Here is a 228234-nt window from a genome sequence, read left to right as displayed (position 1 = left end):
GGTACGTCTGCCAGTGGGACAAGGACTCCATCGACGATGCGCGGTTCGTGAAGATCGACTTCCTCGCGCTGGGGATGCTCTCGGCGGTGAACGCCTGCCTCGACATCATCGAGGAGGAGCGGGGCGTGCGGGTGGACCTCGGGCGGATCCCGCACGACAGCCCGGAGATCTACGCCGCGATCCGGGAAGGGGACACGATGGGGGTGTTCCAGGTCGAAAGCCGGGCGCAGGTGCAGACGCTGCCGCGGACGCAGCCGCGGAACCTGGACGACCTCGCGGTGCAGGTGGCGATCATCCGGCCGGGGCCGATCATGGCGGGGGCGTTCCGGCCGTATATGGAGTACCGGGAGCGGCTGGCGCGGGGCGAAGCGATCGAGGTCGACTACGGCCACCCGGAGCTGGCGCCGCTGCTGGAGCACTGCCTCGGCGAGACGCTGGGCCACGTCCTCTACCAGGACCAGGTGCTGCAGATCGCGTGCGCGGTGGCGGGCTTCACGCCGGGACAGGCCGACCGGCTGCGGCGGGCGATGAGCCGGAAGCGCTCATCGGAGGCGATGCGGGCGCTGGAGGAGGAGTTCCTGGCGGGGGCGGCCCGGATGAGGGTGAGCCGGGAAGCGGCGCGCGTGGCCTTCGAGAAGATGGCGGCGTTCGCGGCCTTCGGCTTCCCGAAGAGCCATGCGGTGGCGTTCGCGCTGCTGGCCTACGAATCGACCTGGCTCCGATTCCACTACCCGGCGGAGTACTACTGCGCGCTCTTCGATGCGCAGCCGATGGGCTTCTACCCGGTCGAGGTGCTGGTGCAGGATGCGGAGCGGCACGGCATCCGGGTGCTGCCGCCCTGCGTGAACCGCTCGCGGGCGGGGGCCTGGCCGGAGGAGGGGAACATCCGGCTGGGGCTGCAGCAGGTAAACGGCATCGGCGGGGGCTGGCAGGACCGGCGGCAGCACCGGCACCTGCCGGGCTACCGGCCGCTGCCGGAGCGGATCGCGGCCGAGCGGGCGGCGAACGGGCCGTACCGGTCGCTGCGGGACCTGCTGGTGCGGACGGCGATGACGCGCGAGCAGGCGGAGATGCTCATCCGGGCGGGGGCGCTGGATTGCTTCGGGCTTGCGCGGCGGGAGCTGCTCTGGCAGCTGGGCCTGCTGACGGAGGCGCGGATGCCGCAGCCGCCGGCCCGCCCGGCCGGCCCGCCGCGCGCGCGGCAGCTGGCGCTGGCGCTGCCGACGGAGCAGGACATGGCAGCGCTGCCGCCGCTCGACCCGTGGGAGGAGCTGGCGTGGGACTTCGAACGGCTGGGGCTGAGCCCGGGCCGCCACCCGATGGCGCTCGTCCGGCCGCTGCTCCATGAGGGGCTGATCACGAGCCGGCACCTCGGCGGGGTGCGGAACCCGAACCGGCTGCCGCAGGGGATGACGGTGGAGCTGGCGGGGATGGTGGTCACCCGGCAGCGGCCGGTGACGGCGAGCGGGGTGATGTTCATGCTGCTCGAGGACGAGTTCGGGCTGGCGAACGTCGTGGTGCACCGGGGACTGCAGGAGCGGCAGGCCGAGCTGGTGCGGATGGAGCCGTTCGTGATCGTCCGGGGGCGGGTCGACAACGAGCAGAGCGGCTTCCCGAACATCGTGGCGGAGTCGTTCCGCCGGTGCCCGCTGCCGGGCTTCCTCGAGCGGCCGGAATCGCACGATTTCGGTTAGGAGCGCCGCCGCGCGGGCCGGGGTCAGGGAGAGAGGACCATCTGCGTCTGGGTGACGATGGCGATGAGCCGGCCCTCCGGGTTGCGGATGGAGGTTTGCCAGGTCTGGGTGCGGCGGCCGCGGTGGAGCGGAATGCACTCGCCGGTGATGGTGGTGCCGGCGACGCCGGGCGCGAAGAAGTTCGTCTTCGATTCGATGGTGGTGGTGCCGGCGCCTTCGGGCAGGTTGAGCACGGTGCCAACGGCGCCGAGGGTATCGGCGAAGGCCATGATGGCGCCGCCGTGGAGGACGCCGGGCACGGTGCAGAGCTCATCGCGGACGGTGAGCTCGGCGGTGACGCGGTCGGGTTCGGCGCCCGTGAGGCGGATGCCGAGGAGACCGGGGAAGAAGGGCTGGATGCGGGCCTGGAGAGCTTCGAGCTGGACGCTGGACACGGGCAAACCTCGCGAGGGGAGTCGAACTGGCAGGGCACAGTGTGCCCCGGGACGGCCCCGCGCGGGAGGGCGGCGGGCGGACTGCCGGGCGGTGCCGCGGGCTGCCCGGGAAGGGCGAGCGGGAGTAGGATGGGCGAAGATGGCGATTCCTTCGTTCACGCGGGCGCAGCTGGCGGCCGGCGCGCCGGGACCGGAGACGGCGCTGACGATCGGGGTGCTCGACGGCGTGCACCGCGGCCACCAGTGGCTGCTGGGCCGGCTGCGGGATGAGGCCCGGCGGCGGGCGCTTTCGCCGGGCGTGGTGACGCTCCACCCGCACCCTGTGACGGTGCTGCGGCCGGAAATCCCGCCGAGCTACCTCACCTCGCTGGAGGACCGGATGGAGCTGATCCGGGCAGCAGGGGCGGACTGGGTGATCCCGCTGACGTTCACGGGCGAGGTTTCGGAGGTGACGGCCGAGGAGCTGGCGGCGGCGTTCGTGGAGCTGCTCCGGATGCGGCTGATGGTGCTCGGGCCGGATGCCGCCTTCGGCCGGGGCGCGCCGAGGGACACGGTCGAGCGGATGCGCCGGCTGGGCGCGGAGCTGGGGTTCGAGGTCGTGCAGGTGGAGCCGCTGATGCACGACCACGAGCGGTACAGCTCGACCGCGGTGCGCGCGGCGCTGGCGGCTGGCGACATGGCGCGGGTGACGGCGCTGCTCGGCCGGCCGTACCGGCTTTCGGGGCCGGTGGTCCGCGGGTTCGAGCGGGGGCGCACCATCGGGTTCCCGACGGCGAATATTTCGGTGGCGGCCGACCGGGCGCTGCCGGCGCTCGGGGTGTATGCGACGCGGGCGAGCGTGGCGGGGCACCGGCTGATGGGTGCGACGAACATCGGGCGGCGGCCGACGTTCGATGCCGGACACGTCTCGATCGAGACGCACCTGCTGGATTTCGAAGGCGACATCTACGGCGAGCGGATGGACCTCGAGGTGGTGGCGCGCATCCGCGGCGAGGTGAAGTTCGATTCGGCCGATGCCCTCAAGGCGCAGATCGCGGAAGATGTTCGGGAGGCGCGGCGGCTGCTCGGCGGCGCCTGAACGATTTTCGCTGTTCCCGGGATGCGAACGGTATGACGAGGACGATGGCGCCAGTCGACGAACAGCTCGAAGTGCTCATGAGCGGCGTCGACTACGGCGACCCGCTCCTGAAGCGGCAGATGGAGCGGGAGCTGCGCGAGCGGCTGGAGGAGGACCGGCCGCTGCGGGTGTACCTCGGGGTGGACCCGACGGCGAGTTCGCTGACGCTCGGCCACTGCGTGCCCCTGCGGAAGCTGCGGCAGTTCCAGCAGTTCGGCCACCACTGCATCTTCCTCATCGGCGACTACACGGCGCTGGTGGGCGACCCGAGCGATAAGAACAAGCTGCGGCCGATGCTGACGCCGGAACAGATCCGGGCGAACGAGGCGACCTATGTGGAGCAGGCATCGCGCATCCTCGACCCGGCGACGATGGAAGTCCGGCACAACTCGGAGTGGCTGGGCAAGCTGACGCTGCCGGACATCATCCAGCTGATGTCGAAATTCACCGCGGCGGAGATGCTGCGGCGGGAGAACTTCCGGCTGCGGTGGGAGGCCGGCGACCCGGTCTACCTGCACGAGTTCCTCTATGCGCTGATGCAGGGGTACGACGCCTACGCGCTGGCGTGCGACGTGCAGGTCGGCGGGACGGAGCAGCTGTTCAATTTGATGGCCGGGCGGAAGATCCAGGAAGACGCCGGGCAGCGGCCGCACGTGCCGGTGACGCTGCCGATTCTCGTCGGGCTCGACGGCAAGGAGCGGATGTCGAAGTCGAAGGGCAACCACGTCGGCGTCGACGACCCGCCGGAGGTGCAGTTCGGGAAGGTGATGTCGATCCCGGACGAGGTGATCGAGCAGTTCTTCACGCTGGGGACGAACCTGCACCCGGCGGAGGTGCAGCGGATCATGGCGGCGATGCGCTCGGGCGAGCGGAGCCCGATGGAGACGAAGAAGCTGCTGGCGCGCACGATCGTAACGGAGTTCTGGGGCGCGGAAGCCGCCGAGCGGGCGCAGGAGCATTTCGAGCGGACGGTGCAGCGGAAGGAGGTGCCGGACGACGCGCCGGAGTACGCCGTCCGGGAGGGCGAGCTGCTGATCGATGTGGTGCTCGCGGCCGGCGCTGCGCCGTCGAAGCGGGAAGCGCGCCGGCTGTTCGAACAGAAGGCGGTGACGGTCGACGGGCTGGTCATGGAGCCGACGACGCCCGCGCGCCCCGGGACGGTCGTGCAGGTCGGCAAGCGGCGCTGGATTCGGCTGGTCTAACCCGCCGGGGGGGCCTCGCGGCGGCGCAGGGCCGCAAAGGCGAGGAGGAGCCCGACCACGATGAAGAAGACGCCGAACGCGATGCCGGCCATGGCGAAGCCGCGCTGGTAGCGGAACTTCGTGCCGAACTCGAGGACGGCATCGACGCCGGGGCTGCCGTCCTCGCGCAGGATGACGAAGATGAAGTCGCCGTTCTCGGCCTGCCAGGTGAGTTCGAGCGGGGCGCCGCCGGCGGCGCTGGCGGCCCAGGGGACGGCGGGGCCGGGCGGGCCGGGGAGGTCGCCGGCGCCGACAGCGGTGCGGCGGACTTCGAGCGGGTCGTAGCGGACGTCATCGAGGAGTTCGCGGCGGGCTGCGCCGAGGTAGGCGTCTGCCGCCTCGCGGGGGGCGATGCCGAGGAAGAGATTCTCGCCTTCGACCGCCCGGATGCGGACGGTCACCGCGCCGTCGCGGAGGCCGGAATCGCGGCCGGCGAGCTCTTTCGTGGCGCCGACGAAGCCGAAGGTCGAGGTGGTGAGCCGGGCGGGGCCGCTCAGCATGTAGTCGTCCGCATCGAGGGTGCGGAGGGAGGCGACGCCCGAGGCGGTGCAGGCCGCCCCGGCGATGAGCGCGGCGAAGCCGAGGATGAGGATGAGGACGCGCACGGGACAGGGTCATGCTAGGACCGTGGGGCCGTGGAGGCGAGGGGCCGGGGGGTCAGCGGTTGCGCCAGGCGGGCGGGCGCTTTTCGAGGAAGGAGCGCATGCCTTCTTGCGCGTCTTCGGACTGGGAGGCGCTAGCCATGAGTTCCACCGCGTAGGCGTAGGCGTCGTGCTGGCTCATCTCGACCTGGGTGTAGAAACCGAGCTTGCCGACGCCCTTGGAGAAGGCGGAGCCGCGGGTGGCGCGCTGGAGGAGGTCGAGCGTGGCGGATTCGAGCAGCTCGGCGGGGACGACGCGGTTGACGAGGCCCCACTGGAGCGCGGTGTGGGCGTCGATGGTGTCGCCCGTGAGCGCGAGTTCGAGCGCGTGTTTGCGGGCGATGCTGCGGCTGACGGCGACGAGCGGGGTATGGCAGAACCAGCCGCCTTTGCCGCCGGGGGTGGCGAAGGCGGCTTCTTCGGAGGCGACGGCGAGGTCGCAGGTGGCGACGAGCTGGCAGCCGGCGGCGGTGGCGAGGCCATGGACGCGGGCGATGACGACCTGCGGGATGCGCTGCATCGTCTCCATGAGGTCGGTGCAGGTCCAGAGGAGTTCGCGCATCTCCTTGAGGCCGGCGCCCGCCATCTCGGAGAAGTCGTGGCCGGCGGAGAAGACGGGGCCGTTGCCGGCGAGGATGACGCCGAGGGCGTCGGAGTCGCCGACGTCCCGGAAGGCGTCGCGGAGTTCGCGCAGGTGGCCGAGGGAGAGCGCGTTGCGTCGCTCCGGCCGGTTCATCGTGATGGTGACGTAGGGGCCGTCGCGGTCGACGAGGATGTACTGGCAGGACACCGCAGCACCTCCATGCGGGTAGTGCGGATGGTAGCGCGGCCGGGAAGAGGAGAGGTAGTGGTACCCCCGGCAGGAATCGAACCTGCGCACATGGTTTAGGAAACCACTGCTCTATCCGCTGAGCTACGGGGGCGTGCGAATGGCTGTGGGACCAGTTTCGCACGGGGGTGTCAATTTCGGGAACGGGCGCAGGCGGCGACATGGGATGTCGCGGTGCTGTCCCAACATCTGGCGGCGCGCTGCCACAGCGCGACGACTGCCCATCGAGGAGGTGTGCTCATGGTCGAACCGGCCGATGCGGCCCCGCAGCCTGGCGAGGCCCCGGGGCGCGTGAAAGTGCATGCCGCCGTCCGCGGCAACAACGTGGTCATCGAGATCCCGAAGGTGCAGGCGCTCGTCGATGCGATGCGGAGCCTGCCGGTGAAGCGGTACGACTGGAAGACGCGGCAGTGGACGGTGCCGCTGGCGCACGCGGCCGAGGCGTTCCGGGCGCTGGACGCGGCAGGGGCCGATGCCGGGGACCTCGCCAGGGCAGCCGGGCTGCACGCGCTGCGGGTGGTGGACGCGGAGGATGTGGCCTCGCGCTACCCGGACCTGTTCCCGCATCAGCGGGAGGGCGTCCGGTTCCTTGCGGCCTCGCGCGGGGCGATCCYGGCCGACGACATGGGACTCGGGAAGACGCGGCAGGCGATCATCGCCCTCGCCGAGCGGCGGCCGGAGGGCGAGCTGCTCGTCGTCTGCCCAGCCTCGCTGAAGCTGAACTGGCGGCGGGAGATCGCGCGGGTGTACCCCGGCGCGGAGGTGCGCATCATCAACGGCCCGGACGACGTGGTGCCGGCGCGGTGGACGATCGTGAACTACGACATCCTCGCGCGTAAGAAGCCGCAGCTGGTGAAGCACCGCTGGGCTGGCGTCATCCTCGATGAGGCGCACTACATCAAGAACCCGGAGGCGGCGCGGTCGAAGGCGGCGCTCGCCATCCTCGACCATGTCGAGGACCGGTATCTGCTGACCGGGACGCCGGTGATGAACCGGCCGATCGAGCTGTTCAACCTGCTGCGGGCGGTGGGCCACCCGCTGGGTGATGATTACGTCGAGTTCGGAAAGCGGTACTGCAACGGGTTCAAGGATGAGTACGGCTGGGACTTCACCGGCGCTTCGAACCTCGACGAGCTGAAGGCGCGGACGGAGGGGACGATCCTCGCGCGGAGGAAAGAGGATGTGCTCGACCTGCCGCCGAAGCTGCGGACCACCGTGCCGGTGGAGCTGGACCCGGCGCGCTACCAGGCGACGGTCGATGAGATCGTCGCGCTGGCCCGGCAGCAGACGGCGGAGAACAGCGGCCGGGTGCGCTGGAACGAGCTGCTGCCGGTGTTCTCGAAGCTGCGGCACGCCATCGCGAAGGACAAGGCGAAGCTGACGGCCACGCTCGTCGAGGATGCGGTGGCGAGCGGCGAGAAGGCGATCGTGTTCACGGGATTCAACGCCGTGGCGGATGCGCTGGAGCGCCACTTCGGCGATGCTGCGGTGCGGCTGACGGGCGACACGGCGCAGGCCGCCCGGCAGGAGGCGGTGGACCGGTTCCAGTCGGACCCGGCGGTGAAGGTGTTCGTCGGGAACATCCTCGCGGCCGGGACGGGCATCACGCTGACGGCGGCGACGCAGGTCTTCTTCAACGACCTCGACTGGGTGCCGGCGAACCACCTGCAGGCGGAAGACCGGGCGTACCGCATCGGGCAGCAGCGGATGGTGAACGTGTACTACGTGACGGCGCCGGGGACGCTGGACGATGTCGTCTGGGGTGTGCTGGAGCAGAAGCTGGCGGTGCTGGAGCAGCTCGATTATTCGAAGCGGGGCGCGGCCGAAACGGGCGGCGTCGATGAGGCGGTGCTGGAGCGGCTGCTCCGGGACTTCGCGGGGCCGCTCGACCCTGCGGCGCCGGCTGGCTGAAGCGCCGGTGGCGCATCGTAGGCCCGGAGAGATTCGAACTCTCGACCAATGGATTAAAAGTCCACTGCTCTACCGCTGAGCTACGGGCCCGGAGTCATTATCGCCGGGGAACGCGGGAGGGGCCACGCAGGCGCGCKGSCCCYYCCCTGGTCGCGGACTCGCCAGGTTCGGCTTATTCGATGACGGCGAGGACGTCGCCCTCCGAGACGCGCTGGCCTTCGCTGACGGGGATGTCTTTGACGGTGCCGTCGGCGGGGGCCTTGATTTCGTTCTCCATTTTCATCGCTTCGAGGATGAGGAGGACGTCGCCCTTTGCGACGGCCTGGCCGGCTGTGACGTTGATGCGGACGACTTTGCCGCTGATCTGGGCGGTGACGGCGCCTTTGACGGCGGCCTTCGCGCCGCCGCCGGCAGCCGGGGCGGCCGCGGCCCGTTCGCGCGGGGCTGGCCCGCCGCCGAGGCGGCCTTCCCATTCGACCTTGAAGGGGCGGTAATCGACCTGGACTTCCATGCCGCTCTGGCGCTGGTCGGGGGGCGGGAGCTGGACGCGGTAGGGGACGCCGCCAGCCGTGACGGTGACGTAGCCGGTCTCTTCGCGGACGGTGACGGGGTATTCGTGGCCGTCGACGATGACGCGATCGCCGCGGACTTCGACCTCGTAGGTGCGGCCTCCGATGGTGACCTTGGCCATGGCGGTTCCTCCTAGCGCATCTGGCGGAGGCGCCCGAAGGAGCGCCAGTTGCTGGTGTCGCCGTTGGGGATGATGGCCGGCGCGGGCGCCGCGGCGGCCTGCTGCTTCTTTTCGGAGATGGTCATGGCGCCGACGACGGCGGCGACGAGTTCGCGTTCGGGGCCGCCCCCTTCGCGCCGCCACTGGAAGAACTCGCGGGCGACCTGGGGGAACATGACGTAGCTGAGAACGTCGTCGATGTTCTCCGCAAGGTCGGCGATTTCGGCCTTCGCCTTCTCCATCTCGGGCTCGAGGTCGTCGGCGGGGCGGTGGTCGATGGGCTGCTCATCGCCGAGGAGCTGCTTCAGGATGTCGGGGGCGATCGGTACGGTGGTGCGGCCGTACATGCCCTTGGCGAGGTTGCGCGTTTCGCGGGTGACGGTGGCGTAGCGCTTGCCGGTGAGGACGTTGAGCACGGCCTGGGTGCCGACGATCTGGGAGCTGGGGGTGACGAGGGGCGGATAGCCGAGGTCGGCGCGGACGCGGGCGTTCTCTTCGAGCACTTCGGGGAGTTTGTGCTCGGCGCCCTGTTCACGGAGCTGGCCGACGAGGTTGGAGATCATGCCGCCCGGCACCTGGTGGGAGATGACGCCGGCATCGACGCCGAGGAGGCCGGATTCGAACTTCCAGTACTTGCGCCGGACGCCGCGGAAGTAGTCGGCGAGCTGGCGGAGCTTCTCCATGTCGAGGCCGGTGGCGTACTCGGGGAACTCGGCGAGGGAGGCGACGAGGGTTTCGGTGGCGGGCTGGCTGGTGCCGCCGGCGAGGGGCGAGATGGCGCAGTCGATCACATTCGCGCCGGCCTGCACCCCCATCAGGTAGGCCATTTCGGAGAAGCCGCTCGTATCGTGGCAGTGCATCTGGATGAGGATGGTGGGGTGCTTCTTCCGGATCGCCTCGACGATCTGCTTCGCCATCATCGGGCTGAGCAGGCCGGCCATGTCCTTGATGGCGATGGAGTCGGCGCCCATCGCGATCATGTCATCGGCGAGCTTCGCGAAGGAGTCGACCGTGTGGACGGGGGAGGTGGTGTAGCAGATGGCGCCCTGCACGTGGCCGCCGGCCTTTTTGACGGCGCGGAAGGCGGTCTCGAGGTTCCGGGTGTCGTTGAGGGCGTCGAAGATGCGGAAGATGTCCATGCCGTTCTGGACGGCGCGGTCGCAGAACTCGTAGATGACGTCGTCGGCGTAGTGACGGTAGCCGACAGCGTTCTGGCCGCGGAGGAGCATCTGGGTGGGCGTGTTCTTGAGGCGCTTCTTGATTTCGCGGAGCCGCTCCCACGGGTCTTCTTTGAGGAAGCGGAGGCAGGTATCGAAGGTGGCGCCGCCCCAGCATTCGATGGAGTGGTAGCCGATGGAATCCATGAGCTCGAGGACGGGGATCATGTCCTCGGTGCGCATGCGGGTCGCGAGGAGCGACTGGTGGCCATCGCGGATGGCCGTTTCCATGATGCCGACTTTGGCCATGTGTGCGTTCCGCGGGAGAGGTTTGGAGGCGTGAGCCCGGTGCGCTTTCAGGGTAGCGGGAGGGCGGGCTAGGCGCGATTGCTGCCCGTCCGGCGCGGGCCGCCGCGTGGGAGATGGGGTAGGCTTGCGCGGCGAATTCTTTCACGCGAACGGAGACGGGGGATGGATATCGGCAAGCTGTTCAGCCTCGAGGGCAAGGTCGCGCTGGTGACGGGCGGCAGCCGCGGCCTCGGCCGGGAGATGGTGCTGGCCTTCGCGCATGCGGGGGCGGACGTGATCATCGCGAGCCGGAAGCTCGAGTCGTGCGAGGCGCTGGCTGCGGAGGTCGTGCGGGAAACCGGCCGGCGGGCGCTGCCGGTGGCCTGCCATGTCGGCGAATGGGGGCAGGTCGAGGCGCTGGCGGAGCGGGCGTATGCGGAATTCGGGCGGGTCGACGTCCTCGTGAACAATGCGGGCATGTCGCCCATCTACGACCGCGTCGCAAACGTGACGGAGGCGCTCTACGACAAGGTGCTGGACGTGAACCTGAAGGGGCCGTTCCGGCTGACGGCGCTGGTCGGGACGCGGATGGCGGAGGGCGAGGGCGGCTCGATCATCATGGTCTCGAGCACGGGGTCGCTCCACCCGACGGCCGACATCATCCCGTACGCGGCGGCGAAGGCGGGGCTGAACGCGATGACCGTGGGGTTCGCGCGGGCGTTCGCCCCGAAGGTGCGGGTGAACTGCATCGTGCCCGGGCCGTTCCTGACGGACATTTCGAAGGCGTGGGACATGGAGGCGTTCAAGGAGCGGGCGCGGACGTCGATCCCGCTGGGCCGGGGCGGCGAGCCGCACGAAATCGTCGGCGCGGCGCTCTACTTCGCTTCGGAAGCATCGAGCTACACGACGGGGTCGCTGCTGGTGGTCTCCGGCGGGAGCGGCATCTAGCCGGCGGGGCGCCGCGCCAGCGCTTATGATGGGCGGGCTTCGCCGGGCTGCGGTGCTGCGCTCCCCGGCAATCCGCAGTTCGATTCGAAGGGAGACAGCAGACCGATGGCCGTAGATTTCGAGATCCCGGCGGAGGCGAAGGCGATCCGCCAGAAGGTGCGGGAATTCGTGCACGCGGAGTGCATCCCGGCGGAGAAGCGGCTGCTCGAGGGCGAGCCGTACCGGGACGTGCTGGCGGAGCTGCGCCAGAAGGCGCGCTCGCAGGGGCTCTGGTGCCCGTTCATCCCGAAGGAGTGGGGCGGGATGGGGCTGGGGCCGCTGGCCAACGCGCTCGTGCAGATGGAGCTGGGCGAAAGCTACCTCGGGGCGCTGGCGCTGAACACGCAGGGCCCGGATGACGCGACGATGCTGACCATCCTGACGCACGGGACGGACTACCAGAAGGAGAAGTTCCTGAAGCCCCTGCTCAACGGCGAGAAGCGGGTGTGCTACTCGATGACCGAGCGGGCGGCCGGCGCGGACGCCACGGGGATGAAGACGACGGCAGTCCGGGACGGCGACAACTGGGTCCTGAACGGCGAGAAGTGGTTTTCGAGCGCGGCGAGCGTGGCGGATATCGCGGTGGTGATGGCGAAGACGGACCCGGACGCGCCGCGCCACCAGCAGTTCAGCACGTTCATCGTCGAGCTGCCGAACCCGGGCTACCGGATCATCCGCGACATCCCGACGATGGCGATCGAAGGGCCGCTGACGCACATCCTCGGCGGCGGCCATGCGGAGGTGAAGATCGAGAACCTCGTGGTGCCGCACGAGAACCTGCTGGGCGGGCAGGGGAACGGCTTCAATATGGGCCAGCACCGGCTGGCCTACGGCCGGCTGCGGCACGGGATGCACAACGTGGCGATGGCGCAGCGGGCGCTCGACATGGCGACGGCGCGGGTGTGCGAGCGGGAGACGTTCGGGCGGCTGCTGGCGGACCGGCAGGGCGTCCAGTGGATGCTGGCTGATTGCGCGACGGAGCTGTACATCGCGCGGCTGATGCTGCTGCACATCGCGTGGAAGGCGGAGAAGGGGCTCGACATCCGGCAGGAGAACGGCATCGCGAAGGTCTTCCTCGCCAACATGGTGCACAAGGTGGTCGACACGGCGATCCAGCTCCACGGGGCGCTGGGCTACAGCCTCGATACGCCGCTGGCGCGCTGGTATACGTCGATCCGCTCGCAGCGGCTGGTGGACGGGCCGGACGAAGTGCACCGCTGGACGACCGGCCGGAACGTGATCAAGGCGTACCGGGAGCACGGGACGACGGCCGCGGCCTGCGGCGGCGACCTGCTCTAGGGGGCGCGCCGGCTCAGGGCGCGGCGAGGCGCTCGAGGAGGCCTTCGACCTGGACACCGGTGATGGGGCGGACGACCCGCCCCATCCCGGTCCAGTGGGGCCATTTCCAGTCGCCGGTCGCGCGCGGCTGCTGGACGGGAAACAGGACGGGCCGGTCCTTGCTGGCGAGCATGAGGTGGTAATGCTCGCCGAGGGGCACGGTTTCGTTGACGAGGCCGACCCAGCAGGTCATTTCGCCGCCCTCGGGCGCGAAGGTCGTGCCGAAGTAGCGGTAGTGGCCGCCGACGGGCCGGGAGGCGCTGGCGACGTAGCGCACGCCGGGGCCGAACCGCATGCGAAGGGCGGCGCCGATGAGGGCGTGGAGGCGGTTCGTGGTGAGGGCCTCATCGAGCGGGACCTCGCCGAGGCCGAGGATGTCTTCGAGGACGAACTGGCGGAACTGGGACGCGACGGGGTCCGGGTCGCCTTCGAGGGCTTCGACGACTTCGTACCAGGTGACGGGGGTCCACGGCGCGGGGACGTCTTCGCGCGGGAGGCCGAGCATCACGAACGCCGGCGGCTCGGCCCATTGGCGCGCGACGGCTTCCATGCCGGGCAGCTGCGACTCATCGGCGCCGGGTTCGACCTGGACTTCGACGAGGACGCGGCGGCCGCCTTCGTAGGTGAGCAGGAGGTCGGCGATGCCGGCATCGGCGAGGCGAGGCTGGACTTCGACGAGCGCGAGCGGTTCGCTGCCGACGCCCGCGGCCCCGGCGAAGAGGGCATTCAGCATGCGGTGGCTGGAGCGGAGGAAGTAGGCGAGGGCGCTCGTGCAGTAGTTTTCGAAGGGGCTGGCCTTGGAGCCCGGCCGGTAGGCCGAGAGCATGGTGAAGAGGTTTTCGGACATTTCTTCCAGTATGCACGGGGGCAGGGGGCGGGGGAACGCGCGGGGCGGGCCTCAGGCGCGGCGGTAGACCCGGACGTCGTCGCCGTCGACCTCGATGCGGTCGACGACGTCGCGCAGGGCGGCCTGCAGCTCGTCGAAGGGGAGCGCTTCCCATTCGCGGAGGAGGCGCTCGCGCTGCTGTTCGAGGTGGCGGCGGCGCTCGGCTTCGGTTTCGTGGGCGCGGATGCGGTCGCGGGCGGCGGCGAGCTCGGCCTGGAGCTGGCGGTGCTCCTCGGCGAGCTCGGCGCCGATGGCCTTGAGGCGCTCGATGGAGATGTGGCCGTGGGCGGCGTCGGCGACGAGCTCTTCGACCTGGCGGCGGTTCCGCTTGATGCGCGATTCGATGCGGTCGACCTGGGAGAGGAGTTCGAGGGCGTAGGAATCGACGTTGCCGGCCATGCGGACGCGCGGGCCGGGGTGCTGGCCGCTGGCGAGCTCTTCGCGGACGCGGGCTTCGAGGTCGGCGGCGCGGCGGGTGYTGTAGCCGCAGGCGGACTGGTTGGTACGGGATTCGCACTGGTAGTAGCGGTAGGTGGCGGAGCGGGATTCGCCGGAGCGGGTGAGCCACGACTGGCGCCGGCTGACGCCGATCATCTTGTTGCCGCAGCGGGCGCAGTAGACGAGCCCGGAGAGGAGGAACGGGGTCACGCTGCGCTGCCGGGCCGGGGCGTGGCGGGACTGGAGGCGGTCCTGCACGCGGCGGAAATCCTCGGGCGAGACGAGGGCGGGGTGGCTGCCGGTGACGGTGGTGCCGAAGCGGGAGTAGTGGCCGAGGTAGGCGCGGTTCCGGAGGATGTCGCGGACGGTGACCATGCTCCAGCGGCCGCCGCGGCGGGTGGGGATGTTCTCTTCGTTGAGGCGGCCGGCGATTTTGCGGATGCCGAGGTTTTCGCTGAGGTAGAGGCGGAAGATGTAGCGGACGACGACGGCCTCCTCGGGCACCAGTTCGAGGCGGCGGCGCGGGCCGACTCGGTAGCCGTAGGGCGGCCGGCCGAGGACTTCGCCGCGGACGGCTTTGCGGCGCATGGCCGAGCGGACGCGTTCGGAGATGGGCGTGCCTTCGCCGCGCTCGGCCCAGGTATCGACGAGCGCTTTGAAGGCTTCGCTGCCGTTGTGGGCGAGGAGGACGGTCGCGCCGCCGTGCTCCAGTTCGAGGAGGCGGAGGGCCGCCGCGCCGAGGTCCGGGCCGAGCGCGGAGAGGGTATCGATGACGACGACGGTGAAGGCCCGGCCGGGGCGCTGGAGGAACTCGAGGAGCTGGTCGAAGCCGGCGGAGGAGGCCTCATCCGGGTCGGCGAAGGTGGCGGCGATCTCGTAGCCGGAGCGCTGGCAGAAGTCGAGGAAGGCGCGGTTTTGCTCGCCGATGCTGCGCTTCTGGCCGTTGCGGCGGGCGGAGGCGGAGAAGTAGCCGATGGCCTGCACGGGCGACTACCCAACGTAGAGGATGCGTTCGCAGTTGGGGCACTGGGCGAGCGCTTCCGGGTCGAAGGTCTTCCGGCGGATGCTTTCGGGGATGGCGACGCGGCAGCCGGTGCAGCTGGAGCCCTGGATGCGGGCGACGGCGTGGCCGCGGCGGCGGCGGATGTCGTCGTAGAGGCGGAGCGAGGCCGGCGGGATGCGGGCCGCCTGGGCGTCGCGGCGGGCGCGGGCCGCAGCCATGCGGGCGGCAAGGTCCGCGCGCTTCGCTTCGAGGGCTTCGATGTCGGCGGCGCGGGCGCGGCGGGCGGCGGCGAGGTCGGCTTCGGCGGCGGCGCGGGCCGCAGACGCGGCTTCGAAGGTCTCCATCACCTCGAGGAGCCGGTCTTCGAGGCCGCTGCGCTGGCTCTTGAGGTGCTCGACCTCGTGCTGGATGGCGGTGAGCTCCTTGGGGTTGCGGACGGAGCCGTCGTAGAGGCGGGTCTCCTCCGGGACGATCTTGGCGGTGAGTGCGGCGATAGCGGCTTCGAGGTCGCGCTGGGCGCGGCGGACCTCCTGGAAGGCGGCATCGGCGGCGGCGAAGGCGGCCTCGGCGGCCTCCAGGGCCTCGGAGCGGGCGAGGCGGGCATCGACCTCGGCGAGGGAGGATTCGAGGGCGGCGACCTCGTCGTCGATTTCCTGGAGCGTGCGGACGTCGGTGATGAGCGACATGGGCCATCCGGGGCAGGCTAACCGTAACGGCAAAGCCCCGGGGCAACAGCCTAGGCTGGCCGCTGGCGCCGCTCAACGGGCGGGGCGGCATTTTGTCCGAATCATCACGAAAGTCGGCGAGTTATGGCGTGCGGGCGCCGCCCGCCGGCGCGAACCTACCGGGGCGCTGCGAAATGGGGTTCAATGGACAGAAGGACCACAGGAGGGGGCGGAGGGATGCGTTTCAACGTCGCGGGGCTGCTGAAGTCGGAAGTCGGCGCGAGCCGGCGGCATGTCATCGAGCCGGAGGACCCGGTCCACCGGGGCAAAGTCGAGCTGGTGCGGGTGCCGCGGGGCGTGCTGGTGCGGTGCCGGGCGGATGTGCTCATCGAGGCGCAGTGCAGCCGCTGCCTGGTCGCGTTCGCGTACCCGGAGACGGTGGCGTTCGAGGAGTTCTACCGGCAGCAGGTGGACCTGGTGGACGGGCACTGGGTGGAGCCGATCGAGGGGGAAGACGAGGAGACGTTCCTCATCGGGCTGGACAACGAGATCGACATTAGTGAGGCGGTCCGGCAATATACGGTGATGGCGGCTGCGATGCAGCCGCTGTGTCGGCCGGACTGCCCGGGGCTCTGCCCTGAATGCGGGACGGACCTCGGCATGGAAACCTGCCAGTGCGAGCGCGCACCGATCGACCCGCGATGGGCGGGGCTGCTCACACTGCAACCTCGGAAGCATGGGTAACGACCTGAAGGAGAGCCGCTATGCCGCCGCTGCCCAAGCGGAAATACGCAGCTTCGCGCCAGGGGAAGCGCCGCTCGCATCTGAAGATCCGGATGCCGCACATCATCGATTGTCCGCGGTGCAAGGCTCCCCGGCTGGCGCACCACGCGTGCCCGATTTGCGGGACCTACCGGGGGCGGGAAGTGATTCAGCTGCCCGAACCGGAGCTCGACTAACTTTCGGAGCGACGGCCCTGGAACCGTTCCTCATCTACAGCGACCCGGTTCGCAAGGACCGGGCGTTCGTGTTCCCGGGCCAGGGCGCCCAGGCCGTCGGCATGGGCAAAGACCTCTACGAGCAGTTCCCCTCGGTGCGCGAGCTGTACGACCGCGCCGACGAGATCCTCGGCTTCCGGCTGAGCCGGCTCTGCTTCGAGGGGCCGGAGGACGAGTTGCAGCAGACGAAGAACGCGCAGCCGGCCATCGCGGTCACGAGCCTGGCGCTGCTGAAAGTCGCCACCGAGGTTTCGCCGAAGCTGCTGGAGCGGCCGGCGTTCGTGGCCGGGCACTCGCTGGGCGAGTACTCGGCGCTCGTCGCCGCCGGGGCCCTGCCGTTCGACGAGGCGATTCGCCTGCTGCGGACGCGCGGCGAGCTGATGCAGGCCGCTGGGGAGAAAAACCCGGGCACCATGGCCGCCGTGCTGGGGCTGGACCTGACCGATTGCGAGGAGATCTGCCGGGAAGCGGGCGCGGAGGTTTGCAACGTCAATGCGCCGGGTCAGGTCGTCATCGGCGGGCGGCGCGAAGCGGTGGTGCGCGCGCTCGACTACGCGAAAGCGCGCGGCGCGGTGAAGGTCATCCCGCTGAGCGTGAGCGGTGCGTTCCACAGCTCGCTGATGCGGCCGGCGGCCGACGGGATGGTGCAGCCGGTCGCGACGGCCTCGCTGGCCGACCCCGCGGTGCCGGTCGTGCTGAACGTGACGGCGACGCCGACGCAGGATGAGCTGGCGATCCGGCACGAGCTGGTCGACCAAGTGTGCCGGCCGGTGCAGTGGAGCCGGACGGTCGAGTTCCTCGGCGAACAGGGCATCGAGACGTTCATCGAATTCGGGCCGGGGCGGGTGCTGACGGCGATCATCAAGCGGATGCTGCGGAAGTCGACCTGCATCAACGTCAACGATGCGGCGTCGGTGCGGGTGCAGCTGCCCGATGGGTGAGCTGGACGGCCGGGCGGCGCTGGTGACCGGCGGGAGCCGGGGCATCGGCCGGGCGATCTGCCTCGAACTGGGGCGGCGCGGCGCCCGGGTGGCGGTCAACTACCGCGCGAACGGCGCGCTCGCCGAAGAGGTGGCCGCGGAGATCCGCGCGATGGGAACCGACGCGTTCGCCGTCGGCGGCGATGTCGCGCACGCCGACGACGCGGCGGCGATGGTGAAGGCAGCGACAGAGCGGTTCGGCGGGCTCGACATCCTCGTGAACAACGCGGGCATCACGCGCGACGGCCTGCTGATGCGGATGAGCGACGACGACTGGGATGCGGTCCACCAGGTGAACCTGCGGGGAGCGTTCCTCGTGACGCGGGCGGCGATGCGGCCGCTCCTGCGTTCGAAGGCCGGGCGGATCATCAACATCACGAGCGTCGTGGGGGTGATGGGGAACGCGGGGCAGGCGAATTACGCGGCGGCGAAGGCGGGGCTCATCGGCTTCACGCGGGCGCTGGCGCGGGAGGTGGCCTCGCGGGGGGTGACGGTCAACGCCGTCGCGCCGGGATTCATCGAGACGGACATCATCCAGGGGATGACGGAGCAGGCGGTGGCGTGGGCGAAATCGCAGATTCCGCTGGGGCGGCTGGCGGGCCCGGAGGAGGTGGCGCCGCTCGTGGCATTCCTCGCGGGGGACGGCGCGGCGTACATCACGGGGCAGTGCATTCACGTGGACGGCGGTATGGTGATGGCGTGACCGCCGTCAGCCCGCACCGCGTCATCCGGCAGCTCACCCTCGAAGCGCTGTACGAAGGCGAAACCTCGGGCCATCCGCCGGAGGCRGCCTTCCGGCGGCGGCTGCGGGAGGAGCGGGAGAAACGGCCGGCGCTCCGCGGCGAGGAATGGGAGCGGCGGGGCCTGGCGGCCATCGCAGGGGTGCAGGCGATGCGGCCGGAGCTCGACCGGCAGATCCAGGCGGCTGCGCCGAAGTACCCGGTGAGCACGCTGGCCATCGTTGACCGCAACATCCTGCGGCTTGCAATATGGGAACTCGTCTCGGACGACGCTGCGCCGGTCGCTGCGGTCATCAACGAGGCGGTCGAACTCGCGCATCGCTACGGAGGCGACACCTCGCCGAGCTTCGTGAACGGCGTCCTGCGGACCATCAGCGAACGGCTCCGGGGACGGGCGGAGAGCCCGGACCGGGGCGGTGAGGAAGCAGCAGGCCGCGAGTCATCAACGACAACGGACCCTACCCAGCAATCGTAAATCCCGAGGAGAAACCAGCACCGTGGCAACCGTATTCGAACGTGTTCGGAAAATCGTGGTCGAGCAGCTCGGCGTCGAAGAGGACGAAGTCGTCCCCAGCGCGTCGTTCGTGGACGACCTGAACGCCGACTCGCTGGACCTGGTCGAGCTGATCATGTCGCTCGAGGAGGAGTTCGCGAACGACGTGAACGGGCTCGAGATCAGCGATGAAGACGCGGAAAAGATCGTGACCGTCCAGGACGCCGTAGACTACTTGAAGGACCACGGAGTCGAAGACAAGTAAGGCGCCCGCGCCGACCGGGGCGCGGGTCCGCCCCCCGGGGAGGGACGCGTGGAGTTCCYGGGCATCGGCTACCAGGAGTTGCTGCTCATCCTCGTCCTGCTGCTCGTGGTGGTGGGGCCGGAGCGGCTGCCGCAGATGGCGTACCAGATCGGGCGGGCGGTGCGGCAGATGCAGCTGTACGCGCGGGCAGTCCGGGATGAGTTCCGCGACGAGATCGATTACCTCGATGAGCAGTACCGGACGATGCGGGGCGAGATCGACCTGGCCCAGAAGACGCTGCGCGAAGAGCAGGCGAAGCTGAACCAGGGGCTCGCGGAGATTGATGCGAACTTCCGGGCTGCCGAGGCGAAAGCGAGCGGAGCGCTCGCCGCGCCGCAGCTGCCGGCGGCCCCGGCGGACGAGGTGCCGGCCGCGCAGCCTGCAAAAGCGGCCGGTGAGGCGCCCGGGCCGCCGCTGGTGTTCTGATCCCGATGGTTGCCGAACCGATTCGCGACCAGGGGGCTGCCGCGCCGCCCGCCGAGGCGGAGGGGTATACCGGCGGCCCGGAGATGACGCTCCTCGAGCACCTGAAGGAGCTCCGCTACCGGGTGATGGTGAGCGGCGTCGCGGTGCTCATCGGGGTCATCGTGTGCTTCTACTTCTGGGAGACGATTCTCGGGTGGATGGTGGCGCCGGCGCGGGACCGGGTGCCGGACTTCCGGGTTTCGAGCTTTTCGCCGACGGACCGCATCGGGATCATCGTGAAGATCGGCCTGTACGGCGGCGTCATCCTCGCGTCGCCCGTCGTCATCTACCAGCTGCTGGCGTTCATCGTGCCGGGGCTGACGCCGCGCGAACGGAAGATCCTGCTGCCGGGGATCATCGGGGCCGCGTTCTTCCTGCTCGCGGGGATGGCGTTCGCCTACTGGATCATCCTGCCGGCCTCGCTCGGCTTCCTGCTCGAACTCGGCAGCGACGAAATCGACAACGTCATCGGCATCCGGCAGTACGTCGACTTCGTGACGCGGATCATCTTCTGGGTCGGGATTTCGTTCGAGCTGCCGATGGTGCTGGCGATTGCCGCGCGGCTGGGGCTGGTGCGGGCGCGGCAGCTGCTGGGATTCTGGCGGTACGCGGTGGTGGTGGTGTTCATCATCGCAGCGGTCGTGACGCCGACGCCGGACCCGATCACGCAGACGTTCGTGGCCGGGCCGCTGCTGGGGCTGTACTTCGTCGGCATCCTGATGGCGTGGGCGGTCCAGCCGAAGCGGCCGAACCCGGGAGGGGCAGGGCCGTGAGCGCCCGCGGCCGGTGGTCGGCGCTGGCGGGGTTTTCTGGCGGGATGCTGAGCGGGCTGCTCGGCGGGGGCGGCGGCGCGGTGATGGTGCCGCTCATGACGGGACCGCTGCGGATGCGGCAGCACGTGGCGCACGGCACCTCGCTGGTGGTGATCACGGCGACGGCAGCGGTGGCGGCAGCGCTCTACGGCGCGGCGGGGCATTTCGACTGGCTGCTCTTCGGCGGGCTGGCGGCGGGCGCGATGGCCGGCGCGGTCGCCGGGGCGCGGATTGCGCTCCGGATCCCGGCGCTGCGGCTGCGGCAGCTGTTCGGGCTTTTCCTGCTCGCAGTCTCGCTGCGGCTGCTGTTCTTCGCGCCCTCCGGCGGGTGGCTGGAGCCGGGGGCCGGGGCCGAGCTGGCGATCGCTGCGGCGATCGGGCTGGCGGGCGGCCTCGCCAGCGGGGCGCTAGGCATCGGAGGCGGGGCAATCTTCGTGCCGGCGATGGTGCTCGTGCTCGGCACCGAGCAGCACGCGGCGCAGGGGATTTCGCTCGTCGTCATCGTGCTCGCCTCGGCGCTGGGCGCACTCACGCACTACCGGCAGGGCACGGTGGACACTGCGGCGGCGAAGTGGATTACGCCGGCGGCGATTCCGGGGGCGGTGGCAGGCGCGGGGCTGGCGACGCAGCTCAGCGGGCGCGGGCTGCAGGTCGTGTTCGCGGTGGTGCTCTCGGCCATCGGTGTCCAGATGCTGGTGACGGCGACGCGGCGGCTGCGGGGCGCGCTGCCGGCGCCGGCGGCTGAGGGAGTACGCCCGTGATTGCGGTTTCGAAAGAGGAGCGCGCGCGGGAGCTGTATGAGGTGATTCGCGCCTGCCGGATGTGTGCGCTGGCGGAGACGCGCACGCACGCGGTGCCCGGGGAGGGCCCGCTCGATGCCGAGGTGATGTTCATCGGCGAGGCGCCGGGGCTGAACGAAGACCGGCAGGGCCGGCCGTTCGTGGGCGCGGCTGGGCAGTTCCTCAGCGAACTCATCGCCGAGGCGGGCCTCCGCCGCGAGGACGTCTACATCTGCAACGTGCTGAAGTGCCGGCCGCCGGGGAACCGCGACCCGCTGCCGGGCGAAATCGAGGCCTGCGCCGAGTACCTCGACCTCCAGATCGACCTCGTGGACCCGCTGGTCATCGTGACGCTGGGCCGGTTTTCGATGGCGCGGTGGTTCCCGCAGCAGACGATTTCGCGCATCCACGGCCGGCCGAAAGAGGTCGACGGCCGGATCATCGTCCCGATGTACCACCCGGCGGCGGCGCTCCACCAGGGMGCGCTGCGGCAGGTGCTCATCGACGATTTCCGCGGGCTGCGCGCCATCCTCGAGCGGGCGCGCGCAGGGCTGACTGCGGCGGCTGCGCCGGCGGCGGACACTGCTGCCGCGGGAACGCCGCCCGAGAGGCCTTCAGCAACCCCGCCGGCTCAGCAGCCGGCAGCCCCGGCGCCGACTTCGCCTGCCGCGGCCGCCGCGCCGGGCGGCGGAAGCGGCGCGGCTCCGGCTGGTCCGCAGCAAATTCCCCTGTTCGAATAGGAACCCATGACTTCGAAAACGACGCTTCGCGTGATTCCCCTCGGCGGCCTGGGCGAAATCGGCCGCAACATGATGGTGCTCGAGTACGCCGACGACATCATCGTGATCGACGTCGGCCTGATGTTCCCCGAGGAAGAGATGCTCGGGGTCGACCTCGTCATCCCGGACTTCACGTACCTCCGCGAGCGGAAGGAGAAGGTGCGGGCGGTGTTCCTGACCCACGGGCACGAGGACCATGTGGGGGCCCTGCCGTACTTCCTGCGGGAGTTCGACGTGCCGGTCTACAGCACGCGGCTGACAGACGGGCTCATCCGGGTGAAGCTGCAGGAGCACCGGCTGGCGCAGAAGGCGAAGACCCATGTCGTCGAGCCGGGCCAGGTCATCGACGCGGGCGTGTTCCAGGTGGAGTTTTTCACGGTCGCCCACTCCATCCCGGACGCCTGCGGGCTCATCATCCGGACGCCGCTCGGGCCGGTGGTGCACACCGGCGACTTCAAGCTCGACCACACGCCGGTGATGGACCAGCACACGGACCTCATCCGTCTGGCGCAGATCGGTGCGGAAGGCTGCCTGCTGCTGATGGCGGATTCGACCTATGCCGAAGTCGACGGGTACACGCCGAGCGAGCAGCTCGTCGGCGAAGCGCTGAAGCAGATCATGGTGAATGCGCCGGGGCGGGTGATCGTGGCGACGTTCGCGTCGCTGATTTCGCGGGTGCAGCAGGTGATCGACGCGGCGGTGTTCACGAACCGGAAGGTGTTCGTGACCGGGCGGTCGATGATCGACAACGTGGCGATGGCGCGGCAGCTCGGCTACCTGCAGGCGCCGGAGGGCACGATCATCGGGGTCGACGAGATGCGGAATACGCCGCCGTCGAAGCTCGTCGTGGTGACGACAGGAAGCCAGGGCGAGCCGACGAGCGCGCTGACGCGGATGGCGAACGGCGACCACCGGCACATCCAGATCACGAAGGGCGATACGGTGGTGCTCTCCGCTTCGCCGATCCCCGGGAACGAGCAGGCGGTGTACCGGAACGTCGACAACCTGTTCCGGCTGGGCGCCGACGTGCTCTACAACCGGGTATCGAACATCCACGTCCGCGGGCACGCCAGCCGTGAGGAGCTGAAGATCATCCAGGGGCTGCTGCAGCCGGAGTACTTCGTGCCGATCCACGGCGAGTACCGGCATCTCGTGGTGCACGCGCGGCTGGCGGAATCGGTCGGGGTGCCGGCCGGGAATGCGTTCGTGCTGACCGACGGCGACGTGCTCGAAATCGATGAGGAGGCGGCATGGCTCGGCGACCGGGTGCCGGCCAGCTACGTCTACGTCGACGGGCTGGGCATCGGCGACGTCGACCAGCACATCCTGCGCGACCGGGCGCACCTCTCGACCGACGGTGTCGTGGTCGTCATCGTGGCAGTCGACAAGCAGACGGGCGCGCTGGAGCGGCCGGCGGAGATCCTCGCGCGGGGGTTCGTGGACCTCGAAGAGCGGGAGGACCTCGCGGAGCGGACGCGCGAGGTGGTCGCGAAGGCGCTGCAGGGGGCCGAGCACTACGCGGAGTTCGGCGACATCAACAACCGGATCAGGGACGGGGTCAGCAAGTTCCTTTATGATGAGACCCGCAGGCGCCCGATGGTGCTGACCGTGACAGTCGAGGTCTAGGTCGGCAAGATTCTGGGGGCGCGTGGCCGGGGCCAGCGGGGGGTTTCGGCCGGCAGCTGAGGAGTGCAGGTCGTATGGCGGCACGCACGACGAAGGGCCGGGCCCGCCCGGCGCGCACGCCGGCGAAGCGGAGCGCCCGCGCGGGCGCGCGGCGCAGCCAGTTCGCTCTCCTTCGGCGATGGTGGAAAGAAGCGGCGGCGGCCGCTGCGGCGGCAGCCTTCGCCGCCTGGATCGCGCTGTTCGACGGCGCAGCAGCGCTCGAGCGGGCGCGCGACGCCGTCCTCCGGGGCATCGGGTTCGGGCTCATCGTGCTGGCGGCGTGGGCGCTCTACGGCGCCGTCGTGACGTGGCGCGGGTGGTATCTCGACCGGCGGCTCCTCCTGCAGCGGACGGCCGGGGTGATCGCGCTGGGGCTGTTCACGTGGGGGCTGCTCGGGCTGAACGAGGCGCAGTGGCGCGTCGGCACGGTGGAGTTTGCGGAGGTGAGCCTCGGGGGCCGGTTCGGGCAGCTGCTGGTGGCGGGGCTGCTGGGGAAAATCGCCTGGCTGAGCCTGTTCGTCATCGCGGCGGCGCTGCTGGCGCCGGGGCCGACGCGGTGGGTGGCGGTGCACGTCCCGCTCTGGCTGCAGGAGGCGTGGGAACGGCGGCTGCCGCACCGGGCCGCGGCGGCGGCGGGGCGGTGGATCGCGTTCATCGTCCGCCGGCCGGAGCGGGAGGAGGAGATCGTCATCGGCGCGGCGGAGTACGGCCGCCTGCAGCCGGCCGGGCCCTCGCTGGAGCCGCCGCCGGTGGTGTTCCGGCCGCGCATCGACCCCGGCGCGCCGGCGTCGCCCGTCGGCGTCGGCGCTGCTGCGGCGTTCACGGAGGTGCCCGCGGAAGAGCCTGCCCCGCCGGCCGCCGAAGACGAGCTGCCTTCGGCGTTCGGACCGGACGGCAGCGCAGACGCGCCGGCGGACGAGGAGCCGGGCGAGCCGGAACAGCTCGGGCTGCCGCTGGAGAACCGGAGCGGCTGGCACCTGCCCGCGATGGAGCTGCTGAACCCGCCGCAGCCGAGCGCGAGCCGCCGGCACGACAACGCTGCCCGCGCACAGCTCATCGTCGATACGCTCGCGAGTTTCGGCGTCGATGCGACGGTGGTGGAGATCAACGAGGGGCCGACGGTGACCCAGTTCGGCGTCGAGCCGGGCTGGGAGGTGCGCTACAAGGACGTGCCGCTGCGGGACGAGAACGGCAAGCCGCTGCTCGGGCCGGACGGCCGCCCGCGGACGGAGCGGGTCGAGGTCTCGCGGACCCGGGTGCGGGTGAACAAGATCACGGCGCTGCAGAACGACCTCGCGCTGGCGCTGGCGGCCCCGAGCCTGCGCATCGAAGCGCCGGTGCCGGGCCGCGCGATCGTCGGCATCGAAGTGCCGAACGACAGCGCGACGGTGGTGACGCTGCGGTCGGTAATGGAAACGAAGGAGTTCGCGGAGGTCGCGCGGAAGTCGAAGCTGGCGATTGCGCTCGGGAAGGGTGTCGCGGGCGCGCCCGTGGTGGCCGACCTCGCGACGATGCCGCACCTGCTCATCGCCGGCGCGACGGGCTCGGGCAAGAGCGTCTGCATGAACGCGATCATCGCCTGCATCATGATGAACGCGACGCCGGACGACGTGCGGTTCGTGATGGTGGACCCGAAACGGGTGGAGCTGGTCGGGTATTCGGGCATCCCGCACATGGCCTTCAGCGAAGTCATCGTGGACATGGACAAGGTGGTCGGGGTGCTGCAGGCGGTCGTCGGGGAGATGGAGGCGCGCTACAAGAAGTTCGCCGAGCTCGGCGTGCGGAACATCGAGGGGTACAACAAGCACCCGCGGACGCTGAAGAAGCTGCCGTACTGGGTGGTGATCATCGACGAGCTGGCCGACCTGATGATGGCGGCGCCCTTCGAGGTGGAGAAGCTGATCTGCCGGCTGGCGCAGCTGGCGCGCGCGACGGGCATCCACCTCATCGTGGCGACGCAGCGGCCGTCGGTCGATGTCGTGACCGGCCTCATCAAGGCGAACTTCCCGACCCGGATCGCGTTCGCCGTGACGTCGCAGACGGACTCGCGGACGATTCTCGACATGGGCGGCGCGGAGAAGCTGCTGGGCCGGGGCGACATGCTCTACCTGCCGCGCGATGCCGGGAAGCCGATTCGCATCCAGGGCGTGTACCTGTCGGACGCGGAGGTGGAGCGGCTGGTGACGTTCTGGAAGGACGACCGGTTCCGGGCGCTGGCGCCGGAGACGGCCGACGCGCTGCTGGAGGAGGCGCTGGCGGCGCAGAACGGCGGCGATGCGGACATCGAAGTGGAGGAGGACGACCCGGCGGTCATCCAGGCGCGGGCGCTGGCAGCGAAGCACCAGCGGATTTCGCCGGCGCTGCTGCAGCGGCGGCTGCGGGTCGGCTACCTGAAGGCGGCGAAGATTCTCGAGCTGCTGGAAGCGGAGGGCATCGTGGGCCCGCGGGAGGAAGGCGATTCGCGGCGGGTGCTGGCGCGCGAAGGCGCGGACGACGAGGCCTGATAGACTGGAGCCAGCGTGAAAGGGATTCGAAGCATCCTGCGGCGGGGCGATGAGGCCCCCCGGAGCGAGCCGGAGCCGCAGCCGGAGCGGTGCCTTTCGTGCGGGGCGAACCTCGAAGGCTCGCGGCTGTACGAACGGTTCCGGGTGTGCCACGCCTGCGGGTTCCACTTCCACCTGACGGCGCAGGAGCGGCTGGCGACGCTGCTCGACCTCGGCACCTTCCACGAGGACGACCGCGCGGTCTCCGCGATCGACCCGCTGTCGTTCCCGGGGAGCAAGCGCTACTCCTACCGGACGCGGGTGATCCAGGAGCAGCGGCGGACGCGGCTGACCGAGGCCGCGGTCACGGGACGCGGCGCCATCGGCGGGCACGACGTCGTCATCGGCGTCGTCGATTTCGCGTTCCTCGGCGGGTCGATCGGCGTGGCGGCGGGCGAGCGGCTGGCGCGGGCGTTCGAGCGCGCGGCGTCGCGGCGGCTGCCCGTGGTGCTCGTCTGCTCGACTTCCGGGACGCGGATGCAGGAGGGGCTGCTCGCGCTGATGCAGGGGCCCCGGATTGCCGTGGCCATCGAACGGCACCGGAAGCAGGGGCTGCCGTACCTCTGCGTGCTGACGGACCCGACGACCGGGTCGGCGTACTCGGGCTTCATCAACCTGGCCGACGTGCTGATTGCCGAGCCGAACGCGCTCGTTGGGTACGCGGCGCTGCGCGCGCTGGAGGAGACGGCGAAGAACGGGCTGCCGGAGGGTGCGCACACGTCGGAGGCGCACCTGCGCCACGGGCTGATCGATGCGGTGGTGGCGCGGCCGCAGCTGCGGGACACGCTGGCCGGCCTGCTGGACCTGCTCGACCGGCAGAACGGCGCGAACGCCGCCGCGGGAGCTCGGCCGGGGCATGTGCACCACACGCCGCGGCCCGCATGGCAGCAGGTGCAGCTTTCGCGGCACGAGAACCGGCCGACCGCGCGGGAGTTCATCGCCCGGATGACCACCGCATTCTTCGAGCTGCACGGCGACCGGAGCGGAGCGGACGACCCGGCGATCGTCGCGGGGATCGGGGCGCTCGACGGCGAGGCAGCGGTGTTCGTCGGGCAGGTGCGGCCCCACGCCGGGCAGCAGAGCGGGCTCATCGGGCCGGCGGGATTCCGCAAGGCGGAGCGGGCGGTCCGCCTCGGCGGGCGGCTCGGCCTGCCGATCGTGACGCTGGTCGACACGGCGGGGGCGGACCCGTCGCTCGCCGCGGAAGAGGCGGGGCAGGGGGCCGCAATCGCCGGCTGCATGGCCGCGATGCTGACTGCGCCTTCGCCGACGATCGCCGTCATCACGGGCGAGGGGAACTCGGAGGCTGCGATGGCGATGGCCGCGGCCGACCGGGTGCTGATGCTCGACAACGCGGTGTACGAAGTCATCCGGCCGGAGGATGCTGCCGCGGTGCTGGAAGGCGGGCCGGCGGAGGTCGCGGAGCGGCTGCGGCTGACGTCGCACGATTGCCTGCGGCTGGGCATCGTCGACCACACCGTGCCGGAGCCGGGGGAAGGCGCGCACACCGACCACGCGGAGGCTGCTGCCCTGCTGCGGCGGGCGGTGGTGCGTGAACTCGCCCGCCTGCGGCGGATGCGGCCGAAGCGGCGGCTGGAGGCCCGGTACGCGCGGTATCGGGAGACGGGCTCGACGCGCGGCTGGCTGCGGGGCCGCATCGAGCGGCGGTGGGCGCACCTGCAGGACCGGCTGGGCGGGATGTTCGACCGCGCCCGGGGCCGGGCGTTCGGGCGGCGCGGCGAGTACGCCGACGAGGGCGGCATCCCGGTTTGAACGCCCGGTAGACCGGGGGGCGCGGAGGGGCGAAACTCGATCCAACGGATTCGCGAGGGACCGCCCTGGAGCCGACCGACCCTCTTCTCGTGCTGCTCGGGTTCGCCGTAGGTGCGTTCGGCACGCTGGTCGGAGCGGGCGGCGGGTTCGTTCTCGTGCCGGTCCTGCTCCTCGTTTACCCGGAAAAGGACCCGGAGCAGATCACGGCGATTTCGCTGCTGGTGGTGTGCGCCAACGCGGCATCGGGCTCGCTGGCCTACGGGCTGCAGAAGCGGATCGACTTCCGCTCGGCGTGGTGGTTCGTCATCGGCACGTTTCCGGGCGCGGTGGCGGGCGCGATTGCGGTGGGGTACGTGCCGCGGCGGCTGTTCGATGCGATTTTCGCCCTGCTGCTCGCGGGGGTGGGGCTCTACCTGCTCATCCGGCGGCACAACCAGGCGATCGTGCCGCCAGTGCAGGGCCGGGGCGTGGTGCGCCGGACCATCCGGGACATCCACGGCAACACGTTCACCTATTCGTACCACCTCTGGAAGGGCGTGCTGATCAGCACGGCGGTCGGGTTCATCAGCAGCCTGCTGGGCATCGGCGGCGGTATCATCCACGTGCCCATCATGGCGACGGTGCTGCACTTCCCGGTGCACATCGCGGCGGCCACCTCGCACTTCGTGCTGATGTTCATGGCGGCCGAGGGGACGGCGGTCCATTTCGCGCAGGGCGTGCTGGGCTGGGACCGGGCGCTGGCAGAGGCGCTGCTGCTGGCGACCGGGGCGATCCCGGGGGCGCAGGTGGGGGCGCGGCTGGCGCACCGGCTCCATGGCGGCATCATCCTCCGGGCGCTCGCGGCCTCCCTCATCCTCGTCGCGGTGCGGCTGGGGCTGAAGGCGGCTGGCGTGTAATGGGCGGGTTCGACATCCGGAATCTCCCCGGTTACCCGTTGCCCGGCCCGCGCCTATACTCGGGACGTGCCCATACGGCGGAGGGAAGTGCGTGACCGCCATCGCGACTGAGTACGAGGTCGTCATCGGCCTCGAAGTGCACTGCCAGCTGAAGACCGCCAGCAAGATGTTCTGCGGGTGCAGCGCGGACTACTCGGGCGCGGAGCCGAACACGCACGTGTGCCCCGTCTGCCTCGGGATGCCGGGGGTCCTGCCGGTCATCAACGAGAAGGCGATCGAAGACATCGTCCTGACGGGGCTGGCGCTGAACTGTTCGATCGCGCCGTTCAGCAAGTTCGACCGGAAGAACTACCACTACCCGGACCTGATGAAGGGCTACCAGATTTCGCAGTACGACCTGCCGATCTGCCGGGACGGCTGGCTCGAGGTGGAGGTCGAGGGCGAGCGGCGGCGAGTCGGCATCACGCGGGTGCACATGGAGGAGGACACGGCCCGGCTGCTCCACCGGGTGGACCCGGTGACGGGCGAGCCGTACAGCCTGATCGACGTCAACCGCTCCGGAACGCCGCTGATGGAGATCGTCAGCGAGCCGGACATCCGGAGCGCGGCCGAGGCGCGCGAGTACCTCGTCCGGCTGCGGCAGGTGCTCCGCTACATCGGGGTGAGCAACGCGAACATGGAGGAGGGCGACTTCCGCTGCGACGCGAACATCTCGGTTCGCCGGCGCGGCGACACCGCCTTCGGCACGAAGGTCGAAATCAAGAACATGAACAGCTTCCGCGCCGTCCACGACGCGCTGGTGTTCGAAGCGAAGCGGCAGATCGGGGTGCTGGAGGCGGGCGGGCGGATCGAGCAGGAAACCCGGGGCTGGTCGGACGAGCGGCAGGCGACGCTCAGCCAGCGGAGCAAGGAGCACGCGCACGACTACCGCTACTTCCCCGAGCCCGATTTGCCGCCGCTGCGGCTGAGCGCGGCGTTCGTGGAGCGGGTGCGGGCGCGGCTGCCGGAGCTGCCGGCGGCGAAGGTCGAGCGCTACCGGGCGCTCGGGCTGAGCGCCTACGAGGCTGCGACGCTGGCCGAAGAGCGGCCGCGGGCAGCGTACTTCGAGCAGCTGGTGGCGGCGTTGAGCGGCGACGAGGCGCGCCGGGCGAAGCTGGCGGCGAACTGGATGCTGGGCGAGGTGGCGCGCTGGCTGAACGCGAACCAGGCGGAGATCGACCGGTTCCCGCTCGAGCCGGCTGCGCTGGCGGGGCTGATCGAGCAGGTGGCCAGCGGCGCCGTGACGGCGCTCGTCGGCAAGGAGGTGTTCGACCAGATGGTCGCCTCCGGGGAAAGCGCGCAGGCGATCATCGAACGGCAGGGACTGGCCCAGATCAGCGGGCAGGATGAGCTGGCGGGGCTGGTCCGGAAGGCGATCGCGGCGAACCCGAAGGCGGTGGCGGACTACCACGCGGGGAAGGAGACAGCCGTCAAGTTCCTCATTGGCCAGGTGATGCGGGAGACGCGGGGGCGGGCGAACGCGCAGGTGGTGCAGGAGCTGCTGGAACGGGAGCTGAAGAAATGATCAACTGCCCGAACGATATCGACCCCCGGTGGTATACTTGCCGGCTATGACGTGGCGCAAGGTCCGGGACCACTCAGCGCTGAAGTGGCTCTACCCGGGCATGCACATCAAGCGGTGGCTGGTGCTGCTGCTCTTCGGCGTCGTGCTGATGGGGCTGGGCCTCGCCTACATGCTGCGGGAGGCGTACCTGCAGGCGCCGCTGCCGGGCATCTTCTACTACCTGACGCTGCAGTTCATCCCCCGGTGGATGCGCGGTTTGCTGTTCATCACGGCCTCGCTGGGGACGGTGAGCCTCGCGGTCTACAAGCTGAACCAGTCGCTGCTGTACGCCTTCGTCCGGCCGGACTGGCGGGACCAGAACCTCGCCGAGGCGATTTATGCCAAGCGCTTCCTGAGCCGGGGGCCGAAGATCGTGGCCATCGGCGGCGGCACCGGCCTCTCGACGCTGCTGCGGGGCCTGAAGAACTACACGAGCAACCTGACGGCCATCGTGACGGTGGCGGACGACGGCGGCAGCACGGGGCGGCTGCGGCAGGAGTTCGGGGTGGTGGCCCCGGGCGACCTCCGGCAGTGCATCGCCGCGCTGGCCGAAGCCGAGCCGCTGATGACGAAGCTGTTCCAGTACCGGTTCACGAACGGCGCAGGGCTGGAGGGCCACTCGTTCGGGAACCTGTTCATCGTCGCGATGTCGGAGGTGACCGGGAACTTCGAGGCGGCCATCCACGAGGCGAGCCGCGTCCTCAACGTGCGCGGGACGATCCTGCCGTCGACGCTGGAGGACGTGACGCTGAGCGCGCGGACGCATGAGAACGAGGTGGTCCACGGCGAGCACAACATCACGGAGCGGGGCGCGGCGATCCGGGAGGTGTACCTGAATCCGCCCGATGCGGAGGCCCACCCGGACGCGGTGCGGGCGATTCTCGACGCGGACATGGTGGTCATCGGGCCGGGCAGCCTGTACACGAGCGTGCTGCCGAACCTGCTGGTGGAGGGCATCCGGAAGGCGCTGCAGCAGACGTCGGCGCTGCGGGTGTTCGTCTGCAATGTGGCGACGCAGCACGGGGAGACGGACGGCTTCGGCGTGGCGGAGCACGTGGAAGCGCTCGAGCGGCACGCAGGGCAGGGGATCGTGCAGGTGGTGGTGGCGAACAACAACATCGCGCCGGCGCTGCCGGAGGCGTGGCACGCGGAGGCGGTGAAGGTCTCGAACGAGGCGCTGCGGGCGCACCCGGGGATACGGCTCGTGGAGGCGGACGTCGTCGCGGAAGAGAACCGTTACCGGCACGACCCGCACAAGCTCGCGGCTACGATCATGCGGCTGTACGATCAGCGCGATGCGTTGAACATCCCATCGCGGCGGGCGCTCCCGAAGGAGGAGCCGGTCGCGCTCACCCGGTAGGCTCCCATGCTGATGAACCTCTTCCAGATTTTCGTTTCGGCGCTGCTCATCCTCGTCGTGCTGCTGCAGGTGAAGGGAAGCGGCTTCGGCGCAGCGCTCGGCGGGATGTCGGGCGGCTCGGTGTACCGGACGAAGCGGGGGCTGGAGCGGACGCTCTTCCAGGCGACGATCCTGCTCGTCATCGTATTCATCTTCGTATCGTTCCTGAGCGTGCAGTGGCAGTAGGGGGCTGATGGAACCGAACGGTCGGGCGCCATCGCGCCTCGCGTTCGTGGCCATCGGGAGCATCGCCGCCGCGATGATCGCTGCGGCCGTCGCGCTCGGCCTTCGCGTCACGGGCAACGAATCGGTCGTCCTCCCGGGCGGCGTGACCTATACGGAGGCTGTCGCCGGCACCTGGCAGCGCGTGAACCCGCTCTTCGTGAACGCAAACGAGGTGGATGCCGACCTCTCGGCGCTGGTGTTCTCCGGGCTGGTGCGGGTTTCGAAGGACGGCAAGGTCATCCCGGACCTCGCGGCCGAGCTGCCGGAGGTTTCCGACGGCGGCGCCACCTACACCTTCCGCATCCGGGCGAATGCGCGCTGGCACGACGGCGAGCCGGTGACGAGCCGGGACGTGGCGTACACGGTGCGGCTGCTGCAGGACCCCGATTTCGACGATGCCGCGATGGCGGAGGGCTGGAACGGCGTGACCGTCGAGACGCCGGACCTGAGCACCGTGGTCATCCGGCTGCGGCAGCCGTCCGCGCCGTTCCTCGCGCGGAGCGCGACGGTCGGCATCCTGCCCGAGCACCTGCTGGGCGGCAAGGGCGCGCAGGCGCTGGAGAGCGACGCGTTCAACGCGCGCCCGGTGGGGAGCGGGCCCTACCGGCTGGAATCGCTGGAGGCGGGCAGCGCGACGCTCGCCGCGAACACGTCGTACTACCTCGGGCGGCCCGGCATCGACCGCATCATCCTGAAGTTCTACCCGGATGAGCCGCAGGCGATCCGCGCGTTCGCGGCGGGCGAAACCGACGGCATCTACCTGCGCGGGCCGCGGACGCCGGCGCAACTCGACGAGGTCCGCGGGGTCGGCGGGAAGACGTTTACGGCGGCAACCCGGCCGATGCTGGCGCTGCTTTACCTGAACAACGCGAACTCGCTCTTCCGGGACGAGCGGGTGCGTCAGGCGCTGTCCCTCGCGCTGGACCGGGACCGGCTCGTGGAGGAGGTCTTCCACGGCGTCGGACGCGCGACGGCCTCGCCGGTCGTGCCCGGGACGTGGGCGTACGCGGAGGAGTTCGACGCAAAGGCGCAGGACCTGAGCCGCGCGCGGCAGCTGCTGCAGGAGGCCGGCTGGCAGCCCCACCCCACGACGGGGATCCTCGTGCGCGAGGGGCAGGAGTTCCGCTTCACCATCCGGACGGACAACGCGCCGGAACGGGTCGCGCTGGCGAACGCCGCCGCAAAGCAGCTCGAGGCGCTCGGCATCCGGGCGACGGTCGCGAGCACGACGTTCTCGGTCCTGCGGCGCGACTTCCTGCAGGAGCGGAAGTACGAGGCGGCGGTCGTGATGTGGGACCAGGGGCCGGACCCGGATCTCTACTTCGGCTGGCACAGCTCGCAGCTCGGCGCGGCCGGCCTGAACCTCGCGAACTTCGAGGATGCGGTGGTCGATGACCTGATCGCGCGGGGGCGGACGTCGCCGGACCCGGAGGTGCGGCTGGACGCCTACCGGCAGCTGCAGGACGTCTGGCAGGGCATCCAGCCGAGCCTCGTGCTGGCGGCGGCCGGCGCGGTCGTGGTCCATCCCTCCTGGCTGCGGGACGCCGAGCCGGGGGTGCTGTTCACGAGCGCCAGCCGCTTCACGGACGTGCACCGGTGGCGGCGGTGAGGGGCCGGGTCGCGTTTTTCGGTTCGCCGGAGTTCGCGGTGCCGTCGCTGCGCGCGCTCGCCGCCGCGGGGTACGACATCGCGCTCGTCGTCACCCAGCCCGACCGGCCGGCTGGGCGCGGCGGCCGGATGACGCCGCCGGCGGTCAAGACGGCAGCCCTGGAGCTGGGACTGCCGCTGGCGCAGCCGGAGTCGGTGAAGACGCCGGAGTTCGCGGCGCAGCTCGCGGGGCTGGCGCTCGATGCGGCGGTCGTGGCGGCGTACGGGAAGATCCTGCCGCAGCGGCTGCTCGACATCCCGCGGCGGGGGTTCGTGAACGTCCATGCGTCGCTGCTGCCGCGGTGGCGGGGGGCATCGCCCATCACGGCGGCCATCCTCGCCGGTGATACGATCACCGGCGTGAGCATCATGCAGCTGGTCCTGAAGATGGACGCCGGCCCGGTGATTTCGCGCGCGGAGGAGCCGATCCGCCCGGATGACACGGCGGGAACGCTCGAGGCGCGGCTGGCGGAACTCGGCGCGCGCGAGCTCGTGCGGGTGCTGCCCGGCTGGCTCGATGGGACGCTGACGGCGGAGCCGCAGGACGAGGCGCAGGCGACGTACTGCGGGCTGGTGCGCAAGGAGGACGGCCGCCTCCGGGCAGCGATGACGGCCGCGGAAGCGGAGCGCGCCGTGCGGGCGTACGACCCGTGGCCCGGCGCGTTCGTCCTGTACCGCGGCGAGCCGCTGCGCATCTGGCGGGCGCGGGTCGCAGAAGGGCCGGCAGCGCCGGCAGGAACGATGCGGCTGCTCGACGGCGAGCCCGCGATCCGGTTCGCCGACGGGTGGGTGGTGCTGACGGAGGTGCAGCGGCCCGGGGGCAAGCGGATGCCGGGCCGCGCGTTCGCCGCCGGGGAGCGCGGCCGGCTCGAACCGACAGCGGGGCTCGCATGACTGCGCCGCAGGAGCGCGAATCGCTGTACGGGCTGCTGCCGGGCGAGCTGGAGACGCTGCTCGCGGAACTCGGCGCGCCCCGCTACCGCGCCGACCAGGTGCTGCACGCGGCCTACCGGGAATTCGCCGAATCGTTCGAGGCGATGCGGCAGCTGCCGGCAGGCCTGCGGACGGCGCTCGCCGGGCGGCTCGACCTCTCGCCGGCGCGCGAGGTGCGGCGGGTCGCGAGCGACGACGGATTGACCACCAAGCTGCTGCTCGCAATGGCGGACGGGACGCTCATCGAGACGGTGCTGATGCAGTACCCGCCGTCGAAGCCGGGCGGCCGGCGGCGTTCGACGGTCTGCGTTTCGACGCAGGCCGGCTGCGCGATGGGCTGCGTCTTCTGCGCGACCGGGCAGATGGGGTTCGAGCGGAACCTCGCGGCGGGCGAAATCGTGGCGCAGGCGGTGCACGTCGGCCGGCTGCTGCGGGAGCGCGGCGAGCACGTGACGAACATCGTCTTCATGGGGATGGGGGAGCCGCTGGCGAACTACGCGGCAACGGTGAAGGCGGTGCGCATCCTGACGGACCCGCGGTGTTTCGGCCTCGGGCAGCGGCACATCACGATTTCGACGGTGGGCGTCATCCGCGGCATCGACCGGCTGGCGGGGGAAGGGCTGCAGGTGGGGCTGGCGGTGTCGCTCCATGCGCCGAACGATGCGCTCCGCCGGCGGCTGGTGCCGACGGCCGGGCCGCACTCGGTGCGGGAGATCATGGCGGCGGCGAAGCGGTACTTCGAGCGGACCGGCCGGCGGGTCACATTCGAGTACGCGCTCATCGCGGGGGAGAACGACAGCGACGAGACGGCCGGCGAGCTGGCCCGGCTGGTCCGCGGCACCGGCGCGCATGTGAACCTGATCCCGGTCAATCCAACCGCGGGGGGCTTTCGCCGGCCGGCGCGGCAGCGGGTGCTCGCCTTCGAGCGGATCCTGCGGGAAGCGGGCGTAAACTGCACGGTGCGCGTCGAGAAGGGGGCGGAGATTTCCGCGGCCTGCGGTCAGCTCAGGACCGACGAGGCGGGGCGGGCGCTGATCGCGCCGGGCGAGATTCCGGTCAGGGAAGGAGCTTCCGCGCCAGCGCGCGGACTGCTTCGACGACGACCTTCCCCAGCACCATCCCGAAGCCGATAGCGACCGCCGAGCGGAGGTCGAGCAGCGTGTGGACGTCGCCGCGGACGACCGGGGAGGCGAGTATGCCGACCCGGACCTGGTCGACGGCGACGGAGCGGCCGACGATGACGCCGGCATCGGACTGGCGGATGGTGCCGCGGTCGAAGGCGGCGACGCCGACGGCGCTGCGCTGGATGTCGACCTGCTCAGCGGTGACGCGGCGGATGGCGCTCCGTTCGATGGCGAGGGTGGTTTCGCCGCCCCCGGCGTCGTCGGCCCCGGGCGGGATGGGGTCGATGGCCATGGGGGCACCGTAGATCGCTGGCGGTGAAGGCGCAATGCTGGAGTCATGCGGACGGACGATTTCGCCTATGAGCTGCCGCCGGAGCTGATTGCGCAGGAGCCGGCCGAGCCGCGGGACGCCGCGCGGCTGATGGTGCTCGACCGCGCCGCGGGACGCATCGAGCACCGGGTCGTGCGCGACCTGCCGGGGCTGCTGCGGCCGGGCGACCTGCTGGTCGTGAACGATACGCGGGTGATGGCGGCGCGGCTCTTCGGGCGGCGCGCGGATACGGGCGGGGCCGTCGAGATCCTGCTGGTGCGGCCGTTCACGGATACGCGCTGGGAGGCGCTGATGAAGCCCGCGCGCCGGGCGGCCGAGGGGCGCCGGTTCGTGTTCGCCACGCAGGAGGGCGAGGTCGACGCCGTGTGCGCGGGCAGGAGCGGCGAAATGGTGGTGCTGGAGTTCGCGCGGCCGTTCGACCCGGCACGGGTGGGCGAGGTGCCGCTGCCGCCCTACATCACGCAGTTCCGGGGCGACCCGGAGCGCTACCAGACGGTCTACAGCCGGGAGGCGCGGAGCGCGGCGGCGCCGACGGCCGGGCTGCATTTCACGCCGGAGCTGCTGGCGCGGCTGGAAGCCGCGGGCATCGAGCGGACGGCCGTCACGCTCGAGGTGGGGCCGGGAACGTTCAAGCCGGTGAACGTCGACGACCCGCGGGAGTTCGCCCTCCATGCCGAGCACATCACCGTCCCGGAGGAGGCGGCGCGGCAGGTCCAGCGGGCACGGGCCGAGGGGCGGCGGGTGGTCGCCGTCGGGACGACGGTGGTGCGGACGCTCGAGCACGTGGCGCGGGAGCGTGGCGGGATCGTGCCGTACGCCGGCTGGACGGCGCTGAAGATCCTGCCGGGGGATGAGTTCCTTGCAGTCGATGTGCTGATGACGAACTTCCACCTGCCGAAATCGACGCTGCTGATGCTGGTGTGCGCATTCGCCGGGTACGAGTTCGTCATGGCGGCGTACCGGGAAGCCGTGCGCGAGCGCTACCGGTTCTACAGCTTCGGCGACGCGATGCTGATCCTGTGAGACCGTGGGCAGCGGTGGAACGAAACGGGGCCCGGCAGAGCCGGGCCCCGCGGCTGCGCGCGATTGTCCGAACGGAAGAGCTACCTGATGGAAGCGAGGAGCGGCGCGAGGGCGGCGTCCGACGGGGCCGGCTCGCTGCCGGTCGACCAGCTGCGAACCTCGGCGAGGCCGCCCGCGAAGGGGACGTAGTAGACGGCCGCCCCTTCGGCCCGCTGGACAGCGATTTCGCGCCCATCGACGGTGAGGACCGCGCCGCCGGCGGGCGGGACGCCGGCGCCCGGCCGGTAGATGACCTGGACGCGCGGGCCGGCGTAGGCGGCGAGGGCCGCAGCGTCCTTCGGCGCCGGGCCGGCGTAGTAGTCGAGGACGAGCGTGCCGGCGGTGCTGCCGGGCGGGCCGGGCTCGAGAGCGACGGCCGCAGGGGCCAGGCCGTCGGGCGACGCCGGCAGCGCGACGTCGAGGCCGGCGCGGCTGGCGAGGTCGGCGAAGGCCTTGCCGATATCGGCGGAGCCGGCGAGCGCATGGTCGGGCACGGGGCGGGCTTCATCCGCGCCGCCGGTGCGAATGATGGCGAACACGACGCCGGCGACGATGGCGACCACCGCGGCGGCGGTCACGGCGAGGCCGCGGGGGCCGGGCAGCGGGAGGCCGCTGCGCTGGTTGAGGGTCGTGAGCTGGGACATCGAATTCCTCCGGGGGAAAACCAAGCCGGGATTTCGGCAGGTCGGCGGCGCCTCTCCCGGCTGAACAATTGAGACCAGTACCGGGCAATACGGCCGGAAGCTGGTCCTGAGCGAACTACGAGATACTGCGCACGCTGCCGGGAGCTTTTCGGTCTCCGAAGATCGCGACATTCATGCGCTTCATGGCCGCACCTCCATGGATGATGGTAGTCGTGCGCATCGAGCGGTTCAATGGTTTCTTAACCTTGCAACTGCTCAAATTTTTTGCGGCGGATGAACCGGGGCCGGCCGTCAGGCGATGAGTCCGTCGGCGCGAAACCGTTCGATGTCCGCGCCAGAGAAGCCGGCTTCGCGCAGGACCTCGGCGGTGTGCTCCCCGAGCGCAGGGGAGGCGCGCTGGATGCGGGTCGGGGTCGCCGACATCTGGACTACCGGCGCGGGGCCGCGCATCGGGCCGAGGAGGGAGTGCTCGTACTCGACGATGTAGCCGTTCGCCTGGACCTGCGGGTCATCGAAGAGTTCTTCGACGAAGCGGACGGGGCCGCAGGCGATATCGAACTGCTCGAGGTAGGCGAGCCACTCGTCGTTGGTCCGTTCGAGGAATTTCGCCTCGCAGCGGCGGACCAGCTCGGCGCCGACTTCGGCGAGTCGGGCAGGGTCGAAGCCGGGCTCGTAGCGGGGGTCGGTGATGCCGAGCGCCTCCCGAAAGCGCGCCCGCGGGCCGGGGCCGAGGCAGCCGACGACGAGGTAGGAGTCTTTCGTCTTGTACGGCCGGTAGTAGATGTTGCCGGCGAGTTCGGGGGCGAAGCGGCGGCGTTCGCGGATGATCTCCTCCATGGTCGCGCCGCGGGCGCGAGCCTCGGCGAGGTGGGCGAGTTTTTCGTAGCGGACGGGTTCGTCGATGGCCAGGACTTCGCGGGAGCCGGCCTGGAGCGCGAGGGCGGAGAGGAGGAGGCTCGAGTTGATGGCCTGGCCTTCGCCGGTGCGCTGGCGGTGGTAGAGGGCGGCGGTGATCGCCCAGGCGAGCGCGAACCCGGTCACGACGTCGGCGGGTGCGAAGGCGACGGGCATGGGGAGGCCGTTCTGGAGGTTGGGATTGGAGGTGCTGAGGCCGCTCATCGCCTGGGCGACGATGTCGTAGCCGCGGCGCATGGCGTCGGGGCCTTCCTTCCCGAAGGCGGTGTTCTCGGCGTAGATGATGGCCGGGTTGATGCGGCGGGCGGATTCGTAGTCGATGCCGAGGGCCTCGGGCACGCCGGGCCGGTAGTTGGTGATCAGCACATCGGCGCGGGCGATGAGGCGGTCGCGGATGGGGGCGACGCGGGGGTCTTTGAAGTTGAGGGCGAGGCCGCGCTTGCCGCGATTCTGGACGAGGAAGTTCTTGCTCTCCTTCGGAATGATCTCGGCCTGCAGGCGCCAGGGTTCGCCTTCGAGGGGTTCGACCTTGATGACGTCGGCGCCCATCTCGGAAAGCAGGGCGGCGGCGAGGGGGCCGGCGATGATCTGGGTGCAATCGAGGACGCGCACACCTTCGAGGGCTCCGGGCATAGAGCTGCTCCATGGGATGGATAAAGTGTGCGGATGATAAAGGAGTTGGGAGCTGGGAGCTGGGAGTTGGGAGCTGGGAGTTGGGAGTTGGGAGTTGGGAGTTGGGAGCGGGGAGTCGGGAGTTGGGAGCGGGGAGTTGGGAGTTGGGAGTTGGGAGTTGGGACAGGGGGATAATGGAGGCGTGGACGGGGACGAGCGAGCGCGGGCGGGCCTGTGCGCGGGGTGCGCGTGGGCGCAGCGCGTGGTGAGCGGGCGGGGTTCGGTGTTCTGGCTTTGCGGGCGGTCGCGGGTCGATGCGCGGTTTCGGAAGTACCCGCCGCTGCCGGTGCTCGCCTGCCCGGGCTTCGAACCGGGCGCGCCGGGCAGTGCCGGGGGCCGCGCGGGCGGAGCCGCGCCTGCCTGACTGACGGCTCGGCATCCCGGTTCGGCGGCGGGGAATCGACGAGCTGCGATAGGGGCGATTGCAGAAAACGTCTGGTCTTTTGCTTGACGGGTGTGTTACGTTACGCCTCCGGCTGAAAGCGGGGGAGCTACCGGCGGGGTAGCCGTCGCGGCAAAAGCCAGGGGCTCGATGCCATCTCCCATTGCACCGAGCCCCCGCTTCCCGAGAGGGGAGTGTCCTTCCGGGCTTTTGCGCGTTCGGTTAGGTAGTTCCCTCCTTTCAGCCCTTCTTTATTTAGAGGCGCGCAACGCGGCCGATGCCGTCGCGTTCCGCGTTGAGCGAGCGGATGTTCCGGCGGAGGAAGGCAGGCAGCTCCGCATCTTCCATGCTGTTGACGCCGGGGAGGTTGAAGTCGCGAAGCCGGCCGCGGCCCTCTTCGAGCGGGTCGCCGATGGTGGAGGCGCGGGGCGTGAAGCCGGTGGCGATGACGGTGATGTGGACTTCGTCGCCGACGCGCGGGTCGACGACGGTGCCGAAGATGATGTTGGCCGCAGGGTCGACCACCTCGGCGATGGTGCGGGCGGCGGCGTCGAGCTCGCGGAGGCCGAGCGCGCCGCTGTGGGTGACGTTGAAGAGGACGTTGTGGGCACCCTCGATGGACTGGTCGAGGATGGGGCTCTGGGTGGCGGAGCGGGCGGCTTCGACGGCGCGGTTTTCGCCGGAGCCCTTGCCGACGGCGAGGAGGGCAGGGCCGGCTTCGCTCATGATGGTGCGGACGTCGTTGAAATCGAGGTTGATGGAGCCGTTCTGGCTGATGATGTTGGAGATCGACTGGATGGCCTGGCGGAGGACGTCGTCGGCGGTCTCGAAGGCTTCCTCGACGGTGGCGTTTGGGGGGCAGATTTCGATGAGGCGGCCGTTGGGGATTGCGATGAGGGTATCGACCTTATCGCGGAGGCGGGCGATGCCTTCTTCGGCCTGCTTCATGCGGCGGGAGCCTTCCCAGGGGAACGGCTTGGTGACGACGCCGATGGTGAGGGCGCCGCACTCCTTGGCGATCTCGGCGACGATGGGTGCGGCGCCGGTGCCGGTGCCGCCGCCCATGCCGGCGGTGACGAAGACCATCTCGGTGCCGCGGAGCAGGTCGTAGATCTCGTCGCGGCTTTCATCGGCGGCGCGTTCGCCGCGGGCCGGGTCGCCGCCGACGCCGAGGCCCTTGGTGAGCTTTTCGCCGATCCGGAGGCGGGTCGGCGCTTCGGACGTGGCGAGCGCCTGGGCATCGGTGTTGCAGGCGATGAACTGGACGCCCGGGATCTTGGCGCGAACCATCCGGTTGACGGCGTTGCAGCCGCCGCCGCCGACGCCGACGACTTTGATATCCGGCAGCAGTTCGATGTCGTAGCGCATGCTCATATCGGTGTCCTTCCCTTCCAATCGAATGAGGCTGTGATGCGGCGAGGTTGGCGGTTCGCTGACCGGGCTGCTTACTGGGGGATGAGCGACCTCCCGATGCTGAGGATGCGGTCGAGCAGCCCGCGGCCTCTCCCATCGGACGCGGGTGCGGCGAATTCGCCGGGCCGTTCGCGGTTGGCGAGGGCGTAGCGAACGAGCCCGATGGAGGTGGCGAAGGCGGGGGTGCCGATGAGGTCGGAGAGGCCGCTGTAGCCGTGGGGGCGGCCGAGGCGGGCGGGGAGGTCGAGGCGGGATTCGGCGACTTCCGGCAGGCCGCGGAGCTGGCTGCTGCCGCCGGTGAGGACGAGCCCGGCGGCGATCCGATCGAGGTAGCCGACGCGCTTCAGTTCGACGCCGACCATCTCGAGGATCTCCTCGGTGCGGGCCTGGAGGATGGCGCAGACGTGCTCGAGCGGGACGTGCTTCGTCGATTGGGTGCCGAAGACCTGGAGTTCGACGGTTTCGCCGGCCATGGCGGGGTCGGCATAGGCGGCGCCGACGGTGCACTTCACGGTCTCGGCGCTCTCCCACGGGCAGCGGAGCACGCGGGCGAGGTCGGCCGTGAGGTGGGAGCCGGCGATCGGCAGGCAGGCGGTGTGGGCGACGGCGCCTTCATCGAAGACGGCGATGGAGGTGGTGCTGCCGCCGATATCGACGAGCGCGACGCCCTGCTGCTTCTCCTGCTCGGTGAGGACGCTCTCGGCGGAGGCGAGGCTTTCGAGGATGATGTCGTCGACCTGGACGCCGGCGCCTTCGACGCACTTGGTGAGGTTCTGGATGGCGGAGACGGCGCCGGAGACGATGTGCACCTCGGCATCGAGGCGTGAGCCGAACATGCCGACCGGGTCGGAGACGGGCTCGGTGCCTTCGACCCAGTAGGTGCGGGGGACGACGTGGATGACCTGCCGGTTGGTGGGGATGGCGACCTGCCCGGCGGCTTCGAGGACGCGGGCGCGGTCGTCGGCCGAGATGGGGCGGGTGCGGTCCGGGATGGCGACGATGCCGCGGTTGTTCTGGCTGGCGATGTGGCCGCCGGAGATGCCGACGACGGCGGAGAGGATGCGCATGCCGCACGCCTGCTCGGCCTTTTCGACGGCGATGGAGATGGCTTCGCGGGCGCTCTGGATGTTGTCGATGACGCCGCGGGAGAGGCCAGCGGCCGGGGCGACGCCAACGCCGAGGATGCGCGTCTCCCCGGTCTCGGAGATGTCGCCGACGACGACGGCGACCTTGGTGGATCCGACATCGATGGCGGCTACGGTGGAGCGTCGACGCATGGTTCCCCCTTTCCTCGCTTCCTCTACTGCAGCACCGGGCGGTTGCCGTAGCGCAGGTCGATGGTGGTGTAGGCGATGTGCCGCTGGCGGGCCTCGGCGGCGAGGGCGGCCCAGACGGCGAGCTTGTAGGCGATGGAGCTGGAATCGCCGAAGAGAGCGACCTGGCCGTCGGCCGTGGTCACCTGGACGCCTTTGCCTTTGATGAAGGCGACCTCTTCGACGGTGGTGCCGAGCTGGCGGGGCAGGAGCTCGTAGATTTCGGCGGCAGCATCGACGGCCTGGTAGTCGACGCGGTCTCCGACGAGGCGGGAGCCGGGCTCGGAGCTGCGGATGGCCGGGGCGCCGGCGGGCAGGCGCTCGCCGACGGCGATGACGACCCCCTCTCGGTCGATGAGGTAGTCGACGCCGGCCTGCTCCCACGTGCCCCACGGGCGGCGTTCTTCGACGATGATGCGGACGGTGGACGGCCAGTCGCGCTCGATGCGGACGGAGCTGACGAGCGGGAGCTGGTAGACGGCGCGCTGGGCGGCGGCGAGGTCGGCGGTGAGCATGCTGCGGCCGAGGAGGTCGGCGGCGGCGACGATGGTGCGGTCGGACATGCGCTGGGCGCCCTGCACTTCGACGGTCTCGACGCGGAAGTAGGGCGAGCGGTAGAGCCAGGCGGCACCGGCGACGAGCGCGGCGGCGAGGGCGAGGCCGCCCACGGCGGCGACGGCGCGCCGGCCCGGGAGCGCGGGCCGGAGCCGGCGGCGCGGCTGCGGCGGGACGACGCCCTCGCCGATGACGAGCGGCCGGCGGCGGACGATGGCCCGGCGCGGGCCGTTCCCGCCGACAGCGGGGCGGGTGCGCCGGACGATCTTCCGGACGACGCCGGGCTGCTGGCCGCGGTTCCTGCGGATGATCACGGCTGCGGCCTCCGGGCGTGGCGTTCGAAGGCGAGTTCGAGGATGCGGGTGAGCAGCTCGCGGTAGGGGAGGCCGGAAGCCTCCCAGAGCTTCGGGTACATGCTGATGCTGGTGAAGCCGGGGATGGTGTTGACTTCGTTGGCGATGACGCGGTCGCCGGCGGTGAGGAAGAAATCGACCCGGGCGTAGCCTTCGCAGCCCATGACGCGGTACATGCGGAGGGCGAGGTCGCGCACCTCGGCGGCGACGGCTTCGGTGACTGGGGCGGGGATGTACAGCTCGGTCTTCGACGCCGGGTCGTACTTCGAGGCGTAGTCGTAGAACTCGCGGTCGGGGACGATTTCGCCGACGGTGCTGGCCTCGGGCTGGTCGTTGCCGAGGACGGAGACTTCCAGCTCGCGGCCGCGGATGGCTTCTTCGACGACGGCCTTGGTGTCGTAGGCGAAGGCTGCCTCGAAGGCGCGCGGCAGGTCTTCGCGGGAGCGGACCTTCGTGATGCCCACGCTGGAGCCCCCGTTCGCCGGTTTGACGAAGCAGGGGTAGCCGATCGCCTCGTCGATGAGGGCCATAGACATATTTTGGTGAAGTGTATACTCCCGTGATCGGATGACGGAATACCGGGCCACGGGGATCCCGGCTTCGCGGAAGATCGCCTTCATGAGCGCCTTATCCATGCCGATGGCGGAGGCGGCGACGCCGGCCCCGGCGTAGGGGAGGCCGGCCATCTCGAGGAAGCCCTGGAGGGTGCCGTCTTCGCCGAAAGTGCCGTGGACGAGCGGGAAGGCGACATCGCAGCCGGCCAGCGCAGCGAGGGCGTCGTGCGCGCGCAGGAGGGGCTGGCCGAGGCCTGTGAAGGCGCGCGCGCCGGCCTCGAGCGCGGCGCGGGTTTCGGCCGGGCTCAGCCACTCGCCGGTGCGGGAGATGCCGATCGGCACGGGCTCCCAGCGCGCCGGGTCGAGCGCGGCCATGACGCTCCGGGCGGAGACGATGGAGACCTCGTGCTCGCCGGAGCGGCCCCCGAAGATGACGGCGACGCGCTGGCGGCTCATGTCCACGCCCCCACGAATTCGACTTCAGTTTCGAGGCGGATGCCGAAGCGGTCGAACACGCGCCGGCGGGCCTCTTCGATGAGCCAGCGGACGTCGGCCGCCGCGGCGTTCCCTTCATTGACGAAAAAGTTCGCGTGCTTCTCGGAGATGGCAGCGTCGCCGCGGCGCATACCGCGCATGCCGACGGCGTCGATGAGCTTCCACGCGGGCGCTTCGGGCGGGTTTTTGAAGGTGGAGCCGGCGCTGCGGCCGCGGGGCTGGGCAGCGAGCCGCTTCGCATCGAACGCTGCGGCGCGGCGGACGAGGTCGGCAGCGTCGCCGGGGAAGAGTTCGAGCTCGCATTCGAGGACAGCGCGGCCGCGGAGCTCGCCGCGCGTGAAGCGGCTGCCGCGGTAGACGAGGCGGAGGTCGGCGGCGTCGACCCACTCCGCGCGGCCGGAGGGCTCCTGGATGCGGACCCGGCGGAGGACATCGGCGAGACAGCCGCCGTAGGCGCCCGCGTTGTAGACGACGGCGCCGCCGAGCGTGCCGGGGATGCCGACCGCCCACGCGAGGCCGTCGAGGCCGCGCCGGCACATCCGGCGGGCGAAGGCGGCGAAGCTGGCGCCGCTTTCGACGCGGACCGTGAGGCCGTCGAGCTGTTCGGCGCGGGCGCGGTTGTCGATGACGAGGCCCCGGATGCCGGCGTCGGCGACGAGGATGTTGCTGCCCGAGCCGAGGATGAAGACCGGGACGCCGGCGTCGGCTGCGGCGGTGAGCGCGCGGCCGAGCGCCTCGCCGGAACGGACGGTCAGGAAGAGGTCGGCCGGCCCGCCGATCCCGAAGGTCGTGTGGCGGGCGAGCGGCTCGGCGCGGCGCAGCTCGCCGAGCGGTTCGAGGGCGGCAGCGAGGCGTTCGAGGGCGCTCACCGGAGGGCCTCCAGCAGCATGGGGCCGACCTCGTTCACGTCGCCGGCGCCGATGGTGATCACGACGTCCCCGGGGCGGACGACCTCCCGGGCGATGCGGACGGCCTCCGCGAAATCGGCCGCGTAGCGCGCAGGGGGGCGGGCGATGGCGGCAGCGAGGTCGCGGGCGGAGCGGCCGGCGGCCGGGTCTTCGCGCGCGGCGTAGGTCTCGACGATGAGCAGCTCGTCGAGGCCGTCGAAGCAGGCGAGCCAGTCGTCCCACAGGTAGGCGATGCGGCTGTAGGTGTGCGGCTGGTGGATGCCGATGAGCCGCCGGCCGGGGAAGGCGGCGCGCGCAGTGGCGACGAGGGCGCGGACCTCGGTCGGGTGGTGGGCGTAATCGTCCATGACGGTGACGCCGCCGGCTTCGCCGGTGAGTTCGAACCTGCGGCGGGCGCCGCGGAAGGCCCCGACGGCCTCCCGGACCGTTTCGAACGGGACGCCGAGGTGAAGCGCGGCAGCCGCGGCGGCGGTGGCGTTGCGGACGAAGTGGAGGCCGGGCACGCGGACGGTGAGCTGGCCGAGCGGTGTGCCGCCGCGCTCGAGGGTGAAGCTGCCGCCTGCCGGGCCGAGCTCGATGCCGGAAGCGCGCCAGTAGCGGACGCCGTCCGCGCCATACGTTTCGTGGCGGAGCGGTTCGTCGCCGAGGAGGTCGCTGACGCGGCGGGCGCCGGGGTCGTCGGCGCAGGCGAGGAGGAGGCCGCCGGGCCGGATGCGCCGGCCGAATGCGGCGAAGGCGGCTTCGTAGGCCTCGGGGGTGCCGAAATCGTCGAGGTGGTCGGGCTCGACGGTCGTGATGACGGCGACCGCGGGGGTGTATTCGAGGAAGGCGCGGCGGTATTCGTCGGCTTCGACGACGGCGATGTCGCCCTCGCCCCATGCGGCGTGGCCGCCGAGGTCGGGCGATTCGCCGCCGAGGAGGTACATCGGCTGAAGGCCGGCGCGCGCGAGGATGAAGGCGATGAGCGCGGAGGTCGTGGTCTTGCCGTGGGAGCCGGCGACGGCGATGAGCCGCTTCCCCTCGAGGAGGCGCGCGACCATCTCGGCGCGGAGGATGACCGGGATGCCGCGGCGGCGGGCTTCCTCGAGCTCGGGATTGTCCGGGCGGGCGGCGGCGGTGGCCACGACGAGCGCGGTGCCGGGGGGCAGATGGGCGGCGTCATGGCCTTCGAAGACCTGCGCGCCGAGCGCCTCGAGCCGGTCGGTGAGGTGCGAGCGGCGGAGGTCGCTGCCCGAGACGGCGATGCCGCGCTGGCGCAGCAGGATGCCGATGGCGGACATGTGGATGCCGCCGATGCCGACGAGATGGACGGGGCCGCGGATGTCGGCAGTCACCGGGCAGCCTCCATGACGAGGCGGGCGATGTCGGCGGCGGCAGATGGGCGGGCGAGGGCGCTGGCGGCGGCGCGCATCTGCTCGCGCCGGGCGTCGTCGGCGAGCAGGGCGAGGACGCGGTCGGCGAGCGCGGGCAGGTCCGCTTCGTCGAGGACTTCGGCGGCGCCCTGGGCGGCGAGCCATGCCGCGTTGCCGCGCTGGTGGCCGCCGGCGAAGGCGCCCGGCACCAGGATGGCGGGGAGGCCGGCGGCGGGCAGTTCGCCGAGGATGCTGGCGCCGGCGCGGAAGACGCCGAGGTCAGCCGCGACCATGACGGCCGGGAGGTCGGCCCGGAAGGGGGCGGGGTGGTAGCGGGCGGCCAGGCCGGCGGGGAGGGCGGCGCGGGTGCGCTCGGCGGCTTCGAGCCCGGCCTGGCCTGTCACGTGGACGACGGCGGCGGCCTCGACGAGCTCCGCCAGCCGGCCGAGGACGGCATCGTTGAGCGCGCGGGAGCCCTGCGAGGCGCCGGCGACGACGACGAGCCGTTCGCCGGGGCCGAGGCCGAGCCCGGCGCGGGCGGCCTCGCGGCTGAGGCTGAAGAACTCCGGCCGCACCGGGTAGCCGGTGACGGACGTCTTCGCCCGCGGCAGGTGGTTGAGCGCGGCCGGCGTCGAGGTCGCGAGGCGGGAGGCGAGCCGCTGCTCGACGCGCACGGCGAGGCCCGGCGCGACATCGGGCAGGAAGACGACGAGCGGCCGGCGGAGGAGCCAGGCCGCAAGGCTGACGGGGAAGCTGCCGTAGCCGCCGGTGCTGAAGACGGCCGCGGGGCGGTGCCGGCGGAGGAGGCGAACGGCGCGGGCGGTGCCCCGGGCGAGGGTCGCGAAGCTTCGCGCCAGGCCGAGCGGCGAGCGGCCGCGGATGGGCGCGGCGGGCACCTCCTCGAAGGGGAGGCCGGCGGCTTCGATGGTGGCGCGTTCGCCGCGGTTCGCCGGGCCGAGGAAGACGAGCGCCGGGGCCGGTTCGAGGGCGCGGAGAGCCGCCGCCACCGCGACGGCGGGGAAGAGATGGCCGCCGGTGCCGCCGCCGGTGAGGACGATGGAGGTCATCCGCCGGCCTCCCTGCGGACGATGGCGCCCTTCGGCCGGCGCTCGACGGGGTGCTGGTCGAGGTAGCCGCCGCGGTCGCTGCCGTAGCGTGAGATGCTGACGAGCACGCCCATCGCCAGCAGGAGCGCGGCGAGGGCGTTGCTCCCGAAGCTGAGGAACGGGAGCGGCACGCCGGTGAGCGGGATGACGCGGAGGATGCCGCCGATGTTGAGGAAGGCCTGCACGGCGACCCAGGTCGTGATGCCGGTCGCGACCAGCTGGCCGAACTCGTCGCGGGCGCGGCGGGCGACCTGGTAGCCGCGGACCATGAGCAGGAGATAGAGGAGGAGGATGGCGAGGCCGGCGAGCAGCCCGAGCTCCTCGCCGATGATGGCGAAGATGCCGTCGGTGTGAGATTCGGGGAGGTAGAAGAACTTCGCGCGGCTGGCGCCGAGGCCGAGGCCGGTGACGCCCCCGTTGCCGACGGCGATGAGCGCCTGGAGCGTCTGGAAGCCGATGCCGTCCGGGTCTTTCTCGGCGTGGAGGAAGGCGGTGACGCGCTCGGCGCGGTAGCCGGCCCCGAGAGCGAGCACGGTGATGGCGACGAGCCCGCTGCCGAGGAGCGCGACCATCTGGATGAGCGAGGCGCCGGCGACCCAGAACATCGTCACCGTGATGGCGAGGATGATGAGCGTCGTGCCGAGGTTCGGCTGGAGGAGGATGAGGGCGCTGACGGTGCCGATGATGAGCACGAACGGCACGAGGCCGTGTTCGAAGCTGCGCAGGCTGCCGCCGCGGGAGGCGAGCCAGGCGGCAAGGTAGATGATGACGGTGAGCTTGGCGAACTCCGCCGGCTGGAGGGTGAGTTCGCCGACGCCGATCCAGCGGCGCGCGCCGCCCCCTTCGACGCCGATCACGATCACGGCGACGAGGAGGACGATCGTGACCCCCATGAGCGGCACGGCGAGCGGCCGGAGCCGGCGGTAATCGAGCCGGGCCATGACGAACATGCCGACGGCCCCGCCGAGCGCCCAGACGGCCTGGCGGATGACGAAGTAGTACGGGTCGCCGAAATCGACCAGGCTGCGGACGAAGGAGGCGCTGTAGACGGCCACGAGCCCGAAGGCCGTGAGGATGCCGACGAGGGCGACGAGCATGTAATCAGGGCGGCCGGGGGTCCAGTCGCCGGTGCGTGCGGCAGCTATGGCGTCACCTCCTCGGTGAAGCCCGGGAGGGCGCGGACGAGCTGGCGGAAGTGCGCGCCGCGGGCTTCGAAGTTGGGATAGGCGTCGAAGCTCGTGCCCCCGGGCGAAAGGAGCACGACGTCGCCGGGGCGGGCGAGGCCGGACGCGGCGTCGACGGCAGCCTCGAGCGAGTCGACGAGGAGGGCGACATCGGCGAGGCCGCGGACGGCCTCGTGGAAGAGCGGCCCGGATTCGCCGAAGCAGACGACGGCGCGGCAGCGTTCGCGGACGGCCTCCTGCAGGAGGTCGAGCGGGAGGTGCTTGTCGCGGCCGCCGAGGAGGAGGACGACGGGCTCGGTGAACGAGCGCAGCCCGGCGACCGTCCGCTCGGGGCTGGTGGCGATCGAGTCGTTGACCCAGAGGGCGCCCCCGGCGCGGCCGACGACCTCGAGGCGGTGCGGCACACCGGCGAAGGTCCGGATGGCGCGGGCCATCGCGGTCACCGGCCAGCCAGCCTCGGCGGCGATGGCGCAGGCCATCACGGCGTTGGCGAGGTTGTGGCGGCCGCGGAGGCGGATTTCACCGACCGGGACGACTGGCGTCGTGCGGCCGGCGCGGCGGATGACGATCTCGCCGCCGTCGACGCAGGCGCCGTCCAGTTCGATGGGCCCTTCGATGGAGGTGACGGCGAGGCGGCCGCGGACAGCGGCCATGAACGCGCGGGTGACGGGGTTGTCGGCGTTGAGGACAGCGGCGTCGCCGCGGGACTGGTGGGCGATGTGGTTGCGCTTGAGGCCGACGTACTCATCCCACGAGAACTGGTCGAGGTGGTTGGGCGTCACGTTCGTGACGGCCGCGATGTTGGGCGAGCGGTCGGTGTACTGGAGCTGCGTATGGCTGATTTCGAGGATGACGGTGGTCCCGGGGCGAATCTCGCCGAGGCGCGCGAGCAGGGGCTCGCCGATGTTGCCGCCGAGGACGAATTCGATGCCCGCGGCGCGGGCCATCTCGCCGACGAGTGCGGTCGTGGTGGACTTGCCGCTCGAGCCGGTGATGCCGATCGTCCGGCCCGGGCAGAGCTGGAGGAAGAGACGCATTTGCGAGGTCACGGGGATGCCGAGCTCGCGGGCGCGGACGAGCGCCGGGTCGTAGCGGAGGATCGACTGGGAGACGGCGACGAGCCCGAACCCGGCGGGGTCGAGCAGGGGCTGACCGGTGACGACCCGTTCGACGCCCTCGGGCGGTTCGGCGCCGGCCGCGGCGAGCGCCGCCCCGGTGCGGGTATCGGAGATGGTGACGCGGGCGCCGCGGGCGATGAGCCAGCGGGCGAGGTCGCGCCCTTCGATGCCGAGAGAGTAGACGAGCACCGGCAGGCCTTCGAGCGGCGGGAGGGCGGCGGGTGCGGCGCTCATCGCTCCGGCACCTCCAGCGCGAGGGCGACGCCGAGCATGGCGGCGGCGATGGCGATGATCCAGAAGCGGGTGACGATCTGCGTCTCCGCCCAGCCGATGAGTTCGAGGTGATGGTGGAAGGGAGCGCGGCGGAAGATGCGGCGGCCGGTGAGCTTGTAGGAGCCGATCTGGAGGATGTTGGAGCCGGCTTCGACGACGAAGATGATGCCGATGAGCGGCAGGAGCAGCCACTGGCCGGTCATGAGCGAGACGACGGCGAGGGAGGAGCCGAGGGCGAGGGCGCCGGTATCGCCCATGATGACGCGCGCCGGGTGGGCGTTGTACCAGAGGTAGCCGAGGTTCGCGCCGGCGATGATGAAGGCGAAGGTGGCGACGAACTCCTGCCCCTGGATGAAGCCGATGATGCCGTAGGCGATGAAGGCGATGAGCGTGGTGCCGCCGACGAGCCCATCGAGGCCGTCGCTGACGGCGACGGCGCTGGTGGTGGCCACGATGATCGCGGCGGCGAGCGGAATGTAGAAGAGGCCGAGAGCGTAGCTGCCGACGTAGGGGATGTTGATGGATTCGACCTCGATGTAGCGGTAGAGGACGAAGGCGGCGCCGAGGGCGAAGACGGCCGTGAAGCCGAGCTTGAAGCGCCACGAGAGGCCGCCCTGCCGCCGATCCTGGAGCGTGCCGAGGTCGTCGACGAAGCCGGCCGCGGCGGTGACGGCGATCATGCCGAGGGGGAGGAGGATCGACTGGTGGTTCCACCAGTCGACGGCGACAGCGGTCACGATGAGCGTCGGCAGCCAGATGATGAAGCCGCCGAAGGTGGGCGTGCCGGCTTTCTTCTGGTGCTCGGGCAGGTATTCGGAGATCTGTTTGCCGATGCGCCGCCGGCGGAGGTAGCGGACGATCGGTTCGCCGAGGGCGAGCGCGAGGAGGAAGGTGGCGAAGCCGGAGAAGAGGGCGTGGATCACGGTTCGCCCTCCAGGAGCGGGATGATGGTCTCGAAGGCCTGCGAGCGGGAGGCCTTCAAGAGGACGGTATCGCCGGGGCCGAGGATGTCGCGGACGAAGCGCGCGGCGTCGTCCTTCTCGGCGAACCAGTGGACCTGGGCCATGCCGGCCTCGCGGGCGGCCTGCGCCATGACGCGGCACGTTTCGCCGACGGCGATGAGGATATCGGCGCACTCGGCGGCGAGCGCGCCTGCGGCCCGGTGCTCCTGCTCTTCGTAGTCGCCGAGCTCGGCCATCTTGCCGAGGAGGGCGATGCGCCGCCCTTCGGCGTCGCGGAGGAGACGGAGCGCGCCGGCGAGGGAGGCCGGGCTGGAGTTGTAGCGGTCGTCGAGGATGGCGGCGCCGGTATCGCTGCGGCGGACGGTGATGCGGCGGTCCGGGAGCTCGGCGGCGGCGACGGCGGCCGCCGCATCCTCGAACGGGAGGCCGAGGGCGATGCCGGCGGCGATGGTGAAGAGGGCGGCCGGGATGGTGTGGAGGCCGGGGACGGGCGATTCGACGCGCGCGGCGCGGCCCTCGTACGCAACGGTGAAGGAGGTGCCTTCGAGGCCGCGCGCGGCGGCATCGCGCACGACGAGCCCGGCGCCGGACCCGGGCGCGCCGAACCCGATGACGCGGCAGGGCAGGCGGGCCGCTTCGGGCGCGATGCGGGGGTCGTCCATGTTGAGGATGGCGGTGCCGGAGGCCGGCAGCGCGCGGACGAGGGAGAGCTTCTCCTCGGCGATGGCTTCGATGGAGCCGAGCTTTTCGATGTGGGTGAGGCCGATGTTGAGGACGCCGGCGATTTCGGGCAGCGCGATGGAGGCGAGGTAGGCGATTTCGCCGCGGCTGTCCATGGCGATTTCGAGGACGGCGACCTCGTCACCGCGGCGGAGGCCGAGGAGGGCGAGGGGAAGGCCTTCGCGGGAGTTGTAGTTGCCGCGGCGGCTGTAGACGCGGAAATGGCGGGAGAGTGCGGCGGCGCTCAGGTCTTTCGCCGTCGTCTTGCCGACAGTGCCGGTCACCCCGACGACGCGCGGGTTGCAGGCAAGGCGCCATGCGCGGGCGAGTTCGCCGACGGCCTTCGTCGTGTCGGGCGCGACGACGAGGGTGCGCCCCGGGGGCAGCTCGGCCGGCGGGCGGGAGCAGATGGCGGCGACGGCGCCGGCCCGGAAGGCGGCGGCAACGTAGGCGTCGCCGTGGGTGCGCTCCCCGGGGAAGGCGCAAAAGAGCTCGCCGGGGCGGACGGTGCGGGAATCGGCGGACCCGCCGGTGACCTCGGCGGAGCCGCCGAATTCGACGCGGTAGCCGCGGCGGGACATCTCTTCGGCGATGAAGTCGGTGGTGAGGTGGCCGGTCACGGGGCGGCCCTCCCGCCGCCTTTCTCGGGCGGCACACCGAGGTAGCGGAGCGCCTCGTCGACGTAGCGGGCGAAGATCGGGCCGGCGGCCTGCGTGCCAGTCAGCAGGTTCCGGTTCTGGTCGAGGCGGACGAGGACGAGGATGCGGGGGTTTTCGAGGGGCGCGAACCCCATGAAGGAGACGATCTGCTGGTCGTCGGTGTAGGTGCCCCAGACGGGGATGTTGGCGGTGCCGGACTTGCCGCCGGCGGTGTAGCGGGCCGGGTTGCGGCCCCAGCCGTCCGGGTCCTGGGTCACGACCTCGCCCATCATCCGGCGGACGGCGTCGCTGGCGGCTTGGGAGATGACGCGACGGACGACGGCGGGCTGGACTTCGATGCGGGAGCCGTCGGGCCGAATCCGGGCTTTGACGACGTGGGGGGTGATCAGGTTTCCGCCGTTGATGCAGGCAGCGATGGCTTGCATCATCTGGACCGGCGTCACGCTGATGGACTGGCCGAAGGACTGGGTGGCGACGTCGACGGGCGAGTAGCCGGGGTCTTCGGGGCGGCGGAAGAAGCCGCTGGCTTCGCCGGGGAGGTCGATGCCGGTCGGCTTCCCAAAACCGAACGCATCGAGGTAGGACTGGAAGAGGCGGGTGCCGAGCTTCTGCTGCATGAAGACGGCGCCGGAGTTGATGGAGTGCTGGAGCACGCCGGTCATCGTTTGCGTGCCGTAGACGCCGTCGTCCCAGTTCTTGAGGAGCACCCCCTCCACATCCACGACCCCATTATCCACGTAGGTGGTGTCCGGGGTGACGACGCCGGCATCGATGGCGGCGGCGGCGGTGACGACCTTCATCACGGAGCCGGGCTCGTAGGTATCGGTGACGGCGATGTTCTTGAAGGGGCTCTTCTCTTCGCTGGCGGATTCGAGGTCCTGCTCGAGGGTGGAAAACCGGACGGAGGGGAGCGTCGCGTTGGCGAGGATTTCGCCGTTCGCGGGGTCCATCACGATGATGCTGCCGCCGGAGGCGCGGTGCTCTTTGACGGCGGCGGCGAGCATCTCCTCGGCGAGGCGCTGGAGGTAGCGGTCGATGGTGAGGACGAGGTCGTCGCCGGGGACGGGTTCGGTGGCGACGTACTGGCCGTAGGGGATGGGGTCGCCGAGGGTGTCGCGCTCGTAGACGGCCTTGCCGGCTTTGCCCTGCAGGATGTCGTTGTAGAAGGCTTCGATGCCGGCGAGGCCGGTGTTGTCGAGGCCGGTGAAGCCGAGCACGGCGGCGGCGAGGTCGCCTTCGGGGTGGACGCGGGCGGTGTTGGGGAGGAGGACGACGCCGGGGAGGTCGGCCTCGATGAGCTGGCGGCCGAGCTCGAAGTCGAGGTCGATGGCGATGCGGGTTTCGACGGCGCCGCTGGCGGCGAGGCGCGCTTCGATGGCTGGCCGGGGAATGCGGGTGATGGCGCTGACTTTTTCGAGGACGGCGGCGCGCGTTTCCGGGGTGCGCCAGGCGCGGGTATTGAGGTAGACGTCCCAGGTATCGACGGAGGTGGCGAGGACGCCGCCGTTCCGGTCGAGGATGGCGCCGCGGCGGGCGTAGATGGTGGAGCTGCCGAGGAGTTCGCTGCGGGCCTGGGCGGCGTAGGCTTCGTGCTGGAGGACCTGGAGCTGGACGAGGCGCGCGGCGAGGACGGCCCCGAAGAGGCCGAGGAACAACGCGGGGAGCCAGACGCGGCGGCTGGGCCGCGCTTTCTGGATGGTCATCCGAACGCGCCTCCGGCCGCCGGGGTCCGACGGCGGGTGTGGTGCTGGCTACCAGGGACGCCAGCGGAGGAGGGACTTCCACCAGGAGTCGGCCGGCGCAGGTTCGGGCGCCGGCGGGGGGAGATACTCCGCGGGAAGTTTCGCCGGCGCGGGGCCGGGTTCCTGGACGGTGACGTAGATCGGGTCGCCGGCCTTGACGAGGCCGATCTCCTGGGCGCGCCGCTCGATGCGGGCCTGGGAGGTGAGGCGGGCGACATCGGCTTCGAGGAGGGAGATTTCGGAGCGGAGCCGCGCCTGCTGGCGCTGGGAAGCCTGGACATCGAAGCCCTGGCTGGTGACGAAGCTATTCTGGAGGACGGGCAGGAGCGCGGCGAAAAGGAGGAAGGCCACAGCGGCGGCGACGCCCCAGTTGATGCGAAACCCGGGGACCGGAAGCCCGAGCGGACGGCGGACGCCGCCGAGCGGGTGGTTGATGGCGGCCATGGCTACGCCCTCCGCTCGGCGGCCCGGAGGACGGCGCTGCGGGCGCGGGGGTTCCGGGCGATCTCCTCGGCCGAGGGCCGGACGGCCCGGCGGGTGAGGATGGTGAGCGTCGGCCGGTGGCCGCAGCGGCACTCGGGGAGGCCGGGAGGACAGATGCAGGCCGCGGCCTCGCGCTGGAAGTACCGCTTGACGATGCGGTCTTCGAGGGAGTGGAAACTGATGACCACGAGGCGCCCGGGCCGGCGGTCAGCGTTTCCAGGGTCGAGCAGGCCGTGGGCGAGCGGAAGCACCTGGTGAAGGCTGTCGAGTTCACCGTTCACCTGGATCCGGAGCGCCTGGAAGACTTTGGTGGCGGGGTGAATTGGGGTGCGTCTCCCGGCACCCCCCACGGCCTGCCCGACGACACTGGCGAGCTGGGTGGTCGTCCGCAGGGGCTGGCGGGCGCGCGCGGCGACGATGGCCCGCGCGATCCGCCGCGCCTGCCGCTCTTCGCCGTAGTCGAAGAAGAGCGCTGCGAGCGACGCTTCATCCCAGGTGTTCACGATGTCGGCGGCGGTGAGGCCGCCGGCCGATGGGTCCATGCGCATATCGAGGGGGCCTTCGAGCGAGAAGGCGAACCCGCGATGGGCGCTCTCGACCTGGAACGAGGAGAAGCCCAGGTCGAGAAGGATGCCATCGGCAGCCGTGACACCTGCTTCCGCTGCAACCCGGTCGAGTTCGCGGAAGTTCGCGTGGACGAAGCTGACCCGCCTCCCAAACGGTGCCAGCCTCGCGCGCGCGAACTCCAGCGCCTCGGCGTCCTGGTCGATGCAGAGGAGCCGGCCGCCGGGACCGAGCCGGCGGGCGATGGCTTCGGAATGGCCGCCGAGCCCGGCGGTGCAGTCGATGTAGGTGCCGTCCCCGCGAACGTCCAGGCAGCGGAGGACTTCTTCGAGGAGGACGGGCTGGTGGATGGGAAGGGAGGACGTCATGACGACCACGTTACGCTCCTCCCTGCGGTGCGGGCTGGGCCGCGGCGAAGCCGGCCGCGGCGATTTCGGCGCGGGCGCGTTTGCGCTCGGCTTCGCGGGCGGCGTAGACGGCGGCGTTCCAGATTTCGATCCGGCGGCCGACGCCGACGACTTTGACGTCGCGGGACTCCTGGCTGATGCCGGCGCGGCTGGCCAGGTCGTCACGGAGGTTGATGCGGCCCTGGCCGTCGAGCTGGGTCGGCCAGAAGTTCGCGTAGAAGTCGCGGCGGGCGTCCTCGGCGAGGGGGTCGCCCTCGGGGAGGTTGTCGAAGATGGCGGCCTGCCGTTCGAACTCTTCGAGGGTGTAGACGTGCAGGCACTGGTCGGCGCCGGCGCCGATGTAGCCGCCGGGCTTGAGGGCATCGCGGAAGGCCGGGGGGATCGGCACCCGGCCCCGGTCGTCCAGCGTGTAGTCGTAGGCGCCTGAGAAGCGCGTCTGCATGCCCTCATCACTTTCCGGGGGCGGGCGATGGAGCGTTCCCCATTTCCGGGGACCGGGGGCCTACAGGCTCCCCATTTCTCCCCACTTCACCCCCACGCGCATGGTAGGCTCCCCCGAAACGGCGTGTCAACCACTTTTTTCGGGCCGCGGCATGGCCGGGACGGTAGGATGGGGGCGTGGCGCGGATTGCCATCCTGACGGTTTCGGACCGGGGGGCCGCCGGCGAGCGGGAGGACCTCGGCGGGCCGCTGATCGCGGAGCTGGCGGCGGGAGCGGGCCACGAGGTCGTCGCCCGGGGCGTGGTGCCGGATGAGCGGTCGCTCATCGCGGAACGGCTGCGGGCGTGGGCCGATGCCGGGACGGCGGACGTCATCGTGACGACGGGCGGGACGGGGCTGACGCCGCGCGACGTGACGCCCGAGGCGACGCGCGAGGTGGCGGAGCGGGAGGCGCTGGGGATTGCGGTGGCGCTGGTGGTGAACGGGCTGCAGCACACGCCGTTCGCGGCGCTGACGCGCGGCCTGGCGGTGACGCGCGGGCGAACGCTGATCGTCAATTTGCCGGGCAACCCGAAGGCGGTCCGGCAGGGGATGGAGGTGCTGCTGCCGCTGCTGGATCACGTGGCGGAGCTGCTGGCCGGGCCGGTGGAGCACGGCAGCTAAGCGGCGGGGCTTGCCGCCGGGGGCAGCATGGCCGAACCTCGGGTGCAATGCGCATCGACGTGCTGACGCTCTTCCCCGAGGCGTTCCGCGGGCCGCTGGATGTATCGATCGTGAAACGCGCGCGCGAGGACGGCCTGCTCGACCTCCACATCTACGACATCCGGGAGCACGCGACCGACCGCCACCGGACGGTGGACGACTACCCGTTCGGCGGGGGGCAGGGGATGGTGATGCGGGTCGACGTGCTCGACCGGGCGCTGGAGTTCGTGCGGGGGCAGGCGCCGGAGCGGGGGCTCGTGGTCTACCTGACGCCGGCCGGCGAACGGCTGAACGACCGCATCGTGCGGGAGCTCGCCGCGGAGCCGCGGCTCATCCTCGTCTGCGGGCGGTACGAAGGCGTGGACGAGCGGTTCGTGGAGCACTTCGTCGACCGGGAGATTTCGATCGGCGACTACGTGCTGACGGGCGGGGAGCTGCCGGCGATGGTGCTGATCGATGCGGTGACGCGGCACATCCCGGGGGCGCTGGGCGATGCGGCCTCGCCGCAAGAGGAGTCATTCGCAGACGGGCTGCTGGAGCATCCGCAGTACACGCGGCCGGCGGAATACAAAGGATGGAGCGTGCCGGAGGTGCTGCTGAGCGGGCACCACGCGAAGATCGCGGCGTGGCGGCGGCAGCAGCGGCTGGAGCGGACTCGCCGGCGGCGGCCCGACCTGCTCGAAGGGAAGGACGACCCTGCCTGACGCCTCAGGCGCGGCGGAGGAGGTCGACGAACGCGCCGTTGGAGAGCGCGCCGGGACGGGCGGCGCGGATGGCCGCCAGCGCGCCGTCGGCGTCGAGGCCGAGACGGCGGAGCAGGAGGCCGGCGACGAGGCCGCTGCGGTTCATCCCGTGGGTGCACATGATGTAGACGCCGAGGGGCGCGCTTGCCGGCGCGGTGACGGCGGCCGCGAGCCGGTCGACGACGGGGAGGATATGGCGGGAGGGGAGGGCGAGCGCCTCGAGGTCGGCGAAGACGCAGGCGATGTGGAGGCCGGCGGCATCGCGGAACTGGCGCGGCATATCGCCGGCGCAGTCGACGAGCCAGGCGGCTTCGAGCGCAGCCGGGTGGAGGGGTTCGCCCCGCAGGCTGTGGGCGCCGCCCATCCAGATGGCGCTGCGGAGGCCGGGGAGCGCGCCGGGTTCGGCGACGAGGCTGGCGCGCGGCGGGAGGGCGTGGGCCGGGAAGTCGAGCGACGGGTCCTGGAGCACGGGTCGATGGTAACTGCCGGGGTGAGCGGGGTCACGCGCAAGCAAGCGCTTGCATGATACGCTGGCAGGAAATGGATGCCACGGTCGAACGGCTGCTGACCGCTGCGCGGGAGGTGTTCGACGAAGAGGGCTTCCGCGGGGCGACGACGCGGAAGATCGCCGCGCGCGCCGGCGTGAACGAAGTGACGCTCTTCCGCCACTTTGCTTCGAAGGAAGAGCTCATCGGGGCGGCGCTCGCGCGGGGGCATGCGGAGGCGGTCGCGCGGCTCGGGGCGGCGCCGCTCCCGGAAGAGCCGGCGGACCTCGACGCGGAGCTGCGGCCGTACCTGCGGATGGTGCTGCAGGCGTTCGCCGGGGCCGGGCGCGGCGTCCGGACGGCGCTCGCCGAGTGGGAGCACCTGCCGGCCTACCACGCCTGGCTGCTGGGGCCGAGCGAGGCCGTGATGGACCGGCTGCGGCGCTACCTCGCCGCGGCGGCGCGGGCCGGGCTCGTCCGCCCCGGCGCGGACCCGGACGCAGTGACGCATCTGCTCGTGGCGGCGCTCTTCTCCCACGGGCTGCTGCCGCCGATGATGCCCGGCCGCTTCCCCGGCGGCCCGGCGGCGTCGTTCGAGCGGTGCGTCGACATCATCCTCGACGGCATCCGACCGGAACCTGAGGAGGTATCGCGGTGATCGGTTTCCTGGAAATCCGGCGGCGGAAGCTGCAGTTCGCGCTGGTCGGGCTCATCGTCACGCTCATCAGCTACCTCGTGCTGATGATCAACGGGCTCGGCGTCGGACTGAACGAGCAGGCAGGGCGGGCGCTGCGCAACTTCGATGCCGACGCCATCGCCTATTCGGACCGTGCCGGCCTGAGCGTGATTCGGTCGGAGCTGAGCGCTGAGACGGTGGAGCGCATCGAAGCGGAGTCGGGCGCGCGGGAATCGGCACCGCTCGGGTACATGGCGGTGAACTACACGCGCAACGACGGGAAGGTGAAGTCAGCGGCGGTTCTGGGGTACGACCCGGGCACCATCGGCGAGCCGCCGGTGACGGAAGGCCGGCCGCTGACGCCGGCCGACGCGGACGGCCTGCTGGCCGACCGGCAGTTCCTCCGCGCTTCGGGGCTGAAGGTGGGCGACACGGTGCGGCTGGCGATCCGGCTCCAGGAGCGGGAGTTCACCATCGTCGGCGAACTGAACGAGGGCGCCTTCTTCTTCCAGCCCTCGGTCTACATGCTGCGGAGCACCTGGCAGGAGATGAAATACGGTACGAATGCGCCGGGGACGCCGGTCGCTTCGGTGGTGCTGCTGAAAGGCGACGGGCTCGCGGGGAAGCGCGGCGCCGGCTGGGAGGCCGTCTCGAAGAGCACCGCGTTTGCGAACATCGAGGGGGTGTCCGGCCAGCAGTCGACGGTGCAGGCGCTGCAGGTGTTCGGCTACCTGATCGGCGGGCTGGTGATCGGCGTGTTCTTCTACGTGCTGACGCTGCAGAAGACGCCGCAGATCGGCGTGCTGAAGGCGGTCGGGGCGACGACGGGCTTCATCTTCCGGCAGCTGCTGGTGCAGGCGCTGCTGGTCGCGCTGGGCGGCGTCGCGATCGCCGTTCCCCTGGCATGGCTGACGAACGAAGGCATCAAGCAGGTGCCGGACCCGGTGCCGATTGCCTTCACGACGGGAACGTTCGTCACGACGAGCGCGCTGCTGCTGCTGATGGCCGTCCTCGGCGTGCTGTTCTCCGGGCGGCAGGTGGCGAAGGTCGACCCGATCATCGCGCTCGGGCAGCAGCAGTAGTCCGCGGCGGGGAGAAAGGAGCAACGGGATGAGCATCCGGCTGAAGGTCGAGAACCTCGAGAAGATCTATGGCGAAGGCGAGCGGGCGGTGCATGCGGTGCGCGGCGTGAGCTTCGCGACGGAGCCCGGCGAGTTCGTGGCCATCGTCGGCCCGAGCGGCTCCGGCAAGACGACGATGCTGGCGATGATCGGCGGCCTGCTGACGCCGACGCGCGGCACGATCGAGGTGAATGGCCGGGACATCGCCCGGCTGCGGGGGAAGGAGCTGGCCGAATACCGGCGCCAGAAGGTCGGCTTCGTTTTCCAGGCGAACAACCTGCTGCCCTACCTGACGGCGCGGGAGAACCTGCTCGTGATGGCGCGCATCAACGGGAGCGATTTGAAGGCGGCGCGGGCGCGGGCCGACCAGCTGCTCGAAGAGCTGGGGCTGGCGGCGCGGCGGGACGCGCTCGCGACCGAGCTGAGCGGCGGCGAGCGGCAGCGCGTGGCCATCGCGCGGGCGCTGATGAACGACCCGGAGCTGGTGCTCGTGGACGAGCCGACAGCGAGCCTCGACTCGGCGCGCGGCAAGCAGGTCGTGGAGTCGCTCATCGCCGAGGTCAAAGGGCGCGACAAGCTCGGACTGATGGTGACGCACGACATGGCGATGGCGGAGATGGCGGACCGCGTGCTGGAGATGCACGACGGGCAGCTGGTGGCGCACACGGTGGCCGCCCGGGGCTGACCTCTGCCGCGCGCCGGCGTACCATGCGCAGCATGCCGCAGGCGATGCCGGTGATGACGCGTGTGGCTTGAGGTCGGGACGGCGCTCGCCGCCTTCGCGGTAGCGCTGCCGCTCACATGGCTGCTCCGCCTGCCGACGAAGCGGGGCCGCAAAGGGGAGCTGATGCCGCGCATCGGCGGGATCAGCATCCTCGCGGGGTTCGTGGCGGCGCCGTTCGTGGTGGCCGCGTTCTCCGATGCGGCGCGCGAGTTCGTGAGCGAAGACCGGCGGCAGTTCCTGATGCTCGGGGTCTGCGGCGGAATCGTCTGCGCGATGGGCGCGCGGGACGACTTCCGCGACCTCGACTGGCGGTTCAAGTTCGGCACGCACGTGCTCGCGGCCGTCGCGCTCTATCTCTCCGGCTTTCATGTGGACCGGATGACGCTCCCCGGCGGCGAGGCGGTCGCGCTTGGGCCGCTCGACCCGGTCGTGACGGTGGCGTGGATCGTGCTGGTCACGAACGCGGTGAACCTCGTCGACGGCAAGGACGGGGTGGCAGCGGGGATGGCGGCGATGGTCTCGGGCACGATGTCGTACATCGCATGGGACCTCGGCCACGACCTGATCGCGATGCTCTTCGCCGCCCTGTGCGGGGCGTCGCTCGGCTTCCTGCCGTTCAACATCGGGCGCGCACGGCGGTTCCTCGGCGATTCGGGGGCGTACTTCCTCGGGTTCACGATGGCCGGGCTGAGCGTCGCGGGGTCGCTCGACGAAACGGGGCGTGTGCCGCTGTACATCCCGCTCGTGGCGCTGGGCCTGCCGGTGCTGGATACGGCGGTCGCGTTCCTCCGGCGGTTCCTCGACGGGCGGCACCCGATGCATGCGGATTTCGACCACTTCCACGACCGGATCGAGCGGATGTTCGGCCTCTCGGGGGTGCGCGTGACGCTGGCGGTTTATGCGCTCACCGCCGTGTTCTGCGGCGGCGCGCTGCTGGCGCACACGTGGTACAAGAGCGTGGGCTCGGCGGTCGTGAGCGCCGGGGTGCTGGCGTTCGGCATCGGGCTGGTGCTGGCGCTCGGCTACGGGCGGACGATGTGGAACTCGGCGCGGGTGCTGGCGTGGCGCGGCCGGGAGCCCGCCGCCGGGAAAGGCGAGGCGCGGTGAACATCTTCTTCGACGTCGACCAGACGCTGGTGTTCATCGACCAGCACACGAACGCGCTCCGCCCGGGCGCGCGGGAGGCGATGCAGCGGCTGAAGGCGGCGGGCCACCGCGTGTACGTCTGGAGCGCGGCCGGGCTCGCCCACGTGGAGCGGGTGGTCCACCTCCACGGGCTCGCGGAGTGGGTGGACGGGATGTTCGACAAGGACCCGCACGTGGAGCCGCGGCCGGACTTCATCATCGACGACGACTGGTTCCTCGTGGAGAAGTACGGGGGCCACTGTGTCGCGCAGTACCGCGGGGTGGACCCGGAGGACCGGGAGATGGAGGCGGCGCTCCAGCGGCTGGCCGAACTGGGGCACCTGTAGGGCGGGATGCTGCGCGGGCTCTTCCTGCAGCCGTTCGACGGCGGCAGCCACCGGGCGTTCCTCGAGGGGCTGCTCCGGCACACCCGGTTCGACTGGACGGTGCTGGCGCTGCCGCCGGGCGAGTGGCGGAAGCGGATGCGGCGCGGCGCGGAGGAGCTGGCGGCGAAGCTGGACGGGGTGCCCGGGAGCTTCGATTTCCTGGTCGCGACGGACATGCTGGACCTCGCGGCGTTTCTCGCGCTGACGCGGCGGCGGCTGGGCGGGGTGCCGGCGATGGTGTACTTCCACGAGAACCAGGTCACCTACCCGCGGCTCCGGGGCACGAAGTTCAACTCCTGGTTCGGGCAAATCAACTACGCGAGCGCGCTGGCGGCCGATGCGGCGGTCTTCAACTCGGCGTTCCACCGGGATGACCTGGTCGGCGCGTTCCGCCAGCTGGAGCGGGAACCGAACAACTGGCTCACCGCGGCGGGCATCGATGCCATCGCGGCGAAGTCGGCGGTGCTGCCGCTGGGGCTCGATTTCGCGCACGTCGACGGGCCGGGGGAGCGGGACGCCGGGCCGCCGGTGCTGCTCTGGAATCACCGCTGGGAGTTCGACAAGGCGCCGGAGCTGTTCGAACGGGCGCTGCAGCGGCTGGCCGATGAGGGGCTCGCCTTCCGCGTCATCATCGCCGGGGAGCCGGGCGACAACCCGAGCCCGGCGATGTGGCGGCTGCGGGAGGCGCTCGGCGAGCGGGTGCTCCACTTCGGCTATGCGGAGGACCGGGCGGCGTACGGGCGGCTGCTCCGCCGGGCCGATATCGCGGTGAGCACGACGCGGCACGAGTTTTTCGGCATCGGGATGGCGGAGGCGATGGCGGCCGGCTGCATCCCCTGCGCGCCGCGGCGGTACGCCTACCCGGAGCTGGTGCCGCCGGAGTGGCACGGGCTGCTTTGGGAGGACGAAGCCGGGCTGATGGCGCGGCTGCGGGCGCTGCTGACCGCGCCGCTGCCGCCGCGCGAGCCGTTCCGGGCGGCGGCGCGGCGGTTCGCGTGGCCGGAGGTCGGGCCCCGGTGGCAGCGGGCGCTGGAGGAGCTGGCGGCCGGGCGGTTCCCCGGCGGGCGGGGCGGCGCCTAAGATGGGCCGGTGAAGGAACGCACACGGCGGGCGTGGCGGCAGATTCCCGGGCCGCTGCGCGCACCGTTCGAAGTGGTCGCGGCGGCCGTCCGCGGCTACGTGGACGACAACTGCCCGACCTACGCGGCGGCGATTGCGTACTACGCCATCTTCTCGGTCATCCCGCTGGCGCTCATCACCCTCTCGGTGTTCGGCCTCTTTGCGGACCGGCAGGCGATCGTCAACTGGGTGTTCGAGCAGGTGCCACTGCAGGAGACGGAGAGCGTGCGCGCGAACGTGGAGGAGATCGTGCGGCGGGCGCAGCAGTTCAGCCCGGCGAGCCTCGGCTTCGGCCTCGTGTTTCTCGTCTGGTCGTCGAGCGGCATCTTTGGGGCGGTGCGGAACGGCATCAACGCGACGGCGCACCTGAAGGGGAGCCGGCCGTTCTGGCGGGGGAAGCTGATCGACATCCTGCTCGTGGCGGTGCTCGGGGCGCTGGTGACGGTCTCGGTGGCGGCGACGGCGACGGCCCGGGTGGTGGTGGCGCGGGTGGACGGGAGCGCGCCGTTCCCGTTCGACCGGCAGGCGGCGACGGAGGTCGTCGGGCTGGTGCTGGCGCCGCTGGTGACCTTCACGATGTTCATCATCCTCTACCGGGTGGCGCCGGCGGCCCGGCCGGCGTGGCGGGATGCGCTGCCGGGGGCCGCGCTGGCGACGGTGCTCTTCGAGGCCGCGAAAAACGTGGTCGCTATCGTCGTCGCGCAGTCGAGCTTTTCCCGCGATACGGCGATTTACGCCGGCTTCGGGTCGGCGCTGGCGTTCCTGCTCTGGATGTACATCAACGGGTCGATCCTGCTGTTCGGGGCGGAGTTCGCGCGGGCGCTGCGGCTGCGGCGGCAGGCCGGGGACCGGGTGCCGGCGCCGGAGCTGGTGGCGGCGTGGAGCGGGCGGGGCGGTTCGGAACTTTCGCAACATTGAAGTTGCGAAAGTCATCCAAGTGGGCTACCGTGGAAGCATGCAGGGAACGCGCGACCGGATCCTCGCGTACATCGTGGAGCACCGCGGCGCCCGGGCCGAAGCGCTCGCCGAGGCGTTCGACATCAGCCCCGCAGCGGTGCGCCGGCACCTCGAAAACCTGCGCGCGGACGGGCTGGTGGAAGCCCGGGCGGTGAAGCAGGCGACGGGGCGGCCGTACTACGCCTATTTCCCGACGGAGAAGGCGTTCGGGACCATCCCGCCGGCGTATGCGGACCTGATGGCGCGGATGCTGCGGGGGCTCGAACAGCGGCCGGACGTGGTGGCGGAGGTGCTGGCGAACGTGGCCGAATCGCTGGCTTCGCGGCACCGGGACGAGATCCCGGACAGCGGCGCGGTGGAGGAGATCGTCGCCCGCGTGACGGAGGTGCTGCGGCGCGAGGGCATCCTCGAGGCGTGGCGGCTGGAGCCGGACGGCATCCACCTCATCAACTCGTCGTGCCCGTACCACGCGGCGGCGCAGATTTCGGACCTGCCCTGCGAGGCGGACCGGAAGGCGATCGAGCTGCTGCTCGGGCGCGATGTCGAACAGCTCAATCGCATCGTCGATGGAGCGCCATGTTGTGAGTACCTGGTCCGGGGGACGCCGGGCCAGCGGCACATCATCGAAACGGTCGAACTGCACTGACGACCAAAGGAGAAGAACACCGATGACCGCACTCCTGGAGATCCGCGACCTCCGGGCTTCGATCGGCGAGAAGGAGATCCTGAAAGGGCTCAACCTCGCCATCAACGCCGGGGAGATCCACGCCATCATGGGCCCGAACGGTTCGGGCAAGAGCACGCTGGCGAACGTGCTGATGGGGAACCCGGCCTACGAGGTGACGGGCGGGGACATCCTGTTCAAGGGCGAATCGATCCTCGAGATGTCGCCGGATGAGCGCGCGCGGAAGGGGCTGTTCCTCGCCTTCCAGTACCCGGTGCCGATCCCGGGGGTGACGCTGGTGAACTTCCTGCGGCAGGCCGTGAACGCCGTGCGCGGCGAGGAGGTGCCGATCCGGGAGTTCCGGGAGAAGCTCTTCAGCAAGATGGAGCTGCTGAAGGTGGACCAGGACTTCGCCCGGCGGTATGTGAACGACGGGTTCAGCGGCGGCGAGAAGAAGCGCGCCGAGATGCTGCAGATGGCCGTGCTGGAGCCGGCCATGGCGATCCTCGACGAGACCGACTCGGGCCTGGACATCGACGCGCTGCGGACGGTGGCGGAGGCGGTCAACAAACTGATGAACCCGAACATGGGGCTGCTGCTGATTACGCACTACCAGCGGCTGCTGAACCACATCCGGCCGCAGTTCGTCCATGTCCTGGTGGACGGGCGCATCGCCCGCTCGGGCGGGCCGGAGCTGGCGGAGTACCTCGAGGCGCGCGGCTACGACGAGTTCCTCGCCGAGCTGGCCCGCGCCTGAGCCCACTGCAGGGCGCCCGCGCGCCCTGCGCCGTAGCGAGAGGAGTCAGAGGGGAATGACGACGGCACCTGAAGCAATCGTTGGCGAGTACAAGTGGGGGTTCTACGACCCGGAGGAGGCGCTGTTCAAGGCGAACAAGGGCCTCAGCCGGGAGATCGTGAACATCATCTCGGACATGAAGGGCGAGCCGCAGTGGATGCGCGAGTTCCGGCTGCGGGCGCTCGAGATCTTCTGGCAGAAGCAGGACCCGCCCTGGGGCAGCCCGCAGCTGAAGGAGATCGACTTCGACGACATCCACTACTACGTGAAGGCGACGGACCGGGACGAGCGCTCCTGGGACGACGTGCCGGAGTACATCCGGCGGACGTTCGACCGGCTGGGCATCCCCGAGGCGGAGCGGAAGTACCTCGCGGGCGTCGGGGCGCAGTACGACTCGGAAGTCGTCTACCACAACATCCGCGAAGACCTCGAGAAGCAGGGCGTCATCTTCCTCGGCACCGACCAGGCGCTGAAGGAGCACGAGGACATCTTCAAAGAGTACTTCGGCACGGTGGTGCCGCCGGCCGACAACCGGTACGCGGCGCTGAACAGCGCGGTGTGGAGCGGCGGCTCGTTCATCTACGTGCCGAAGGGCGTGAAGGTGGAGATTCCGCTGCAGGCGTACTTCCGCATCAACACCCAGAACATGGGGCAGTTCGAGCGGACGCTGATCATCGCCGACGAAGGGAGCCAGGTGCACTACGTCGAAGGGTGCACGGCGCCGATTTACCGGAGCGATTCGCTCCACAGCGCGGTGGTCGAGATCATCGTCAAGCGCGGCGCGCGGGTCCGGTACACGACCATCCAGAACTGGTCGAACAACGTGTACAACCTCGTGACGAAGCGCGCGGTGGCCTACCAGGACGCGGTGATGGAGTGGGTGGACGGCAACCTCGGCTCGAAGCTGACGATGAAATACCCGAGCGTCTACCTGATGGAGCCGGGCGCCCACGGCGAGATCCTTTCGCTCGCGTTCGCGGGCAAGGGCCAGCACCAGGACGCGGGCGGCAAAATCGTCCACGCCGCATCGAACACGACGTCGACGATCATTTCGAAGTCGCTGAGCAAGGACGGCGGCCGCACGAGCTACCGGGGCCTGCTGAAGGTGTACGACGGCTGCGAGAACGTGAAGTCGACGGTGCGGTGCGACGCGCTCCTGCTGGATGAGGAGTCGCGCTCGGACACCTACCCGACGATGGAGATCGACGCGCCGGACGTGCACATCCAGCACGAGGCGTACGTGTCGAAGCTCGGCGAGGACCAGCTGTTCTACCTGATGAGCCGCGGGCTTTCGGAAGAGGCGGCGGCGAAGATGATCGTGAACGGCTTCGTGGAGCCGATCGTGAAGGAGCTCCCGATGGAGTACGCGGTCGAGCTGAACCGGCTGATCGAGCTGCAGATGGAGGGCGCCGTCGGCTGAGGCCGGCTGCCCTGTGAGCCCTGGTGCGAGCCCGGCGGAATCCGCCGGCGGAGGAGAGCTATGACATCGACCACCGAAGAACGGGTGAGGATTTCGGCTGTGAGCCGCGAGCTCGGCGCGCAGCTGGGCGACCCGGAGTGGCTGGCCCGGCTGCGGGGCGAGGCCGCCCGGCTCGCCGACGAGCTGGACTGGCCGAACAGCTACCAGTCGCGGCCGTGGAAGTACTACGACGCGCGGGGCATCGACCTCGCGCGCTACCCGGCGGAGCAGGACGAGGCGATCGCCGTGGAAGCGCCGGACGGCGTGACGGTGACGACGCTCGGCTTCGCCGAGGGGGCGACGGCGGAGCGGCTGGCGGGCGCGCTGGGGACGGCGGTCGCGCCGGGCATCGACCGGTTTACGGCGCTGCACTACGCCCTCCTGCGCGAGGCGGTCATCGTCGACGTGCCGGCCAACGCTGAGCCGGCTTCGCCGGTGCGCATCCGCCGAACAGTCGGCGGGCAGCAGTTCGCCGCGCCGCACACCGTCATCGTGACGGGCCCGAACAGCCGCGTCACGGTGGTCGAGGAGTACAGCTCCGACGGGGCGGACATCCTCGCCGTGCCGGCCGCCGAGGTCATCCCGGGGCCGGGCTCCGAGGTTCGTTATTATGTCGTTCACCGCTGGGGGCCGGCGACGCGCTCGTTCGGCTACCAGCGGATGCTGGGTGCGGAGCGCGACGCCGCCTTCCAGAACCTGCAGCTGGTGCTCAGCGGGCGGGTGGTGAAAGGGCAGATGGAGTCGTCGCTGATTGGCCGGGGGACGGGCTCGGAGCTGCTCGGGCTGGCCTACGGCCGCGGCGAGGAGTACGTCGACTTCTACACGCTGCAGGACCACATCGGGCCTGACACGCGGAGCGACCTGCTCTACAAGGCGGCGCTGCGGGATTCGGCGCGGTCGGTGTACTACGGGCTGACGCGCGTGGGGCTCGGGGCGAAGAACGCCGACGCGAACCAGGAGAACCGGAACCTGCTGCTGAGCAAGACGGCGCGGGCCGACAGCGACCCCGTGCTGGAGATTCTCACGAGCAATGTCATCCGCGCCTCGCACGGCGCCACGGCCGGGCCGGTCGATGAAGAGCAGCTGTTCTACCTGCAGACGCGCGGCATCCCGCGGCCGGCGGCCGAGGCGATGCTCGTCTGGGCCTTCCTCGAGGAAGTCGTGAGCCGGGTGCCGGACGCGGCGCTGCGGGAGGAGCTGCTCGGGCTGCTCGAGGCGAAGGTGAGGGGCGCCTGATGGGCTGGACGGCCACGCTCCGCGCGGAGGAGGTCGCGCCCGGGACGGCGCACGTCGTCGAAGCGGGCGGTCGCCGGATCGCCGTGTGCAATACGGGTGAGGGCTATTACGCCATCGACGACCTGTGCACGCACGACGGCGGGCCGCTCGACCAGGGCAGGCTCGACGGCCGGGAGATCGAATGCCCGCGGCACGGGGCGCGGTTCGACGTGACGACCGGCCGGGCGCTCTGCCTGCCGGCGGTGCGGCCGGTCCGAACCTACCCCGTCCGCATCGCCGACGGCGTGGTCGAAATCGACCTGCCCGCGTGACCGAAAGGGGCCGGCGGATGCTCGATATCGCACGGGTGCGCGAGGATTTCCCCATCCTGGGGCAGCAGGTGAACGGCCGGCGGCTCGTCTACCTCGACAACGCGGCGACGACGCAGAAGCCGCGGCAGGTGATCGAGGCGCTGGTGCGCTACTACGAAACCTCGAATGCCAATATCCATCGCGGCATCCACACGCTGGCGACGCGCGCGACCGAGCAGTACGAAGCGGCGCGCGCCCGCGTAGCCCGGTTCATCGGCGCTGCCGGTCCGCAGGAAGTCATCTTCACCCGGAACGCGACGGAGGCGATCAACCTCGTCGCGCGCGCCTGGGGCGACGCCTGCCTCACCGAGGGCGACGAGATCGTCCTGACGGTGATGGAGCACCATTCGAACATCGTGCCGTGGCAGCTGCTGGCGGCCCGGACGGGGGCGCGCCTCCGGTACGCTGGCATCACCGCGGACGGGAAGCTCGACCTCGACGGCCTGCGCCAGCTCATCGGGCCGCGGACGAAGCTCGTCGCGGTCACCCAGATGTCGAACGTGCTCGGCACGATCAACCCGGTGAGCGACATCGCGGAGATGGCGCGCGCCGCCGGCGCGCTCCTGCTCGTCGACGGGGCGCAGGGCGTGCCGCATCTGCCGGTTGACGTGAGCCGGCTCGGGGCGGACTTCCTCGCGTTCTCGGCGCACAAGATGCTCGGCCCGACGGGGGTCGGGGTGCTGTGGGCGCGGGAAGCGCTGCTGGCGGCGATGCCGCCGTTCCTCGGCGGCGGCGACATGATCGCCGTGGTGCAGGAGGAGATGTCCACCTGGGCCGACCTGCCGCACAAGTTCGAAGCCGGGACCCCCAATATCGCGGACGTCGTCGCGTTCGGCGCGGCGATCGCCTACCTCGAGGGCATCGGCATGGAGAACGTCCGCCGCCACGAAGAGGAGCTGACGGCGCTGGCGCTGGAGCGGCTCCGGCGGGTTCCGGGGCTGCGGGTGTTCGGGCCGGCGTCCGCGGCGGAGCGGGGCGGCGTGGTGAGCTTCGCGATGGAGGCGGCGCACCCGCACGACGTCGCCACCATCGCCGACGGCTACGGGGTCGCAATCCGCGCGGGGCACCATTGCGCCCAGCTGCTGATGCGCGCCCTGGGCGTGCCGGCGACGAGCCGGGCCAGTTTCAGCATCTACAACGGGGAAGACGACCTGGAGGCGCTCATCGAAGCGCTGGAGGGCGTCAACCGCGTCTTCGGAGAGGGCCGTGAGCGAGCCGCTGTTCGATGACCTCTACCGGGAGCTGATCCTGGACCACTACCGGCGGCCGCGGAACCGCGGGCCGCTCCCGGCGCCTACCCTGCAGGCCGAGGGGGTGAACCCCGTTTGCGGCGACGAAATCCACCTCGACCTCGACGTGCAGGACGGCGTCATCCGCGACCTCGGCTTTTGGGGGCAGGGGTGCTCGATCTCGCAGTCGAGCGCATCGATGCTGACGGAGCGCCTGAAAGGACGGCCGCTGGCCGAAGCGGAAGCGGTGACCGGGAAGGTACGATCGATGCTGGTGGAGGGTGCGCCGCCGGACCCGGAGCTCGGCGACCTCGCCGCGCTGGAGGGCGTGGCGAAGCTGCCGGTCCGGGTGAAATGCGCGCTGCTCGCGTGGAACGTGCTGCTCGAAGCGCTGCGGCAGGCGAAGCAGGCCGCACAGGAGGAACGACATGGCTGATACCGAAACGCCCCAGGCCCCGACCTATGAACAGCTGCGGGAAAAGCTCCGGGAAGTGAAGGACCCGGAGATCAACATGAGCATCGTGGACCTCGGGCTCGTGTACGACATCCAGTACGACAACGGGGACGTGCTGGTGACGATGACGCTGACGAGCCCGGGCTGCCCGCTGGGCCCCATCATCCGCGGCGAGGCGTACGCGAAGCTGCGGGAGCTGCCGGGCGTGAAGGACGTCGACGTCCAGATCGTCTGGAACCCGCCGTGGGACCCGCGGACGATGGCGAGCGAAGACGTGAAGATGGCGCTCGGGATCTGGTAGCCGGCCCGGCGCTCAGCGGCCCTTCCACTGCGGGTCGCGGTGCTCGAGGAAGGCGCGGACGCCTTCTTTGAAGTCCTCGCTGGCGAAAAGCCGGCTGATCGTCTCGGTGCTGTCGGCGAGGTGGTCCATTGGGTCGCGCGTGAGGCCGCGGTAGAGCAGGCGCTTCGTCTCGGCGGTGGCGATCGGCGAACCGCGGGAGACGGCGTGCGCGAACTTGAGCGCGCGCTCCATCAGCTCCGCATCGGGCACGATTTCGTGGACGTAGCCGATGTCGAGCGCGCGGGTCGCGGAGATGATTTCGCCGGAATAGAGCAGGTAGGCGGCGTTCTGGAGGCCGACGATGCGGGCGAGGAGCCACGTCCCGGCGGCGGTATCGGGCACGAGGCCGCGGTGGACGAACACCCAGCCGAAGCGGGCCGATTCGGCCGCGATGCGGAAGTCGCACTGGGACGTGAACTCGACGCCGACCCCGACGGCGACGCCGTTGACCGCCGCGATGGTCGGCTTGCCGATGGAGGCGAAGGTCCACGGCGCGGGGCGGGATTCGGCGTAGGCGCGGCCGTAGGATTCTGCGCGCCCGGCCGTGGGCGGCTGGCTGGAAAGCTGCTGGAGGTCGGTGCCGGCGCTGAATGCGCGGCCGGTGCCGGTGAGGACGAGCGCGCGGACGCGGTCGTCGGTGCCGGCCTGGCGGACAGCGTCTTCGATGGCCCCGAGCATTTCGTAGGTGATGGCGTTCATCTTTTCGGGGCGGTTGAGGCGCAGGACGGCGGTGGAGCCTTCGAGGGTGTACTCGATGTCCGGCACGGGCAGGGGCCTCCGCGGGTGGAATGCGGGGGGACGATACGGGATCGGCGGGCGGTTCGCGAGCGCTCGGGCTAGTTGCCCCCGGCGATAGCGACGGCCTCGGCAGATTCGGCCTCGGCGGCCGCCGGGGCGCGCGCCGGCAGGGCGCGGCTGCCCTTCTCGGCGACCCGGTAGACCAGCCCCTTGCCGGAGGCGAGCTTCCACTGGGCGTTGAGCGCGGGGAGGCTCGCGAAGAAGAAGGTGATGACAGCCATCAGCGGCCACATCAGCAGCCCGGTCGCGTAGACGGAGCGCGACACGTAGGCCGGCCGCGGGCCGCGCGTGCGGAGTTCGAACACGATCATGACGAGCAGCGGGAAGAGGCAGAGCGCGACGAGGATGCCCGGCAGGTTGAGCCACATCGTGGGCTCCAGGATGCCTTCCGGGCCGAGGCGGAACCAGCGCGAGGGCTCGAGGAAATGCTCCGGGTGCCAGCCCGTGCCGGGGACTTCGTACCGGTGCGTCCACCAGCCGGGGAGCGGCGCGCCGAGCTGGGCTGCGAACCGGGACGGCAGGAAGATGCCGAGGGTGACGATGTACCACTGAGCGGCCCAGAGGACGTGCACCTTGGTGACCGCGCCGGCGAGGAGCAGGCGGCGGCGCCACGACAGCGGCGACTTCGGGTGCATCGCGGCGCGCCACGCGTACGGGATGTCGCTGGCGCCCCAGGCATGGCGGACCGACTGGGCGTAGTGGGCCTTGAGCGTCTTCCAGTAGCCGTCGGCGAGCACGCAGTCGTTGCCGAGCGGGAGGAAGAGGGGCTCGACGTTCACGTCGTCGCCGAGGCTGTAGGAGCACTTGAGGTAGAGGTGCCAGTCCTCGGGGATGACCTCCTCGTCCCAGTAGTCGACCTCGTGGAGCATCTGCCAGGAGAGGGAGTAGCAGCTGGTGGGGAAGCGGACGCTGCCGGGGATGAGGAGGTTGGACGTGCGGTTGATGCCGGAAAGGCCGTCGGGGATGCGGAGCGGGGCCGGGATCTCCCAGATGTTGTTGGAATTGAAGATGGTGGGCTGCCAGAAGGTGCGGTAGGGCTTCTTCGCGGTGAGGAACAGGTAGTTGAGGGCGGCGAAGTGGGAAGGATGGAAGACGGCGTCAGCGTCGCAGCTGGTGACGGTGTAGCGGAGGAGGTCGTCGCCGCCGCGTTCGATGAGGCGGAGGTAGGCCTCGCGGGCACCCCAGGCCTCGTTGGAGCCCTTGCCGGGGGTTTCGCCGGGCAGGCCGGCCGGGTGGAAGGTGGCGAAGATGTCGGCGAAGACGCCGGGGTAACGGGCGACGAGGCGCGCAGCCTTTTCGCGGGCGCCGGCTTCGCGGTCCTCCATGGCGAGGACGACGACGAGCTGCTTCGCGACGGACTGGGCGGCCAGCGAGTCGATCGTGCGGGCGAGGCCTTCTTCGGATTCGCGGTAGTTCGGGATGATGACGAGGTGGCGGGGCCACGCCCAGCGGTCCGGCTGGCCGGAGCGGGCGACGTGCGCCTTGTACTTCGCGCGCCAGTCGGTCTGCTTCCAGCGCGCGATGCGGCGGAGGCCGATGGCGCAGGCGATGGCCACGGAGTAGCTGCGGAGGAGCCAGTAGACGAAGAAGGCCGTAGAGAGCACGGCGAAGAGGAGCGGCGCCTTGAACGGGCCCCAGAAGATGAAGCTGATGAGGAAGAGGGAGAGGAAGAGGGGCAGCGCGTTGCCGAGCCGCTCCCAGAACGCGGAGTGGGCGGTGACGGAGAGCTGCGGCAGCTCGCAGCTGCGCGGGGCAGGAGATGCGACGGGTGCGGAAGGCCTGGAGACCATGTGCGGGGTGGCCTCGAACTCGGTCTTCCTACGCCGCCGAGGTTAGCTGCCGGGCTGCGGCCGGAGATAGCCGCTCCGCCTTCGCCGACCCGTGATGCCGGGCGGCCGGGGCGGATTCGCCCCGAAAACTGGTTCCCCCGTTCTGCCCCGCGGGGCAGACTAGGCGCTGCGGCACACGGGCCGCAGATGCATCGTTCGCCCGGGAAGCGTAAGCGTCAAGGCCCGGAATGGAAGAACTTTTACGGGAAATCGAGGGTCGAGATGAAAGGGGAATTGCAGATTCGGGAATCGCTCTTCGGGGATATTCGCGAGGTGAATTTCTGGTTCAGGTGCGGCGGGGAGCTCGTGCCGGGGGTGGCATACCTGCCCGCCGGCGCCGGGGAGCCGATGCCGCTCGTGCTCATCCAGCACCCGGGCATGGGCTCGAAGGAGGACTACTGGGTGAGCGAAGTGGGCCAGCGGTGGGCGAAGCGGGGCTGGGTGTGCGCCGGGCTGGATGCGCCGCTGCACGGCGAGCGGCAGACGCACGACCCGATGGCGCTCTTCCGCCAGCCGGAGCGGTACGAAGCGGTGCGCGCCCAGTTCGCCGCGGAGGTGGCGCGGATGCTGGAGCTGCTGCCGGGCGCGCTCCCGATCGATACGGGCCGGCTGGGCTACGTCGGCTACTCGCTGGGGAGCATGATCGGGCTGGCAGCGGTGGCCCGCAGCGGCCGATTCCGGGCAGCGGCGTTCTGCCTCGTGGGCGAAGGCGGGCTCGCCGGGAGCGCGGCCGGCCCGGATTCGGACGCGGCGAAACTGGGGAGCGTGGCCGTGCGCATCGTCGGCAAGCTGAACGACGAGCTGATCCCGCGCGAGCGGACGGAAGCGCTGTTCGCGGCGCTGCCGGGCGAGAAGGACCTCCAGTGGCTGCCGGGCGGGCACTTCGAAATCGGGCCGGACGTGGTGCGGCTGGCAGAGGAGTGGATGGCCGCGAAGCTCTGAGCGCGAGCGGCGAGCGGGGCAGCCCCGTATACTCGCGGGCACTGCATCTTCCCCGACCCGGAGCACGCGATGGGCAACATGATCGACGGGGGCGAAATCATCGCCCGGATGATCAAGCAGGAGGGCGTGAGCCACATCTTCACGCTCTCCGGCGGGCACATCCAGAACATCTACGAGGGATGCCTCAACAACGGCATCGGCATCATCGATACCCGCCACGAGCAGTCGGCAGGGCACGCGGCGGACGGCTATTCGCGCATCACGTTCAAGCCGGGGGTGGCGGTCGTCACCGCCGGCCCGGGCGTGACCGACGTGGTCACGGCGGTGGCGAACGCGTACCAGGCCTCGAGCCCGATGGTGGTGATCGGCGGACGGTCGCCGCTGCGGCAGTACGACATGGGGTCGCTGCAGGATATCGAGCTGCTCGACGTGATGAAGCCGATCACGAAGTGGTCGCAGGCGGTCTACGAGACGCGGCGGCTTCCCTATTACATGGCGATGGCCTTCCGGGAGGCGATGACGGGACGCTACGGGCCGGCCTTCCTGCAGGTGCCCTCGGACGTGCTGTTCGGGCGCGTCGACGAGGACTCGCTCGAGTGGCCGAAGAACTACCGGGTGACGGGAGAAATCATGGGCGACCCGGCGCTGATCAAGCAGGCGGCGCAGCTCATCCGGGACGCGGAGAAGCCGATGGTGATGGCGGGCTCGGGGGTGTTCTGGCACCGCGCCCACCGGGAGCTCGCGGAGTTCGCGCGCGCAGCCGACGTGCCGGTGTACACGAACGCGATGGGCCGGGGCACGCTCCGGCAGGACAACCCGAATTTCTTCTCGCTCTCGCGGAAACCGGCGTTCGCCCAGGCGGACGTGATCGTCATCCTCGGGACGCCGATCGATTTCCGGCTGAAGTACGGGCGGGCGCCGGCCTGGAACCCCGCGGCGAAGGTCATCCAGATCGATATCGACCCGCGCGACATCGGCCGGAACCGGGATTTCACCATCGGCATCGAGGCGAACATCCGGCAGGCGCTGCTGCAGCTCACGTCGGAGATCGGGAGGGCGGAGCACCGGGAGTGGATGACCTACCTCCGGGGTCTCGAGAACCAGGCGGATGAGCAGCGGTCGTTTTTCATGAACTCGGATGCGGTGCCGATCCACCCGCTGCGGCTGTGCAAAGAGATCGCGGAGTTCGTGGACGACGACACGATCGTCGTCGGCGACGGCGGCGACATCGTGGCGCTGGCGGCGAGCGTGCTGCCGATCAACAACCCCGGGCAGTGGATGGACCCCGGCCCCTTCGGGACGCTCGGGGTGGGAACCGGCTTCTGCATGGCGGCGGCCGTCGCTGCGCCCGAGAAGAAGGTGCTGATGGTGAACGGCGACGGCACGTTCGGCCTGAACGGATTCGATTTCGACACGTTCGTGCGGTTCAAGATGCCGATCGTCTCCGTGGTCGGGAACGACCGCTGCTGGCACCAGATTTATGTCGGGCAGAAGGCGCAGTACGGCGAGGGCCGGACGCCGGCGACGGTGCTCGGGGACAACGCGCGCTACGACAAGGTCGTGGAAGGGCTCGGCGGCCACGGCGAGTACGTGGAGCACCCGGAACAGATCAAGGCCGCGATCGAGCGGGCGTTCGCCAGCGGCAAGCCGGCCTGCGTGAACGTCATCATGGACCCCGAACCCGCGGGGGTGAAGGGCGGCTACGAGTTCAAGTAGGCCCCCGGCGCGCCGGGAGTTGGAGGCAGGCCATGGAGCACATCCGCATCGACCGGGACGGGCGCGTCGCCGTCGTCACGCTGAACCGGCCGGAGGTGATGAATGCCCTCAACCGGCAGATGTACGCCGAGCTGGAGCAGGCGTTCCGCGACCTCCACCGCGACCCGGAGGCGTGGTGCATCGTGCTCACCGGCGCCGGCCGGGCGTTCTGTTCGGGTGACGACGTGAAGCAGATCATGCTGGGCGAACAGCGCGACGAGACGGTGACGCGGCTGCGGGAGGTGAAACCGCGCCCGACGCCTGCCGCCGCGGCCGTGCTCGAGTGCGACAAGCCGGTCATCGCGGCCGTCAACGGCCCGGCGGTCGGCTGGGGGATGGACCTGGCGCTGTTCTGCGACATCCGCATCGCCTCCGAGCAGGCGAAGTTCGGCGAGCTGTTCATCAAGCGCGGGCTGGTGGCCGACCTCGGCGGGCTGTGGCGGCTGCCGCAAGTGGTCGGGCCCTCGAAGGCGGCGGAGCTGCTGTTCACCGGCGACGTCATCAGCGCACAGGAGGCGCTGGAGATCGGGCTCGTTTCGAAGGTGGTGCCGCACGAGGAGCTGCTGCCGGCGGCGATGGCGCTGGCGACGAAGATCGCGGCGAATCCGCCGATCGCGATGCGCTACATGAAGGAAGGGCTGCGGCGATCGCGGCACGCGACGATGGCCGAGATGGGCGAGTACATCGGGAACGCGCTCGCTTACCTGTTCACGACGGAGGACCACCGGGAAGGCGCGCTCAGTTTCGTCGAGCGGCGGGAGCCGGTGTTCAAAGGCCGCTGACCGCGGCGTGCCCCGGGGCTGTCAGCTGAGGCGCCCGGTGATGTAGTCGGTCATCTGACGGATGTGGTCTTGCTGGTGCATGGTGACCCAGCGCATGAGGTCGCCGATGGAGATCATGCCGACGAGACGGCCGTCTTCGAGCACGGGCAGATGGCGGAAGCGGCGTGCCGTCATGAGCGCCATGGCCTCCTCGACGTGCCAATCCGGCGAGATGGTGACGGGCTCGCGGGTCATGACCTCCGCGACGCGGGTGAGCGCCGGGTCGCGGTCGGCATCGACGACGCGGCGGAGGACATCGCGCTCGGTGAAGATGCCGACCGGCCGATCGCCATCGACGACGAGGAGGGCGCCGATGCCCTTCTCGTTCATTTGGCGGACCGCCTCGGCGACGGTAGCGGACCGCTCGATGGTGTAAACGTGGCGGCCCTTCTCGGCGAGGACGCTGCTGACGAATCCGTACATGGGAACCTCCTTGCCGGTAGATTCCCAGTATATGTGGCTGTCAAGTCCCCGTTTGGCGCTCCCGGCGGAGGGCGGCGAGTTTGAAGTTGTCCCAGGTCACGACCTTTTCGGGGGTAAAGACGACCCAGCGCCAGTTGCGACCGCGGGCCGTGGATTCGTTGCGGCGGGGCTCGGCGGGTTCGCCGTGGCCGCCGGCGTACTTGCGGCCCATCTGCCAGCGAACCTCTTCGAGGTGGGGGTCGGCGGCCTCGGCGGCAGCGTCTTCGAGGACGCGGGCCGTGCCCTGGAACATCGCGCCCTGGAGCTCGGGGAAGCGCTCGTTGCGGTCGACGAGGATGGTGCAGGTAGGGTTGCGGCGGAGGTTTTCGACCTTCTGGCCGCGGCAGAAGGTGTAGATCTTGCCGCCGGCCCAGCCGAACCAGAGCGGCGTGAGGTTGATGCGGGTGCCGGGCCCGATGGTGGCGATGCGCATGTTCCAGGTCGAGAGCATGAGCTCATCGAGCTGTTCCGGGGTCAGGGAGAGTTCTTTGGGGATGGGCATGCAGGGGCACCTCGAAACTAACGTAGCGGGGTGCTACTCTACAGGAGGACGCGGGCGGGTGTGGTTCAATGGCAGAACGCGACCTTCCCAAGGTTGAGACGCGGGTTCGATTCCCGCCATCCGCTCCAACCGTTCGAACAGCATGACGCCGCCCGCCCGGGCGGCGTTTTTTCGTGCGGGGCGTCTGCCAGAGCCCGTCAGGGGCGAGGGAGCGAGCGAAGGGCGTCGCGGAGGATGCCGGCGCTCCGCGCGAGGGCGTCGGCTTCGTCATCGACGAGCGGCGGCAGGAGTTCGGCTTCGATGCCGCCGGCGCCGACGACGCGGGGCAGCGAAAGGGCGACGTCGCCATAGCTGGTCCCGGGCCGACCGACGGCGGAAACGGTGAGGACAGCGTGCTCGTCGTCGCGGATGGCGCGGAGGAGGCGGGCGACAGCGCCGGCGACGCCGTAGTAGGTCGCACCTTTGCCGGCGATGATGCGGTAGGCGGCGCGGCGTGCTGGGCCATCAGCGTCGCCGCCAGGTGGCGAAGGTCGTGCAGCCGCAGGCCGACGCCCGCCCGACGCGCCGTTCGCGTCCACCAGTGGGTGACGGAATCTGGCCTTGCCGGCTGCCCGCCGATGGTGAACACCCAATCGCCGCCCTGCCAGCCGGCGCCCGCGGCGAGCCGCTCCTCCAGCTGCGCCCGGCGCCATTCGCGCAGGGCTTCGACGGCCGGCGGGGCGACGGGAATCACGCGCTCGCCGGCGCGGGTCTTCGTCGGCCCTTCGACGACCATGCCCCGGTAGGTGGTGGTGCGGGTGCGCCGGATGGCGGCGGTGCCGCGGTCGAGGTCGAGGTCGGGCCACTGGAGGCCGCAGAGTTCGCCGCGGCGCATGCCGGTGTGGACGATGAGGAGCCCGGCGGCGCGCCACGGCTGCGGCTCGCCGCTCACGGCCTCGAGAACGCGGGCGAGAGTGTCCTGCTCGAGCCGCAGCTGATGCGGCTGGATGGACGGCACCTCGACGGCTTGTGTGACGGCGCGTCCGACGAGCTGGAGGCGGACGGCGTCGTTGAGGGCGCGGCCGAGGATGCGGTGGTGGCTGGCAACGGTGGCCGGCGCGAGGCCTTCGGCGAGCCAGCGGCCGTAGGCGGCCTGGACGTGGGCGGGCCGGAGCTGCTGGAGCTGGAGGCGCCCGAACGCCGGGATAAGCCGGCTCTCGACGCTGGCCCGGTAGCGCTCGAGCGTCGTCGGCCGGAGCTGTGGTGCGCGCTGGGCGAGCCACTGCCGCAGCCACTCAGCGACGGTGATGCGGCTCGGGTCGACGGCGAGGCCGGTTTCGTGCTCATGGATGAGCTGGGCGAGCCGCGCCTCCGCGTCGCGCTTCGTGCCGTGGAACGTCTCGGAGCGGCGCCGCCGGCGCCCCGTCATCGGGTCGCGGTCGAGCTCGATGGAGATGCGCCAGGTGAGGTTGCCGCGCTTCTGGATGCTGCCGCGCATGGTGCGCCTCCGCCGGGAGGAATGGCTGAGGCTTTATGATGCCGCGGCGGAGGCGCCAGCTGGTGTCGCGGGGGTTAGGATGCCGCCGCCCACGCTTCGGACAGGAGGGCGGCTTGCTCCAGCACCGTTTGCGTCGCCTTTTCCTGCTTGTCGGGCGGATACCCGTGTTTGCGCAGGATGCGCTTGACGAGCACGCGCAAGTTTGCCCGCACGTTCTCGCGCAGGGTCCAGTCGATGGTGACGTTGTTGCGGACAGTGGCAACGAGTTCACGCGCGATGGCACGCAGGGTTTCGTCGCCCAGGACCTTCACGGCACTGTCGTTCGTTTCTAGCGCGTCGTAGAACGCGAGCTCCTCTTCGGTCAGCCCCAGCGCCTCGCCGCGTGCGTCGGCTTCGCGCATCTCTTTCGCCAACGCGATCAGCTCTTCGATGACCTGCGCCGTTTCGATGGTACGGTTGTGATAGCGGCGGACCGTCGCCTCCAGCATCTCGGCGAAGGAACGAGCCTGGACGACATTCTTACGGCGGCGGGAGTTGATTTCTCCCTTAAGCAGTTTCTGCAGCAGCTCGACAGCGAGGTTTTTATGGGGCATGCCGCGGACCTCGGCCAGGAACTCCTCCGAGAGGACCGAGATGTCGGGTTTGGTAAGACCCGCGGCAGCGAAGATATCTATCACGCCCTCCGGCGCTACCGCCCGCGAGATGATCTGCCGCACGGCATGCTCGATCTCCTCCTCCGGCCGCGCATCACCAGGTGCTCGCTTCAGGAAACCAGCCTGCACGGCCTGGAAGAACGCCACGTCATCGCGGATAGCCAGCGCTTTTTCGTGCGGCACCGCCAGGGCGAAGGCCTGCGACAGCTCCCGGACCGCCCGCGTCAAGCGATCTTTGCCGTTCTCTTGAGCCAGGATGTGCTCCCGAGCAGCAGACAAAAGCGAGAGCCGCTCTGGTGGTGTCCCGGAAGTCCACGGGGACCAGTCGAACCCGTGGAACAGGCCGCGGCAGACCTCGTACTTCTCAAGCATCACGTTCACGGCTTCTTCCTGGGCTTGAGCCGCCTCGCCGGTGCCGCCGCTCTCGGTGTAGGTGGCGAGCGCGGCCTTGAGCTCGTGGGCGAGGCCCAGGTAGTCCACCACCAGCCCGCCCGGCTTGTCGCGAAAGACGCGGTTCACCCGCGCAATCGCCTGCATCAGGCTATGACCGCGCATCGGCTTGTCGAGGTACATCGTGTGCAGCGGCGGCGCATCGAACCCCGTGAGCCACATATCGCGGACGATGACGAGCTTGAAGGGGTCGTTTGGGTCGCGGAATCGATGCGCCAGCGCCTCGCGCCGCGGCTTGGTGCGAATATGCGGCTGCCACTCCGGGGGGTCCGAGGCCGAGCCCGTCATGACGATCTTGATTTCGCCGCGGGTGTCGTCTTCGTCGTGCCAACCCGGGCGCAGCTTGACGATCTCCTGGTACAGCTCGACACAGATACGGCGGCTCATGCAGACGACCATCGCCTTACCTTCGAGCGCCTCCAGCCGCGATTCGAAGTGCCGGACGATGTCCTCCGCAATCATCCGAACCCGCTGCTCCGCGCCGACGATGGCCTCGAGCTGCGCCCACTTCGTCTTCAGCTTCTCCTTCTTCTCGACTTCCTCGCCTTCGGTGACGTCCTCGAACTCCTCGTCGATCTGCGGCTTCAGCTCCGGCGGCAAATCGAGCTTGGCGAGCCTGCTTTCGTAGTAGATGGGCACGGTGGCGCCGTCCTCCACCGCCCGCCGGATGTCGTAGATGCTGATGTAGTCGCCAAACACCGCGCGCGTGTTCGCGTCCGTCTTCTCGATTGGCGTCCCGGTAAAGCCGATGAAGGAGGCGTTCGGCAGCGCGTCGCGCATGTGCCGCGCGAAGCCGTCGATGAAATCGTACTGGCTGCGGTGCGCCTCATCCGCGATCACCACGATGTTTCGCCGGTCGGAAAGCACCGGGTGGCGGTCGCCCTTCGCCCCGGGGAGAAACTTCTGGATGGTGGTGAACACCACGCCGCCGGCCTGTACAGAGAGCCGCTGGCGCAGGTCCTCGCGGCTTTGCGCCTGCACCGGCGGCTGGCGCAAAAGGTCCTGGCACCGCGCGAACGTGCCGAAGAGCTGGTCGTCGAGGTCGTTGCGGTCGGTGAGGACGACCACGGTCGGGTTCCCCATCGCCGGCTCGCGGATGATGCGGCCAGCGTAAAAGGCCATCGTCAGGCTCTTGCCTGAGCCCTGCGTGTGCCAGACCACGCCGATCCGCCGGTCGCCCGGCCTGCCCCCGGCCTGCCTCCCTGCGTCGTACCCGCCCCTCGTCTCCGCGGCCTCGCCGGCCCGCTGCAACGCTGCCGCCCGCAACGTCTCTTCAACCGCGACGCGGACCGCGTGGAACTGGTGGTAGCCCGCCATTTTCTTGCTGAGGCGGCCGCTGCCATCGTCGTCGAAGACGATGAAGTCGCGCACCAGGTCAAGGAAACGCCGCGGCGCGAACACCCCCGTGATCACGACCTCCAGCTCGGGCAGGTGGGCGTCCGCCAGCTGCTCGCCCGCAATCGTGCGCCAGGGCTTGAACCACTCGCGCCCGGCGCCGAGTGCGCCGACCCGCGCCGCGAGGCCATCAGAGATGACCAGCACCTCGTTGAACGCAAACAGCGAGGGGATGTCGGCCTGGTACGTCTGGAGCTGCTGCCAGGCCGTCCAAATGGTCGCCTCCTCGTCGATGGCGTTTTTCAGCTCGATCACCACGAGCGGCAGCCCATTCACGAAGAGCACCACGTCCGGCCGCCGCTCGTGCCTGTTCTCCACGACCGTGAACTGGTTCAGGGCCAGCCAGTCGTTGCTGCGGGGGTCGTCGAAGTCGATCACCCGCGCCTGTGCGCCGCGGATTTCGCCCTCGCGCGTGCGGTACTCCACAGGCACCCCGTTGACCAGCATGCCGTGGAAGGCCCGGTTCCGTTGCAGCAGGTCGGCGCCTTCGGGCCGCGTGAGTTTGCGAAACGCATCTTCCAGCGCCTCAGCGGGCAGGTCGGGGTTGAGCCGTTCGAGCGCGCCGCGCAGCCGCTGCTCCAGCACCGCGTCGCCGTAGCTGGCACGCTCTGCCGCCGGCCTGCCCGGCGCGAAGTCCGGGCCGCGCGCAATCTGCCAGCCGCTGGCTTTCAGCCAGGCCAGCGCGGTCTCCTCGACGTCGGCTTCGGTGAATCGGGAGCTCACGCCGACATTCCACCCCACCCGCGCCGGGACCCCGGAGGCGCTCTCTTAACCAAACACTTGCTCATAACGTTACACCTTAGCGATAGTCCGTGTAGCTCATCCACCATGCTGTGGAAGGAGTAACGGTGCCGTCCTTCACGGGCGGCACCATTCATTGCGAGTCTGCACCGCCGGTGACTCCCGCGCGGCCCTGAATTTGCAGCACACACTCCCGAATCTGCGCGACCCGGACATCGACATCGGAAGCGCGTGCCCGCATTAATCCGGCCGCTGGGGAGGGCTCATCGCCGCCGACCGCGCGGGCGACGCATTCCTCCAACAGGTCGGCGGCAAGGCCGATCGCCCCAGCGGCGCGCTCGACGGTGAAGTAGGCGTTGGCCCGTCCGGTCTCCACCCCCAGCGGGTGCGGGGCTGATGCGCTGCTGGTTTCACCGCTATGTATCGCACTGTTCCGGTCATCGAAGAGTTGCCTCAGACGCTTTTCCAGGACGGCTCGCTCGATCGCGAACGCCGTGGTGAGTACATCGAGAACGGCCCTGGCAGCCTTGCCCCGAAACGCCGAATCACCCCCCGCGCGAATTGCGACTGTTTTCGCAAACGACTCGATACATGCGGCGCTCGCGACTGCAGCGACCATCGACGCACGGGTTTCTCCAATTAATGCCTCTCCATACTGTCCGCCGGCCGCCTGCACGCGCGCGGCGTCCCCACGGCAGCGCAGTGCCTCCTGCATATGGGCAAGTGCGATGTCCAGCCAGTACAGCCAGAAGGGCGTCGACATCTTCACCGCGGGAGGCTCGGCACCACCAGCCACCCGCGCCGTCTCAGCCCGGATGGCAACGTCGTGGCGCGGCGGAACAGGTGCCTCGCTCACGTGAGGCCTGCCCGTTCGAGGAACCGCTCCGCATCTTTCACCCGCAGCTCACCGGAGATCAGCTTGGGCAGCAGCGCGTCACGTAGCGCGGCAAGAGTGCGGGACTGTGCCATGAGATCGAGGCGTTGGCTGAGGCCGAACATTTTTGCGAACTCAGCGGCGATCGAATCTGGCGGCACGGTCACGATGAAGCTGGCAAGCGCACTATGGACATCGAAATTCGGAAAGGCGGTACCCGTGCGGAACGACTGAAGCAGCCCATCTCGGTACGCCTGCCGCAACTGCATCCAGCAGATCACCGCCTGACTCCCGCTGCACACTGGATTGAGCCGCTTGCAGAAATTGCTGTAAATGACGGGCTTGCCGATCAGCGCCGAATAGTCCTGCCTCCAGATCATGCTTCTGCCGCAGAACGATCCTGAACCCTCGATCAAGATGGTTCCATCCAACAACTCGCGATCTGCAGCCTGCTTTGGCGAGACCCAACGCACGGGGACTTGAGGAATGCGTCCCTCTGCCAAGTCGTGACAGTCGATACCGCGCAGGCAACGTACCGCGATGCTGGCGCGAGTCGTCGCCGCATCATCTCCCCACGCACCTCCGAGACCAACTTCGAAAAAACGCCCCAGCGTCCCCACCTCCCACCCCTCGGGAATCTCGCCCAGCTCCGAATCCACCAGCCGCTCCGGGAAGAGGTCGTAGAGGTGGGCCGGCAGGCCCGGGAGCGATTCCCCGCGCCGCCAGCGCCCTTCCATCTTGGCCCGCACCGGCTCGAAATCCACGAACCACGCCTGGAAGAGCGCCCGCGCCATCGCCTCCAGCGTCTCGCTCATCCGCCGGTTCAGCTCGATCTTGTCATCCAACGTGCCGAGGATGTGCGCAATGGCGCGCTGTTCGGAAAGGGGAGGGACAGCTGTGTGGGTCGCTTTGAGGTCCCGAATCGTCACATGGCCCATCGTCGTCTTCTTGTTTTCTGCAAATCCTAGGAACGTGGGCATCTGTCCTTCGAGCAGATAGCGCAGAAATCTCTGGTCGATGCCCGGTCGAGCGACCACGCGGAATATGTGCTGATTTAGTGCAGCCGCTGGTCCTCGATACCTGAAGATCCCCACAGAGCCAGACCACGCGAAGAGCAAGTCACCGTCGCGGACCCAGTGCCTTTCCGCGACGGCATGCACTGGTATACGGTCAGTGCTTGGTGATATGCCACCGTTCAGTTCGGCGATCTTGATGACTGGAACCCCATAGCGCTGTACCTCGGACGGCCTCGTTGCCCTTCCATTGATGTAGTCCGCGACGTCGTAGAGGCTCCACACCTGCCAGCCGTCTGGCACCTCACCCCCCATAGCCCAGCTCCTCCAGGTTCCTCGCGATCGCGGCATCGAGCTTCGCCGCCTCGGCTTGCTGCTCGCGGAGCTGCGCCACGAGCCGCTGCATCTTCTCCGCGAACGGCTCGCCGTCGTCGTCTCTCGCCTCGGCGCCGACGTAGCGGCCGGGCGTGAGCACGTACCCGTGCGCACGGATCTCGTCGAGCGTGGCGCTCTTGCAGAAGCCCGGGACGTCCTCGTAGGCGCCCGCTTCCTGCTCACCCCGCCAGGCGTGGTAGGTGTTCGCAATACGGGCGATGTCCTCGTCGGTCAGCTCGCGGTGGGTGCGGTCCACCATGCGGCCCAGCTTGCGCGCGTCGATGAAGAGCACCTCGCCGCGGCGGTCGCGCAGGGGCTGGCCCCGGCCGGCTGGCGGACGACCGCTCTTGTCCCGCGCCAGGAACCAGAGGCACGCGGGGATCTGTGTCGAGTAGAAGAGCTGGCCCGGCAGCGCCACCATGCAGTCCACCAGGTCCGCCTCGATGATGTTCTTCCGGATTTCGCCCTCGCCGGACTGGCTGGAGGACATCGAGCCGTTGGCGAGCACGAATCCCGCGACCCCCGTGGGCGCCAGGTGGTAAATCATGTGCTGCACCCACGCGAAGTTCGCGTTGCCGGTTGGGGGCACGCCGTAGACCCAGCGCTTATCGTCGCGCAGCCGTTCGCCGCCCCAGTCGGAGACGTTGAACGGGGGATTGGCGAGGATGTAGTCCGCCTTCAGATCGGGGAACCGGTCGTTGTGGAAGGTATCGCCCTGCGCGAGCTGGCCATCGATGCCGCGGATGGCGAGGTTCATCTTGGCGAGCCGCCAGGTCGTGTAGTTCAGCTCCTGGCCGTAGATGGAGATATCGGCCTTCGCCCTGCCGCCGTTGCCGTTGCCCGATGCATGGGCGCGGATGAATTCGAACGACTGGACGAACATGCCCCCCGACCCGCAGCAGGGGTCGTACACGCGGCCGCGGTAGGGCTCGAGCATCTCCACGAGCAGCCGGACGATGCAGCGCGGGGTGTAGAACTCGCCGCCCTTCTTGCCCTCGGCGCTCGCAAACTGGCCGAGGAAGTACTCGTAGACGCGCCCAAGGACGTCGTGGTCGCGCGCCTGCGCATCGCCGACGCGGATGTTTGAGATGAGGTCGACCAGCTGGCCGAGGCGCTGCTTATCGAGCGCGGGGCGGGCGTAGTCCTTGGGCAGGACGCCCTTGAGCGCCGGGTTGTCGCGCTCGATGCCGGCCATCGCGTCGTCGATGAGCTGGCCGATGGTCGGCTGCTTTGCCTGGTGCTTCAGGTAGTCCCAGCGGGCTTCCGGCGGCACCCAGAAGACGTTGCGGGCGCGGTACTCGTCCGGGTCCTCCGGGTCTGCGCCTTCGTCACGCTCCGATTCAAGCCTCGCGTGCTGCTCCTCGAAGGCATCCGAGATGTACTTGAGGAAGATCAGGCCGAGGACGACGTGCTTGTATTCGGCCGCGTCCATGCTGCCGCGGAGTGCATCCGCCATCTTCCACAGCTCGGCCTCGTAGCCAAGCACGGCGCCGCCTTTCGCGGCGCTGGCAGCGTTACCCCCGCGTCGGCGGCCCCGCTTCGTTTCTGGCGCCTCCCCCGGCAATGATTCGACAGAGAACTGCGTCATCGCCACCTCCGTTCAGCTCGTGAGAACTTCCCCCGATCTTTACCATCAAGACGCGTCAGCCGCTGTCGCTTTCCCGATGCCGGGGCCCACACCGCGCCAACCCCTGACGTCATGCCGCACACCCCTCCCGGCTCGCCAAACCGGTCCGCTACCATGGCCTCACCTCGCTAGAACAGGTGTTCTGATCTATGGCGGAGCTGGTCGTCGTCGTCATCGAGACTCCCTCCCCCGGGACGCTCGCCCCCTGGCTCGCCCGCTGCCCGGGACGACTGGCGGCGGGCCCCCGGTCGCTGCCCTCTCCTCGCGAAGCCGAAGCAATCCTCGCGGTTCGCACGGCCCGGCGCCGCCTTCCGCCCACCACCTCCAGCCGGACGCTGCCGCCGCCCCGGCCGGCCCCGCTGGCCGCACCGTCGCTTCCAGTCCGCCGCGCGTCCGCCCGCCGCACCGCGGCTCCCGCCGCTGAACCGACTCGGTCACGGCGCGCAGTCTAGCACGCCCCGCTACCGCCGGGCCGCTGGGCCGCCGCCAGCCTCTGGCGCGAACGCGGCATCCCGCCCACCGTCCGCGAACTCGCCGAGCGCGCCGGCTTCCGCGGTTCGAGCACCGCCTACTACTGGCTCCACGAACTGCGCGACGAAGGCTACCTCGACTGGGACGACCGCACCTTCCGCTCGCTCCGGCTCACCCCGCGCGGGCTCGAACACCTGCAGCTGAAGGAGGCACGATGACCGCCGACACCGCCACCATCCAGCCCGCTCTCGCCGACGCGCCCGCCGCGCCGGCCCAGCCCCAGCCCGCCGCGCCGGCCCAGCCCCAGCCCGCCGCCGCCGACGCCGGCGCCCTCCTCGAACAGGTCATCGTCGGCGGCGACCTCGCCCGGCTCACGCCCGCCCAGCGGCTCGACTACTACCGCCGCGTCTGCGACTCGCTCGGCCTCAACCCGCTCACCAAGCCGTTGGACTACCTCCACCTCAACGGCCGCCTCGTCCTCTACGCCACCCGCACCGCCACCGACCAGCTTCGGGCGAACCGCGGCATCTCCGTTGAAATCACCAGCCGCGAAATGCTCGCCGAGGCCGGCCTCTACGTCGTCACCGCCCGCGCCGTCGACCGCACCGGCCGCAGCGACGAAGCCGTCGGCGCTGTCAGCATCGCCGGCCTCAAAGGCGAACCGCTCGCCAACGCCCTCATGAAGGCCGAGACGAAGGCGAAGCGCCGCGCCACCCTCTCCCTCGCCGGCCTCGGCTGGATGGACGAGACCGAAGCCGGCGACGTCCCCGGCGCCCGGCCAGCCCGCGTCGACCGGGAGACCGGCGAGCTGCTCGAACCGCACCCGCTGCCCGCAGCCGGCGCCGGCGAACCGCCCGTCCAGCTCGACCGCGGCCAGTGGGAGGCGCTCGGCCACGCCCTCCGCGCCAACGGCCTCACCAAACAGCAGCTCGTCGCCTACCTCGACGCCGAGCTCGGCCCGAACCGCCTCGGCCCGGCGGCGAAGGTGCGCGAATGGTTCCGGCGCAACCCGGAGGCCGACGTCATCACCCTCGTCGCCGAGGTCTACCGCTTCGAACAGGGGGACGGCGATGACGGCCCGGCAGCGTGACCGCCACGTCCACCGCTGGCGCATCGACGAGCCGAACGGCACGCCGTGGCTCGAAGGCCGCTGCGCTGCCTGCGGCGCCTGCCGCCGCTTCCCGGCCTCGCACGAGGCGTGGGTCGGCCAGGCCGCCGGACGGGGCATCAGCCGTGATCGCCTCTACCCGGCCATCTACCACACCGACCTCCCGTCTTACCTCCGGGTGCGCGAGTGGAGGGAATGGGCATGAACCGGTGGCCGCTTACCGCGAACTGGCTCCCGGCGCCCGGCTGCGACCTCGCTGCCGCCGGCCGGCGCGCCGGGGATTACGAATCCCGCTTCGGCTGGCTCTCGCCGGACGAAGAGCTGGTGATGGAGTGGGCCGTCGACCGGCGCGCGCCGCTGGCGGCCGCCCGCAGCCCGTACGCCCTCTGGCGCGGCGGCTGGCTCGACCTCCGCGCCGTCGCCTGGCTCGGGAGGAACTGACGCCATGCCCCACCTCCACGTCCGCATCCGCCGCGGCCGGTTCGTCATCGACGAGTACGTCGTCCCGCACGGCGACGAGCTCGCAGCTGCCGCCGGCGCGGCCGCTCTCCCCTGCGCGAACCCGGCCTGCGTGGTCGGGACATCGTTCTCGCTCCGGAGGTGCCGCGGATGAGCTGGGTCCGCCTCGACGACACGTTCGGCCATCACCCGAAGGTCGTCTCGCTCAGCGGCCGCGCCTTCCGGGTGCACGTCCTGGCGCTCTGCTACGCCTCCCAGCACGAGACGGACGGCTTCATCCCGGCCGGCGTCCTCCCCGTCATCCTCGGCTCGAAGCGGACCGCCGCCGAGCTCGAAGCCGCCGGCCTCTGGGAGCAGACCGCCGGCGGCTGGGTCATCCACGACTATCTTCTCTATAACCCGAGCCGCGCCGAGCTCGACGACGAGCGGAAGCGGCGGTCCGAGCGCGCCGGCGCCGCCGCCTCCGCCCGCTGGAGCCGGCGCCCGCGCGAAGCCGGTGAGTCGCCGCCGGCAGCAGCCGCGGCTGCCCCGCAGCAGGCGCCGGATCAGCAGCCGCCCGCATCGCCAGCCGATGCTCCCCGCATGCCGGACGGCATGCCAACCGCATGCCCGGCGCATGCCGCAGCCCATGCGCGGCGCATGCCCGACGGCATGCTCGACGCATGCTCCGAGCATGCCGAAGGCGATGCTCAGCCGATGCTCGAGGGATGCTCGAGCGATGCCACATCCCCTTTACGACCCCAGAGATGTGACGACTCCTCCCTTCGGTCGTCGTCGTCACATCCAGCGCGCAAAGCGCGCGACGACGACCTGAAATCCCTCCCCGAGCGCAGCCCGGCCGCTGCCGCCGGCGCCCTCGAGGAGGCCCCCGGCGGTCCATCCGCCGCCGACCCGCCGGCCGTCCGCGAAGTGCGCGACCTGGTGCTCGCGGCGCTCCCGCGGAAGTTCCAGGCCGACCCGCTCACGTTCGACGAAGCCGCCCAGCTCGGCCGCGACTTCGCCGGCGCCCACGAGGCCGTCGCCGCCGCCATCGCCGAATGCCGCCGGCGCAGCCAGCTCCCGTTCCCCTCCCGGGTCCGGGCCATCCTGCAGGAGGTGCAGCATGCGAACGCTCAAGGACGCCCTTGGGGCGCTGACGACCCCATCCTCGCCCAGCTCCGGGCAGCCGGCGCCCTCGTCGAATGAGCCGCGCCCCGGCTGGGGCGAGCTCCCCCGCTGCCCCGCCTGCGGCGCCGACGACGTCGAACCGCCCGACTGGCGCCACCGCTGCTGCGTCTGCCGCGATGGCGGCCGCATCCGCCGCGGCTGGCCCGCCGGCCACCCGATGTTCGGCCGCTCCGAACCCTGCCCCGCCTGCGCCGGCGCCGCCGCAATCACGCCCGCTCCCGGGAGCCAGCCCGCGCCGCCGCCCGAAGAGCGCATGCGCATCCCCGCCCGCTACCGGCCCGTCCGCATCGAGACCTGGCTGCCGCCGGACGGCAAGCCGCGCCTCGCCGCCGCAGCCTACGCCGCCAGCTGGCCGCCGCCGAAACCGGTGCTCTTCCTCACCGGCGAGCGCGGCACCGGCAAGACCCACCTCGCCTGCGGCATCCTCAGGCAGGTCTTCGAACAGCACGGCGTCCGCGGTCAGTTCTGGCCCGTCGTCGACCTCCTCGACCGGCTCCGCCGCGCCTCCGACCCCGACCGCGCCACCGAAACCGTCGACGACGTCCAGGAGCAGCTCCTCCGCGTCCCGCTCCTCGTCCTCGACGACCTCGGCGCCCACCGCGGCACCGAATGGGCCGAAGAACGGCTCTTCGCGCTCGTCGACGGCCGCTACCGCGACGCTCTGCCGATGGTCGTGACCTCGAACGTGACGCTGCAGGAGCTGGCGCCGCGCGTCCGCTCGCGGCTCGTCGACACCGCCTCGTCCGTGGTGGTCCAGGTCACCGGCCCGGACCGCCGGATGGGCGCGCCGAGGGACGCCGCATGATCGCCGCGCTCCGCCGCCAGTCCGTCCGCTGCGACGGCCGCGCGCTCGCCATCGAACCCGTGACGGACGCCGCCGGGCGGCCGCGGCTCCGGCTGGCGGTGGTGCTGAACCCGCATGCCGGCGGCTACCTGCGCGTCATCGCCGCCGAGCTGACGCCGCGGCAGGCGCACCAGCTCATCGCCGCCGTAGAGAACCTGCTCCTCGAGGAGGGCTTGCCCGATGAGTGACGTGGTGGAGTTCGAGGTGCCGCTGCCGCCGGCCGAGGYCKCSSSGAWYCKMSKSGYSWMMCKGMTSSMSCSKMYGYSSSSGYYSRSCSGCTMMCKSKKRSYCSKSYKYYMGYYCSCYCGSSRGGMKYYGWSYGGKSRRRCKTSRGMYRYSMKYCRCCKSCWSMRGSKCWSGSWYSRSYYWSRGSTYKSMSKSSSMWSSYSSSGMKKCGASKGSTGMWACCKSCCSGGCTGRYSCKGRMRAMKCMSWSSYMGCCRCYAWSYMGSWSRTSGWYKSRSTSMYCKMSSSSGGMYTSSWSKRGKRWRACAKSKGSMGSKWMCWCGAGCTSGRCACCKKSWCRRMGRMKKMCKSSRGYKWMMSYSSCSTCGCGSGKWYKSSWGSRGKSARMMSASKRWKSCSCRSWSYGMKGWSRWKSSGYTGRCKKSYRCWRRYYTYMSKCMMCTSGCGCRKSRTYSGMGYSSKSRMMYCYSGMGRYSSMRSWCSYSMKGRSSKCRKCRKGRYKCTKSTRCGSYKKSRRKSSSSYCGCGGRKRWTSRMSYGSYKRRASWGSKGMCGGCTSKSKGMGGSGMSSYMSKSSGMYMTCSRCSSYYKSRSYSCSCWSGMGSGGMKYCKMSSSGYSRMMSCWGCSMGMKMMKSYSSSSKCYMSGMSGCGARCYSSYSMKCSKYYSRGTCCCCTYGYKSGRWKWCGAGCGSYRRMACMSMGGWRGMCKMSSWMRMCSRRGSCGRMGCYTGMCGTCMSGSRSKYYSWGYYCSMKMSCRGGKRYYSGRSMGSYGRMRCCSGMRRMGSTSSYCSKSSCSGSKMCKCKMGMCYCGSGSSKRYTKCMSYSSSCTCGCGSGSMWWCSRSSGSWSMWWSSSWMRTWSGRYMYMGRSMMGSRKWCYKMMTCGSCACGGKYMRKYYYYRGTCCMCKYSCRSSRRKTCSAGSSSWKMARCGCCAGCSCKMMGMMGSCGRSSCSRWYSWYMWRSMWMWYCYYCRKYKYYMRYCYCMYMSSGKRRRKKSRWGSGKKKRWRSKSRSSWRYMKYWSCMTYKSAGSGTYYCRGTMKSGYCMCCKWCMKSTTWCAGTCCCCTCGCGGGGATTCGAGCGGTGAAACWTCCRSYASSSCGGCCKSRAYCAKGSSSMCMRMTKCMTRSRGTTTCAGTCCCCTCGCGGGGATTCGAGCGGTGAAACTTCAGMYGGMWKYKSMRSSMKACYRSGMGYRGMTSMMSGACGAGTMGTTTCAGTCCCCTCGCGGGGATTCGAGYGGTGAAACTCTMSTACGGKCKCGGCACRGMWYCTSSSYCGGYWCGSYCYRGTTTCAGTCCCCTCGCGGGGATTCGAGYGGTGAAACKSMKCSMSCCKCCGTSCSGSKCSARCSRYWYRSWKRWWSYCCGGTTTCAGTCCCCTCGCGGGGATTCGAGCKGTGAAACGCGGGAATCTCAGCACCTCGGAGGGTTTCGGTATGGCCACCTTCATGTTTCAGTCCCCTCGCGGGGATTCGAGCGGTGAAACTTCAGAYGGYAYSYSRRCSYKRMYSRGSSKGSCCACTMWSAWYSAYGRMGTTTCAGTCCCCTCGCGGGGATTCGAGYGGTGAAACKCCGGATKWSYMSGSRSRCSRCSAGCASCTCGGGTCACCGGTTMSSMSTRGTTTCAGTCCCCTCGCGGGGATTCGAGYGGTGAAACTCAGAYSMWSMSYSSGTCGYCGGTCCAGCYSSKCRSYSSKMKCCYSGTTTCAGTCCCCTCGCGGGGATTCGAGYGGTGAAACTTCAGCCATGCTTCACCTCCTSAARSCASYAKKGAYRMSSCWSRSSKKWYRKKCYMSKCGSSKGSMCGGTTCCCCCTCGCCTCGATTCTGCCCGCCCCCCGCTGCCGGCTGTCAACGGCTGGGGCCCGGCCCACGCGGAGCCTCGAGCAGCCACGCAGCCGAACCCGGCCGCGACCTTCGCCCCGACCCCGGCGAACGCCGCGAAGGCAGCCAGCGCGCTGGGCAGCCCGGCGTAGGGGCCGCTCCGTTCGCGCATCTCGAACTCGGCAGCGCCCACGAAGGCCGGGACGAGGCCACGCAGCTGGACAGCGACGCTCTGCAGCCGGTGCCGCCTCAGCGCGACCCGCGGGACGGCCTCATCGGCTCGCCGGCCCGAGGTCGACGGGCGACCATGCCCGCCACCGCTCGAGGAGGCTCCCGAACAGGGTCCAGTGGGGAACCGGGAGCGGCAGATAGTTCCCCGCCGACCGGAAGGTGGCAGGCGTCGAGGAAGCGCATCCGCACCACGCGCGCCGGGGGGATGGCGAGCAGTCCCTCGGCGACTTCTGCCCACCGCGCGCAGCGGAGGCCCGGGCGGGGGCGGTGGCCTCCCACCAGTGCGCGTTCAGCAGCACCCTGCCCCCCATGCGCTCAGCGATGCGGAGGACTGGTTCCGCAAGCGGACCGTAGCCTGCCACCACGAGTGTGGCGTCTTCGCCGTCTCTCGGCAGCGCGATGTGGAACGGTTTCTCCCCGTTCGCGTCGTGGATGTCCGTCCGCGAGCCGCTCGTCGAGCGCCGCAACGCTGCCCATACAGCCAGGCCTGGAGGGCCCGGCGCCGGGAAGTCCTCCGGGATGGCGCCGCCCGCCCAGCGGCCAGGGATTTCGATGCGGACCAGTTCACGGCTCACAGCTGGTCCACCCGGGTGAGCGCGACCCAGCCGAGCCCGGGGACCCAGCCGCCGTTGGTGTTCACCACCCGGCGGCCGGCCGGGAAGGCCGCAGGGTCGGGGGCCTTCGAGCGGGAAATCTTGTAGACCTGGAGCAGGTCGGCCATCAGCTGGCGGTCCCGCATCAGATGGCGCCCGACCGTCTTTGCCGTCCAGCCGGTGCCGAATCCGCAGCGCGGACGTAGGCATGTCGTACGGGCTGCCGGAGAGCGCCCCCTCGAAGGCGGAGGCCACCGCGGCGTCCCGCCGCCGCCAGTGGTCCACCTCGATCGACCGGAGGGCTTCACCCCAGCGTTTGAGAACGCCCAGGAGGTCGTCTCCCCAGAGCGAGCGGCGACCGCGGTCGAGCTCCCGCCACGGGGAGAAGCTGCCAGGCGCCAGGGTGAGCTCCGAGCGGAACGTGCTGCCGGGAGTGACGGCCTCGACCCACAGCGGGATCGCCTGGTCTCCCCGGCTGCCGCTGGAGCGCACCTGCACTTCCGCGGCGGCGAGCCACCGGGACCGCCGTCGAACGGAGCGTCGCTCATCCGCAGCCAGCGGTGTGGCGTCCCGGTTCGGGGAAGTCGCTGCCGGGCCGCGTGTTTGGCACCTTGACATCGAAGGCTGCCTGTTCCAGCTGCCGGGCGGCGGGCTCCCCGGATGCGCGGTCGCGCATCGGCCTGCGAACGGCCTGCACGGCGGCAAGCGGGCTGCCAGGCGACCCATGCATCGAGGAGAGCGGAGCGGAAAGCCCCCTTGAGCGTGCTGCCCGGCACGTACACGTTGCCGAGCCCATCGCGGATGAACGCGTGGATATCCTGCCCAACGCGGCGGGAACCACCAGCAGGGGAGCCAGACCTCGCGAGTCGCGGCGGCAGCGTGGCGGGCCGGGAGCTTCGCGGCGACCTGCCCATCGCGCACCTGCTCGAACTCCCGTTCATCGAGCAGCTCGAGCGCCCGGTCGACGTCGATGAGCCGGACGCGCTCCTGCGGCCCGGGCTCGACGCGGAAGTCGTAGTCGCGAAGGTATGTTTGGCCGGCGCCGATGTGGAGCGGTGTGCAAACCTTGAAGGTGAGCCGGAAACGCAGGAAGGGCGTGCTCACAGGGCGGCCTCCTCGAGGAACAGGCCGAAGCCGTACCGGTACACCGGGTGGGGCCCGCCGGCCTCGGGGGTGACGTCAGCCAGCGCCGCCGCCGGGGCCGTTCCCGCCACGGAGATAGGAGCCTTCGGCCACCATCGCGACCCGCCGGGAGCGTGCGTCCCTGCCATTCGGGCGATGCGATCCAGCCGCCCCGCTCGACGACGCGGTAGCCCCGGTCGGCGGGCAGCTCGAGCGCGCCGCTTGCGAGGTCGGCTGGCGTCGAGCCAGGCCAGCGAGAGCAGCGGCCACCGCGCCCGGGGAGCCGGAAACCGGAACGGGCGATGCCACCGGGTCCAGCGGCCGAAACCGGCCGAGGCCGGTCGAGCGCTCCCGCGCCGATCCCGGCCTCGCCGAGGACTTCGAAGCAGGTGAGGATGCGGTCGAGCGCCGCCTGGTCGGACGCGAGGGCGACTGATGCATCGGGCATGAGGCGGATGGCGCCGGTCCGGGCGAGCTGGGAAGTGCGCCGCCGCGGCTTCGAAGAGCGCCGAAGCTCCTGAGACGCGGTCGACGGTGACCCGGGGCCGCGAACTCAGCGCCCAGGGCTGGAGACGCGGCCCCGCCCGGCTCCCGCAGGGCCGCGGCCACTGCGGCGCCGGCGAGAACCTGCGCCAACGGCCTCGAGTTCGACTCCATCGTCCGCGAAGAGCCCCCGCCACGCTTCCCGGTCGATGAATCGGGTGTGCTTAAGCAGCTTCCGGTCGCCTTCGAGCTGCCGAACCGGGCGCCGGTAGGGAAGCGGCAGGAGCACCTGCGGCGCCGGGCCGTGCTCCAGGACCGGGAGCATCAGCTGCTGATGCGAAGCGGGGGGTCGCCTTCGCGGAAGCGCTCCAGCCAGGCCTCGAGTTCGGCGGTGCCCCACACCGCGCGGTAGGCCCAGCAGAGGGCCCCGAAGAGCGTGTCGGACGATGCCAGGGGCCGCGCACGGTCGAGGTCCTCCGCGTGCGCGCCGAGGTGGAATGGCGAGCCAGCGGCTCGAGCCTGATCAGCCAGGGGCCCGGTCGCCGGCCATCGTCAGCCCGCCGCCCAGGCGACCAGCTGGTCGAGGCCGCTGCGGAGGTCACCCACGGAAGGGGCAATTGTCCCATAGGCGGCGCGCTCGAGTCGGCCGCCCCGCACCCGGAGGCGCTGGAACGCGATGTCCCGGAAGGCGATCGCGGCCGGAACCTCGCGCCGTCGATGAGCCGAGCGCATCCGCTTCGAGGAGCTCCAGCCCGGCGACGAGCCAGTCGAGGCCCCGGGCCGGGTCGTCGCCTTCATAGATGAACAGCGCGATTTCGCACGGGCCGAATTCGGTGCCGGCTGGCACGCGCTCCATCGTGCGCGGCACTGCCGCCGACGGTGACCCGGTCGATCGCGGCTTCGGATTTGAGTTCGGTGTACGGCAAGTCGGTGTTCGCCCTGACGAGCCGCTCAGCGGATTCCGGGGTCATGAACACGTCGGAGAAGCGGAGGCGCGTCTGGCAAAGCCACCGCTCCCGCTCCGCTGCGCCGGGACGCCGAAGAGCTGGCACAGCGTGCAGGCGAGGTAGTCGTCCTCGTCCTTGCACACGTGCACGAGGACGCGGTCCCGCTGGATAGCCCAGTTCTGCTCGAGCTCCGTGGACGCGCTCGAGAAGGGAGCGCATCTTTCCTTTGATAGAAGAGCCCGGGACGTACGGCTGCCTCGTCAGCGGGTCGCGCACCACGGGGTTATCGACGCCGCCGATCGTCAGGGATGCTTCCTGTGCACCGATGCGGAGGCCGGTCCGGGCGCGGATGGTGCAGCTGAGCGTGCAGGATGCGGTCGATAGTGGCGGTCCTGGTCTGCGTGGCCATGTGCGCTTTTCTCCTTCCAGGTGCTACTTTTCCGGCATGTAGGCCACCACGGCCTCGAAGAACTCTGCGAACCGCCGGTACTTTGCCGGGCCCTGGGGGTCGGACGGCGCTGAGGCTCGGCGGAGGAGCGCCAGCAGCGCCTCCGCCACCTCGGTCAGATTCGTGTCGCGCTTGACCTGGTAGACCAGCCTAGCGGCTCGAGCAGCCGCGCCCGCCGGAGGGCCGTTGCCTCGTCCTGGTCCAGGAGGAAGTCGATGCCGGCGGGCCTCACCGTAGAGGCGCCGCACGCGACGTCCGGGTTGCCGGTTGCCGGAGGAACCGATTTGCTCGGCACTGAATTCGACGAGCGTTTGCGCATCGCCGCTTCGTCGATGAGTGCGCTTGGCCTGCTGTTCGTACTTTTCCGGTCGAAGCGCCCCAGCCCGTCCCGTCGGCGGCTGCGGCGCCCGGTTCCCGGTGTAATGCGGCCGCTGGCTCATATGACCTCCCTCATGATGATGACTTCCCGACCCCCGTGGCCGACGGTGCCGTCTGGAGTTCTCGCCAGCCGGGCGGCAAGGGCGACCGCCCGGCCGCCTGCCCCGCCGGGCTCCAGGGCCTGGCGCCGCAGGTCCGAAAGCAGCTGCCCTGCCTGCGGATAGTCCTTTGCGACGCGGCTGAACTGGTAGAACGACTTCCAGTGCAGGGGGCCGTACTGTCCCGGCCTCGCGCCTTCGAGCTGCTGCAGATGCACTGGAGCGCTCCCCGCGCCAGTCGGCGTCCGCCTTGCGTGTCGCTTTCGGCTCCCGCGAGGCTGGCGAGCTCGTCTGCGTGGCCATGTGCTGAGCACTCTCTTCAGTTCGTCCCATCCGAGCGTCACAGAGAGCAGGGTGACGGCGTTCTTCGTCTCCCCTCCGGGGCTTGGCGGTGCCCCTTCGCAAGCGCAAGGAACCGCTCCGCTTCCTCCATGCCCGACTGGACCGGCCGGTGAGGATGGCTGGCCGATACCCCTGCCGAGAAGTGGAGCCGCCCGTTCCCGGCAGTCCAGCGGCGAAAGTCGTCGCGGAGTCTCGACGATGAACGGCAGCACGTCGGTGAGGCCGGCCCGGCGACCGCGGCGTCGCATCGCCGTCCCGCTGAAGACGAGGTAAAGGTTCGGGAACTCGCGCGCTGCCAGCTGCGGCAAATAGGCCTCGAAGAACAGTGAGAGGGCGGTGCTGATAGCCAGGAACCGCGAGGGAGAGGAGGGGCGCACCGAGAAGTAGTCACCGAGGAACCGGCCGAGGTCGTCGACGTCGGCCTTCAGGGTCGCGATCGCCGGGCGCCCTCGGCCCGCCCGCGCGATGGCCTCGAAATCGAGCAGGCCGCTCGAACTCCGGGGAGCGTGCCGGGCCGTGGGGACGTAGCGGGCGCAAGGCACTGCCCCCAGCGCGGCGTCGTCCAGCGCAACGATGGCCTGCCCTCGACCGGGCCCGCGCCAAGCGCCTGGACCAGCTCGACGTCGTGACCGAGGGCGCGCATCACGCCGAGCCAGCCTCGCCGCCCCGCTCGGCCGCACCTGCTTCGCGGAGGACGAGGTAGGAGCTGTCGAGCAGCTCCCTCCCGAGCTCTTCCAGTGACGCGCACATCGCGCAAACGCGCCGCGCGACGCCGTCATCATCCTCCTCCCGTCCATCGCCGGCCTCCCGCCCGCAGGTTCGGCAGGCCCGGCCTGCCGCGACTACGGCCTGCGGCGCGAAGAGGTCGCCCGACCTCGCGAGGCTGCGGTAGCGCTGCCCCTTGCGGACCCCCAGGCGCTGCTGCAGCTCCTCATACACCGCGCGGAAGTTGCTGAGCGCGTCACCGCTTGCCGTGACCGCCGCCAGGCCGATGGAGAGCGTCGGGCCGTGCGCCTTCCAGAGGATGCGGTCCAGCTCCGCCTGCAGGGACTCGACCGCGCCGACGCTCGACGCCGGCACGGCCACCAGGAATCGGCCGCCGACCACGGAAAAGGCGCACCCGGCCGGCACCCCGCACTGCAGCGCCACCCACCGGGCCGCGACGAGCGAGAGCAGCTGAACATAGAACGACCGTGCCCGGAGCGCCCGCGCCGCCCTGCGTCTCCCCGTGTCGTGGATGAACTCCTGAATGCCCGAAACGTCGCCGGCGACGATCCCGACCGCGGCCGACGACGCGTCGCGTGGCGTCCGAGCGGTCGGCTGCGAGCGCCGCCGCGAACGCGCCGGCGAGATGGAGATGCGTGGCGAGCGGGATGTCGGCAACCGCCTTCGCAAAGGCTGAAGGCACGCCGATCCCTCCGCGGTACACGGCGCCGGTCAGGTGCTCGGCGAGCGCCGCCAGGCTCCCCCCAGCGCGGCTGCCCGCTTCCGCCAGGGCCTGGCGGAGCTCATCAACCACCGCGCCAAATGCAGTCCCGCGCTTCGCTTGCGGGGTCGGGGGAGCTCAGCTGTCACGAAGAAGAGCCCGGCCCCCAGCGGAGCGGGCCGCGTGTACACCTCGCCGCCGGCCAGCCGGGTTGAGTAAAGCCGGCACGCGGGGGAGTGTTGCCGGCGTCGTACTGCGTCGTCGCGTTCGCCGGCTGAGAGGTGGTCGCCAAGCACCACCCACCGCAAGAGGTCCGAAATCTCCGCGGCGTCGCGGCTGTGGTGATGGGCCGCGAGGCCTCGGCCAGGAAGGAATGCCCCGGGATGGTCGCCTGGAGCAAGTTGGCGCCAATCGGCCCGTGGGCATAACGATAGCGTTCTCGACAGCTCGGGCAGTCGGACGAACCGGACCTGGTGCCGCTCGGGCGTTTCGCACCCGTACTTCGAGGGCTCGACGCCGCGCCCCGGCACCTGCGCCCAGACCTTCCCGAGGTCGTGCACCAGGCCGCCGCAGTAGGCGCGGAATACCTCTTCCGAAATTCGCACGCCACTCGCCTGCGTCATTGGTGGGCGCAAATCCTAGCAGCCTGCCCCGATTGCTGGAAGAGGAGAAACGCGACAATTGAGCGACATTGTTGACAGGGCCGCGAAGGCGCTGGCAAAATCGCGCCGTGGTCACCGTGCTCCTCGCGACGATCGGGAAGCGCGACCCCGTCCGCGATGGGGAACCGACCGGCCCGCTCCGCGCAGCGCTCAAATGTTCGGCCGGATATCGCCGTCCTCCTGGCGGGGCAGGACGTCCGCAGCCAGGCCGATGCCACACGGGATGCCATCCAGGGCGCGCTCCCCGCGTGCGAGGTCCATCTCGAGTTCGCCGAGCAGCTCCGGCCGGGCGTGCCCAACCTCGTCGTCGATATCCAGGAGCTGCTGTACGTCGGGCGGGCTGTCGTCCACCGTCACCCGGAGCTCCGCGAGCCCGCTTCGCGCGTCGCCGTCTGCTTTTCTTCGGGCACGCCGCAGATGAGCGTCGCCATGACCCTCGTCGCCCGCTCCCTCATCCCGGGAGCGCAGCACTACCAGGCCCTCGACCCGGGCAACGCCCAGCCGGGGTCCGAACTCCTCCGGACGTTCGACCCCGATGCGCTGGTTCGGCTCGATGCGCGCAGCCGGGTGTTCGAGGCGCTTGCCCGGGGCGACGGCGCGGCCGCGCTCGCAGCCGGGGAACCGCTCCGCGCTGTCCATCCGCCTCCCTGGAACAAGAAGGCGCTGGAGTCCGCCCTCGCCGTCTCCCGGGCCCTCGAATGGGTCGCCGCCTACCAGCGGCAGCGCCTGCTTCACTTCCGCCTGCCCCAGGTGAAAGGCCTCGGAGAGGCCGCTGCTGACCTCACCGCCATCGAGGACTGGTTCAAACAGTGCCAGGCGAAACTCGAGGCGTGGGGCGCAGGAACTGGCAAAGGCGCAGGCGCTCCGCCTCGCCGCGCGGGAGGAAACCACGCGCGCCATCATCGCCGCTGCGGTCGCGGCCGAGGTGCTGGTCACTGCAGCGCTCGAGCGGAGCGGCCTCGACCCTGAAGATATCAAGGACCCCGGAGCCGTCCCGGAGGAGCTCCGGCAGGACCTGAAGGCGAGCGACGACCAGCGCAAGTATCGGCTCGAGGGAGCCCAAAGACGCAGCTAAGCTGCTCGCTGCCCGGGACCCGGGCTACCAGGCGGCCCTCGCCGAGGGACTCGAGCGCCAGCGCGAAGCGATTGCGCGGGCCCGGAACGTCGCCGTTCACCAGGGCAAGGCCCCGGACGCCGGACTCGTCGCAGAGATTCAGCCGTACCATCGACCGCCTCGCGGAGGTGACGAAGGCGCCCATCCCCTCCCGGCTGCCGACGGCTCCCCCTTCCCTCGCCCGCCTCGCACGGCTGCTCGAGGCCGCCCTCTGACCTTCATTCGAGGCGGCCTGCGTCGAATCTCGCAATGGGATGATTCCCATGCGGACGCTGCACATCGCCCTCCAGGGCGCGAGCCTCCGGCTTGCCGGCGAGCGGTTCGAAGTCTGGCACAAGAAGGGGCCCGCGTCTGCAGCCGCCTCAGCAAACATGCTCGAGGCGCTCGCCATCCACGGCGCCGCGCAACTGACGCCCGGCAGCGGTCAACCGATTGCTCGGGTCCGGGGTCTCGTGCGTCTTTCTCACCAGCGATGGCCGCCTGAAGGGGTGCCTCGAGCCCATCGGTCACCCCGCCGCCCGGCTGCGGCGCGCCGCAGGCGGCCCGCGCCGCCGACCCGGCCGGGCGGCTGCGCATCGCCAGGCTCGTGGCGCGGAACAAACTCCACGCCCAGGTGCGCGTCCTCGAGGCCATCGGGAGTCCCGCCGCCGGTCGCCTCGATGCGCTTCGGCGCCGCATCCTCGAAGCTGCGAGCCTCGACGAGGTGCGGGGGCTCGAAGGATGGGTCTCGCCGGCGCTACTTCGCGGCCTGGAGGGATGTGCTCGCGGCTTTCCGCCTGGCAGCGCCGAAGACGCCCTGCACCGGACCCGAGCCTGAACGCGCTCTTGAGCTACGCCTATGCGCTCCTTGCCCGCCCGGCCTGGCAGGCCGCCGCGGTCGTCGGGCTCGACCCGTACCAGGGGTTTCTCCACGAGCCTGCCCGGAGCCAGCCCGCGCTCATCCTCGACCTCATCGAGGAGTTCCGGGCGCCCATCGCCGACCTCCTGGCGTTCGATCTCTACCGCCGGCTCCGCGGAACTCCCGGGTGGTGGGAGTCAGCTCCCGGCGGCGCGGTCCGGCTCAGCGCGGAAACCCGGAAGCTGCTCATCGCGCGCCTTCGAATCCCGCCTGCTGCGGCGCACGCGATACCGGCCCACGCGGACCCGGGAGCAGGTCGGCCGGTTCTTCGAACTCCAGGCCCGCGCCCTCGCGCCGCGCCATCCAGTCGGGTGCGCCGTTCCGGCCGGCGTGGTGAACGATGAACGAGCGCTGGTACGCCGTGGTTTACGATATCCCGGACGACCGGCGGCGCGAGCGCCTCGCACACATGGCTGGAAGGGTGGGGCCAGCGTGTCCAAAAGAGCGTCTTCGAACTCGAACTGCGGCCGGGCGAATTCCAGCGCATGGTGCGTGGCATCTCGGAGCGCATCGACCGTGAGGTCGACAGTGTCCGCATCTACCACCTCGGCGAGCGGGGCTTCCGGCTCATCGAGGTCGTGGCGGGGGAGCCGGCGCGGCCCGCCTCGAGATTCCACATCGTCGGGTGAGGCGGGTCTTGCGCTGCCGGGAGTGATTCAGGCATAGTTTCCGGTATGGAAGCGACGCGCGGCGGACCCTTTATCACAGCGGGCCGGGGTTGTCAATAGAGTTTCACCGCTCGAATCCCCGCGAGGGGACTGAAACTGACATTTGGGTTGCCAAGCTCTGGTGCGTTGAACAGCGTCTTAAGTTTCACCGCTCGAATCCCCGCGAGGGGACTGAAACTCCCCGGCAGGGGCCTCCCGATCTGGGAACTCTACGATACGCGTTCGATCACCGCTCGAATCCCCGCGAGGGGACTGAAACTCCCGAGTGAGCACGAGCCGGGCCTCCTCATCGGGCAGCCGGCTGAGTTTCACCGCTCGAATCCCCGCGAGGGGACTGAAACCGCGGATTATGAGGATCCCGTTTGCCGCCTTGGGATTTTCGCCTAGTTTCACCGCTCGAATCCCCGCGAGGGGACTGAAACTACTCGGCCCACTGCCGGCGCTGCTCGCGCCGCCGATCCCGTTTCACCGCTCGAATCCCCGCGAGGGGACTGAAACACTCCGGCGTGCCGAGGCAGAACCCGTGCCGGGACCGGACGAGTTTCACCGCTCGAATCCCCGCGAGGGGACTGAAACTTGGCATCTGATCGAGTGAATGAATATCGAATCTGCCATGATAAAGGTTTCACCGCTCGAATCCCCGCGAGGGGACTGAAACTCCCGAGGAGCACGAGCCGGGCCTCCTCATCGGGCAGCCGGCTGAGTTTCACCGCTCGAATCCCCGCGAGGGGACTGAAACAAGATCGCCGCTCTCGATTGCGGCCATGATGTCGGAATCACTCAGGTTTCACCGCTCGAATCCCCGCGAGGGGACTGAAACTTGGCATCTGATCGAGTGAATGAATATCGAATCTGCCATGATAAAGGTTTCACCGCTCGAATCCCCGCGAGGGGACTGAAACTGACACTGGACATCCGCCGGGATGTCCAGAGCGAGCATAACCACAGTTTCACCGCTCGAATCCCCGCGAGGGGACTGAAACTCGAGGAGATCCTGCTGCTCGAATGTCTTCGCGGTGATCTTCGGGTTTCACCGCTCGAATCCCCGCGAGGGGGCTGAAACGCCCGAGGACATCCACCCCGTTCGGGAGTTCGACAACGAGACGCCGTTTCACCGCTCGAATCCCCGCGAGGGGACTGAAACCCGGACGAATGAGGACCAGCAGCGAACAGGAGGGAAGCGCAGGCAGTTTCACCGCTCGAATCCCCGCGAGGGGACTGAAACTCGAGGAGATCCTGCTGCTCGAATGTCTTCGCGGTGATCTTCGGGTTTCACCGCTCGAATCCCCGCGAGGGGGCTGAAACCACATGAGCGTCAGCACCGTCGACACCGTCTCCTCGCGAGCCTTGGTTTCACCGCTCGAATCCCCGCGAGGGGACTGAAACATGCTCCCGACTCTCGGCGCCGGCGCCGGCGACACCCTCACTCATGTTTCACCGCTCGAATCCCCGCGAGGGGACTGAAACTTGCCGAAACGCGAACGCGCCGCCGCCGCCGACGGCACCTTCGCAGGTTTCACCGCTCGAATCCCCGCGAGGGGACTGAAACATGCTCCCGACCGGCGCCGGCGCCGGCGACACCCTCATCACTGTTTCACCGCTCGAATCCCCGCGAGGGGACTGAAACTCGACTTTTACACGCGAAGCTGATGAACACGTATTCGTGTTCGCCAGTTTCACCGCTCGAATCCCCGCGAGGGGACTGAAACTGGCGGCAACCTCGCGCGGGAGGCTGATGTCGGCGTCGCGCTGTTTCACCGCTCGAATCCCCGCGAGGGGACTGAAACTCGTTTCGGTGCTAGGCTTCCGCGATTTCGACCTTGTCGAAGTTTCACCGCTCGAATCCCCGCGAGGGGACTGAAACCCGAAACGCGAACGCGCCGCCGCCGCCGACGGCACCTTCGCACGTTTCACCGCTCGAATCCCCGCGAGGGGACTGAAACGACACCGGCGCCGAGAACGTCACGCCCGACGGCGCGTCTGTCGTTTCACCGCTCGAATCCCCGCGAGGGGACTGAAACCATCGGCATGATGCGCGGGATGCCAGCCCCTTCCTGTTTGGTTTCACCGCTCGAATCCCCGCGAGGGGACTGAAACCCTATCGAAACTGCCGCTATACCGCTTGACGCTGACACTGGACAGTTTCACCGCTCGAATCCCCGCGAGGGGACTGAAACCTTTTACACGCGAAGCTGATGAACACGTATTCGTGTTCGCCAGTTTCACCGCTCGAATCCCCGCGAGGGGACTGAAACTGGCGGCAACCTCGCGCGGGAGGCTGATGTCGGCGTCGCGCTGTTTCACCGCTCGAATCCCCGCGAGGGGACTGAAACCTCTACTGCAGAACGATGGCGGTGACCGCCTTTTCGACGAGTTTCACCGCTCGAATCCCCGCGAGGGGACTGAAACCACTCAGCGCGCAGCCGCCATCGTGCGCTGGGGCGAGCGGCGCCTCGCGCAGCCCGGCGAACGAGCCGGCCCCGGCGTTCTCAACGCCGGGCATCGAGCCGTCGAGGCTTGAAAGCCGCCGCGCCGGATAGCCGCAGACCCCGCGAAGCCGCCTTCGCCCTGGTTACGAGATGCGGTTCGTTCTGCGGACCTCATCTTCGCAAGCGGTGTGCTCCATGGGGCCCGGGGCGGAGACGGGACGGCCGGGGAACGCCGAGGCGCTGAGCCAGGGTGCGCGTCCCGGCGCGCTCCTGCTGGTGAACGAGCCGGCGACTGGAGCGGAGCGAAGGGGCCAGGGGCCCGGTGGCGCGGCAGGGGGCCTTCCTCGCCCCAGCGCGGAGCGGCAGTCCGTCGGACCGGGCGGGGCCGCCTCGCGGGAGGCTGCGTGTGGCCCGGGCGCCGGAGCGGGCCGGTTCAGCGCGGCTCCCCGGTTGCGCCCGGGGGCCGCGCCGGGCGCTGCCCGGCACAGGGGTCCCTCAGCCGGCCGGCACCAGGACGGTGCGCGCCCAGGCGGGTATGCCGCCATAAGGGCGTCCATCGCGGCGGATGAGTCCAACGATTACCGGGACTGGCGGCGCGTCAATCGGCCATGGCGTGTCGCCGTCGGTGAGCAGGATGATCAATCCCGGCCTCGGGCGGCTCCGGAGGGCTGCCCGGATGCCCTCGACCATGTTCGTGCCGCCGCGGCCGGCCAGGCGCACCTGCCGGGCGCTCGCCGCCCGGGAGACGGCCTTCACCTTCGTGTCGACGGCGTACACGGTCGCGGGCTGCCGCCCGTTGGCCCGGAGGATGGCGTCTATTTCGCCGAGCGCCCGCGCCAGCTGGTCCTCCGACATGCTGGCCGAGGTGTCGACCACGATGGCCACCTCCGACCGGTGCGCCACCACCGACGGCAGGACGACCGGGCCGGCGACGCTCGCCCGCCGCGAAGGACGGCCGTAGCTGTAGTCCGATGCGCCGCTCGCGTGGGCGAAAACGGCCCGGATGGCCAGCGCCAGCTCCCGCCGCCAGTCGCGGCTCGGCTGGGCCGGCCAGCCCGCCCAGCGGCTCCAGCTGCCGAAGTGGCCGCTCCAACGATTCCTCAACTCGTCGGCGGCCGCCGCCGCAATCGACTCGAGCTCGATGGTGGAAAGCCACCAGCGATCTCCCCCGGGCCCGGCCTCCTGTGCCGGGTCGGCCGTCTCCCAGGGCGCCGGTTCGCCGGCCCCGGAGCCGCAGCTCCCGCCGCCGACTGTGACCCCCGCTTGCGGCGGCACCAGTTCGGGACGCTCTTTCAACAGGGCGAAGTACTCCTCCGCCAGGCCGCCGCTCTCCAACCCCAGGCGGGCCGGCGTCAGCGCGCCGGGAGGCAGCGGGAAATCGAGCGGCAGGTCATCGTTCACCTCCAGGTCGCAGGCGATGTTCCAGAGCTCCCCGGTCTCTCCCAGCCGTTCTCCGCGCAGATGGTGCAGCCGCAGGAGGTGGGACAATTCGTGGTAGACGACTGCCATGGCGGCGTTCACAGTCAGCTCTCCGAGCCAGCCGGGGTCGTAGAAGAGCCGTCCCCAGCGGTCGATCGTCGCGGTCCCGGCGCCGGTCACCGGGACGGCCTGGACCCGCAGGAGCAGGGCGCTGAAGAACGGCAGCCGGCGCCGAAGCGCGCGCTGGGCCCGCGTCATCGGGTCGGCGGAGGATTCCTGCCGCTCCCCGAACCGCTCCGCCAGCGCCAGCAGGGCAGCCGCCTCTTCGGCCCGCGCGGGCGGCATCGGCTCTCCCAGGCCCGCCAGCCATTCCTCTGCCTGCGCCACCTCTGGAGAGCCCGGCGGGAGCGCCTCTTCCAGCAGCCGCAGCCGCTCGCGCAGCTCCGCTTCGTGCAGGCTCGCCCCAGTCGCCAGCCGCCGGTAGGCGGCGAACGGCGCAGTGAGCGAACAGCCTCCTTTGATGTCGATATGCACGACGGTCCGGCCGATGACGAGCAGCCAGTCATTGGTCATCGACGAAACCCCGTTCCGGCGCCGCTGCCAGAAGATCGCCTTGAGGGCACCCCGCTGCAGACTCACGCCGGGCGCCGGGTCCGGCTCCGACGGGTCGCCGGCGCGCCGGCTCTCCCGTTCCGCGCCGTCGAGGTCGCGCCAACGCATGCCGATGCGTATGAACCGCCAGCGCCCGCTGCCGTTCATGCCCCGCCTCCCGCAGCCGCCGCAGCGTCCGCCGCCGCAGGCCCCAGGATGCGCGCCGCCTCGCGCGGGATGCCGTGTTCCCCTGCGCCCTGCTCCAGCAGCTGCAGTGCATGGTGGGCGACCCGGTCGCGCCCGAACTTCTGGCCGACCACTGCGAGGACCCTCCAGGCCCGGCTCCAGTCGTCCTTCTGGAGCGCCCGGCTGCACACGTCATCCAGCAGTCCCTCCAGCAGGTCGGGCTCCTCGGGGTATTCGTAGCCCTCCGGGCTCTGCAGTGCGGCAGCGGCATCCCAGAGCTCCCCCGTCCGCTGGACTTCGAAGAACTCCATGGCCCGGCCGCGGCCAACGAGCCCTTTGATGATGACCTCGATGTCTGCCGAGCGCAGCCGCGCCGCCCTCGCGGCCGCCAGCAGCCGCGCCGCCATCTCCCACGTCCGCGGCGAGGGCCACGGTCCGCTCCTCTGCTGTGCGTCAGCCGGGCACTCGATGAGGGCTTTCGGCCGCGCCGTGATGAACCGGGCGACCGCCTCCCGCGCTGCCGGCAGCTCGTTCTCCCAGTCCGCCGGCACGGCGGGCGGCTCCCACAGCTCCCAGCCCGATTGCAGCCCGGCCACCCAGTTTTTCGGGGAGGGCCGCCACTCCAGGTGCAGGAAGCGGTTCGCCAGCGGCGCGCTCAGCTCCCAGCCGCCCGCTGCCTGCTCCACCGGGTTCGCGGAGGCTACCACCGCCACCCCGGCCGGGAGTTCCAGGTCGCCCACCACCCGCTCCAGCACCACCCGCAGCAGCGCGGCCTGCACCGCCGGCGGCGCCGTCGAAATCTCGTCCAGGAACAAAAGGCCGCGGCCGGCCGCGGCCAGCCGGCGCGCCCAGGCCGGCGGGGCGAAGCGCACCTCGCCGTCCACCACGATCGGCAGCCCGGCGAAATCGCTCGGCTCCCGGATGGCGGCGATGACGACCTCCACCGGCAGCCCGAGCGCGACGCCCAGCTGCCGGATGAGCGACGATTTCCCCGTCCCGGGCGCGCCCCACAGCAGGACCGGCACGCCAGCCTGGACGGCGACGGACAGGACGTTGACGACGGGAGGTACAGGGAGTTTCGACATCTCGGCACGTCTCCTTCGCGCAGCTGCATCGGGAGAGGCGCCGGGTCACCCCGGCCGCGCTTCGGACACGCCGCTGCCTGCGGCACATGCCGCACAGAAACCGGGTCAGGGAGAGCGAGCCTGCATCGCGGCCTCCTCCATCCTTCGCTGCTGGCCGCATCGCTGCGGCCGCCGGAGGGGCCCACGCCGTTCGTTGCTCGACGTGAGCCGTATCGTCCCTGCCGAAGCAGGACCGGCTTTGGCACCCTGGCGGCGTCCACCGGGTTGCCGGGCGGTCATCGGGCCGGTGCCCTCGCGCCTCTCTCGATACGCAACGACGTTTATACCCCAGGCCCGACCAGGGCGCTACTCCTCGAAGGGTGACCGAATTTCATGCGGCCCCGCGGGGAAACCGAAACCAGGCCGGTGCCGAGCTCCAGCTCCCGCCATGACGCAGCGCAACATGGACCTTCAATCAACTGGCGGCGTCCTGGCTACCAACGCGTCGCCACAGGCGCCGTGGAGGCTCAAAACGCCCGGCGCAACGGCATGCTGACGTTGCCTCTTTTTCGCCGTGGCAAGATTCGGTAGGCATTGCTCGAAGATATGTGGCACGGCGGCTGCTGAGCAGTAACGCAACCTTCCCAAGGTTGAGACGCGGGTTCGATTCCCGCCATCCGCTCCAACCGTTCGAATAGCATGACGCCGCCCGCCCGGGCGGCGTTTTTCGTGCGGGGTGCCTGCCGGAGGCCGTCAGGGGCGCGGGAGCGAGCGGAGGGCATCCCGGAGGATGCCGGCGCTCCGCGCGAGGGCGTCGGCTTCGTCATCAGCGAGCGGCGGCAGGAGTTCGGCTTCGATGCCGCCGGCGCCGACGACGCGGGGCAGGGAAAGGGCGACGTCGCCATAGCTCGCCCCGGGCCGACCGACGGCGGAAACGGTGAGGACAGCGCGCTCGTCGTCGCGGATGGCGCGGAGGAGGCGGGCGACAGCGCCGGCGACGCCGTAGTAGGTCGCACCTTTGCCGGCGATGATGCGGTAGGCGGCGCGGCGGACGGCGTCGTCGATGCGCTGGCGGTCTTCCCGGGTGAGGGGCCGGCCGAGGTTCGCAGCGGCAGCATCGAGCGGCAGGCCGCCGACGGCGGCGCTCGACCAGAGGAGGACTTCGGAGTCGCCGTGTTCGCCGACGACGTAGGCATGGACGGACTGGGGCGCGACGCGCAGGTGGTCAGCGAGGAGGGCGCGGAAGCGGGCCGTATCGAGTGTGGTGCCGGAGCCGATGACGCGGCCGGCCGGCAGCCCTGAGGCTTCGAGCGCGACGCAGGTGAGGACGTCGACCGGGTTCGAGACGACGATGAGGATGGCGCCCGGCGCTGCCCGGACGACGCCGGGGACGACCTCGCGGAAGACGGCGGCGTTGCGGCCGAGGAGCTGCAGCCGGGTCTCGCCTGGCTGCTGGCTGACGCCGCAGGCGAGGACGACGGCCCGGGCGCCGGCGAGGTCGGCGAAATCGCCCGCGCGAACCCGCGCGTGGCCGGCGAAGGGGACGGCATGGAAGATGTCGTCGGCGTGGGCCTCGGCTTTCGCGCGGTCGATATCCACCAGCACGACCTCGCTGGCGGCGCGGAGAAGGACGGCCGCGAAGGCGGTGGTGGCGCCGACCATGCCGGCGCCGACGATGCCGACTTGCATGGCGCTGACTCCGGGGGTGATGCCGGGAATGAGGGTAGCGCACCAGCATTGCGGGCGGGTTATCGGCGGGGGCTGCGGAGGTCGAAGCTCAGGCGACGGCGGAGCGGGAGGCGCTGTCGGGGTGGGCGTGCTGGCCGCGGGTGCGGACGGCGGCGGCGAGGTGGGCGGCGGGCTCGTGGTTGCGGGCGCTCACGAGGTCGCGCTGGGCCCGGCGGAGGAAGTCGCGCACTTCGAGCTCGCCTTCGTAGCCGGTGAGGGAGACGACGGGCGTGAGCCGGGTGGCCTGGTCGTGGGGGATGCAGGAGGCGAGGGCGGGCAGCAGGGCGTCGGCCTTCATGGCGGCGGTCGCCATGCGGTCGTCGGCGATGATGGCGGCGAAGATGGGACCCTGGAGATGGGCGAGGAAGTCGCCTTCGCCGACGGCGTGCCGGAGCGCGCGGGCCGCGGCGGCGAGGAATTTGTCCTCCGCGCCTTTGAGGGCTTCGAAACCGGCGACGTCGGTGAGGGCGAGGGAGAAGCCGCGGCCATTCCTGACGGAGCGCATCATCTGGCGGCGGAGTTCGAAGACGAAATGGCGGCTGTTGGGGAGGCTGGTGACTTCGTCTTCGTAGATGCGGCCGCGGAGGCGGTCGAGAGCGCGGTGGAAGCGCCGGCCCTGCTCGGATTCTTCGTACCAGAACTGGAGGTGGACGGCGGCGAAGAGGAGGGTGGTGAAGCCGAGCACGAACCAGTTGGTGCCGCCGCCGCGGGCGATGACCGTCTGCGCCTGCACGCAGAAGACGAGGAGCCAGACGGCGAAGGACGCCGGCCGGAGGAGCCGGACGAGGAGCGGGGTTTCGACGGAGCCGAGGGCGGTGCTCTCCTGGGCCGGCAGGAGGAAGGCGTTGAGGACGGGAGGCTTGTTCATGGTCGACCCCGTGCGATCTCACCGGAAAGATCGAACGGGGCCGAACCGTTGCGCAGGGTCCGTTTGTAAACGGTGTGTAATTCGTGGCCGGCTCAGCGGCGCGGCGCGGGGAGCGTCATCAGGTACTCGTGGATGGCTTCGGCGGCGCGGCGGCCGTCGGCGAGGGCGGTGACGACGAGATCGGCGCCGTTGACGTTATCGCCGCCGGCGAACACGCCGGGCCGGGTGGTGCGGCCTTTTTCATCGACCTGAATGAGGGCTTTCCGGTCGGTGCGGATGCCGCTGGTGGTCTGGGGGACGACGGGGTCGGCGCCGTAGCCGATGGCGATGACGACGGCATCGGCGGGGATGATGAATTCGCTGCCTTTGACGGGGATGGGGCGGCGGCGGCCGGATTCGTCGGGCTCGCCGAGCTCCATGCGCTGGCATTCGACGGCGCGGACGCGGCCCTGCTCGTCGCCGAGGATGCGGGTCGGCAGGGTGAGCATTTCGAAGCGGACGCCTTCTTCGCGCGCGTTCTTGCGCTCTTCGGCGCGGCCGAGCATTTCGGCTTCGGTGCGGCGGTAGACGCAGGTGACGTTCTGAGCGCCGAGGCGGACGGCGGTGCGGACGCAGTCCATGGAGGTATCGCCGCCCCCGATGACGACGACGTCGTTCATCTTCGGGAGGGGGTCGCGGTAGCGCTCGGGGAGGAATTCAGGGGCGAGGTTGCCGCGGACGAGGAATTCGGTGGCGGTGTAGACGCCCTCGAGGTCTTCGCCTTCGATGCCCATTTCGTTGCCGACGCCGGCGCCGGTGCCGATGAAGACGGCGTGGAAGCCCTGCCGGAAGAGTTCATCGATGGTGATGTCGCGGCCGACGTAGGTGTTGCAGATGAACTGGACGCCCATGGCCTCGAGGTGGGCGATGTATTCGTCGACGATGTTCTTCCGCATCTTGAAGTTGGGGATGCCGTAGACGAGGACGCCGCCGGGCTCGGGCCAGTATTCGTAGACGGTGACGCTGTGGCCCTTATCGGCGAGCTGTTCGGCGACGGCGAGGCCGGCGGGCCCGGAGCCGATGACGGCGACTTTGAAGCCGGTGGGCTCGGGCATGTACCGGGGCATGGGGTAGCCGCCGAGCTGCTGGCGCTGGTAGTCGGTGCAGAAGGCTTCGAGCTTGCCGATGGTGACGGGGGGCTCGGATTTGCCGCCGGGGCGGATGGCGAAGCCGACGACGCAGGCGCCTTCGCAGAGCTTCTCCTGCGGGCAGAGGCGGCCGCACATCTCGGGGAGGTTCGAGGTTTCGCGGAATTTGTCGGCGGCGCCGAGGATGTCGCCGGCTTCGAGGAGCGCGAGAGCGCCGGGGATGTCGTTGTGGACGGGGCAGGCTTCCTGGCAGGGCGCCGAGGGGCACTGGATGCAGCGGGAAGCTTCGATGCGGGCCGCGTTGAGATCGAACCCGAGGTAGGTTTCTTCGAAGTTGCGCTTGCGCTCTTCGGGGTCCTGCTTCGGGACGGGCTGGACGCTGATGGCAAGGCGGCGGGCGACGTCGTTGGCCATGCTTCTCCGGTGCCGGCGCTGCGGCGATTTCCAGGGTGCTCCCGATCGTACCGGAGCGGGGCAGGGAAGTGAATGGCACGCGCCGGTGTTATGTCGAAAGGTCGGCAGCGCGGCGCTGCTGGAATTCGCGGTCGGCGCGCTTGCCGCGGTAGACGCGCATGTCGATGGCGCGGGTCACGCGGGGTTCGAGGCGGAAAAGCAGGCGGGGCTCGGTCTGCATGTTGGCGAAGAAGGCATCGACGGCGGCGGCGTTGGCCGGGTCGCCGCGGCCGACGTACTTCTCGGCGAGGAGACGGGAGATGGGCCAGATATCGAATCCGGGGAGTTCGAAGGGGGTGACGGTGCCGTCGAACTCGACGTGGCCGGTGAGCGGCGGGCCGGATTCGATGCAGAGGGAGGCGCGGGGGTCGCGGAGGAGGTGCTTGCACCAGACGCGGTTGTAGGTGCCGGTGATCCAGATGCCGTCGTCGCGGTGGAGCCACCAGACGGGGACCGTGTAAGGGGCGCCGTCGCGGCGGAGGGTGGCGATGACGCCGACGGTGGGCAGCTGGAGGAATTCGGCGAGCGTCTCAGGCGTCATCCGGGGCATGGGCGTCAGGCTCCTCTGCGGGGGGCGGCGCGGGCTCCGCGGGCGGCTCGCGGAAGGCGGCCATCAGGATGCGGTCATCGTAGCGTCCATCGACCCAGGTGTGCGCGCGCTGGCGGCCTTCGATGACGAACCCGGCAGCCTCGAAGCAGCGCCGGGCGCGTTCGTTCGAGGCGGGCACAGCGAGCCAGACCTTGCGCAGGTTGCGGAGGCGGAAGGCGTATTTGACGAGGAGGCGGACGACGTCGCGGCCGTATTTCCGGTTGATGTAGTCGCGGTCGCCGATGGTGATGCGGAGTTCGGCGGTGCGGGCGGCTTCGTCGATGTTGCGGAGCATGCAGTGGCCGATGATCTTGCCGCCCTGGACTTCGATGGCGAACCACGAGGGGCGGGGCGATTGGCCGGCGTAGAGGGTCTCGAAGCGCTCGGCGAGATGCTCGGGGGTGAGGGGAACGGGGACATCTTCGCCGCCGAGGAGCTGGAGTTCGACGTCGTTGTGGTATTCGAGGAGGCGCTCGAGGTACTCGCGGCGCATCGGCCGGAGGATGGTGCGTTCGCCCTTGAGCATGGCGGTCTCCGCGCGGGCAGGGGATTTGGGGTCCACCGGGAGGTATCGGCAGGGCGGGGGCCGGCGAGCAGGGCAGGCAGGAGCGACCGGAGCGGGGAAATCGGCGACACTTGCGGGGGTGCCGGGACATCCGATCCTTCCGAGGGGCCGCCTGCGCGCGGCGATTTTCCGGGCGGCGCGGCCGGATCTCCGCTTCCGGCTGCTGGTCTGGTTTTCGTGCGCCATCGCGACGCTCGGGCTCATCGGCGATTCAACGCCGGTCGTCATCGGGGCGATGCTGGTCGCGCCGCTGCTGGGGCCGATCATGGCGCTGGCGCTGGCGCTGCTGGGCGGAGCGCGCCGGGAGCCGCTGGCGCCGATGTGGGCGCTGGCGGAGGGGGTGGTGACGTCGGTCGCGCTCGCATTCGTGCTGGCGGAGCTGCTGCGGGCCTCGCCGTTCGCGGTCCTCGAGACGATCCCCGGTGAGGTGCAGGCGCGGACGCGGCCGAACCCGCTGGACCTGGGCATCGCGCTCGCCGGCGGTGCGATCGGCGCCTACGGGCTGGTGCGGCAGCGGGCGGCCGATGCGCTGCCCGGGGTGGCGATCGCGACGGCGCTGATGCCGCCGCTCTGCACGGTCGGGATCGGGCTTTCGCTGGGGGACCGCGGCGTCTGGGGCGGGGCGCTGCTGCTGTTCGTGACGAACCTGAGCGCGATCATGAGCGCGGCGGCGGTGGTGTTCCTGCTGAGCGGGATGCGGCATCATTCGCCGACGCACCCGGGGCCGCGGCTGGTGCTGGGTGCGGTGCCGGTCGTCGTGCTCGCGGTCGCGCTGGCCGGTCTGACGATGCGGGCCGTGCAGGAGGCGCGGGAGGAGGACCAGATCGCGGCAGCTGCCCGGGAGGCGGTCACCAACCTGTTCCCGAACGGCGCGGTGGAGCGGGTGACCCGGTCTTCCGGGGAGGACGGCAGCACGAAGGTCCGGGTCGAAGCGCAGGTGGACCGGGAGGCGACCATCCGGGATGCGGAGACGATCCAGGCGTTCGTGGCCCAGCGGACGGGGAAGCGCATTCAGCTCGTGCTGGTGACGACGCCGGTGCTGGTGCTCGACCCGCTGAACCCGCCTGCGCCGGAAATCCGGCTGTTGACGCCGACACCGACGCCGACGCCGACGCCAACGAGGACGCCGACGCCCACGCCCACGCCGACGCGGACGCCGACCCCGCCAGCCGGGGGCGCGAGCCCGGCGGCGACGGCCTCGCCGGCGGCTACCGCCGCAGGGAACTAGCGGGCGGCATCGGCGGCGGTGCCGATCAGTTCGTAGCGGGGCGGCTCCTTCCACTCGGCGGCGGGCGGGTTCTCCTGCCGGCGGAGCTCTTCGCGGCGCTTCTGCGTCTCGAGCTTGCGCGCCTTCTGGATGAGGAGGTCGCGCTGGCGGGCGTGCTCTTCGGCGCGGGCGATGGCGCGGGGGGAGGGCGGCCGGCGGGGGATGCCGGGGTACTCGCGGATGCGGCCTTCCTCGGCGAGCTGCTTGAGATGGGCGCGGACGTTGTTGTCGGCGGCGCGGCGGAGGCGGGGGTCGATATCGGGGTAGAGCTGGAGCATGATGTCCCAGCTGGAGAGGGCGCCGCCGCCTTCGAGCACCTGCAGGATCTGGCGTTCGCGCATGTTCCGGTGGTCGATGTACATCTGCAGGCGCTCGCGCGGGTCGCGGACGATGCGGCCGTGGCCGGGGCAGATGACGCGGAGGTTCGGGAGTTCGAGCAGGCGCTGGAGGGTGCGGCGGTAGCTGGCGAGGTCCCAGACGGTGGTCGTCGACGAGCCGAGGAGGGTATCGCCGGTGAAGAGCACGCCTTCTTCTTCGATGTAGTAGCAGAGCGAATCGACCGAATGGCCGGGGGTCGCGAGGACGCGGACGCGCACGCCGCCGTCGAGGTCGATGACGTCGCCGTCGCGGAGGGGCGTGACCTTCGCGGGGATGCGGCCCTTGAGGAGGGGCCTGCCGTTGGCGGGGATGGCGACCTCTGCGCCGAGGGCCTCTTTGGCCCATTTGAGGTTGCCGGAGTGGTCGCTGTGGTGGTGGGTGATGGCGGCGATAGCGACTTCTTCGCGCTCGACGGCGGCGAGGTAGCCTTTCAGGAACCAGCGGTAGCGGTCGATAGCTTCGCCGGAGTCGATGGTGAGCGACTGGCGGCCCTCTGCGCCGACGAGGTAGATGCAGGTGAATTCGGGATGCATCGGATTGTCGTCGGGGACGAGGGCGGCGCGGACGGAGGGCGAGATGCGCATGAGCGGAACCCGGGCGGGAGGTGGGGAGCAGTCTACGGCAGGGCTGGCGCCCCCGGCAGGATTCGAACCTGCGGCCAAGCGCTTAGAAGGCGCCTGCTCTGTCCACTGAGCTACGGGGGCCTGCAGGAGGCATTGTAGCCCGCGCGGGGATTCGGGCGGCTCGCGGGCGGGGCCGGAGGGGCGTAAGCTTCCGGGCCACCACGAATGAGGTTCGGGCGATGGGATTCGAACGGTACATGGCGGCGAAGCCGGAAGACATCGGCATCGACAGCGAGAAGCTGGAGGCGGTCTTCGCGCGGGCGAAGCGGGATGTGGACGACGGCACGCTGAAGAGCGCGCAGGTAGCGGTGGCGCGGCACGGGCGGCTGGCGGGCGTCCGGACGTTCGGGACGGTGCGCCACGAGGGCCGGGCGGAGGAGGTGCCGGCGACGAACGACACGCTTTACACGATCTTCAGCTGCACGAAGGCGATCGTCGGGGCGGCCACGTGGGCGCTGTGCGAGGAGGGGCTGCTGCGCATCGACGAACGGGTCGCGGAGATCATCCCGGAGTTCGGGACGAACGGGAAGGACGGCATCACGGTCGAGCAGGTGATGCTGCACATCGCCGGGTTCCCGTACGCGCCGTTTTCGCCGCTGGACTGGGATGACAGCGAGCGGCGGCTGCAGCGGTTCGCGAGCTGGCGGCTGAACTGGGCGCCGGGGACGCGGTTCGAATACCACGCGACCAGCGCGCACTGGGTGCTGGCGGAAATCATCGAGCGGCGGACGGGGAAGGACTTCCGGGCGTATGTGCGGGAGCGGATTCTCGCGCCGGCGGGAGTGGAAGGGCTGTACCTCGGGCTGCCGGCGGAGCTGAACGGGCGGGTGGCAGACGTGCGGCATCTCATCCCGCCGGTGCCGCCGCCGGGCGGCTGGGGCGAAGTGACGCCGGAGGCGATTTTGCAGTTCAACCGGCCGGAGGTGCGGGCGGTCGGGGTGCCGGGCGGCGGGGGGATCGGCGGGGCGGCGCAGCTCGCGCTCTTCTACCAGGCGCTGGTCAACGGCGGCGAAGGGCCGAGCGGCAAGCGCATCCTGCAGCCGGAGACGATCGCGTGGGCGACGGAGGTGCGGACGAAGGACTACCACCGCGTGCCGATTCTCGATTACCCGGTGAACCGCGCGCTAACCGTGGTGGTGGCGGGCGACGACGGGAACATGCACCTGCGGGGCTTCGGGCGGACCTGCTCGCCGCGGGCGTTCGGGCACGGCGGCGCCGGCGGGCAGATCGGCTGGTGCGACCCGGCGACGGGCATCTCCCTCGGCTACTGCACGGACGGGTTCCTCGACGAAATCCAGCAGGGGCGCCGGATAACGGCGATCAGTTCGCTGGCGGCGCAGTGCGCGGCGGGGTGACGGCGAGGAAGTCGGGCTCGCGCTTTTCGAGGAGGGCGGCCACGCCTTCGCGGAAGTCGGGGCCGCGGGTGAGCTCGTCGAGCAGGCGGCCGGCATCCTCGACGGAACTTCCGACGTCGCGGTGGAGGTCGGCGTAGACCTGGCGGCGCGTCACGCGCAGGGATGAAGGGGCGACGGTGCGGGCGAGCCGGCGGGCGTAGTCGAGCACGGCGGGCATCAGCTCTCCGGCGGGGAGGACACGGTGGACGAGGCCGAGCTGTTCCGCCTCCTCGGCGAGGAAGACGCGGCTGGAGAGCAGGAGCTCCATCGCCGCGGAGAGGCCGATGAGACGCGGGAGGAGCCAGGAAAGGCCATACTCGGCGGGCAGGCCGAGCCGGCCGTGGGCCGTGGTGAGCTTCGCGCCGGCGGCGGCGAAGCGAATGTCGCAGAAGCAGGCGAGGACCAGGCCGACGCCGGCAGCCGGGCCGTTGATGGCGGCGATGGTCGGCTTCGCGAGGCCGAAGTGGTAGGCGAAGTCGTGGTCGAACTCGGGCCGGACGCCGAAGCCGGGGGTGGGGAGCTCGGCGGGAGTGCCGGGGTCGTAGCCGCCTTTTTCGATGTGGCCTTCGAGGGCGCGGGCATCGGCGCCGGCGCAAAATCCGCGCCCGGCACCGGTGACGACGATGACGCGGACGGCCGGGTCGGCTTCGGCCTGCTGGAGGCACCAGCGGTATTCGGTGTGCATGCGGCCAGTCCAGGCGTTAAGCCGCTCGGGGCGGTGGAGCGTGATGACGGCGACGCCGTCGCCGGCCGTGTAGCGCGTGACTTTGAGCTCCATAGACATGGAAAGGATTGTAAACGGGCGGGTAGATGACGGCCGGGTACACTTGACAGCGATGGGGGATTCGAACGGGGCTGAGCGCGCGCGGAGCCTGCCGAGGGCGGCGAGCCTGCCGAGCTTCGGCGCGGTGCAGTACTGGGCGTGGCGGGCGGCCCGGGCGACGATCGGCCGGACGCCGGCGCCGGCGGCCTACCGGATCGCCGGGGGGCTCGGGCACGCGGCCTACTGGTGCTGGCCCCGCGGCCGCCGGGCGATGCGGGCGAACTTCGCTCGGGTGCTGGGGACGGCGGAGCGGGGGCTGGTCGACCGGGTCGGTCGGGCCTCGCTGGCGGGGTATTTCCGCTACCTGGTCGACTTCATGCGGCTCGACGGGGGGCGGTTCCGGCTGCCGCAGGTTGAAGGCGAGGCGGCGTTCGCCGCGCTGGACCGGCTGCTGGAGCGGGGCCGCGGCGCGGTCATCGTCTGCATGCACTACGGCAACTGGGATGCCGGGGCGGCGTTCGCGGCGGCGAAGGGGTATCCGCTGGCGGTGGTGGCGGAGGGGTTCGGCGACCCGCGGCTGGACGAGCTGGTGCTCGGGGCGCGGGAGCAGCTGGGCATGCAGGTGATCCGCCTGGAGCGCGCCGGGCCCTCGATGGTCCGGGCCCTGCGGCGGAACGGGCTGCTGGCGCTGCTCATCGACCGGCCGGTGCCGGGGGAGGGGGTGGAGGTGAGCTTTTTCGGCGAGCCGGTCGAGGTGCCGGCCGGGCCGGCGCGGCTCGCGCTGGCAACCGGGGCGGCGCTGGTGCCGGTGGCGTTCCGGCGCTCGGACCCGCTGGGCCGCCGGATGGAGGTGGTGGGCGACTTCTCCATCGTGCCGTGCGACGAGGCGAAGCCGGAGTGCGTGCGGACGCTGACGCAGCGGGTGATGACCGCGCACGAGCAGTTCATCCGGGAGCGGCCGGAGCAGTGGTACATGTTCCGGGAGCTTTGGCGGGGGAACGGCGCGCGGGCGGGCGCGGCGCCATGAGCGGCCGGGCACTCGCGATGAAGGCCGCCTACCACCTCGCAGGCCGCTGGCCGGGGCCGTTCTATGCCATCGCGCCGGGCGTCGCGCGGGTGACGTGGGCGCTGAACCCGGCGCTTCGCCGGCGGGTGACGCGGAATCTGCTGCCGCTGTGCGACGGCGACCGGGAGCGGGCGCGGCGGGAGGGGCGGCGGGCGCTCCAGCACGTGCTGGAGTACTACCTCGACCTCGCGACGCTGCCCCGGAGGGAGATGTCGCGGTTCGAGGCGGAGCACCTGGAGATTTACCACGACGAGCGGCTCGACCTGCTGCGGTCGAATGGGGCGGTGCTGCTGGTCAGCGCCCACACGGGGAACGCGGAGATGGCGATCCAGGCGCTGACGTTCCGGGGGCGGTCGTTCGTCGCCCTCGTGGAGCGGCTGGAGCCGCGCGACTGGGCGGAGTACATGCTGAAGCTGCGGTCATCGGCGGGCGGGACGTTCCTCGAGGCGAACTTCGCGGGGGTGCGGGCGTGCATCGAGGCGCTGCGGCGCGGGGGCGTCGTCGGCGTGATGGGGGACCGGGACATCCAGCACACCGGGGTGTGCGCGCGGCTGTTCGGGCGGGCCGTCCGGCTGCCGCGCGGGCCGTGGGAGCTGGCGCGGCGGACGGACGCGCTGGTCATCCCGATCTTTTCGAGCCGGAAACGGGGCGACCAGTTCCGGGTCGACGTGGAGGAGCCGTTCCGGGTGGCGGCGACGGAGGACGCGGAGGCGGACATCCGCCGCGCGGTGGAGCGGTTCGCGGGGCTGCTCGAGCGGCACCTGCGGCGGGACCCGGGCCAGTGGGCGGTGCTGGAAGATTTTTGGAAGGTGCACGGCTGTGGGGAAGGCTGACCTCCACCTGCACACGCGCGTGAGCGACGGCTTCGCTTCGGTGGAGCAGCTGCTGGCATGGGTGGAGCACTGCACCGACCTCGACGTCATCGCGGTGACGGACCACGAGGACGTGCGGGGCGGGCTGGCGGCGCGGGAGCTGGCGGCGAAGCGCGGCTACCGGTTCGAGGTCATCCCCGGGGCGGAGGTGACGATGCTGCAGGGGCACGTGCTGGCGCTGTTCATCGAGCGGGACGTGCCGAGCTTCCGGGGGGTAGAATCGACGCTCGCGATGATTCACGATGCCGGCGGGCTGGCGGTGGCTCCCCACCCGCTCAGCTGGCTGACGCGGTCGGTGGGGCAGCGGACGCTGGATGCGCTCTGGCAGCGGGGCGAGGCGGGGGTGGCGTTCGACGCGATCGAGCTGGCGAACCCGAGCCCGGCGGGCCGGCGGACCGGGCCGAAGGCGGCCCGGCTGAACGCGGAGCGGTGGGGGCTGCCGGCGACGGGGAGCTCGGACGCGCACCATCTCGAGCACGTGGGCAGCGGCTGGACGGAGTTCCCGGGGACGACGGCAGAGGAGCTGCGGCGGGCGATCGCCGCGGGGACGACGAAGGCGGCGATGACGCCGGCGGCGCCGGTGCCGCCCGCGAAGCTGGCGCTGGGGCTGGCGTGGGGATATTCGGCGACGCCGCGGAAGGTGGTGCGGATGCTGGGGGGGCGCCGGTGAAGATTGCGCTCGTGAGCCCGTACGACTGGTGCGTCGAGGGCGGCGTGAAGACGCACATCCGGCATCTCGCGGCCTCGTTCCGGGCGTGGGGGCACGAGGTCGTCATCTTCGCGCCGGCCTCGGAGCCCGGCCGCGTGCGGGATGAGGTGCACGTGATGGGGCGGCCGTTTTCGATGCGGGTGAGCGGGTCGGTGGCGCGCATCACCTTCGCGTGGAAGTCGCCGGAGGTGAAGCGCGTGCTGCAGGAGCACCGGTTCGACGTGGTGCACCTGCACGAGCCGCTGATGCCGCTCCTGCCGTACCACTTCCTGCGGTATTCGAAGGCGGTGAACGTCGGGACGTTCCACGCGGCGAAGGAGGGCGGCAACCGGTTCTACGGCTACACGACGCCGCTGACGCGGCGGTGGTTCCGGAAGATCGAAGGGAAGATTGCGGTGTCGCCGGCGGCGGTGAAGCTGGTGAGCCGGTACTTCCCGGGCTATTTCAACATCATCCCGAACGGCATCGACTACGAGCATTTCGCGGGCCCGGCGGAACCGTTCCCGGAGTTCATGGACGGGAAGAAGAACATCCTGTTCGTGGGCCGGCCGGAGAAGCGGAAGGGGCTGACCTACCTGCTGCGGGCGTACCTGCGCATCCGGCAGGCGGAGCCGGAGACGCGGCTGATCGTGGTCGGCGCGGGGGACTTCACGCGGTTCGAGCGGGTGATGGCGCCGTTCCCGGACGTGGTGTTCCGGCCGAACGTGCCGTACGCCGACCTGCCGCGCTACCACCGGAGCTGCACCGTCTTCTGCGCGCCGAACACCGGGAATGAAAGCCAGGGGTATGTCCTGCTGGAGGCGCTGGCGGCCGGCGATGCGGTGGTGGCGAGCAACATCGAAGGTTTCGCCGGCGTGATGACCCACGAGATGGAGGGGCTGCTCGTCCGGCCGAAGGACCCGGACGCGATAGCGGACGCCATCCTGCGCCTGCTGCGGAACCCGGCGCTGCGGGAAGCGCTGAGCGCCCGGGGGCGGGAGCTGGCGCGGCACTACAGCTGGGACAACGTGGCCCACCGGGTGATGTCGTACTACGAGCGGCTGCTGTACGAGCGAGAGCAGGTGGCGGAGACGCGGGCGCGGCGGGCGGCGCAGCTCGCGGGGCAGGGCCGCTGATGGGCGTGACGCTGCTGCCGACCCGCCTGCCGAAGGGCGTGCAGGACGCCATCGGGCGGAGCGTCGGCGGGCTGGGGATTACGCCGAACATGATCTCGATGGCCGGCGCGGCCGGTAACGCGGCGGCGGCGGTGCTGGTGGCGCGGGGGAGCCTGCTGGCGGCCGGCATCGTCTACCTCGTGTTCTCGGCGCTCGACCTCGTTGATGGCGCGGTGGCGCGGGCGACAGGGAAGGCGAGCCCGTTCGGCGCGGTGTTCGACGCGGTGCTGGACCGGGCGAGCGAGGCGATCGTGCTGGCCGCGTGCGCGTGGCACTTCGCGGCGCGGGGGGAGCACTGGCAGGTGGCGGCGGCCTACGCTGCGCTGCTCGGGAGCGTGGCGGTGAGCTACCTGCAGCGCGCGGGCGGAGGTGGAAGGGGTGCCGATGCGGGAAGGGCTGTTCCGGCGGCAGGAGCGGGTGGCGGTGCTGGGGATCGGGCTGCTGCTGGGCTGGCTGACGGCGGCGATGGTCATCCTCGCCGCGCTTTCGAACCTGACGGCGCTGCAGCGCGCGTGGATGCTGACGCGGGCGCTGAGGGCCGAAGGCGCGCGCTGAGCGGCTCGATCGTGGGGCCGGGGCGTGCGAGGATGCGGGTATGAACGAACTGCAGGTGCGCGCGCGCGAGCTTTCGGACCGGATCTCTGACCTCCTGGTGCGTCTTTGACCTCGCCAGGGATGAAGCTCGCGTAGCAGAACTCGAACGACAAACCCTCGAACCCGGCTTCTGGGACGATGCGGCCGCAGCGCGGAGGGTGATGCAGGAGCTCGCCGCGCGGCGGGAGCGCGTCGAAACGTGGCGCGGGCTGGAGCGCCGCTCCCGCGATGCGGCGGAGCTCATCGACCTCGCCCTGGCGGAAGGCGACGAGGCGACGGCTGCGGATGCGGCGCGGGAGCTCGATGCTATCGAGGAGGAGCTCGGGCGGCTCGAATTCCAGCTGCAGCTCTCCGGACCGTACGACATGCGGAACGCCATCCTCGCGGTGCACGCCGGCGCCGGCGGGACCGATTCGCAGGACTGGGCGGAGATGCTGCTCCGGATGTACCTCCGCTGGGCGGAGCGGAAGGGCTTCGAGGCCGAAATCCTCGACATGACCGAGGGCGAAGAGGCGGGCATCAAGAGCGCGACCATCGAAGTGCGGGGGCCGTACGCCTACGGCTACCTGAAGAGCGAGCGCGGGGTGCACCGGCTGGTGCGGCTTTCGCCGTTCAACTCGGCGGCCACGCGGCAGACGAGCTTCGCGAAGGTGGAGGTAATGCCGGAGGTCGACGAGGTCGGGGAGATCGAAATCAACCCGGACGACCTCCGGATCGACGTGTTTCGTTCGAGCGGGGCGGGCGGCCAGAACGTGCAGAAGAACTCGACGGCGGTGCGCATCACGCACATCCCGACCGGCATCGTGGTGACCTGCCAGAACGAGCGGTCGCAGGCGCAGAACAAAGAGAGCGCGATGAAGGTGCTCGAGGCGCGGCTGCTGGAGCTCGAGCTGAACCGTCAAGAAGAGGAAAAGGCGCGGCTGAAGGGCGAGCACGTGGATGTTTCGTTCGGGAGCCAGGTCCGCAATTATGTGCTGCACCCGTATAAGCTGGTGAAGGACCTGCGCACCGGGTACGAGACGTCGGACACGACGGCCGTGCTGGATGGGGAGATCGACCCGTTCATCGAGGCGTATCTGCGGGCGCAGGTCGGGCAGGAGGAGGCATGAGGCTGGCGGCGGCGGCCGCGATGACGCTGGTGGCGCTGGGGCTGCTCGGGCCGGGCGGCGCGCCGGCGCGGGCGGCGGCGGTCATCGAGTCGGTCAGCGTGGAGAACGGCTATCCGCGCGCCCTGACCTTCCGGGTGACGGCGCGGGCCGATACGGAGATCACCGACGCGACGCTGCACTACGCGATCAAAGGGCGCGGGACGCGGGCGCTGGATAAGCCGAAAGACCTCGCGCCGGCGCGCGCGCTGACGGCGGAAGTCGAGCTGCTCGTCAATACCGGGCAGAACTACATCCCGGTCGGGTCGGAGTTCACCTACTACTGGGAGGTGACGACGGCGGACGGGCAGGTCGCGCGGAGCGAGGAGCAGCAGTTCCTCTACCTGCCGCCGGACCGGCAGTGGCAATCGGTGGCGAACGACTTCATGGTGGTGTACTACCACGGCGACCGGGAGACGCTGGCGCGGGCCTACCTGAACGCCGGGGCGGACACGTACGAGCGGATCGGGCGGCAGCTGTACGGCATCGAGCTGACGACGCTGCCGGTGAAGGTCATCCTGTTCGCGAATGAGGCGGAGATGAACCCGGCCCGGCCGGGCCAGGGCGGGCGGTTCGATGCGGCGGTGACGACCTGCGGCACGAAGGTGACGAACGACATCCTCCTGATGATTCCGCTCGCGTGCGGCTCCCCGGACCGGACGGACACGCTGCGGCACGAGCTGGGGCACATCCTGAACGACGTGGCGGGCCAGGGCGCGCTGGCGAAGCTGCCGGCGTGGATGGATGAGGGCGCGGCGGTGCTCGCCCAGTCGTCGCCGGGCGACTACGAGGGGGCGTTCCGGGTGGCTGTCCGGGCCGACCGGCTCATCCCGTTCAACCAGATGGTGGTGCCGACGAGCAATCCGCAGCTGGTGGGCGTGTTCTACGGGCAGGCGTACTTCATGGTGAAGTTCCTCATCGACCGTGAGGGACCGGGGAAGTTCGCGGAGCTGATGCGGACGATCAAGGCCGGGACGCGGTACGACCAGGCGATCGAGCGGGTGTACGGGCTGACGATGGCGCAGTTCGAGGATGCGTTCCGGCAGGAGCACGGGCTGGCGCCGCGGTCGCAGCCGACTGCCGCGCCGACCGCTGCCCCGGCGCAGCGGCCGCAGCAGGCGGGGCCGACGGCGATCCCGACGCGGGCGCCGGCGCAGTCGGGCGGGGACGGGAGCGGTTCGGGCGGGCTGGACCGGGGGATGCTGGTGATCTTCGGGGTGGCGTTGCTGCTGGCGCTGGCGGCGGTCTTCAGCTGGCTGCTGGCGATGATGCTGGCGAACAACCGGCAGCGGGGCGGCGGCGGAGGCAGCGCCGGCCCGGGCTCCTGACGTCGCGCCCGGGAGTCAGGCGATCGCCGGCGGGCCTCGGCGGGCGGCGCGGGGTATTTCGCGTCGGCGATCGCGCGGGTCGGGGAGCAGCTCCTCGAGGTGGTCGAGGAGGTGGCTTTGGCTGAACTGTGCTTCGCGGCCGGCAGGCGAGAGCAGTGCGGGGTCGCCGGGGCGAAACGGGATCGCGGGAGACCGCACGCCGCGCTGCAGGACGGCGCGAAGCCGTGCGCAACTCTCGCGGTAGCGCCGAATGCATTCCGCGGGCGAAAGGTCGATGGCGAGGGCAGCGAGCCACGCATTGATGTCAGCTTCTGCGGCGGTGCGCCAGCGGCGGGCCGGAATCCCCATCACCTCGGCCGGGTTCCGACCTTCGAGCAATGCAGCGCAGGCGAGGTTCCAGTCCGCGAGGTGGGCGATGTGAACTTTGCGCGGCCAGCCGTTCGCGGCTGGCGCTTCGAGGAAGCGGGCAGGGAGCCGTTCGAAGGCGGCGATGGAACGGTCAACCGCCCTCCAGCATTGGGGTGAGGGTTCGACCGCGCCGTCAGAGTCCATCGCTACAGTACAAGGCAAGAGCGCGCCGCCTGAAAGGTCCACTTCAGGCAAGCCCGGGACGCGAAGCGGCCGCCCCAGGGATGGGGCGGCCGCTGCTGGTTCCGCGGGACGGGCGTCAGCCGCGGGGCAGGCCGAGGCCGCGGGTGGCGATGATGTTGCGCTGGATTTCGCTCGTGCCGCCTTCGATGGTGTTGGCGATGGAGCGGAGGTACATGTACTTGATGCGGCCGCGCATCGGGGGCTTCGGGCCGTCGGTCTTCGCATCGAGCTGGCCGTAGAGGCCGAGGACTTTCATGCCGGTGCGGTAGATGCGCTGGTTGAGCTCGGTGCCGTAGAGCTTGGCGACGGCGGCTTCGTGGCCGGGCGCGACGCCTTCCTTCGCCTGGATGGAGACGATCTTGAAGCTCATCATCTGGGCGACGCCGGCCTCGACGTAGCGCTCGACGAGTTCGTGGCGGACGGCCGGGTTGTGGGCGAGGGTGCTCTGGCCGTTGGCGGTGTTTTCGCGGGCGAACTTGATGAGGTCTTCGACGGCCTGGCGGGCGCCGACGGAGCCGCCGATGTTGGAGCGCTCGAAGGAGAGCGTCGTCTGGGCGAGATACCAGCCGCGGTTCTCCTCGCCGATGATGTTGGCGCGGGGAACGCGGACGTCTTCGAAGAAGACTTCGTTGAACTCGTGGGTGTAGGCGGCGTTGACGAGCGGCCGGACGGTGATGCCGGGGCTCTTCATATCGACGATGAAGTAGGTGATGCCGCGGTGCTTCGGCGCATCGGGGTCGGTGCGCGCGAGGAGGATCATGTACTTGGCGAGGTGGCCGCCGGAGGTCCAGATCTTCTGGCCGTTGATGATGTAGTCATCGCCGTCGCGGACGGCGCGGGTCTGGAGGGCGGCGAGGTCGGAGCCGGCGCCGGGTTCGGAGTAGCCCTGGCACCAGATGTCCTCGCCGGAGAGGATGCCGGGGAGGTACTTCTTTTTCTGCTCTTCGGTGCCGTGGACGATGAGGGTGGGGCCGGCGAAGCCGACGGCGATGCCGCCGGGGCGGGGGAGGCGGGCCTCGGCGAGCTCCCAGTTGAAGATGAACTGCTGCATGACGGAGAGGCCGGCGCCGCCGTACTCCTTCGGCCAGGCGGGGGCGACCCAGCCGCGGGCGGCGAGGGCCTTCGTCCATTCTTTGCTGCCGCCGTAGAAGGCGCGCTCGCCGTCGTCATCGCGCTGGCGGGCCTTGTGGCCCTCCTCTTCGATGAACTTGCGAACTTCGGCGCGGAACGCGGCCTCCTCCGGGGTGTCGCGGAAGTCCATGGAATACCTCACGTGTGGTAGTGGCTCGATTGTACACGCGCGTCGAAAAAGGGGCTGCGAGCCGGGAGGCGGCTGCGGTGCGCAGGGGGTAGGATCGGCGGCATGCCGACGACGTTTACTCCTCCGAACCGCATCCTGATGGGCCCCGGGCCGAGCGGGGCGCACCCGCGCGTGCTCGCGGCGATGACGAAGCCGCTGCTCGGCCACCTCGACCCGGACTTCCTCCGGGCGATGGACGAGTGCCGCGGGATGCTGCGGGAGGTGCTGCAGACCGAGAACGAGGTGACGCTGGCAACGCCGGGCACCGGGACGAGCGGGATGGAAGCGGCGGTGATGAACCTCGTGGAGCCGGGCGACCGGGTGGTCGTGGGGATTTGCGGGTACTTCGGCGAGCGGATTGCGCAGATGGCGGAGCGGGCCGGCGGGGAGGTCACGCGGGTGCAGTCGCCATGGGGCGAGCCGGCGGACGCGGCGGTGGTGGAGGCGGCGGTCCGGGCGGCGGGCAATGTGAAGCTGGTGGCGATCGTCCATGCGGAGACGTCGACGGGGGCGGAGACGCCGGTAGAGCCGTTCGCGCGCATCGCGCGGGAGGCCGGGGCGCTGCTGCTGGTCGACTGCGTGACGTCGCTCGGCGGGGTGCCGGTGCGGGCGGATGCGTGGGGTGCGGATGCGGTCTACTCGGGCACGCAGAAGTGCCTGAGTGCACCGCCGGGCGCCGCGCCGATTACGCTCTCGCCGCGGGCGTGGGATGCGGTGCGGCGGCGCGAGACGCCGTGCAACACGTGGTATCTCGACCTCCAGCTGCTCGAGGCGTACTGGGACGAGCGGCGGGTGTACCACCACACGGCGCCGATTTCGATGATCTACGCGCTGCACGAGGCGCTGCGGCTGGTGCTGGAGGAGGGGCTGGAGGCGCGCTGGGCGCGGCACGAACGGAACGGGCGGGCGCTGCAGGCGGGGCTGGAGGCGCTGGGGCTGACGCTGCACGCGAAGGCGGGCTACCGGCTGCCGGTGCTGACGACGGTGCGCATCCCGGACGGGGTGGAGGACGCGGCGGTGCGGGGCGCGCTGCTGCGGCGGTTCGGCATCGAGGTCGGCGGCGGGCTCGGCGAGCTGAAGGGGAAGGTGTGGCGCGTCGGCCTGATGGGCGAGAGTTCGACGCCGGGCAACGTGCTGTACTTCCTCAACGCGCTGGGCAAGCTGCTGCGGGAGCAGGGCTTCCCGGCCGACCTGAGGGCCGGGCTGGACGCCGCGGAGGCGCGGCTGAGTTCGGAGCCGGACTAGCTGGCGGGGGTCGGCGGGCGGCCGACGCCGAGGTAGCGCACGCCGGCGGCCTCGACGGCGGCGCGGTCGAGGGCGTTCCGGGCATCGACGACGACGGGAGCGATGCGCGCCCAGTCGAGGCCGGCGTAGGCGCGGTGGTAGCTGTGGACGATCGCGGCGTCGTAGCCGGCGAGGGGTTCGGCGGCGCGCGCGAAGCCGAGCGAGGCGATGCCCTCGGGAGTCAGGAGCGGGTCGTGGCCTTCGACGCGGGCGCCCAGCGCTTCGAGTTCGCGGCGGAGGTCGACGGCGTTGGTGTGGAAGGTGACGGCGACATCCGGGCGGAAGGTGAGGCCGAGGACGAGAACGCGGCGGCCTTCGAGCCCGCCGAGGAGGGCGGCGAGGCGGCGGACGACGTACCCCGGCATCGCATCGTTGACGGCGCGGCCGAGGGCGGAGAGTGCGGAGGGGCCTTCGCCCTGCATGAGGAAGCGGGGGTAGACGGGGATGCAGTGGCCGCCGACGCCGGTGCCGGGGACGTGGATGTGGGAGTAGGGCTGGGAGTTGGCGGCGCGGATGACCTCGGCGATGTCGAGGCCGTGGACGTCGGCGACCATGGCGAGTTCGTTGGCGAGCGCGATGTTGAGGTCGCGGTAGGCGCCTTCGGCGAGCTTGGAAAGCTCGGCGGCCTCGGCGGAGGAGAGGAGGAGAACCTCGCCGCCGAACGTCTGGCGGTAGAAGTCGGCGGCGAGCCGGCCGCCCTCGGGGTCGACGCCGCCGACGACCTTCGGGTACTTCGTCAGGTCTTCGATGACGCGGCCCATGAGGAGGCGTTCGGGGGAGAAGGCGACGTGGAGGTCCTCGCCGAGGCGGCGGCCGCCGCGTTCGAGGCGGGGCGCGAGGACGCGCCGGGTGGTTCCCACGGGCAGCGTGGTATCGAAGATGCAGAGGGCGCCGGGGGTGAGCGCGGGCGCGACGGTGTCGACGGCAGCGAGCAGGTGGCTGAGGTCGGCGCGGCCGTCGGCGTCGACGTCGACGCGGACCGCGAAGAGGATGACCGCGGCATCGCGGACGCCGGCTGCGGTATCGGTGGTGGCGCGGAAGGAGCCGTCGGCGATGGTGCGGGCGAGGAGGTCGCCGAGGCCGGCTTCATCGGGGAGGGGGTTTTCGGCGCGGTTGATGCGCGCGACGCGGTCGGCGTCGATATCGCAGCCGGTCACCCGGTGGCCGCGGGAGGCGATGGTGACGGCAAGGGGGAGGCCGATGCGGCCGATGCCGATGACGGCGACGTTCATGGGAGGGTGGCGACCTCGTCGAGGCTGACGGGGAGGCCGGTTTCGCCGGAGCGGACGAGGGCTTCGGCGATGGCGAGGGCGGCGATGCCGTCGGCGGCGGGAACCGGTGGCGGGCCGCCGGCGAGGATGGCATCGCGGAAGGCTTCGAGTTCGACGCGGAGGGGTTCGCGGTTCTGGATGGGGTAGCGGGTCATCGGCCCTTCGGTGACGGAGGCGTAGACGCCTTCTTTCGCGGCGGCCGCGTAGTTCTCGTAGAAGCAGAGGACCTGCGCGGCGTAGTCGACGGTGAACATGCCGCGTTCGCAGAGGACGGTAAGGGTGCGCTCCTTGGTGGGGGTGAGCCAGTTGATGTCGAGGAGACCCATGGCGCCGCCGCGGAAGCGGAGCATGCCGGCGAAGAGGTCTTCGTTGCCGGTGGCGATGTGGGAGCGGGACTCGGCGTAGACGCGCTCGACGTCGTCATCGAGGAGGTAGCGCATGATGTCGATATCGTGAGGGCCGAGGTCGTGGATGACGCCGACGTCGCGGATGCGGTGGGGGAAGGGGCCGACGCGGCGGGCGCGGACCTGGAGGACGCGGCCGCCCTGGCCCTCGGCGAGGCGGCGCTTCAGCTCGCGGACGGCGGGGTTGAACCGTTCGATGTGGCCGACGGTGAGGAGGAGGCCGGCGCGGTCGGCGGCGGCGGCGATTCGGCGGGCGGCCTCGAGCGTGGCGGCGATCGGCTTTTCGACGAGGACGTGCGCGCCGGCCTCGATGCAGGCGAGGGCGACTTCCTCGTGGAGGCCGGTGGGGACGACGACGCTGACGAAATCGGGGCGCGTCTCGGCGAGGAGGGCCGCCGGGGAGGCGAAGCCGGGGATCGGACGGCCCTGGACGGCCTTGCGGACGCGCTCGGCATCGGGGTCGGCGACAGCGACGAGTTCGACGCCGGGGGTATCGGCGAGGACGCGGGCGTGGTTGGCGCCCATGGAGCCGAGACCGATGACGGCGGCGCGGAGCGTGCGGTTCACGGGTTCGAGGGTAGCGCGGACGGGTTCGTTGCGCACGGCGGTCAGCTGCGGAGGCGGTTCAGCGTGGCGGCGATGTACTCGATGTCCTCGGGTTCGAGGCCGGGGTGGACCGGCAGCGAGAGGACGTGCTCGGCGGCGGCCTCGGCGACGGGGAAGCTGCCATCGCCGAGCCCGAGCTGCTGGATGATCGGCTGGCGGTGGATGGGGACGGGGTAGTGGATGGCGCTGCCGATGCCGGCCTCGTGGAGCTGCTGCTGAAGGCGGTCGCGGCCGGAGGGCACGCGGATGGTGTACTGGTGGAAGACGTGGCGGTCGCCCTCGCGGACGCGCGGGGTTTCGAAGCCGCGGATGAGGCTGCTGAGGCGGGCGGCGTTGGCGATGCGGGCCCCGGTCCAGGCTTCGAGCTGCTCAAGCTGGGCGAGGCCGATGGCGGCGTTGAGGTCCTGCATGCGCCAGTTGAGGCCGAAGAGGTCGTGGCGGTAGCGGACCTCCTGGCCGTGGTTGCGGATGATGCGGGCGCGGCGGGCGATTTCGTCGTCGTTCGTGGTGATCATGCCGCCTTCGCCGGTGGTCATGTTCTTGGTGGGGTAGAAGCTGAAGCAGCCGGTGCCGAAGGTGCCGACGCGCTGTCCGGCGTGCTCGGCGCCGTGGGCCTGGGCGGCATCCTCGATGAGGGCGAGGGAGAAATCCTCGGCGAGTTCGGCGAGTTCGGCGATGCGGGCCGGGTGGCCGTAGAGGTGGACGGGCAGGATGGCGCGGGTGCGCTCGGTGATGGCGTCTTCGACCTTTTCGGGGTCGAGGTTCAGGTCGAACGGGTCGATATCGACGAAGACGGGGGTGGCGCCGCAGGCGATGATGCTGGTCGCGGTGGCGATGAAGCTGAACGGGGTGGTGATGACTTCGTGGCCGGGGCCGACGCCGTGGGCCTGGAGGGCGACGATGAGGGCGGCGGTGCCGGAGTTGACGGCGATGGCGTGCTTTGCGCCGACATAGGCGGCGAAGGCGCGCTCGAAGGCTTCGACGCGGGGGCCGGCGGCCAGCTGGCCCGAGTCGAGGACGTCCATGACGGCGCGCTTTTCGGCCTCGCCGACGTGCGGGCGGGCGACGGGGATGTACGGGCGGGGGACGGCAGTCATGCGGGCTCCGGGGAAGGGAGTGGTTCGAGGCGGGCGGGACTTTCGCCGGCGAGGCGGTAGCGGCGGCCGCACGCGGGGCAGGCGAGGGCGGCATCGAGCGGACGGGCGCAGGCGCAGGCCCAGCCGAGCTGGCGGGCCGGGTTGCCGGCGACGAGCGCGTAATCGGGGACGTCGCGGGTGACGACGGACCCGGCGGCGACGAGGGCCCAGCGGCCGATCGTGAGGCCGGGGAGGATGACCGAGCGGGCGCCGATGGCAGCCCCGTAGCGCACGAGAGAGCCGGAGAGGTCCCAGTCGGAGGCGGCTTTCAGGGTGCCGTCGGGGTTGATGGCGCGGGGGTAGCGGTCGTTGGTGAGGACGACTTCGGGGCCGATGAAGACGCCGTCCTCAAGGGTGTTGCCTTCGTAGACGCAGGAGTAGTTCTGGACCTTGCAGTTCGCGCCGATGCTGACATCGGCGCCGACGTAGACGCCTTTGCCGATGATGCAGCCGGGGCCGATGCTGGCGCGCTCACGAACCTGCGCGTGGTGCCAGATGGAGGCGCCGGGGCCGATGCTGGCGGCGGGCGAGACGTCGGCGGTGGGATGGATGCGGGGCCCGGTCACGAGGGGAGCGCCTCGCTTTCGGGGGTATCGGCGGCGGACTCGGCGGCTTCGCCGAGGGAGAAGCGGCGGGCGACGAGGTGGATGCGGCGGCGGACTTCTTCGGGGTCGCCCCACATGACGGTGCGGATTTCGTCGATGAGGCGGAGGATTTCGCGCTCGGAAACATCGACGGAGGCGGTGAGGCGCATGACCTTGGGGTGGGCGGTGGGCTGGAGGTGTTCGAAATCGGCGACGAGTTCTTCGCGGAGCTTTTCGCCGGGGCGCGGCCCGGTGAAGACGACCTCGATGTCTTCGCCGGGGCGGAGGCCGCGGAGGCGGATCATGCGCTCGGCGAGTTCGAGGATGTTGATCTCTTCGCCCATGTCGAGCATGTAGATATCGCCGCGGCCGCCGAACGTGCCGGCCTGGATGACGAGCGAGACGGCTTCAGGGATGGAGATGAAGTAGCGCTGCATTTCGGGGTGCATGACGGTGACGGGGCCGCCGCGCTCGATCTGCTTCATGAAGGTGGGGACGACGGAGCCGCGGGAGCCCATGACGTTGCCGAAGCGGACGGCGGCGAAGCGGGTGCGGGCTGATTCGCGGGCGAGGGCGATGACGAGCAGCTCGGCGATGCGCTTGGTGGCGCCCATCACGCTGCTGGGGCGGACGGCCTTATCGGTGGAGATGAGGACGAAGGTGCCGGTCTCCGCCTCGCGGGCGGCGGTGGCGCAGTAGAGGGTGCCGAGGACGTTGACGCGGAAGGCCTCGGCGGGGTGCTCCTCCATGAGGGGGACGTGCTTCAAGGCTGCCGCGTGGTAGACGAGGTCCGGCCGGGCGCGGCTGAAGATTTCGCGGACGCGCGGTTCATCGGCGACGCTGCCGACCCAGAGGCGGATGGCGGTCTCGGGGGAGACGCCGGCGAGTTCGAGCGAAAGGTCGTGCAGGCCGGTTTCGTTGTTGTCGAGGAGGTGGAGTTCGCGCGGGCGGAAGGTGAGCACCTGCCGGCAGAGTTCGGAGCCTATGGAGCCGGCGGCGCCGGTGACGAGCACGACTTTATCGCGGACGGACTGGCTGCAGGCGGCGAAATCGACCTGGACGGGTTCGCGGCCGAGGAGGTCGTCGAGGGTGATTTCGCGGAGGGTATCGTGGCCGTGGCCGAGCACCCAGTTATCCACGCCGGGGACCATGCGGACGGGGATGTTGCGGCGCTGGCAGGTGCCGACGATGTCGCGGACGAGGTGGCCGGCCGGGCGGTCGAGGGCGATGGCGACGATCTCGGCGTCCATCCGGTCGAGGACCTGCTCGAGGTCGGCGACGGTGCCGTGGACTTTGAGGCCGTGGATGCGGTGGTGGAGCTTTTTCGGGTCGTCGTCGACGAAGCCGACGGGCTGGTAGGGGAGGTCGGGGTTCGCCTGCAGTTCGCGGGCGAGGAGCTGGCCGGTGTGGCCGGCGCCGACGATGAGGAGGCGGCGTTCGCCGTTGTTCATCCACGGGAGGCGGATGAGGAGGCGGGTGCGCATCTTGACGACGGCCATGCCGGGGAAGACGAGCGCGCCGGTGATGAGAATGACGGAGAGAGGGAGGAGACGCTCTTCGAGCCAGAAGTTGATGCCGAAGAGAAGGATGGTGACGAGGAAGACGGGGCGGAAGAGGCCGATGATGTCGCCGAGCGAGCCGTAGGCCCAGACGGTGCGGTAGACGCCGAAGAGGAAGTTGCCGATGACGTAGGCGGCGGCGATGAGGGGGAAAACGCGGACGACGAACTCGGCGTTGCGGCGGGGGACGTCGGCATCGAACCGGAGGAGCATGGCGCAGGCGAGCGCGACGGCGACGACGGCGACGTCGAGCGCAATGGCGACGAGCGTCCCGAGCGGGTCGCCGGGGGCGAGGCGGCGGAGGGCGGCGAGGGGGCTCGAGCTGCGGTTCACCGGGCGCCGCTCCCTTTGATGACTGCGAGGAGAGTTTTCAGGAGGATGGCGATATCGCCGCGGAGGGAGTGGTCGTCCACGTACGCGAGATCGTAGGTAATCGTTTCGTCATAGGTCAAATCCGAACGGCCGTTGAGCTGGGCGAGGCCGGCGATGCCGGGGAGCACTTCGTGGCGGCGGTGGTAGTGCGGCGGGTACTGGGCGACGATTTCGGGAATTTCGGGCCGGGGGCCGACGAGGCTCATGTCGCCCTTGAGGACGTTGATGAGGTTCGGGAGCTCGTCGATGGAGGTCTTCCGCATGAAGGCGCCGAGGCGGGTGATGCGGGGGTTCGGCTTGCCGGGCGGCGAGAAGACGAAGGTCGTGAAGTCGTCGATGACGTAGCGGTCTTCTTTGCCGGGGCGGGCGTGGCGCATGGTGCGGAGCTTGATCATCGTGAACGGGCGGCCGTGCAGGCCGACGCGCTGCTGGAGGAAGAACGGGTTGCCGCCGAGGTCGATGGCGAGGAGCAGGGCGGCGATGAGCGTGACGGGAACCCAGAGCGGGGCTGTGAGCAGGACGAGGGTGACGTCGAAAAGGCGTTTGCCCACGCTTCCAGCCTAGCCCCGGGGACGGCTACGGGCACGACCCGGCGGGGAAGGGAAGGTTCAGCGGTAGAGCAGGACGACGGCGACGGCGGCCATCGCTTCGCCGCGGCCGACGGCGTCGAGGCCCTCGCCGGTCTTGGCTTTGACGCTGACGGCGGCAGGGTCGAGCCCGGCGATGGCGGCGATGCGCTCGCGGATGTGGGGGATGTAGGGCTCGAGGCGAGGCCGCTCCGCGCGGATGACGGCATCGATGTTGCCGGGGTGCCAGCCGGCGTCGCGCGCGAGGCGGAGCGCGGTGCGGAGGAAATCGGCGGAGTCGGCGTGGGCGTAGCGCGGGTCGCCGGGCGGGAAGTGCTGGCCGATATCGCCGAGGGCGGCTGCGCCAAGGACGGCGTCGGTGATGGCGTGGAGGAGGACGTCGGCGTCGCTGTGGCCGCGCAGGCCGGGGCCTTCTTCGATGATGACGCCGCCGAGGATGAGGTGGCGGGAGTCGTCGACGGGGTGGAGGTCTTCGCCGATGCCGACGCGGAAGAGTGCGCTCACGGGGCATCCCCCCGGGCGGCGAGGAGGCGCGCGGCGATTTCGAGGTCGAGCGGGCGGGTGACCTTGAGGTTGTCGTGGCTGCCCTCGACGACGGCGCATTCGAGGCCGAGCCGGCTGAGCATGGCGGCGTCGTCGGTCTCGTCGTTGTCGGACATGGCGGCGGCATCGAGCCAGGCCTGGCGGAGGACGACCTGGGGCGTCTGCGCGGCCCAGAGGAGAGCGCGGTCAGGGTGGCCGATGATGACGCCGCCGCGCACCTCTTTGATGGTGTCGGTGACGGGCACGGCGGCGATGGCGCCGGGGCGGCCCGCGGCGGCAGCGATGACCCGCTCGACGAGGGCGGGCGTCACGAGGGGGCGCGCGCCATCATGGATTGCGACGTAGCGGGAGGCGCAGGCGCGGAGGCCGGCTTCGACGCTGTCGCGGCGGCGGGCGCCCCCGGGGACGACCCGGAAGCAGGCGCGGGGACACCACTGCGCGGCGAGGGCCTCGAACTCGGCTTCGCGGCCGGGGGCAGCGACGATGACGAGGCAGCCGAGCCCGCTGACGGCTTCGAAAGCGGCGAGCGACCAGGCGATGAGGGGTCGGCCGGCGCAGTCGGCGGTCAGCTTGTCCGCGGCGCCGAAGCGGGTGGAGGCGCCGGCGGCGACGATGACGGCATCGGTGGGCACGCGGGCAGTATCGCGCAGGCGGGCGGCACGGTCAGCCCGGCTTGGGTGGGATGGGGCGCGGCTGCTACGATGGATGCTTGCCTGCAGTGTTTCTCACCCGCTGCGTGGAGGTGGCGGCATGCCGACGGTGACCATCGACGACCTGCTCCGGCGCGTTTCGAAGCCCTCGCGGTACACCGGGGGCGAATGGAACAGCGTGACGAAGGACTGGGCGGCTGCGGCGGTCCGCATCGCGCTGGCGTACCCGGATGCATACGACATCGGGATGTCGAACATGGGGCTCGGCATCCTGTACGACATCCTGAACCGGTATGAGGACGTCGCCTGCGAGCGCGTGTTCGCGCCGTGGGACGACATGGAGGCGGAGATGCGGCGGGAGGGCGTGCCGCTCTGGAGCCTCGAGACGCGGCACCCGCTGCGCGAGTTCGACATCGTCGGCTTCACGTTCCAGTACGAGATGACGTACACGAACGTGCTGAACATGCTTGACCTCGCCGGCATCCCGGTCCTGGCGCGCGAGCGCGGGGAAGACGACCCGATCGTGATCGCCGGCGGGAGCGGGGCGTTCAACCCGGAGCCGATGGCGCTGTTCATCGACGCGTTCGTGCTCGGCGAAGGGGAGGATGCCGTGGTGGAGCTCGCGGACCTCGTGCGGGCATGGAAGCGCGAGGGAACGCCGCGGGAGCAGCGGCTGCGCGACCTGCTGCGGATGCCGGGCGTCTACGTGCCGCGGTTCTACGAGGCGCGGTACGACGATGCGGGCCACTTCGCCGCGCTGGAGCCGCTCGTCCCGGAGGCGCCGGCGGTCATCCGGCGGCGAATCGTGGAGCAGCTGCCGCCGCCGCTGGTGAAGCCGATCGTGCCGTTCCTGCAGACGGTCCATGACCGGGCGGCGGTGGAGATCCAGCGCGGCTGCACGCAGGGCTGCCGCTTCTGCCAGGCGGGGATGATCTACCGGCCGACGCGGGAGCGTTCGCCGGCGGAGGTGGTGCAGGCGGCGGCGGACTTGATGGCGAACACCGGGTACGACGAGCTCTCGCTGCTTTCGCTGAGCACGACGGACCACAGCGAAATCGTGCCGATGGTGCAGGCGCTGACGGAGCGGTTCCCGAACCTGAAGGTGAGCCTGCCGAGCACGCGGGTGGACACGTTCTCGGTGGATGTGGCGAACGCGATTGCGAAGGGGAAGAAGCACACGCTGACGCTGGCGCCGGAGGCGGGATCGCAGCGGCTGCGGAACGCGATCAACAAGCTCGTGAGCGACGCCGACCTGCTCGGGGCGGCGGAGAACGCGTTCCAGCGTGGGTGGACGGGCATCAAGATGTACTTCATGGTCGGCCTGCCGACGGAGACGATGGAGGACGTGGCGGGGATCGTGGAGCTGGGCAAGCAGGTGAAGGCGATCGGGAAGAAGTACGTCGGCGGCCGGGCACGGGTCCGCGTGAGCACGAGCAACCTGGTGCCGAAGCCGCATACGCCCTTCCAGTGGGCGCGGCAGGACACGGCGGAGGAGCTGGAGCCGAAGCACTTCCTGCTGAAGGACGGCTGCCGGGCGGCAGGCGTGGAGTTCAGCTGGAACGACCCGCGGGACAGCTTCATCGAGGCGGTGCTCTCGCGCGGCGACCGGCGCGTTTCGGAGGCGGTGTACGAGGCGTGGCGCCGGGGCGCGAAGTTCGATGCCTGGAGCGAGCACTTCAGCTTCGAGACGTGGCAGGAGGCGTTCGCGGCGGCCGGGGTGGACCCGGCGTGGTTCGCGCACCGGGAATGGGACACGCGGGAGCCGCTGCCGTGGGACCACATCGACTGCGGGGTGACGAAGGCGTACCTGCGCGGCCAGTGGCAGGCGGTGCATTCGACGAAGACGGTGGGGGACTGTCACCACGGGGCCTGCAACGTGTGCGGAATGCAGAACTTCGACGCGCTGCGCGGGGAGAAGGGTGTGGCGGATTGCGTGGTGAAGGTGGGCAAGCTGGCGGAGCTGCGCCGGGGCGCGCGGAAGTACGAGGGCGAGCTGCTGGAGCTGGTGTAGGGGGCAGGGGGCTGCCGGGGGGCCGCGAGCGACGCAGCCGCAGCGGGCAAGACGAGAGGGAGGGGCCTTGCGGCCCCTCCCGTGTTTCGCTGGCGGCGTGCGGCGATGGGCGCGCGGCTAGTCTTCGTCGTCCTCGCCGTCCTGCGGGGCGCCGATGATCATGTCGTCGTCGTCCTCGTCGAAGTCGAGGTCGTCGTCTTCGTCGTCGAGGAGGCCGACGGAGGAGCGGCGCTGGCGGGAGCCGGCTTCGCGCTCGGCGAGGCGGCGCTCGAGTTCGAATTCTTCCTCGAGGAGGAGCGCCTCGGGCACGTCGAGGTCGCCGAAGGTTTCACGCTTTGGCACTTCGATTTCGGCGCGGGCCGGGATGAGCTTGCCGATGATGACGTTCTCCTTGAGGCCCTGGAGCCGGTCGACGGCGCCTTCGATGGCGGCGTTGGTGAGGACGCGGGTGGTCTCCTGGAAGGAGGCGGCGGCGAGCCAGCTGTCGGTGTTGAGCGAGGCCTTGGTGACGCCGAGGAGGACGGGGGTGGCGGTGGCCGGCTCGCCGCCCTCGGCGATGATCTGGTTGTTGATCTCGTCGAACTTGCGGCGGTCGACGAGGTCGCCGGGGAGGAGGCCGGTGTCGCCGGGGTGGTCGACTTTCACGCGGCGGAGCATCTGCCGGGTGATGACTTCGATGTGTTTGTCGTTGATGTTGACGCCCTGGGATTTGTAGACCTTCTGCACTTCCTCGACCATGTACTTCCGGACGGCGTCGCGGCCCTGGATGTGGAGGATGTGCTGGGGGTTCTTGGCGCCTTCGGTGAGCTGGTCGCCGGCGTAGACCATCTGGCCGTCCTCGACGAGGAGACGGGCGGCAGCGGGGATGGGGTACTCCCGCTCTTCGCGGTCTTCGTAGACAACCTGGACCTTGTTCTTGCCGACGACGCGGACGGTGCCGCCGATGCGGGAGATGATGGGCTGGGCGGGGAGCCCGGCCTCGGATTCGCCGGCGGGCTGGGCGATGGGCGCACCGGCGACGATGCGCTCGCCGTCCTTGACGAGGAGCTCGGCTTTGGCAGGGACGTCGTACTCTTCGACGAGGGTATCGACGTTGGTGACGCGGACGATGCGGCGGTCGTTTTCGACGTGGATTTCGACGATGCCGTCGGTCTCGCTGATGATGGCTTCGCCCTTGGGGGCGCGGGCTTCGAAGAGCTCTTCGACGCGCGGGAGGCCGCTGGTGATGTCGGTCTGGGATGCGACGCCGCCGGTGTGGAAGGTGCGCATCGTGAGCTGCGTGCCGGGCTCGCCGATGGACTGGGCGGCGATGATGCCGGTGGCGGTGCGGAGCTTCACGAGCTCGCCGCGGGCGAGGTCGCGGCCGTAGCAGAGCTGGCAGAGGCCGCGCTCGGCTTCGCAGGACATGGGGGTGCGGACGAAGACCCGGCGGATGCCGCGGCGGTCGATTTCATCGGCGACGGCCTCGTTGATTTCTTCGTTGCGGCGGCAGAGGAGTTCGCCGGTGGCTTCGTCGACGATGTCGATGGCGGCGTAGCGGCCGATGATGCGGGCGCGGAGCGGCTCGAGGTCGTCGCGCTCGTCCTGTTCAATCCAGAGGCCGGCGGTGGTGCCGCAGTCTTCTTCGAGGATGATGACGTCCTGGGCGACGTCGATGAGGCGGCGGGTGAGGTAGCCGGAGTCGGCGGTGCGGAGGGCCGTATCGGCGAGGCCTTTGCGGGCGCCGTGGGTGGAGATGAAGTATTCGAGGACGGAGAGCCCTTCGCGGAAGGAGCCGCGGATGGGGAGCTCGATGACTTTCCCGTTGGGGTCGGCCATGAGGCCGCGCATGCCGGCCATCTGGCGGATCTGGGTGATGTTGCCCTTGGTGCCGGAGGAGGCCATGTAGTGGAGGGAGCCGTATTCGTGCATGCGCTCTTTGATGGCGCGCTCGATTTGGCTCGTGGTCTCGGCCCAGATGGCGACGGTGCCTTCGTACCGCTCTTCCTCGGTGATGAGGCCCATCTGGTACTGCTCCATGAGGGCGTCGACTTTGCGGTCGGCCTCGGCGAGGAGCTCGGCCTTGTTCTTGGGCACCTGGATTTCGTGGACGGCGATGGTGACGCCGGAGCGGGTGGCGTAGTGGAAGCCGACGGCCTTGATGCGGTCGACGATTTCGCCGGTGCGCTCGCCGCCGAGGGCGCGGTAGCACATGGCGACGACCTTCCGGAGGTTGGGCCGGTCCATGTTCTGGTTCTGGAACGGGATCTCCTCGGGAAGGACTTCGTTGAAGATGATGCGGCCGACGGTGGTTTCGATGATGTGGGTGCCGCGGGTGCCGTCGGGCCGGGCGGGGGGCTCGGTGACGACGCCGCCGTCGCCCATCACGGCGCGGTCGGTGCGGACGCGGATGGGGGCGCGCATATCGATGATGCCGAGGTCGTAGGCGAGGCGCGCCTCTTCGAACGAGCCGTAGAGGCCCTGGACGGGCCGGCCGTTTTCCTCCCGGTAGGCGCCGCGGCCGTTGCGGTCGATGTCGGTCATGTAGTAACAGCCGAGAACCATGTCAAGCGAGGGCGCGACGATGGGGTCGCCGCTCGCGGGCGAGAGCAGGTTCTTGGTGGACATGAGGACCTGCTTGGCTTCGGCCACGGCTTCGCGGCTGAGGGGGACGTGGACGGCCATCTGGTCGCCGTCGAAGTCGGCGTTGAAGGCGGCGCAGACGAGCGGGTGGAGCTGGATGGCGGAGCCTTCGATGAGGACGGGCTGGAAGGCCTGGATGCCGAGGCGGTGGAGGGTCGGCGCGCGGTTGAGGAGCACCGGGCGGTCGCGGATGACTTCATCGAGGACGTCCCAGACTTCGGGGCGGGCGCGCTCGACGATGCGCTTGGCGCTCTTGATGTTGTGCGCGAGGCCCTTCGCGACGAGGGAGTGCATGACGAAGGGCTTGAAGAGTTCGAGGGCCATGCGCTTGGGCAGGCCGCACTGGTGGAGCTTGAGTTCGGGGCCGACGACGATGACGGAGCGGCCGGAGTAGTCGACGCGCTTGCCGAGGAGGTTCTGGCGGAAGCGGCCCTGCTTGCCCTTGAGCATGTCGGAGAGGCTCTTGAGCTTGTGGTTGCCGGAGCCTGAGACCGCGCGGCCGCGGCGGCCGTTGTCGATGAGGGAGTCGACGGCCTCCTGCAGCATGCGCTTTTCGTTGCGGATGATGATCTCGGGAGCGCCGAGGTCGAGGAGGCGCTTGAGGCGGTTGTTCCGGTTGATGACGCGGCGGTAGAGGTCGTTGAGGTCGCTGGTGGCGAAGCGGCCGCCATCGAGCTGGACCATCGGGCGGAGGTCCGGCGGGAGCACGGGGAGGACCTGGAAGATCATCCACTCGGGCTTGTTCCCGGAGTTCCGGAGAGCTTCGACGACGTTGAGCCGCTTGGTGGCCTTCTTCCGGCGCATGCCGGAGGCGACGAGGATCTCCTGCTTCAGCTTGGCGCGGAGGGCATCGAGGTCGAGCCGCTGGAGCACGTGCAGGACGGCCTCGGCGCCCATGGCGGCCTTGAACACGCCGGGGAAGGCATCGGAGAGCTCGCGGTAGCGGGTCTCGGTGAGGAGGACGATTTCGTCGTCGCGGACGGGGTCGCGGAGGGATTCGAGGTCGCGCAGGCGCTCTTTGAACTGGTCATCGATCTCGTTCCGCACCTGCTGTTCGCGCTGCTGGAGCGGATGGAGTTCGTCGTAGAGGGCCTGCTTGGCGTCCTCGAGGGCGGTATCGGCGACGAGGGCTTCCTGCTCCTTGAGCTTTTCGGTTTCCTTATCGAAGGCTTCGAGCTTCTTGCGGCCTTCGCGTTCGACCTTGCCGACCTGGGCGGCGGTGACTTTGACGCCGGCTTCGAGGATGACCTCGCCGAGGATCTCGATGGGGGCTTCGAGGGTGCCGCCCTTGGCCGCGGCGACCGTTTCGATGGCGCGCTGGATGGCGGCCTCGAGGGCGTCGCGGGAGATTTTCCGCTCGGCTTCGATCTGGGCCTGCTTTTCGAGGACTTTTTCCTGGAGGGCGCGGTTGGCTTCTTCGAGCTGCTGTTCGAGCTGCTGGCGGCGCGGTGCGATGTCGCCGAGGCGTTCGGCGAGGAGGTCTTCTTTCTCGCGCTGGAGGCGCTGGAGCTCGTAGTTGCGGGCGGCCTCGTCGACCTCCGTGATCATGTACTGGGCGAAGTAGAGGACGCGCTCGAGGTTGCGGGGGGAGATATCGAGGAGGAGGCCGAGCTTGGAGGGCGTGCCTTTGACGAACCAGATGTGGCTGACCGGGCTGGCGAGCTCGATGTGGCCCATGCGCTCGCGGCGGACCTTGGCGCGGGCGACTTCGACGCCGCACTTATCGCAGATGATGCCCTTGTAGCGGACGCGCTTGTACTTACCGCAGTAGCACTCGAAGTCCTTGGTGGGCCCGAAGATTTTTTCGCAGAAGAGGCCGTCTTTTTCCGGCTTCAGCGTGCGGTAGTTGATGGTTTCAGGCTTGGTGACTTCGCCGTAGCTCCAGGAGCGGATCTGCTCAGGGCTGGCGAGGGCGATCCGGACCTGGTTGAAATCATTGACCTCGAGCATTGAAGAAATCCTCCTCGCGTTCGAAACCGGTCAGGTTGAGGCCGAGCTCCGGCAGGTCGTTGGCGGAATCGTCGATGAAGGAGACGGAGCTGCCTTCGTCGTTGGAGACCTCGACGGCGAGGCCGAGGCTCTGGAGCTCTTTGACGAGGACCTTGAAGGACTCGGGGACGCCGGGCTCGAGGACGTCTTCGCCCTTGACGATGGCTTCGTAGGTTTTGACGCGGCCGACGACGTCGTCGGATTTGACGGTGAGGAGCTCCTGGAGGATGTGGGCAGCGCCGTAGGCTTCGAGGGCCCAGACTTCCATTTCGCCGAAGCGCTGGCCGCCGAACTGGGCCTTGCCGCCGAGGGGCTGCTGGGTGATGAGGCTGTAGGGCCCGGTGCTGCGGGCGTGGATTTTGTCCTCGACGAGGTGGATGAGCTTGAGCATGTAGATGTAGCCCACGGTGACCGGCTGGTCGAAGGGTTCGCCGGTGCGGCCGTCGTAGAGGCGCATCTTGCCGAAGAGCGGCGGCGGGACGTTGGTCTCGCGGTAGACCTGGTTGGCGAGGTCGTCGAGCTCTTCGCGGGTGTGGCGTCCGCGTTCGATGGGGGGCTGGCCGGTCTCGGCGCGGTGCCGGTTGAGCCAGATTTCGAGGCAGGCGCGGGCCGGGGCGCCGTCTTCAGGGTGGGTGAAGACGGCATCGGGGTCGTAGCCCTGCTCGGCGACCCAGGCCTTCAGGCGTTCGGGGTCGAAGCCGCGGTCGCGCGGGTCGACGTAGTAGTAGGCGCCGGCTTCGTGGGCCATCCAAGCGAGGGCGAGGGCGTCGTCGATTTCGTAGTCGCGGGCGCCGTCGAAGACGGGGCTGATGGCGCGGAAGCCGAGGGTGTTGGCGGCCCAGCCGAGATGCGTCTCGAGGACCTGGCCGATGTTCATGCGGCTGGGGACGCCGATGGGGTTGAGGATGATGTCGACCGGGGTGCCGTCTTCGAGGTAGGGCATGTCCTCGCGCGGGAGGATGCGGCTGATGACGCCCTTGTTGCCGTGGCGGCCGGCCATCTTGTCGCCTTCCGAGATCTTGCGGCGCTGGGCGATGGAGACGCGGACGAGCTTGTTGACGCCGGCGGGCAGGCTGTCGTGGTTGTCGCGGGTGAAGACTTTGACGTCGATGACTTTGCCGCGCTCGCCGTGGGGGACGCGGAGGGAGGTGTCCTTCGTTTCGCGGGCCTTTTCGCCGAAGATGGCGCGGAGCAGCTTTTCCTCGGCGGTGAGCTCGGTTTCGCCCTTGGGGGTGACTTTGCCGACGAGGATGTCGCCTTCGCGGACTTCGGCGCCGATGCGGATGATGCCGTCTTCGTCGAGCTGGCTGAGGGCGTCTTCGCCGACGTTGGGGATGTCGCGCGTGATTTCCTCGTCGCCGAGCTTAGTCTGGCGGGCTTCGACCTCGTGCTTCTCGATGTGGATGGAGGTGAACTTGTCTTCGCGGACGAGGTTTTCGGAGAGGATGATCGCGTCCTCGAAGTTGTAGCCCTCCCAGCTCATGAAGGCGCAGAGGATGTTCTGGCCGAGGGCGAGGTCGCCGCCCTGGGTGCTGGAGCTGTCGATGATGGGCTGGCCGGCGCGGACGCGTTCGCCGCGGAAGACGATGGGGCGCTGGTTGAGGCAGGTGCCCTGGTTGGAGCGGGTGAACTTGGTGAGGCGGTAGGTGCGGCTGGCGCCGCCGGCGTCGGTGTTGAGCGCCGGGTCGTCGTAGCGGATTTTGATGTGGGTCCCGGTGGCTTCGATCACCTCGCCGTCGCCTTCGGCGAGGAGGACGTGCCCGGAATCGACGGCGGCGCGGCGCTCCATGCCGGTGCCGACGAGGGGGACCTCGGGCCGGACGAGGGGCACGGCCTGGCGCTGCATGTTGGCGCCCATGAGGGCGCGGTTGGCGTCGTCGTGCTCGAGGAAGGGGATGAGGGCCGAGGCGACGGAGACCATCTGCTTCGGCGAGACGTCGATGTAGTCGACCTCGATGGGCGGGACGGTGAGGAAGTTTTCGAAGAGGCGGATTTCGACGCGCTCATCGATGAAGTGGCCGTCGGCGTCGATGCGGGTGTTGGCCTGCCCGACTTTGAACTTGTCCTCTTCGTCGGCGGTGAGGTAGACGATTTCGTTGGAGACCCAGGGCTGGATGGGAACGGAGCGGCCGGCCGCGGCCAGGCGCTCGGCGAGGGCGGCGTCGATGCGGGTGCCGCGGGGCGCGATGAGCGCACCTTCGGCGTCGAGGGCGTCTTCGCGGAGGATGCGGCCGATGAGGTTCGGGTCATCGGAGAGCATTTCGCGGTAAACGCGGCGGTACGGCGTCTCGATGAAGCCGAATTTGTTGAGCCGGGCGTACGTGGCGAGGGAGCCGATGAGGCCGATGTTCGGGCCTTCCGGCGTTTCGATGGGGCAGATGCGGCCGTAGTGGCTGTGGTGGACGTCGCGGACGTCGAAGCCGGCGCGGTCGCGGGAGAGGCCGCCGGGGCCGAGGGCGGAGAGGCGGCGCTTGTGGTTGAGCTCGGAGAGCGGGTTCGTCTGGTCCATGAACTGGGAGAGCTGGCTGCCGCCGAAGAACTCCTTCATGGCCGCGACGACGGGGCGGATGTTGATGAGGGCGCTGGGCGTCGCCTCTTCGGGGTCGGTGATGGTCATGCGCTCGCGGACGACGCGCTCCATGCGGAGGAGGCCGACCCGGAACTGCTGCTGGATGAGTTCGCCGACGGCGCGGACGCGGCGGTTGCCGAGGTGGTCGATGTCGTCATGATGGCCGCGGCCGTTGTTGATGTTGATCTGCTCGCGGACGATGGCGACGAGGTCGTAGGGGCGGAGCCAGCGCTGGTCGGTGGGGTCTTCGAGCTCGAGACGCTTGTTGACCTTGTGGCGGCCGACGCGGCCGAGGTCGTAGCGGCGGGGGTCGAAGAAAAGGGTCTTGAGGAGGTTGCGGGCGTTGTCCGCGGTCGGCGGGTCGCCGGGGCGGATCTTCCGGTAGAAGTCGAGCAGGGCCTCGTGCTTGTTTTCGACGCCGGGGTCGCGCGGTTCCTTGCTGATGGTGGTGGCGATGAACTGGCGGATATCGCTGGTGTCGACGGCTTCGAACATGGCGAGCAGGCGCTCGTTGGTGCCGAGCTCCTGTTCGAGTTCGCGAAGGGCCGCCTCGCGGGCGCGCTCGTCGCCGGCGTCGACGGCTTTCCAGTACTTTTCGAAGCGGGGGTTATCGCGGTCGCCGGGGACGAGACCGGGCACGTCGATGGCGCGGATGAAGGTGGTGACGGGGACTTTGCGCTTGCGGTCGACTTTGACGTAGAGGACGTCGCGGTTCGAGGTCTCGAATTCGAGCCAGGCCCCGCGTGCGGGGATGAGCTTGCCGTGGCAGAGGCGCTTGCCGGTGGCCTGGTCGGTTTCGATTGTGTAGTAGACGCCGGGGGAGCGGACGAGCTGGGAGACGACGACGCGCTCGGCACCGTTGATGATGAAGGTGCCGCGGTCCGTCATGAGGGGGAAATCGCCGAAGAAGAGGCGCTGTTCTTTGATTTCACCGGATTCTTTGACGCGGAGCTCGACATCGACGAAGAGCGGCGCGGCGTAGGTCATGTCGCGCTCGCGGCATTCGTCCATGGAGGCCTTGGGCTCGCGGAATTCGTAGTCGCCGAAGATCAGGTCCATCCGGTTGCCGGTGAAGTCCTGGATGGGGGAGAGCTCATCGAACAGCTCCCGGAGGCCTTCCCGCTTGAACCATTCGAAGGAATCGAGCTGGATGCGGATGAGGTTGGGCAGCTCGAGGACGTCGGGGATGCGGCCGTAGGTCTTGACTTCGAGCGGGGCAATGGTGCCCCCCGGGACCACGTGACGCGAGGTGGTCATCCTGTGGCAACTCCTTCAGGACTGATGGGGCGAATGGCACAGAGCGGCAGGGAGCCGCGGGACGGGGGAAGAGGGGAACGCAATGGGCATAGCGAGCCGTCTACCATCGTAGTGCGCTCGGGGAGATGGCGTCAACGGCGGGAGCTGGAGCAAACAGGACCCCTACCCACAGGCGGGAGTGTTCTGCGGGGGCGATCGCAGCGGTTGTCGTGGGGGAGTATTGGGTCGCGGCGCCAGCCGGTCAAGAGGCGCGGGGGAAAAACAGCGGCGGCCCCTCAGGTGAGGGGCCGCCGTGCGCTGCGCGGGAGCGGGGTCAGCCGACGGGCTGCGGCTCGCGGATCGGCTCGATCTTGAGCTGGCCGTCTTCGGCGTCGATGCGGATGGTATCGCCAGCGGCGAACTGCCCGGAGAGGAGCATCTCGCTGAGGCGGTCTTCGATGTTGTCCTGGATGACGCGGCGGAGCGGCCGGGCGCCGAAGACCGGGTCGTAGCCCTTTTCGCCGAGCCAGTCCTTGCCGGCGTCGGTGACTTCCATGCGGACGCCCTTCTGGTTGAGGGTCCGTTCGACCTTCTTGAGTTCGTTGTCGACGATCTTCCGGATGTCTTCCTTGGTGAGCGAGCGGAAGACGACGGTGCTGTCGATGCGGTTGAGGAACTCGGGCTTGAAGACGTTCTTCAGCTCGGCGAGCACCTTGTCTTTCATGCGCTGGTAGCGCTCTTCGTGGGTCTTGACCTCGTCGGTCGTGGTGGCGAAGCCGAGCGCGCTGTCCTTCTTGATGAGGTCGGACCCGACGTTCGAGGTCATGATGATGATGGTGTTGCGGAAGTCGACCTTCCGCCCCTTGGCATCGGCGAGGCGGCCCTCGTCGAAGATCTGGAGCAGGAGGTTGAAGACCTCGGGGTGCGCCTTCTCGATTTCGTCGAGGAGGATGAGGCAGTAGCTCTTGCGGCGGACGGTATCGGTGAGCTGGCCGCCGTCGTCGTAGCCGACGTAGCCGGGGGGCGCGCCGACGAGCCGCGAGACGGTGTGCTTCTCGCTGAACTCGCTCATATCGAGCTTAATCATGTTGTCCTGCGAGCCGAACATGAACTCGGCGAGGGCGCGGGCGAGCTCCGTCTTGCCGACGCCGGTGGGGCCGCAGAAGAGGAAGACGCCGATTGGGCGGCGCGGGTCTTTGAGGCCGGCGCGGGCGCGGCGGACGGCGCGGGCGATGGTTTCGATCGCTTCGTCCTGGCCGATGATGCGGCTGCGGAGCGCTTCCTCCATGCGGAGGAGGCGGGCGCTTTCTTCGCTGGCGATGCGGGCGACGGGGATGCCAGTCCACATCGAGACGACTTCGGCAACGTCCTCGTCGGTGACGACGGGGGTAGCGATGCCGGCTTCGCCCTCTTCCCATTCGCCCATCTCGCGGATCTTGTCCTGGAGCTTGACTTCGCGGTCGCGGAGCTCGGCGGCGTACTCGTACTGCTGGGCGGCGATGGCCTGCTCTTTTTCGCGGCGGAGGCTTTCGAGGCCTTTCATTGCCTCCTTGAGGGAGGGCGGGGTCGCGGCGCGCCGGATGCGGACGCGGCTGGCGGCCTCATCGATGAGGTCGATGGCCTTGTCGGGGAGGTAGCGGTCGCTGACGTAGCGGGCCGAGAGCTCGGCGGCAGCGACGAGAGCGGCGTCGCTGATCTTCAGCTTGTGGTGCTCTTCGTAGCGCGGGCGGATGCCCTTGAGGATTTCGATGGCTTCCTCGACGGTCGGCTCTTCGACCATGACGGGCTGGAAGCGGCGCTCGAGGGCGGCGTCGCGCTCGATGTGCTTGCGGTACTCGTCGAGGGTGGTGGCGCCGATGCACTGGAGTTCGCCGCGGGCGAGCGAGGGCTTGAGGATGTTGGCGGCATCGACGGCGCCTTCGGCGGCGCCGGCGCCGACGAGCATGTGGAGCTCATCGATGAAGAGGATGCAGTTGCCGGCGGCCTTGATCTCTTCGATGACCTTCTTGAGCCGCTCTTCGAATTCGCCGCGGTACTTCGTGCCGGCGACGAGGGAGCCGATGTCGAGGGTGAGGAGACGCTTGTTCTGGAGCGTCTCGGGGACGTCGCCGGAGACGATGCGCTGGGCGAGGAGCTCGGCGATGGCCGTCTTGCCGACGCCCGGTTCGCCGATGAGCACCGGGTTGTTTTTCGTGCGGCGGGAAAGGATCTGGACGACGCGCTCGAGCTCGTTGGAGCGGCCGATGACGGGGTCGAGCTGGCCGTTGCGTGCGGCAGCGGTCAGGTCGATGCCGAGCTGGTCGACGGTGGGGGTGCGGCTGGCCTGGCGGGCGCCAGAGCCGGAGGCGGCAGCCTGCGGGGCGCTCTGGCTGAGGATGCGGGTGGTCTCGGCGCGGACGCGCTCGAGGTTGACGCCGAGGCTTTCGAGGACGCCGGCAGCGATGCCTTCGCCTTCGCGGACGAGGCCGAGGAGCAGGTGCTCGGTGCCGATGTAGGAGTGATTGAGGCGGCGCGCCTCATCGACGGCGAGTTCGATGACCTTCTTGGCGCGCGGGGTGAGGCCGATTTCGCCGAGGACGGTGCGGTCGCCGCGGCCGATGATGAACTCGACGGCCGAGCGGACCTTGTTGAGTTCGACGCCGAGGTTGGCGAGGACTTTCGCTGCGACGCCGTCGCCTTCGCGGACGAGGCCCAGGAGGATGTGCTCGGTGCCGATGTAGTTGTGGTTGAAGCGGTGGGCTTCTTCCTGGGCGAGCGTGAGGACCCGCCGCGCCCGTTCTGTGAATTTGTCAAACCGATCGGCCATGGTGGTACTCCCTTCCCCTGGGTGCGCCCAAAGAACGTCTAGGAGCCGTCAGCAGTTTCCTCCTCTGTTGCGGCTGGTGCTTCGTGCGGGGCCTCGTCGGTCCCTTCACTGATATTGTGCGGCATTTCTTCGGGGGCCGTCGCCCCGGTAGAAACCCGAGTTTCCGCTTCGGCCTCCCCGGAAGCGGGGGCCTCGGCTGCTGCTTCGGCGGCCGGCGCCTCGGCTGCGGGAGCCGGGGCCTCGTCCTTCGGAGCAAGGCCGGCAGCCTGGGCGACCGTCTCGGCGAGGCCGTTGCCGGCTTCGGCGTTTTCGAGGGCCTGCGCGAAGGCAGCGGCGAAGGCGGACATCGGCTCCGGGTCGCGCGCCACGGCCTGCTCGATCGCCTCCTGCGCGGTGCGCGGCTCGCGGCGGGCAGGCTGGGCGGCGGTGTCGCGCGGAGGCAGGCCGAACTGTTCGCGGACGTCGTCCGGGTAGTCGATGACGGAGCCGTTGGCATCGAAGACGAAGCCCATCGCTTCCGCGTCGCTGCGGGCCTGGCGGAGGCTGAGCCCGAGCCGGTGGCGGTCCTTCTCGATGCGGACGAGCTTCACGGGCACGACGTCGCCCTCCTTCACCACGTCTTTCGGGTGCTGGATGCGGCGGTTCGAAAGCTCGGAGATGTGGATGAGGCCTTCCACGGGCCCATCGAGGCGGACGAAGGCGCCGAACGGCATGAGCTTCGTCACGCGGCCGATGAGGATCTGGCCGATGACGAAGCGGTCGACGGTGGTGTCCCAGCGCTCGGGCTGGGCGCGCTTGAGCGAGAGCGAGATTTTCTTGTTCTCGCGGTCGATCTTGAGGATGTAGGCCTGGACTTCGTCGCCGACCTGGAAGAGGTCCTTCGCCTTCTTGCCGCGCTCCCAGGTGAGCTCGGTCATGTGGGCGAGGCCGTCGGCGCCGCCGAGGTCGACGAAGACGCCGAAGTCGGTGATGGAGGAGATGCGGCCGGTGCGGATCTGGCCCTCCTGGAGCTCATCGAGGACGCGATCCTTCTGCTCCTTGCGAATTTCGGCCATGGCGGCGCGCTCGGAGAGGATGACGCGGTTCCGCTTCCGGTTGAGTTCGATGACCTTGAGCTTGATGACCTGGCCGACGAGCCCGGCGAGCTGGTTGGCGGCGTCGGGGTCGTCGCGGCGGACGGACTCGACCTGGGAGAGGGGGACGAAGGCGTTGACGCCATCGACGTTGACGAGGAGGCCGCCGCGGTTGTGGCCGGTGACCTGGGCGTCGAAGATTTCGCCGGATTCGAAGCGCTTCTGGAGGGTTTCCCAGCCTTCTTCGCCGCGGGCGCGGTCGAGCGAGACGATGGCGTGGCCTTCGGCAGTTGAGGGCTGGAGGACCATGACGCGGACGGTATCGCCGGCCTTGAGCTTGCTGGCGCCGTCGATGCCGAGGGAGAGCATCTCGTTCTGGGGGATGACGGCTTCCATCTTGGTGCCGACATCGACGATGAGGCCGTCGGGGGAGGCGCCCATCACCATGCCCTCGATGATTTCGCCGCGGCGAAGCTGGCCGCCCGACTGGGCGGCTTCGAGGTCGAGGAGGGCCCCCATATCCATTTCGGCTTCCGGGGGAGTGGTGGGCTGGGCGGTATCTGCTGACAAGTGTGGCTCCGTCTGGGGGCACGTGTCCCTTCTGCAGGGTGTACGCGCCGGGGTGAGTTGAGGGATTCTCGAACTGAATTGTACCAGCGGCCGATCGTTCGAGGAAACCGGACGCGGGACCGCGCGGGGCATGAGGAGAAACGTCCGCGGGGGCCGCGCGGTTACCGCGGGGAGCAGCAGCGGGGTCCGCCGCGGTGCTGCTGCGCCTTCCCGGAAATAAAGAAACCGCCTCGCGGCGGTTCTCGTGAGTACCCGGCGGCGGCCTATTTTCCCACCCGGTTGCCCGGGCAGTATCGTCAGCGCTGAGGCGTTTCACTTCCGTGTTCGGGATGGGAACGGGTGGGTCCACCTCGCTCTAGCCACCAGATGCTCTGATTATGGGCGCGGCTGCGCGTTGGCGCAAGCGGCGGTTGCGGAAAGCGGCCGGGGGCGGCACGCTCGCGGCATGCGGGTGCTGTTCGCGTTCGGGCTCGGGCTGCTCGCCGGGGCGGTCGCGGTTGTGCTGTGGTTCACGGTCGACCCCGATTTCGAGGCGCGGACGGAAGCGGTGGCGGGCGGGGGCAATATCACGGTGACGTTCGACGAGCGGGCGCTGGCGGCGATCATCGCGCGGGAGCTGCCGGCTATCCCCGGAGTGGGGGAACGCCCGGCGGTGGACGTCGAGGTGCTGCGGGAAGGGCTGGTGGGGGTGACCTTCAGCGTCGGCGCATGGGGGGTGGGAACGCGCGCTTCGGTCTTCCTGGACCCCGAGGTGGCAGACGGGCGGCTCGTGCTGCGGGTGGCGCGGGCGACGCTGGGCGGGCTGACGGCGCCGGAGGCGGTGGCGGCGCTCATCGAGCCGCCGCTGCAGCAGCGGCTGGACGAGGCGGCAGGGGAGCTGCCGTACCGGCTGGTGGCGATCCGGACGACGGACCGGCGGCTGGCGCTGGACCTGGCGCTCGAGTGAGCGGCGGGCGTCAGATGCCGGTGCTGACGCCGATGAGGCGGCCGATGCCGAAGGTGATGGCCGAGGCGGCGAGGCCGAAGGTGAGCATGCGGGCCCCGGAGAAGAGGACGCCGCGGCCGGTGTAGAGGGTGATGGCGGCGCCGACGGCGAAGAGGCCGAGGGCGCTGGCGGCGGCGCTGGCAGCCACCCCGGCGATGCCGGCGAGGAAGAGCCAGGGGATGACCGGGATGATGGCGCCGAAGCTGAAGGTGAGGAAGGAGGTGATGGCGGCGACCCACGGGTTGCCCGCCTCCTCTTCGGACATGCCGAGCTCTTCGCGGGCGAGCGTATCGAGGGCGGTTTCGCGGTTGGCGATGATGCGCTGCGCGGTGGCGCGGGCCTCTTCTTCGCCCAGCCCCTTCGCACGGTAGATAAGGACGAGCTCCTCCAGCTCTTCATCGGGCATGAGGTTGAGTTCGTCGCGTTCGATTTCGAGCTGGCGGGCGAACGCCTCGGCTGAGCTGCGGACGCTGATCCATTCGCCGAGGGCCATGGAGAGGGAGCCGGCGAGCAGGCCGGCGATGCCGGCGAGGATGACGACGTTTTGGCCGGGGTTCGCGCCGGCGACGCCCATGACGAGGGAGAGGTTCGAGACGAGGCCGTCGTTGGCGCCGAGGACGGCGGCGCGGAGGGCATTGCCGGTGCCGGCGCGGTGGCGGCCTTCGAGCCGGGCGATGTCGATGTCGACGGCGCGGCCGCGGGTCGAGCGGGCGAGTTCGCGGAAGAGGCGGGCGTGGGAGCGCTCGTCGCGGGGGAGGTCGGCGGCGATGGCCTCCGGCTGGTCGTCATACATCGTGTAGGCCGTCATCTCCATGCGGGTGACGATGGGACTGACGGAGGCGGTGCCGAAGCGGCGGGCGAGCCAGCCGAGGAAGCGGACGCGGAAGCCGGGGCGGTAATCGGGGACCTCGGCGCCGGCTTCGCGGAGCTTCTCTTCCCAAAGGGCGCGGTGGCGGTCTTCGCTCTCGGCGAGGCGCAGGAACACTTCGCGCAGGTTCGGGTCTTTCTCGGCGGCGGCGAGGTAGCGGTAGAGGGCGGCGCCGTCGACCTCGTCGCGGAGGTTGCGGCGGTAGCGCTCGATGTCGGCTGCAGTCGGGCTCATCTGAAGCGAGTCTAGGGCTGGACGCGGTATTCGCGCGCCTTGCGCGGCTTCAGGCGGGGAGAAGGCAGGGCTAATCGGCCGGGCGGGCGCCGGGTTTCCCGGGGCGCGGTCCGTTCGAGATACCAGCCCCACGTGCCGGCGCTCTTGTGCTCCGTGAACCGGAACCGGATGCCGCGGCGTGAAAGGTCTTCCATCTCCCGCGCGAGGTGCATGTGGAGGTCGTGGACCCAGAGCGCGCCGCCAGCGCGCACGGTTGTCGACGACCTCATAGCCGCGGGCACGGAAGCGGTCGAAGGCGGCGGTGAGCGGGTCCTGCGCTGAAGCGGCCGGGAAGGGGAGAACGCGGCCGCCGGTGCCGCCGTCCCCGGGGGGCTCCCCGGGCACGGCCGGAGCGGGCGGCGGCGGAGGCGCGGGGTCGTACGTGCCGGGCGCGGCGCGGAGGCGGCGGAGTTCACGCGTGAACCAGCGGTCGAGTTCGGTGACGCGCGCCCGGGGGATGCCGACCTGCCGCTCGATGGCGGCGAGGGACATGGCGGCGCGGATGCCGTAGAGGTGTTCGAGCGCAGCGCGCTCGTTCGGTTCGAGCATGGCGAGGAGACGTTCGCGCGGGTCGACGGCGGCGGCGTCGGCGGGCGGTTCCTCGGCATCGCTCCCGGAGTCGGGGTCCGCGCCCGATTCGTCGCCGAAGAACACCTTCCAGATTGCGTCGAACAGGGCCTCTTCGGCGCTCGACGGGAGCCGGGGGCCGGGGGCTGGCCCGGGGGACGCCGGGGTGCCGCTGCTCGCGGCGGGGGGCGCCTGCGCGGGGCGGGGCGCGCTGCCGGCTTCGACGCAGGAGGACGCCGGGCTCGATTGCGGCACCACTGCCGCGGCGCTGGGGCGGCCGTGAGCGGGACGGCCGGCAGCCCACGGTTCGAGGACGCGAATGACGTGCGGGGCCTGCAGTTTCTTCAGGGCTTTCGCTTCGACCTGGCGGATGCGTTCGCGCGTGACGCCGAAGACGGCGCCGATTTGCTCGAGCGTCTGCGGTTCGCCGTCGAAGCCGAAGCGGAGGCAGAGGACGCGGCGCTCGCGCGGCTTAAGGGTGGCGAGCGCCTTCGCGACGGCGGCGCGGAGGCCGCTGCGGAGCGCGACCGCCTCCGGGTCCTCAGACGACGGCGACGGGAGGAGGTCGCCGTACACGACGTCGCAGCCGAACGGGGAGACGCGGCCGGTGCCGCCGGGCGTGCAGGTCGTGTCCATGCGCAGGGGCGGCCGGATGGCGCAGCCTTTGAGGAATCCGACGTACGCGTCGATCGCGCGGTAGTCTTCGTCGCTGTACACGCGGCCTGCCCCGGCGGAATGCCGCCGAACCTTTCTCGGAATTTTACGCGGTTCGAGCGCGGCGTTGCGCGGGGAGGATGCGACCGTTTGGCGCCAATTCGTGACGCGTTCGACGGCGTTGGCGCCGCTCTCACGGGATTTTTACGCCTTGCGGTTGAAGGCGGCAGCGGCGGCTTCGACCCCCGAGGAGATGATGGTTTCGACGGCGTCGGCGGCGCGCTGGACGGCGGCCTCGAGCAGTTCGCGGTCGGCCGGCGCGGGGGGGCTGAGCACCCAGTCGGCGACGACGTCGGGGTCCCAGGAGGGTTCGCCGCCGACGGTGGGGCGGCCGATGCCGATGCGGACGCGGATGAAGTCGAGCCCGGCGTGCTGGGCGATGCTCTTGAGGCCGTTGTGGCCGCCGTGGCCGCCGCCAGCGCGGATGCGGAGCTGGCCGGGGGGCAGGTCGAGGTCGTCGTAGGCGATGATGGTGCGGGCGAGGCCGCAGCCGGTCCACTGGAGGGCCTGGGCGACGGCTTTGCCGCTGACGTTCATGAAGGTTTTCGGTTTGACGAGGGCGACGCGCTGGCCCTGGAGCGAGCCGACGCCGATGTGCATGAGGCTGCCGACGGCTTTCGGCTGCGCGCCGGCGCGCTTCGCGAGGGCGTTGACGACCCAAAAACCGACGTTATGACGCGTGCGCGCGTACGCTTCGCCGGGGTTGCCGAGGCCGACGACGAGCCAGTCGGCGGCGAAGCGGGGGCCGGCGGGTGCAGGCTTGCGGCGGAAGGGCATGGGGGGAGTGTGGCACGGGCGGGGCGTGCGCCCAACCGGCCGGGGCGGATGCCGGTAGAATCGTGGGCGTGCCGCTGGCGGAGTTCGCGGTGGATTTCGTCTTCGGGGGCCTGTACGGGGCGCTCGTGACGGTCATCGCGCTGCTGGCGGCGATCCCCTACGCGGCCTGGCAGGGCGTGCGCCGGCTCGGCCGCCGATTCGGAGGCAGGCAGGATGGCGACGCGCGACCAGGTGGATGAACTGCTGGCGAAGATGGCGGAGGAGCGGGCGAACCTCATCCGGGTGGCGGAGGGGCTGAGCCCGGAGGATGCGCTGCGGGTGCCCGTCGATGCAGAGGGCGAGGAGCAGTGGACGGCGCTGGAGCAGCTCGCGCACCTGTGCGAGATGGAGCGGACGTACGACGCGTGGGTGCGGGCGGCGCTGCGCGAGGAGAACCCGGACCTCGGCCGCATCCCGTGGCAGACGGTGCCGATCCCGATCGAAGAGGCGAACCGGTACGCAGTTGCGGACCTGCTGCGGCAGCTCGAGCTGGAGCGCAGGTACACGCTCGGGCTGATCGACGGGATGCGGCTCGAGGACTTCGACCGGGTGGCGACGAGCCCGATGTTCGGGACGCTGACGGTGCTGCAGTGGCTGCGCTCGTTTTACCGCCATGACCGGCAGCACACGGCGCAGATTCTCGGCCGGCAGAGCGAGTATCAGCCGAACTTCAAAGGGCGCGAGCCGAACCAGCGGAAAATGCGGCTGGAGATGGTCGCGCGACGGCAGGCCGGGCAGGCCTAGCGGCCGGGGCGGTCAGGCGGATTCGCGAAGGCGCGACGCCTGGCCCGGCAGCGGGGCGAGCTCGACCGGGATGACGGAGCGGCGGCCGCAGCGCGCGCACTCGCGGATGCGGATGGCGCGGGTGCGGACCTCGACGAGGTAGCGCCACTCGTGCTTGCAGGGGCTGTTCGTGCGTTCCATGCCCCGATCATGCCGGGACCGTGTGAACGGACGGTTTCGCGGCGCGGGTGCGCGGCCGGCGCCGGGGGAGGGGGCCGGCGGGGCGGATTGCCCGGGTGATAGAGGCGGCCCTATAGTACCGGGCAGCCCCATGCTCATCGACATCCACAGCCACACGTGGCCCCGTTCGCACGACAGCGTCCTGAACCCCGATGACCTGATCGTCCGCGCGAAGGCGGCGGGCCTCGACGCGATCGTGTTCACGGAGCACGACACGGTGTGGGATTACAAGGCGATCGAGGAGCTGCGCGCGAAGCACAACTTCCTCGTGCTGGCGGGGGTGGAAATTTCGACGGACGACGGCCACATCCTCGCGTTCGGCATCGACAAGTACGTCTTCGGGATGCACCGGTCGCGGGAGCTGGCGGCATACGTGGAGAAGGTGGGCGGAGCGCTCGTGGCAGCCCACCCGTACCGGCGGCAGATGCCGTGGTTTTCGCGGAATGACGACGAGTACCGGGCGGCGCTGGAGAAAGCGGCGCGGAACCCGGCCTACCAGTACGTGCAGGGGCTGGAGGAGATCAACGGGCGGGGCTCCGACAAGGAGAACGAGTTCTCGCAGCGGCTGTGCGAGATGATGCACCTGCCGGGGACGGGCGGGACGGACTCGCACGCCATCTCCGACATCGGGAAGTGCGCGACGTACTTCGAACGGGAGATTCGCGACGAGCGGGAGCTGATCGAGGAGATCCGGGCGGGCCGGTTTTACGCGGTCGATTTGCGGTCGGGGAAGCCGGTGGCGGTGCGCGAGGCGCGGCGGGAGCGGATGCGGGAGTAAGCCCCGGACGGGGCGTCATGAGGCCGATGCCGGGTTGGCGGCTCTTCTTCACAGAGGGAGGGGCCGAATAGTAGTATGCGAGACGCCCACGCGGCAGGAACGCAGCACCCCCGACGGGAGAGGAGCCCCGAATGGCCTACGTAATCACGGAACCCTGCATCGACGTCCAGGACCAGGCGTGCGTCGAGGTTTGCCCGGTCGACTGCATCCACTTCGACGAAGGCGAGGACCGGATGCTGTACATCAATCCCGATGAGTGCATCGACTGCGGTGCCTGCGAGCCGGCCTGCCCTGTGACGGCGATCTTCGCCGAGGACGACGTCCCGTCGGACCGGGCGGTTTTCAAGGAGATCAACGCCCTCTGGTACAGCGACAAGGCCGCCGCGCGGGCGAAGGTGGCGGAGATCAAGCCGGCCTGACGCTGGCGATTCGACGGTCGTGAACGGGAGCCGCTTTGCGGGCGGCTCCCGTTTTCTTGCGCGCAGGGCGGCTTGACCCTGCGCCGGGCTCGGCTAGATTGGACATGTTGCGCCACGTATGGAGCGTGGCCCAGAGGGTTGTGACATGGCAGAACGTGTGACGATCGAAGCGGCGCCGCGGACGGTGCTCGGCAAGCAGGTGCGGCACCTCCGGCGGGAGGGCCGGCTCCCGGCGAACGTGTACGGCAAGGCGATCGAATCCCGGGCGATCGAGATCGACGCGCGGGAGTTCGCGCGGACGATCAAGTCGGCCGGCCTGCGCGCGATGATCGAGCTGAAGGTCGCGGGCGAGACGGCGCCGCGGTACGTCATCCTGCGCGGCATCGCGCGGGCGCACGGCACAGGCGAGCCGATCCACGTCGATTTCTTCCAGGTGGACCCCGAGCGGCCGATCACGGCGAACGTTCCGCTGCGGCTCGTCGGCGAGGCGCCGGCGGTGCGCGACCTCGCGGGCACGCTGCTGCCGGGCATCGAAATCGTGTCGGTGCGCTGCCGGCCGCTGGACATCCCGGACACCATCCCGGTGGATATCGCACCGCTGAAGGGGTTCGACTCGGTGCTGACGGTCGGGGACATCACGCCGCCGCCGGGGGTGGAGATCCTGACGGACCCCTCGGTGGTGGTGGCCTCGGTGGCGAAGCCGCGCATCCGCGGCCAGCGCGGCGGGTAAGCTGCGGGAGCCGTGTCCGAACGAAGCTACCCGGCGGACCAGGCGGAGGCAGGCCTCCGCCTTTTCCTTGCCTGGTTCGGGCCGCACTACGCGCGGAGCACGTCGGTCGAGGACGCGGCCTCGGACGGGACGACGCTCCGGGGCACGGTGGTGGTCGGGCGACGGTGGACGCTGCGGACGACGGTGCTCAACACGTTCGGCCCGGACGCGACGGTCGCCTGGGAGGCCGGGCGGGCGGCGCTCGAGCGGCGGCTGGATGCCGCGGGCCGGGCAGTCGCGGTGTGGGTGCCGCGGGGGGCGGGATTCCCGACGGAGGAGCCGGGACTGTCGGAGTTCGCCGCGGCCCTGGATGAGGCGCGTAAGCTGGACGACGGGCGGCTGGAGTTTTGCCGGCCGGTCCGGCTGTACCTGCGGCGGGTGGCGACGACGGGCTCGGTCGTGACGGCGCTCGGCGGGCTGGCGGCCCACTGGGCGCAGTTCACGAACCGGGTGCCGGGGACGTTCCAGCTGAATTCGAACGAGCTGTTCCGGCTGCCGGCGAGCGAAGAGGCGCGGCAGGAGCTGGCCGAGCGCATCGTGATGGCGTCGCAGCAGCCGGAGGTGGACGAGTCGATCACGGTCGAGGCGCGGGACTGCTGGACGGCGAACGACCTCGGCGGCGGTGGAAGCTGCGTGCTGGGGACGCCCGCGCCGGAGAACGACGAGTGGAGCGCTTCGCTGCGGCGGAACCTGCGGCGGCTGCTCAAAGCGGCGAACGAGGCCGGGGCCGGCGAGCAGGCGGATGCGCGGGCGCTGGTCATCCTCGGGCCGGCGACGTACGCGGAAGAGGAGAAGCTCTCGTGGGCGCTGCGGGGGATGGACCCGTCGCTCTATGCGGGATACGACATCCTGGCGGTCATCGCGGACGGTGTGGTGAAGCCGGTGCTGCTGCCCGGGCGGTCGGTGCTGCCGTGGGACGCGCCGCTGCGCTGAGGCGCGAGCAGGGTTGACGGCCGCCCGGCACAATCCGGGCGATTCCAGCGCGGGAGGTGCGTGCGATGGCGATCGAACGGGTCGGGTTCATCGGGCTGGGCATCATGGGCGGGCCGATGGCGGCGAACCTATTGCGCGCGGGGTTCGCGGTGACGGTATGGAACCGGACGGCGGCGAAAGCGGAGCCGCTTGCGGAGCTGGGAGCGGCGGTCGCCGGTTCGCCTGCGGAGGTGGCTTCCCGCTCAGAGGTTACGTTCACCTGCGTGACGGCCTCGCGCGATGTGGAGGAGGTGGTGCTGGGACCGGGCGGGGTCATCGAGGGGGCGGCGGCGGGCAGCATCGTCATCGATTGTTCGACGGTCGCGCCCGCGACCGCGCGGCTGCTGTACGAGCGGCTCGCGGCGCGGGGCATCGGCTTCCTCGATGCGCCGGTTTCCGGAGGCGACGTCGGCGCGAAGGCGGGCACCCTCGCGATCATGGCCGGCGGGGACGCGGCGGTATTCGAGCGGGCGCTGCCCGCGCTGCAGGCGATGGGGAAGACGATCGTCCACGTGGGGCCGGCGGGCGCGGGGCAGGTCGTCAAGCTCTGCAACCAGGTCGCGGGCGGGCTCAACCTCCTCGCGATGGCGGAGGCGATCAGCCTCTGCCGGCGCTCGGGGGTGGACCCGGCGAAGATGCTGGAGGTGGTGTCGGCCGGTGCGGCGGGCTCGTGGATGCTGCAGCACTTGGGGCCGAGGGCAGTCGCGGGGGATTTCGCACCCGGGTTCATGGTCGACCTGATGCAGAAAGACCTCGGGCTGGTGCTGGAGGCAGCGCACGAGACGCACACGCCGCTGCCGGGCACGGCGCTGGTGCGGCAGCTGTTCGAGATGCTGCAGGCGCGGGACCGCGGGCGGGACGGGACGCAGGCGATCGTGGAGGCCCTGCGGCTGCTGGCGGGGGAGGCGTAGCGCGGGCGCTCAGGCGACGGAGGGGCCGTCGGTTTCGCCGCCGGGCCGGAGGAGGCTGAGCACGGCGGCCGTGCGGTGGCGGCCGGCGAGCTGGCGGTCGGCGGCGGCAAACAGGTCGGCAGGTTCGCAATCGACGCCGGTGGCGACGCCGAAGGCGAGCGTGACCGGGACGAGGTCGGCCCATTCGCCGAGGTTGCGCCGTTCGACCTCCTGGGCGATGCGGCGGGCGATGAGGCGGCCGACGGCGAGGTCGGCGCCGGGGAGGATGACGCCGAAGTCGTCGCCGCCGATGCGGGCGGCGAAGTCGCCGCCGCGGATGCTGTGGGCGATGGCGGAAGCGGCGCGGCGGAGCATGTCGTCGCCGACGTCGTGGCCGTGGGCCTGGTTGACGAGGCGGGTGCCGACGAGGTCGGCGAGGATGAGGGTGACCGGTTCGCGGGTGCCGCGGCGGGCGGCGCAGTCATCGCGGAGGCGCTCATCGAAGGCGTGCCGGTTGTACAGGCCGGTGAGGTGGTCGGTGCGGGCTTCGCGCTCGAGCCAGCGGACCATGGTGTCGCGCCGGCGGAGGGTGCGGTTTTCTTCGACGGCTGCGACCAGGCGGAGGGCGAGCTGGGCGGCGTCGAACTGGCCGACCGTGAGGAAATCATGCGCGCCGAGCTTGAGGGAGGGCACCGCTTCGAGGTCGGGCTGGCCATCGAGCAGGAGGACGACGGCGATGTCAGGCCGGCGTTCGCGCAGGAGGCCGGCAAGCGGCGACGCGGGGTCGAGCCAGGTGCGGGCTGCGACGAGGGCGACATCGAAGGGGCCGTCGGCGAGGAGGCTCTCGGCTTCCTGGGCGCCGCGGGCTGCGTGGGCGTGGAAGCGCGGCGAAGATTCGAGGAGCTGGCGCACAGCGCGGATCCGTTCGACGTCCTCGTCGATGATGAGGACGCGGAGGGTGCGCGGCTGAGCGGGCGGCGTCGCCGTTCGGAGGGTCATGCTGTGGTCCCTGTTCTGAGTATCGGCCGGGACTCGACAGAAGATGAGGCCCGCCGCGGGAATTCGCGGCGGGCCACGGGTGGCTGAGGGCGCCAGGCAGGGCGGGCTAGAAATCGCGGCCCGGGATTTTGATGTCGTCGGCGGGCGGCGCGGGGTTGGCGATGCCGGCCATGAGCTGGGTGGGCACGAGCATGCGGAGCTCATCGAGCGTCCACTTGCCGTGTTTGTAGATGTTGCGGAAGGGCGGGTAGAGGTCGGCGAGGAGGCCGATGTGGCCGCCGGCGACCTGGAAGATGCGCCCGTTGATGTTCCACGCCTCGTCGAGGAGGAGGTAGATGGTCATCGGGGCGACCATATCGGGGGTGCGCATGGCGGCGGCCTCTTCGGCGGCGCGGTTGGCGGCCGCCTGCGGCGGGCCGCCTGCAGCGGCGATGCCGCGCTGAGCGCGGAGTTCGCGGGCGGCCTGGGGGACGGTGGCGGTGAGGCGGGTGGCGGCGCCGGGCGCGATGCAGTTGACGGTGACGCCGTAGCGGCCGAGGTCGCGGGCGGCGACGCGGGTGAGCCCGGCGACGCCCGCCTTGGCGGCGCCGTAGTTCGCCTGGCCGGAGTTGCCCTGGAGGCCGGAGACGGAGCTGAAGTTGACGATGCGGCCGTAGCGCTGCTGCCGCATGAGGACAGAGGCGGGCTTGATGGTGGTGAAGTGGCCCTTGAGGTCGACGCGGATGACGTCGTCCCACTCTTCTTCAGTGAGATTGAAGATCATCCGGTCGCGGAGGATGGCGGCGAGGTTGATGAGGCCGTCGAGGCGGCCCCAGGTGTCGAGGGCGGTGCGGATGACGCTTTCGCCGCCTTCCATCGTGGAGACGTCGGCGAAGTTGGCGACGGCTTCGCCGCCCATCTTTTTGATTTCTTCGACGACCTGGGCGGCGGGGCCGTCATCGTGGCCGGAGCCGTCTGGATTGACGCCGGGGTCGTTGACGACGACGCGGGCGCCTTCGGAAGCGGCGAGGAGGGCGCATTCGCGGCCGATGCCGCGGCCGGCGCCGGTCATAGCGATGACTTTGCCCTCGAGGAGGTTGCCCATGTTCGGCGGTCCTTTCTGCGGCGCTGGCTAGCTGTTGATGATGACGGTGGCGGAGCCGGGAGTGGTTTTCTTCCCTTCGGGGTTCTCGGTCCAGATTTCGAGGTCGACGAGCTTCTGGCCGTTTTCTTCGTACTTGCGGGTGACGATGCCCTTGCAGGTGATGTCCTGGTTGGGGAAGTCCATGCCGCGGTAGGAGCAGCCGAAGCGCTTGATCTTGCCGTTGCCGCCGAGCAAGTCGTGGAGGAGCTGGCCGAGGAAGGCGTGCTTGAGGGCGCCGTGGACGATGATGTCGCTGAGGCCGGTGCCCTTCGCGAAGTCCTTATCGTAGTGAATCTGGTAGAAGTCGCCGGAGCCCGCGGCCCAGAGGACGAGCTGCTGGGTGGAGCAGTTCTTCTTGAGCTCCGGGATGGCCATGCCTTCGGTGATCTCGTTCCATTTCGCTGCCATGGGGGTGCTCCTCGGGGTCAGTAGCGGATGCCGGTGCCGGTCATGATGGCGACGACCTTGCCGTCCTGGTTCTTGTAGACGGTTTTGGTGGTGGTGATGAGCATCTGGCCGATGCTGCCTTCGCGCTCTTCGTAGGAGGCGACGTGGGAGGTGGCGGTGAGGACGTCGCCGGCGCAGATGTCGTCGAAGTATTCGATTTCGGTGCCGCCGTTGAGGATGCGGGTGAGGGGGCGGCTCGGCTGGGGGCCCATGTCGCGGCCGCGGCGGGCAGCGGCGTTCGGGTTGAAGATGGGCGTGCCGAGGTAGCCGGGCGGTGCGACGAGGCTGCGGTAGCCGGCGGCCTTCGCGGCGGCTTCGTCGTAGAAGATGGGGTCGGTGTGGCCGACGGCGCGGGCGAACATGCGGATGGAGGTCTTATCGACCTCGAGGGTGTAAGGTTCGGATTCTTTGCCGACGTGGGCGCGCATCTCATCGGTGATGAGCGGCGTCTTCTCCTGGGTCACGGGGCCTACTCCGCGGGATGATTTGTGCGCGGGGAACGATACGCGAGCGGGGGCGGCGCGTAAACGGCGTTTTGCTGGAGGACGGCGGCGCATAGAATGCGCGCCATGGCGTTTCTTTCGTTTCCCGAGGGCTTCCAGTGGGGGGTCGCGACGGCCTCCTATCAGATCGAAGGGGCGGTGCAGGAGGACGACCGCGGCGTGACCATCTGGGACACGTTCGTGCGGCAGCCGGGGAAGGTGCAGAACGGCGACACGGGCGACGTCGCCTGCGACCACTATCACCGGTTCCGCGAGGACGTCGAACTGATGGCGAGCCTCGGCATCCAGACGTACCGGTTTTCGCTGGCGTGGGCGCGCATCTACCCGTTCGGCCGCGGGGCGGTGAACGAGAAGGGGCTCGCGTTCTACGACCGGCTGTTCGATGCGCTGCTGGAGAAGAACATCCAGCCAGCAGTCACGCTCTACCACTGGGACCTGCCGCAGGCGCTGCAGGACCTCGGGGGCTGGACGAACCGGGAGGTGGTGGAGGCATTCGCGGCCTACGCGAAGACGGCGTTCGACCGGTTCGGCGACCGGGTGACGCGGTGGATCACGCTGAATGAGCCGATCGTGTTCACGGAGATGGGCCACCGGACGGGCGTGATGGCGCCGGGGATGCGGGACATCGGCGCGTACAGCCGGGCGATTCACCATGCGCTGCTCGCGCACGGCCGGGCGGTGCAGGTCTTCCGCGAGGGCGGCTACCGGGGCGAGATCGGGATCACGAACGCGAACACGTTCTACGAGCCGGCGGACGATGCGCCGGAGACGGCGGCGGCGGTGGAGCGGGCGCGGGACTTCGATACCCGGCTGTTCCACGGGCCGGTCTTCGGGAAGGGCTACCCGGCGTCGGTGGTGAAGCATTTCGCGGAGCGCGGGGTGCCGCTGCCGATTCAGCCGGGCGACATGGAGGTCATCGCGACGCCGACGGACTTCCTCGGGGTGAACCTGTATTCGCGGGCGCTCATCCAGCCGGCGAACAACAGCGTCGGGTTCACGTATGCGCCGCCGCGGCTGCCGCTGCTGCCGATGGGGTACGAGGCCGCGCCGCACGCGCTCGGGGCGTTCGTGCGATGGGTTTCGAACGAGTACGGCCGGCCGCGCATCTACATCACGGAGAACGGCGTGTGCGACAACACGGAGCCGGACGCGAACGGAGTCATCGACGACGTGACGCGGCAGGAGCTGCTGCGCGGCTTCCTCGCGGGGCTGCACGGGGCGATCGCGGACGGCTGCGACGTGCGCGCGTACTACCAGTGGTCGCTGATGGACAATTTCGAGTGGGCGTTCGGCTACAGCAAGCGGTTCGGCATCGTCTATACGGACTACCGGACGCTGGCGCGCATCCCGAAAAAATCGGCGGAGATGTACGCCGACATCATCCGCCGAAACGGGCTGGAGGCCTGAGAAGGTTCAGAGGAGCTGTTCGATCGCTTCGATGACCTCGGGCGCATCGGGCGGGGTGCGCGGGTCGAACTTCGCCACGACGTTGCCGTCGCGGTCGACGAGGTACTTCTGGAAGTTCCAGAGGACGTCGCCGCCGATCGGCTCGGGCAGCGAGGTGAGGACGCGGTAGAGCGGGTGCATGCCTTCGCCCTTGACGGAGATCTTGGCGAAGAGGGGGAAGGTGACCCCGTAGTTGAGGTCGCAGAAGGCCGCAATCTCCTCGTTGGTGCCGGGCTCCTGGCCCATGAAGTCGTTGGCGGGGAAGCCGAGAATTTCGAAGCCGCGGCCGCGGTATTTCTCGTAGAGCGACTGGAGCGCGGCGTACTGGGGGGTGAGGCCGCATTTGCTGGCGACGTTGACGAGGAGGAGGACGTTGCCGCGGTAGCGTTCGAGCGGCTCTTCGGTGCCGTCGATGCGGGGCATGGTGAACTGCAGGACCAAGGGAACCTCCGTAGGGGCGAAAGGGTACGCAAACGATCGTAGCAGGGCGGGAGCGGGGAGGTGCGGGTCAGCCGCCGGCGAACCAGGAGACGACCCGGACGGGGACGAAGCGGAGGAGCGGCAGCCGTTCGAGCGCCATGGCGCGGTACTGGGGGTAGCGGAGGCGGAGGGCTGCGAGGGCTTCTGGCCAGGCGGCGCCGCGGGACAGGACTTCTGCGCCGCAATCGAGGCGGACCCAGGCGAGGCGGCTCCAGTCGGCGTCGTAGCGGTCGACGAGGATCGCGGCGCGGGGGTCGCGCTGGAGGTCGGCGATGCGGGCGAGCGCGGCGGTTCGCTTCGGTTTTTCGTCGACGGCGACGGCGAGGACGGGGCCGGCGGGCTCATCGAGGAGGGCGAAGCAGACGGGGACGAGCCGCGGCCGGCCGGAGGGGGCGATGGTCGCGAGCCGGGCGACGGGTTCGGCGAGGAGGAGCTCGCGTTCGCGCGGGCCGATGACGACGGGCACGGCAGAAAGGGTACGCGAAGTGCGGACCCGCGCGGGCATGCGCTAGAGTGCGAACGTATGGCGCGGACGGTGCTGGCAGCGGACCTCGGGGGGACGCACCTCCGGGCAGCGGTCGTCGACGAAGGCGGGGCGATCGGCTACCGGGCGGACCATCCGACGCCGGCGGAGGCGTCGCCGGGGGAGATGGTCCAGCTGGTGGTCGACCTGCTGGCCGAGGCGGTGCGGGCATCCGGGGAGCGGCCGGCGGCGGCCTGCATCGCGACGGCGGGGCTGGTGAACGCGAACGAGGGGCGGGTGATCTTCGCGCCGAACATCGCGGGGTTCCGGAACGTGGTGCTGACGACGCCGGTGGCGCAGCGGCTGGGCATCCCGGCCTTCATCGAGAACGACGCCTCGGCGGCGGCGCTCGGGGAGCACCGGTTCGGCGCAGGGCGGGGGACGCGGCACCTGCTGCATGCGACGCTGGGGACGGGCATCGGGGGCGGGCTGGTGATCGACGGGCGGCTGTACCGGGGCGCGCAGGGGCTGGCCGGCGAGATCGGCCACATCGTGATCGACCCGGGCGGGCCGCGGTGCGCGTGCGGCTCGCGGGGGTGCCTCGAGGCGCTCGTGAGCGGCGTGGCGTTCGCGGCGCGGGCGCGGAAGCTGCTGGAGCAGGGGAAGTCGCCGGTGCTGAAGGAAGTCGTGGGGTACGACGAGCCGACGGGCGCGCACCTGTTCGCGGCGGCGGCGAAGGGCGACCGGGCGAGCGAGGCGGAGATCCGGAACGGGGGCCACTACCTCGGGCTGGGGCTGGGGAGTCTCGTGAACGTGCTGAACCCGGATGCGGTGACGCTCTCCGGCGGGCTGCTGGCGATGGGCGAGATGCTGCTGGGCCCGATGCGGGAGGCGATGCGGTCGATGGCGTACGGCGCGGCCGGCAGCGCGCTGGTGCGGCTGAGCGAACTCGGGGAGAACACGGGCCTGCTGGGCGCGGCGGCGGTGGCGTTCGAGCGGCTGGAATCGGCGTGAGTCAGCGGCCCAGGTGGTCTGCGAAGAAGGCCGCGATGCGGCGCCAGCTGTCCTCGGCCGCGGCAGGGTCGTAGCCGACCTTCATCGGGCCCCAGGCGCCAAGCCGCGCGGCGATGCCTTCGTGGCGATTCATGAAGGAGTGCCCGGCGCGGGGGTAGACCACGACGTCGTGCGGCACCTCGAGCTGCTGCAGGTGTTGCTGGAGGCGGCGGCCCTGCGGCGCAAAGAGCCGGTCGCGGCCGCCGTAGCCGGCAACGACAGGGCAGACGCCTTCGAGCGCAGCGCGGTCCTTCGGCACGGCGCCGTAGAAGACGGCAGCGGCGCGAAGGGGTGCGCGGGCCGCCATGAGCAGGGCGAAGGAGCCGCCCATGCAGAAGCCGAGGACGCCAAGGCGGCTCCCATCGACGGCGGGGTGGGCAGTGAGCCACGCGCGGGCGGCGTCGAGGGCGTCGAAGGCGCGGCCCTCGCCGCGGGCGAGGTCGCGGAAGGCGCGGACGAGGCAGAGCGGGCGCGGGCCGAGAGCGCCGAGGAGGTCCGGCGCGAGGGCGGCGTAGCCGAGGCCGGCGACGCGGCGGGCCTGGGCGCGGATGTCATCGTTCAGGCCGAAGATTTCGTGGAGGACGAGGACGCCGGGCACCGGGGCCGCTTCTGCACCGGCCGGGAGGGCGAGGAAGGCGGGCGTGGCCCGGCCGCCGGGACCGGGGAAGGTGACGGAGCTTTCGGCGATTTCCACGGCGGGGATGGTGCCGCATCGCGCGGAAAGCCGCGAGCCGCCCCGGCGGGGCGGCTCGCGGAGTGCCCGGGCGGCGGGCTCCGTTAGATGCGGCCGGCCATGTTGCGGAGGCGGCGGATGCGCTCATCCAGCGGCGGGTGAGTGCTGAAGAGGTTGGCGAGGCCTTCGCCGCGGAAGGGGTTCGCGATGTACAGGGCGGAGACCGCCTCCTGGGCGGGGGTTGGCTCCATGGGCACGGCGGCGATGCCCATCTTCAGCTTCTCGAGGGCGCTGGCGAGCGCGAGCGGGTCGCGGGTAACGCGGGCGCCGGTTTCGTCGGCGGCGTATTCGCGGGAGCGGCTGATGCCGAGCTGGAGGAGCGTGGCGGCGATGGGCGCGAGGAGAATGACGGCGAGCGCCGCGAGGGGGTTGCGGTCGCGGTCGCCGCCGCCGAAGAGGCTGGTGAACATGAGCACCTGGGCGATCATGGAGATGGCGCCGGCGATGGTGGCGACGATGGAGCTGGTGAGGATGTCGCGGTTCTTGACGTGGCCCATCTCGTGGCCGATGACCGCGCGGAGTTCGCGCTCATCGAGCAGGCGGAGGATGCCGGTCGTGACGGCGACGACGGCGTGCTTCGGGTCGCGGCCGGTGGCGAAGGCGTTCGGCGAGGGGTTTTCCACGATGTAGACGCGGGGCATGGGCATGCCGGCGGCCCGGGCGACTTCACGGACCATCTGGAAGAGGCGCGGGTGGTCGGCTTCGGAGATCTGGCGGGCGCCGGCCATGGCGAGCGCGACGCGGTCGCTGAACCAGTAGGCAAAGAAGTTCATGATGCCGGCGAAGATGAGGAAGAGGATCGCGCCGCCGGTGCCGCCGATGAAGCCGCCGACGGCGACGAGCAGGCCGGTGAGGGCAGCGAGCAGGACGGTCGTTTTGAGGAAGTTCATGGCAACGTGGTGGCTAACCTCCTGAGGAAAAGTATAGGGCGCGTGCCGGCGGCCGGGGCGGAAAGACGGGGTAAGCGGGAAGAAAATACGTCTTTTCTTTCTGGGATCGATTTGGCACTGGATGTTCGTACCCCCTGTACCTGCCGGCCGGAAGCGGCGGCGGGAAGCTCACACCCAGGGGGTTCTCATGAAGGTCGTTCGATGGCGCACTGCGCTGCTGCTCGCGGGGGCGGCGTTCGCTTCGCTGGCGATGGTCGCCTGCGGCGGGGACGATGACGAGGCAGCGCCGACGCCCATCCCAACGGCACCGCCCGCGGCGAGCGGCGACATCATCGAGGTGGCGACGGCCGCCGGGAACTTCACGACGCTGGCGCGCGCCCTCGAAGCCGCCGGCCTGGTGGAGACGCTGAAGGGCGACGGCCCGTTCACCGTGTTCGCGCCGACGGATGAGGCGTTCGCGGCGCTGCCGGCGGGGACGCTGGACAGCCTGCTCGCCGATCGCGACCAGCTGACGAAGGTGCTGACCTACCACGTCGTGGCCGGGAAGGTGACCTCGGACCAGGTCGCCTCGCTGTCCGAGGCGACGACGGTGGAGGGTTCGGCGCTGAGCATCAAGGTCGAGAACGGGAGGGTGATGGTCGGCGACGCGACGGTCACCTCCGCGGACGTGGAGGCGACGAACGGCGTGATCCACGTGATCGACAGGGTGCTCATCCCCGAGTAGCTGGGCCGGGGCAACCCGGGAGCGAAAACGGGAAACGGGGGCCGGGAATCCGGCCCCCGTTTGGTTCGCGCGGCGCGAGCGCAATGTCAGCGGGCGAGGCCGTGGTATTCGGGGTTGGGGAGGACGCCGGCGCCGCTCATGAGCCGGTTGGTGAAGTTGAACATGGAGGCGACTTCGACGATGTCCCAGCAGTCCTCGTCGCTGAAGCCGACGGCGCGGAGTTCGTCGATGTCGTCTTCGGTGACGGTGACGGGGTCGAGGGTGAGCTTGACGGCGAAGTCGAGCATGGCCATGTGCTTTTCGGATAGGCCGGCTTTGCGGTAGTCGAGGGTGATGCGGTCGCCCTGGACGGGGTCTTTGAGGATGGCGCGGAGGGCGTAGCCGTGGCTGGTGAGGCAGTAGAGGCACTGGTTCTGCATGGAGACGACGACGGCGATCATTTCGCGCTCGGCCTTGCCGAGGCCGGGGGTCGGCTCCATGACGGCCTGGTAGTGGGCCCACCACTTGAGCATGCGGTCGCCCCGCCAGGCGAGCGCGCGGAAGACGTTGGGGACGAACCCCATGCGCTCCTCCATCTGGTCGAAGAGGGCGCGGGCTTCGTCGGAGAGCTGGTCGCGTTCGAGGACGGGGAACCAGGAGATGCGTTCGCTGCTCATGGGCGCAGGGTGCGCCGGGCGGGGCGCTGCGTCAACGGGCGGACGGGCGCGGGTCAGTTGACGCGCGGGTCGGCGGGGGCCCAGGCGAAGAGTTTGAGTTTGCCGGGCTGACGGAGGAGGACGCGGCGCCAGAGGGTGGCGGCGTCCGGGTCGAAGGCGTCGCCTTCCAGGGCGGGGACGACGAACCAGGCTTCTTCGGCGATTTCGCGGTCGAGCTGGCCGGCGCCCCAGCCGGCGTAGCCGGCGAAGACGCGGACGGATTCGAGGTCGGCCCGGTAGTCCTCGAGGGGGCGGGAGAGGTCGAGGAGGGCGGCGCGGCCGACGATGCGGTTGGCGGGGTCGGCGCCGGGCCGGAAGCGGCCGAGGGCGATGGCTGCGGTCGGCTCGACGGGGCCGCCTTTGAAAACGACGGCCGGCGGCGCGGCGAGGGCGGCGAACTGCGGGAGGTGGTCGGCGACGGGAGCCTGCTCGAGCGGGTGGTTGAGGACGAGGCCCATGGCGCCGTCTTCGTCGTGCATGCAGACGAGGACGACGGTGCGGAAGAAGTTGGGGTCGACGAGCGAGAGGGAAGCGATGAGGAGCTTCCCTGCGAGGGATTCGGTCACGGGAGGGATCTTCGCGCAGGGCGGCGGGAGCGGGAAGGGTCAGGCTGGCGCATGGGCCGGGTCGTGGATGCCGATGACGCCGCGGGCCGCGAGGTCGGCGAGGTCGGCTGCGGTGAGGCCGAGCTCGGCAGCGAGGACGCCGGCGGTGTGCTCGCCGAGGAGCGGCGCGCGCTGCAGTTCGACCTCGGAGTCGCTGAGGTGGATGGGCGGGGCGAGGAGCTGGAATTCGCCGACCGTGGGGTGCTGGATGGTGCGGACCATGTTGCGGGCGCGGAGGTGGCGGTTGGCGAGGAGGTCTTCGGTATCGAAGACGGCGCTGCAGGGGACGCCGGCCGCGGCGAGGTGCTCCATGGCTTCGAACTTGGTGCGCTGGCGGGTCCAGCTGGCGATGTACTCCCAGAGTTCGTCGCCGTGGGCGTGCCGGTCGCGGACGGTGGCGAAGCGGGGGTCCATGCCGAGCTCTGGCATGTCGATGGCGGCGATGAGGGCGTCCCACATGCGGGTGGTGACGACCATGATGTAGATGTAGTCGTTCGGGCCGCCCGGGGCGCAGGGGTAGAGGTCGGTGGGGACGACGGTGCGGTTGCCGCGGCGCTGGATGGGGCTGGAGCGCCATTCGCGCTGGGACATCGGTTCGCGCATGAAGTTGGCGATGACTTCCTGCATGGCGATTTCGACGACCTGGCCGCGGCCGGTGCGCTGCCGCTGGATGAAGGCGGCGAGGATGCCCAGGGCGGCATGCACGCCGGAGCCGGTATCGCCGAAGGTGGCGCCGGGGCGCATCGGCGGGCCGTCGGGGTCGCCGGTGACGCTGAAGGCGCCGCCCGCGGCCTGCGCGACCATATCGAAGCACTTGTAGCCGGCATACGGGCCGTGCGTGCCGAACCCCTTGATCGTGGCGTAGATGATGCCGGGGTTGATGGCGGAGAGGACGTCGTAGCCGAGGCCGAGCTTCTCCATGGTGCCGAGGGTGAAGTTTTCGACGACGACATCGAAGCGGGGAACGAGGCTGAGGAAGAGTTCGCGACCCTCGGGGGTGTCGAGGGCGATGGCGGCGCTCTTCTTGTTGTTATTGAAGGAGAGGAAGTAGTAGGAGTCGCGGCCCTTGCCGGCGACGTTGCGGCCGGGGTCCCCGACACCTGGGCGCTCGATTTTGATGACCTCGGCGCCGAGCCAGGCGAGGTACTGGGTGCAGGTGGTGCCGGCCTCGTACTGGGTGAGGTCGAGGACTTTCAGGCCGTCGAGCGCTGCCATCGTCGGGCCTCCGGGGCTGGATGGCGGGAGTGTAGCAGGGGCGCGCGGGGCCGGGGGAGGGCGTCAGGAGCGGGGTTTGCGGCGGCTGCGGCGTTCGCGGGCGCGTTTGACGGCGCGGGCGATGGCGGCGCCGAGCATGCCGACGCTGATGCCGGCGAGCCCGCCCAGGACCATCCAGGGGACGACGGAGCCGCCATCGCCTCCTTCCTGGACCTGGAGGGCAGCGGCGGACCGCGGCGGCGCAGGAGAACCGCCTGCGGCCGATGCGCCGGCGACGGCGGTCTCGACGGCGGCGGCGAAGACGTTGGGCTGGCCCGGCGTCGGGCGGAGCGTGACCGCCCAGTTCTCAGGGGCGGGTTCGGCGGCGGGGTCGCGGAGCCCAATCGTTTCACCGGCTTCGGGCGCCGGGGGCGGGGGGTCGAACACGTCCGCACGGGTGCCGAAGGAGACTTCGTCGATGGTGCGGCCGGCGGGGTCGCGGAGGCGGAGGACGTCGCCGGTGTTGCCGAGCCCGTTGCCGATGTCGCCGTCCGGGACGCGGACCGTGAGGACCTCGCCGGGAAGCGCGGCCGAGGCGCCGGCGATGACGGCGTAGCCGCCCGGCGGGATGACGGCCGCCGGCAGGACGTCGGCGGAGGAGGCATCGGCGATGACCCAGCCGGCGAGGTCGACGGGTTCGGTGCCGGTGTTGACGATTTCGACCCATTCGAAGGCGGCGTCGCGGCCGGGCTCGGGCGGGTCGCTCATGATCTCGGAGATGCGGAGCGCTGCCGGAGGGCCGGCGGCCGCCGCTTGCGGCGGGGCGGCGGGCCGGGACGAACTGCCGGCGCCCGAGGGGGCACGGGCAGGTGAGGGCGACGGAGCTGACTGGGGCGCACTCGAGCCTGCAGCCGGGGACGGGGACGGTTTCGGGGAGGGTGTCGGCGTCGGGGGCGGCGCGTCGACAGCATCGAACCAGGCGTCGTCGAAGCAGGCCGTGGCTGTGCCCGATGGGCGCAGCATGAGGCGAACGCGGGCAGACCGGGCGTCGACGGGTGCGCGGAACGGGCCGGCAGCGAGGGGTGCCCAGCCGCCGGAGACGGGTTCGCCATCGGCCTGGTCGGTTCCGGCGCCGCTGCCGTCGGCGGAGGTGTACCAGGTGATGCGGAGGAAGGCGTCGCCGCCGGTGGCGCTGGCCCAGGCGCGGGCTTCGTACCACTGGCCGGGTTCGACGGGCACGACCTGGTAGAGCCACTTCGTCGAGGACGTGTCGGAATCGAGGCAGGCGGCGTAGCGGCCTTCGTAGGCGTCGGCGGAGGCGCGGAGTTCGCCGCCGACTTTCGACCAGTACGCCGGGCGGCCGGACTGGACGACTTCGAAATCGCCGTTGCGGAGGAGGCCGCCGCTGGCTGAGCCGGGCGGGAGGGTCGGCGTGGCGGTTGGGGGCATGGTCGGGGTGCGGGCGGGGGTGCTGGCGCGGGGCGGCGTGGGCGTTTTCGTCGGCGTGGGGGTTCGGGTGGGCGTCGGTGTGCGCGTCGGGGTCGGGGTGCGCGTAGCGGCCGGGCCGTCTCCGGACACATCGGAGCCGCCGGGGCCCGGGAGGGTTGGGGTTGGGGTGCTGGTCGGCGTCGCCGTGGGCGTCGGGGTCGGGTTGCCGGCGGATTCGGTGAGGGAGGCCGCGGAGGGCCGGAGGATGGTGCCCGGGCTGCCGCGGACCTCGACGATGAAGGCGGCGAGCTGCGTGCCAGGGGGCGCCGAGGGGCTGGCCGTCGTGAGTGTGACGGGCATCTCGCCGATCATGGTGACGGGGCTGATGACGGTGGCGGCACTGATGGGGCCGGAGGTGTTCCAGAATTCGACCCGGAGCTGGGCGGAGAGGGTCGCGGAGGCTGCGAGGGTGACGCGGGCGTCGTAGCGGCTCCCGGGCGAGGCGGGAACGTATTGGGAGAAGAAGGCGAGGGTGCTGCCGAGTCGGAGACCGTCGGGGGTTTCTTCGAGCAGGGAGAGCCCCCAGGCGTCTTCGACGGGCGGAGCGAAGGAGGGGTTGTCGAGGAGATTATCGGAGGCGCTGGCGGGCGGGGAGGACGCTGCAAGGAGCGAGACTGCGGCTGCGAGGGTGGCGAGGAAGAGGAGTGCGGAGGGGACGCGCCGCCCGGGCCCCGCTCTGCGCTTCATGGGGCGGGATTGTGGTGAGGGCAGGGAGGGGCGTAAAGGGGGCCGGGGGAAAATTCATACATTTCCTGAATTATGTCGCTCGATCGCAAATTGTCCCAGGGCGCGGCGGCTTCACCGGGGCGGGAAGGGCGGGGTAGACTGCGGCGGCCGGGCGCGGGCGATGCGGCCCGGCGAGGAGGTCTTCGGCGATGGATATCCGCGGGGGCGTGGTCATCGTGACCGGCTCGGCGACGGGCGTGGGCGCGGCCTGCGCGAAACTGCTCGCCAGCAAGGGCTGCAACGTCGTGATCAACTACACGAAGTCGGAAGCGGAGGCGCGGGAGACGCAGGCGGCCTGCGAGGCGCTCGGCGTGGAGACGCTGCTCGTGCAGGCGGACGTGGCGAACGACGCGGACTGCCGGCGGATGGCGCAGGCGGCGGTCGACCGGTGGGGCCGCATCGACGGGCTCATCAACAACGCCGGGGCGACGAAGTTCGTGAACCACACGGACCTCGAGGGGCTGACGGCGGAGGACTTCCAGCGCATCTATGCAGTGAACGTCATTGGGCCGTATCAGATGACGCGGGCGGTGGCGCCGCAGATGAAGGCGCAGGGCCGCGGAGCGGTGGTCAACATTTCGTCGATCGCCGGGGTGATGGGCATCGGGAGTTCGATCGCGTATGCGGCCTCGAAGGGGGCGCTGAACACGATGACGCTCTCGCTGGCGCGGGCGCTGGGCCCGGAGATCCGGGTCAACGCCATCTGCCCGGGGTTCATCCAGGGGCGGTGGCTGCGCGGGGGGCTCGGGGACGCGGCGTACGAGGCGGCGCTGGCGCAGCAGGAGCGGACGACGCCGCTTCGGAAGGCCGGGACGCCGGAGGATATGGCGCAGGCGGCCGTCTGGTTCATCGAAGGGGCGGACCTCGTGACGGGCGAGCTGCTCATCGTCGACGCGGGGGCGCACCTCGGCGCCGCGCCGCTCATCGCGCGGTAGCGGGCCGAGGCCGCGCGGGTTGCGCGCGCGGGGGCGAAGGTGTGGAGTGGGGATGTGGCGCTGGAACGGCTGCAGAAGATTCTTTCGAACGCGGGCGTGGCATCCCGCCGCCAGGCGGAGGAGCTGATCCTCGCCGGGCGGGTGCAGGTGAACGGCCAGCCGGTGACGACGCTCGGTGCGCGGGCAGACCCGGAGACAGACGAGGTCCTCGTGGATGGCGAGCCGGTGCGGCGGGACCGCTACCGGTACTTCGTCCTGAACAAGCCGCGGGGGTTCCTGACGACAGCGCGGGACGACCGGGGCCGGGAGACGGTGCTCGACCTCGTGCCTATTGGCGACGTGCAGCTCCACCCGGTCGGGCGGCTGGACATGGACAGCGAGGGGCTCGTCATCATCACCAACGACGGGCACCTGACGGACCTGCTGACGCACCCGAAGTACGAAGTAGAAAAGGAATATCTCGTGGGGGTCGATGCCGCGCCGCCGCAGCGTGACCTGGAGCGGATGGTGCGCGGGATCGAGGTCGACGGCGAACGGCTGCGGGCGGCGGCGGTGCGGCTCGTCGAGCCGCCGGCGGATGCCGAGCCGGGCGGCGGCGCGGGGGCGTGGCTGCTGGTGACGCTGCGGCAGGGGAAGAACCGGGAGATCCGGCGGATGCTCGGCGCGCTGGGGCGGAAGGTGGTGCTGCTGCGGAGGCTGCGGGTCGGGCCGCTGCGGCTGGGAAACCTCGGGAGCGGCGCGTTCCGGGAGCTAACGGACGAGGAGGTGGCGGCGCTCTACCGGGCGGGGCGGGCGGCCGCCGCGGCCGGCGATGGGCCGGAACGGAAGGGTCGCGTACCATCGCGGCGATGAGACCGGATGGCTGCGTCCCCTGGCCGATTGCGATCGACGGGCCGGCGGCCTCGGGCAAGAGCTCGCTCGGGATGGCGCTGGCGGAGCGGTTCGGGTTCCTCTTCCTCGATACGGGACTGATGTACCGGGCGGTCACGCTGGCCGCGCTGGAGGCCGGGGTGCCGCCGGAGGACGAGGCGGCGGGCGCGTTCGCGCGGGCGCTCGATATCCGGGCGGAGGCCGGGGCGGAGACGCGCATCCTCGTCGACGGGAAGGACGTGACGGGCCGGCTGCGCGAGCCGGAGGTGGAGCATCACGTCAGCGCCTACAGCGCGCTGCCGTCGGTGCGGGCGGCGATGGTGGCGGCGCAGCGGGCGATTGCGGCGCGCGGGCCGGCGATCCTCGCGGGGCGGGATATCGGCACGGTGGTGCTGCCGGATGCGCCGGTGAAGCTCTTCCTCGAGGCCTCGCCGGAGGCGCGCGCGGCGCGGCGGAGCCTGCAGGCGCGGCAGTGGGGGCTGGCGCAGGAGGCGGCGGAGGCGCGCCGGGACATCGAGCAGCGGGACCGGCTGGACAGTTCGCGGGCGGCGAGCCCGCTGCGGCCGGCCGAGGATGCGGTGGTCATCGATACGACGGACCTCTCGCTCGAGGACGTCATCCGGTACGCGCTGGAGCTGCTGGGATGCAACTGAAGCTGCCGCGGCCGCGGTGGGAGTGGTTCGTGCCGGCGTTCTACTGGGGGTGCACGTACGCGCTGCGCGGGGCGCTCTGGCTGGTGACGCGCTGGGAGGTGCGGGGCCGCGAGCACGTGCCGCTCGAAGGCGGGCTGATTGTGGTCTCGAACCACCTGAACAATGCCGACCCGCCCATCGTCGGCGCGGGGGTGGCGAAGCGGCGCATCCGGTGGATGGCGAAGATCGAGCTGTTCCGCTACCCGTTCGGGGTCATCCCGCGGCTGTGGGGGGCGTTCCCGGTGCGGCGGTTCGAGGCGGACCTCGGGGCGATGCTCAACGCCGAGCGGATCCTGCGGCACGGGGGCGTGCTCGGCATGTTCCCGGAGGGGACGCGGTCCCGCACGGGCTACCTCGGCAAGCCGCACCCGGGCACGGCGCTCATCGCGCTCCGGACGGGGGTGCCGGTGCTCCCGTGTGCGGTGACCGGGACGGAGCGGTTCCGGAACCCGCTCGTGGTGCTGCGGCGGCCGCGCTTCACGGTCACCATCGGCGAGCCGATCCGCGTCGAAGCGGTGAAGCGGCCGACGGAGGAGCAGGTGAGCGCCCTGACGGAGCGGATTTTCGAGGCCATCAAGGCGCTCTTACCGCCGGAGTACGTGGCTCCCTATACTGGGAGTGACGGCGGTGCGCCGCAGGAGCACGATGGTCCAGATCATCCGCGCGAGTGACATGGGATTCTGCATGGGCGTGCGCCGCGCCGTGCAGATCATGGAAGCCGAGGCCTCGCCCGAGCGGCCGGTCTTCAGTGTTGGCGAAATCGTCCACAACCCGCACGTGGTGCGCTCGCTCGAACGGAGCGGCGTGGTGCAGCTGCCGGGCCCGGATGAGGTGGATGGGGACATCGGCAAGGCGACAGCGGAACGGGTGAAGCAGGGCCGGGTGGCGATTACCGCGCACGGGGTCGGCGAGCGGGTGGTGAAGGAGCTGGCCGCGAGCGGGCTGGAGATCATCGACACGACCTGCCCGATCGTGACGCGGGCGCAGCGGTACGGGCAGAAGTTCGCGCGCGAAGGCTGGCACGTGCTGATCTTCGGCGACCCGGGGCACAAGGAGGTGCGGGGCATCCTCGGCTGGACGAACGGCCCGGACGGTTCGCCGAACGCGACGGTGGTGCCGCAATCGGACCTCGCGAGTTTGCGGAAGGTCGTCGAGGAATTCCCGGGCGGGTTCCCGAACAAAATCGGGGTGATGGCGCAGACGACGCACAAGATGGAGGACTTCGCCCAGTTCGTGGCGAACCTCATGCTGCTGCGGCGGGACTACAACTTCGAGCTGCACGTGGTGAACACGCTCTGCCATGCGACGACGGGGCAGCAGGAGGCGGCGGCGGCGCTGGCGAAGCAGGTCGACGTGATGATCGTGGTCGGCGGGAAGAAGAGCGCGAACACGCGGCACCTGCGGGAGGTGGCGGAGGAGCAGGGGACGCGGGCGTACCACATCGAGGGCCCGGAGGAGCTGGAGGCGGGCTGGTTCGCGGGCGTCGAGCGGGTGGGGCTGACGGCCGGGGCTTCGACGCCGGATTTCTCGGTGGATGCGGTGGAAGCCCGGATCCGGGAGCTGGCGGGAGCAGCGGACGCCGGGGGCTGACGGACCCCGTGCCATAATCGAAAGCATGCGGAACGAACCGGCGCCGGGCGTGATCAGCGGGGTGCGGCCGGGCTCGCTGGCGGACCTCGCCGGGCTGGAGCCGGGCGACGCTGTGGTGCGGGTCAACGGGCGCGTCCCGCGCGACGTGGTGGATGTCCAGTTTTACTCCTCGGAGCCTGAGGTCGAGGTGCTGGTCAGGAAGGCGAATGGCCTCGACGACCTCATCGTGTTCGAGAAGGCGATCGACGAGGACATCGGTTGGGAATTCGAGCGGGCCACCTGGGACGACGTCATCCTCTGTAATAACAACTGTTTCTTCTGCTTCCTGAAGGGCCTGCCGAAGGGGATGCGGAAGACGCTGTACGTGAAGGACGACGACTACCGGCTGTCGTTCCTGCACGGGAACTTCGTGACGCTGACGAACCTGGCGGAGGAGGACTGGGCACGGCTGGAGGAGCAGCGGCTGAGTCCGCTGAACGTTTCGGTGCACGCGACGGAGCTGGCGCTGCGGCGGCGGATGCTGGCGAACCCGGAGGCGCCGGACATCATCGCGCAGCTTCGGCGGCTGGGGGAGCTGGGCATCCAGGCGCACACGCAGATCGTGCTTTGCCCGGGGGTGAACGACGGGGAGCACCTGCGGCGTTCGATTGCCGACCTCGGCGCGCTCTACCCCACGGTGCTGACCATCAGCGTGGTGCCGGTGGGCGCGAGCCCGCGGCTGGAGGAGTGGTCGCTGGAGCGGGACGGCATCCCGCTCGAACGGCCGACGCCGGACTACGCGCGGGAGGTCATCGGCCTGATTCGGCCGTTCCAGCGGGAGTTCCGGCGGCGGTACGGCGCGACGATCGTGCAGTGCAGCGACGAGTACTACGTGACGGCAGGGCTGCCGGTGCCGCCGGCGCGGGCGTATGACGGGTTCCCGCAGTACGAGAACGGGATCGGGATGGTGCGGCGGATGCTCGACGACTGGGCGCGGACGCGGCGGCGGCTGCGGGAGCGGGGCGTGCCGGCGGGCGTGGCCGGGCGGCGGGCGGTGGTCGGGACGGCGCGGCTGATGGCGCCGACGCTGGCCGGCATCGCGCGGGAGCTTTCGGAGCTGACGGGGGCGGAGGTCGAAGTGCAGGGGGTGACGAACCGGGTCTTCGGAGAGCGGGTGAACGTGAGCGGGCTGGTGTGCGGGGCGGATTACGTCGAGCAGGTGCGGCGGCCCGAGGCCCCGGACTGCTACATCCTGCCGCGGCCGAGCCTCGATTTCTTTGGGGAGAAGTTCCTCGATTCGATGACGGTGGAGGAGGCGGAGGCGGGGCTTGGGGCGCCGCTGGGGTTCGCGAGCGCGTGGTCGGAGGTGGTGCGGATTCTCGCTGAAGGGCCGCGCCGGCCGGGGCGGAACGCGCGGGAGAACGGGCGGTTCTGGTCGGAGCCGGCGGCGGCAGGGGCGGCCGGGGATTCGTGAATCGCCCGGGAGGGCGGAGGGTGCTATCTTCGCGATGGCGGCCCGCGCCCGGCCGGGACGGGCGGAGCGGGCTGAATTCCCCTACGGACCGAGGCCAGGATGACCGACCAGTTGACCGCTGAGCAGAAGCTCCAGCAGTTGATCGCCCTGAAGGAGGCTGCCGCGCTGGGCGGCGGCGAGAAGCGGATCGAGGCGCAGCATGCGCGCGGGAAGCTGACGGCGCGGGAGCGCATCGACCTGCTGCTGGACCCGGGGACGTTCGAAGAGCTGGACATGCTCATGCGGCCGCGGGGGTCGCTTGCGGGCGGGAATGTGGAGGCGGTCGTGACGGGCTGGGGGAAGGTCGACGGCCGCCCGGTCTACGTGTTTTCGTACGATTTCACGGTCGCGGGCGGGTCGCTGAGCGAGGCGGTGGCGGAAAAGATCCTGAAGGTGATGGACCTGGCGATGATGACGGGAGCGCCGATCATCGGGATCCAGGACTCGGGCGGGGCGCGCATCCAGGACGGGCCGGAGAGCCTGCGGGGCTTCGGCGAGATCTTTGCGATGAACACGCTGGCGAGCGGCGTGGTGCCCCAGATCAGCGTCATCATGGGGCCGTGCGCGGGCGGCGCCGTCTACAGCCCGGCCATCACGGACTTCGTGTTCATGGCCGAGGGGTCGAGCTACATGTTCATCACCGGGCCGGACGTGGTGAAGTCGGTGACGGGCGAGGAAGTGACGCAGGAGACGCTGGGCGGAGCGGACGTGCACGCCTCGCGCTCGGGCGTGGCGCACTTCGCGATCGCGGGCGAAGAGGCGACCCTGGCGGAGGTGCGCCGCCTGCTCTCCTTCCTGCCGTCGAACAACGCGGAAGACCCGCCCTTCGTGCCGACGAACGATGACGTGAACCGGACGGAGGAGGACCTGCTGACGATCGTGCCGGCGGAGCCGAACCGGCCGTACGACGTGCGGGATGTCATCGGCCGGATCGTGGACGACGGGGACTTCATGGAGGTGCAGGAAGCGTTCGCGCCGAACATCGTCGTGGGCTTCGGGCGGATGGGCGGCCGGAGCGTGGGGTTCGTGGCGAACCAGCCGATGCACCTCGCCGGGTCGCTGGACATCAACGCAAGCCGGAAGGCGGCGCGGTTCGTGCGCTTCTGCGACTGCTTCAACATCCCGATCGTGACGCTGGTGGACGTGCCGGGCTACCTCCCGGGGACATCGCAGGAGTACAACGGCATCATCACGCACGGGGCAAAGCTGCTCTATGCCTACAGCGAAGCCACGGTGCCGAAGGTGGCGGTGGTGCTGCGGAAGGCATACGGCGGGGCCTACCTCGTGATGTCGTCGAAGCATCTCCGCGGCGACATGAACTTCGCGTGGCCGACGGGCGAGATCGCCGTGATGGGGCCGGACGGCGCGGCGAACGTGGTCTACCGGGATGAGATTGCGAACGCCCCGGACCCGGAGGCGCGGCGGAAGGAGCTCATCGAGGAGTACCGGCAGAAGTTTGCGAACCCGTACATCCCGGCGGGCCGGGGCTTCATCGATGACGTCATCGACCCGCGGCAGACGCGGCCGAAGATCATCCGGGCGCTGGAGATGCTGCAGAACAAGGCCGACCGGAACCCGCCAAAGAAGCACGGGAACATCCCGCTGTAGGACCCGGTTGGGGTAGCTGCGCCGGGGAAAGCGGGGAACTCCCGGATGACCCGGGGACACAGGCGCGGCGACACTGTGGCGAGAACGCCTTCGCGGAGGAGGGGTGCGCCATGGGTGACAGCCAGCCGGCCGGGATCGACATCGTTGCCGCGATCGAGGCGCTGCCGCCGCTGCCGGCCGTGGCGCTGCGGGTGATGCAGGTCGCGCAGGACCCGAAGGCGTCGGCCTCGGACCTTGCGCTGGTGGTCTCGGCGGACCCGGGGCTGAGCAGCCGGATTTTGCGGGTCGTGAATTCGGCGGCGTACCGGCGCATGCGGGAGATTACGTCGGTGCAGCAGGCGCTGGTGACGCTGGGGTTCGTGCAGGCGCGGAACCTTGCGGTGAGCGGTGCGATCGCGGGGGCGTATGCGCCAGATGCCCTGCACGCGCTGTTCCGCATCGAAGTGTTCTGGCGGCATGCGATCGCGGTGGCGTTCAAGGCGGCGGAGTACGCGGGGCAGGGGCGGCGGGTGGACGTGCCGAGCGCGTTCACGGCGGGCATCGTGCACAACATGGGGCGGCTGGCGCTGTTCTACCGGGACCCGGCGCTGGTGGACCAGGCGGTCGCGCGGGCGATGGCGGAGGAGCGGACGCTGGAGGAGGTCGAGGCGGAGCTGGGGTTCGACCATGCCGCGGCGGGCGAGCTGCTGGCGCGGAAGTGGAAGCTGCCGGAACCGATCTGCGAGGCGATCGGCCGGCACCATGAGCCGCTGGATTCGCCGCACACGCTGGCGGGGTGCGTGGCGATGGCGGACCGGTACGTGGTGGGGAACGGGCTGCTGCCGGGGTACGTGCTGCCGCCGGCGCCGGGGACGCAGCGGATCCCCTCGCCGGACTTCGCGGGGCTGATGAAGCAGGTGGACGCGCTGATGGAGCTGGTGACGGGCGAGCCGGCCGGGGTGCGGGCAGCGTAAGGCGCGGAGCGATACGGCGGGGCGGGCCGAAGCATCGGCAGGTGCTATAGCTCGAGGTTCAGCTATTCACTTTTCGGAAGGCTTCCGCTAGGCTGGAGCGGTCAACTCTCCCAGTCGAGTGTGGAAGCAGCAGCCATGGCGATTTCCCCGGCACCCAGCAATGCGGGCAGCGCGATCATCGCGCGCGCTGCCGAGGTTCACCACAACCTGAGCGTCCCGGTCCTGTACGAGTACGCCGTCCGGCGGCGGGAAGGGAAGCTCCTGCAAGGCGGGACGTTCGCGGTATTCAGCGGCGAGCGGACGGGGCGGAGCCCGCAGGACAAGTTCGTGGTGAAGACGCCGGAGATTTCGGAGCACGTCTGGTGGGGCAAGCACAACCAGCCGCTCCCGGTGGAGACGTTCGAGCGGCTGCTGAGCAAGGCGATGCAGTACCTCGCCGGCCGGGAGATCTTCGTGCAGGACACGGTGGTGTCGCAGGACCCGGCGCACCGGAAGACGGTGCGCGTCATCACGGAGCAGGCGTACCACTCGCTGTTTGCGCGGACCATGTTCATCCCTTCGGAGAAGCGGCCGTTCGAGGAGAAGGCGGACCTCACGATCATCCACTGTCCGTTCCTGCACCTCGACGGGGCGGCGGACGGGGTGCGGAGCGACGCGGTGGTGGCGCTGAACCTGACGGAGGGCATCATCCTCATCGCCGGGACGGCATACGCCGGGGAGATGAAGAAAGCCGTCTTCACGGCGATGAACTACTACCTGCCGCTGGAAGGGACGCTCTCGCTGCACTCGGCGGCGAACGTCGACCCGCGGACGGGGAAGTCGGCGCTGTTCTTCGGGCTTTCGGGCACGGGGAAGACGACGCTGAGCACGGACCCGGAGCGGCTGCTGGTCGGGGACGATGAGCATGCGTGGACCGAGCGGGGCATCTTCAACATCGAGGGCGGCTGCTATGCGAAGACGATCCGTCTCTCGAAGGAGGCGGAGCCGGACATCTTCGAGCAGACGCACGAGTTCGGGACGATCCTCGAAAACGTGATCTTCGACGAAGACACGCGCGAGGTGGACCTGAACGACGACAGCATCACGGAGAACACGCGCGGCAGCTACCCGCTGGAATCGCTGAAGCATGTGTACCTCGAGCCGGTGGCGCCGCACCCGTCGCATGTCATCCTGCTGACGGCGGACGCGTTCGGGGTGATGCCGCCGGTGGCGCGGCTGACGCCGGAGCAGGCGCTCTACCACTTCCTGAGCGGGTACACCTGCAAGCTGGCGGGGACGGAAGTAGGGCTGACGGACCCGGAGGTGACGTTCAGCCCGTGCTACGGCGCGCCGTTCATGGCGCTGAACCCGACGGTCTACGCGGACCTGCTGGAGCAGCGGCTGCGGATGACGGGGGCGCAGACGTGGCTCATCAATACCGGCTGGACGGGCGGGAAGTACGGCATCGGGAAGCGCATCGCGATCCAGGAGACGCGGAAAATGGTGCGGGCGGTGCTGAACGACGCGCTGAACGGGGTGGAGTTCCGGAAGGACCCGGTGTTCGGGTTCGAAGTGCCGACCCGGTGCCCGGGGGTGGATTCGAAGCTGCTGGACCCGCGGGCGATGTGGGCGGACCCGGAGGAGTACGACCGGGTCTACCGGGGGCTGGCGGAGCGGTTCGCGGCGAACTTCGAGCAGTTCCGTCCTTTGGTGCGGCCGGAGGTCGCGGCCGCGGGGCCGTGAGGCGCGCCGGAGGTTCGACCGAGCCCCGGAGCGCCCGTAGAATCGTTCGCAGCGCCACTGCGGAGGACGTGTTCGCGTGACCGTGAAGCAGCTCAGCCAGCTTCGCCACCAGGGGACGGTGGCCGAAATCGCGAAGGTGAAGTTCCCGTACCCGAACGACGAATTCCCGGATTACGAGACGATCGTGAACGTCCCGAAGCCGCGGCTCGCGGTCGGCGAAGCGAATGGCCGGGAGCTGGTGCCGGACATCGTGGTGGTGCACAAGCCGGGCCTGTTCCTCCGGATGATGGCCGAGGTGGAGATGCCGGACACGCTGAACGACGAGTCGGCCGTGAACGACTGGCTGCCGATGTCGAAAATCGGGCCGCTCTACCTGTACGTGCCGGTGGGGACGGTGCCGGAGACGAAGAAGCTGCTCAAGAAGCACAAGATTTCGGTGGCCGGCATCCGGACGTGGCGGTTCCGGCCGGTGTGGGGGCTGGAGGTCGTCGAAGTCTAGGTTCGGAGCGCTCTGCCGCCCGCGACTGTGCGCCGGGGCTCACGCCCCGGCCTTTTCGTCGTGCGCCGCCCGGCGCTGGCGGAGGTAGAAGCGGAGGGCGAGGGCGAGGGTGATGACGGCGATGGCGGGGAGGATGAGGCCGAGCATGACCATGCTGTAGGCATCGAGCGCGTCGTGCCCGGAGGCATCGAGGAAGAGGTAGAGGGCGTAGGCGCCATAGAGGCCGAGGAAGAGCAGGCCGTTGGCGCGGGTGATGACGTAGCCGGTGAAGAAGATGGGGAGGGCCGCGACGGCGACGGCGAGCATCACCGGCAGGTCGAAGGCGACGGCAGACTCGGCGACGGGGATGCCGCCGCGCGAGACGGCCGCCGTTGCGCCGAGGACAGCCATGAGGTTGAACAGGTTGCTCCCGACGGCATTGCCGACGGCGATGTCGCGTTCGCCGCGGATGGCGGCGACGACGGAGGTGGCGAGTTCGGGCATCGAGGTGCCGGCCGCGACGATGGTGAGGCCGATGACGAGCTGAGAGACGCCGAGGAACTCGGCGATTTCGACGGCGCCGCTGGTGAACCACTCGGAGCCGAGGACGAGCATGCCGAGGCCGGCGACGACCAGCACGAGGTCGAGCGCGACGGTGCGCGGCGTCACGGGGCGGGCGGTGATGGCCGCCTCGTATTCGTCGTACTCAGACTGGACTTCGCGGGATTCGCTGCGGCTCTTGCGGATGGCCCAGGTGGTGTAGGCGATGACGCCGAGGAAGAGGATGACGCCTTCGTACCGCTGGATGTCGCCGTCGAGCGCGAAGAGGAGGACGAGGACGGAGACGGCGATCATGAGCGGGACTTCGAAGCGGACGAGCTGCTGGTGGACGATGAGGGGAGCGGCGACGGCGGACGCGCCGAGGATGACGAGGATGTTGAAGATGTTGCTGCCGACGACGTTGCCGATGGCGAGGTCGGGCTTGCCGCCGAACGAGGAGGAGACGCTGACGGCGAGCTCGGGGGAGCTGGTGCCGAAGGCGACGACCGTGAGGCCGACGACGAGCGGGGAGACGCCCATGGCGATGGCGAGGTGGCCCGCGCCGCGCACGAGGCCTTCGGCGCCGACGATGAGCAGGGCGATGCCGGCGATGAAGAGCACGAGGGAAAGGAGGTCCATCCGTGCCCCAGTATCCCGGAAGCGGTGGTGACGAAAAACCGCAGGCCGGCGCTCAGGAGGAGCGATACCGCCGGATGTCGCGGTGGCCATCCCAGAAGGGCGATGGCGCGGGTCCTTCGAGCCCCGGCCGGCGGAAGACCTCGGTCAGCTGCTGGACCCACGGGACCACGCCGCCGGCGAAGCCGGCGAGGAGGCGGCGCTGCAGGCCGCGCAGGGATGCGGCGTCGGCGGAGCTGAAGAGCGCATCGCGGTCGGCCGGGGCGAGCGCGTGGCCGAAGAGCTCGAGGAGGGCTTCGCGCGGGTCGGGCGAGGGCAGCGGCGGTCCCCAGCCGAACCAGAAGGCGGCGCGGCCGTTGCCGTAGAAACCCTCCTGCACGCGGGCGGCGATGACCGGGTAGCGCTCGACGGCCGGGCGGAATTGCGGTCCGAGGATCGCGTTCAGGCGTTCGATCACGACCGCGCTGGCGGCGTAGCGGGGGTCGAAGATGGCCGGGATGTCGACGGCGACGGTGCCGAGGGCGGGGCCGCCGGCGGCCTCCCAGCGCTGCCGCGCGGCCCCGGCGTCGGCATCCGGGTCGGCGGCGTAGCCGGGGAACGCCGCGAGGTCGGATTCGGGGAGGGCCGCGCCAGAGACGGGCGGAAGCGGCCCGGCTGGCCGGGCGCGGCCGGCGAAAAGCGCTTCCGCGAGCCAGCCGCGGTTGAGCGCGCCGGAGAGCGCTTCGAGCAGGCGGGCATCGGACCACGGCGGAGCGCTGACGGAGAACGTGGAGAGCACCGTCTCGCGCCAGGGGAGGGCGAACTCCTGGATTCCGGGCAGGCTGCGTGCGGCTGCGGCGTCGCGCGGGTCGAGGGCGGGGAATTCGTCGAGGTCGCCGGCGCGGTAGCGTGCGAGGGTATCGGTCGGCGGCGAGACGCTGAGCGCGTCGAGGAGCGGGACACGGTGGCCGGCGGTGTACGCTTCGAGGCGGGCTGTTTCGCGGTCGAACCCGGCGAAGCGCCAGGGGCCGCAGCCGGCGAGCAGCGCGGGGTCGAGGGGGTCGGCGTCGAAGCGGCTGGCAACCTCCGGAGGCTGGACGAGAGCGAACTCGGCGGCGAGAGCGGCTTCGAGGAGCGGCGACGGGCGGGCGAGCACGAGCCGGATCAGGCCCGGCGCGGGGAGTTCGACCCGGGCGACCTCGCGGAGGGGGCCGGTGCGCTGCACGAGCGGCGCGGTACCTTCGCGGGCGATGGCGAGCGCGCGCTCGAGGTGGAAGCGGACGTCGTCCCCCGTGACGGGGCGGCCGCCGAGGGGCGGGACGTCCTGCCAGCGGGCGCGGGCGTCGAGGCGGAGCAGCAGGGTGAGCGGGTCGGGCTGCTCCCGGGCGGCGGCGAGGTCAGGGCCGAGGCGGGCCCCGGCGGGGTCGTCCCACTGGAGGAGGCGCGCATGGACACGGCCGAGCAGCTCGACGGTCGACGGCTCGCCGGAGCGGAGGGCGTCGAAGGTATCGAAGTCGAAGCTGGAGGTCGCGGCGAGGCGGGCCGCGCCGCCCCGCGGGAGCGGGGTGGGCGTCGGCGGCGGGGAGGGCGAGGGTTCGCCGGCAGGGAGGGATGGCTCGTCCGATGGGCCGGGGGCGCGCCGGACGACGACGGCCGCAGCGGCAGCCGCGCCGCCCGCGCTGAGCGCGCCGGCGAGCAGGGCGCGGCGGGAGAGGCGCGTCATGAGCGGGCGGGTTCGTGGGCGTGGCCGGCGTCGAGCAGGGCGGCGTCGGGGCTCGAGCAGCATGCAATGGCCAGGTGGAGGGCCGGCGTCTCGGGCTGGAGCGTGACGTGGACGATGCCAAACCGTTCGCGGAAGAGCGCGGCGAGGTCGGTGAGGACATGCTCGGTGCAGCCGGCATCGGCGAGTTCGACGTGGGCGCTCAGGGCCGGGAAGGAGGGCGCGATGCTCCAGACGTGGACGTCGTGGAGGTCGAGGACGCCCTGGACATCGCGGGCGGCGGCCGCGATGGCGCGGGGGTCGAGCCCGGGCGGGGCGCTCTCGAGGAGGATGGCGCCGGCCTGGCGGAGGAGGTTGACGGCGCGGGGGAGGATGAGCGCGGCGATGAGGAGCGCGGCGATCGGGTCGAGGGCCGGGCTCGCGCCGAGGGCGATGGCAGCGGCGGAGACGATGACGAGGACGGAGCCGAGGGCGTCGGCCATAGCTTCGAGAACGGCGCCGCGGATGTTCAGGTTGTCGTGGCTGTGGCCGTGGAGGATGCGGAGGACGAGGAGGTTGACGCCGAGGCCGAGGGCAGCGGTGACGAGGACCGGGCCGGTGCGGATGGTGTGCGAGCCGTCGAGGCGGCCGAGGGACTCGTAGACGATGAAGGCGGCGATGCCGGCGAGCAGGGCGACGTGGAGGGGCACGGCGAGGACTTCGGCGCGGGCGTAGCCGAACGTGCGGCGCGCATCGGGAGGGCGCGCGGCGATGGTCGCGGCGAGGAAGGCGAGCCCGAGCCCCACGGCGTCGGTGAGCATGTGGCCGGCATCGGAGACGAGGGCGATGGAGCCGAAGGCGAGGCCGACGGCGGCCTGGGCGGCGGCGAAAGCGAGCGTGAGGCCGAGGCCAAGGAGGAGCTCGCGGCGATGGACGGGCGGATGCGCCACGCCGTGATCGTAGCACGGCGCCGCCCGCGCGATACCTGAGAGCAAATCTCAGTGATACGTCCTGGACATCGCGGCGGCGTGCGGGGCGCGCCGGGGCGATGGCGGAGGCGTGCTACCGGGCGGTAAAGTGGAGGGCGAGGCGGCTGCTGCCGCTGAGGGTTCGGACCTGGCTGGTGAACTCGCGGGCGTCACGGCCGCGGTCGCCGAGGAGCTGGCCCCGCTGCTGGCGCGCGGGGACGGCTGCGTGCGCCTTTCGGCGCCCGAGAGCGCGCGGGCGTACGTCGCGGCGGCGCTGGCGAGCGGGCACGCCGGGCCGCTTCTCGCGGCCGTGCCGACGGCCCTGGCCGCGCAGGCGCTGGCTGATGATCTCGAGCTCCTGAGCGACCGGCCGGTGATTCGCCTGCCGCAGCGGGATGCGCTGCCGTACGAGTTCACCCGGGACGATCCTTCGGCGGGGGTGGAGCGGGCGCGGGCGCTGCGGGCGCTCGGGGGCGAAGCGCCGGCGATCGTCGTGGGGACGTGGGCCGCGATCACCGAGCGCACGGCGCCGCCGGCCCCGGAGGCGGAGGACCTGCGGCTGGAGACCGGCGCAGCGGCGCGGCCGGGCGACGTACTGGCCTGGCTGGAGGGCGCGGGCTACGCCATCGAGCCGCTGGCCGACGCGCCGGGGACCGCGGCGCGCCGGGGCGGGCTCATCGATATCTTCCCGGCCGGGTTCGAACGGCCGGTGCGGGTGGAGTTTTTCGGCGACACGGTCGAGAGCATCCGGCTGGTCGACCTTGCGACGCAGCGGAGCGCGGGCCGGCTGGATGCCGTGCTCGTGCCGCCGGTGTCGACCTCGCTGGGCGCCGGCCGGGCGGCAGCGCGGGCGCTGGCGGAGCGGCTCACCGCGCAGGGCGATGAGGCGGAGGCGGTCGTCGAGCAGGTCGAGGCAGTCGCAGCGGGCGGGCGGACCGACTACCACCAGTTCCTCGAGCCGCTGCTGTACCGGGCGACGGCGCTGGACCACCTCGGAGGCGCGGCCGTCGTGGTCGTCTTCGACCCCGAAGACGGGCGGCAGGCGCTCGAGCAGGCGCTGGAGTTCGAACGGCGGGCTCGGGCGGAGATGGAAGCGCGGGGCGCGATCCCGGCCGGGCTGCCGGACCTGCGCGAGGAGCCGGGGGCGGCAGCGGCGGCGCTGCTGGGGCGGGCCGCCTACGTGCTGGAACGGTTCGGGACGGCCGAGCGCGGGGCGCGCGAGCTGCCGGTGCAGGCCGCGCCGGGGTTCGGCGGGCGGCTTCGCGTCGTGGCGCAGCAGGCGGAGGCGTGGCGGCGGGAGGGCCGGCGGGTCGTGGTCGCGTCGCTGCAGGCCCTGCGGCTGGCGGACGTTTTCGAGGCGGAGGGCACGCGGAGCGCGAAGACCCGCGCACTGGGCGGCGCGCCTCCGGGCGGGAGCGTGACGCTGGTGCCGGCGGCGGTGTCGAGCGGCATCGTCACGGCCGCGGGGACGGTAGTGCTGGCCGATGCGGAGGTCTTCGGGTTCCGGAAGCGGCGGAAGCCGACGCGGCCGCACCACGGCGTTCGGCCGGACCTCGTCGAAAGCCTCGAGGTCGGCGACTACGTGGTCCACGCGGACCACGGCATCGCGCGGTACGGCGGGCTGGTGCGGCGGTCGGTGGAGGGAGTCGAGCGGGAGTATCTCGAGCTGCAGTACGCGGAGGGCGACCGGCTGTACGTGCCGGCCGACCAGCTGGAGGCGCTGAGCCGGTACGTGGGGCCGAGCGATCACCCGCCGGCGCTGACGCGGCTCGGCACACAGGACTGGGCGCGCTCGAAGCGGCGGGTGAAGCAGGCGGTGGTGCAGATGGCGCGCGACCTGCTGGAGCTGTACGCGAAGCGGCAGCTGGTGCCCGGGCACGCCTTCCGGGAGGACACGCCGTGGCAGATGGAGATGGAGGCGTCATTCCCGTACGTCGAAACGCAGGACCAGCTGGCGGCGATTCTCGAGGTGAAGGCGGACATGGAGCGGCCGCGGCCGATGGACCGGCTCATCTGCGGGGATGTCGGCTACGGGAAAACGGAGGTCGAGGTGCGGGCCGCGTTCAAAGCTGTCATGGACGGGAAGCAGGTAGCGGTGCTGGTGCCGACGACGGTGCTCGCGGAGCAGCACGGGGAGACGTTCCGGGAGCGGACGGCCGGGTTTCCGGTGCGGGTGGAGGTGCTCTCGCGGTTCCGGTCGGCGGAGGAGCAGCGGCGGATTCTCGCGGACCTCGCGGCGGGGGAGGTGGACATCGTGGTGGGGACGCACCGGCTGCTGCAGAAGGACGTGGTGTTCAAGGACCTCGGGCTCGTGATCATCGACGAAGAGCAGCGGTTCGGGGTGAGCCACAAGGAGCGGCTGCGGCAGATGCGGGCGGAGGTGGACACGCTGACGCTCTCGGCGACGCCGATCCCGCGGACGCTGCAGATGTCGCTCGTGGGCATCCGCGACATGAGCACGATCATGACGCCGCCGGAGGAGCGGCAGCCGATTCGCACCTACGTGCTGGCGTGGGACGACGAAATTCTGCGGGAGGCGATCGAGCGCGAGCTGCAGCGGGGCGGGCAGGTGTTCTTCGTGCACAACCGGGTGCAGAACATCGAGCGGATTGCGAAGCGGGTGATGGAGCTCGCGCCCGGCGCGCGGGTGGCGATCGGGCACGGTCAGATGCCGGAGGAGCAGCTGGAGCGGGTGATGCTGGAGTTCCAGGCCGGGGAGCACGATGTGCTGGTCTGCACGACGATCATCGAGAGCGGGCTGGACATCCCGAACGCGAACACCATCATCATCAACGAGGCGAACCGGCTGGGGCTGGCGCAGCTGTACCAGCTCCGGGGCCGGGTGGGGCGGTCGGCGAACCGCGCGTACGCCTACCTGCTGTACGACAAGGACCGCGCGCTGAGCGAGGCGGCGCAGAAGCGGCTGGAAGCGATTTTCGAGGCCTCGGAGCTGGGGGCCGGCTTCCAGCTGGCGCTGCGCGACCTCGAAATCCGCGGCGCCGGGAACGTGCTCGGGACCGAACAGAGCGGGCACATCGCGGAGGTCGGGTTCGAGCTGTACACCAAACTGGTGGCGGAGGCGGTGGCGGCGCTGAAGCGGGGCATGGGCGAGGAGCTGCCGCGGGCGGCCGAGCCGGAGCCGCCGCCGCCAGTGGTGGACCTGCCGGTGAGCGCGCACATCCCGGAGAGCTACGTCGGCGACATCCACGCGCGGCTGAACCTGTATCAGCGGATTGCGCATCTCGGGACGGTCGAAGCGGTGGCGGAGATGCACGAGGAGCTGCGGGACCGGTTCGGGCCGGTTCCGCTGGCAGTCGAGAACCTGCTCTACGTGGCGCTGGTGCGGAACCTCGCGAAGCGGGCGGGCATCGAGGCGATCAAGACCGACGAGCAGATGTTCCACCTGTACGTGCGGGGCGGGACGACGCCGGAGCTGCGGGAGCGGGTGGCGCGGCTCGGGCTGGGGGAGCGGGTGGCGCGGCTCGGGCTGGGGGAGCTGGTGCTCACCGGGCCGAAGCAGGTGCGCATCGACCGGGTGGGCGCCGGCGAGGGCTGGATGCCGCTGCTCGTGCGGGTCCTTCGGGCGATGGGCGGAGGGCGGCCGGCAGCGGAAAGGGCGGGAAACGAGCGAGTGTGAAGGTTCGTTGACAGCCCTTTACGGGGGACGAACAATACGGTGCGGCGAGGCCCTGGCCCCGGGGCGCATTCGCCGTGAGCGGAACACCAGCCCGGGCAGGAATGAGAAGGAGGTCCAGGATTGGCAGAAGCGACAGCAACGCAGGGCGAAGTTCGCCCACTGGTGCCGCACCTGACGCTCGGTGAGACGCGCGATCAGGATTACCTGAACGGCTCCGTCTGCAAGAAGTGCGGGACGAAGTACGTCGGCCCGCGGCTCTTCTGCGGGGTGTGCAGCAGCGACGGCCCGTTCGAGACGATCCGGCTGGCGAACACCGGCACCGTGCACGTGTGGACGATCATCCACCAGGCGACGCCCTACGTGCAGGCGCCGTACATCGCGGCGGTCGTCGACCTGGACGGCGGCGGAAGCGTGAACACGAACATCGTGGGCATCGAGCCGAAGCCGGAGAACATGAAGTTCGGCATGCGGGTGAAGATGTTCACCGAGAAGGTGTCGGAGGACCGGGAAGGCAACTCGTACATCGCCTACCGGTTCACGCCGATCGAGGGCGAGAACTAAGGCCCGGGCGCGCGAAGGAGGTAAGGACAGTGCGCGAAGTAGCAATCGTTGGCATTTCGATGATCAAGTTCGGCCGCTATGCGGACCGGGACTTCGCCCAGCTTTCGGCGCAGGCGGTGCTCGAGGCGCTGAAGGATGCGGGCATGGAGATGAAGCAGATCGAGGCGCTGTACAGCGGCAACCTGTACCAGACCTCGGGCTCCGGGCAGCGGATTCTGCAGCAGATCGGCCAGACGGGCATCCCGGTCGTGAACGTGGCGAACGCCTGCGCGACGGGCTCGACGGCCTTCCGCGAGGCGTACTTCGCGGTCGCTTCGGGCGCGTACGACGTGGTGATGGCGGTCGGCTCGGAGCAGATGGGCAAGCAGGGCCTGCTGGGCTCGCGGGGCGACCCGGCGACGAGCCTCGAGGGCCGCGTCGGTTCGTACATGATGCCGGCGGTGTTCGGCATGGCGGGCATGGAGCATGCCCGGAAGTACGGGACGAAGCAGGAGCACTTCGCGCTGGCGAGCGTGAAGAACCACTGGCACAGCACGATGAACCCGCTGGCGCAGTACCAGAAGGAATCGCCGCTGGACGAAGTGCTGAACTCGCGGATGATCGCCTACCCGAACACGCTGCTGATGTGCTGCCCGACGGGCGACGGCGCGGCGGCGGCGATCCTGACCTCGATGGACAAGGCACGGCAGTTCACGACGCAGCCGATCAAGGTGGCGGCGAGCGTGCTGACGAGCGACCCGTTCACCGACCGGGACCTGACGCTGCCGGACATCAACACGCTGACCCGGAACGCGGCGAAGCTGGCGTACGAGCAGGCCGGCATCGGGCCGGAGGACCTCGACCAGGTCGAGCTGCATGACTGCTTCGCGACGGCGGAGCTGCTGCACTACGAGAACCTCGGCCTCTGCGGGGACGGCGAGGCGGCGATGCACGTGGCGAGCGGCGCGCCGTGGCTCGGGAACAAGATCCCGACGAAGTACGAGGAGGACGTCGCGCCGTTCCGCGACAAGACCTACCAGCCGAAGACGAAGGCGGTGGTGAACGCCTCCGGCGGCCTGCTCTCGAAGGGGCACCCGCTGGGCGCGACGGGCGTGGCGAACATCGCGGAGATCGTGTTCCACCTGCGCGGCCAGGCCGGCCAGCGGCAGGTGGAGGGCTCGAAGGTGGGCCTCGCGCACGTCATCGGCCTCTGCTCGGCCTGCACGATCCACATCCTGCAGAAGTAGCGCCGGCCGACAGGTCTCCCGCATTCCCGGCGCCCCTCCCACCACAGGGAGGGGCGCCGGTTCGCTTGGGCGGCGCGGAGAGTCGACGGCGCGGCCCGGGGACGGCACGATGGGGAGGTGGATGCGATGCGCGAGCCGCCGGCGGAGGTGCTGCGGGCGTTCGGCCTCGGGAGCGAGGAGCTGCGCCCGGGCAGCCCGGAGGGGCGGGCCTGGCTGGCGGGCCGCGCCGTGCTCAAACGGCGGCGGCTGCCGGGACCGGAGGCCGGGCTGCGGTGGGAGGCGGAGCTGCGCGAGGCCGCGGCGCGGGCCGGCTGGCCGACGGCGCGGGCGATCCCGGCAGCGGACGGTGTGCCGGCCATCGACAGCGGCGGCTGGGCCTGGACGTGCGAGGAGCGGCTGCCGGGCGCGCCGCGGGAACTGACGACGGTGGCGGCGTGGCGCATCGCCGGCCGGCTGCTCGGCCGGCTGCACCGCGACCTCGCGGCGGCGGACCCGGGCATCCAGCGGCCGGGGCTCGGGAAGGCCTGGGAGCTGGACGTGCTGACCGACTCGGCGGGCGCCGGGACGTTCAACCGGCTGGTGGCGGCCTTCGGGCGGGAGTACCCGGAGCTGGCGGCGGCCATCCGCCGGGAGCGCTACCGGAATCTGCGGGAGCTGGCGCGGCTGGGCTACCCGGAGCTGCCCGAGCAGCCGGTCCACGGGGATTTCTCGGCGAAGAACCTGCTCTGGGCGGAGGGCGAGCTGAGCGGGCTGGTCGACTGGGAGTTCGCGCGGCGGGATGCGGCGCTCTGCGACCTTGCGCCGCTGCTGATGCCGTTCGGGCCGCTGGAGCCGCACTACGCGCGGGCGCTGTTCGAGGGGTACGCCGCGGTGCGCCCGGTTTCGAACCAGGAGTTCGGGCTGCTGCCGGCCCTGGTGCGGGCGTCGCTGCTCTGGTGGGTCGCGGTGGAGCTGGTGCGGTGGCGGCTGGAGGGCGGCTCGCCGGAGCGCATCGCGCGGACGGTGCAGGTGCGCTTCCCGGCGTTCGAGCGGTATGCGCTGGAGCTGGGGTTCCTCCGGGAGAACGTCAGGGGATAGCTTCGTCCGGCTCGTCGGGTGCGAGGACCTGGGGCACCTGGTCGTCGGTAAAGCCGTTGGCGCGGCGTTCGAGGTAGTAGTCGAGGACGACGCGCCCGGCGGCGGCGGCCGGGAGGGCGAGGAGCACGCCGACGATGCCCATCAGCTCGGCGCCGGCGAGGACGGCAAGGAGAACGACGAGGGCAGGGAGGTTGAGCGTCTGGCCATAGATGCGGGGGACGAGGAGGCGGTCTTCGAACTGCTGGTAGATGAGGAGGGCGACGAGGACGATGACGGCCTGGGTGGGCGATTCCTGGTAGGCGGCGATGGTGGCAGGAACGACCGCGATGAAGGCGCCGACGAGGGGGATGATATCGGCGAAGGCGGCGAGGACGCCGAAGGCGACGGCATTCGGGACGCCGACGGCGAGGAGGACGACCATCGTATAGACGCCGATGATGAGCGACGTGATGAGCTGGCCGCGGACGTAGCCGCCGACGACGCGCTCGAGGGCGCGCAGGAAATGGTGGGCATCGGCTTCGCGGTCGGGCGGGATGAACCGGAAGAGGAAGGCGCGGAGCCGGTGGGTTTCGACGAGGAGGTAGGCGGTGATGACGGCGATGGTGAGGCCGGTGAGGATGCCGACGAGGACGCGCTGGCCGTAATCGACGACCTGGGAGCCGCTGATGATGCGGTTCCAGTCGATGTCAGCGGCGCGCTCGGGAAGGTCCCAGCGCTCGGTGTTGAAGCCGAGGTCGGCGGCGAAGGTTTCGAAGTCGGCGGCGTATTCGGGAAGGTTGCCCTGGAGGTCGCGGAACTCATCGACGACGGCAGGGGCCACGATGGCCACCATTGCGCCGAAGACGGCGAGAATGGCGAAGAGCATGAGCAGGACGGCGACGACGCGGTTGATGCCGTGGCGGACCATCCATTCGATGTAGGGCAGGAGGGCCGCCATGAAGATGAACGAGGTGGTGATGATGAGGACGAGCGGCCAGAGCTGGACGAAGAACCAGATGCCGGCAAGCGCGAGGGCGATGGCAAGGATGCCGCGGACCGAGAGCTCGAGCCGAATCATAGGACCGCCGTGGCGGGGGATGTAGCGTAGGATGGGGGCCCGGCGGCGCTGCTGACAATGCGGCGCGGGGGTGATGGCGATGTACCGTTCTATCGATGCGTTCCTCGCGTACTTCGAGGCGGTGAACCGGCGCGCGATGCGGGACATCGGCGCGCTGCCGCCGGAGGCGGACGGCTGGACCCCCGCGGTGGGCGAGGGCGAGGGTGCGTGGAGCATCAACAAGCTGGTGGGGCACATGTGCGGCTCGCGGCTGTATTTCGCGAGCGCGTACCTGGGCCGGGGCTGGGTGAGCCCGCCGCCGCCGGACGTGAGCCGGCGGGAGCTGTGGGTGCCGGCGCTGGCGGAGAGCTTCGAGCGGTTTTGCGACCTGCTGCGCGGGACGCCGGATGACTGGCTGGAGCGGAAGGTGGCGATGATCGACAGCGGCGGAGCGCTCTCGGGCTGGCGCATCCTGGCGATGATGGCGGAACACGACATCCACCACCGGAGCCAGATCGACACGTACGCGGGTTTGAACGGCTGGCCCGTGCCGCAGATTTTCGACCGGACGGCGGAGACGATCGGGGCGCTGCAGGCGCAGGAGCGGGCGAAGCACGGCCTCGCGGGCGGGGGCCACGGGCTGTAGGGACGGCGCGCGGCGAAAACGCGGCGGCGGGGCTCCCGAAGGGGGAACCCCGCCGCGGTTCGCTGCTCGCGGGCGGTCAGTCGCTGGAGAAGGGGAGGTCTCCCTCGACGCGGCGCCCCTGGGTCTGGTGGATGCGGGCGATGCGCTCGGGCTCGGGTTCGTGGACGGTGGTGGTCTTCGTGCCGCGGACCATGGCGATGCGGCCCGTGCGCGAGAGTTCGCGGATGCCGTAGGGCTCGCACATTTTGATGAGGCCGTCGATTTTGTCTTCGTCGCCGACGACCTGGAGGATGATGGAGTTGGTGGCGATGTCGACGACGTCGGCGCGGAAGACGTTGGCGATATCGAGGAGCTCGTGGCGGTTCACGTTGTTACAGCGGACCTTAATCATGGCGAGCTCGCGGGCGACGATGTCTTCCTGGCTGAGGTCGCTGACTTTGATGACGTCGATGAGCTTGTAGAGCTGCTTTTCGACCTGTTCGACGGGGGCGCTGTCTCCGTCGACGACGATGGTCATGCGGCTGAGGCCGGGCATTTCGGAGTGGCCGACGGTGAGGGATTCGATGTTGAAGCCGCGCCGGCGGAAGAGGCTGGCGACGCGCATGAGGACGCCGGGCTTGTCTTCGACGATGGCGACGACGGTGTGGTAGTTGGCGCGCTTACGGGGGTGGTGGCCGTTGAGGGAGGGGTTCACCGGGCGAGCTCCTCGGCGGGGGCTTCGATGGTTTCGGAGAGAGCGGCGCCGGCGGGGACCATCGGCCAGACGTTCTCTTCCTGGTCGATCATGAAGTCGATGAGGATGGGCCCCTTGTGGGCGCGGGCTTCGCGGATGGCGGGGGCGACTTCGGCCTTGGTTTCGACGCGGATGGCGCGGATGCCGTAGGCGTCGGCGATTTTGCAGAAGTCCGGCTGCGTCATGGCGACGGCGACGAAGTTGCGGTCGTAGAAGAGTTGCTGCCACTGGCGGACCATGCCGAGGTAGCCGTTGTTGAAGATGGCGATTTTGAGCGGCAGGTTTTCGTCGACGACGACGGCGAGCTCCTGCATGGTCATCTGGAAGCCGCCGTCGCCGCAGATGGCCCAGACTTCGGCGTCGGGGAGGGCGACCTGGGCGCCGATGGCGCCGGGGAGTTCGAACCCCATGGTACCGAGGCCGCCGGAGGAGATGAGCTGGCGGGGGCGCTTGTAGAAGTAGTGCTGACCGGCCCACATCTGGTGCTGGCCGACGCCGGTGACGATCGTGGCGTTGCCCTCGGTCTCTTCGTAGAGGGTGCGGACGACGTACTGCGGGAGCATGCGGCGGCTCTCGCGGATGTGGAGGCTGGGGTGCTCTTCGCGCACCTGGTCGATCCACTGGAGCCACTCGGTGTGCTTCGCCTCGCGGACGTGCTCGGTGAGGCGGGGGAGGACGTTCTTGGCGCTGCCGACGATGGGGACGGCGGTGGGGAAGTTCTTGCCGATCTCGGCCGGGTCGATGTCGATGTGGATGATTTTGACGCCGGGGTTGAAGTCCTTGAAGCGGCCCATGGCGCGGTCGTCGAAGCGCATGCCGACGCCGATGACGAGATCGGCGTTATCGGCGGCCATGTTGGCGTAGAACATGCCGTGCATGCCGAGCCAGCCGTAGGAGAGGCGGTGCGCTTCGGGGAAGGCGCCGATGCCGAGGAAGGTGGTGATGACGGGAATCTCGGCCTTTTCGGCGAGGGCGACGAGCTCGTCCTGGGCGTCGGACCAGATGACGCCGTGGCCGGCGATGATGATGGGCCGGCGGGCCTGGTCGATGAGTTCGGCGGCGCGGCGGATCATGCCGGCGTGGCCTTCGTAGGTGGGCCGATAGCCGCGGAGGTGGACCTGTTCGGGCCAGTCGAATTCGGCGGATTCCTGGAAGACGTCCTTCGGGATATCGACGAGGACGGGACCGGGGCGGCCGGTGCGGCAGATGTGCGCTGCTTCGCGGATGGTGAGGGGGATCTCCTCGGGGCGCATCACCAGGTAGTTATGTTTGGTGATGGAGTGAGTGATCCCGGTGATGTCCGCTTCCTGGAAGCCGTCTTTCCCGAGGAGGGTGCGGCTGACGTTGCCGGTGAGGGCGAAGACGGGGACGGAGTCCATCCAGGCGGTGCAGATGCCGGTGACGAGGTTGGTGGCGCCGGGGCCGGAGGTGCCGAGGCAGACGCCCATGCGGCCGCTGGCGCGGGCGTAGCCGTCGGCCATGTGGGCTGCGCCCTGTTCGTGCCGGACGAGGATGTGGCGGATGCCGGGATACTGGGGGAGGGTGTCGTAAAGGGGGAGGACGACGCCCCCGGGGTAGCCGAAGATGACTTCGACTCCTTCGCGCTGGAGGCCTTCCAGCACCATCTGTGCGCCTGTCATGCGCGCCATGAGGAACCCTTTCCGCGGAGCGAACGCTGGAGCCGGCGGAACCCGGTGAGGGGCGCCGGATGCCTGCCGCGCCGTGCGGTCGCGACTGCCCACAGGGGCGATGGCTGGAGGGGTGGCCGGTTAGCCGATTGCCCTCCGTTCGGTCCGCAGGGTTTCAGATTACGTCGATATTTCGGCGGAGGAAAGGCGGGCGAGGCGCTCGCGGATCGATTCGATTTCTGGAATCGGCGTCGGGTCGATGCCGCGGGCGATGGCGGCCTGCCAGGAGAGGGCGTCGACGGTGACCAGGGCGGCGAGGGCCTGCTCGAACGGGCTGGTGCCGGGGATGGGCAGGCGGAGGAAGGGGATGCCGCGGGACGCGGCGAGCTCTTCGATGACCTCGAGGTAGGGCGCGGCCGGGTCGCCTTCGGCGGCGAGCGCGAGGAGCGTCCAGCGGGCGGGGGCGAGGGCCGGGTCGAGGCCGACGACGAGGTTGTGCGCGGCTTCGGGGAGGGCAGCGGAGGCGGCGAGGAGCTTGGCGTTCTCGGCGAGCTGGTTGCGGGCGCGCTCGGCGAGCGGGACGAGCGGACCGCCGGCGAGGATGAGCGGGATGCGGCCGGCAGCGGCCCCGGCGGCCCGGGCTGCGCTGGAGCCGGCCGCCAGCTGCTCGGCGGCGAGGGCGGCGCACCGGGCTGCGGCCTGCTCGATATCCGGGGTCGTGACGAGGTAGAGGCCGAGGCGCTCGACGATGCGCAGGAGGGGCGCGAGGAGCGGGGCGACGGCCGCGCGGGGCGGGGCGTCGTAGTCGAACCGCCAGGCCGGGACGCCGTCGTCCTCGCAGCGGGCAGCGAGGCGGCCGCCGCGGGTGATGGCGATGAGGGGAGCATCCCGGCGCCAGGCGTCATCGTAGAGGGCGAGCGTCTCGGCGGTGTTGCCGGAGCAGGAGACGGCGACGACGAGGGTGCGTTCGCCGACGAAGTTCGGGAGTTCGCGGCCGCGGACGACGGTGATGGGAATCTCGCTGACCGGGGCGGCGAGCGCGGCGACGATATCGCCGGCGGCGGCGGAGCCCCCGGTGGCGGCGATGACGAGCTGGTCGGGCATGCGGCCGCTCGGGAGCGGCAGCTCGAGGTCGGCGGAGCGGCGCCATTCGCGCGCGAGGAGGTCGCCGAAGGCGGCGATGTGGCGCCACATGCCGGCGCGGTCGACCGCGGCTGCGGCGGGTTCCGGTTCGAAGGCGGGGCTCACCGGCGGACCCCGGCGATGGCGGCGCCGGCATCGAGCACGGGCCGGACGAGCGCCTCATCGGTGACTTCGGTGTAGATGCGGAGGAGGGGCTCGGTGCCGGAGAGGCGGAAGAGGAGCCAGCCGCCTTCGAAGAGGAAGCGCCAGCCGTCGGTGCGGTCGCTGTCGGTGACGGGCCGGCCGGCGATGTCGGCGGGAGCGGCGGCATCGAGGGCGCTGCGGATCGCGTCGCGCTGGCCGGGCTCGAGGTCGTAGTCGTCGCGGGCGTAGAAGTGCGGCCCGGTGATATCGAAGACCTGCTGGAGGAGTTCGGAGGGGGATTTGCCGGTGGCGGCGACATGGTCGAGGAGGAAGAGGCCGGCGAGGATGCCGTCGCGCTCGGGGAGGTGGCCGCGGAAGCCGTAGCCGCCGGATTCTTCGCCGCCGATGAGGGCGTCTTTCTCCATCATGAGGGGGCCGATGAATTTGAAGCCGACCGGGGTTTCGAAGCATTCGACGCCGTAGCGGGCGGCGAGGAGGTTGGCCATGCGGGTGGTGGTGATGGAGCGGACGATGGGGCCGCGGAGGCCGCGCTCGCCGAGGAGGTAGTTGATGAGGAGGGCGAAGGTGCGGAGCTGGTCGACGTAGCGGCCGCGCTCATCGACGAGGCCGACGCGGTCGGCGTCGCCGTCGTTGGCGATGCCGAGGTGGTAGCGGCCGCTGCCCATGAGGTCGAGGAATTCGCCGAGGTTGCTTTCGATCGGCTCGGGTGCGCGGATGCCGGGGAAGGCGGGATTTCGCTCGGCATGGATTTCGCGGACGGTGGTGGAGCCGCCAGACAGGAGTTCGGCGAAGAGGCCGGCGCCGGCGCCGTACATGGGGTCGACGGCGACGGCGAGGCCGGCGCTGCGGATGCGCTGGAGGTTGACCTGCCGGCCGAGGGCGGCGAGGTAGCCGGGGATGGGGTCGAAGATGGTGATGGCATCCGTGCCGGCCGGCGCCATGGGAACGCCGGCGGGGTTTTCGAGGATGGCGGGGACGCGCCGTTCGATGTCGGCGACGATCTCGGGGCTGGCGCTGCCGCCGTAGTGCGGTTTGACCTTGATGCCGTTCCAGTTGAAGGGGTTGTGGGAGCTGGTGACGACGACGCCGCCGGCGGCGCCGATTTCGATGATCCGGTAGCTGACGGCGGGCGTCGGGGCCGGCCGGCCGGCGAGCTGGACGGTGAAGCCGGCGGCGGCGAGCACGCGGGCGACGTCGCGGGCGAAGTGGTCGGAGAGGAAGCGGGTGTCGTAGCCGACGACGAGAGGGCGGGCGGTGCCGCCGCGCTCCGCGAAGTGGTCGGCAACGGCGCGGGCGCAGGCGCGGACGTTTTCGAAGGTGAAGGTATCGGCGATGATGGCGCGCCAGCCATCGGTGCCGAAACGAACGGGGTTATCCGGCATGGGGCTCATGATACTGGCCGTCTGCGTCAACGATCGTGCCCGGCGGGGGCGCTGCGCCGGGGCCGATGGTCGCGCCGGGGCCGATGACGCAGCCGCGCAGGCGGGCGCCGGGGCCGATGCGGGCGCCGTCGGCGGCGATGGTGTCGACGAGTTCGGCGGCTTCGCCCACGTGGACGCGCTCCCAGAGGACGGAGCCGCTCAGGCTGGCGCGCGGGCCGACGACGCTGCCTTCGCCAACGGCGGCGCCGGCGAGCGCGGCTGAGGGGTGAACGGAGGCGCCGGGGTGGATGGCAGCGCCTGCCCCGAGGAGGGCGCGGTGGAGGGCGAGGTAGCGGGCCGGGGTGCCGAGGTCGGCCCAGTGGCCTTCGAAGCGGTAGCCGAGGACGACCCGGCGGCGGGCGACGAGCGAGGGGAAGAGGGTCTCCTCGACGCGGACGGCGCCGGGCGGAATTTCGTCGACGAGGCGGCGCTCGAAGATCCACGCGCCGGCGTTGACGAGGCGGGAAGGGGCTTCGCCGGGGGGCGGCTTTTCGACGAAGCCGGTGACGAGGCCGTCCGGGTCACAGACCGCGACGCCGAAGCTGGAGGGGTCGTCGACTTCGTGGAGTGCAAGGGTGAGGTCGGCGGCGCGCTCGACGTGGGCCGCGAGGGCGGCGGCGAAATCGAAGTCGAGGTAGACGTCGCCGTTGAGGACGAGGAAGCGGTCGTCGATGCCGGCGGTCTCGACGGCGTTGCGGATGGCGCCGCCGGATTCGAGGCGGGCGGTTTCGATGATGGGGAGGATTTCGAGGCCGCGGTGCCGCCCGGCGGGGTAGCGGGCGGCGAGGTCTTCATTGGCGAGGCCGAGGGCGAGGATGGCGCGGCGGATGCCGGAGCGCTCGAGCCACGCGAAGAGGTAGTCGATGGCGGGCCGGTTGCAGACGGGGACGAGGCTCTTGTGGCGGCGGGCTGTGAGCGGGCGCAGCCGGGTGCCCTGGCCGCCGACGAGGAGGATGGCGTCCACGCGGGGGCGGCGGTCAGCGGCCGGCGGCGGCGCGGAGGTCGGCGGCCCGGGAGGTATCCTCCCAGGGGAGGTCGAGGTCGGTGCGGCCGAAGTGGCCGTAGGCGGCGGTCGGCCGGTAGATCGGCCGGCGGAGACCGAGGTCCTCGATGATGGCGCCGGGGCGGAGGTCGAAGAGGCGACGGACGGCGGCGAGGATGACGGAATCGGGGACGACGCCGGTGCCGAAGGTCTCGATGCCGATGGAGGTGGGCTCGGGGACGCCGATGGCGTAGGAGAGCATGAATTCGCAGCGGGTGGCGAGGCCGGCGGCGACGATGTTCTTGGCGACCCAGCGGGCGGCGTAAGCGCCGGAGCGGTCCACCTTCGTCGGGTCCTTGCCGGAGAAGGCGCCGCCGCCGTGGCGGGCGACGCCGCCGTAGGTATCGACGATGATCTTGCGGCCGGTGAGGCCGGCATCGCCGCGCGGGCCGCCGATGACGAAGCGGCCAGTGGGGTTGACGTGGATGGTGACGTCCTTGCTGAGGAGCGGGCCGACGACGGGTTCGATGACGTGCTTCGTGACCTGGGTGGTGATGAACTCCGGGTCTTCGACGTCGGGCGAGTGCTGGGTGGAGATGACGACGGTATCGACCTGGATGGGGTTCCAGTGCTCGTCGTATTCGACGGTGACCTGGGATTTGCCGTCGGGCCAGACCCAGGGGAGGGTGCCGGCTTTGCGGACTTCGGCGAGGCGGCGGGTGAGCCGGTGGGCGAGCGAGATGGTGAGAGGCATGTATTCGGGGGTTTCGCTGCAGGCGAAGCCCATCATCATGCCCTGGTCGCCGGCGCCGATGGAGCGGGGGTCGTTGTTGTTCACGCCGCGGGCGATGTCGGCCGATTGCTCGGCGATGGAGGTGATGACGCCGCAGGTGTGGCCGTCGAAGCCTTTTTCGGAGGAGTCGTAGCCGATATCGACGATGGTTTTGCGGACGAGCTTGTTGATATCGACGTAGCCGTGGGTGGTGATCTCACCCATGACGAGGACGAGGCCGTTGGTGGTGGCGGTTTCGCAGGCGACGCGGGAGGCGGGGTCCTGCTCGAGGAGGGCATCGAGGACGGCGTCGCTGATCTGGTCGCAGATCTTGTCGGGGTGGCCTTCGGTGACGGATTCGGAGGTGAGGAGCTTGCGTTCGGACACGTAGAGCCCTTTCGGTGGTGGAGTTGCCTTCGCGCGGGCATGAAAAATCCCCCCGTGCCGCTGGGGTGCGGCGGCGAGGGGCGGGCCTTCCCGCAAGCCCGCCTTTTGTTGCCCGGCGGCGGGGGCCGCAGGGCCGCGTCGGTTTGGCACCTTGGAGGCATAACCAGGTTGCCGGGCGGGGACGCCCTCTTGACGCTTGCAGTGAGGGTAGCAGGGGCGGGTGCGTGGCGGAAGATGGAGGCCGCGGGCCGTCAGGCGGCGGGGGCGAGGGCGACGACCTGGATGTCGCCCCAGGGGGTTTCCTGGAGGGCGTCGGCTTCGCCGGCGCGGAGGAGTTCGAGCACGGCGAGGAAGGAGACCACGACTTCGAGGCGGCTGGCGCATTCGAGGATGGCGCGCCGGAAGGAGAAGCGGCCCCGGCGGCGGAGGCGGTCGCGGAACTGCTCGAGCCGCTGGGCGAGGGTGATGGCGGTATCGCGGGGGAGGATGGCGCGGGGGGCCGGGTCGGCGGGCTTGCGCTGGAGGAGCCTGAGCATGAGAGCGTGAAGGCGCTCGATGCTGACGCCTTCGAGGGGCGAGGCTTCGGGGAGGTCGGGGGGCGGAGCGAGGCGGGTGTAGATGCGAAGGCCGGCGTCCTGGCGGGCTTCGAGGAGGTCGACGACCTGGAGGAAGCGGCGGTATTCGCGGAGGAGTTCGACGAGCTCCTGGCCGACGTCGTCGTCTTCGAGGGAGGGCGCCTCCTCCCCCTGCGGGCGGGGGAGGAGGGCGCGGGACTTGAGGTAGATGAGACGGGCGCCGATGGCGACGAACTCGGCGAGGGCGGAGGGGTCGAAGCCTTCGCCGGTGTGGATGGCGGCGAGGTACTGGTCGGTCACCGCGACGAGGGAGACGGCGGTGATATCGAGGTCGTCCTTCTCGATGAGGTGGAGAAGGAGGTCGAGCGGCCCCTGGAAGACGGGCAGCGAGATTTCTGCCATAGCTCCTGCCGGCGCGATGCCCCCCCGCTGAGGCGGCGCCGGCGCGGTCTTGCGACCGTGTGCGCTATCACGCGCTGGCAGGCGCCCACACCCCCGGGAGCGTCCGCTCGACTGCAGCGGCGATAGCGCCGACCGAGCGCATCATCCCGGCGAAGCGGTCGTATGTCAACGACTGGGCTCCATCGGAGAGCGCGTGGTCGGGGTTGTTGTGGACTTCGATCATGAGGCCGTCGGCGCCGGCGGCGATGGCGGCCATGGCGACCGGGGTGACGAGGGAGGCTTTGCCGGTGCCGTGGGAGGGGTCGGCGATGATGGGGAGGTGGCTGAGTTCGCGAACGAGCGGGATGGCGTTGACGTCGAACGTGTTGCGGTAGGCGGTTTCGAAGGTGCGGATGCCGCGCTCGCAGAGGATCACGTTGGGGTTGCCCTGGGCCATGATGTACTCGGCGGCGAGGAGCCATTCTTCGATCTGGCCGGAGAGGCCGCGCTTGAGCATGACGGGCTTCTTCACGCGGCCGACTTCATCGAGCAGGATGAAGTTCTGCATGTTGCGGGCGCCGATCTGGATGATGTCGGCGTATTCGCAGACGGCGTCGATGTCGCGGACGCTCATGAGTTCGGTGATGACGGGGAGGCCGTGGGCTTTGCCGGCGGCGTGGAGGTAGCGGAGGCCTTCTTCGCCGAGGCCGCGGAAGGTGTAGGGGGAGGTGCGGGGCTTGAAGGCGCCGCCGCGGAGGATGTTGGCGCCGGCGGCTTTGACGGCGCGGGCGGAATCGAAGATGTGCTCTTCGTTTTCGATGGAGCAGGGGCCGGCCATGATGGCGAGTTCGGTGCCGCCGACCTTGACGCCGTAGCCGACATCGATGACGGAGTCGGCGGGGCGGAAGTCGCGGGAGGCGAGCTTGTAGGGACGGGTGACGCGGTGGACGGATTCGACGCGGGGAAGGGCGAGGAACACGTCTTCGAGGCCGGGCTCATCGGAGCCGATGACGCCGATGATGGTGCGCTCCTGGCCGACGGAGAGGTGGGCCTGGCGGCCGGTTTCCTCGACGCGCTTGATGATGACGTCGAGGTCGTCCGGGGTGGCTTCCGGGGAAACGACGATGATCACGGGTTCTTTTGCTCCGTTTCGGGGTAGTTCAGGGGGTTGGGGAGGCGAGGTCGGGCCGCAGGCGGGCGGCCTCGCGCAGGTAGATGTGGCGGATTTCACTCTGGGCTTTGTCCGTGTTCCAGTGGAGGAGCACCCGGATGCAGAGGGGAAGCATGCCCGGGACGGACATTTCGTGGCTCTGCATGAGGGGAACCTGCGTCCAGCCGAGCTGGCGGGCGGCGACGGCCGGGAATTCGGCGTAGACGTCGGGGGTGGTGGTGAGCCAGGCGGAAGCGATGTCCTCGGTGCGGATCCCGTTGGCCTCGACCATGTGGATGAGGAGCTCGCGGGTGCGCTCGAGGATTTCTTCCTTCTGGTTGCGGTCGACAGTAGTCGCGCCGCGGACGCCGCGGACGGGCATACGCGCAGGTCCTCCTGGGTGTTCCGTGGGTGTGGTGGCAGTGCGCTCAGGATGGGCGGGCGCCAAAGGCCCCGGCCGGCGGACTGCCATATGCACGGCCCACAGGGGGACGCGGCCACGCCTGTTGAGGCGCAGCCGGCCGTCTGTGGGCCGCGATCACCTGTCCGCTACCGGCCGGAGACATCCTCCACGAACTCCCTGACGCTCTGCGCGCGGCGGTCTTCCGCCGCAGCGTCGATGGCGCTGATTATAGCAGAGCCGATGACTGCGGCATCGGCGATGGCGCGGACGGCCTCGGCCTGCTGGCGGGTGGTGATGCCGAAGCCGACGGCGAGCGGGAGGTTCGTCCGGGCACGCACGCGCTCGATGAAGGCGGGGAGGGCATCGAGGGCGACGTTGCCTTTGCCGGTGGTGCCGGTGACGCTGACGCAGTAGAGAAAGGCATCGGCGCAGGCTGCGATGCGGGGGATGCGCTCGTCGCGGGTCGTCGGGGCGACGAGGGGGACGAAGCTGAGGTCGTGGGCGCGGCAGGCGGCGAGGAAGCTGCCGGCTTCTTCGGGCGGGAGGTCGACGACGATCCAGCCGTCGGCGCCGGCGGCGGCGGCCTCGGCGCAGGCGCGGGCTTCGCCGCGGGCGAGAATCGGATTGTAGTAGCCCATGAGGATGACGGGGGCAGTGAGCCCCTGCGCGCGCGCCGCCCGGATGAAGTCGAAGCAATCGGCGAGGCAGACGCCCTGTTCGAGTGCGACCTGGTTGGCGTGCTGGATGGTGGCGCCGTCGGCCATGGGGTCCGAGAAGGGGACGCCGAGTTCGATGACGTCGGCGCCGCCGTCCTGCATGGCGAGGAGGATGGGGACGGTCTCGTCGCGCCGGGGGTAGCCGGCGGTGACGTAGCCGATGAAGAGCGAGCGGCCGGCTTCGCGGGCGCGGGCGAAGGTGTCGCGGAGACGCTGGGACATGGGGCGGTCAATACCTCGCGAGGAGCAGGATAAAGCTGAGGCCGTTGAAGAGCACATGGAAGGCGACGGCATCCCAGAGGCTGCCGGAGCGGTAGTACAGCCAGGCGATGAGGAGGCCGACGGCGAAGAAGGGGAGCAGGGTGGCGAGCTCCCGGTGGCTGAGCGCGAAGAGGGCCGAGCTGAAGGCTGCCGCTGGCCAGAAGCCCCAGCGGAGGGTGCCGGTGAAGGCGAGGCCGCGGTAGACGGCCTCTTCGCTGATGGGCGCGGCGACGACGGTGGCGAGGCCGTAGAGCCCCAGCGCGGCGGGATCGCGGAGGACGGGCTCGAGCCCCTCGGGGGAGGGGGAAGGGATGAGAGGGTCGAGGCCGAGGGCAGCAACAGCGGCGGCGTAGAGGCCCGTGAGCGGGTAGGCGACGGCAACGCAGAGGGCGGGGAGCCAGAGCCGGCCGGCATCGAAGCGGTCGAGGCCGACGGCGCGGAGCACGTCGCGGAGCGGGCGGCGAGGGGCGAGGAGGGCGACCGCGACGAAGAGGGCCGAGCTGACGAGGGCCATGCCCCAGGCAACGCGCGCGGCGATCGGGTCGCCGAGCAGGCGCGGGGGGTCGGGGAGGGGGTTGCCGGCGGCGGCGCGCGCGAGCGCGAGGTCGGCGTAGCTGGCGATGCGGGCAGCCTTTTCGAAGGCGTCGCCGGCGTCGCGGAAGCCGGCCTGCGCGCCGAACAGGTTCGCAACCGGCTGGATGAGGAGGAACGGGATGGCGTACGCGAGGACGGCCAGCCAGAGCCCCGCGAGGACGTGGAGTTCGTTCCATGGCGCGGGGCGAAGGCTGCCGTTCATCCGAACGCGAGGATGGTAAAGCTGACGGCGTTGAAGGCGAAGTGGAAGAGGATGGGATACCAGAGGGTGCCGCTCCTCTGGTAGAGCCAGGCGAGGGCGACGCCGATGGCGAAGAAGGGCACGACGCTGCCCGGGTCGAAGTGCACGAGCGAGAACAGGAGGCCGGAGAGGAGGGCGGCGGGCCAGAAGCCCCAGCGGCTGAAGCCGCCGAAGACGAGACCGCGGAAGAAGAGCTCTTCGGTGACGGGGGCGCCGACGAGCGTGACGGCGGCGGCGATGCTGAGGGTGAGGTCGTCGCGGGTGATTTCGATGGGGACGGTGCTGCGGGGTTCGAGCCAGGCCAGGCCGAGGGCATCGACGAGCTGGACCCAGGCGAAGGTGCCGACGTAGGCGGCGAAGACGGCCGCGAGCGGGAGCCAGGCGCCGCCCAGCGGGAAGCGGCGGAGGCCGAGGGCGCGGACGAGTTCGCGGCCGGTGAGGCCGGTGATGATGCCGGTGATGGCGATGATGGCGGCCTGGGAGACCGCCGTGACGAGAAAGAGGATCTGGAGGCTCGCCTGGTCGGCGAGGAGTTCGGGCGGCTCGGGGAGGGGGGCGCCGTCCCGGGCGGCTGCGAGCCGCTCGGCGGCATACCGGGCGATGCGGGCGGCTTTTTCGAAGGTGTCGCCGACATCGCGCGCGCGGAATTCGTGCCCGGCGGCGACGGCGATGGCGAGCGCGGCGACGTTGGTGAGGACGAGGAGGCCGACGAAGGCGGCGATGCCGGAGGCGGCCTGGCGGGGCCCCCAGGGGACGAGCGGGCGCTGCGCCGGAGCGCTCAGAGGGTCACCCCGAGGGCGGCAGCGACGGTGTGCATGTCTTTGTCGCCGCGGCCGGAGAGTCCGACGAGGATATCCTTGCCGGGGCCGAGTTCGCGGGCGAGCTGGATGGCGTGGTAGATGGCGTGGCTCGGCTCGAGGGCGGGGATGATGCCTTCGGTGCGGGTGAGCGCCTGGAAGCCTTCGAGCGCCTGGCGGTCATCGACGGCGACGTATTCGGCGCGCTCGCTGGTCTTGAGCCAGGAGTGTTCGGGGCCGACGCCGGGGTAGTCGAGGCCGGCAGAGATGCTGTGGGTTTCGAGGACCTGGCCGTTCGGATCCTGGAGGAGGTAAGTCCGGGTGCCGTGGAGGACGCCGGGGCGGCCGGCGACGAGGGTGGCGGAGTGTTTGCCGGTGCCGACGCCGTCGCCGCCGGCTTCGACGCCGACGAGGCGGACGGGGTCATCGAGGAAGGGGTGGAAGAGGCCGATGGCGTTCGACCCGCCGCCGACGCAGGCGACAGCGGCATCGGGGAGGCGGCCGGCCTGCTCGAGCATCTGCGCGCGGGCCTCGCGGCCGATGACGGACTGGAAGTCGCGCACGATGGTGGGGAAGGGGTGGGGGCCGATGGCGGAGCCGATGATGTAGTGGGTCGTGCGGACGTTGGTGACCCAGTCGCGCATGGCTTCGTTGATGGCGTCTTTGAGGGTCTTCGAGCCGGAATCGACGGGGACGAGGGTGGCGCCGAGCATCTTCATGCGGAAGGCGTTGAGCGACTGGCGGCGGACGTCTTCGGAGCCCATGTAGACGACGCATTCGAGGCCGAGCATGGCGCAGACGGTGGCGGTGGCGACGCCGTGCTGGCCGGCGCCGGTCTCGGCGATGATGCGGGTCTTGCCGAGGCGCCGGGCGAGGAGAGCCTGGCCGAGCGCGTTGTTGATCTTGTGGGCGCCGGTGTGGGCGAGGTCCTCGCGCTTGAGCCAGATGCGGGCGCCGCCGACTTCGCGGCTGAGGCGCTCGGCGAAGTAGAGCGGGGTGGGGCGGCCGACGTAGTGGCGGAGGAGGTGGTCGAGCTCCTGCTGGAAGGCAGGGTCGCTGCGGGCTTCGAGGTAGGCGGCTTCGAGGTCTTCGTGAGCGGCGACGAGGGTTTCGGGGATGTAGCGGCCGCCGAACTCGCCGAAGCGCGGGGGGAGCGGAGAGGCAGTCTCAACGGTCACGGCTGGCACCTTTCGCGGCGCGGATGAACGCGCGGATTTTCTCGGGGTCTTTGGCGGCGCCGGTTTCGACGCCGGAGGAGACATCGACGGCCCAGGGACGGACGGTGCGGACGGCCTCGCCGACGTTTTCGGGCGTGAGGCCGCCGGCGAGGACGACCGGGAAGCGGGCGGCGACGTCTTCGGCGAGGGTCCAGTCGAAGGCGGTGCCGGTGCCGCCGAGGGCACCGGGCACGGCCGTATCGAGAAGCGTCGCGGCGGCGAGGCCGGGGATGATGCGCTCGGTGATGTCGGCGGCGTCGTCGCCGTCGCGGACGTGGATGGTGCGGAGGACGGGGCGCTGCACCGCGCGGACGAAGGCATCGTCTTCGCCGCCGGAGAGCTGGACGAGGTCGAGGCGGGCAGCCTCGGCGATGTCGTTGACTTCGGCGGGGGTCATGCGGGCGAAGACGCCGACGAGGAGGGGCCGGGCGCGGGCGAGGGCGAGTTCGATGGCGTCGGCCCAGGCGGGAAACCATGAGCGGGCGGAGACTTCGCCGCGGGCAGGCCCGCCGAGGTCGGCCGGCGGCGGCGCGAGGCGGCGGCGCTCAGCGAGGGCTTCGACGATGTCGTGGCAGGCCTGCGGGGTGACCTGGCGGCGCGATTCGGCGAAGACGAGGCCGATGAAGTCGGCGCCGGCCTCGGCGGCGGCGATGGCCGTCGCGGCATCGCGGATGCCGCAGATTTTGACGAGGGTCACGGGGCGCTCCCGGGGGCGGCGGCGGGAACGCCGCGGAGTTCGCGGACTTTTGCGGCGGGGTCGGGCGCGACCATGAGGGCCTCGCCGACGAGGACGGCCGCGGCGCCGACGGCGGTGAAGCGCTCGACATCGGCGCGGGTGCTGATGCCGCTGAGCGCGGCGAGGAGGGCGCCGGGGGGCGCGAGGCTGGCGAGGCGGTCAGTGGTGGCGAGGTCGACCCGGAAGCTGCGGAGGTCGCGGTTGTTGATGCCGACGAGACCGGCGCCGAGCTCGGCGGCGCGGGCCATTTCGTCGGCGCTGTTGACTTCGACGAGCGCCTGCATGCCGAGGGCGCGGGCGCCGTCGTGGAGGCGGCGCAGCGCGGCGTCGTCGAGGGCGGCGACGATGAGGAGGACGGCGTCGGCGCCATGGACGCGGGCTTCGAGGAGCTGGTACTCGTCGATGATGAAGTCTTTGCGGAGGATGGCGGGCCGGGCCGGGCCGAGGGCGTCGACGGCGGCGCGGGCGGCGGCCATGTCGGCGAGGGTGCCCTTGAACCAGGTCGGCTCGGTGAGGATGGAGACAGCGCTGGCGCCGCCGCGGGCGTAGCGGAGGGCCTGCTCGGCTGCATCGAGGCCGGGGGCGATGTCTCCTTTGCTGGGGGAGGCGCGCTTGACCTCGGCGATGACGGCGAGGGGGGCGTCGCGGCGGAGGCGGGCGGCGAAGTCGATGACGGGCGGCGCATCGGCGAGCTGCGCTTCGAGGGCCGCGGCGGGCACCGCCGCCTTCGCCGCGGCGACATCCTCCCGGCGGCGGGCGACGATGGTGTCGAGGATGGTGGGGCTACCCACCGGCGGCCTCGCGGGAGAGGGCGACGTAGGCATCGAGAACCTCGCGGGCGCGGCCGCTGGCGATGGCGTCGCGGGCGAGCGCGGCGCCTTCGCGGAAGTCGGCGGCGCGGCCGGCGACGACGAGCGCTGCGGCGGCGTTCATGACGGTGAAGTCGGTCTTCGGGCCTTCGGCGCCGTCGAGGATGGCGAGGATGTCGCCGGCGTTGGCGGCCGCGTCGCCGCCGGCGACGGCCTCGAGGGTGCCGGGCAGGACGCCGAAGTCCGCCGGTGTGATGACGCGCTCGGCGACCGCGCCGTCGCCGACGACCCAGGCGAGGGTCGGCGCGGCGGGGCTGATCTCGTCGAGGCCGTCTTCAGAGTGGACGACGAGAGCGCGTTCGATGCCGCGGAGTGCGAGGGTTTCGGCGACGAGCGGGCCGAGGGCGCGCGCGCCGACGCCGACGAGCTGGCGCGCGGGTTGAGCGGGGTTCGAGAGCGGGCCGAGGATGTTGAAGGCGGTGCGGATGCCGATTTCGCGGCGGGCGCCGCCGACGTGGCGCATAGCGGGGTGCATCCGCTGGGCGAAGAGGAAGCAGAAGCCGCAGGCGTCGATGATGCGGGCGATGGCGGCGCCGTCCAGGTCGATGCGGGCGCCGAGGGCTTCGAGGACGTCGGCGCTGCCGCATTTGGAGCTGGCGGCGCGGTTGCCGTGCTTGGCGACGCGGACGCCGCAGGCGGCGACGATGAAGCCGGCGGCGGTGGAGACGTTGATGGTGTCGATGCCGTCGCCGCCGGTGCCGCAGATGTCGATGGTGCCGGGGGCGCGGACGGGCTCGGCGTGGCGGAGCATGACCTCGAGGCAGGCGGCGATGGCCGCGGGGGATTCGCCGCGGAGGCGCCAGGCGGTGAGGAAGGCGCCGACCTGGGCCGGGGTCGCGGCGCCGGTCATGAGTTCTTCGAGGGCGGCGGCGGCGAGCGGCGGCGGGAGGTCGCCGGCATCGACGAGGGTTTTGATTGCTTCCTGGACGGCCATCAGCGGGCGCTCCGGCGCGGGGTGTGGGAACCAGTGTGGCGAATCAGGCGGGCCATTCGCCACCTTCCATGCGGAGGAAGTTCGCGAGGAGCTCTTTGCCGTGCTCGGTGGCGATGGATTCGGGGTGGAACTGGACGCCTTCGACCGTGTAGCGGCGGTGGCGCACGCCCATGATGATGCCGGATTCGGAGCGGGCGGTGACTTCGAGCTCGGGCGGCAGGGTATCGGGAGTGCCGCAGAGGGAGTGGTAGCGGACGGCCTCGAAGGGGGATGGGATGCCTTCGAAAACGCCGCGGCCGTCGTGGGTGATCTGCGAGGTCTTGCCGTGCTTGATTTCGCCGGCGCCCGCGACGGTGCCGCCGTAGACGTCGTAGATGCACTGGTGGCCGAGGCAGACGCCGAGGACGGGGACCTTGCCGGCGAAGGCGCGGATGACGTCGCGGGAGATGCCGGCGTCGTCGGGGTCGCCGGGGCCGGGGGAGATGACGACGTGGTCGGGCTGGAGCGCCAGGCACTCCTCGAGGGTGACCTGGTCGTTCCGGTAGACGCGGACGTCGGCGCCGAGTTCGCAGAGGTACTGGTAGAGGTTGTAGGTGAAGGAGTCGTAGTTATCGATGAGCAGGGTGGTCACTGGTCGAGCGCTTCCTCCCGGGAGAGATCTTCGGCGATGAGGGCGAGGACGGCTGCGAGCTCTTCGGGGGTGTAGCCGAAGCCGCGCCGGTCGAGGCGGAACTTGGCGGCGAGGTAGGCGGGGTCGAGCGAGGCTGGCGAACGGAGGTCGAGCGGATAGGCGGTGCCGGGCTCGCCGATGAGGGCGACGAGGAAGTAGCCGTCGCCAGCGGAGCGGGTGAGCGAGGCGGACTCGGCGAGGAGCGGGACGAGGGCGAGTTCGACGCCGCCGGAGCGGTAGAAGCGGACGGCGACGTGGGCGATGTGCTTCTGGAGGAGGGCGCTCATCGGCCGAACCCCTGTTCGACGACGAGTTCGAGGACGGCGCCGGGGGTGCGGGCGGTGAAATCGGGGACGGCCTCGAGGAGGGCCTCCGCGTCGACCGTGCCCCAGAGGGCGGCGATGGAGCGGACTCCCGCGTTCCGGGCGGCCCAGACGTCGGCGGGGCTGTCGCCGACGAAGGCGACGCGGCCGGGGTGGTCGGCGAGGAGGCGGTCGAGGGCGGCGTAGACGGGCTCAGGGTCGGGCTTGTGGCGTTCGGTATCGTCGAAGCCGATGACGGCCTGGAAGTACTGGAGGAGGCCTGCGGCTTCGAGTTCTTCGGTGGCGCCGTAGCTCACCTTCGAGGTGACGACGGCCATCGGGATGCCGGCCGCGTGGAGGGAGCGGAGGACCGGTTCGATGCCGTCGAAGGGGCGGATGGCGCGGTCGCGGCCGTAGTAGTGCTCGCGGTAGACGCGAGCGAAGCGCTGGTAGCCGTCGCCGACGAGGCGGCGGGCGAGGTCTTCGAGGGTCCCGCCGCGGTTGGAGCGCCAGAGTTCGATCGGGTCCACGGGCTGGCCGAGGACGACCTGGTGGGCGTAGGCGAGCGACTCCATCCGGGCGGGGAGGGTGTTCAGGAGGGTGTCATCGAGGTCCCAGAGGATGGCGCTCACGGGGCAGGCTCCTGCCGGGATGGGCGGGGGATACCGCGACTGGCGAAGACGTCTTCCATGACGGCCCAGGCTTCGAGGGCGGCGGGGAAGCCGGCGTAGATGGCGACCATGCGGAGGACTTCGACGACCTGGTCCGGGCTGGCGCCGTGGTTGAGAGCGCCCTCGAGGTGGGTGCGGAGGGGAGCGCCGGTGCGGCCCTGCGCGGCGAGCATGGCGACGACGAGGAGGCTGCGGGTGCGGCGGTCGAGCTGCGGGCCGGTCCAGAAGCGGGCCAGGGCGAACTCGATGATGTCGTCGGCGAGCTCGGGGGAGGAGCGGCGGAGGGCAGCCCCGGCGGCCGGGTCGCCGCCGGTGAGGGTGCGGAGGACATCGAGGCCCGCCTCGCGGGCGGAGGCGGGAGGCGGCGCGGGCCGGACGGCGGCCTCGAGTTCGGCGCCGAGGGCGGCGAGGATGTCGGCGGAGCGGTCGGGCGGCTGGTCGAGGCCGAAGGCCTCGCGGATGGCGCGGCGGACGCCGGGGTGGAGGTCGATGGCGTCGAGCTCGTCGAGGGTGAACCAGCCGCTGCCGACACCGGGGGGCGGGGCCGGTTCGCCCTGCCAGCCGGTGGGGGCGTAGAGGTTGTAGACGACCTGGCCGTCCTCGGCGGGGAAGTAGTGGGTCTGGAGGAAGTCCTCTTCGACGGCGGGCGCTTCGATGCCGAGCCGCTGGAGGATGCGGTCCATCTCCTCGTCGACGTCGTGGACGTCGGGGGGGAGGGGGCCGGAGGGGAGTTCCCAGGGCGCGGCCGGGGCGGGGCGGACGAGGAAGATGCGCCCGCCGCGCTCGAGGATGGCGGCCATGGTGATGTGCTGCTTCATGTGGTCTTGATGGCGATCGTATCGAGAACGGAAAGGAGGAGGATGCGGAGGGAGGGGGAGAGACCGGCGGCGAGAACGTCATCGCGGGAGAGCCAGCGGCCGGCGCCGGGGGCCGGGTCGGGCTGCCACTGCCAGACGGTGTAGAAGCCGGAGAACCAGGGCCGGTCTTCGGCGGGGTCCTGGTAGTCGAAGGCGCCCTGGGCCCAGATGGCGGAGGCCTCGATGCCGAGCTGGTCCCAGAGGTGGGCGCGGAGTTCGACTTTGCGGTCCTCGGCGAGGGGGCGGAAGATGCCGCCCGGGAGACCGAGCCGGCCGCCGACGTCGCGCAGGAAGACCTCGCCGGGCCGGACGAGGATGCCGTAGACGCGGTCGGGGCGGCGGTCGGTCACTGGGGTGCCCCCGGGGAGGTCAGCCGTAGCCGATGCTGCCGGTTTTCAGCTCGGCGGCGGCGACTTCGGCCTGGTCGATGGCGCGCATGAGGGCGCGCATCTTGTTGACGGTTTCCATGTATTCAGTTTCGGGGACGGAGTCGTAGACGATGCCGCCGCCGGCCTGGAGGTAGGCCACGCCGTCTTTGACGACCATGGTGCGGATGGCGATGCAGGTATCGAGGCTGCCGGCGAAGGAGGCGTAGCCGACGGCGCCGCCGTAGATGCCGCGGCGGCTGGGCTCGAGCTCGGCGATGATCTCCATGGCCCGGACCTTGGGAGCGCCGGAGAGGGTGCCGGCGGGGAAGACGGAGCGGAAGGCGTCGAACGGCGTCCTGTCGTCGGCGAGGCGGCCGGAGACGTTGGAGACGATGTGCATAACGTGGGAGTACTTCTCGATGTGCATCAGGCTGTCGACGCGGACGGTGCCGGGGCGGGCGACGCGGCCGATGTCGTTGCGGCCGAGGTCGACGAGCATGATGTGCTCGGCGCGCTCTTTTTCGTCGGCGAGGAGTTCGGCGGCGAGGCGTTCGTCTTCTTCGGGCGTGGCGCCGCGGGGGCGGGTGCCGGCGATGGGGTGGGTGGTGACGACGCCGTCTTCGACGCGGACGAGGAGCTCGGGGGAGGCGCCGACGACCTGGAAGTCGCCGAGGTCGAGGTAGAACATGTAGGGCGATGGATTGATGGTGCGGAGCTGGCGGTAGATGTTGAAAGGGTGGACGGCGGTGGGCCGGCGGAGCCGCTGGGAGGGGACGACCTGGATGCAATCGCCGGCGACGATGTACTCCTTGATCTTCTCGACCATGAGCTCGTAGCCTTCGCGGCCGACGTTGGATTCGGCCTGGCCGTTGGTGCGGAGGACGGCGGCGATGTCCTGGTGCGGGAGGCGGACGGTGGGGCTGTTCAGCCGTTCGACGATGGCGTCGACCTGGAAGGCGGCTTGCCGGTAGGCGGCGTCGATGTCGCCGTCGAGGCGGCAGTGGGCGATGACTTTGATGGTGTGGCGGAGGTGGTCGAAGACGACCATGGCATCGGTGAAGAGCCACATCGCCTCGGGGATGCCGAGTTCGTCGGCCTCGGGCGGGCGGACGCGGGGCTCGAAGTGGCGGACAGCGTCGTAGGCGACGTAGCCGATGGCGCCGCCGGTGAAGGCGGGGATGCCGGGCGTCATGATTTGGCGGAAGCGGGAGAGCTCCTGCTCGACGGGAACGAGGGGGTCGCCCTCCCATTCGCGGCCCGGCCCGGTGCGGAGGACGCGGTAGGGCTGGGTGCCGATGAAGGAGTAGCGCGCGAGCCGCTCGCCGCCTTCGACGGATTCGAGGAGGAAGCTGTAGGGGCCCGTGGCGACTTTGAGGTAGGCGGAGACCGGCGTCTCGAGGTCGGCGGTGACCTCGCGGTAGACGGCGACGAGGTTGCCCTGTCCGGATGCTGCGAGCTGGCGGACCTCTTCGAGGGTGGGGCGAAGCATCAGTATTTCTCGAGGTAATTGAGGTCGAGGGCGTCGTGGACCATGTCCATGGTCTCGCGGGCGATGCGGCGCATGCGTTCGGAGCCGGACGCGAGGGCATCGCGGACGAGGCGCATGCGGGCTTCGTAGTAGGCGCGGCGTTCGCGGAAGGGGTCGAGGAGGTCGTTGAGGACCTTCGTGAGGCGGTCTTTGAGGACTTTGTTGGGGACGCCGCGGGTTTCGTACTCGTGTTCGAGCTGGCGGAGGCCCTCGGTGTCGGGGTCGAAGGCGCGCAGGTAGAGGAAGATCGGGTTTTCGTCGCAGCGGCCGGGTTCGTTGGCGCCGCGGGGCGGGCCGCCGTACATGCTGCGGACCTTGCGGGCGACGGTCTCGGCGTCGTCCTTGAGGTCGATGGTGTTGCCGCGGGACTTGCTCATCTTGGCATTGCCGTCGATGCCGACGAGGCGGGGGACGCGGCCGACGAGGGCTTCGGGCTCGGGGAAGACTTCTTTGAAGCGTCGGTTGAAGCGGCGGGCGGTCTCGCGGGTGAGTTCGATGTGGGGAAGCTGGTCCTCGCCGACGGGGACGAGGTGGGCCCGGGGCATAAGGATGTTGGCCACCTGCATGACGGGGTAGGTGTAGAAGGCGACCGGCACGGACTTGCGCTCGGTGGAGCCGTCTTCGGGGTTCTCCATCGCCGCCATCTCGGACTTGAGGGTGGGGTTGCGCTCGAGCATGGAGACCGGGAGGAACCAGCCGAGGAGGGTGGTGAGTTCGGCGTGCTCGGGAACGAGCGATTCGATGACGAAGGCGGAGCCCTCCGGGTCGAGGCCGACGGCGAGCCAGTCGAGGGCGACTTCCCAGACGGCCTCGCGGACGCGGGGGATGTCGTCGGCGTAATCAGAGACCTGGTAATCCGCGATGAGGAAGTAGCACTCGTAGTCGTGCTGAAGGCGGACCCAGTTTTCGAGGGCGCCGGCGTAGTGGCCGAGGTGGAGGGCGCCGGTGGGGCGGATGCCGGTGAGGATGCGTTTGCGTTCGCTCACCGGGGGCCTCCCTGGAGGCGGCCGGGGCCGCGGCCGGGCGCGGGCGGCGGGCCGGCGGGGCGGGGCGGGGCGGGGCGGCCGGGGGCGGCGCCGGGGCCGGCCGCGCGCTCGGCGGCGCGGAGGCGGGGGCGGCGGGCGGGCGGGGCGGGGCGGGGCGGGGCGGCCGGGGGCGGCGCCGGGGCCGGCCGCGCGCTCGGCGGCGCGGAGGTAGGCGTTGATCTGCTTGCCGGCCTGGTCGATGAGGTCGAGCTCGGCCGAGAAGACGGACTCGGGCTCGTTGATGAGGGCGGCGAGGACGTGGAGCCAGGAGCGGCAGGCGGCGAGGGCGCCGCGGGCCTCGCGGAGGATGGCGGCCTGGGCCTGGCCTTCGCGGGCGCCGGCCTCGGCGATGCGGGCTGCGGCTTCGAGCCGGACGGCCTGGAAGGCGCGGTCCTGCGCCTCCTGGGAGGCGCGGAGGTTGGACGGCACTTTGAGGCGCCCGATGGACGCGGCGAGCCGGATGGCCGTGTTCCAGGCCTCGATCTCGGTGTGGTCGGTGCCGGGCATCTCAGTGCAGCGGCCGCGTAGCAGCCGTCGAGGAAGGCGAGGAGGCGGTCGCAGGCGGTATCGACGGCGCGAGATGACGGCGTCTTGCATCGGTGCGAGGCCTCGGCGATGGCCTCCATCTCGGCGCCGGAGCTGGGCGATATCGGCGACGAGGTGGACGGAGAAGAATTCGAACTGCTTCGGTTCGAAGCCGTAGAACTCGGTGAGGCCTTTGATTTTCTGCCAGGCGATGCCGGGGACCTGGCCTTCGTAGGCGAAGAGGGTGCCGAGCGCCTCGGCGACGGGGGCTTCGTTCGCCATGCGGCGGAAGTGGTCGACGAGGGCGCGGGTCTCCGGGCGGAGCTCGGCGTTGACGACCTCCTCGGGTTCGACGCCGACGGCGCGGGCGAATTCGAGCCAGAGCGCGGGGTGGTTCCGCTCGCCGTGGCCTCTTCGTCCCAGAGGTTATCGAGGATGAGCTGGCGGATGTTGGCGCTCTCGGTGCGGGTGTGGATGGCCGAGAGGAAGCGGGGGAAGGCGAGCTTCGAAGTGGTAGTACTGGCGGGCGTACTCCTGCATCTTGTGCATGGGGAGGGTGCCCTGCGTCCATTCGACGTAGAAGGGGTGCTTGAGCATCGACTTCGCCTCGAGGCACGGCCTTGATGGCGGGCTTCGAACTGGGTGGAGACGGTGAGCATCGACATCGGGGTACTCCGCGCTGTGGTGATTTCAGGATAGCCGGGGCACGGCTTAGATGACGGGGAGGTCCTTCATCGCTTCGCGGACCTTTTCTTCGGGGTAGAAGTCATCGATGAGCTTGCCGGCGAGGTAGTCGTCGTAGGCCTGGAGGTCGAGGAGGCCGTGGCCGGAGAGGTTGAAGAGGATGACGCGGCTGCGGCCTTCTTCGCGGGCCTGGATGGCTTCGTCGATGGCGGCGCGGATGGCGTGGGAGCTTTCGGGCGCGGGGACGATGCCTTCGGTGCGGGCGAAGAGCGTGGCGGCTTCGAAACAGGGGTTCTGGGGGTAGGCGCGGGCTTCGATGTAACCCTGGTCGTAGAGGTGGCAGAGGAGGGGCGCCATGGCGTGGTAGCGGAGGCCGCCGGCGTGGATGCCGGGGGGCATGAAGGTATGGCCGAGGGTGTACATCTTGAGGAGGGGCGTGAGGCCGGCGGTATCGCCGAAGTCGTAGCGGTATTCGCCTTTGGTGAGGGAGGGGCAGGAGGCGGGCTCGACGGCGAGGAAGCGGGTGTTCGTCTTGCCGGCGAGGCGGTCCTTCATGAAGGGGAAGATGAGGCCTGCGGTCCGTTGGAGCCGCCGCCGGCGCAGGCCGATGACGACGTCGGGGTATTCGCCGGCCATCTCCATCTGGGCGATGGCTTCCTGGCCGATGACGGTCTGGTGGAGGAGGACGTGGTTGAGGACGCTGCCGAGGGAGTACTTGGTGTCGTCGCGCATGGCGGCGTCTTCGACGGCCTCGGAGATGGCGATGCCGAGGGAGCCGGAGTTTTCGTGGGTCTTCAGCGAGGATTTTGCGGCCGGCTTCGGTGTCGGGGCTGGGGCTGGGGACGACGGTGCCGCCCCAGACCTGCATGAGGGAGCGGCGGTAGGGCTTCTGGTTGTAGGAGACGCGGACCATGTAGACCTTGCATTCGATGCCGAAGAGCTGGCAGGCGAAAGCAAGGGAGGAGCCCCACTGGCCGGCGCCGGTTTCGGTGGCGATGCGCTTCACGCCTTCCTGTTTGTTGTAGTAGGCCTGGGCGACGGCGGTGTTGGGCTTGTGGGCAGCCGGAGGGGGTAGACGCCTTCGTACTTGTAGTAGATGTGGGCGGGCGTCTGGAGGGCCTGTTCGAGGAAGGTGGCGCGGATGAGCGGGGAGGGCCGCCAGATGCTGTAGATGCGGCGGACTTCTTCGGGGATTTCGATGTAGCGCTCGGTGCTGACTTCCTGCTTGATGAGCTCCATGGGGAAGAGCGGGGCGAGCGCTTCGGGGCCGATGGGCTGGTGGGTGGCGGGGTGGAGGGGCGGCAGGCGGCGGGGTGGGGAGGTCGGCCGCGGATGTTGTACCAGTGGGTGGGCAGCCGGTCGTCGGTGAGGAGGAATTTGCGGGTTGCCATGGGTGATGCCCTCCGTTGGGTCGCGATAGGCGCAGGCGGATGCTGCGAAGCAAAGCGACCCCTCGTCAGCCAAAGGACGAGGGGTCGCTCGCGGTGCCACCGCAACTTTGTTCCCCGGGGCTCGGGGGTTCGCCTGCGGGGCACTCTTCAGCCGCCGCGGGCGGGAATGCCCGCGAGGGCCCTGGCTGTGATAACGGTGCCACTCCGCCGCAACCTACTGCCCCGGGGTGCGGGGGTTGGGCTGCGGGGCTCCCGGGCCCATTCGCCTGCAGCGCTGCCGCCGGTTTTCAGCTGCGCCCGGCTCTCTGGGGGCTCGCTTAGCAGGGTACTCTTCCCGTTCGTCGCCGTGCGTCTTCAGTTGAGGGGCTCAAGGTAGGGCGCGACCGGGGAGCGTGTCAATGGGCGCGCGGCTCAGCGGTGCTCGGCGAGGAACGATTCGAGCGCTTTGCGGGCCTCCGGTTCGATGAGGAGCGGGGCGTGGCCGACGCCGGGGACTTCGACGAGGCGGGCGCGGGGGTTGGCCTCGAGCATCTTGCGGGCCGTCTCGGCGGAGAGGACGTCGCTCTGGGCGCCGCGGATGATGAGGATGGGGCATTCCATGGCGTTGAAGGCGTCCCACGGGTCGAGGGCGGGCGGCTTCGGGGGCGCGGTGCGGACGGCGGGGTCCATCTTCCAGACGTAGACGCCGGCATCGGAGTCGGCGAACGTTGTAGCGGGCGAATTCGGCGAGCTGGTCTTCGGTGGAGGTGGGCGAGCATGGGGGCGTAGTGTTCGCGGTAGTAGCGGACGACGGCCTTGAGGTCGGCGAACATTTCGGGCGCGCCCTGGACGTAGTCGAGGATGCGCATGGAGGTGCCGGCGGGATCGATTTCGGGACCGATGTCGTTGAGGACGGCGGCGGCGACGCGCTCCGTGTGGCGGGGCGCGTACTGCATGGTGATGAGGCCGCCCATGGAGGTGCCGACGAGGGCGAAGCGCTGGAGGCCGAGGGCTTCGCGGACGGCCTCGAGGTCTTCGACGTAGGTATCGATGGTGTGGGACTGGTCGGGCGGACCCCATTCGGTTTCGCCGCGGCCGCGGACATCGAGGCAGTAGACGTGGTAGCGTGGCGGCGGAGGACGTTGGCGATGGCGTCGAAGGTGTGGGCCTGGCCGGCGAGGCCGTGAATCATGAGAACGACCGGGGGTCGCCGGGGGCGCCGCGGGCGAGGAGGTGGTGGCGGAGGCCGTTGGCCTGGACGAAGATGTCGCGGACAGGGAAGACGGCGGACATGGCGAGCGCTCCCGCGGGAGGTTGGCGGGGATTATAGGGCGCGGCGGCGGCGGCGTCAGAGCGGCTGATGCGGCCGGCGAAGCCGGCATCGAGGTCGATGCCACCAGGCGATGGTGGGTTCGCCGAGCTGATAGCAGAGGTAGACGATGCGGCTGCCGCGGCGGTGGGGGAAATCGATGAGGCCGCGGGCGGGGTCTTTGAGTTCGATGCCCTGCTGTTCGAGGGCCTGGACGGCGGCGCGGACGGCATCGCGCAGGGGTTCGGCGGGGTCGAAGTCTTCGGCGGCGGCGAACAGGGGCAGCGAGGTCGTGGCCGTCGGCGGTGGCGCCGCGGGCGGCGAAGCGGCGCGGGCAGCTTCGATGGCGCGGAGTTCGAGGTAGGCCTGCCGGAGCCGTTCGAGCACGGGCACGACGGAGGGCAGGAGGGCGCGGGCTTCCTCGAGAGTGAAGAGGCGCGGAGCGGGGCCCATCAGACGAAGAGGTGGAGCGGGATGTGGGTGGGGTGGACGGAGGCGCCGGATTCGAGCTCATCGCGGTCGGCGAGCTCTTCGTGGACGCCGGGGCCGACGACGACGTTGCGGCCGATGCGGAGGCCGGGGGGAATGGTGGCGCGCTTGCCGATGATGGAGATGCCGGTATTGACGATGTCCGGGCGTTCGAAGTTGGGGATGTTCGGGTCGCCGGTGCCGATGATGCAGCCGGCGCCGACGGTCACTTCCTTGTCGAGCGGTAGATGCAGCGGTCGATGACGGCGCCGGAGCGGATGACGCATGCGGTGCTGGATGATGGATTCGCGGACGACGGCGCCGGGTTCGATGACGACGCCGGGGGAGATGACGGAGCGGTAGACCTCGCCGTCGATGCGCGCGGAGGGGGAGATGAGGGATTCGGTGACGCGGGCGCTGGCGCCGAAGCGGGCGGGCGGGGGGATGGAGCCGGCGGTGCGGAGCTTGAGGTCCGGGTCTTCGAGGTCGAGGGGCGGGTTGGGCTGGAGGAGGTCCATGTGGGCGGCCCAGTAGGACTCGATGGTGCCGACATCGCGCCAGTAGTCGTGGTACTGGTAGCCGAAGACGCGGTGGGTTCGGAACATGCGGGGGATGATGTCCTTGCCGAAGTCGTGGGAGCTGGCTTCGCCGAGGTCGGCATCGGCCTGGAGCTGTTCGACGAGGACGTCTTTGTTGAAGACGTAGATGCCCATGGAGATCCAGGAGCCGCGAGGTTCTTTGGGCTTTTCCTGGAAGTCGATGACGCGGCCGGTGGAGTCGAGGTCGATGTGGACGCCGAAGCGGATGTGGGCTTCGCTGACGGGGGACGCTGTAAACGGCGACGGTGGCATCGGCGCCCTGGGAGCGGTGGTAGGCGATGAGGTTGCGGTAGCTGAGGTGAGGTAGATGTGGTCGCCGGCGAGGATGAGGACTTCGCGGACGCGGGAGTTCTTCGATGACGTAGAGGTTCTGGTAGACGGCGTCGGCGGTGCCCTGGTACCAGTCGGCATCGGCTTTGCCGAGGTAGGGCTGGAGGATCTGGATGCCGCCTTCGGGGGTGTCGTAGCCCCAGGGGCGGCCGGCGCCGAGGTGGTTGAAGAGGGAGCGGGGGCGGTACTGGGTGAGGACGGCGAGCTTGCTGATGTCGCTGTTGGCGCAATTGGAGAGGACGAAGTCGATGATGCGGTAGTTGCCGCCGAAGACGACGGCGGGCTTGGCGCGCTGTTCGGAGAGGATGGAGAGGCGGTCGCCCTGGCCGCCTGCGAGGATCATCGCGAGGACGTCGTTCATGGGCTGCCTCCTGCCTGGCTGCGGCGCGCTCGTGGGGATGGCGTCATTCTAGACGGCGCCGCCGGCCCCCGCTGGTAAACCGGGGGCCGGCGGCATGGCGGAGAACCGGGACTAGCTGGCGCGGCGCAGCGCGTGCGGCCTCGGAGCGGAGGACCATGGCGAACGCGCAATCTCGACAAATCACGGTCGCGTAGCTGGTCTTCCGGGCGCCGACGGGTTCGACGTCGGCGATGAGGATGCGCGAGATGCGCGCGGGTGTGGCGCCCGCAGAGCGGGCAGGGGCTGAAGGATGTGGTGGTTCGAGTCATCTCCCTACCTCGAAACCCCGCCGATGGGAGGATGGCAGACCGCGGGAGGCGCGGGAATCGGGCGGGATGCCTCGAGGCGAAACCCCGATGGGAGCCTGTGGGGCGGGGCGGGCCTATACTCGCGGCGAGGAGGCGACGATGAGGCTGGTGCGCCTTGGGCTGGCGCAGATCGACGGACGACGGTGGGCGACCTCGAGGGGAACGCCCGGAAGATCCGCGAGCTGCTGGCCGCGGCGCGCGATGCGGGCTGCGATATCGCCGCGTTCCCGGAGCTGGCGGACTGACGGGCTACCCGCCGGAGGACTTGCTGCTGCGCCGGGCGTTTTGCGAGGCCTCGCGGGAGGCGACGGCGGCGCTGGCGGAGGCGACGCGGGGGATGGCGGCGGTGGTCGGGTTCGTCGACTGGCGGGACGATGATGCCTACAACGCGGGCCGGCGGTCTTCGCGGACGGGCGGTGGGTGGACACGTACGACAAGCAGCGGCTGCCGAACTACGGCGTGTTCGACGAGGAGCGGTACTTCCGGGCCGGGCGGCGGACGCTTCGGTGTACCACCGGGGCAGGCGCGGGTGCGCTTCGGGGTGAGCATCTGCGAGGACATCTGGTATCCCGGGGCGCCGCTCGATGCGATGGCGCTGGCCGGGGCAGAGCGTGTGCGTGAACATCAATGCTTCGCCGTACCACCGGGGGAAGGCGCGGGAGCGGGAGCGGATGCTCGCGTACGCGCGCGGCGGACAACGGGATTGCGGTGGCGTACCTGAACGCCGTGGGCGGCGGCAGGACGAGCTGGTGTTCGACGGCGCCTCGGTGGTCGTGGATGCGGAGGGGCGGGTGATCGCGCGGGCGCGGCAGTTCGCGGAGGAGCTGCTGGTGGCGGACGTGGACCTCGATGAGGTGGCGCAGCGGCGGCTGCACGACCCGCGCCGGCGGGTGGAGCTGCGGGCGCGCGATTGGGTGACGGGCGCCGAGGCCGTGGAGCTGGGGTTCGCGCTGGAGACGAGCCGGGAGCCGGCGCGGGCAGGCGGCGCCGGTCGCGCCGCTGATGGCTGAGGAGGAGGAGGTGTGGTCGGCGCTGGTGCTGGCGACGCGGGATTACCTCGGCAAGACGGGGTTCCGGGAGGCGATCATCGGGCTTTCGGGCGGAGATCGATTCGGCGGTCGTTGCGGCGGTGGCGGTGGACGCGATCGGCGCGGAGCGCGTCATCGGGGTGTCGATGGCCGAGCCGGTATTCGAGCGAACACAGCAAGGAGGACGCGCGGGAGCTGGCGGAGAACCTCGGCATCCGGTTCCTGACGATCGGGATCGAACCGGCGCACGGCGGCGATGCTGGAGATGATGGCGGAGGTGTTCGCGGGCGGCGAGCCGGGGACGGCGGAGGAGAACCTGCAGGCGCGGCAGCGCGGCAACGTGCTGATGACGATTTCGAACCGGACGGGGGCCATCGTGCTGACGACCGGGAACAAGAGCGAGATGGCAACCGGCTACGCGGAACGCTCTACGGGGACATGGCGGGCGGGTATGCGGTGCTGAAGGACGTGCCGAAGACGCTGGTGTACCGGCTGGCGCGGTGGCGGAACGCGCAGGCCGGGCGGCCGTGGATCCCGACCGAACGGTCCATCACGAAGCCGCCGAGCGCGGAGCTGCGGCCGGGGCAGCTGGACCAGGACTCGCTGCCGTCCGGTACGAGGTGCTGGACCCGATCCTCGAGGCGTATGTGGAGGACGACCGGACGGTCGACGAGATCGTGGCGATGGGGTTCGAGCGGGAGACCGTGGAGCGGGTGGTGCGGATGGTGGACCGGAACGAGTACAAGCGGCGGCAGGCGGCGCCGGGGGTGAAGATTACCCCGCGGGCGTTCGGGCGGGACCGGCGGCTGCCGCTTGCCGACCGAAGTCATCGCTAGCGGGACGGGCGGCGATCACGTCACGGGCGGGCGCGGGCGTGGTAGGATCGTGGGGCAACGGCTTGTATACAATCCGCGGGTTCCGCGGCGAGGGAGTAGGCACGTGACCGAAGTCATCGCACGGGGGCTGGAGGGCGTCAACGTCACAGCGACGAAGCTGTGCCGGATCGACGGCCAGAAAGGCGGAGCTGATCTACGCCGGGTACAACATCTTCGACCTGGCGGAGCACTCGACGTTCGAGGAGACTGTGTTCCTGCTGTGGAACCTGCGGCTGCCGACGAAGGCGGAACTGGAGCAGCTGAAGGCGGACCTGCGCCGGGAGCGGCCGCTTTCGGACCTGAACTCGCGGGTGCAGCGGGAGATCGTCGGGAAGATCCGGCCGATGCGGGCGCTGGAGATCTCGGTCATCATCGCCGGGGCGCTGGACCCGAAGTCGAGCGACCTCTCGCAGGAGCAGCTGAAGAAGACGGCGGCGCTGCTGACGGCGCGGATGCCGACGGTGCTGGCGAACTTCCACCGGCTGCAGGCAGGGGCTGGAGCCGGTGCCGCCGCGGGATGACCTCGGGTCATGCGGCGAACTTCCTCTGGATGCTGAAGGGGGAGGAGCCGAACGAGCTCGAGGCGCGCGTCTTCGACGTGGCGATGATCCTGCACGCCGAGCACGAGATGAACGCCTCGACGGGTTCTCGGCGCTGGTCACGGCCTCGACGCTGAGCGACATGGTACTCGGCGATCGCGTCGGCGGCATCGGGACGCTCAAGGGGCCGCTGCACGGGGGCGCGAACGAGGCGGTCTACCGGACGCTGGAGGCGATCGGGACGGAGGAGAACATCCCGGCGTACGTGGACGACCTGCTGGCGCGCGGCGAGCGGGTGATGGGCATCGGGCACCGGGTATACAAGACGACGGACCCGCGGGCGATCATCCTCGAGCAGCTGGGCCACAAGCTGGCGGAGACGTCGCCGGACCGGAAGTACTTCGACCTCTCGCTGAAACTGCGGGATTACCTGGCGAAGAAGCTGGAGGGGAAGCCGCTCTACCCGAACGTGGATTTCTTCAGCGCCTCGGTCTACAAGATGCTGGGCATCCCGAGCGACGCTGTACACGCCGATATTCGCGATGTCGCGCATCGCGGGCTGGACGGCGCACCTGCTGGAGCAGTACGCGGACAACCGGCTGGTGCGGCCGAACGCGCTGTACGAAGGCGCGGATCTGCGGCCGTACGTGCCGCTGGAGCAGCGGTAGCTCCGGCCTACGGGGCAGGCTTAACGTTCGATGCGGGCCGGCCCGGCGGGGCCGGCCCCGCTGTTTGCGGCGGAGCGGGCCGGGTCAGGATTCGTGCTGGAGGCGCTGGCGGTAGCCTTCGTCGCCTTCGAGGCGCCGGAGTTCGGCCTCGCGGGCTTCGCGCTCGAGGCGTGCCTCGCGCTCTTCGGGTAGGTCTCGGTGACGAGGGCGCCGTGTTCGTCGACGGTGACGACGGCTTCGAGGAGGTCGCTGACGACGGCGTAGTGGCGGCCGCCGATGTAGGTGAGCGGCGACTTCTCGCGGGACTGGAGGAGCCAGCGGCCGGCGTAGGCCTCGTCGTCCGCCTGGACTTTGACGGGGTCGGCGACGAAGAGGGTATGGTCGCCGATTTTGATGGCGTCTTCGACGAGGCATTCGATCCAGGCGAGGCAGCCGTCGATGAGGGGCGCGTCGATGAAGAGGGGACGGAAGGTTTCGAGGCCGGCGGCTTCGAGCTTGTTCGTTTCGAGGCCGGAGAGCGAGCCGAGGAAGGCGGTGTGCTTGAGGAGGGCGGGGCCGGGGATGTTCACGGCGAAGGCGCCGCTGAAGCGAATCATGGCAGCGGTGTGGCGCTCCGGGGCGATGGCGGCGCCGATGCGGGGCGGGTCGATGGAGAGGGGGGTCATCCAGGCGATGGGCGCGGCGTTGACGTTGCCGCGCCAGGCGGTGGTGATGATGCCGACGGGGCCGGGGTTCAGGAGGCGGCGGGCATCGGCGGGGTCGCAGAGGCGGCGCATGGAGGAGCCTCGCATTGCGTGGATTCGGGAAATGGAACAGCCGGGCTGCTGGAGCCCGGCTGGAACGGTACCGCGGAACGGCGCGGAGGTCAGTGGCGGCCGGCGCCGTTGCTGGACATGCGGCGCCAGCGGAGGAAGTTCCAGTACTGGAGCAGCTCGGGGAGGTCTTCGGGGTGCCGCTCGAGCTCCTGGATGAGATTGGCGATTTCGCTGTCCTTGACGTAGAGCATTTCGCCGTCGTCGCCGAGGAAGTAGTGGAGCGGGCGGTTGAGGATGCGGGCGCACGTTGAGGAGCATGTCGATGCCGACAGAGCGCTGGCCGGCTTCGTAGAGGGAGATGGCGACTCTGGGTGGTGTTGAGTGCCTGGGCGAGCTGGCCCTGGCTCATGCCGGCGATCGCGGCGGGCGGCGCGGATGCGGCTGCCCAGTGAGGCGGACACGGGGGGCTTACCGGTTTCGGTCGGGGTTCTCATCATGCCTGCGGGACTCCGTGTAGGGACGGTGAGATTGGGGGCGCCGCGGACGGTGGCCGAGCTGGCGATTGCAAGGACAAGTTAGCCAGCGGCTACCTACTGGTCAATCGCGGGTATGAGGTTGCGCAAGTTGGGGCGGTGTGATGGTATCGGAGGCGGAATAGGGCGTTAGCGCGGGGCTGCCTATACTGGAGGCATGGGATCGGACGAGCTGGCGATCGAACTGGCGTCATCGAGCGAGGAGGAGACGCGGGCGCTCGGCGAACGGCTGGGGCGGGAGCTGCGGCGGGGTGATGTCGTGCTGCTGAGCGGCGACCTCGAGCAGCGGGAAGACGTGCCTGACGCAGGGGATCGGGCGGGGGCTCGGGTGCCGCGGGCAGGTGAACAGCCCCTCGTTCGTGCTGATGAACGAATACACCGGCCGGGAAGTGCTGTACCACGTGGACCTCTACCGCATCGAGGACGTGGAGGAGCTGGACGAGCTCGGGCTCTGGGACTACGCCGAGAAGGGCGTGCTGGTGATCGAGTGGCCGGAGCGCGGCGCAGAGCTGCTGCCCGGGGACGGGCTGATCGTGGAGCTGCGGCCGGGCGAGCAGGGGCCGCGGACGCGGCGGCTGCGGTTCATCGCGCGCGGGGCGCGGGGGCGAGAACTCGCGGCGATCGAGGCGCTGCAGGGCAGCGTGAGCGCGATCCTCGTCATCGACACGGCATCGGACCGGGTTCGCGGTTGGGGTGGACCGTGACGGCGAGCGGTCGGCTGTCGTCGCTGAAGAGGAGCGGACGCATACGACCGGGCTGCTCGCGGACGATCGAGGCGCTGCTGGGCGGCGAGCGGCCGGCGGGGATCATCGTGGTGACGGGCCCGGGGTCGTACGCCGGGCTGCGCGTTGGCATCGCGACGGCGCAGGGGCTGTCGCTGGCGACGGGCGCGCCGCTCTACGGGGTGCGGACGTTCGAGGCGGTGGCCCTCGCTGCCGGCGCAGCGGCGGTGACGGCGATCCACCCGGCGCGGTCGGCGGCGAGTTTGGAGCTGCAGCGGTGGGCCGCGCGGGAAGGCCGACGGGCGACATCGTGCTGACGGCCGAGCTGCCTGGGCGATGAGCTGCTGGCGAGGAGAGGGCGCAGGGGCGCGGGGGGGCATCGAAATCGGGCCGCGCGAGCGGGCGGCGGCGCTGCTGGAGCAGCTGGCCCCGGCAGCCCGGGAAGGCCGGCTCGAGTCCGGGGCGGAGCCGTACTACCTGGCGCGAACCGGCAATCACGATCTCCCGGCGGCAGCGCGCGGCCGGGTAGCGAGGAGGAACGCTTGGAATTACGACGGAGCGCACGCTGTTCCTGGTGAAGCCCGATGCGATGCAGCGGGGGCTCGCCGGGGAGATCATCGCGCGGCTGGAGCGCCGCGGCCTGAAAATCGTCGGGATGAAGCTGCTGCGGGTGACGCGGGAGCTGGCGGAGCGGCATTACGCCGAGCACGCGGGGAAGCCGTTCTTCCCGGGGCTTGT

At 70.5% G+C, this 228234-nt stretch carries 215 protein-coding genes, 5 tRNA genes, 1 rRNA gene, 10 pseudogenes, 1 CRISPR repeat array and 3 riboswitches (2 of these 235 running past the window's edge); of the genes and pseudogenes, 108 read left to right on the top strand and 123 right to left on the bottom strand.

The window, feature by feature from the left end:
- Positions 1–1694 carry the 3' portion of a DNA polymerase III subunit alpha gene (locus O0235_RS11935; protein ID WP_270056006.1) on the top strand. It extends 1621 nt beyond the left edge of the window, so 1694 of the gene's 3315 nt are visible here — the last part of the coding sequence; the start codon falls outside the window, past its left edge; its stop codon occupies positions 1692–1694.
- A gap of 23 nt (positions 1695–1717) precedes the next feature.
- Here the strand turns inward: O0235_RS11935 and O0235_RS11930 are convergent, their stop codons facing one another.
- Entirely contained in the window at positions 1718–2128 is a 411-nt protein-coding gene (locus O0235_RS11930; RefSeq protein ID WP_270056005.1) for a PaaI family thioesterase, read from the bottom strand.
- Between the two features lie 139 nt (positions 2129–2267).
- Here O0235_RS11930 and ribF point away from each other — a divergent pair, with 139 nt between their 5' ends.
- On the top strand, positions 2268–3206 hold the full coding sequence (gene ribF, locus O0235_RS11925; protein ID WP_270056004.1) for a riboflavin biosynthesis protein RibF: 939 nt from the start codon (positions 2268–2270) through the stop codon (positions 3204–3206).
- A gap of 44 nt (positions 3207–3250) precedes the next feature.
- Positions 3251–4447: a tyrosine--tRNA ligase gene (tyrS, locus tag O0235_RS11920; protein ID WP_270056003.1), complete on the top strand. Its 1197-nt coding sequence runs from the start codon at positions 3251–3253 to the stop codon at positions 4445–4447.
- Here the strand turns inward: tyrS and O0235_RS11915 are convergent.
- From O0235_RS11915 to O0235_RS11905, 3 genes are all read right to left on the bottom strand, one after another.
- A complete protein-coding gene (locus O0235_RS11915) occupies positions 4444–5091 on the bottom strand; it encodes a hypothetical protein (protein WP_270056002.1) in 648 nt (215 codons plus the stop codon). The genes tyrS and O0235_RS11915 overlap by 4 nt on opposite strands.
- Positions 5092–5143: 52 nt before the next feature.
- Complete coding sequence (locus tag O0235_RS11910) at positions 5144–5863, bottom strand: enoyl-CoA hydratase-related protein (protein ID WP_373324449.1); 720 nt, start codon at positions 5861–5863, stop codon at positions 5144–5146.
- A gap of 112 nt (positions 5864–5975) precedes the next feature.
- Positions 5976–6050 (bottom strand) — tRNA-Arg (locus O0235_RS11905).
- A 146-nt stretch (positions 6051–6196) separates the two neighbouring features.
- Here O0235_RS11905 and O0235_RS11900 point away from each other — a divergent pair.
- Positions 6197–7867, top strand: coding sequence for a DEAD/DEAH box helicase (locus O0235_RS11900; RefSeq protein ID WP_270056000.1), 1671 nt, complete (start codon positions 6197–6199; stop codon positions 7865–7867).
- Between the two features lie 18 nt (positions 7868–7885).
- On the opposite strand, the gene O0235_RS11895 is transcribed toward O0235_RS11900, so the two are convergent.
- The 3 genes from O0235_RS11895 to O0235_RS11885 all read right to left on the bottom strand — a co-directional run bounded on the left by O0235_RS11895 (position 7886) and on the right by O0235_RS11885 (position 10063).
- Positions 7886–7957, bottom strand: a tRNA-Lys gene (locus O0235_RS11895).
- An 82-nt stretch (positions 7958–8039) separates the two neighbouring features.
- Positions 8040–8558, bottom strand: a complete 519-nt coding sequence (locus O0235_RS11890) for an acyl-CoA carboxylase biotin carboxyl carrier protein subunit (protein WP_270055999.1) — start codon at positions 8556–8558, stop codon at positions 8040–8042.
- An 11-nt stretch (positions 8559–8569) separates the two neighbouring features.
- Entirely contained in the window at positions 8570–10063 is a 1494-nt protein-coding gene (locus O0235_RS11885; protein ID WP_270055998.1) for a pyruvate carboxylase subunit B, read from the bottom strand.
- Positions 10064–10225: 162 nt separating this feature from the next.
- Here O0235_RS11885 and O0235_RS11880 point away from each other — a divergent pair, with 162 nt between their 5' ends.
- Together O0235_RS11880 and O0235_RS11875 are read left to right on the top strand one after the other, a co-directional pair.
- A complete protein-coding gene (locus O0235_RS11880) occupies positions 10226–10990 on the top strand; it encodes an SDR family NAD(P)-dependent oxidoreductase (RefSeq protein ID WP_270055997.1) in 765 nt (254 codons plus the stop codon).
- Between the two features lie 105 nt (positions 10991–11095).
- A complete protein-coding gene (locus O0235_RS11875; protein ID WP_270055996.1) occupies positions 11096–12328 on the top strand; it encodes an acyl-CoA dehydrogenase family protein in 1233 nt (410 codons plus the stop codon).
- Between the two features lie 13 nt (positions 12329–12341).
- Here O0235_RS11875 and O0235_RS11870 read toward each other — a convergent pair whose 3' ends face one another.
- Genes O0235_RS11870 through O0235_RS11860 form a run of 3 tightly spaced genes read right to left on the bottom strand, consistent with a single transcriptional unit; the run spans position 12342 to position 15380 of the window.
- Positions 12342–13214 carry a hypothetical protein gene (locus tag O0235_RS11870; RefSeq protein ID WP_270055995.1) on the bottom strand — a complete coding sequence of 291 codons (873 nt, stop codon included), beginning with the start codon at positions 13212–13214 and terminating at the stop codon, positions 12342–12344.
- A gap of 51 nt (positions 13215–13265) precedes the next feature.
- The gene (locus tag O0235_RS11865) at positions 13266–14675 is read right to left on the bottom strand and encodes a recombinase family protein (RefSeq protein WP_270055994.1); all 1410 of its coding nucleotides are present in this window, start codon (positions 14673–14675) and stop codon (positions 13266–13268) included.
- Between the two features lie 6 nt (positions 14676–14681).
- On the bottom strand, positions 14682–15380 hold the full coding sequence (locus O0235_RS11860; protein WP_270055993.1) for a zinc ribbon domain-containing protein: 699 nt from the start codon (positions 15378–15380) through the stop codon (positions 14682–14684).
- Between the two features lie 216 nt (positions 15381–15596).
- On the opposite strand from O0235_RS11860, the gene O0235_RS11855 reads away from it, so the two are divergent.
- The 19 genes and pseudogenes from O0235_RS11855 to rlmN all read left to right on the top strand — a co-directional run bounded on the left by O0235_RS11855 (position 15597) and on the right by rlmN (position 35526).
- Positions 15597–16103, top strand: a complete 507-nt coding sequence (locus O0235_RS11855; RefSeq protein WP_270055992.1) for a YceD family protein — start codon at positions 15597–15599, stop codon at positions 16101–16103.
- Entirely contained in the window at positions 16096–17298 is a 1203-nt protein-coding gene (gene fabD / locus O0235_RS11850; protein WP_270055991.1) for an ACP S-malonyltransferase, read from the top strand. Before O0235_RS11855 ends, fabD begins: the two co-directional genes overlap by 8 nt.
- On the top strand, positions 17291–18040 hold the full coding sequence (fabG, locus tag O0235_RS11845) for a 3-oxoacyl-[acyl-carrier-protein] reductase (protein WP_270055990.1): 750 nt from the start codon (positions 17291–17293) through the stop codon (positions 18038–18040). Before fabD ends, fabG begins: the two co-directional genes overlap by 8 nt.
- Positions 18037–18552 (top strand): transcription antitermination factor NusB, encoded by a 516-nt coding sequence (gene nusB / locus O0235_RS11840; RefSeq protein ID WP_270055989.1) that lies wholly within the window; start codon positions 18037–18039, stop codon positions 18550–18552. The genes fabG and nusB overlap by 4 nt, the downstream gene beginning before the upstream one ends.
- 22 nt (positions 18553–18574) lie before the next feature.
- Entirely contained in the window at positions 18575–18835 is a 261-nt protein-coding gene (gene acpP, locus O0235_RS11835; RefSeq protein ID WP_270055988.1) for an acyl carrier protein, read from the top strand.
- Positions 18836–18883: 48 nt separating this feature from the next.
- Positions 18884–19300: a Sec-independent protein translocase protein TatB gene (gene tatB / locus O0235_RS11830; protein ID WP_270055987.1), complete on the top strand. Its 417-nt coding sequence runs from the start codon at positions 18884–18886 to the stop codon at positions 19298–19300.
- A gap of 5 nt (positions 19301–19305) precedes the next feature.
- Positions 19306–20112, top strand: a complete 807-nt coding sequence (tatC, locus tag O0235_RS11825) for a twin-arginine translocase subunit TatC (protein WP_270055986.1) — start codon at positions 19306–19308, stop codon at positions 20110–20112.
- A complete protein-coding gene (locus tag O0235_RS11820; RefSeq protein WP_270055985.1) occupies positions 20109–20912 on the top strand; it encodes a sulfite exporter TauE/SafE family protein in 804 nt (267 codons plus the stop codon). Before tatC ends, O0235_RS11820 begins: the two co-directional genes overlap by 4 nt.
- A gap of 59 nt (positions 20913–20971) precedes the next feature.
- Positions 20972–21475 (top strand): annotated as a pseudogene (locus O0235_RS11815) (uracil-DNA glycosylase family protein); the annotation flags it as partial.
- A 201-nt stretch (positions 21476–21676) separates the two neighbouring features.
- Positions 21677–23335, top strand: a complete 1659-nt coding sequence (locus O0235_RS11810; RefSeq protein WP_270055983.1) for a ribonuclease J — start codon at positions 21677–21679, stop codon at positions 23333–23335.
- Between the two features lie 74 nt (positions 23336–23409).
- Complete coding sequence (locus tag O0235_RS11805) at positions 23410–25878, top strand: DNA translocase FtsK (RefSeq protein ID WP_270055982.1); 2469 nt, start codon at positions 23410–23412, stop codon at positions 25876–25878.
- Positions 25879–25893: 15 nt separating this feature from the next.
- On the top strand, positions 25894–27690 hold the full coding sequence (locus tag O0235_RS11800) for a carboxyl transferase domain-containing protein (RefSeq protein ID WP_270055981.1): 1797 nt from the start codon (positions 25894–25896) through the stop codon (positions 27688–27690).
- Positions 27691–27779: 89 nt separating this feature from the next.
- Entirely contained in the window at positions 27780–28586 is an 807-nt protein-coding gene (locus tag O0235_RS11795; RefSeq protein ID WP_270055980.1) for a sulfite exporter TauE/SafE family protein, read from the top strand.
- Positions 28587–28677: 91 nt separating this feature from the next.
- Entirely contained in the window at positions 28678–30150 is a 1473-nt protein-coding gene (gene gatB, locus O0235_RS11790; protein WP_270055979.1) for an Asp-tRNA(Asn)/Glu-tRNA(Gln) amidotransferase subunit GatB, read from the top strand.
- Between the two features lie 46 nt (positions 30151–30196).
- On the top strand, positions 30197–31549 hold the full coding sequence (locus O0235_RS11785) for a gluconeogenesis factor YvcK family protein (protein ID WP_270055978.1): 1353 nt from the start codon (positions 30197–30199) through the stop codon (positions 31547–31549).
- A gap of 6 nt (positions 31550–31555) precedes the next feature.
- Entirely contained in the window at positions 31556–31774 is a 219-nt protein-coding gene (gene secG / locus O0235_RS11780) for a preprotein translocase subunit SecG (RefSeq protein WP_270055977.1), read from the top strand.
- Positions 31775–31781: 7 nt separating this feature from the next.
- Positions 31782–33422, top strand: coding sequence for a peptide ABC transporter substrate-binding protein (locus O0235_RS11775; RefSeq protein WP_270055976.1), 1641 nt, complete (start codon positions 31782–31784; stop codon positions 33420–33422).
- Positions 33419–34354, top strand: a complete 936-nt coding sequence (gene fmt, locus O0235_RS11770) for a methionyl-tRNA formyltransferase (RefSeq protein ID WP_270055975.1) — start codon at positions 33419–33421, stop codon at positions 34352–34354. The genes O0235_RS11775 and fmt overlap by 4 nt, the downstream gene beginning before the upstream one ends.
- Positions 34351–35526: a dual-specificity RNA methyltransferase RlmN gene (gene rlmN / locus O0235_RS11765; RefSeq protein WP_270055974.1), complete on the top strand. Its 1176-nt coding sequence runs from the start codon at positions 34351–34353 to the stop codon at positions 35524–35526. Before fmt ends, rlmN begins: the two co-directional genes overlap by 4 nt.
- Here the strand turns inward: rlmN and O0235_RS11760 are convergent.
- On the bottom strand, positions 35450–35809 hold the full coding sequence (locus O0235_RS11760; RefSeq protein WP_270055973.1) for a hypothetical protein: 360 nt from the start codon (positions 35807–35809) through the stop codon (positions 35450–35452). The genes rlmN and O0235_RS11760 overlap by 77 nt on opposite strands.
- Before the next feature lie 45 nt (positions 35810–35854).
- Here O0235_RS11760 and queA point away from each other — a divergent pair, with 45 nt between their 5' ends.
- Positions 35855–36871, top strand: a complete 1017-nt coding sequence (gene queA / locus O0235_RS11755; RefSeq protein ID WP_270055972.1) for a tRNA preQ1(34) S-adenosylmethionine ribosyltransferase-isomerase QueA — start codon at positions 35855–35857, stop codon at positions 36869–36871.
- Between the two features lie 80 nt (positions 36872–36951).
- Here the strand turns inward: queA and O0235_RS11750 are convergent, their stop codons facing one another.
- Positions 36952–37554 (bottom strand): hypothetical protein, encoded by a 603-nt coding sequence (locus tag O0235_RS11750; protein ID WP_270055971.1) that lies wholly within the window; start codon positions 37552–37554, stop codon positions 36952–36954.
- Between the two features lie 291 nt (positions 37555–37845).
- A complete protein-coding gene (locus O0235_RS11745; protein WP_270055970.1) occupies positions 37846–39102 on the bottom strand; it encodes a CaiB/BaiF CoA transferase family protein in 1257 nt (418 codons plus the stop codon).
- 181 nt (positions 39103–39283) lie between these two features.
- On the opposite strand from O0235_RS11745, the gene O0235_RS11740 reads away from it, so the two are divergent.
- Complete coding sequence (locus O0235_RS11740) at positions 39284–39505, top strand: hypothetical protein (RefSeq protein ID WP_270055969.1); 222 nt, start codon at positions 39284–39286, stop codon at positions 39503–39505.
- Between the two features lie 273 nt (positions 39506–39778).
- Here O0235_RS11740 and ftsZ read toward each other — a convergent pair whose 3' ends face one another.
- The 15 genes from ftsZ to O0235_RS11665 all read right to left on the bottom strand — a co-directional run bounded on the left by ftsZ (position 39779) and on the right by O0235_RS11665 (position 56126).
- Positions 39779–40897, bottom strand: a complete 1119-nt coding sequence (ftsZ, locus tag O0235_RS11735; protein WP_270055968.1) for a cell division protein FtsZ — start codon at positions 40895–40897, stop codon at positions 39779–39781.
- A gap of 71 nt (positions 40898–40968) precedes the next feature.
- A complete protein-coding gene (gene ftsA, locus O0235_RS11730) occupies positions 40969–42213 on the bottom strand; it encodes a cell division protein FtsA (protein ID WP_270055967.1) in 1245 nt (414 codons plus the stop codon).
- Between the two features lie 23 nt (positions 42214–42236).
- A complete protein-coding gene (locus O0235_RS11725) occupies positions 42237–43118 on the bottom strand; it encodes a cell division protein FtsQ/DivIB (RefSeq protein WP_270055966.1) in 882 nt (293 codons plus the stop codon).
- Positions 43115–44167 (bottom strand): D-alanine--D-alanine ligase family protein, encoded by a 1053-nt coding sequence (locus tag O0235_RS11720; RefSeq protein ID WP_270055965.1) that lies wholly within the window; start codon positions 44165–44167, stop codon positions 43115–43117. The genes O0235_RS11725 and O0235_RS11720 overlap by 4 nt, the downstream gene beginning before the upstream one ends.
- Positions 44164–45075 carry a UDP-N-acetylmuramate dehydrogenase gene (gene murB / locus O0235_RS11715; protein ID WP_270055964.1) on the bottom strand — a complete coding sequence of 304 codons (912 nt, stop codon included), beginning with the start codon at positions 45073–45075 and terminating at the stop codon, positions 44164–44166. The genes O0235_RS11720 and murB overlap by 4 nt, the downstream gene beginning before the upstream one ends.
- Positions 45072–46448: a UDP-N-acetylmuramate--L-alanine ligase gene (gene murC, locus O0235_RS11710; protein WP_270055963.1), complete on the bottom strand. Its 1377-nt coding sequence runs from the start codon at positions 46446–46448 to the stop codon at positions 45072–45074. Before murC ends, murB begins: the two co-directional genes overlap by 4 nt.
- Positions 46445–47533 carry a UDP-N-acetylglucosamine--N-acetylmuramyl-(pentapeptide) pyrophosphoryl-undecaprenol N-acetylglucosamine transferase gene (locus tag O0235_RS11705; RefSeq protein WP_270055962.1) on the bottom strand — a complete coding sequence of 363 codons (1089 nt, stop codon included), beginning with the start codon at positions 47531–47533 and terminating at the stop codon, positions 46445–46447. Before O0235_RS11705 ends, murC begins: the two co-directional genes overlap by 4 nt.
- Complete coding sequence (gene ftsW / locus O0235_RS11700; protein WP_270055961.1) at positions 47530–48669, bottom strand: putative lipid II flippase FtsW; 1140 nt, start codon at positions 48667–48669, stop codon at positions 47530–47532. Before ftsW ends, O0235_RS11705 begins: the two co-directional genes overlap by 4 nt.
- Positions 48670–48713: 44 nt before the next feature.
- Positions 48714–50108 (bottom strand): UDP-N-acetylmuramoyl-L-alanine--D-glutamate ligase, encoded by a 1395-nt coding sequence (gene murD, locus O0235_RS11695; protein ID WP_270055960.1) that lies wholly within the window; start codon positions 50106–50108, stop codon positions 48714–48716.
- Complete coding sequence (gene mraY, locus O0235_RS11690; protein WP_270055959.1) at positions 50105–51070, bottom strand: phospho-N-acetylmuramoyl-pentapeptide-transferase; 966 nt, start codon at positions 51068–51070, stop codon at positions 50105–50107. The genes murD and mraY overlap by 4 nt, the downstream gene beginning before the upstream one ends.
- Complete coding sequence (locus O0235_RS11685; protein WP_270055958.1) at positions 51067–52449, bottom strand: UDP-N-acetylmuramoyl-tripeptide--D-alanyl-D-alanine ligase; 1383 nt, start codon at positions 52447–52449, stop codon at positions 51067–51069. Before O0235_RS11685 ends, mraY begins: the two co-directional genes overlap by 4 nt.
- Positions 52446–54191 carry a peptidoglycan D,D-transpeptidase FtsI family protein gene (locus O0235_RS11680; protein WP_270055957.1) on the bottom strand — a complete coding sequence of 582 codons (1746 nt, stop codon included), beginning with the start codon at positions 54189–54191 and terminating at the stop codon, positions 52446–52448. The genes O0235_RS11685 and O0235_RS11680 overlap by 4 nt, the downstream gene beginning before the upstream one ends.
- Before the next feature lie 48 nt (positions 54192–54239).
- The gene (locus O0235_RS11675; RefSeq protein ID WP_270055956.1) at positions 54240–54674 is read right to left on the bottom strand and encodes a septum formation initiator family protein; all 435 of its coding nucleotides are present in this window, start codon (positions 54672–54674) and stop codon (positions 54240–54242) included.
- Between the two features lie 2 nt (positions 54675–54676).
- Positions 54677–55645 (bottom strand): 16S rRNA (cytosine(1402)-N(4))-methyltransferase RsmH, encoded by a 969-nt coding sequence (gene rsmH / locus O0235_RS11670; protein WP_270058072.1) that lies wholly within the window; start codon positions 55643–55645, stop codon positions 54677–54679.
- 10 nt (positions 55646–55655) lie between these two features.
- A complete protein-coding gene (locus tag O0235_RS11665; RefSeq protein WP_270055955.1) occupies positions 55656–56126 on the bottom strand; it encodes a division/cell wall cluster transcriptional repressor MraZ in 471 nt (156 codons plus the stop codon).
- Between the two features lie 176 nt (positions 56127–56302).
- Between O0235_RS11665 and O0235_RS11660 the strand changes: the two genes are divergently transcribed.
- Together O0235_RS11660 and trmD are read left to right on the top strand one after the other, a co-directional pair.
- Complete coding sequence (locus O0235_RS11660; protein WP_270055954.1) at positions 56303–56788, top strand: MogA/MoaB family molybdenum cofactor biosynthesis protein; 486 nt, start codon at positions 56303–56305, stop codon at positions 56786–56788.
- A 47-nt stretch (positions 56789–56835) separates the two neighbouring features.
- A complete protein-coding gene (trmD, locus tag O0235_RS11655; protein WP_270055953.1) occupies positions 56836–57531 on the top strand; it encodes a tRNA (guanosine(37)-N1)-methyltransferase TrmD in 696 nt (231 codons plus the stop codon).
- Between the two features lie 4 nt (positions 57532–57535).
- Here the strand turns inward: trmD and O0235_RS11650 are convergent, their stop codons facing one another.
- Positions 57536–58039 carry a protein-tyrosine phosphatase family protein gene (locus tag O0235_RS11650; protein ID WP_270055952.1) on the bottom strand — a complete coding sequence of 168 codons (504 nt, stop codon included), beginning with the start codon at positions 58037–58039 and terminating at the stop codon, positions 57536–57538.
- Between the two features lie 71 nt (positions 58040–58110).
- Between O0235_RS11650 and O0235_RS11645 the strand changes: the two genes are divergently transcribed.
- From O0235_RS11645 to O0235_RS11575, 15 genes are all read left to right on the top strand, one after another.
- Positions 58111–58713 (top strand): TetR/AcrR family transcriptional regulator, encoded by a 603-nt coding sequence (locus O0235_RS11645; RefSeq protein WP_270055951.1) that lies wholly within the window; start codon positions 58111–58113, stop codon positions 58711–58713.
- Positions 58710–59813: an ABC transporter permease gene (locus tag O0235_RS11640; protein ID WP_270055950.1), complete on the top strand. Its 1104-nt coding sequence runs from the start codon at positions 58710–58712 to the stop codon at positions 59811–59813. Before O0235_RS11645 ends, O0235_RS11640 begins: the two co-directional genes overlap by 4 nt.
- Positions 59814–59841: 28 nt before the next feature.
- Positions 59842–60537 (top strand): ABC transporter ATP-binding protein, encoded by a 696-nt coding sequence (locus O0235_RS11635; RefSeq protein ID WP_270055949.1) that lies wholly within the window; start codon positions 59842–59844, stop codon positions 60535–60537.
- Positions 60538–60597: 60 nt separating this feature from the next.
- Positions 60598–61683: an MraY family glycosyltransferase gene (locus O0235_RS11630; RefSeq protein WP_270055948.1), complete on the top strand. Its 1086-nt coding sequence runs from the start codon at positions 60598–60600 to the stop codon at positions 61681–61683.
- The gene (locus O0235_RS11625) at positions 61680–62048 is read left to right on the top strand and encodes an HAD family hydrolase (protein WP_270055947.1); all 369 of its coding nucleotides are present in this window, start codon (positions 61680–61682) and stop codon (positions 62046–62048) included. The genes O0235_RS11630 and O0235_RS11625 overlap by 4 nt, the downstream gene beginning before the upstream one ends.
- 6 nt (positions 62049–62054) lie before the next feature.
- Complete coding sequence (locus O0235_RS11620) at positions 62055–63167, top strand: tRNA-queuosine alpha-mannosyltransferase domain-containing protein (RefSeq protein WP_270055946.1); 1113 nt, start codon at positions 62055–62057, stop codon at positions 63165–63167.
- Between the two features lie 9 nt (positions 63168–63176).
- Positions 63177–64124, top strand: coding sequence for a YihY/virulence factor BrkB family protein (locus tag O0235_RS11615; RefSeq protein ID WP_270055945.1), 948 nt, complete (start codon positions 63177–63179; stop codon positions 64122–64124).
- Between the two features lie 37 nt (positions 64125–64161).
- The gene (locus O0235_RS11610) at positions 64162–64809 is read left to right on the top strand and encodes a helix-turn-helix transcriptional regulator (RefSeq protein WP_270055944.1); all 648 of its coding nucleotides are present in this window, start codon (positions 64162–64164) and stop codon (positions 64807–64809) included.
- A gap of 22 nt (positions 64810–64831) precedes the next feature.
- Positions 64832–65584, top strand: coding sequence for a Fe-S cluster assembly ATPase SufC (sufC, locus tag O0235_RS11605; protein ID WP_270055943.1), 753 nt, complete (start codon positions 64832–64834; stop codon positions 65582–65584).
- Between the two features lie 55 nt (positions 65585–65639).
- Positions 65640–67043, top strand: coding sequence for a Fe-S cluster assembly protein SufB (gene sufB / locus O0235_RS11600; protein WP_270055942.1), 1404 nt, complete (start codon positions 65640–65642; stop codon positions 67041–67043).
- Between the two features lie 99 nt (positions 67044–67142).
- Positions 67143–68318, top strand: a complete 1176-nt coding sequence (locus O0235_RS11595) for a SufB/SufD family protein (RefSeq protein WP_270055941.1) — start codon at positions 67143–67145, stop codon at positions 68316–68318.
- The gene (locus tag O0235_RS11590) at positions 68318–68629 is read left to right on the top strand and encodes a non-heme iron oxygenase ferredoxin subunit (protein ID WP_270055940.1); all 312 of its coding nucleotides are present in this window, start codon (positions 68318–68320) and stop codon (positions 68627–68629) included. The genes O0235_RS11595 and O0235_RS11590 overlap by 1 nt, the downstream gene beginning before the upstream one ends.
- A 17-nt stretch (positions 68630–68646) precedes the next feature.
- Positions 68647–69897, top strand: coding sequence for a cysteine desulfurase (locus tag O0235_RS11585; RefSeq protein WP_270055939.1), 1251 nt, complete (start codon positions 68647–68649; stop codon positions 69895–69897).
- Complete coding sequence (gene sufU, locus O0235_RS11580) at positions 69875–70333, top strand: Fe-S cluster assembly sulfur transfer protein SufU (protein WP_270055938.1); 459 nt, start codon at positions 69875–69877, stop codon at positions 70331–70333. The genes O0235_RS11585 and sufU overlap by 23 nt, the downstream gene beginning before the upstream one ends.
- Positions 70326–70652, top strand: coding sequence for a metal-sulfur cluster assembly factor (locus O0235_RS11575; RefSeq protein WP_158066066.1), 327 nt, complete (start codon positions 70326–70328; stop codon positions 70650–70652). The genes sufU and O0235_RS11575 overlap by 8 nt, the downstream gene beginning before the upstream one ends.
- Before the next feature lie 12 nt (positions 70653–70664).
- Here the strand turns inward: O0235_RS11575 and O0235_RS11570 are convergent, their stop codons facing one another.
- Together O0235_RS11570 and O0235_RS11565 are read right to left on the bottom strand one after the other, a co-directional pair.
- Positions 70665–71456, bottom strand: a complete 792-nt coding sequence (locus O0235_RS11570; protein WP_270055937.1) for an enoyl-CoA hydratase/isomerase family protein — start codon at positions 71454–71456, stop codon at positions 70665–70667.
- 71 nt (positions 71457–71527) lie between these two features.
- Positions 71528–73279, bottom strand: a complete 1752-nt coding sequence (locus tag O0235_RS11565) for a glycosyltransferase family 2 protein (RefSeq protein WP_270055936.1) — start codon at positions 73277–73279, stop codon at positions 71528–71530.
- 16 nt (positions 73280–73295) lie between these two features.
- Positions 73296–73455, bottom strand: a riboswitch (cyclic di-AMP (ydaO/yuaA leader).
- Positions 73456–73540: 85 nt separating this feature from the next.
- Here O0235_RS11565 and O0235_RS11560 point away from each other — a divergent pair.
- From O0235_RS11560 to O0235_RS11550, 3 genes are all read left to right on the top strand, one after another.
- A complete protein-coding gene (locus O0235_RS11560; RefSeq protein WP_270055935.1) occupies positions 73541–74260 on the top strand; it encodes an alpha/beta hydrolase family protein in 720 nt (239 codons plus the stop codon).
- A 69-nt stretch (positions 74261–74329) separates the two neighbouring features.
- A complete protein-coding gene (locus O0235_RS11555) occupies positions 74330–75976 on the top strand; it encodes a thiamine pyrophosphate-binding protein (RefSeq protein WP_270055934.1) in 1647 nt (548 codons plus the stop codon).
- Between the two features lie 32 nt (positions 75977–76008).
- Positions 76009–76797, top strand: a complete 789-nt coding sequence (locus O0235_RS11550) for an enoyl-CoA hydratase/isomerase family protein (RefSeq protein WP_270055933.1) — start codon at positions 76009–76011, stop codon at positions 76795–76797.
- A 21-nt stretch (positions 76798–76818) separates the two neighbouring features.
- On the opposite strand, the gene O0235_RS11545 is transcribed toward O0235_RS11550, so the two are convergent.
- Together O0235_RS11545 and O0235_RS11540 are read right to left on the bottom strand one after the other, a co-directional pair.
- A complete protein-coding gene (locus O0235_RS11545) occupies positions 76819–77259 on the bottom strand; it encodes a CBS domain-containing protein (protein ID WP_270055932.1) in 441 nt (146 codons plus the stop codon).
- Positions 77260–77299: 40 nt separating this feature from the next.
- Entirely contained in the window at positions 77300–77800 is a 501-nt protein-coding gene (locus O0235_RS11540) for a pyridoxamine 5'-phosphate oxidase family protein (RefSeq protein ID WP_270055931.1), read from the bottom strand.
- 54 nt (positions 77801–77854) lie between these two features.
- Between O0235_RS11540 and O0235_RS11535 the strand changes: the two genes are divergently transcribed.
- Positions 77855–77928, top strand: a tRNA-Gly gene (locus O0235_RS11535).
- Between the two features lie 69 nt (positions 77929–77997).
- Here the strand turns inward: O0235_RS11535 and O0235_RS11530 are convergent.
- The 6 genes and pseudogenes from O0235_RS11530 to O0235_RS11505 form a co-directional block, all read right to left on the bottom strand.
- Entirely contained in the window at positions 77998–78378 is a 381-nt protein-coding gene (locus O0235_RS11530) for a Rossmann-fold NAD(P)-binding domain-containing protein (RefSeq protein ID WP_270055930.1), read from the bottom strand.
- A pseudogene (locus O0235_RS16125) lies at positions 78342–79208 on the bottom strand (site-specific integrase); the annotation flags it as partial. The gene O0235_RS11530 and the pseudogene O0235_RS16125, both read right to left, overlap by 37 nt.
- A 143-nt stretch (positions 79209–79351) precedes the next feature.
- The gene (locus tag O0235_RS11520) at positions 79352–82498 is read right to left on the bottom strand and encodes a type I restriction endonuclease subunit R (protein WP_270055928.1); all 3147 of its coding nucleotides are present in this window, start codon (positions 82496–82498) and stop codon (positions 79352–79354) included.
- Between the two features lie 151 nt (positions 82499–82649).
- Positions 82650–83285 (bottom strand): hypothetical protein, encoded by a 636-nt coding sequence (locus O0235_RS11515; protein ID WP_270055927.1) that lies wholly within the window; start codon positions 83283–83285, stop codon positions 82650–82652.
- Positions 83286–83368: 83 nt separating this feature from the next.
- Entirely contained in the window at positions 83369–84718 is a 1350-nt protein-coding gene (locus tag O0235_RS11510; RefSeq protein WP_270055926.1) for a restriction endonuclease subunit S, read from the bottom strand.
- Positions 84708–86366: a class I SAM-dependent DNA methyltransferase gene (locus O0235_RS11505; protein WP_373324320.1), complete on the bottom strand. Its 1659-nt coding sequence runs from the start codon at positions 86364–86366 to the stop codon at positions 84708–84710. The genes O0235_RS11510 and O0235_RS11505 overlap by 11 nt, the downstream gene beginning before the upstream one ends.
- Before the next feature lie 548 nt (positions 86367–86914).
- Here O0235_RS11505 and O0235_RS16120 point away from each other — a divergent pair.
- The 8 genes from O0235_RS16120 to O0235_RS11470 are packed head-to-tail and all read left to right on the top strand — an operon-like array spanning position 86915 to position 90642.
- The gene (locus tag O0235_RS16120; protein ID WP_373324448.1) at positions 86915–87094 is read left to right on the top strand and encodes a LexA family protein; all 180 of its coding nucleotides are present in this window, start codon (positions 86915–86917) and stop codon (positions 87092–87094) included.
- Positions 87091–87966, top strand: a complete 876-nt coding sequence (locus O0235_RS11500) for a hypothetical protein (RefSeq protein WP_270055924.1) — start codon at positions 87091–87093, stop codon at positions 87964–87966. Before O0235_RS16120 ends, O0235_RS11500 begins: the two co-directional genes overlap by 4 nt.
- A complete protein-coding gene (locus tag O0235_RS11495) occupies positions 87947–88189 on the top strand; it encodes a hypothetical protein (protein ID WP_270055923.1) in 243 nt (80 codons plus the stop codon). Before O0235_RS11500 ends, O0235_RS11495 begins: the two co-directional genes overlap by 20 nt.
- Complete coding sequence (locus tag O0235_RS11490; protein WP_270055922.1) at positions 88186–88425, top strand: hypothetical protein; 240 nt, start codon at positions 88186–88188, stop codon at positions 88423–88425. Before O0235_RS11495 ends, O0235_RS11490 begins: the two co-directional genes overlap by 4 nt.
- Positions 88426–88429: 4 nt before the next feature.
- Positions 88430–88597 (top strand): hypothetical protein, encoded by a 168-nt coding sequence (locus O0235_RS11485; RefSeq protein WP_270055921.1) that lies wholly within the window; start codon positions 88430–88432, stop codon positions 88595–88597.
- Positions 88594–89628 (top strand): hypothetical protein, encoded by a 1035-nt coding sequence (locus O0235_RS11480; RefSeq protein ID WP_270055920.1) that lies wholly within the window; start codon positions 88594–88596, stop codon positions 89626–89628. The genes O0235_RS11485 and O0235_RS11480 overlap by 4 nt, the downstream gene beginning before the upstream one ends.
- Entirely contained in the window at positions 89546–90415 is an 870-nt protein-coding gene (locus O0235_RS11475) for an ATP-binding protein (protein WP_270055919.1), read from the top strand. Before O0235_RS11480 ends, O0235_RS11475 begins: the two co-directional genes overlap by 83 nt.
- The gene (locus O0235_RS11470) at positions 90412–90642 is read left to right on the top strand and encodes a hypothetical protein (RefSeq protein WP_270055918.1); all 231 of its coding nucleotides are present in this window, start codon (positions 90412–90414) and stop codon (positions 90640–90642) included. Before O0235_RS11475 ends, O0235_RS11470 begins: the two co-directional genes overlap by 4 nt.
- 2625 nt (positions 90643–93267) lie before the next feature.
- Here O0235_RS11470 and O0235_RS11465 read toward each other — a convergent pair.
- The 5 genes from O0235_RS11465 to O0235_RS11450 all read right to left on the bottom strand — a co-directional run bounded on the left by O0235_RS11465 (position 93268) and on the right by O0235_RS11450 (position 98346).
- On the bottom strand, positions 93268–93435 hold the full coding sequence (locus tag O0235_RS11465; RefSeq protein ID WP_270055917.1) for a hypothetical protein: 168 nt from the start codon (positions 93433–93435) through the stop codon (positions 93268–93270).
- 2253 nt (positions 93436–95688) lie between these two features.
- Positions 95689–96270, bottom strand: a complete 582-nt coding sequence (gene csm3 / locus O0235_RS16115; protein ID WP_373324447.1) for a type III-A CRISPR-associated RAMP protein Csm3 — start codon at positions 96268–96270, stop codon at positions 95689–95691.
- A 3-nt stretch (positions 96271–96273) separates the two neighbouring features.
- Positions 96274–96537 carry a type III-A CRISPR-associated protein Csm2 gene (locus O0235_RS11460; RefSeq protein ID WP_270055916.1) on the bottom strand — a complete coding sequence of 88 codons (264 nt, stop codon included), beginning with the start codon at positions 96535–96537 and terminating at the stop codon, positions 96274–96276.
- A gap of 188 nt (positions 96538–96725) precedes the next feature.
- Complete coding sequence (locus O0235_RS16320) at positions 96726–97649, bottom strand: Cas10/Cmr2 second palm domain-containing protein (protein WP_506005441.1); 924 nt, start codon at positions 97647–97649, stop codon at positions 96726–96728.
- A gap of 100 nt (positions 97650–97749) precedes the next feature.
- Positions 97750–98346 (bottom strand): HD domain-containing protein, encoded by a 597-nt coding sequence (locus tag O0235_RS11450; RefSeq protein ID WP_270058071.1) that lies wholly within the window; start codon positions 98344–98346, stop codon positions 97750–97752.
- A gap of 10 nt (positions 98347–98356) precedes the next feature.
- Here O0235_RS11450 and O0235_RS11445 point away from each other — a divergent pair, with 10 nt between their 5' ends.
- The 5 genes and pseudogenes from O0235_RS11445 to cas2 all read left to right on the top strand — a co-directional run bounded on the left by O0235_RS11445 (position 98357) and on the right by cas2 (position 101836).
- A complete protein-coding gene (locus O0235_RS11445; protein WP_270058100.1) occupies positions 98357–98509 on the top strand; it encodes a hypothetical protein in 153 nt (50 codons plus the stop codon).
- An 803-nt stretch (positions 98510–99312) separates the two neighbouring features.
- Positions 99313–100164, top strand: coding sequence for a hypothetical protein (locus O0235_RS11440; protein ID WP_270055914.1), 852 nt, complete (start codon positions 99313–99315; stop codon positions 100162–100164).
- A gap of 692 nt (positions 100165–100856) precedes the next feature.
- A pseudogene (locus O0235_RS11435) lies at positions 100857–101126 on the top strand (hypothetical protein); the annotation flags it as partial.
- Positions 101030–101551, top strand: coding sequence for a CRISPR-associated endonuclease Cas1 (gene cas1 / locus O0235_RS16105; RefSeq protein WP_373324319.1), 522 nt, complete (start codon positions 101030–101032; stop codon positions 101549–101551). The pseudogene O0235_RS11435 and the gene cas1, both read left to right, overlap by 97 nt.
- A 27-nt stretch (positions 101552–101578) precedes the next feature.
- Positions 101579–101836, top strand: a complete 258-nt coding sequence (cas2, locus tag O0235_RS11430; protein ID WP_308445681.1) for a CRISPR-associated endonuclease Cas2 — start codon at positions 101579–101581, stop codon at positions 101834–101836.
- Positions 101837–101936: 100 nt separating this feature from the next.
- Positions 101937–104284: a CRISPR direct-repeat array (repeat unit 36 nt; unit sequence GTTTCACCGCTCGAATCCCCGCGAGGGGACTGAAAC).
- A gap of 515 nt (positions 104285–104799) precedes the next feature.
- Here cas2 and O0235_RS11425 read toward each other — a convergent pair.
- Positions 104800–106443 carry a vWA domain-containing protein gene (locus O0235_RS11425; RefSeq protein WP_270055912.1) on the bottom strand — a complete coding sequence of 548 codons (1644 nt, stop codon included), beginning with the start codon at positions 106441–106443 and terminating at the stop codon, positions 104800–104802.
- A 35-nt stretch (positions 106444–106478) separates the two neighbouring features.
- Entirely contained in the window at positions 106479–107585 is a 1107-nt protein-coding gene (locus tag O0235_RS11420) for an AAA family ATPase (RefSeq protein ID WP_270055911.1), read from the bottom strand.
- A gap of 206 nt (positions 107586–107791) precedes the next feature.
- A riboswitch (SAM riboswitch) is annotated at positions 107792–107898 on the bottom strand.
- A 282-nt stretch (positions 107899–108180) separates the two neighbouring features.
- Between O0235_RS11420 and O0235_RS11415 the strand changes: the two genes are divergently transcribed.
- Positions 108181–108249 (top strand) — tRNA-Gly (locus tag O0235_RS11415).
- Between the two features lie 68 nt (positions 108250–108317).
- On the opposite strand, the gene O0235_RS11410 is transcribed toward O0235_RS11415, so the two are convergent.
- The 5 genes from O0235_RS11410 to O0235_RS11390 form a co-directional block, all read right to left on the bottom strand.
- Entirely contained in the window at positions 108318–109253 is a 936-nt protein-coding gene (locus O0235_RS11410) for an L-lactate dehydrogenase (RefSeq protein WP_270055910.1), read from the bottom strand.
- Between the two features lie 88 nt (positions 109254–109341).
- Positions 109342–110160, bottom strand: a complete 819-nt coding sequence (locus O0235_RS11405) for a GGDEF domain-containing protein (RefSeq protein ID WP_270055909.1) — start codon at positions 110158–110160, stop codon at positions 109342–109344.
- Positions 110161–110252: 92 nt separating this feature from the next.
- Positions 110253–111701, bottom strand: a complete 1449-nt coding sequence (gene gltA, locus O0235_RS11400) for an NADPH-dependent glutamate synthase (protein WP_270055908.1) — start codon at positions 111699–111701, stop codon at positions 110253–110255.
- An 88-nt stretch (positions 111702–111789) separates the two neighbouring features.
- Positions 111790–112281 carry a pyridoxamine 5'-phosphate oxidase family protein gene (locus O0235_RS11395; protein ID WP_270055907.1) on the bottom strand — a complete coding sequence of 164 codons (492 nt, stop codon included), beginning with the start codon at positions 112279–112281 and terminating at the stop codon, positions 111790–111792.
- Positions 112271–112855, bottom strand: coding sequence for a GNAT family N-acetyltransferase (locus tag O0235_RS11390; RefSeq protein WP_270055906.1), 585 nt, complete (start codon positions 112853–112855; stop codon positions 112271–112273). The genes O0235_RS11395 and O0235_RS11390 overlap by 11 nt, the downstream gene beginning before the upstream one ends.
- A gap of 118 nt (positions 112856–112973) precedes the next feature.
- On the opposite strand from O0235_RS11390, the gene O0235_RS11385 reads away from it, so the two are divergent.
- A complete protein-coding gene (locus O0235_RS11385) occupies positions 112974–114122 on the top strand; it encodes a DUF389 domain-containing protein (RefSeq protein WP_270055905.1) in 1149 nt (382 codons plus the stop codon).
- Here the strand turns inward: O0235_RS11385 and O0235_RS11380 are convergent.
- Together O0235_RS11380 and O0235_RS11375 are read right to left on the bottom strand one after the other, a co-directional pair.
- On the bottom strand, positions 114119–115123 hold the full coding sequence (locus tag O0235_RS11380) for an MBL fold metallo-hydrolase (RefSeq protein ID WP_270055904.1): 1005 nt from the start codon (positions 115121–115123) through the stop codon (positions 114119–114121). The genes O0235_RS11385 and O0235_RS11380 overlap by 4 nt on opposite strands.
- A gap of 44 nt (positions 115124–115167) precedes the next feature.
- Positions 115168–115243, bottom strand: a tRNA-Arg gene (locus O0235_RS11375).
- Positions 115244–115341: 98 nt separating this feature from the next.
- Here O0235_RS11375 and O0235_RS11370 point away from each other — a divergent pair.
- A complete protein-coding gene (locus O0235_RS11370; RefSeq protein ID WP_270055903.1) occupies positions 115342–116517 on the top strand; it encodes a serine hydrolase domain-containing protein in 1176 nt (391 codons plus the stop codon).
- Here O0235_RS11370 and O0235_RS11365 read toward each other — a convergent pair.
- Positions 116483–117340, bottom strand: a complete 858-nt coding sequence (locus O0235_RS11365) for an enoyl-CoA hydratase-related protein (protein WP_270055902.1) — start codon at positions 117338–117340, stop codon at positions 116483–116485. The genes O0235_RS11370 and O0235_RS11365 overlap by 35 nt on opposite strands.
- Before the next feature lie 52 nt (positions 117341–117392).
- On the opposite strand from O0235_RS11365, the gene O0235_RS11360 reads away from it, so the two are divergent.
- The 7 genes from O0235_RS11360 to O0235_RS11330 all read left to right on the top strand — a co-directional run bounded on the left by O0235_RS11360 (position 117393) and on the right by O0235_RS11330 (position 124187).
- Positions 117393–118346, top strand: coding sequence for a lysophospholipid acyltransferase family protein (locus tag O0235_RS11360; RefSeq protein ID WP_270055901.1), 954 nt, complete (start codon positions 117393–117395; stop codon positions 118344–118346).
- A complete protein-coding gene (locus O0235_RS11355; protein WP_270055900.1) occupies positions 118343–119218 on the top strand; it encodes a lysophospholipid acyltransferase family protein in 876 nt (291 codons plus the stop codon). The genes O0235_RS11360 and O0235_RS11355 overlap by 4 nt, the downstream gene beginning before the upstream one ends.
- On the top strand, positions 119205–119927 hold the full coding sequence (locus tag O0235_RS11350) for a PHP domain-containing protein (RefSeq protein WP_270055899.1): 723 nt from the start codon (positions 119205–119207) through the stop codon (positions 119925–119927). The genes O0235_RS11355 and O0235_RS11350 overlap by 14 nt, the downstream gene beginning before the upstream one ends.
- A complete protein-coding gene (locus tag O0235_RS11345; protein WP_270055898.1) occupies positions 119924–121081 on the top strand; it encodes a glycosyltransferase family 4 protein in 1158 nt (385 codons plus the stop codon). The genes O0235_RS11350 and O0235_RS11345 overlap by 4 nt, the downstream gene beginning before the upstream one ends.
- The gene (locus tag O0235_RS11340; RefSeq protein ID WP_270055897.1) at positions 121081–121719 is read left to right on the top strand and encodes a CDP-alcohol phosphatidyltransferase family protein; all 639 of its coding nucleotides are present in this window, start codon (positions 121081–121083) and stop codon (positions 121717–121719) included. Before O0235_RS11345 ends, O0235_RS11340 begins: the two co-directional genes overlap by 1 nt.
- Positions 121716–122823, top strand: a protein-coding gene (gene prfB, locus O0235_RS11335; protein ID WP_270055896.1) for a peptide chain release factor 2 whose coding sequence is annotated in 2 segments (ribosomal slippage) — positions 121716–121781 and positions 121783–122823 — 1107 coding nt in all. Because the reading frame shifts where the segments join, the coding sequence is not laid out codon by codon here. The genes O0235_RS11340 and prfB overlap by 4 nt, the downstream gene beginning before the upstream one ends.
- Positions 122820–124187 carry a peptidase MA family metallohydrolase gene (locus tag O0235_RS11330; protein ID WP_270055895.1) on the top strand — a complete coding sequence of 456 codons (1368 nt, stop codon included), beginning with the start codon at positions 122820–122822 and terminating at the stop codon, positions 124185–124187. The genes prfB and O0235_RS11330 overlap by 4 nt, the downstream gene beginning before the upstream one ends.
- Before the next feature lie 15 nt (positions 124188–124202).
- On the opposite strand, the gene O0235_RS11325 is transcribed toward O0235_RS11330, so the two are convergent.
- Both O0235_RS11325 and O0235_RS11320 read right to left on the bottom strand, forming a co-directional pair.
- Entirely contained in the window at positions 124203–124739 is a 537-nt protein-coding gene (locus O0235_RS11325) for a DinB family protein (RefSeq protein ID WP_270055894.1), read from the bottom strand.
- Between the two features lie 115 nt (positions 124740–124854).
- Positions 124855–126051 carry an acyl-CoA dehydrogenase family protein gene (locus O0235_RS11320; protein WP_270055893.1) on the bottom strand — a complete coding sequence of 399 codons (1197 nt, stop codon included), beginning with the start codon at positions 126049–126051 and terminating at the stop codon, positions 124855–124857.
- A 90-nt stretch (positions 126052–126141) separates the two neighbouring features.
- Here O0235_RS11320 and O0235_RS11315 point away from each other — a divergent pair, with 90 nt between their 5' ends.
- Positions 126142–127323, top strand: coding sequence for a pyridoxal-phosphate-dependent aminotransferase family protein (locus O0235_RS11315; protein WP_270055892.1), 1182 nt, complete (start codon positions 126142–126144; stop codon positions 127321–127323).
- Here O0235_RS11315 and O0235_RS11310 read toward each other — a convergent pair.
- Genes O0235_RS11310 through ispD form a run of 8 tightly spaced genes read right to left on the bottom strand, consistent with a single transcriptional unit; the run spans position 127320 to position 135056 of the window.
- A complete protein-coding gene (locus O0235_RS11310) occupies positions 127320–128594 on the bottom strand; it encodes a nucleotide sugar dehydrogenase (protein WP_270055891.1) in 1275 nt (424 codons plus the stop codon). The two genes, O0235_RS11315 and O0235_RS11310, sit on opposite strands and share 4 nt — an antisense overlap.
- Entirely contained in the window at positions 128591–129604 is a 1014-nt protein-coding gene (locus O0235_RS11305; protein ID WP_270055890.1) for a Gfo/Idh/MocA family protein, read from the bottom strand. Before O0235_RS11305 ends, O0235_RS11310 begins: the two co-directional genes overlap by 4 nt.
- Positions 129605–129645: 41 nt before the next feature.
- Entirely contained in the window at positions 129646–130740 is a 1095-nt protein-coding gene (locus O0235_RS11300) for a DegT/DnrJ/EryC1/StrS family aminotransferase (RefSeq protein ID WP_270055889.1), read from the bottom strand.
- On the bottom strand, positions 130737–131345 hold the full coding sequence (locus O0235_RS11295; protein ID WP_270055888.1) for an acyltransferase: 609 nt from the start codon (positions 131343–131345) through the stop codon (positions 130737–130739). Before O0235_RS11295 ends, O0235_RS11300 begins: the two co-directional genes overlap by 4 nt.
- A complete protein-coding gene (locus O0235_RS11290) occupies positions 131342–133255 on the bottom strand; it encodes a polysaccharide biosynthesis protein (protein ID WP_270055887.1) in 1914 nt (637 codons plus the stop codon). The genes O0235_RS11295 and O0235_RS11290 overlap by 4 nt, the downstream gene beginning before the upstream one ends.
- Entirely contained in the window at positions 133252–133845 is a 594-nt protein-coding gene (locus tag O0235_RS11285; RefSeq protein WP_270055886.1) for a sugar transferase, read from the bottom strand. The genes O0235_RS11290 and O0235_RS11285 overlap by 4 nt, the downstream gene beginning before the upstream one ends.
- 57 nt (positions 133846–133902) lie before the next feature.
- Entirely contained in the window at positions 133903–134385 is a 483-nt protein-coding gene (ispF, locus tag O0235_RS11280) for a 2-C-methyl-D-erythritol 2,4-cyclodiphosphate synthase (RefSeq protein ID WP_270055885.1), read from the bottom strand.
- Entirely contained in the window at positions 134382–135056 is a 675-nt protein-coding gene (ispD, locus tag O0235_RS11275; RefSeq protein ID WP_270055884.1) for a 2-C-methyl-D-erythritol 4-phosphate cytidylyltransferase, read from the bottom strand. The genes ispF and ispD overlap by 4 nt, the downstream gene beginning before the upstream one ends.
- A 118-nt stretch (positions 135057–135174) precedes the next feature.
- Between ispD and O0235_RS11270 the strand changes: the two genes are divergently transcribed.
- On the top strand, positions 135175–137085 hold the full coding sequence (locus O0235_RS11270; RefSeq protein ID WP_270055883.1) for a TIGR03960 family B12-binding radical SAM protein: 1911 nt from the start codon (positions 135175–135177) through the stop codon (positions 137083–137085).
- Positions 137086–137202: 117 nt separating this feature from the next.
- Here O0235_RS11270 and rpoC read toward each other — a convergent pair whose 3' ends face one another.
- The 5 genes from rpoC to rrf all read right to left on the bottom strand — a co-directional run bounded on the left by rpoC (position 137203) and on the right by rrf (position 150317).
- The gene (rpoC, locus tag O0235_RS11265; protein ID WP_270055882.1) at positions 137203–141657 is read right to left on the bottom strand and encodes a DNA-directed RNA polymerase subunit beta'; all 4455 of its coding nucleotides are present in this window, start codon (positions 141655–141657) and stop codon (positions 137203–137205) included.
- A complete protein-coding gene (gene rpoB, locus O0235_RS11260) occupies positions 141641–145522 on the bottom strand; it encodes a DNA-directed RNA polymerase subunit beta (RefSeq protein ID WP_270055881.1) in 3882 nt (1293 codons plus the stop codon). Before rpoB ends, rpoC begins: the two co-directional genes overlap by 17 nt.
- A gap of 313 nt (positions 145523–145835) precedes the next feature.
- A complete protein-coding gene (locus tag O0235_RS11255) occupies positions 145836–148307 on the bottom strand; it encodes an ATP-dependent Clp protease ATP-binding subunit (protein WP_270055880.1) in 2472 nt (823 codons plus the stop codon).
- Between the two features lie 38 nt (positions 148308–148345).
- Positions 148346–149905: a 30S ribosomal protein S1 gene (locus O0235_RS11250; protein WP_270055879.1), complete on the bottom strand. Its 1560-nt coding sequence runs from the start codon at positions 149903–149905 to the stop codon at positions 148346–148348.
- A 295-nt stretch (positions 149906–150200) separates the two neighbouring features.
- Positions 150201–150317 (bottom strand): 5S ribosomal RNA (gene rrf / locus O0235_RS11245).
- A gap of 78 nt (positions 150318–150395) precedes the next feature.
- Here rrf and O0235_RS11240 point away from each other — a divergent pair.
- Positions 150396–150896, top strand: coding sequence for a hypothetical protein (locus O0235_RS11240; RefSeq protein WP_270055878.1), 501 nt, complete (start codon positions 150396–150398; stop codon positions 150894–150896).
- A gap of 10 nt (positions 150897–150906) precedes the next feature.
- Here the strand turns inward: O0235_RS11240 and O0235_RS15065 are convergent, their stop codons facing one another.
- Positions 150907–153360: a sigma-70 family RNA polymerase sigma factor gene (locus O0235_RS15065; RefSeq protein WP_308445647.1), complete on the bottom strand. Its 2454-nt coding sequence runs from the start codon at positions 153358–153360 to the stop codon at positions 150907–150909.
- A 141-nt stretch (positions 153361–153501) separates the two neighbouring features.
- Positions 153502–154134, bottom strand: coding sequence for an aminoacyl-tRNA hydrolase (gene pth, locus O0235_RS11225; RefSeq protein ID WP_270055877.1), 633 nt, complete (start codon positions 154132–154134; stop codon positions 153502–153504).
- Positions 154135–154202: 68 nt separating this feature from the next.
- On the opposite strand from pth, the gene O0235_RS11220 reads away from it, so the two are divergent.
- Together O0235_RS11220 and O0235_RS11215 are read left to right on the top strand one after the other, a co-directional pair.
- On the top strand, positions 154203–154373 hold the full coding sequence (locus O0235_RS11220) for a hypothetical protein (RefSeq protein WP_270055876.1): 171 nt from the start codon (positions 154203–154205) through the stop codon (positions 154371–154373).
- Positions 154348–154917, top strand: a complete 570-nt coding sequence (locus O0235_RS11215; RefSeq protein WP_270055875.1) for a DinB family protein — start codon at positions 154348–154350, stop codon at positions 154915–154917. The genes O0235_RS11220 and O0235_RS11215 overlap by 26 nt, the downstream gene beginning before the upstream one ends.
- A gap of 12 nt (positions 154918–154929) precedes the next feature.
- Here the strand turns inward: O0235_RS11215 and O0235_RS11210 are convergent, their stop codons facing one another.
- The gene (locus tag O0235_RS11210; RefSeq protein ID WP_270055874.1) at positions 154930–155097 is read right to left on the bottom strand and encodes a hypothetical protein; all 168 of its coding nucleotides are present in this window, start codon (positions 155095–155097) and stop codon (positions 154930–154932) included.
- 130 nt (positions 155098–155227) lie between these two features.
- On the opposite strand from O0235_RS11210, the gene O0235_RS11205 reads away from it, so the two are divergent.
- The 5 genes from O0235_RS11205 (at position 155228) to O0235_RS11185 (ending at position 158985) form a co-directional block, all read left to right on the top strand.
- Positions 155228–155914: a CehA/McbA family metallohydrolase gene (locus tag O0235_RS11205; RefSeq protein WP_270055873.1), complete on the top strand. Its 687-nt coding sequence runs from the start codon at positions 155228–155230 to the stop codon at positions 155912–155914.
- A gap of 131 nt (positions 155915–156045) precedes the next feature.
- Positions 156046–156333, top strand: a complete 288-nt coding sequence (locus O0235_RS11200; protein WP_270055872.1) for a 4Fe-4S dicluster domain-containing protein — start codon at positions 156046–156048, stop codon at positions 156331–156333.
- A 145-nt stretch (positions 156334–156478) separates the two neighbouring features.
- Positions 156479–157063 (top strand): 50S ribosomal protein L25, encoded by a 585-nt coding sequence (locus O0235_RS11195; RefSeq protein WP_270055871.1) that lies wholly within the window; start codon positions 156479–156481, stop codon positions 157061–157063.
- A gap of 12 nt (positions 157064–157075) precedes the next feature.
- On the top strand, positions 157076–158035 hold the full coding sequence (locus O0235_RS11190; RefSeq protein ID WP_270055870.1) for a hypothetical protein: 960 nt from the start codon (positions 157076–157078) through the stop codon (positions 158033–158035).
- 65 nt (positions 158036–158100) lie between these two features.
- Positions 158101–158985, top strand: a complete 885-nt coding sequence (locus O0235_RS11185; RefSeq protein WP_270055869.1) for an NAD(P)-dependent oxidoreductase — start codon at positions 158101–158103, stop codon at positions 158983–158985.
- A 9-nt stretch (positions 158986–158994) separates the two neighbouring features.
- Here O0235_RS11185 and O0235_RS11180 read toward each other — a convergent pair whose 3' ends face one another.
- From O0235_RS11180 to O0235_RS11165, 4 genes are all read right to left on the bottom strand, one after another.
- Positions 158995–159963: a GGDEF domain-containing protein gene (locus O0235_RS11180; protein WP_270055868.1), complete on the bottom strand. Its 969-nt coding sequence runs from the start codon at positions 159961–159963 to the stop codon at positions 158995–158997.
- 106 nt (positions 159964–160069) lie between these two features.
- Positions 160070–161047 (bottom strand): SDR family NAD(P)-dependent oxidoreductase, encoded by a 978-nt coding sequence (locus O0235_RS11175; protein WP_270055867.1) that lies wholly within the window; start codon positions 161045–161047, stop codon positions 160070–160072.
- Positions 161048–161074: 27 nt separating this feature from the next.
- Entirely contained in the window at positions 161075–161494 is a 420-nt protein-coding gene (locus tag O0235_RS11170; RefSeq protein ID WP_270055866.1) for a MaoC/PaaZ C-terminal domain-containing protein, read from the bottom strand.
- 17 nt (positions 161495–161511) lie between these two features.
- Positions 161512–161997 carry a MaoC family dehydratase N-terminal domain-containing protein gene (locus tag O0235_RS11165; RefSeq protein WP_270055865.1) on the bottom strand — a complete coding sequence of 162 codons (486 nt, stop codon included), beginning with the start codon at positions 161995–161997 and terminating at the stop codon, positions 161512–161514.
- Between the two features lie 105 nt (positions 161998–162102).
- Between O0235_RS11165 and O0235_RS11160 the strand changes: the two genes are divergently transcribed.
- Positions 162103–163443 (top strand): GH1 family beta-glucosidase, encoded by a 1341-nt coding sequence (locus O0235_RS11160; protein ID WP_270055864.1) that lies wholly within the window; start codon positions 162103–162105, stop codon positions 163441–163443.
- A 6-nt stretch (positions 163444–163449) separates the two neighbouring features.
- Here the strand turns inward: O0235_RS11160 and O0235_RS11155 are convergent, their stop codons facing one another.
- Together O0235_RS11155 and O0235_RS11150 are read right to left on the bottom strand one after the other, a co-directional pair.
- Positions 163450–163905 (bottom strand): glutathione peroxidase, encoded by a 456-nt coding sequence (locus tag O0235_RS11155; protein WP_373324446.1) that lies wholly within the window; start codon positions 163903–163905, stop codon positions 163450–163452.
- Between the two features lie 85 nt (positions 163906–163990).
- A complete protein-coding gene (locus tag O0235_RS11150; protein WP_270055862.1) occupies positions 163991–164428 on the bottom strand; it encodes a TIGR03668 family PPOX class F420-dependent oxidoreductase in 438 nt (145 codons plus the stop codon).
- A gap of 57 nt (positions 164429–164485) precedes the next feature.
- Here O0235_RS11150 and O0235_RS11145 point away from each other — a divergent pair, with 57 nt between their 5' ends.
- Positions 164486–165439 (top strand): ROK family protein, encoded by a 954-nt coding sequence (locus O0235_RS11145; protein ID WP_270055861.1) that lies wholly within the window; start codon positions 164486–164488, stop codon positions 165437–165439.
- Position 165440: 1 nt separating this feature from the next.
- On the opposite strand, the gene O0235_RS11140 is transcribed toward O0235_RS11145, so the two are convergent.
- Together O0235_RS11140 and O0235_RS11135 are read right to left on the bottom strand one after the other, a co-directional pair.
- Positions 165441–166172, bottom strand: a complete 732-nt coding sequence (locus O0235_RS11140) for a dienelactone hydrolase family protein (protein WP_270055860.1) — start codon at positions 166170–166172, stop codon at positions 165441–165443.
- A gap of 83 nt (positions 166173–166255) precedes the next feature.
- Positions 166256–167101, bottom strand: a complete 846-nt coding sequence (locus O0235_RS11135) for a zinc metalloprotease HtpX (protein ID WP_270055859.1) — start codon at positions 167099–167101, stop codon at positions 166256–166258.
- Between the two features lie 187 nt (positions 167102–167288).
- Here O0235_RS11135 and O0235_RS11130 point away from each other — a divergent pair, with 187 nt between their 5' ends.
- Positions 167289–167825: a fasciclin domain-containing protein gene (locus tag O0235_RS11130; RefSeq protein ID WP_270055858.1), complete on the top strand. Its 537-nt coding sequence runs from the start codon at positions 167289–167291 to the stop codon at positions 167823–167825.
- 86 nt (positions 167826–167911) lie between these two features.
- Here the strand turns inward: O0235_RS11130 and O0235_RS11125 are convergent, their stop codons facing one another.
- The 4 genes from O0235_RS11125 to O0235_RS11110 all read right to left on the bottom strand — a co-directional run bounded on the left by O0235_RS11125 (position 167912) and on the right by O0235_RS11110 (position 172494).
- Positions 167912–168481, bottom strand: a complete 570-nt coding sequence (locus O0235_RS11125; protein ID WP_270055857.1) for a peroxidase-related enzyme — start codon at positions 168479–168481, stop codon at positions 167912–167914.
- A 53-nt stretch (positions 168482–168534) separates the two neighbouring features.
- Positions 168535–169086, bottom strand: coding sequence for a YqgE/AlgH family protein (locus O0235_RS11120; protein ID WP_270055856.1), 552 nt, complete (start codon positions 169084–169086; stop codon positions 168535–168537).
- 39 nt (positions 169087–169125) lie between these two features.
- Positions 169126–170340 carry a CaiB/BaiF CoA transferase family protein gene (locus tag O0235_RS11115; RefSeq protein ID WP_270055855.1) on the bottom strand — a complete coding sequence of 405 codons (1215 nt, stop codon included), beginning with the start codon at positions 170338–170340 and terminating at the stop codon, positions 169126–169128.
- A gap of 63 nt (positions 170341–170403) precedes the next feature.
- Entirely contained in the window at positions 170404–172494 is a 2091-nt protein-coding gene (locus O0235_RS11110; protein ID WP_270055854.1) for a lamin tail domain-containing protein, read from the bottom strand.
- Between the two features lie 188 nt (positions 172495–172682).
- On the opposite strand from O0235_RS11110, the gene O0235_RS11105 reads away from it, so the two are divergent.
- The 10 genes from O0235_RS11105 (at position 172683) to O0235_RS11060 (ending at position 182894) form a co-directional block, all read left to right on the top strand.
- Entirely contained in the window at positions 172683–173468 is a 786-nt protein-coding gene (locus O0235_RS11105; protein WP_270055853.1) for an SDR family NAD(P)-dependent oxidoreductase, read from the top strand.
- A gap of 54 nt (positions 173469–173522) precedes the next feature.
- Positions 173523–174320, top strand: a complete 798-nt coding sequence (locus tag O0235_RS11100) for a pseudouridine synthase (RefSeq protein WP_270055852.1) — start codon at positions 173523–173525, stop codon at positions 174318–174320.
- Positions 174317–174991, top strand: a complete 675-nt coding sequence (gene cmk / locus O0235_RS11095) for a (d)CMP kinase (protein ID WP_270055851.1) — start codon at positions 174317–174319, stop codon at positions 174989–174991. The genes O0235_RS11100 and cmk overlap by 4 nt, the downstream gene beginning before the upstream one ends.
- Positions 174982–175701, top strand: coding sequence for a lysophospholipid acyltransferase family protein (locus tag O0235_RS11090; protein ID WP_270055850.1), 720 nt, complete (start codon positions 174982–174984; stop codon positions 175699–175701). Before cmk ends, O0235_RS11090 begins: the two co-directional genes overlap by 10 nt.
- Positions 175676–176620 (top strand): 4-hydroxy-3-methylbut-2-enyl diphosphate reductase, encoded by a 945-nt coding sequence (ispH, locus tag O0235_RS11085; RefSeq protein ID WP_270055849.1) that lies wholly within the window; start codon positions 175676–175678, stop codon positions 176618–176620. The genes O0235_RS11090 and ispH overlap by 26 nt, the downstream gene beginning before the upstream one ends.
- Before the next feature lie 25 nt (positions 176621–176645).
- On the top strand, positions 176646–178073 hold the full coding sequence (locus O0235_RS11080; protein WP_270055848.1) for a DUF512 domain-containing protein: 1428 nt from the start codon (positions 176646–176648) through the stop codon (positions 178071–178073).
- Between the two features lie 99 nt (positions 178074–178172).
- Positions 178173–179720 carry an acyl-CoA carboxylase subunit beta gene (locus tag O0235_RS11075; protein ID WP_270055847.1) on the top strand — a complete coding sequence of 516 codons (1548 nt, stop codon included), beginning with the start codon at positions 178173–178175 and terminating at the stop codon, positions 179718–179720.
- A 110-nt stretch (positions 179721–179830) separates the two neighbouring features.
- Positions 179831–180673, top strand: coding sequence for an HDOD domain-containing protein (locus O0235_RS11070; RefSeq protein ID WP_270055846.1), 843 nt, complete (start codon positions 179831–179833; stop codon positions 180671–180673).
- Positions 180674–180808: 135 nt separating this feature from the next.
- Complete coding sequence (pckA, locus tag O0235_RS11065) at positions 180809–182395, top strand: phosphoenolpyruvate carboxykinase (ATP) (protein WP_270055845.1); 1587 nt, start codon at positions 180809–180811, stop codon at positions 182393–182395.
- A gap of 76 nt (positions 182396–182471) precedes the next feature.
- The gene (locus tag O0235_RS11060) at positions 182472–182894 is read left to right on the top strand and encodes a hypothetical protein (RefSeq protein ID WP_270055844.1); all 423 of its coding nucleotides are present in this window, start codon (positions 182472–182474) and stop codon (positions 182892–182894) included.
- Between the two features lie 39 nt (positions 182895–182933).
- Here O0235_RS11060 and O0235_RS11055 read toward each other — a convergent pair whose 3' ends face one another.
- From O0235_RS11055 to O0235_RS11045, 3 genes are read right to left on the bottom strand one after another with little or no spacing between them, the layout of a single operon-like run.
- Entirely contained in the window at positions 182934–184052 is a 1119-nt protein-coding gene (locus O0235_RS11055) for a calcium/sodium antiporter (protein ID WP_270055843.1), read from the bottom strand.
- A gap of 52 nt (positions 184053–184104) precedes the next feature.
- Positions 184105–185751 (bottom strand): ABC transporter substrate-binding protein, encoded by a 1647-nt coding sequence (locus tag O0235_RS11050; RefSeq protein ID WP_270055842.1) that lies wholly within the window; start codon positions 185749–185751, stop codon positions 184105–184107.
- The gene (locus tag O0235_RS11045; RefSeq protein ID WP_270055841.1) at positions 185748–186677 is read right to left on the bottom strand and encodes a cation diffusion facilitator family transporter; all 930 of its coding nucleotides are present in this window, start codon (positions 186675–186677) and stop codon (positions 185748–185750) included. Before O0235_RS11045 ends, O0235_RS11050 begins: the two co-directional genes overlap by 4 nt.
- Before the next feature lie 109 nt (positions 186678–186786).
- Here O0235_RS11045 and mfd point away from each other — a divergent pair, with 109 nt between their 5' ends.
- From mfd to O0235_RS11025, 4 genes are all read left to right on the top strand, one after another.
- Positions 186787–190332: a transcription-repair coupling factor gene (gene mfd / locus O0235_RS11040; protein WP_270055840.1), complete on the top strand. Its 3546-nt coding sequence runs from the start codon at positions 186787–186789 to the stop codon at positions 190330–190332.
- Positions 190333–190452: 120 nt separating this feature from the next.
- A complete protein-coding gene (locus O0235_RS11035) occupies positions 190453–190893 on the top strand; it encodes a Zn-ribbon domain-containing OB-fold protein (RefSeq protein ID WP_270055839.1) in 441 nt (146 codons plus the stop codon).
- 29 nt (positions 190894–190922) lie between these two features.
- Positions 190923–192119 (top strand): thiolase family protein, encoded by a 1197-nt coding sequence (locus O0235_RS11030; protein ID WP_270055838.1) that lies wholly within the window; start codon positions 190923–190925, stop codon positions 192117–192119.
- Between the two features lie 126 nt (positions 192120–192245).
- The gene (locus tag O0235_RS11025; protein WP_270055837.1) at positions 192246–193196 is read left to right on the top strand and encodes a phosphotransferase enzyme family protein; all 951 of its coding nucleotides are present in this window, start codon (positions 192246–192248) and stop codon (positions 193194–193196) included.
- Here O0235_RS11025 and O0235_RS11020 read toward each other — a convergent pair.
- Complete coding sequence (locus O0235_RS11020) at positions 193186–194253, bottom strand: AI-2E family transporter (RefSeq protein ID WP_270055836.1); 1068 nt, start codon at positions 194251–194253, stop codon at positions 193186–193188. The two genes, O0235_RS11025 and O0235_RS11020, sit on opposite strands and share 11 nt — an antisense overlap.
- A 73-nt stretch (positions 194254–194326) precedes the next feature.
- Here O0235_RS11020 and O0235_RS11015 point away from each other — a divergent pair, with 73 nt between their 5' ends.
- Positions 194327–194878 carry a DinB family protein gene (locus O0235_RS11015; protein WP_270055835.1) on the top strand — a complete coding sequence of 184 codons (552 nt, stop codon included), beginning with the start codon at positions 194327–194329 and terminating at the stop codon, positions 194876–194878.
- 76 nt (positions 194879–194954) lie between these two features.
- Here O0235_RS11015 and ilvN read toward each other — a convergent pair whose 3' ends face one another.
- The 32 genes and pseudogenes from ilvN to O0235_RS16220 all read right to left on the bottom strand — a co-directional run.
- The gene (gene ilvN, locus O0235_RS11010) at positions 194955–195572 is read right to left on the bottom strand and encodes an acetolactate synthase small subunit (protein WP_270055834.1); all 618 of its coding nucleotides are present in this window, start codon (positions 195570–195572) and stop codon (positions 194955–194957) included.
- On the bottom strand, positions 195569–197260 hold the full coding sequence (gene ilvB, locus O0235_RS11005) for a biosynthetic-type acetolactate synthase large subunit (protein WP_373324316.1): 1692 nt from the start codon (positions 197258–197260) through the stop codon (positions 195569–195571). The genes ilvN and ilvB overlap by 4 nt, the downstream gene beginning before the upstream one ends.
- A gap of 159 nt (positions 197261–197419) precedes the next feature.
- Positions 197420–198487, bottom strand: a complete 1068-nt coding sequence (locus O0235_RS11000) for an SIS domain-containing protein (protein WP_270055832.1) — start codon at positions 198485–198487, stop codon at positions 197420–197422.
- Positions 198484–199908 (bottom strand): phosphoglucomutase/phosphomannomutase family protein, encoded by a 1425-nt coding sequence (locus tag O0235_RS10995; protein WP_270055831.1) that lies wholly within the window; start codon positions 199906–199908, stop codon positions 198484–198486. Before O0235_RS10995 ends, O0235_RS11000 begins: the two co-directional genes overlap by 4 nt.
- Entirely contained in the window at positions 199898–200911 is a 1014-nt protein-coding gene (locus tag O0235_RS10990) for a nucleotidyltransferase family protein (RefSeq protein WP_270055830.1), read from the bottom strand. Before O0235_RS10990 ends, O0235_RS10995 begins: the two co-directional genes overlap by 11 nt.
- A gap of 13 nt (positions 200912–200924) precedes the next feature.
- Positions 200925–202088, bottom strand: coding sequence for a methionine adenosyltransferase (gene metK, locus O0235_RS10985; protein ID WP_270055829.1), 1164 nt, complete (start codon positions 202086–202088; stop codon positions 200925–200927).
- Positions 202089–202182: 94 nt separating this feature from the next.
- A riboswitch (SAM-I-IV-variant riboswitch) is annotated at positions 202183–202289 on the bottom strand.
- A 50-nt stretch (positions 202290–202339) separates the two neighbouring features.
- Positions 202340–203065, bottom strand: coding sequence for a segregation and condensation protein A (locus tag O0235_RS10980; protein WP_270055828.1), 726 nt, complete (start codon positions 203063–203065; stop codon positions 202340–202342).
- 67 nt (positions 203066–203132) lie between these two features.
- A complete protein-coding gene (aroF, locus tag O0235_RS10975) occupies positions 203133–204176 on the bottom strand; it encodes a 3-deoxy-7-phosphoheptulonate synthase (protein ID WP_270055827.1) in 1044 nt (347 codons plus the stop codon).
- A 28-nt stretch (positions 204177–204204) separates the two neighbouring features.
- A complete protein-coding gene (gene aroH, locus O0235_RS10970; protein WP_270055826.1) occupies positions 204205–204576 on the bottom strand; it encodes a chorismate mutase in 372 nt (123 codons plus the stop codon).
- Positions 204577–204743: 167 nt separating this feature from the next.
- The gene (trpA, locus tag O0235_RS10965) at positions 204744–205535 is read right to left on the bottom strand and encodes a tryptophan synthase subunit alpha (RefSeq protein ID WP_270055825.1); all 792 of its coding nucleotides are present in this window, start codon (positions 205533–205535) and stop codon (positions 204744–204746) included.
- Positions 205536–205542: 7 nt separating this feature from the next.
- The gene (locus O0235_RS10960; protein WP_270055824.1) at positions 205543–206370 is read right to left on the bottom strand and encodes a CPBP family intramembrane glutamic endopeptidase; all 828 of its coding nucleotides are present in this window, start codon (positions 206368–206370) and stop codon (positions 205543–205545) included.
- Positions 206367–206648 carry a CPBP family intramembrane glutamic endopeptidase gene (locus O0235_RS10955; protein ID WP_270058068.1) on the bottom strand — a complete coding sequence of 94 codons (282 nt, stop codon included), beginning with the start codon at positions 206646–206648 and terminating at the stop codon, positions 206367–206369. The genes O0235_RS10960 and O0235_RS10955 overlap by 4 nt, the downstream gene beginning before the upstream one ends.
- Before the next feature lie 539 nt (positions 206649–207187).
- The gene (gene trpB / locus O0235_RS10950; RefSeq protein WP_270055823.1) at positions 207188–208384 is read right to left on the bottom strand and encodes a tryptophan synthase subunit beta; all 1197 of its coding nucleotides are present in this window, start codon (positions 208382–208384) and stop codon (positions 207188–207190) included.
- Entirely contained in the window at positions 208374–209120 is a 747-nt protein-coding gene (locus tag O0235_RS10945) for a phosphoribosylanthranilate isomerase (RefSeq protein WP_270055822.1), read from the bottom strand. Before O0235_RS10945 ends, trpB begins: the two co-directional genes overlap by 11 nt.
- On the bottom strand, positions 209117–209950 hold the full coding sequence (gene trpC, locus O0235_RS10940; protein WP_270055821.1) for an indole-3-glycerol phosphate synthase TrpC: 834 nt from the start codon (positions 209948–209950) through the stop codon (positions 209117–209119). The genes O0235_RS10945 and trpC overlap by 4 nt, the downstream gene beginning before the upstream one ends.
- The gene (trpD, locus tag O0235_RS10935; protein WP_270055820.1) at positions 209943–210962 is read right to left on the bottom strand and encodes an anthranilate phosphoribosyltransferase; all 1020 of its coding nucleotides are present in this window, start codon (positions 210960–210962) and stop codon (positions 209943–209945) included. The genes trpC and trpD overlap by 8 nt, the downstream gene beginning before the upstream one ends.
- A gap of 43 nt (positions 210963–211005) precedes the next feature.
- Positions 211006–211593, bottom strand: coding sequence for an anthranilate synthase component II (locus O0235_RS10930; protein WP_270055819.1), 588 nt, complete (start codon positions 211591–211593; stop codon positions 211006–211008).
- Positions 211590–211919 (bottom strand): hypothetical protein, encoded by a 330-nt coding sequence (locus O0235_RS10925; RefSeq protein ID WP_270055818.1) that lies wholly within the window; start codon positions 211917–211919, stop codon positions 211590–211592. Before O0235_RS10925 ends, O0235_RS10930 begins: the two co-directional genes overlap by 4 nt.
- Entirely contained in the window at positions 211916–212566 is a 651-nt protein-coding gene (locus O0235_RS10920; RefSeq protein ID WP_270055817.1) for an HAD family hydrolase, read from the bottom strand. Before O0235_RS10920 ends, O0235_RS10925 begins: the two co-directional genes overlap by 4 nt.
- Positions 212563–213423: a carboxymuconolactone decarboxylase family protein gene (locus tag O0235_RS10915; RefSeq protein ID WP_270055816.1), complete on the bottom strand. Its 861-nt coding sequence runs from the start codon at positions 213421–213423 to the stop codon at positions 212563–212565. The genes O0235_RS10920 and O0235_RS10915 overlap by 4 nt, the downstream gene beginning before the upstream one ends.
- Positions 213420–213812 (bottom strand): hypothetical protein, encoded by a 393-nt coding sequence (locus O0235_RS10910; protein ID WP_270055815.1) that lies wholly within the window; start codon positions 213810–213812, stop codon positions 213420–213422. The genes O0235_RS10915 and O0235_RS10910 overlap by 4 nt, the downstream gene beginning before the upstream one ends.
- A gap of 19 nt (positions 213813–213831) precedes the next feature.
- Entirely contained in the window at positions 213832–215319 is a 1488-nt protein-coding gene (gene trpE / locus O0235_RS10905; protein WP_270055814.1) for an anthranilate synthase component I, read from the bottom strand.
- Positions 215319–216890 carry a tryptophan--tRNA ligase gene (trpS, locus tag O0235_RS10900; protein WP_270055813.1) on the bottom strand — a complete coding sequence of 524 codons (1572 nt, stop codon included), beginning with the start codon at positions 216888–216890 and terminating at the stop codon, positions 215319–215321. Before trpS ends, trpE begins: the two co-directional genes overlap by 1 nt.
- 195 nt (positions 216891–217085) lie before the next feature.
- Positions 217086–217457: pseudogene (locus O0235_RS16100) on the bottom strand (iron-containing redox enzyme family protein); the annotation flags it as partial.
- A gap of 162 nt (positions 217458–217619) precedes the next feature.
- A complete protein-coding gene (locus O0235_RS10890; RefSeq protein WP_373324445.1) occupies positions 217620–218390 on the bottom strand; it encodes a TrpB-like pyridoxal phosphate-dependent enzyme in 771 nt (256 codons plus the stop codon).
- A 52-nt stretch (positions 218391–218442) separates the two neighbouring features.
- Positions 218443–218598: pseudogene (locus O0235_RS16095) on the bottom strand (TrpB-like pyridoxal phosphate-dependent enzyme); the annotation flags it as partial.
- Positions 218595–218831, bottom strand: a complete 237-nt coding sequence (locus tag O0235_RS10885; RefSeq protein ID WP_270055810.1) for a hypothetical protein — start codon at positions 218829–218831, stop codon at positions 218595–218597. The pseudogene O0235_RS16095 and the gene O0235_RS10885, both read right to left, overlap by 4 nt.
- 563 nt (positions 218832–219394) lie before the next feature.
- Positions 219395–219715, bottom strand: a pseudogene (locus tag O0235_RS10880) (alpha/beta fold hydrolase); the annotation flags it as partial.
- Positions 219716–219891: 176 nt separating this feature from the next.
- A pseudogene (locus O0235_RS16090) lies at positions 219892–220074 on the bottom strand (alpha/beta fold hydrolase); the annotation flags it as partial.
- 236 nt (positions 220075–220310) lie between these two features.
- On the bottom strand, positions 220311–220724 hold the full coding sequence (locus tag O0235_RS10870) for a DUF2203 domain-containing protein (RefSeq protein ID WP_270055807.1): 414 nt from the start codon (positions 220722–220724) through the stop codon (positions 220311–220313).
- The gene (locus tag O0235_RS16225) at positions 220724–221257 is read right to left on the bottom strand and encodes a GlgC family sugar phosphate nucleotidyltransferase (protein WP_444546139.1); all 534 of its coding nucleotides are present in this window, start codon (positions 221255–221257) and stop codon (positions 220724–220726) included. Before O0235_RS16225 ends, O0235_RS10870 begins: the two co-directional genes overlap by 1 nt.
- A 45-nt stretch (positions 221258–221302) precedes the next feature.
- Positions 221303–222011 (bottom strand): annotated as a pseudogene (locus tag O0235_RS16220) (glucose-1-phosphate adenylyltransferase family protein); the annotation flags it as partial.
- Positions 222012–222993: 982 nt separating this feature from the next.
- Between O0235_RS16220 and O0235_RS10855 the strand changes: the two are divergent.
- The 6 genes and pseudogenes from O0235_RS10855 to O0235_RS15055 all read left to right on the top strand — a co-directional run bounded on the left by O0235_RS10855 (position 222994) and on the right by O0235_RS15055 (position 225486).
- On the top strand, positions 222994–223386 hold the full coding sequence (locus tag O0235_RS10855; protein WP_270055806.1) for a nitrilase-related carbon-nitrogen hydrolase: 393 nt from the start codon (positions 222994–222996) through the stop codon (positions 223384–223386).
- Between the two features lie 316 nt (positions 223387–223702).
- Positions 223703–224240: pseudogene (nadE, locus tag O0235_RS10845) on the top strand (NAD(+) synthase); the annotation flags it as partial.
- 188 nt (positions 224241–224428) lie between these two features.
- Positions 224429–224800: a citrate/2-methylcitrate synthase gene (locus O0235_RS10840; protein WP_270058066.1), complete on the top strand. Its 372-nt coding sequence runs from the start codon at positions 224429–224431 to the stop codon at positions 224798–224800.
- A complete protein-coding gene (locus tag O0235_RS10835) occupies positions 224797–224955 on the top strand; it encodes a citrate/2-methylcitrate synthase (protein WP_270055803.1) in 159 nt (52 codons plus the stop codon). The genes O0235_RS10840 and O0235_RS10835 overlap by 4 nt, the downstream gene beginning before the upstream one ends.
- 5 nt (positions 224956–224960) lie before the next feature.
- Positions 224961–225281, top strand: a pseudogene (locus tag O0235_RS16085) (citrate/2-methylcitrate synthase); the annotation flags it as partial.
- Positions 225244–225486, top strand: coding sequence for a citrate/2-methylcitrate synthase (locus O0235_RS15055; protein ID WP_308445680.1), 243 nt, complete (start codon positions 225244–225246; stop codon positions 225484–225486). The pseudogene O0235_RS16085 and the gene O0235_RS15055, both read left to right, overlap by 38 nt.
- 20 nt (positions 225487–225506) lie before the next feature.
- Here the strand turns inward: O0235_RS15055 and O0235_RS10825 are convergent, their stop codons facing one another.
- The 3 genes from O0235_RS10825 to O0235_RS10815 form a co-directional block, all read right to left on the bottom strand.
- Complete coding sequence (locus O0235_RS10825; protein ID WP_270055802.1) at positions 225507–226262, bottom strand: flavin reductase family protein; 756 nt, start codon at positions 226260–226262, stop codon at positions 225507–225509.
- An 89-nt stretch (positions 226263–226351) separates the two neighbouring features.
- Complete coding sequence (locus tag O0235_RS10820) at positions 226352–226492, bottom strand: hypothetical protein (RefSeq protein WP_270055801.1); 141 nt, start codon at positions 226490–226492, stop codon at positions 226352–226354.
- A 472-nt stretch (positions 226493–226964) separates the two neighbouring features.
- A complete protein-coding gene (locus O0235_RS10815; RefSeq protein WP_270058099.1) occupies positions 226965–227153 on the bottom strand; it encodes a hypothetical protein in 189 nt (62 codons plus the stop codon).
- Between O0235_RS10815 and tsaE the strand changes: the two genes are divergently transcribed.
- The 3 genes from tsaE to O0235_RS10800 all read left to right on the top strand — a co-directional run.
- Positions 227116–227478, top strand: a complete 363-nt coding sequence (tsaE, locus tag O0235_RS10810) for a tRNA (adenosine(37)-N6)-threonylcarbamoyltransferase complex ATPase subunit type 1 TsaE (RefSeq protein WP_270055800.1) — start codon at positions 227116–227118, stop codon at positions 227476–227478. The two genes, O0235_RS10815 and tsaE, sit on opposite strands and share 38 nt — an antisense overlap.
- Complete coding sequence (locus O0235_RS10805) at positions 227475–227813, top strand: hypothetical protein (protein WP_270055799.1); 339 nt, start codon at positions 227475–227477, stop codon at positions 227811–227813. Before tsaE ends, O0235_RS10805 begins: the two co-directional genes overlap by 4 nt.
- Positions 227814–228070: 257 nt before the next feature.
- Positions 228071–228234, top strand: partial view of a nucleoside-diphosphate kinase gene (locus O0235_RS10800; protein ID WP_270055798.1) — the 5' portion only. It continues 142 nt past the right edge of the window; only the first 164 of its 306 coding nucleotides appear in the window; it begins with the start codon at positions 228071–228073; the stop codon falls past the right edge of the window.

Origin of the sequence: Tepidiforma flava (assembly GCF_027594505.1) — a bacterium.
Taxonomy (GTDB): Bacteria; Chloroflexota; Dehalococcoidia; order Tepidiformales; family Tepidiformaceae; genus Tepidiforma; species Tepidiforma flava.
This window is presented reverse-complemented; position numbering and strand designations above follow the sequence as displayed.

Coding starts and splice junctions, on each gene's coding strand:
- O0235_RS11240 (WP_270055878.1), top strand. CDS start 150,396: ATGCGGGTGCTGTTCGCGTTCGGGCTCGGGCTGCTCGCCGGGGCGGTC.
- O0235_RS10915 (WP_270055816.1), bottom strand. CDS start 213,423: ATGAAGCAGCACATCACCATGGCCGCCATCCTCGAGCGCGGCGGGCGC.
- O0235_RS11875 (WP_270055996.1), top strand. CDS start 11,096: ATGGCCGTAGATTTCGAGATCCCGGCGGAGGCGAAGGCGATCCGCCAG.
- fabD (WP_270055991.1), top strand. CDS start 16,096: ATGGGTAACGACCTGAAGGAGAGCCGCTATGCCGCCGCTGCCCAAGCG.
- trmD (WP_270055953.1), top strand. CDS start 56,836: ATGCGCATCGACGTGCTGACGCTCTTCCCCGAGGCGTTCCGCGGGCCG.
- fabG (WP_270055990.1), top strand. CDS start 17,291: ATGGGTGAGCTGGACGGCCGGGCGGCGCTGGTGACCGGCGGGAGCCGG.
- O0235_RS10960 (WP_270055824.1), bottom strand. CDS start 206,370: ATGAACGGCAGCCTTCGCCCCGCGCCATGGAACGAACTCCACGTCCTC.
- secG (WP_270055977.1), top strand. CDS start 31,556: ATGCTGATGAACCTCTTCCAGATTTTCGTTTCGGCGCTGCTCATCCTC.
- O0235_RS11270 (WP_270055883.1), top strand. CDS start 135,175: ATGCCGACGGTGACCATCGACGACCTGCTCCGGCGCGTTTCGAAGCCC.
- O0235_RS11855 (WP_270055992.1), top strand. CDS start 15,597: ATGCGTTTCAACGTCGCGGGGCTGCTGAAGTCGGAAGTCGGCGCGAGC.
- cmk (WP_270055851.1), top strand. CDS start 174,317: ATGAGACCGGATGGCTGCGTCCCCTGGCCGATTGCGATCGACGGGCCG.
- O0235_RS11440 (WP_270055914.1), top strand. CDS start 99,313: ATGGGGAACCGACCGGCCCGCTCCGCGCAGCGCTCAAATGTTCGGCCG.
- O0235_RS11025 (WP_270055837.1), top strand. CDS start 192,246: ATGCGCGAGCCGCCGGCGGAGGTGCTGCGGGCGTTCGGCCTCGGGAGC.
- O0235_RS11480 (WP_270055920.1), top strand. CDS start 88,594: ATGAGCTGGGTCCGCCTCGACGACACGTTCGGCCATCACCCGAAGGTC.
- O0235_RS10995 (WP_270055831.1), bottom strand. CDS start 199,908: ATGCCGGATAACCCCGTTCGTTTCGGCACCGATGGCTGGCGCGCCATC.
- O0235_RS11090 (WP_270055850.1), top strand. CDS start 174,982: ATGCAACTGAAGCTGCCGCGGCCGCGGTGGGAGTGGTTCGTGCCGGCG.
- O0235_RS11565 (WP_270055936.1), bottom strand. CDS start 73,279: ATGGTCTCCAGGCCTTCCGCACCCGTCGCATCTCCTGCCCCGCGCAGC.
- ftsA (WP_270055967.1), bottom strand. CDS start 42,213: ATGCGTCGACGCTCCACCGTAGCCGCCATCGATGTCGGATCCACCAAG.
- O0235_RS11785 (WP_270055978.1), top strand. CDS start 30,197: ATGACGTGGCGCAAGGTCCGGGACCACTCAGCGCTGAAGTGGCTCTAC.
- O0235_RS11250 (WP_270055879.1), bottom strand. CDS start 149,905: ATGGATATGGGGGCCCTCCTCGACCTCGAAGCCGCCCAGTCGGGCGGC.
- O0235_RS11255 (WP_270055880.1), bottom strand. CDS start 148,307: ATGGCCGATCGGTTTGACAAATTCACAGAACGGGCGCGGCGGGTCCTC.
- trpD (WP_270055820.1), bottom strand. CDS start 210,962: ATGGCCGTCCAGGAAGCAATCAAAACCCTCGTCGATGCCGGCGACCTC.
- O0235_RS11195 (WP_270055871.1), top strand. CDS start 156,479: ATGGCAGAACGTGTGACGATCGAAGCGGCGCCGCGGACGGTGCTCGGC.
- pth (WP_270055877.1), bottom strand. CDS start 154,134: ATGCCCTTCCGCCGCAAGCCTGCACCCGCCGGCCCCCGCTTCGCCGCC.
- O0235_RS11410 (WP_270055910.1), bottom strand. CDS start 109,253: ATGCAAGTCGGCATCGTCGGCGCCGGCATGGTCGGCGCCACCACCGCC.
- O0235_RS11170 (WP_270055866.1), bottom strand. CDS start 161,494: ATGGCAGCGAAATGGAACGAGATCACCGAAGGCATGGCCATCCCGGAG.
- O0235_RS11445 (WP_270058100.1), top strand. CDS start 98,357: ATGCCCGAAACGTCGCCGGCGACGATCCCGACCGCGGCCGACGACGCG.
- O0235_RS11355 (WP_270055900.1), top strand. CDS start 118,343: ATGAGCGGCCGGGCACTCGCGATGAAGGCCGCCTACCACCTCGCAGGC.
- rpoC (WP_270055882.1), bottom strand. CDS start 141,657: ATGCTCGAGGTCAATGATTTCAACCAGGTCCGGATCGCCCTCGCCAGC.
- O0235_RS11500 (WP_270055924.1), top strand. CDS start 87,091: ATGACCGCCGACACCGCCACCATCCAGCCCGCTCTCGCCGACGCGCCC.
- O0235_RS11485 (WP_270055921.1), top strand. CDS start 88,430: ATGCCCCACCTCCACGTCCGCATCCGCCGCGGCCGGTTCGTCATCGAC.
- ftsW (WP_270055961.1), bottom strand. CDS start 48,669: ATGCTCGTCGCCCTCGTCGGCATCCTCACGGCCTTCGGGCTCGTGGCC.
- O0235_RS11185 (WP_270055869.1), top strand. CDS start 158,101: ATGGCGATCGAACGGGTCGGGTTCATCGGGCTGGGCATCATGGGCGGG.
- O0235_RS10885 (WP_270055810.1), bottom strand. CDS start 218,831: ATGGAGCTCATCAAGCAGGAAGTCAGCACCGAGCGCTACATCGAAATC.
- aroH (WP_270055826.1), bottom strand. CDS start 204,576: ATGCCCGTCCGCGGCGTCCGCGGCGCGACTACTGTCGACCGCAACCAG.
- O0235_RS11160 (WP_270055864.1), top strand. CDS start 162,103: ATGGCGTTTCTTTCGTTTCCCGAGGGCTTCCAGTGGGGGGTCGCGACG.
- O0235_RS11680 (WP_270055957.1), bottom strand. CDS start 54,191: ATGACCATCCAGAAAGCGCGGCCCAGCCGCCGCGTCTGGCTCCCCGCG.
- O0235_RS11175 (WP_270055867.1), bottom strand. CDS start 161,047: ATGGGCAACCTCCTCGAGGGCAAAGTCATCGCTATGACCGGCGCCGGC.
- murD (WP_270055960.1), bottom strand. CDS start 50,108: ATGAGCGCCGCACCCGCCGCCCTCCCGCCGCTCGAAGGCCTGCCGGTG.
- O0235_RS11390 (WP_270055906.1), bottom strand. CDS start 112,855: ATGCTCAAGGGCGAACGCACCATCCTCCGGCCGATGCGCCGCGAGTAC.
- O0235_RS11575 (WP_158066066.1), top strand. CDS start 70,326: ATGGCTGATACCGAAACGCCCCAGGCCCCGACCTATGAACAGCTGCGG.
- ilvB (WP_373324316.1), bottom strand. CDS start 197,260: ATGGCGCGCATGACAGGCGCACAGATGGTGCTGGAAGGCCTCCAGCGC.
- O0235_RS11015 (WP_270055835.1), top strand. CDS start 194,327: ATGGCGATGTACCGTTCTATCGATGCGTTCCTCGCGTACTTCGAGGCG.
- O0235_RS11760 (WP_270055973.1), bottom strand. CDS start 35,809: ATGGCCATCGACCCCATCCCGCCCGGGGCCGACGACGCCGGGGGCGGC.
- O0235_RS11135 (WP_270055859.1), bottom strand. CDS start 167,101: ATGAACTTCCTCAAAACGACCGTCCTGCTCGCTGCCCTCACCGGCCTG.
- O0235_RS11860 (WP_270055993.1), bottom strand. CDS start 15,380: ATGTCGCTCATCACCGACGTCCGCACGCTCCAGGAAATCGACGACGAG.
- O0235_RS11210 (WP_270055874.1), bottom strand. CDS start 155,097: ATGGAACGCACGAACAGCCCCTGCAAGCACGAGTGGCGCTACCTCGTC.
- O0235_RS11620 (WP_270055946.1), top strand. CDS start 62,055: ATGCTGCGCGGGCTCTTCCTGCAGCCGTTCGACGGCGGCAGCCACCGG.
- rsmH (WP_270058072.1), bottom strand. CDS start 55,645: ATGACGTCCTCCCTTCCCATCCACCAGCCCGTCCTCCTCGAAGAAGTC.
- O0235_RS11425 (WP_270055912.1), bottom strand. CDS start 106,443: ATGCGTTGGCGCGACCTCGACGGCGCGGAACGGGAGAGCCGGCGCGCC.
- O0235_RS11205 (WP_270055873.1), top strand. CDS start 155,228: ATGCTCATCGACATCCACAGCCACACGTGGCCCCGTTCGCACGACAGC.
- O0235_RS11510 (WP_270055926.1), bottom strand. CDS start 84,718: ATGGGGGGTGAGGTGCCAGACGGCTGGCAGGTGTGGAGCCTCTACGAC.
- rpoB (WP_270055881.1), bottom strand. CDS start 145,522: ATGACCACCTCGCGTCACGTGGTCCCGGGGGGCACCATTGCCCCGCTC.
- O0235_RS11610 (WP_270055944.1), top strand. CDS start 64,162: ATGCAGGGAACGCGCGACCGGATCCTCGCGTACATCGTGGAGCACCGC.
- O0235_RS11115 (WP_270055855.1), bottom strand. CDS start 170,340: ATGGCAGCGCTCGACGGCCTGAAAGTCCTCGACCTCACCCAGTACGAG.
- O0235_RS11720 (WP_270055965.1), bottom strand. CDS start 44,167: ATGAGCCGCCAGCGCGTCGCCGTCATCTTCGGGGGCCGCTCCGGCGAG.
- tyrS (WP_270056003.1), top strand. CDS start 3,251: ATGGCGCCAGTCGACGAACAGCTCGAAGTGCTCATGAGCGGCGTCGAC.
- O0235_RS11310 (WP_270055891.1), bottom strand. CDS start 128,594: ATGAACGTCGCCGTCATCGGCATCGGCCGCATCGGCCTCCCCCTTGCC.
- O0235_RS11465 (WP_270055917.1), bottom strand. CDS start 93,435: ATGCGGGACCGCCAGCTGATGGCCGACCTGCTCCAGGTCTACAAGATT.
- pckA (WP_270055845.1), top strand. CDS start 180,809: ATGGCGATTTCCCCGGCACCCAGCAATGCGGGCAGCGCGATCATCGCG.
- O0235_RS11055 (WP_270055843.1), bottom strand. CDS start 184,052: ATGGACCTCCTTTCCCTCGTGCTCTTCATCGCCGGCATCGCCCTGCTC.
- gltA (WP_270055908.1), bottom strand. CDS start 111,701: ATGGCCAACGACGTCGCCCGCCGCCTTGCCATCAGCGTCCAGCCCGTC.
- O0235_RS11745 (WP_270055970.1), bottom strand. CDS start 39,102: ATGCCCGGAGCCCTCGAAGGTGTGCGCGTCCTCGATTGCACCCAGATC.
- sufC (WP_270055943.1), top strand. CDS start 64,832: ATGACCGCACTCCTGGAGATCCGCGACCTCCGGGCTTCGATCGGCGAG.
- O0235_RS11370 (WP_270055903.1), top strand. CDS start 115,342: ATGGGATTCGAACGGTACATGGCGGCGAAGCCGGAAGACATCGGCATC.
- O0235_RS11810 (WP_270055983.1), top strand. CDS start 21,677: ATGACTTCGAAAACGACGCTTCGCGTGATTCCCCTCGGCGGCCTGGGC.
- ribF (WP_270056004.1), top strand. CDS start 2,268: ATGGCGATTCCTTCGTTCACGCGGGCGCAGCTGGCGGCCGGCGCGCCG.
- O0235_RS10825 (WP_270055802.1), bottom strand. CDS start 226,262: ATGCGCCGCCTCTGCGACCCCGCCGATGCCCGCCGCCTCCTGAACCCC.
- O0235_RS11805 (WP_270055982.1), top strand. CDS start 23,410: ATGGCGGCACGCACGACGAAGGGCCGGGCCCGCCCGGCGCGCACGCCG.
- O0235_RS11110 (WP_270055854.1), bottom strand. CDS start 172,494: ATGAAGCGCAGAGCGGGGCCCGGGCGGCGCGTCCCCTCCGCACTCCTC.
- O0235_RS11885 (WP_270055998.1), bottom strand. CDS start 10,063: ATGGCCAAAGTCGGCATCATGGAAACGGCCATCCGCGATGGCCACCAG.
- O0235_RS11890 (WP_270055999.1), bottom strand. CDS start 8,558: ATGGCCAAGGTCACCATCGGAGGCCGCACCTACGAGGTCGAAGTCCGC.
- O0235_RS11555 (WP_270055934.1), top strand. CDS start 74,330: ATGGGCAACATGATCGACGGGGGCGAAATCATCGCCCGGATGATCAAG.
- ftsZ (WP_270055968.1), bottom strand. CDS start 40,897: ATGAGCATGCGCTACGACATCGAACTGCTGCCGGATATCAAAGTCGTC.
- rlmN (WP_270055974.1), top strand. CDS start 34,351: ATGACTGCGCCGCAGGAGCGCGAATCGCTGTACGGGCTGCTGCCGGGC.
- trpE (WP_270055814.1), bottom strand. CDS start 215,319: ATGCTTCGCCCCACCCTCGAAGAGGTCCGCCAGCTCGCAGCATCCGGA.
- O0235_RS11705 (WP_270055962.1), bottom strand. CDS start 47,533: ATGACCTCCATCGTCCTCACCGGCGGCGGCACCGGCGGCCATCTCTTC.
- O0235_RS11420 (WP_270055911.1), bottom strand. CDS start 107,585: ATGTCGAAACTCCCTGTACCTCCCGTCGTCAACGTCCTGTCCGTCGCC.
- sufB (WP_270055942.1), top strand. CDS start 65,640: ATGACGACGGCACCTGAAGCAATCGTTGGCGAGTACAAGTGGGGGTTC.
- O0235_RS10820 (WP_270055801.1), bottom strand. CDS start 226,492: ATGCTCTACGTCAAGGACAGCGAAATCGCCAATCTCATCCAGGAGCTC.
- O0235_RS11645 (WP_270055951.1), top strand. CDS start 58,111: ATGGATGCCACGGTCGAACGGCTGCTGACCGCTGCGCGGGAGGTGTTC.
- O0235_RS16225 (WP_444546139.1), bottom strand. CDS start 221,257: ATGGACCTCCTCCAGCCCAACCCGCCCCTCGACCTCGAAGACCCGGAC.
- O0235_RS11405 (WP_270055909.1), bottom strand. CDS start 110,160: ATGAACAAGCCTCCCGTCCTCAACGCCTTCCTCCTGCCGGCCCAGGAG.
- O0235_RS11105 (WP_270055853.1), top strand. CDS start 172,683: ATGGATATCCGCGGGGGCGTGGTCATCGTGACCGGCTCGGCGACGGGC.
- O0235_RS11380 (WP_270055904.1), bottom strand. CDS start 115,123: ATGCGCATCTCGCCCTCCGTCCGCGCCGCCCTCGTCCCCGACGACAAT.
- O0235_RS11880 (WP_270055997.1), top strand. CDS start 10,226: ATGGATATCGGCAAGCTGTTCAGCCTCGAGGGCAAGGTCGCGCTGGTG.
- ispH (WP_270055849.1), top strand. CDS start 175,676: ATGGTCCAGATCATCCGCGCGAGTGACATGGGATTCTGCATGGGCGTG.
- O0235_RS11585 (WP_270055939.1), top strand. CDS start 68,647: ATGCTCGATATCGCACGGGTGCGCGAGGATTTCCCCATCCTGGGGCAG.
- O0235_RS11340 (WP_270055897.1), top strand. CDS start 121,081: ATGGGCGTGACGCTGCTGCCGACCCGCCTGCCGAAGGGCGTGCAGGAC.
- O0235_RS10925 (WP_270055818.1), bottom strand. CDS start 211,919: ATGAGCGCCCTCCTCCAGAAGCACATCGCCCACGTCGCCGTCCGCTTC.
- O0235_RS10835 (WP_270055803.1), top strand. CDS start 224,797: ATGACCTCGGGTCATGCGGCGAACTTCCTCTGGATGCTGAAGGGGGAG.
- trpA (WP_270055825.1), bottom strand. CDS start 205,535: ATGTCCCAGCGTCTCCGCGACACCTTCGCCCGCGCCCGCGAAGCCGGC.
- O0235_RS11125 (WP_270055857.1), bottom strand. CDS start 168,481: ATGAGCAGCGAACGCATCTCCTGGTTCCCCGTCCTCGAACGCGACCAG.
- O0235_RS11395 (WP_270055907.1), bottom strand. CDS start 112,281: ATGACGCCTGAGACGCTCGCCGAATTCCTCCAGCTGCCCACCGTCGGC.
- O0235_RS11075 (WP_270055847.1), top strand. CDS start 178,173: ATGACCGACCAGTTGACCGCTGAGCAGAAGCTCCAGCAGTTGATCGCC.
- O0235_RS11750 (WP_270055971.1), bottom strand. CDS start 37,554: ATGTCCCAGCTCACGACCCTCAACCAGCGCAGCGGCCTCCCGCTGCCC.
- O0235_RS11635 (WP_270055949.1), top strand. CDS start 59,842: ATGAGCATCCGGCTGAAGGTCGAGAACCTCGAGAAGATCTATGGCGAA.
- O0235_RS11665 (WP_270055955.1), bottom strand. CDS start 56,126: ATGCAGACGCGCTTCTCAGGCGCCTACGACTACACGCTGGACGACCGG.
- O0235_RS11590 (WP_270055940.1), top strand. CDS start 68,318: ATGGGCTGGACGGCCACGCTCCGCGCGGAGGAGGTCGCGCCCGGGACG.
- O0235_RS11155 (WP_373324446.1), bottom strand. CDS start 163,905: ATGCCCCGCATCGACGGCACCGAAGAGCCGCTCGAACGCTACCGCGGC.
- cas1 (WP_373324319.1), top strand. CDS start 101,030: ATGGGTCTCGCCGGCGCTACTTCGCGGCCTGGAGGGATGTGCTCGCGG.
- O0235_RS11910 (WP_373324449.1), bottom strand. CDS start 5,863: ATGAACCGGCCGGAGCGACGCAACGCGCTCTCCCTCGGCCACCTGCGC.
- O0235_RS11365 (WP_270055902.1), bottom strand. CDS start 117,340: ATGTCTATGGAGCTCAAAGTCACGCGCTACACGGCCGGCGACGGCGTC.
- O0235_RS11050 (WP_270055842.1), bottom strand. CDS start 185,751: ATGACGCGCCTCTCCCGCCGCGCCCTGCTCGCCGGCGCGCTCAGCGCG.
- O0235_RS11560 (WP_270055935.1), top strand. CDS start 73,541: ATGAAAGGGGAATTGCAGATTCGGGAATCGCTCTTCGGGGATATTCGC.
- O0235_RS11200 (WP_270055872.1), top strand. CDS start 156,046: ATGGCCTACGTAATCACGGAACCCTGCATCGACGTCCAGGACCAGGCG.
- O0235_RS10980 (WP_270055828.1), bottom strand. CDS start 203,065: ATGGCAGAAATCTCGCTGCCCGTCTTCCAGGGGCCGCTCGACCTCCTT.
- O0235_RS11080 (WP_270055848.1), top strand. CDS start 176,646: ATGCGGAACGAACCGGCGCCGGGCGTGATCAGCGGGGTGCGGCCGGGC.
- O0235_RS11495 (WP_270055923.1), top strand. CDS start 87,947: ATGACGGCCCGGCAGCGTGACCGCCACGTCCACCGCTGGCGCATCGAC.
- O0235_RS11070 (WP_270055846.1), top strand. CDS start 179,831: ATGGGTGACAGCCAGCCGGCCGGGATCGACATCGTTGCCGCGATCGAG.
- O0235_RS11300 (WP_270055889.1), bottom strand. CDS start 130,740: ATGACTGCCGTCCCCCGCCCGTACATCCCCGTCGCCCGCCCGCACGTC.
- O0235_RS10870 (WP_270055807.1), bottom strand. CDS start 220,724: ATGGGCCCCGCTCCGCGCCTCTTCACTCTCGAGGAAGCCCGCGCCCTC.
- O0235_RS11020 (WP_270055836.1), bottom strand. CDS start 194,253: ATGATTCGGCTCGAGCTCTCGGTCCGCGGCATCCTTGCCATCGCCCTC.
- queA (WP_270055972.1), top strand. CDS start 35,855: ATGCGGACGGACGATTTCGCCTATGAGCTGCCGCCGGAGCTGATTGCG.
- O0235_RS11505 (WP_373324320.1), bottom strand. CDS start 86,366: ATGACGCAGTTCTCTGTCGAATCATTGCCGGGGGAGGCGCCAGAAACG.
- O0235_RS11550 (WP_270055933.1), top strand. CDS start 76,009: ATGGAGCACATCCGCATCGACCGGGACGGGCGCGTCGCCGTCGTCACG.
- O0235_RS11315 (WP_270055892.1), top strand. CDS start 126,142: ATGCCGACGACGTTTACTCCTCCGAACCGCATCCTGATGGGCCCCGGG.
- O0235_RS11490 (WP_270055922.1), top strand. CDS start 88,186: ATGAACCGGTGGCCGCTTACCGCGAACTGGCTCCCGGCGCCCGGCTGC.
- O0235_RS11775 (WP_270055976.1), top strand. CDS start 31,782: ATGGAACCGAACGGTCGGGCGCCATCGCGCCTCGCGTTCGTGGCCATC.
- O0235_RS11330 (WP_270055895.1), top strand. CDS start 122,820: ATGAGGCTGGCGGCGGCGGCCGCGATGACGCTGGTGGCGCTGGGGCTG.
- O0235_RS11470 (WP_270055918.1), top strand. CDS start 90,412: ATGATCGCCGCGCTCCGCCGCCAGTCCGTCCGCTGCGACGGCCGCGCG.
- O0235_RS11540 (WP_270055931.1), bottom strand. CDS start 77,800: ATGCCCATCCCCAAAGAACTCTCCCTGACCCCGGAACAGCTCGATGAG.
- O0235_RS11215 (WP_270055875.1), top strand. CDS start 154,348: ATGGCGACGCGCGACCAGGTGGATGAACTGCTGGCGAAGATGGCGGAG.
- O0235_RS11870 (WP_270055995.1), bottom strand. CDS start 13,214: ATGTCCGAAAACCTCTTCACCATGCTCTCGGCCTACCGGCCGGGCTCC.
- O0235_RS11325 (WP_270055894.1), bottom strand. CDS start 124,739: ATGGACTCTGACGGCGCGGTCGAACCCTCACCCCAATGCTGGAGGGCG.
- trpS (WP_270055813.1), bottom strand. CDS start 216,890: ATGCCCGGCACCGACCACACCGAGATCGAGGCCTGGAACACGGCCATC.
- O0235_RS11145 (WP_270055861.1), top strand. CDS start 164,486: ATGGCGCGGACGGTGCTGGCAGCGGACCTCGGGGGGACGCACCTCCGG.
- O0235_RS11130 (WP_270055858.1), top strand. CDS start 167,289: ATGAAGGTCGTTCGATGGCGCACTGCGCTGCTGCTCGCGGGGGCGGCG.
- O0235_RS11545 (WP_270055932.1), bottom strand. CDS start 77,259: ATGTACGGATTCGTCAGCAGCGTCCTCGCCGAGAAGGGCCGCCACGTT.
- tatC (WP_270055986.1), top strand. CDS start 19,306: ATGGTTGCCGAACCGATTCGCGACCAGGGGGCTGCCGCGCCGCCCGCC.
- O0235_RS11475 (WP_270055919.1), top strand. CDS start 89,546: ATGCGAACGCTCAAGGACGCCCTTGGGGCGCTGACGACCCCATCCTCG.
- O0235_RS11675 (WP_270055956.1), bottom strand. CDS start 54,674: ATGGCCGCCATCAACCACCCGCTCGGCGGCGTCCGCCGTCCGCTCGGG.
- O0235_RS11360 (WP_270055901.1), top strand. CDS start 117,393: ATGGGGGATTCGAACGGGGCTGAGCGCGCGCGGAGCCTGCCGAGGGCG.
- O0235_RS11180 (WP_270055868.1), bottom strand. CDS start 159,963: ATGACCCTCCGAACGGCGACGCCGCCCGCTCAGCCGCGCACCCTCCGC.